Annotated in this window: 169 protein-coding genes and 1 riboswitch (1 of these 170 only partly in view); of the genes, 110 read left to right on the forward strand and 59 right to left on the reverse strand. The window is 49.3% G+C overall.

Annotated elements, in window-relative coordinates; translation table 11 throughout:
- The 9 genes from IEX98_RS14855 to IEX98_RS14895 all read left to right on the forward strand — a co-directional run.
- Positions 1–1603, forward strand: the 3' portion of a protein-coding gene (locus tag IEX98_RS14855; RefSeq protein WP_308421789.1) for a sensor histidine kinase. It extends 206 nt beyond the left edge of the window; the window shows 1603 of its 1809 coding nt (coding positions 207–1809); the start codon falls outside the window, past its left edge; it ends in the stop codon at positions 1601–1603.
- Positions 1600–2388 carry a response regulator transcription factor gene (locus tag IEX98_RS14860; RefSeq protein ID WP_188889996.1) on the forward strand — a complete coding sequence of 263 codons (789 nt, stop codon included), beginning with the start codon at positions 1600–1602 and terminating at the stop codon, positions 2386–2388. The genes IEX98_RS14855 and IEX98_RS14860 overlap by 4 nt, the downstream gene beginning before the upstream one ends.
- Positions 2389–2498: 110 nt before the next feature.
- Complete coding sequence (locus IEX98_RS14865; protein ID WP_188889997.1) at positions 2499–3890, forward strand: ABC transporter substrate-binding protein; 1392 nt, start codon at positions 2499–2501, stop codon at positions 3888–3890.
- 98 nt (positions 3891–3988) lie between these two features.
- The gene (locus IEX98_RS14870) at positions 3989–4957 is read left to right on the forward strand and encodes a carbohydrate ABC transporter permease (RefSeq protein ID WP_188889998.1); all 969 of its coding nucleotides are present in this window, start codon (positions 3989–3991) and stop codon (positions 4955–4957) included.
- Between the two features lie 3 nt (positions 4958–4960).
- Entirely contained in the window at positions 4961–5815 is an 855-nt protein-coding gene (locus tag IEX98_RS14875) for a carbohydrate ABC transporter permease (RefSeq protein ID WP_188889999.1), read from the forward strand.
- Between the two features lie 74 nt (positions 5816–5889).
- Positions 5890–7203: an extracellular solute-binding protein gene (locus IEX98_RS14880; RefSeq protein WP_188890264.1), complete on the forward strand. Its 1314-nt coding sequence runs from the start codon at positions 5890–5892 to the stop codon at positions 7201–7203.
- A gap of 79 nt (positions 7204–7282) precedes the next feature.
- The gene (locus IEX98_RS14885; RefSeq protein ID WP_188890000.1) at positions 7283–7756 is read left to right on the forward strand and encodes a hypothetical protein; all 474 of its coding nucleotides are present in this window, start codon (positions 7283–7285) and stop codon (positions 7754–7756) included.
- Between the two features lie 68 nt (positions 7757–7824).
- Positions 7825–8517, forward strand: a complete 693-nt coding sequence (locus IEX98_RS14890) for an HAD family hydrolase (RefSeq protein WP_188890001.1) — start codon at positions 7825–7827, stop codon at positions 8515–8517.
- Positions 8518–8776: 259 nt separating this feature from the next.
- Positions 8777–9253: a GNAT family N-acetyltransferase gene (locus IEX98_RS14895; RefSeq protein WP_188890002.1), complete on the forward strand. Its 477-nt coding sequence runs from the start codon at positions 8777–8779 to the stop codon at positions 9251–9253.
- A gap of 481 nt (positions 9254–9734) precedes the next feature.
- On the opposite strand, the gene IEX98_RS14900 is transcribed toward IEX98_RS14895, so the two are convergent.
- On the reverse strand, positions 9735–10607 hold the full coding sequence (locus tag IEX98_RS14900; RefSeq protein WP_188890003.1) for an AraC family transcriptional regulator: 873 nt from the start codon (positions 10605–10607) through the stop codon (positions 9735–9737).
- Between the two features lie 123 nt (positions 10608–10730).
- Here IEX98_RS14900 and IEX98_RS14905 point away from each other — a divergent pair, with 123 nt between their 5' ends.
- From IEX98_RS14905 to IEX98_RS14935, 7 genes are all read left to right on the forward strand, one after another.
- Entirely contained in the window at positions 10731–11495 is a 765-nt protein-coding gene (locus IEX98_RS14905) for a phytanoyl-CoA dioxygenase family protein (protein ID WP_188890004.1), read from the forward strand.
- A gap of 354 nt (positions 11496–11849) precedes the next feature.
- Positions 11850–12941 carry a hypothetical protein gene (locus IEX98_RS14910; protein WP_188890005.1) on the forward strand — a complete coding sequence of 364 codons (1092 nt, stop codon included), beginning with the start codon at positions 11850–11852 and terminating at the stop codon, positions 12939–12941.
- Between the two features lie 18 nt (positions 12942–12959).
- Positions 12960–13964 carry a hypothetical protein gene (locus IEX98_RS14915; RefSeq protein ID WP_188890006.1) on the forward strand — a complete coding sequence of 335 codons (1005 nt, stop codon included), beginning with the start codon at positions 12960–12962 and terminating at the stop codon, positions 13962–13964.
- A gap of 11 nt (positions 13965–13975) precedes the next feature.
- Positions 13976–15220 carry an HAD-IB family phosphatase gene (locus IEX98_RS14920; protein WP_188890007.1) on the forward strand — a complete coding sequence of 415 codons (1245 nt, stop codon included), beginning with the start codon at positions 13976–13978 and terminating at the stop codon, positions 15218–15220.
- 2 nt (positions 15221–15222) lie between these two features.
- A complete protein-coding gene (locus IEX98_RS14925; protein WP_229692197.1) occupies positions 15223–15861 on the forward strand; it encodes a class I SAM-dependent methyltransferase in 639 nt (212 codons plus the stop codon).
- A 187-nt stretch (positions 15862–16048) separates the two neighbouring features.
- The gene (locus tag IEX98_RS14930) at positions 16049–17095 is read left to right on the forward strand and encodes a phosphotransferase enzyme family protein (RefSeq protein WP_188890008.1); all 1047 of its coding nucleotides are present in this window, start codon (positions 16049–16051) and stop codon (positions 17093–17095) included.
- Positions 17092–17643 (forward strand): GNAT family N-acetyltransferase, encoded by a 552-nt coding sequence (locus tag IEX98_RS14935; protein ID WP_188890009.1) that lies wholly within the window; start codon positions 17092–17094, stop codon positions 17641–17643. The genes IEX98_RS14930 and IEX98_RS14935 overlap by 4 nt, the downstream gene beginning before the upstream one ends.
- 22 nt (positions 17644–17665) lie before the next feature.
- Here IEX98_RS14935 and IEX98_RS14940 read toward each other — a convergent pair whose 3' ends face one another.
- Complete coding sequence (locus tag IEX98_RS14940; RefSeq protein WP_188890010.1) at positions 17666–18058, reverse strand: VOC family protein; 393 nt, start codon at positions 18056–18058, stop codon at positions 17666–17668.
- A gap of 207 nt (positions 18059–18265) precedes the next feature.
- On the opposite strand from IEX98_RS14940, the gene trpB reads away from it, so the two are divergent.
- Positions 18266–19432: a tryptophan synthase subunit beta gene (gene trpB / locus IEX98_RS14945; protein ID WP_188890011.1), complete on the forward strand. Its 1167-nt coding sequence runs from the start codon at positions 18266–18268 to the stop codon at positions 19430–19432.
- Positions 19433–19521: 89 nt separating this feature from the next.
- Here the strand turns inward: trpB and opp4C are convergent, their stop codons facing one another.
- The 6 genes from opp4C to IEX98_RS14975 form a co-directional block, all read right to left on the reverse strand.
- Positions 19522–20367 carry an oligopeptide ABC transporter permease gene (gene opp4C, locus IEX98_RS14950; RefSeq protein ID WP_229692220.1) on the reverse strand — a complete coding sequence of 282 codons (846 nt, stop codon included), beginning with the start codon at positions 20365–20367 and terminating at the stop codon, positions 19522–19524.
- Between the two features lie 91 nt (positions 20368–20458).
- Entirely contained in the window at positions 20459–21409 is a 951-nt protein-coding gene (locus IEX98_RS14955; RefSeq protein WP_188890012.1) for an ABC transporter permease, read from the reverse strand.
- A 20-nt stretch (positions 21410–21429) separates the two neighbouring features.
- Positions 21430–22428 (reverse strand): ABC transporter ATP-binding protein, encoded by a 999-nt coding sequence (locus IEX98_RS14960; protein ID WP_188890013.1) that lies wholly within the window; start codon positions 22426–22428, stop codon positions 21430–21432.
- Entirely contained in the window at positions 22425–23426 is a 1002-nt protein-coding gene (locus IEX98_RS14965; RefSeq protein ID WP_188890014.1) for an ABC transporter ATP-binding protein, read from the reverse strand. Before IEX98_RS14965 ends, IEX98_RS14960 begins: the two co-directional genes overlap by 4 nt.
- 61 nt (positions 23427–23487) lie before the next feature.
- Entirely contained in the window at positions 23488–24900 is a 1413-nt protein-coding gene (locus tag IEX98_RS14970) for an amidohydrolase (RefSeq protein WP_188890015.1), read from the reverse strand.
- Between the two features lie 30 nt (positions 24901–24930).
- On the reverse strand, positions 24931–26589 hold the full coding sequence (locus IEX98_RS14975) for an ABC transporter substrate-binding protein (RefSeq protein ID WP_188890016.1): 1659 nt from the start codon (positions 26587–26589) through the stop codon (positions 24931–24933).
- Between the two features lie 244 nt (positions 26590–26833).
- Between IEX98_RS14975 and IEX98_RS14980 the strand changes: the two genes are divergently transcribed.
- On the forward strand, positions 26834–28234 hold the full coding sequence (locus IEX98_RS14980) for a hypothetical protein (protein ID WP_188890017.1): 1401 nt from the start codon (positions 26834–26836) through the stop codon (positions 28232–28234).
- Positions 28235–28329: 95 nt separating this feature from the next.
- On the opposite strand, the gene IEX98_RS14985 is transcribed toward IEX98_RS14980, so the two are convergent.
- Positions 28330–29073, reverse strand: a complete 744-nt coding sequence (locus tag IEX98_RS14985; RefSeq protein WP_188890018.1) for a glycoside hydrolase family 16 protein — start codon at positions 29071–29073, stop codon at positions 28330–28332.
- 147 nt (positions 29074–29220) lie between these two features.
- Between IEX98_RS14985 and IEX98_RS14990 the strand changes: the two genes are divergently transcribed.
- The 5 genes from IEX98_RS14990 (at position 29221) to IEX98_RS15010 (ending at position 36342) form a co-directional block, all read left to right on the forward strand.
- Entirely contained in the window at positions 29221–30141 is a 921-nt protein-coding gene (locus IEX98_RS14990) for an ABC transporter permease (protein ID WP_188890019.1), read from the forward strand.
- A gap of 17 nt (positions 30142–30158) precedes the next feature.
- Positions 30159–31043, forward strand: coding sequence for a carbohydrate ABC transporter permease (locus IEX98_RS14995; RefSeq protein WP_188890020.1), 885 nt, complete (start codon positions 30159–30161; stop codon positions 31041–31043).
- A gap of 92 nt (positions 31044–31135) precedes the next feature.
- Positions 31136–32800, forward strand: a complete 1665-nt coding sequence (locus tag IEX98_RS15000; RefSeq protein WP_188890021.1) for an extracellular solute-binding protein — start codon at positions 31136–31138, stop codon at positions 32798–32800.
- Positions 32801–32934: 134 nt separating this feature from the next.
- Positions 32935–34773, forward strand: a complete 1839-nt coding sequence (locus IEX98_RS15005) for a sensor histidine kinase (RefSeq protein WP_188890022.1) — start codon at positions 32935–32937, stop codon at positions 34771–34773.
- 3 nt (positions 34774–34776) lie between these two features.
- Positions 34777–36342, forward strand: a complete 1566-nt coding sequence (locus IEX98_RS15010) for a response regulator transcription factor (RefSeq protein WP_188890023.1) — start codon at positions 34777–34779, stop codon at positions 36340–36342.
- A 46-nt stretch (positions 36343–36388) separates the two neighbouring features.
- Here the strand turns inward: IEX98_RS15010 and IEX98_RS15015 are convergent, their stop codons facing one another.
- On the reverse strand, positions 36389–40792 hold the full coding sequence (locus IEX98_RS15015) for a helix-turn-helix transcriptional regulator (RefSeq protein ID WP_188890024.1): 4404 nt from the start codon (positions 40790–40792) through the stop codon (positions 36389–36391).
- A gap of 674 nt (positions 40793–41466) precedes the next feature.
- Here IEX98_RS15015 and IEX98_RS15025 point away from each other — a divergent pair.
- Positions 41467–41802 (forward strand): hypothetical protein, encoded by a 336-nt coding sequence (locus IEX98_RS15025; RefSeq protein WP_188890026.1) that lies wholly within the window; start codon positions 41467–41469, stop codon positions 41800–41802.
- 66 nt (positions 41803–41868) lie between these two features.
- The gene (locus tag IEX98_RS15030; protein ID WP_188890027.1) at positions 41869–45792 is read left to right on the forward strand and encodes an S-layer homology domain-containing protein; all 3924 of its coding nucleotides are present in this window, start codon (positions 41869–41871) and stop codon (positions 45790–45792) included.
- Between the two features lie 455 nt (positions 45793–46247).
- On the opposite strand, the gene IEX98_RS15035 is transcribed toward IEX98_RS15030, so the two are convergent.
- Together IEX98_RS15035 and IEX98_RS15040 are read right to left on the reverse strand one after the other, a co-directional pair.
- Positions 46248–46925, reverse strand: a complete 678-nt coding sequence (locus IEX98_RS15035; protein WP_188890028.1) for an ABC transporter ATP-binding protein — start codon at positions 46923–46925, stop codon at positions 46248–46250.
- The gene (locus tag IEX98_RS15040; RefSeq protein WP_188890029.1) at positions 46922–48040 is read right to left on the reverse strand and encodes an ABC transporter permease; all 1119 of its coding nucleotides are present in this window, start codon (positions 48038–48040) and stop codon (positions 46922–46924) included. The genes IEX98_RS15035 and IEX98_RS15040 overlap by 4 nt, the downstream gene beginning before the upstream one ends.
- Before the next feature lie 144 nt (positions 48041–48184).
- Between IEX98_RS15040 and IEX98_RS15045 the strand changes: the two genes are divergently transcribed.
- Entirely contained in the window at positions 48185–48763 is a 579-nt protein-coding gene (locus IEX98_RS15045) for a sigma-70 family RNA polymerase sigma factor (protein WP_188890030.1), read from the forward strand.
- Positions 48753–49739 carry a hypothetical protein gene (locus IEX98_RS15050; protein ID WP_188890031.1) on the forward strand — a complete coding sequence of 329 codons (987 nt, stop codon included), beginning with the start codon at positions 48753–48755 and terminating at the stop codon, positions 49737–49739. Before IEX98_RS15045 ends, IEX98_RS15050 begins: the two co-directional genes overlap by 11 nt.
- Before the next feature lie 80 nt (positions 49740–49819).
- Here the strand turns inward: IEX98_RS15050 and IEX98_RS15055 are convergent, their stop codons facing one another.
- The 5 genes from IEX98_RS15055 to IEX98_RS15075 form a co-directional block, all read right to left on the reverse strand.
- On the reverse strand, positions 49820–51739 hold the full coding sequence (locus tag IEX98_RS15055) for an FtsX-like permease family protein (protein ID WP_229692198.1): 1920 nt from the start codon (positions 51737–51739) through the stop codon (positions 49820–49822).
- Positions 51717–52502, reverse strand: coding sequence for an ABC transporter ATP-binding protein (locus IEX98_RS15060; RefSeq protein ID WP_308421790.1), 786 nt, complete (start codon positions 52500–52502; stop codon positions 51717–51719). The genes IEX98_RS15055 and IEX98_RS15060 overlap by 23 nt, the downstream gene beginning before the upstream one ends.
- 122 nt (positions 52503–52624) lie before the next feature.
- Positions 52625–53647, reverse strand: a complete 1023-nt coding sequence (locus tag IEX98_RS15065) for a sensor histidine kinase (RefSeq protein ID WP_188890033.1) — start codon at positions 53645–53647, stop codon at positions 52625–52627.
- A 13-nt stretch (positions 53648–53660) separates the two neighbouring features.
- A complete protein-coding gene (locus IEX98_RS15070) occupies positions 53661–54344 on the reverse strand; it encodes a response regulator transcription factor (RefSeq protein WP_188890034.1) in 684 nt (227 codons plus the stop codon).
- 119 nt (positions 54345–54463) lie between these two features.
- Complete coding sequence (locus tag IEX98_RS15075) at positions 54464–56536, reverse strand: serine hydrolase (protein WP_188890035.1); 2073 nt, start codon at positions 56534–56536, stop codon at positions 54464–54466.
- A gap of 198 nt (positions 56537–56734) precedes the next feature.
- On the opposite strand from IEX98_RS15075, the gene IEX98_RS15080 reads away from it, so the two are divergent.
- From IEX98_RS15080 to IEX98_RS15130, 11 genes are all read left to right on the forward strand, one after another.
- Positions 56735–57325: a TetR/AcrR family transcriptional regulator gene (locus IEX98_RS15080; protein ID WP_188890036.1), complete on the forward strand. Its 591-nt coding sequence runs from the start codon at positions 56735–56737 to the stop codon at positions 57323–57325.
- 78 nt (positions 57326–57403) lie between these two features.
- Complete coding sequence (locus IEX98_RS15085; protein WP_188890037.1) at positions 57404–58231, forward strand: SDR family NAD(P)-dependent oxidoreductase; 828 nt, start codon at positions 57404–57406, stop codon at positions 58229–58231.
- Between the two features lie 114 nt (positions 58232–58345).
- Positions 58346–59467 (forward strand): aminopeptidase, encoded by a 1122-nt coding sequence (locus IEX98_RS15090; RefSeq protein WP_188890038.1) that lies wholly within the window; start codon positions 58346–58348, stop codon positions 59465–59467.
- Entirely contained in the window at positions 59467–60258 is a 792-nt protein-coding gene (locus tag IEX98_RS15095; RefSeq protein WP_374705351.1) for a class I SAM-dependent methyltransferase, read from the forward strand. The genes IEX98_RS15090 and IEX98_RS15095 overlap by 1 nt, the downstream gene beginning before the upstream one ends.
- 150 nt (positions 60259–60408) lie before the next feature.
- The gene (locus IEX98_RS15100; RefSeq protein ID WP_188890040.1) at positions 60409–60909 is read left to right on the forward strand and encodes a YdeI/OmpD-associated family protein; all 501 of its coding nucleotides are present in this window, start codon (positions 60409–60411) and stop codon (positions 60907–60909) included.
- Positions 60910–61188: 279 nt separating this feature from the next.
- Positions 61189–63582, forward strand: a complete 2394-nt coding sequence (helD, locus tag IEX98_RS15105) for an RNA polymerase recycling motor HelD (protein WP_188890041.1) — start codon at positions 61189–61191, stop codon at positions 63580–63582.
- Positions 63583–63734: 152 nt separating this feature from the next.
- Complete coding sequence (locus tag IEX98_RS15110) at positions 63735–64184, forward strand: phosphotransferase-like protein (protein ID WP_308421792.1); 450 nt, start codon at positions 63735–63737, stop codon at positions 64182–64184.
- A 283-nt stretch (positions 64185–64467) separates the two neighbouring features.
- A complete protein-coding gene (locus IEX98_RS15115; RefSeq protein ID WP_188890042.1) occupies positions 64468–65361 on the forward strand; it encodes a LysR family transcriptional regulator in 894 nt (297 codons plus the stop codon).
- Between the two features lie 213 nt (positions 65362–65574).
- Positions 65575–67986, forward strand: coding sequence for a hypothetical protein (locus IEX98_RS15120; RefSeq protein ID WP_188890043.1), 2412 nt, complete (start codon positions 65575–65577; stop codon positions 67984–67986).
- Positions 67987–68025: 39 nt separating this feature from the next.
- A complete protein-coding gene (locus IEX98_RS15125; protein ID WP_188890044.1) occupies positions 68026–71811 on the forward strand; it encodes an S-layer homology domain-containing protein in 3786 nt (1261 codons plus the stop codon).
- Positions 71812–71953: 142 nt separating this feature from the next.
- Entirely contained in the window at positions 71954–72436 is a 483-nt protein-coding gene (locus tag IEX98_RS15130) for a GNAT family N-acetyltransferase (protein ID WP_229692199.1), read from the forward strand.
- A 47-nt stretch (positions 72437–72483) separates the two neighbouring features.
- On the opposite strand, the gene IEX98_RS15135 is transcribed toward IEX98_RS15130, so the two are convergent.
- Positions 72484–72957, reverse strand: a complete 474-nt coding sequence (locus IEX98_RS15135) for a DUF1772 domain-containing protein (protein ID WP_188890045.1) — start codon at positions 72955–72957, stop codon at positions 72484–72486.
- A gap of 210 nt (positions 72958–73167) precedes the next feature.
- Here IEX98_RS15135 and IEX98_RS15140 point away from each other — a divergent pair, with 210 nt between their 5' ends.
- Complete coding sequence (locus tag IEX98_RS15140; RefSeq protein WP_188890046.1) at positions 73168–73704, forward strand: NAD(P)H-dependent oxidoreductase; 537 nt, start codon at positions 73168–73170, stop codon at positions 73702–73704.
- Positions 73705–73783: 79 nt separating this feature from the next.
- Here the strand turns inward: IEX98_RS15140 and IEX98_RS15145 are convergent, their stop codons facing one another.
- Complete coding sequence (locus IEX98_RS15145; RefSeq protein WP_188890047.1) at positions 73784–74128, reverse strand: winged helix-turn-helix transcriptional regulator; 345 nt, start codon at positions 74126–74128, stop codon at positions 73784–73786.
- 549 nt (positions 74129–74677) lie between these two features.
- Here IEX98_RS15145 and IEX98_RS15150 point away from each other — a divergent pair.
- From IEX98_RS15150 to IEX98_RS15190, 9 genes are all read left to right on the forward strand, one after another.
- Positions 74678–75175 carry an RNA polymerase sigma factor gene (locus IEX98_RS15150; RefSeq protein WP_188890048.1) on the forward strand — a complete coding sequence of 166 codons (498 nt, stop codon included), beginning with the start codon at positions 74678–74680 and terminating at the stop codon, positions 75173–75175.
- The gene (locus tag IEX98_RS15155; protein ID WP_188890049.1) at positions 75156–76001 is read left to right on the forward strand and encodes a DUF5666 domain-containing protein; all 846 of its coding nucleotides are present in this window, start codon (positions 75156–75158) and stop codon (positions 75999–76001) included. Before IEX98_RS15150 ends, IEX98_RS15155 begins: the two co-directional genes overlap by 20 nt.
- Positions 76002–76221: 220 nt before the next feature.
- A complete protein-coding gene (locus tag IEX98_RS15160; RefSeq protein ID WP_188890050.1) occupies positions 76222–77907 on the forward strand; it encodes a methyl-accepting chemotaxis protein in 1686 nt (561 codons plus the stop codon).
- 115 nt (positions 77908–78022) lie between these two features.
- Positions 78023–78829: an inositol monophosphatase family protein gene (locus tag IEX98_RS15165; RefSeq protein WP_188890051.1), complete on the forward strand. Its 807-nt coding sequence runs from the start codon at positions 78023–78025 to the stop codon at positions 78827–78829.
- Positions 78830–78962: 133 nt separating this feature from the next.
- Entirely contained in the window at positions 78963–79691 is a 729-nt protein-coding gene (locus IEX98_RS15170) for a hypothetical protein (RefSeq protein WP_188890052.1), read from the forward strand.
- Between the two features lie 39 nt (positions 79692–79730).
- Positions 79731–80519, forward strand: a complete 789-nt coding sequence (locus IEX98_RS15175; RefSeq protein ID WP_229692200.1) for an SMI1/KNR4 family protein — start codon at positions 79731–79733, stop codon at positions 80517–80519.
- 220 nt (positions 80520–80739) lie between these two features.
- Positions 80740–81855 (forward strand): nucleotidyltransferase domain-containing protein, encoded by a 1116-nt coding sequence (locus IEX98_RS15180; protein ID WP_188890054.1) that lies wholly within the window; start codon positions 80740–80742, stop codon positions 81853–81855.
- A 110-nt stretch (positions 81856–81965) separates the two neighbouring features.
- On the forward strand, positions 81966–82601 hold the full coding sequence (locus tag IEX98_RS15185; protein WP_188890055.1) for a TetR/AcrR family transcriptional regulator: 636 nt from the start codon (positions 81966–81968) through the stop codon (positions 82599–82601).
- 15 nt (positions 82602–82616) lie between these two features.
- The gene (locus IEX98_RS15190) at positions 82617–83123 is read left to right on the forward strand and encodes a DUF4188 domain-containing protein (RefSeq protein WP_188890056.1); all 507 of its coding nucleotides are present in this window, start codon (positions 82617–82619) and stop codon (positions 83121–83123) included.
- 50 nt (positions 83124–83173) lie between these two features.
- Here IEX98_RS15190 and IEX98_RS15195 read toward each other — a convergent pair whose 3' ends face one another.
- Both IEX98_RS15195 and IEX98_RS15200 read right to left on the reverse strand, forming a co-directional pair.
- Positions 83174–84289, reverse strand: a complete 1116-nt coding sequence (locus IEX98_RS15195; RefSeq protein WP_229692202.1) for a DUF4179 domain-containing protein — start codon at positions 84287–84289, stop codon at positions 83174–83176.
- Positions 84286–84849 (reverse strand): sigma-70 family RNA polymerase sigma factor, encoded by a 564-nt coding sequence (locus IEX98_RS15200; RefSeq protein ID WP_188890057.1) that lies wholly within the window; start codon positions 84847–84849, stop codon positions 84286–84288. The genes IEX98_RS15195 and IEX98_RS15200 overlap by 4 nt, the downstream gene beginning before the upstream one ends.
- A 314-nt stretch (positions 84850–85163) precedes the next feature.
- On the opposite strand from IEX98_RS15200, the gene pyrH reads away from it, so the two are divergent.
- Both pyrH and IEX98_RS15210 read left to right on the forward strand, forming a co-directional pair.
- On the forward strand, positions 85164–85901 hold the full coding sequence (pyrH, locus tag IEX98_RS15205; RefSeq protein ID WP_188890058.1) for a UMP kinase: 738 nt from the start codon (positions 85164–85166) through the stop codon (positions 85899–85901).
- Between the two features lie 73 nt (positions 85902–85974).
- Positions 85975–86304, forward strand: a complete 330-nt coding sequence (locus tag IEX98_RS15210; protein ID WP_188890270.1) for a low molecular weight protein tyrosine phosphatase family protein — start codon at positions 85975–85977, stop codon at positions 86302–86304.
- Between the two features lie 45 nt (positions 86305–86349).
- Here the strand turns inward: IEX98_RS15210 and IEX98_RS15215 are convergent, their stop codons facing one another.
- Positions 86350–87060 (reverse strand): YetF domain-containing protein, encoded by a 711-nt coding sequence (locus IEX98_RS15215; protein WP_188890059.1) that lies wholly within the window; start codon positions 87058–87060, stop codon positions 86350–86352.
- A gap of 117 nt (positions 87061–87177) precedes the next feature.
- Between IEX98_RS15215 and IEX98_RS15220 the strand changes: the two genes are divergently transcribed.
- Together IEX98_RS15220 and IEX98_RS15225 are read left to right on the forward strand one after the other, a co-directional pair.
- Positions 87178–87387: a hypothetical protein gene (locus IEX98_RS15220; RefSeq protein ID WP_188890060.1), complete on the forward strand. Its 210-nt coding sequence runs from the start codon at positions 87178–87180 to the stop codon at positions 87385–87387.
- 200 nt (positions 87388–87587) lie between these two features.
- Complete coding sequence (locus IEX98_RS15225) at positions 87588–89138, forward strand: tetratricopeptide repeat protein (RefSeq protein WP_188890061.1); 1551 nt, start codon at positions 87588–87590, stop codon at positions 89136–89138.
- An 80-nt stretch (positions 89139–89218) separates the two neighbouring features.
- Here the strand turns inward: IEX98_RS15225 and IEX98_RS15230 are convergent, their stop codons facing one another.
- Complete coding sequence (locus IEX98_RS15230; RefSeq protein WP_188890062.1) at positions 89219–89902, reverse strand: hypothetical protein; 684 nt, start codon at positions 89900–89902, stop codon at positions 89219–89221.
- Between the two features lie 276 nt (positions 89903–90178).
- Between IEX98_RS15230 and IEX98_RS15235 the strand changes: the two genes are divergently transcribed.
- The 12 genes from IEX98_RS15235 to IEX98_RS15290 all read left to right on the forward strand — a co-directional run bounded on the left by IEX98_RS15235 (position 90179) and on the right by IEX98_RS15290 (position 107265).
- On the forward strand, positions 90179–91600 hold the full coding sequence (locus tag IEX98_RS15235; protein ID WP_308421793.1) for an MDR family MFS transporter: 1422 nt from the start codon (positions 90179–90181) through the stop codon (positions 91598–91600).
- 186 nt (positions 91601–91786) lie between these two features.
- Positions 91787–92314, forward strand: a complete 528-nt coding sequence (locus IEX98_RS15240) for a GNAT family N-acetyltransferase (RefSeq protein WP_188890064.1) — start codon at positions 91787–91789, stop codon at positions 92312–92314.
- A gap of 53 nt (positions 92315–92367) precedes the next feature.
- Positions 92368–93045 carry a response regulator transcription factor gene (locus IEX98_RS15245; RefSeq protein ID WP_188890065.1) on the forward strand — a complete coding sequence of 226 codons (678 nt, stop codon included), beginning with the start codon at positions 92368–92370 and terminating at the stop codon, positions 93043–93045.
- A gap of 38 nt (positions 93046–93083) precedes the next feature.
- Positions 93084–94394 carry a sensor histidine kinase gene (locus tag IEX98_RS15250; RefSeq protein ID WP_229692222.1) on the forward strand — a complete coding sequence of 437 codons (1311 nt, stop codon included), beginning with the start codon at positions 93084–93086 and terminating at the stop codon, positions 94392–94394.
- A 183-nt stretch (positions 94395–94577) separates the two neighbouring features.
- Positions 94578–95588, forward strand: a complete 1011-nt coding sequence (locus IEX98_RS15255; protein WP_188890067.1) for an oxidoreductase — start codon at positions 94578–94580, stop codon at positions 95586–95588.
- Positions 95589–95710: 122 nt separating this feature from the next.
- On the forward strand, positions 95711–96562 hold the full coding sequence (locus IEX98_RS15260; RefSeq protein WP_188890068.1) for an amidohydrolase family protein: 852 nt from the start codon (positions 95711–95713) through the stop codon (positions 96560–96562).
- A gap of 173 nt (positions 96563–96735) precedes the next feature.
- Complete coding sequence (locus IEX98_RS15265) at positions 96736–98460, forward strand: S41 family peptidase (protein ID WP_188890069.1); 1725 nt, start codon at positions 96736–96738, stop codon at positions 98458–98460.
- 192 nt (positions 98461–98652) lie between these two features.
- Positions 98653–98904 carry a ribbon-helix-helix domain-containing protein gene (locus tag IEX98_RS15270; protein ID WP_229692203.1) on the forward strand — a complete coding sequence of 84 codons (252 nt, stop codon included), beginning with the start codon at positions 98653–98655 and terminating at the stop codon, positions 98902–98904.
- Between the two features lie 21 nt (positions 98905–98925).
- Entirely contained in the window at positions 98926–100059 is a 1134-nt protein-coding gene (gene dnaN, locus IEX98_RS15275; protein WP_188890071.1) for a DNA polymerase III subunit beta, read from the forward strand.
- 148 nt (positions 100060–100207) lie between these two features.
- The gene (locus IEX98_RS15280; protein ID WP_188890072.1) at positions 100208–101680 is read left to right on the forward strand and encodes a protein adenylyltransferase SelO; all 1473 of its coding nucleotides are present in this window, start codon (positions 100208–100210) and stop codon (positions 101678–101680) included.
- 85 nt (positions 101681–101765) lie between these two features.
- Positions 101766–102329, forward strand: a complete 564-nt coding sequence (locus IEX98_RS15285; RefSeq protein ID WP_229692204.1) for a GNAT family N-acetyltransferase — start codon at positions 101766–101768, stop codon at positions 102327–102329.
- Positions 102330–102666: 337 nt separating this feature from the next.
- Positions 102667–107265, forward strand: coding sequence for an S-layer homology domain-containing protein (locus IEX98_RS15290; protein WP_188890073.1), 4599 nt, complete (start codon positions 102667–102669; stop codon positions 107263–107265).
- A 68-nt stretch (positions 107266–107333) separates the two neighbouring features.
- Here IEX98_RS15290 and IEX98_RS15295 read toward each other — a convergent pair whose 3' ends face one another.
- From IEX98_RS15295 to IEX98_RS15310, 4 genes are all read right to left on the reverse strand, one after another.
- Positions 107334–108779, reverse strand: coding sequence for a DEAD/DEAH box helicase (locus IEX98_RS15295; protein ID WP_188890074.1), 1446 nt, complete (start codon positions 108777–108779; stop codon positions 107334–107336).
- Between the two features lie 193 nt (positions 108780–108972).
- Positions 108973–110268: a glycosyltransferase family 2 protein gene (locus tag IEX98_RS15300; protein WP_188890075.1), complete on the reverse strand. Its 1296-nt coding sequence runs from the start codon at positions 110266–110268 to the stop codon at positions 108973–108975.
- A gap of 200 nt (positions 110269–110468) precedes the next feature.
- A complete protein-coding gene (locus IEX98_RS15305) occupies positions 110469–111344 on the reverse strand; it encodes a GGDEF domain-containing protein (protein ID WP_188890076.1) in 876 nt (291 codons plus the stop codon).
- A gap of 147 nt (positions 111345–111491) precedes the next feature.
- Positions 111492–112595 (reverse strand): glycosyl hydrolase, encoded by a 1104-nt coding sequence (locus tag IEX98_RS15310; protein ID WP_188890077.1) that lies wholly within the window; start codon positions 112593–112595, stop codon positions 111492–111494.
- 252 nt (positions 112596–112847) lie between these two features.
- On the opposite strand from IEX98_RS15310, the gene IEX98_RS15315 reads away from it, so the two are divergent.
- From IEX98_RS15315 to IEX98_RS15325, 3 genes are all read left to right on the forward strand, one after another.
- The gene (locus IEX98_RS15315) at positions 112848–113801 is read left to right on the forward strand and encodes an ABC transporter substrate-binding protein (RefSeq protein WP_188890078.1); all 954 of its coding nucleotides are present in this window, start codon (positions 112848–112850) and stop codon (positions 113799–113801) included.
- A complete protein-coding gene (locus IEX98_RS15320; protein ID WP_188890079.1) occupies positions 113773–115428 on the forward strand; it encodes an AraC family transcriptional regulator in 1656 nt (551 codons plus the stop codon). Before IEX98_RS15315 ends, IEX98_RS15320 begins: the two co-directional genes overlap by 29 nt.
- Before the next feature lie 285 nt (positions 115429–115713).
- Positions 115714–116577: a stalk domain-containing protein gene (locus IEX98_RS15325; RefSeq protein WP_188890080.1), complete on the forward strand. Its 864-nt coding sequence runs from the start codon at positions 115714–115716 to the stop codon at positions 116575–116577.
- A gap of 969 nt (positions 116578–117546) precedes the next feature.
- Here the strand turns inward: IEX98_RS15325 and serS are convergent.
- The 3 genes from serS to IEX98_RS15340 form a co-directional block, all read right to left on the reverse strand.
- Complete coding sequence (gene serS / locus IEX98_RS15330; protein ID WP_188890081.1) at positions 117547–118824, reverse strand: serine--tRNA ligase; 1278 nt, start codon at positions 118822–118824, stop codon at positions 117547–117549.
- Between the two features lie 378 nt (positions 118825–119202).
- Entirely contained in the window at positions 119203–119685 is a 483-nt protein-coding gene (locus IEX98_RS15335) for an anthrone oxygenase family protein (RefSeq protein ID WP_188890082.1), read from the reverse strand.
- A gap of 76 nt (positions 119686–119761) precedes the next feature.
- Positions 119762–120187 carry a MarR family winged helix-turn-helix transcriptional regulator gene (locus tag IEX98_RS15340; RefSeq protein ID WP_188890083.1) on the reverse strand — a complete coding sequence of 142 codons (426 nt, stop codon included), beginning with the start codon at positions 120185–120187 and terminating at the stop codon, positions 119762–119764.
- Between the two features lie 302 nt (positions 120188–120489).
- Here IEX98_RS15340 and rpiA point away from each other — a divergent pair, with 302 nt between their 5' ends.
- On the forward strand, positions 120490–121167 hold the full coding sequence (gene rpiA / locus IEX98_RS15345; protein WP_188890084.1) for a ribose-5-phosphate isomerase RpiA: 678 nt from the start codon (positions 120490–120492) through the stop codon (positions 121165–121167).
- 141 nt (positions 121168–121308) lie between these two features.
- Here rpiA and IEX98_RS15350 read toward each other — a convergent pair whose 3' ends face one another.
- Both IEX98_RS15350 and IEX98_RS15355 read right to left on the reverse strand, forming a co-directional pair.
- Positions 121309–123003: a M3 family oligoendopeptidase gene (locus IEX98_RS15350; RefSeq protein WP_188890085.1), complete on the reverse strand. Its 1695-nt coding sequence runs from the start codon at positions 123001–123003 to the stop codon at positions 121309–121311.
- A gap of 134 nt (positions 123004–123137) precedes the next feature.
- Positions 123138–123575 (reverse strand): MarR family winged helix-turn-helix transcriptional regulator, encoded by a 438-nt coding sequence (locus tag IEX98_RS15355; RefSeq protein WP_188890086.1) that lies wholly within the window; start codon positions 123573–123575, stop codon positions 123138–123140.
- Positions 123576–123696: 121 nt separating this feature from the next.
- Between IEX98_RS15355 and IEX98_RS15360 the strand changes: the two genes are divergently transcribed.
- On the forward strand, positions 123697–124284 hold the full coding sequence (locus IEX98_RS15360) for an NAD(P)H-dependent oxidoreductase (protein WP_188890087.1): 588 nt from the start codon (positions 123697–123699) through the stop codon (positions 124282–124284).
- A gap of 174 nt (positions 124285–124458) precedes the next feature.
- The gene (locus IEX98_RS15365) at positions 124459–126153 is read left to right on the forward strand and encodes a histidine kinase N-terminal 7TM domain-containing diguanylate cyclase (RefSeq protein ID WP_188890088.1); all 1695 of its coding nucleotides are present in this window, start codon (positions 124459–124461) and stop codon (positions 126151–126153) included.
- Positions 126154–126156: 3 nt separating this feature from the next.
- Here the strand turns inward: IEX98_RS15365 and IEX98_RS15370 are convergent, their stop codons facing one another.
- From IEX98_RS15370 to IEX98_RS15380, 3 genes are all read right to left on the reverse strand, one after another.
- The gene (locus IEX98_RS15370; RefSeq protein WP_188890272.1) at positions 126157–126882 is read right to left on the reverse strand and encodes a zf-HC2 domain-containing protein; all 726 of its coding nucleotides are present in this window, start codon (positions 126880–126882) and stop codon (positions 126157–126159) included.
- Between the two features lie 9 nt (positions 126883–126891).
- Positions 126892–127407, reverse strand: a complete 516-nt coding sequence (locus IEX98_RS15375; RefSeq protein WP_308421801.1) for an RNA polymerase sigma factor — start codon at positions 127405–127407, stop codon at positions 126892–126894.
- Positions 127408–127470: 63 nt separating this feature from the next.
- Positions 127471–127974: an SRPBCC family protein gene (locus tag IEX98_RS15380; RefSeq protein ID WP_188890089.1), complete on the reverse strand. Its 504-nt coding sequence runs from the start codon at positions 127972–127974 to the stop codon at positions 127471–127473.
- Positions 127975–128425: 451 nt separating this feature from the next.
- Here IEX98_RS15380 and IEX98_RS15385 point away from each other — a divergent pair, with 451 nt between their 5' ends.
- Entirely contained in the window at positions 128426–129052 is a 627-nt protein-coding gene (locus IEX98_RS15385) for a nitroreductase family protein (RefSeq protein ID WP_188890090.1), read from the forward strand.
- Between the two features lie 89 nt (positions 129053–129141).
- Here IEX98_RS15385 and IEX98_RS15390 read toward each other — a convergent pair whose 3' ends face one another.
- Together IEX98_RS15390 and yjcZ are read right to left on the reverse strand one after the other, a co-directional pair.
- Positions 129142–130215: an LLM class flavin-dependent oxidoreductase gene (locus tag IEX98_RS15390; protein WP_188890091.1), complete on the reverse strand. Its 1074-nt coding sequence runs from the start codon at positions 130213–130215 to the stop codon at positions 129142–129144.
- Between the two features lie 251 nt (positions 130216–130466).
- Positions 130467–130583: a sporulation protein YjcZ gene (gene yjcZ, locus IEX98_RS15395; RefSeq protein WP_081735465.1), complete on the reverse strand. Its 117-nt coding sequence runs from the start codon at positions 130581–130583 to the stop codon at positions 130467–130469.
- 265 nt (positions 130584–130848) lie between these two features.
- Between yjcZ and IEX98_RS15400 the strand changes: the two genes are divergently transcribed.
- The 14 genes from IEX98_RS15400 to IEX98_RS15465 all read left to right on the forward strand — a co-directional run bounded on the left by IEX98_RS15400 (position 130849) and on the right by IEX98_RS15465 (position 144220).
- On the forward strand, positions 130849–131205 hold the full coding sequence (locus IEX98_RS15400; protein WP_188890274.1) for a GIY-YIG nuclease family protein: 357 nt from the start codon (positions 130849–130851) through the stop codon (positions 131203–131205).
- A 743-nt stretch (positions 131206–131948) separates the two neighbouring features.
- Positions 131949–132437, forward strand: coding sequence for an SRPBCC family protein (locus IEX98_RS15405; RefSeq protein ID WP_188890092.1), 489 nt, complete (start codon positions 131949–131951; stop codon positions 132435–132437).
- Between the two features lie 98 nt (positions 132438–132535).
- Entirely contained in the window at positions 132536–133552 is a 1017-nt protein-coding gene (locus IEX98_RS15410; protein ID WP_188890093.1) for an SDR family oxidoreductase, read from the forward strand.
- Between the two features lie 197 nt (positions 133553–133749).
- Positions 133750–134556 carry a class I SAM-dependent methyltransferase gene (locus IEX98_RS15415; RefSeq protein WP_188890094.1) on the forward strand — a complete coding sequence of 269 codons (807 nt, stop codon included), beginning with the start codon at positions 133750–133752 and terminating at the stop codon, positions 134554–134556.
- A 93-nt stretch (positions 134557–134649) separates the two neighbouring features.
- The gene (locus IEX98_RS15420) at positions 134650–135249 is read left to right on the forward strand and encodes a TetR family transcriptional regulator (RefSeq protein WP_188890095.1); all 600 of its coding nucleotides are present in this window, start codon (positions 134650–134652) and stop codon (positions 135247–135249) included.
- Positions 135250–135481: 232 nt separating this feature from the next.
- Positions 135482–136222 (forward strand): SDR family oxidoreductase, encoded by a 741-nt coding sequence (locus IEX98_RS15425; RefSeq protein ID WP_188890096.1) that lies wholly within the window; start codon positions 135482–135484, stop codon positions 136220–136222.
- 81 nt (positions 136223–136303) lie between these two features.
- Positions 136304–136774 (forward strand): heme-degrading domain-containing protein, encoded by a 471-nt coding sequence (locus IEX98_RS15430; RefSeq protein ID WP_188890097.1) that lies wholly within the window; start codon positions 136304–136306, stop codon positions 136772–136774.
- Positions 136775–136933: 159 nt separating this feature from the next.
- Positions 136934–137038: riboswitch (purine riboswitch) on the forward strand.
- 156 nt (positions 137039–137194) lie between these two features.
- On the forward strand, positions 137195–137800 hold the full coding sequence (locus tag IEX98_RS15435; protein WP_188890098.1) for a xanthine phosphoribosyltransferase: 606 nt from the start codon (positions 137195–137197) through the stop codon (positions 137798–137800).
- A 4-nt stretch (positions 137801–137804) separates the two neighbouring features.
- A complete protein-coding gene (locus tag IEX98_RS15440; RefSeq protein WP_188890099.1) occupies positions 137805–139115 on the forward strand; it encodes a nucleobase:cation symporter-2 family protein in 1311 nt (436 codons plus the stop codon).
- Positions 139116–139281: 166 nt separating this feature from the next.
- On the forward strand, positions 139282–140934 hold the full coding sequence (locus IEX98_RS15445) for an FAD-binding dehydrogenase (protein WP_188890100.1): 1653 nt from the start codon (positions 139282–139284) through the stop codon (positions 140932–140934).
- A 67-nt stretch (positions 140935–141001) separates the two neighbouring features.
- Entirely contained in the window at positions 141002–142189 is a 1188-nt protein-coding gene (locus IEX98_RS15450; RefSeq protein ID WP_188890101.1) for an amino acid deaminase/aldolase, read from the forward strand.
- Complete coding sequence (locus IEX98_RS15455) at positions 142177–143505, forward strand: D-arabinono-1,4-lactone oxidase (protein WP_374705353.1); 1329 nt, start codon at positions 142177–142179, stop codon at positions 143503–143505. The genes IEX98_RS15450 and IEX98_RS15455 overlap by 13 nt, the downstream gene beginning before the upstream one ends.
- A gap of 150 nt (positions 143506–143655) precedes the next feature.
- Positions 143656–143979: an ArsR/SmtB family transcription factor gene (locus IEX98_RS15460; protein WP_188890102.1), complete on the forward strand. Its 324-nt coding sequence runs from the start codon at positions 143656–143658 to the stop codon at positions 143977–143979.
- A gap of 19 nt (positions 143980–143998) precedes the next feature.
- Positions 143999–144220, forward strand: a complete 222-nt coding sequence (locus tag IEX98_RS15465) for a hypothetical protein (RefSeq protein ID WP_188890103.1) — start codon at positions 143999–144001, stop codon at positions 144218–144220.
- Between the two features lie 65 nt (positions 144221–144285).
- Here IEX98_RS15465 and IEX98_RS15470 read toward each other — a convergent pair whose 3' ends face one another.
- From IEX98_RS15470 to IEX98_RS15480, 3 genes are all read right to left on the reverse strand, one after another.
- Positions 144286–145179, reverse strand: coding sequence for a DMT family transporter (locus IEX98_RS15470; protein WP_188890104.1), 894 nt, complete (start codon positions 145177–145179; stop codon positions 144286–144288).
- Positions 145180–145348: 169 nt separating this feature from the next.
- Positions 145349–145660, reverse strand: a complete 312-nt coding sequence (locus IEX98_RS15475) for an antibiotic biosynthesis monooxygenase (protein WP_188890105.1) — start codon at positions 145658–145660, stop codon at positions 145349–145351.
- A gap of 179 nt (positions 145661–145839) precedes the next feature.
- Positions 145840–146571: an SDR family oxidoreductase gene (locus IEX98_RS15480; RefSeq protein ID WP_188890106.1), complete on the reverse strand. Its 732-nt coding sequence runs from the start codon at positions 146569–146571 to the stop codon at positions 145840–145842.
- Between the two features lie 192 nt (positions 146572–146763).
- On the opposite strand from IEX98_RS15480, the gene IEX98_RS15485 reads away from it, so the two are divergent.
- The gene (locus tag IEX98_RS15485) at positions 146764–147114 is read left to right on the forward strand and encodes a winged helix-turn-helix transcriptional regulator (protein WP_229692224.1); all 351 of its coding nucleotides are present in this window, start codon (positions 146764–146766) and stop codon (positions 147112–147114) included.
- Positions 147115–147190: 76 nt separating this feature from the next.
- Here the strand turns inward: IEX98_RS15485 and IEX98_RS15490 are convergent, their stop codons facing one another.
- Positions 147191–148183, reverse strand: coding sequence for an N-acetylglucosamine kinase (locus IEX98_RS15490; RefSeq protein WP_188890108.1), 993 nt, complete (start codon positions 148181–148183; stop codon positions 147191–147193).
- 151 nt (positions 148184–148334) lie between these two features.
- Here IEX98_RS15490 and IEX98_RS15495 point away from each other — a divergent pair, with 151 nt between their 5' ends.
- Positions 148335–148640 carry a Dabb family protein gene (locus IEX98_RS15495; RefSeq protein WP_188890109.1) on the forward strand — a complete coding sequence of 102 codons (306 nt, stop codon included), beginning with the start codon at positions 148335–148337 and terminating at the stop codon, positions 148638–148640.
- 429 nt (positions 148641–149069) lie between these two features.
- Here the strand turns inward: IEX98_RS15495 and IEX98_RS15500 are convergent, their stop codons facing one another.
- Entirely contained in the window at positions 149070–149810 is a 741-nt protein-coding gene (locus tag IEX98_RS15500; protein WP_188890110.1) for an SDR family NAD(P)-dependent oxidoreductase, read from the reverse strand.
- Between the two features lie 122 nt (positions 149811–149932).
- On the opposite strand from IEX98_RS15500, the gene IEX98_RS15505 reads away from it, so the two are divergent.
- Positions 149933–150832, forward strand: a complete 900-nt coding sequence (locus IEX98_RS15505) for a LysR family transcriptional regulator (protein ID WP_188890111.1) — start codon at positions 149933–149935, stop codon at positions 150830–150832.
- 121 nt (positions 150833–150953) lie between these two features.
- On the opposite strand, the gene IEX98_RS15510 is transcribed toward IEX98_RS15505, so the two are convergent.
- A complete protein-coding gene (locus tag IEX98_RS15510; protein ID WP_188890112.1) occupies positions 150954–151802 on the reverse strand; it encodes an aldo/keto reductase in 849 nt (282 codons plus the stop codon).
- Entirely contained in the window at positions 151759–153009 is a 1251-nt protein-coding gene (locus IEX98_RS15515; RefSeq protein ID WP_188890113.1) for an MFS transporter, read from the reverse strand. Before IEX98_RS15515 ends, IEX98_RS15510 begins: the two co-directional genes overlap by 44 nt.
- Positions 153010–153166: 157 nt before the next feature.
- On the opposite strand from IEX98_RS15515, the gene IEX98_RS15520 reads away from it, so the two are divergent.
- Positions 153167–153538: a winged helix-turn-helix transcriptional regulator gene (locus tag IEX98_RS15520; RefSeq protein ID WP_188890114.1), complete on the forward strand. Its 372-nt coding sequence runs from the start codon at positions 153167–153169 to the stop codon at positions 153536–153538.
- 99 nt (positions 153539–153637) lie between these two features.
- Here IEX98_RS15520 and IEX98_RS15525 read toward each other — a convergent pair whose 3' ends face one another.
- Positions 153638–154012 (reverse strand): DoxX family protein, encoded by a 375-nt coding sequence (locus IEX98_RS15525; RefSeq protein WP_188890115.1) that lies wholly within the window; start codon positions 154010–154012, stop codon positions 153638–153640.
- Positions 154013–154441: 429 nt separating this feature from the next.
- Here IEX98_RS15525 and IEX98_RS15530 point away from each other — a divergent pair, with 429 nt between their 5' ends.
- The gene (locus IEX98_RS15530) at positions 154442–154897 is read left to right on the forward strand and encodes a DUF523 domain-containing protein (RefSeq protein ID WP_188890116.1); all 456 of its coding nucleotides are present in this window, start codon (positions 154442–154444) and stop codon (positions 154895–154897) included.
- 319 nt (positions 154898–155216) lie between these two features.
- Here IEX98_RS15530 and IEX98_RS15535 read toward each other — a convergent pair whose 3' ends face one another.
- Together IEX98_RS15535 and IEX98_RS15540 are read right to left on the reverse strand one after the other, a co-directional pair.
- A complete protein-coding gene (locus tag IEX98_RS15535) occupies positions 155217–155399 on the reverse strand; it encodes a DUF2524 domain-containing protein (RefSeq protein ID WP_188890117.1) in 183 nt (60 codons plus the stop codon).
- A gap of 121 nt (positions 155400–155520) precedes the next feature.
- Entirely contained in the window at positions 155521–157008 is a 1488-nt protein-coding gene (locus IEX98_RS15540; protein ID WP_229692205.1) for a M14 family metallopeptidase, read from the reverse strand.
- Between the two features lie 245 nt (positions 157009–157253).
- Here IEX98_RS15540 and rlmN point away from each other — a divergent pair, with 245 nt between their 5' ends.
- The 5 genes from rlmN to IEX98_RS15565 all read left to right on the forward strand — a co-directional run bounded on the left by rlmN (position 157254) and on the right by IEX98_RS15565 (position 162529).
- The gene (rlmN, locus tag IEX98_RS15545; protein WP_188890118.1) at positions 157254–158324 is read left to right on the forward strand and encodes a 23S rRNA (adenine(2503)-C(2))-methyltransferase RlmN; all 1071 of its coding nucleotides are present in this window, start codon (positions 157254–157256) and stop codon (positions 158322–158324) included.
- 184 nt (positions 158325–158508) lie between these two features.
- Complete coding sequence (locus tag IEX98_RS15550) at positions 158509–159339, forward strand: sugar phosphate isomerase/epimerase family protein (RefSeq protein WP_188890119.1); 831 nt, start codon at positions 158509–158511, stop codon at positions 159337–159339.
- 279 nt (positions 159340–159618) lie between these two features.
- On the forward strand, positions 159619–160356 hold the full coding sequence (locus IEX98_RS15555; protein WP_188890120.1) for a hypothetical protein: 738 nt from the start codon (positions 159619–159621) through the stop codon (positions 160354–160356).
- A 44-nt stretch (positions 160357–160400) separates the two neighbouring features.
- A complete protein-coding gene (locus IEX98_RS15560) occupies positions 160401–161717 on the forward strand; it encodes a polysaccharide deacetylase family protein (RefSeq protein WP_188890121.1) in 1317 nt (438 codons plus the stop codon).
- Between the two features lie 137 nt (positions 161718–161854).
- Positions 161855–162529, forward strand: a complete 675-nt coding sequence (locus IEX98_RS15565) for a glycosyltransferase (protein WP_229692206.1) — start codon at positions 161855–161857, stop codon at positions 162527–162529.
- Between the two features lie 72 nt (positions 162530–162601).
- On the opposite strand, the gene fabI is transcribed toward IEX98_RS15565, so the two are convergent.
- The 3 genes from fabI to IEX98_RS15580 all read right to left on the reverse strand — a co-directional run bounded on the left by fabI (position 162602) and on the right by IEX98_RS15580 (position 165944).
- Positions 162602–163378 carry an enoyl-ACP reductase FabI gene (fabI, locus tag IEX98_RS15570; protein WP_188890122.1) on the reverse strand — a complete coding sequence of 259 codons (777 nt, stop codon included), beginning with the start codon at positions 163376–163378 and terminating at the stop codon, positions 162602–162604.
- A gap of 160 nt (positions 163379–163538) precedes the next feature.
- Positions 163539–164171 (reverse strand): lysoplasmalogenase, encoded by a 633-nt coding sequence (locus IEX98_RS15575; RefSeq protein ID WP_308421795.1) that lies wholly within the window; start codon positions 164169–164171, stop codon positions 163539–163541.
- A 72-nt stretch (positions 164172–164243) separates the two neighbouring features.
- Complete coding sequence (locus IEX98_RS15580; protein ID WP_188890123.1) at positions 164244–165944, reverse strand: ABC transporter substrate-binding protein; 1701 nt, start codon at positions 165942–165944, stop codon at positions 164244–164246.
- Positions 165945–166066: 122 nt separating this feature from the next.
- On the opposite strand from IEX98_RS15580, the gene IEX98_RS15585 reads away from it, so the two are divergent.
- Positions 166067–167629: a DUF4153 domain-containing protein gene (locus IEX98_RS15585; RefSeq protein ID WP_188890124.1), complete on the forward strand. Its 1563-nt coding sequence runs from the start codon at positions 166067–166069 to the stop codon at positions 167627–167629.
- 45 nt (positions 167630–167674) lie between these two features.
- Here the strand turns inward: IEX98_RS15585 and IEX98_RS15590 are convergent, their stop codons facing one another.
- Positions 167675–168385, reverse strand: coding sequence for a glycosyltransferase (locus IEX98_RS15590; RefSeq protein ID WP_188890125.1), 711 nt, complete (start codon positions 168383–168385; stop codon positions 167675–167677).
- A gap of 211 nt (positions 168386–168596) precedes the next feature.
- On the opposite strand from IEX98_RS15590, the gene IEX98_RS15595 reads away from it, so the two are divergent.
- Positions 168597–168887: a hypothetical protein gene (locus IEX98_RS15595; protein ID WP_188890126.1), complete on the forward strand. Its 291-nt coding sequence runs from the start codon at positions 168597–168599 to the stop codon at positions 168885–168887.
- 73 nt (positions 168888–168960) lie between these two features.
- On the opposite strand, the gene IEX98_RS15600 is transcribed toward IEX98_RS15595, so the two are convergent.
- The 3 genes from IEX98_RS15600 to IEX98_RS15610 all read right to left on the reverse strand — a co-directional run bounded on the left by IEX98_RS15600 (position 168961) and on the right by IEX98_RS15610 (position 171745).
- On the reverse strand, positions 168961–170148 hold the full coding sequence (locus IEX98_RS15600) for an amidohydrolase (RefSeq protein WP_188890127.1): 1188 nt from the start codon (positions 170146–170148) through the stop codon (positions 168961–168963).
- A gap of 14 nt (positions 170149–170162) precedes the next feature.
- The gene (locus IEX98_RS15605; protein WP_188890128.1) at positions 170163–170645 is read right to left on the reverse strand and encodes a DinB family protein; all 483 of its coding nucleotides are present in this window, start codon (positions 170643–170645) and stop codon (positions 170163–170165) included.
- A gap of 95 nt (positions 170646–170740) precedes the next feature.
- Positions 170741–171745: an ABC transporter substrate-binding protein gene (locus tag IEX98_RS15610; RefSeq protein ID WP_188890129.1), complete on the reverse strand. Its 1005-nt coding sequence runs from the start codon at positions 171743–171745 to the stop codon at positions 170741–170743.
- A 151-nt stretch (positions 171746–171896) separates the two neighbouring features.
- On the opposite strand from IEX98_RS15610, the gene IEX98_RS15615 reads away from it, so the two are divergent.
- From IEX98_RS15615 to IEX98_RS15645, 7 genes are all read left to right on the forward strand, one after another.
- Positions 171897–172802, forward strand: coding sequence for a LysR family transcriptional regulator (locus IEX98_RS15615; RefSeq protein WP_188890130.1), 906 nt, complete (start codon positions 171897–171899; stop codon positions 172800–172802).
- Positions 172803–172919: 117 nt separating this feature from the next.
- A complete protein-coding gene (locus IEX98_RS15620; protein ID WP_188890131.1) occupies positions 172920–173690 on the forward strand; it encodes an ABC transporter ATP-binding protein in 771 nt (256 codons plus the stop codon).
- A gap of 30 nt (positions 173691–173720) precedes the next feature.
- Positions 173721–174494, forward strand: coding sequence for an ABC transporter permease (locus IEX98_RS15625; protein WP_188890132.1), 774 nt, complete (start codon positions 173721–173723; stop codon positions 174492–174494).
- Positions 174495–174502: 8 nt separating this feature from the next.
- Complete coding sequence (locus IEX98_RS15630; protein WP_188890133.1) at positions 174503–175435, forward strand: DMT family transporter; 933 nt, start codon at positions 174503–174505, stop codon at positions 175433–175435.
- A gap of 681 nt (positions 175436–176116) precedes the next feature.
- Entirely contained in the window at positions 176117–177202 is a 1086-nt protein-coding gene (locus IEX98_RS29365; protein ID WP_188890134.1) for a peptidoglycan-binding domain-containing protein, read from the forward strand.
- Positions 177203–177353: 151 nt separating this feature from the next.
- On the forward strand, positions 177354–177863 hold the full coding sequence (locus IEX98_RS15640; RefSeq protein ID WP_188890135.1) for a DUF6773 family protein: 510 nt from the start codon (positions 177354–177356) through the stop codon (positions 177861–177863).
- 27 nt (positions 177864–177890) lie between these two features.
- Positions 177891–178106, forward strand: a complete 216-nt coding sequence (locus tag IEX98_RS15645) for a helix-turn-helix transcriptional regulator (protein ID WP_042169182.1) — start codon at positions 177891–177893, stop codon at positions 178104–178106.
- Between the two features lie 78 nt (positions 178107–178184).
- On the opposite strand, the gene IEX98_RS15650 is transcribed toward IEX98_RS15645, so the two are convergent.
- A complete protein-coding gene (locus IEX98_RS15650; RefSeq protein ID WP_308421802.1) occupies positions 178185–178661 on the reverse strand; it encodes an SRPBCC domain-containing protein in 477 nt (158 codons plus the stop codon).
- 84 nt (positions 178662–178745) lie between these two features.
- On the opposite strand from IEX98_RS15650, the gene IEX98_RS15655 reads away from it, so the two are divergent.
- The 6 genes from IEX98_RS15655 to IEX98_RS15680 all read left to right on the forward strand — a co-directional run bounded on the left by IEX98_RS15655 (position 178746) and on the right by IEX98_RS15680 (position 186041).
- Entirely contained in the window at positions 178746–179570 is an 825-nt protein-coding gene (locus IEX98_RS15655) for a helix-turn-helix domain-containing protein (protein WP_229692207.1), read from the forward strand.
- A 105-nt stretch (positions 179571–179675) separates the two neighbouring features.
- Positions 179676–180119, forward strand: a complete 444-nt coding sequence (locus IEX98_RS15660; RefSeq protein WP_188890136.1) for a MarR family winged helix-turn-helix transcriptional regulator — start codon at positions 179676–179678, stop codon at positions 180117–180119.
- Between the two features lie 86 nt (positions 180120–180205).
- Entirely contained in the window at positions 180206–181165 is a 960-nt protein-coding gene (locus IEX98_RS15665) for a ring-cleaving dioxygenase (protein ID WP_188890137.1), read from the forward strand.
- Between the two features lie 11 nt (positions 181166–181176).
- On the forward strand, positions 181177–181785 hold the full coding sequence (locus IEX98_RS15670; protein WP_188890281.1) for an alpha/beta hydrolase: 609 nt from the start codon (positions 181177–181179) through the stop codon (positions 181783–181785).
- A gap of 13 nt (positions 181786–181798) precedes the next feature.
- A complete protein-coding gene (locus tag IEX98_RS15675) occupies positions 181799–182416 on the forward strand; it encodes a flavin reductase family protein (RefSeq protein ID WP_188890138.1) in 618 nt (205 codons plus the stop codon).
- Between the two features lie 268 nt (positions 182417–182684).
- The gene (locus tag IEX98_RS15680) at positions 182685–186041 is read left to right on the forward strand and encodes an S-layer homology domain-containing protein (RefSeq protein ID WP_188890139.1); all 3357 of its coding nucleotides are present in this window, start codon (positions 182685–182687) and stop codon (positions 186039–186041) included.
- Between the two features lie 100 nt (positions 186042–186141).
- Here IEX98_RS15680 and pepT read toward each other — a convergent pair whose 3' ends face one another.
- The 4 genes from pepT to IEX98_RS15700 form a co-directional block, all read right to left on the reverse strand.
- Positions 186142–187380 carry a peptidase T gene (gene pepT, locus IEX98_RS15685; protein ID WP_188890140.1) on the reverse strand — a complete coding sequence of 413 codons (1239 nt, stop codon included), beginning with the start codon at positions 187378–187380 and terminating at the stop codon, positions 186142–186144.
- Between the two features lie 209 nt (positions 187381–187589).
- Positions 187590–188270, reverse strand: coding sequence for a hypothetical protein (locus tag IEX98_RS15690; RefSeq protein WP_188890141.1), 681 nt, complete (start codon positions 188268–188270; stop codon positions 187590–187592).
- Positions 188267–189163: an ABC transporter ATP-binding protein gene (locus IEX98_RS15695; protein ID WP_188890142.1), complete on the reverse strand. Its 897-nt coding sequence runs from the start codon at positions 189161–189163 to the stop codon at positions 188267–188269. The genes IEX98_RS15690 and IEX98_RS15695 overlap by 4 nt, the downstream gene beginning before the upstream one ends.
- Entirely contained in the window at positions 189160–189531 is a 372-nt protein-coding gene (locus IEX98_RS15700; protein WP_188890143.1) for a GntR family transcriptional regulator, read from the reverse strand. Before IEX98_RS15700 ends, IEX98_RS15695 begins: the two co-directional genes overlap by 4 nt.
- Positions 189532–190297 lie beyond the last annotated feature (766 nt).

Raw genomic sequence — 190297 nt, forward strand, 5'->3', positions numbered from 1 at the left:
GCTGCTGAAGCAAATCGATTCGCTGACGACTCAGGTGGTGACGGATTCCTACGTGCAGAAGCTGCTGTTAAAAGAAGCCAAAGGAATGCCGTCGAACTTTAACGAACGCCAGTCCTTGCTCCAAATCGCCAATAATTATATGGCTTACTCCTCCGGCATAAGCTCGCTTGAGCTGTACACGCTGGATAACAGACGGCTGTTTCCCCTTGATGATTCAAGCATAAAACGCATATCTATGAATGCGCTTACACAAGCGGATGAAAAGAAAGGACGGATTGCCTGGGTAGGCATCGATCCCCGTGTGTCGGACTCGGTGCTTGCGATCCGACGTATTAATCTGCTGGACAATTCCTATTTGCCTGGCGGCTATTTAGTCGTTCATGTATATCGCGAGTACTTCAATATGTATGAGTCAGAGACGGAGAAGGAGGAGAAAAATCCCTTTAGAAGCAGAGAGTTAATGCTGCTCAGCGATAGCGAAGGCAATCCAATTATATCTGATCTTGACGATGAGGCTGCGAAGTCGGTGCTTGCGCAAACAGGCAGCACGGTTACTCTTGAGCAGGAATCGATGCTTGCCGTCAGGCAGCAGTCCAAAGTGGCCGATTGGAAGCTGGTGCTGCTCATGCCGGTCGAAGCGGCAACAGAAGGCATTTCCGTGCTGCGAACCGCTATTTTTGTGTCTATCGGCATCGCCGCGCTAGCTTTTCTGCTGTTAACGTTGCCGCTGTCGACGATGATCACACGCCCCATCCAGCAGTTGATGAGAAGCATGCGCCGTGCCCGATTTGGCGGGCTAAGAGTGATCCCGGACGGCCGCAACTATTTCCGGACGCTGGAAATCAACGAGCTGAACAACACGTACAACCAGATGGTCACCCATATGAATGAACTCATTCAAGTCGTCTACGAGAAGGAAATTACGCAGAGCCGCACCGAGCTTAAGGCGCTGCAAGCCCAGATCAATCCGCATTTCTTATTCAATACGCTGGAGGCTTTCTATTGGTCGCTGGAGGAAAAAGAGGAGAGCGAGCTTGCCCAGACGATTCTCGCTATGTCCGGACTGTTCCGCTATGTCATTGGCAGCGCGGCCGACAACGACGAACGCGTAACTATTCGCGATGAGCTGGAGCACGCGCAGCGTTATTTGCAAATTATGAAGATGCGGCTGATTGACCGGCTTCATTGGTTTATCGAGGCCGACGAGCAACTGCTGCAGGTGCCGATTCCCAAGCTGATCATCCAGCCGCTAGTGGAGAACGCAATCCTGCATGGGGTAGAGAGCCGGATTAGTCCGGGCTCGGTTACAATTCGCGTATTTTCAGCCAAACCCGGCTTTGCGACTATCGCTGTAATCGACGATGGAGTGGGCATGGATGGCGAGGCATTGAACAAACTCATGCAGAGTATCGAAGGCGTACCTTCCCAAGAACCGAAGAAGGGAGCCGGGGTTGCCATGTCCAATGTTCAGCGGCGCCTTAAGCTGTATTACCCGAACACGAATGAACGTGGAAGCGGCTTGCAGATCGACAGCAAGGCAGGCGCAGGCACGACTGTAAGCTTTGACATTACGATTCCTCCAGAAGGAGATGGACTGTCTTGAGAACGATATTGATCGTGGATGATGAACCGCGCACTAGACTGGGAATACAGAAAACGCTCGTGGCTTGGTCGGCAGGCGCACATCGAATCGAGATTGCGGCAAGCGGGGTTGAGGCGCTGGAATGGCTGGAAACGAATACGGCGCATATTATCATTACCGATGTGCGGATGCCAGAAGTCGACGGATTGCAAATGTTGGAGCGGATGGCTTCGCGCAGTCAACTGCCTGTTGTCATTGTCATTTCCGGCTATGCCGAATTCGAATATGCGAAGAAATCGCTGCAGCTCGGCGTGTTCGAATATATTCTCAAACCCCTGGACAAATCGATATTGATTGATGCGGTGCAAAGAGCGCTTGCGGTAGACAGCGGCAGGGAGCGCTTGGATGCGATGGAGAAGCTTGTGGACCGCAAGCTGCTTGAAGTAGGCCGTGATGAAGCACGGTACGGCACATCGATTAAGGACGCCATCAGTTATATTTACAATCACCTGCATGAATCGATCAGCATGAAGCAGGTGGCGGAGCAGCTGCACTTGAATGCAAGCTATTTCAGCGTGCTGTTTAAGGAGCAGACGGGCGTTACCTTTAGCGACTATCTGACACGGAGAAGACTGCAGAAAGCGAAGGAGCTGCTAGTGACGACAAGAATGCCGATCTGGGAGATTGCGGAGAAAGTCGGCTACCAGACGGATAAATATTTTATCAAAGTATTTAAAGACAACGAAGGGGCAAGCCCTAGCCAATATCGGCATCAAGTGCTGGACACTGATTCATCGATCCAATAAAAGTGGAATTTCTCCCAATCGCAGGTTCCTTATACGCTTATACGACAAACACTATAATGATGACAGCGGTTACAAAGTAACTGTAAGCGTATAAAAGGGAGGATAAAGATATGAAACGCTTTTTAGCTGCAACCACTGCAATTATCTTGTTAACCTCGGTTCTCGCTGCGTGCAGCGGAAACACAAACTCTCCTAAAAACGGAGCAACAAACCAGCCAGGCAGCAGTTCTGAGCCTGCGGCGACCGACAAACCCAAAGAAAAGGTCACCATCAACCTCTGGAGCTTCACCGATGAAATTCCGAACATGACCACCAAGTATCTTCAAGCCCATCCGGATGCGAATGTCGAGTTTAAGACGACCGTTATCGCAACGACAGATGGCGCTTATCAGCCGGCTCTTGACCAGGCGCTTGCGAGCGGCGGCAAGGATGCACCGGATATTTATGCGGCGGAAGCCGCTTTTGTCCTCAAGTACACACAAGGAGATGCAGCCGACTACGCGGCCAACTATGCGGATCTTGGTCTTGATGATCAAATGGTGAAGGACGCCGGTATCGCCCAATATTCCGTTGATATTGGCAGCAAGGATGGCCAGCTTAAAGGTCTTGCTTATCAAGCGACTGGCGGCGCATTTATCTATCGCCGTTCGATTGCGAAAGAAGTCTTTGGTACGGATGATTCCGCAGCCATTAAGAACGAAGTAGGTCCTGGCTGGGATAAGTTTTTCGATGCGGCGGCCAAGCTGAAGGCTAAGGGCTATGGCATCGTTTCCGGCGACGGCGACATCTGGCACCCGATTGAGAATAGCTCCGACGCGGGCTGGATTGTCGACGGCAAGCTTAATGTGGATCCGAAGCGCGAGCAGTTCCTCGATCTTTCCAAGAAGCTGAAAGACAACGGCTATCATAATGATACGCAAGACTGGACAGAAGCTTGGTACGCCGATATGTCTGGTACCGGCAAACAACCGATCTTCGGCTTCTTCGGTCCAGCTTGGCTCATTAACTACGTCATGAACGGTCAAGTAAAAGATACGAATGGCGATTGGGCAGTTACGGAACCGCCAACTGGCTTCTTCTGGGGCGGCACATGGCTGCTGGCGAACAAGGACGCGGCTAAAAACGATGCGAAAAAAGCAGCGGTTGCCGATTTCATCAAGTGGATCACACTGGATACTTCCGAGACAGGCCTCCAATATTACTGGGCAAACGGCACGATGAAAGATGGCGAGCAAGGCACGAAGGACAGCGTGGCATCGTCTGTCGTTATGTCCAAATCTAATGGCGAAGTTGCACTGCTGGGCGGACAAAATATGTTTGATGTGTTTGTTCCGGCCAATGCCAACGCTTCAGGCAAAAACCTTACTCAGTATGATGAGTCGATCAATATTTTGTGGCGCGGACAAGTGCGTGAGTACACGGCAGGCAACAAGAGCCGCGAGCAAGCATTAGCGGACTTCAAACAGCAAGTTAAAGATCAACTCGGTATCGATAGCAAATAATACGGCGCCAAAGGGGCGGGATTACCGCCCCCAGGCTGTCGAGAAATTGCTCTGGGGGCGGTTTACCGCCCCTTATATTAATTGATGGGGTGGGGGCCATGCGTCACAAGGGCGTGAACTATTCGAAATACGGCTATTTATTTAGTCTGCCATTTGTACTTGCGTTTCTCGTTTTCTCGTTATATCCGACTTTGTATACTGCGGTCATCGGGTTCACTGATATGAAAGGATTAATCCCGAAGCCGATTCATATTCTCGACAATCCATTCCAGAACTTTATCGATATTCTATTCCACAATGTCTCGTTCCGAAAATCGCTAATCAATACCGGAATTATCTGGATTGCCAACTTCGTCCCTCAGATCTTGCTAGCTCTTTTACTTACGGCGTGGTTCACGAATCGCCGTACCAAAGTACGGGGTCAAGGCACGTTTAAAGTTTTGCTCTATATGCCGAATATTATCACGGCGAGTACGATCGCTGTACTTTTCAACTCTTTGTTCGCATACCCAATGGGTCCTGTAAACAGTTTGTTCGAGATGCTGGGCTGGACGGATTCCGCCGTCTTCTTCCTGCAGGATAAGACGACTGCACGAGGCATCGTAGCATTTATCCAATTCTGGATGTGGTACGGCAACACGATGATTATTTTGATCGCTGGCGTTATGGGCATTAATCCGGCATTATTCGAGGCAGCGGCGATGGATGGAGCCAGCGGGTTCCAAACCTTTTTCCGTGTTACACTGCCAAGTCTGAAAACGATTATGCTCTATACGCTAATCACCTCGATGATCGGCGGCTTGCAGATGTTCGATATCCCGCAGATGTTCCTTGCCGGAGGACCGGATGATTCTACACTTACCACCTCGGTGTTTATTTACGGCCAGGCCTTCAAGGGCAGCTATATGTATAACACTGCAGCGGCAGCGAGCATGATTATGTTCGTCATTGCGGGCATCCTGTCGGGACTGCTGTTCTACTTCATGCGTGACCGCGACGCAGCAAGACTCAAGAAAGTGCAAAAGAAGATGAATAAAGCTGCACAAGCAGCGGCAAGGGGGATGTGAGTCATGGCCAAAATCCGCAAAGACACTGTAGTCGCTCTTAACATCAATAAAACGATCATCTATATCGTCTGCATCGCCCTGTCGCTGCTCAGCATCCTGCCGTTCTGGATTATGTTCGTCAATGCGACGCGCTCAACACCAGAAATTCAAAGCGGTCTGTCACTATTGCCTTCAATACACATGATGACCAACCTGGATGTGCTGCTGAGCAAGAGCTTTGATCCGCTTAAGGGCTTTTTTAACTCGCTTATCATTTCAGGCTTCTCGACACTTTGCGCAGTCTACTTCTCATCTCTTACGGCCTATGCGCTTGTCGTATACAACTGGAAGATGCGCCAGCCCTTCTTCACATTCATCATGTGTGTCATGATGATTCCGGCACAGGCGAGTGCGATCGGCTTTTACCAGTTCATGTATCAGCTGCACTGGACGAACAACTTTTTACCGTTGATTCTGCCTTCTATTGCGGCTCCGGCGATTGTGTTCTTCATGCGCCAATACTTGCTTGCAACGCTGTCGATTGAAATGGTGGAGGCAGCACGGATTGACGGATCAGGTGAATTTTATACGTTTAACCGGATTGTCATGCCGATCATGGTGCCAGCCATCGCGACACAAGCGATCTTTGCCTTTGTTGCCAGCTGGAACAACCTGTTCCTGCCATTAATTCTGCTTACGCAGAAGGATAAGTACACGCTGCCGATCATGGTGAGCTTGCTTAAAGGTGATATTTATAAGACGGAGTTCGGCTCAATCTACATGGGACTCTCACTGACGGTGCTGCCGTTGTTTGTGATATACTTTCTGCTGTCGAGGTATATTATCGCGGGCGTGGCCCTTGGCGGAGTCAAGGAGTAAGAGCAGCATTCCGCTCAAAGTATGTCCGTCCTGTTGAATTGTCATGATGATTGGTGGAGGATACGAGCGTGCACATAAAAAATCGAGCGTTATTGGCACTTATAGTTGTCCTGGCTCTTGCTGCTATTTCCGGTTGCGGCAGAGGCTCGCACGACAATAATCGTACTCCGGATGCCATATCAGGTGAAAAAGTGACAATCAACATGATGCATCTGTTTCCGGAAGCGGGTGCACTGGGTCAACACCAGATTGTGAACAAAATCATAGACGAGTATCAGGCAGATCATCCTAACATCATCATTAAGCAAGAAGTGCTTGAGAATGAGCGCTATAAAGCCAGAATGAAAGTGCTCTCTGCGGTTAACGATCTGCCGGATGTCGGCATGACATGGGCTGCCGGCTATCTTCAGCCCTTCGTGGAAGGCGGACTATTCACACCGCTTGATGAACTGCTGCAGAGTGAATTGCAAGGCTCATTCGTCGCCGGTACTACAGAAGCGTATGCCATTGATGGCAAGACGTATGCACTTCCGCTGGAGTTCAATATCGCTCCGGTATATTATAATAAGAAAATTTTTGCGCAGTATGGTTTGCAGATTCCAACGACCTATGATGAGTTTCTGCAAGTTGTGAAGACTCTTGCCGAGAGAAGCGTGGTGCCCATCGCACTCGGCAACAAGGATCGCTGGACGGGTTCCCTCTGGTACATGTACCTGGCTGATCGGGTAGCGGGTACGGAGACGCTTGCGAACGCGATTAAGGGCACAGCTTCCTTCTCGAATTCGGGGCTAGTTGAAGCGGCGAAGCGTGTTCAGGACCTTGTGGATATGAATGCCTTTAACAAAGGCTTTAACGGTCTGTCGAATGACGAGGTTAAAGCGGAATTTATGAACGGCGAGGCTGCCATGTATCTGATGGGGACATGGGAGCTTCCGAACTACACAACCAATCAGGACATTCCGCAGCCATTCCGCGATAGCATCGGATTCTTCAAATTTCCGGTCGTTGGTGAAGGGAAGAGTGATATCGATAGCTGGGTAGGCGGTCCTGGCGTGGGTTTGTTCGTTGCTGAGAATTCTCCAGTGAAGGCAGAAGCGAAAAAATTTGTGGAGTACTTCGTGAAGCGTTGGGGAGAAGAATCGGTCACGGGGGCTGGCGTTATTCCGGCTACGAAGGTGGATACGTCGAAAATCCAGCTTCCACAGCTCTATATTGACCTGCTCAACGAGGTGAACAAAGCTACAAACATTACGCTGTTTACCGATGTGCAGATGGCATCCGGCGCGGCCGAGGTTCACTTGAATCAAATTCAGGCTTTGTTCGGCAAAGAAATTACGCCGGCTGAGTTTGCTAAAGCCCATGATGCGGCCATCAAGACGGGGAAATAAAGCGAGTTATCGTCTACACACGTTGGACACAGGTGACCTTTATAATTGGCTTATAACAAACCGATGGAGGTCATACATCATGAGAAAAAGCTTATTTCTATTCAGCTTCATTATTGCCGTAACAGCGTTGAGCGGTCAGGTGGTGGCAGCTTCCAATACAGTAGCAGCGAGTAAGGCAAGTCCGGCTCCAACGGCCGCAGCCGTAAAACAAAACAATCCTTATGAGGTTGCCGGTATCGATAATGCTGCGGCTTTCTCTACATTTTTCAGCAAGCTGCAGAAGGAAGTAAAAGCGAAAAATAAAGAGGCTGTCGCTGGTTTGGTATCCTACCCGCTGCGTGTGAATAGCGGAGGGAAAAGTATTGAAATCAAAAATAAAAAGCAATTTATCGCGAAATACAACCAAATCATCACCGATAAAGTGAAGAAAAAACTGCTTGCTCAGAAGGAAGCTGACCTGTTCGTCAATTGGAAAGGCGTTATGGTTGGCGATGGAGAAGTATGGATCGGTCAGTTTGGGAAAAAGATTGCGGTTTTTGCAATAAATAAGTAAGATGGTAGCGGCCCTTATCGGCCGCTTTTTCTTATTTTGACTAGATTTTAAATAATAGGAGGGGCTTCATGAAAGTGAAAGCAGTCTTTTTTGATTTGTTTGAAACGCTCATTTCGGAATTTGTGAATGGCAGCCGAAAAGCAGCCCGTTCGACTCTGTTGGAAGAGGCTCTCGGTGTGGATTCGAGCTTATTTCGTACGGAGTGGAACGCTAGACAACAACAAAGAATGGATGGCACCTACTCCGATTTTCCTTCCGTTATAGCAGAGATCTTAAAGGTTTTGGATCATCCCGTTGATAATGACATTATTGAAGCCTTACATAGAGAGCGAATAGCTGAGAAAGCGATAGTTTTCAGCAGCCTGGATCAGCGAATTCTTCGTATGCTTGAACAAGTACAAGAGCTGGGCATCAAAATTTGTTTAATAAGTAATTGTACGCAAGAGGAAGTCACGGCATGGCATTCTTCCGAATTGGCGGCCTGCTTTGACGCTGCATTGTTTTCTTATCAGGTTAAAGCAGCAAAACCAAATCCAGAAATTTATCAGCTCGCTTGTGAAAAAATGGGGGTCTCCCCGGCCGAATCTCTATTTGTTGGAGACGGCGGATCGAATGAGCTCGAGGGTGCGGCCAAAGTTGGAATGACGGCTTATCAAGCCACATGGTTTGTTCCCCCTTACATAAGTGAAAGAATTAAAGGTTATCCCAAGTTAGCTGAACCATTGGAGCTGCTTGAACAGATAAGATTGTGTAATACTTAACCAAGTTCTACCTTAAGAAGCCGCTCCATTGCTAGGAGCGGCTTCTTTTTTTATGTAATTGTACTTGTATAACTGCAAAACGGAACAGTGATGTGCCAGTTGATCTGTAGTACCCAAAATATAATCCCTAAAAAAGCCATGAATACATAATAGTCTATAAAAAAATTCAACATAAGTCTATTACTTTTTTGGCATAGATTGTATGTTAGTTAAGCGGCCGCGGCATAACTTATTAAGATAAGGATGGGAGAGACTCTACATGATTACCCTCAGAAAAATTACGCTGGAAAACCGGCGTGAAATATTTAATCTGGAAGTTTCTGAAGATCAAAGGCGTTTTGTTGCGTCAAATCTATCAAGTGTAGCTTCGTGCTATGTCCTTGCAACCAATGGGGGACATCCCTATCCATTTGCTATTTACGCGGATGAGCAGCCGGTCGGCTTTGTTATGATTACTTATAAAATTACGGGATATGATCTTCCGACAATGGCAGACGACAGCTATTGTATTCTGAGGCTGATGATTGACCAGCGATATCAGAACAAGGGATATGGCCGGGAAGCGATGCAAAAAATCGTGGAATTTGTCCGCACCTTGCCGGCAGGTCCTGCTCAATACTGTTGGATTTCTTATGGAGTTGATAACGTGACCGCGAGAAAGCTTTATGAAAGCTGTGGCTTCCTTGAAAACGGCGAAATCGTCCATGGTGAGCAAATTGCCGTAATGAAGCTCTAAATTGCTCCAAGGGATATCGGCTCCTCACTTCTGCGTTCTGTTTGATCTTCGAAACAAAATGTAAAAGTACATTTTGTTGAGCCTCAAATGACCTAAAACAGTGCTCAAAATGCAAAAGTGCATTTAAAATTACTCCATTTCGCTCTATTGAGGCTTATTAAGCCAATCAAACTGCATATTTGCATTTTGATGCGGATAATCGTCGATATTACGGCTGCCAACATGCACATTTACATTTTGATCAGCAGCAGTCTGCAGCAAACTACTTCAAAGTGTGAAGGAAAGCTATATGATGGTTAGAAGATGGTAATTAATTGAGGGTGGGAGGAGCGGAGCGTTTTGAGTTTAGGATGCCTTTTTGCAGGTTCTATCCGTGATTCGGCGTGAAGGCGATGAAGTTCATGGAATCAAGAATGGCAGACTGAACCAAAATGCGCAGCGAATCCTTGTCACGTAAGTCCCTGTCCAGCCTAAGCGGCCTCTATTGGCCGCTTCTATATTTTCCAGGCGATACGCCGTAGATCTTCGTGAACACTCTTGTAAAATAATGCACGCTCCCGTAGCCGGCCCGTTCCGCAATTTCTGAGAAGCCAAGATCAGTGTGCCGGATCAGATGAACGGCGCGCTTCATTTTTTCCCGTTGAATGTAGTCTTGGCAGCTGACTTGCAAATTCTCATGAAATAAACGCGATAGGCTGCGGACCGACAGATGCATATACCGGGCGACATCCTTGACGGACAAATCTGCTGACAGGTTGTCGCGGATATACAAGACGGCGCTGCGCATGGAATGATGCGACAGTTTGCGAGGGGGCAGTGTCCGTTCTTCCTCGTTCTCCTCTGAGAAGGCACTGCACAAGGAGAGCAGAAGCGATTGTGCGGTGCTATTCAGCAGCGAATCGGACAGTGAATCGTTTTGCCGGGTTTGTCCGATGAGAGCTCGCCAGATCAACGCGGCCGGCGTCTCCCCGATTCCGTACCGGATACAATTCGAAGAATCCAACAGCAAGCGGTAACTCGCAACGACCTCGGGAGCCGAATTTGCCTCGTCAATCTCAAACGCCACGTACGATAAATCAAGGCCGTTTTCGCTGCGAATTTGGTGGAGGATACCCGGCTTGGACAGGAATAGCGTATCCTTGCGGAGCGGATATTCAGTATCGTGATCCTGATAGATGCCCTCGCCGTCCCTCACGTAACATGCTTCGTAGAAGGAGTGTTTGTGAAGAGGGTTGTCGTAATGACTTGGATTGATGCCCCAATATTGAACCTGAAAAGAGAGCTGGCTGCCTGCCAGAGACTCTGCTGCGATATTTAACCAGTTTTCCCGATCCCTGCTCTCATGTGCATTCATCCATTTGCCTCCTCTGTCCAAAAAGTACAAAAAGCTGTCCGATCCCGTCAAATACGCCGATACCGATTTCATTTTACAATAACATCGAAAGTACTTGATCACAAGATTGAAGGAGCTGATCCGATGATTACGAAGGAGCAAGCAGAGTTTTATCGGGAGAATGGATATTTGCTGGTGAAAGGCGTTTTTAATACCGAAGAGATCGAGATGATGCGGGGGGCAATGGAGGGCATTATCGAGCGGGCGGCAAAAACGACGCTGGATCATAATGCGGCATGGCAAGGCGATTATTTGCCGCAAGAAGATATGAAGAAGCTAGTGCTCAAAGGGTTCCATGACGTTCACTATCATGATGCGAGCTTTACTCGGGCGCTGTCCCATCCTAACATGGCGGCGATCCTGTCGAAGCTGATCGGCCCTAACGTACAGCTTCATCATTCGAAAATGCTCGTAAAGCCGCCTGAGAATGGCGCCGCATTTCCGATGCATCAAGACGCGCCTTACTTCCCTCACGAAAAGCATACGATGATGGCAGCCAGTGTGCATTTGGATGACACGGATGAGTTGAACGGCTGTCTGAGTGTCATCCCAGCGTCCCACAAGGCAGGGCCGATCGCGCATATCGGGCAGCATTATCTGAATCACAAGGAATATCCGATCTCGATGGGAACGCCTTGTCCGGCCAAAGCAGGCGATGTACTGTTTTTCAACTACTTGACCATTCACGGTTCAGGACCTAACCGAAGCGACCGGATTCGCCGCAACGTACTGTTCCAGTACCGCGATCCTGAGGATCTTCCATCCGAAGATACGCACGTTAACTGGGGACAGGGCCTTATGGTTTGCGGGGAAAATCCGATTTTTAAAGCCTATAAAGGGGCTCATTAAACGGAAGAGAGGAATCTCCTTAGAGATGCTCTTCTCTATACTTCTTGTGCAAGTCGTCAATAATACACGAAGCACCTCACGTCGAAGTGGAAATGTTGGGATTCTGGACTGCGCGGTGTCAGACACAATCATAATTTAAAAATATTCATTCCCTCTAGGATCATCTTAGGGGGCTTTTTCAGCTAGAGGTGACAAAAATTTATTAGGGTAGGATTGCGGCAAACGCAGTTTATTATTTATTTAGTAATCTAGATCGTTTGACAATTAATACCCATGTTATAATAGTGAATATATTATTAAGGAATTGTAAAAAAAGACTTTAAGTATGGAAAATAATTTACGGGAGACATCAACATGAATCTCATAAATAATGTTTATAATTATTTTAAAAATAGTTTTAACAGTTCTGAAGATGATATAGAACTTCCTGAACAAATGCGGAATGTGGCGGACCAATTATATTATTATAGGCATGCGGATGTGATATTGGCTTGTCCTCAAACCTATAATGTAGCCAGAAAATTTGTTCGCAAAAATAAGATCATTCTATTTGAAGATGGTTCAAATATGGCATATGAAGATTTTGCACTCAAAACAAAAGGTTTGGATCATGCTTGTATTGGAGTAATATCACCAACTATTACTCATAAATTGATAACTTCAGAAAGCATGCTGGAATTAGTAAAAGTATCATGCAGAACGTTGATCTTATATAATGTATCGCAAAATATGGATGAGCCAATTCTGAGGAAGACTCTTCATCATAGCGGGTTTTATGAAATTGCCATTCCCGATCAGATTGTACCAGGGAACTTTGATTACTCTTCGGTCGGTGTATTACCTGATGGAACTTATGATATGCTTTCAAGCTCCCCAGGGTCACTAGAGAAAGAAGCATGCGTTTATGTTGCATCGAGATTGTCGCTGACAAACTACCTACATTCCGGACTTAATTGGAGGAATGTACTGGGATATCCTATTCAAGATAGTACAGGCTATATTAGTGCACCCCGTGACTCTTTCAATATCGCTGTAACCAAAGGACAACAGCCGGACTCTGTTAGTATTACTATTGAAGGGGAGTTTTCCTGGAGTGTTTTAGGCAGTGGTCATACATCCTTAGTCGGAAGTTATCAAGGGCCAAGTGACATGAACATGTATGCAGCACTTCTGCAACTGATCGATCTTACTACAGTTAGGGTTTCTTTGTGGAGAAATGATGGATTGTGGAAGGAATTAGCTACTGCGAATGTGGTAGTGGAACCACATGACAATATCTACTCCATCCAAGTATCATTATCCGTTTCACCCACACATGTTACGATCAAAAGAATGAATACAACCATAATTGAATATGAAGATAATCTCTTAAAGCGAACAGGTGTATGTGGAATTCGAATATCTAGTGATACGATAGCACTTTCTAATATCCGTGTTTTTAAATAAAGGAGTTAAAATATGGGGATGAAAATTATTACGTCAGGCGTTGATTCGGAGTATGTTCTCGCAAACCTATGTGAGGACCTTAGAAGTAAAGGATACGAAGTTATCGAAATTGATTTCGGGAAATTTAAAGGCAATGTATATGAATACTTGGAGGAGCACCTAGGCGGCCCTATAGTCTATATTACATCTGCACATACAAACCTAAGCCTAAGGGTTGCGTCACACATTGCACCAATTTTTACTACCCTATATCCTAACTATGTATCCCCTCTTGAAATGATTGCTTACCTAAAACCATTAGTCTCCATGTATATACCGCATGATTTATTGACTCCATATGGAGATACAAATTTAAATGAATATAGATTTTTAGATGTCTTTGATTATATATTGGCACCCTATCAGGCTGCAGAAGTAGAGAGAATGATTGCGAGCAAAGGGACGAAAGTGTATGAAGCGGGCTGGATTAAATATGTGTCCGATTATAAACATTATCGAAATACTCAAGAGTCCAGTGAGCCGATAGAAATGATGCTTTTCGTTAGTATGGTTGAACATTTAAGAACGAAATATGGGGTTAACGGATTTGTAGACTATTTGCTGCCCTTGCTAAGATCCAATGTTCACATTAAATTGCCGGTGTGGAAAGACATAGAGATTATTGAAGTAGCGTTAAAAGAAATACAAGGAGTTGAGGTCGTTTCGGCGCAAGAGGATTCCATAAGTTTAATCCAGCGTTCTCATATCGTTATATGCAACGGAGCCTCTTCGATCCATGCTGAGGCAACACTTTTGGGTAAACCCACCATTTGTTTGCTTGATGATGAAGGGATTACAGCTGAAGATCAGAAGAAGAAACTCGAACATTTACATAACCTGCACTTCTATGATTATCGTTCTAAACAAGCAATACCTGATGACTTGCTCGAAAATATTCGTCAGAAATCTATCCGACCTATTTTGAAAAATTTCGACTTTACTCTAGTTGATATGCTTATAAAGCAATTAACAGTTAGAAGTTAAGGGGATCTCATATGGATAACAATCTTGTCTTTTTGTTCGATTTAGACGGAACAATTACTGCAGAAGAAACACTTCCGAAAATTTCTAAGTATTTTGGAATTGATGCGCAAATTGATATTCTGACGCAGGAAACGTTAAATGGAAATATACCCTTTGTGGAAAGTTTTATAAGAAGAGTGGATATTTTAAAACAAATTCCAGTTTCAGATATTAATAATTTATTAGAAGAAGTGCGTTTGTTTTCTGTGGTCGTCCATTTTATTCGACAGCACTCGAATCAATGTTATATTGTTACGGGAAATCTGACCGATTGGATTGAGAAATTAGTAAGTCGAATCGGGTGTGGATTTTTCGCGTCCAAGGGTGAGGTACATAATGACCGATTAATTAAATTAACAGAAATCCTTAAGAAGGAAGATGTCGTAAAGCAATTCAAGAAGCAAGGTAAAACGGTTGTTTTCATTGGCGATGGAAATAATGACAGTGAGGCCATGCGTGAATCGGACATCTCTATAGCATGCGGTTTAACCCATTATCCTGCAAACAGTGTGCTGTCGGTTGCGGACTATGCTGTCTTTAGTGAAGCTTCATTATTGAGGTTGCTGCATCAAATTCAAAGCAGGCAGCCTGGCAAATCTGTTATTTTAAGCTGCGCGGGTATCGGGTCCAGACTGGGATTAGGACAAACGAAAGCTTTAATAGAATTACATGGGAAGAAACTGATAGAAATTCAGCTCGATAGCTTCAGGAAAATGGAGGATGTCCGAATTGTTATAGGTTTTCAGTCAAATGTAATTATTCAAACCGTCCTGAAGATTAGAACAGATGTCATTTTTGTTTATAATCATGATTATTTCCAAACCAAGACGGGAGCTAGTTTTTATCTTGGGGCAAGACATGCCAATGAATATGCGATTGCATGGGACGGCGATCTTCTCGTGCACCCCGAAGATATTGAAAAATGTCTTTCATTCGAAGGTGAGTATATAGGCTGCAGCTCTATTGTGAGTGATGATCCGGTATATATTCAAACCGATGCTGATGGCCAGGCTATCGCCTTTTCATACGATTCAGGGGTTTTCGAGTGGTCGGGTCCAGCATGCTTAAGAAGCTCTAATGTGAAATATGTAGTGGACAATGTTTTTAATCAAATTGAAGAGCTATTGCCTTTAACACTACTTCAGATAAGAGCCCGAGATATCGACACTTATGAGGATTATAAAAATGCTTTACATTTTACCAGGGGGTGGAAGTAAAGTTGAATAACAAAAATGCGCAATCCTATTATGACAAGATGGCTGAAAAAATTGAGAATCCGTATGAAACTCGCAACAAGGCGAAAGATTTTACAACGTTTGATGTTGAATTGATGAAACGCTTTGCCGATCAGAATAAGGTACTGCTTGATTTGGGGTCTGGAACAGGACTGCTTATCAATCATTTAGCTGATGATTTTCAAAAAATTATCGCAGTTGAAAAGTACCCTGAATTTTCAAAGTTTATTAACAGTCATCGGAATGTAGAGATCATCAACGAGGACCTGCTCGATTTTGATACTGCCGAATCGGTTGATATTGTGTCTTTATTCGGTGTGATGTCTTGTTTCAATCGGGAGGAAGCAAAACTTATATACTCCCGCATAGGCAAGATATTGCCTCAAGAGGGGACTTTAATTGTTAAGAATCAAATGGGTATTAAAGAGGATGTTGTCATTAATGGATGGTCTGACGAGCTTCAGACAAACTATTTTGCAGAATACAGAACTGTAGATTCGGAAATTGCTTTATTAAATAATCTAGGTTTTCAAAAAATAGAAAGAGTGGACATTTACCCGCCACAATACAATCGGTGGGATAATACTCATTTCTATGCGTTAATCTGTAAAAAGGGCAATTAGTTTTATACAATGCATATGAAATAAGATAACAGATTACTGAAAGCCGCATCGGATCAAAATTCCGATGCGGCTTTTTCTCGCATGAACAACTCTTAATTGTTTGTTCTATATTTCTACAATTTTGCCACTTGTATAATGATTGGCATAACGAATAACTGGTTCGCTATTCACATACAGGAGGGAAAACATGATTGATTTTTTTCAAAATGATACGGATGAGAATAGGCAGTCGTTGCTGACCAGAGCGAGAAAAGTTGCTCTATCTGCCATGCAACAGTATGACTTAGCCTGGAAGAGCATTCGATTTATTCAGCTTTCAGATAGCATAACGTACAAAATCGAGACCAATCCGGGGACAAGTTATTTGCTTCGTATTCATTCAGACCGATGGAGTGAAGCGGAAATTCGTTCGGAGCTTGCTATGCTTGAAGCATTGAACAAGTCGGATGATCTGAATGTGCCAGAAGGGCTGGCAAGCCGTAATGGCTCTTTTGTATTGGAGATGGATACGGAGGATGGATATCGGCGTCCCTATGTCACGCTAATGAGATGGGTAGAGGGGGAGCATCACAACGGGGAATTTACGGACAGCTGCGTCTATAATATGGGCGTTATGATGGGGAGACTTCATGATGCCGCGGCTTGTTTCGTGCCAACCTCCGATTTTGTGAGACCTGCATGGGGATCAGAAAGCTTCAGACAAGAGATAGCGAAGTTGGAACGGTATTATTCATGTTTTTTGTCAGATGAGGCGTGGGGAAAATACCAGGCAGCCGCTGAGAAGATTTTATCCGAGCTTGCCATTATGCATCAGACTGCACATAACTATGGACTCATCCATGGCGATTTGCACACAGGCAATATTGTATTTGATGGAGATGAACCCCGTCCCATTGATTTCGGAAGATGTGGTTATGGCCATTACCTTTACGATATCGCAAGTACGCTAATAGGGCTGTATCCTAAGCATCGGCGAATTTTGATCGAAGGCTATGAAAGTGTCAGAAAGCTGGAAGCAGGCTATGCCCGGCAACTGGACTGCTTTTTCATTATGGTTATGATCGGGAACTACAGCCATCATGCTTCTGATTCGAGAGAGACATCCAGTTTAATTGATCAACAACAGTATGCCCAAGCCTTAATCGGACAATTTTTGAAGGATCAACCCTTCTTATTCGATGCAATCGAACCTGTGGAAATCGACCGGTCTGCTATAGGCGGTTCCCTGCTATGAAAATAGAAGTTAGACTAACTGACAAAGCGGATGCTTATATCATTAAAAATATGTACCCGCTATACCTTCACGATTTGTCGGGACATTATGGGCTTATTCCGGGGCATACCCCCAACAAGCATGGAATATTTGAGGATGGCGATCATTATATCACTTTAAATGATCAATACGATGTCCAAAACATATGGTGGGAGCATTCAAAATCTCTTTATCCTTATCTAATCACAGCAGATGATAGACCAGCAGGCTTTGCGCTTATTGCGACTCCCCCGTATTGTTCGCAGGGTGTGGACTATTTTGTCAGTGACTTTTTTATTTTGCAGCCATTCAGAGGCAACGGAGTTGCAGAATACGCCATAAGGACAATATTCGAAAGGTTCACTGGTAAATGGGAGGTGTTTACGAATCCGTCCCAGAGAAATGTCATTGGACAGAAGTTTTGGCGCAGAACCGTATCTCATTATACGAAAGGAAATTATGAGGAAGGACTCGGATCAACCTTCGATGGTGAAAAGCTCATATTTAAATTCTCCAATTCATCACTATGAGCTGGAAAGCCAGTAGCGGCGGCTACTGGTCGCGTGTGACGTGCACTTGACTCGTCAAGGCATGCATATTTTGATCCGGATCGTAAAAGAATGCCATCCATGTCTGAGTATCATTCATCTCGACAACTTTGTGAGGCTTGCCTAGAAAGGTGACGCCACGGCCCAACAACGTGTCATATGCAGCATTAATGTCTTCAACCTTAAAATAGAAAGTAGAGCTTGGGTGGTCGAACTCAGACTGCTCAGGTACACTCAGCATAATTTGGATGCCGTTGCATGCAAAGAAAGCCATATTGGGAATCTCGAACAAGAGCTGCAGCTCCAGAGTGTTCTGATAAAATTGTACGGCTGCGTTTATATCTCGGACCCGAATGGATATTTGTTCGATCCCTAGTATGTTAAAGGAAGATTTCATCAGCGGTCACTCCTATAGTCATATTTATCTAAATTTTTGTAAGACGGCATCCTATACTATTTCTACTGTTAAAATGACATTTCCTTCATTCCGCCTCCCGGAATTTCACTAAAAATAGCATCCTCCTAATCTTTCAAAAGCCAAAATTTATGATACGATAGAGTTAGATTAGACAATCGCTATTTTATTAATGGAGGCGCTTACAGTATGAGTGAACTGTTGCAGCAGCAAGAGGGTTATTTCGGGGAGTTTGGGGGCAGCTTTGTGCCGCCGGAACTGCAAGAAGTGTTGAATTATTTAACTGAACAATTTAACAAGTACAAAGACGATCCCGAATTTCAGGAAGAACTCCGTTATTATTTGCGCGAGTACGTTGGCCGCGAGAATCCGCTGACGTATGCGGAGCGGTTGTCCGAAGCTTGGGGCGGCGCTAAGATCTATCTCAAACGCGAAGACTTAAACCACACAGGTGCACATAAAATCAATAACGCGATCGGCCAGATTTTGCTCGCGAAGCGAATGGGCGCGAAGCGGATTATTGCCGAGACAGGCGCTGGTCAGCACGGCGTGGCTACAGCGACAGCCTGCGCTATGTTTAATATGGAGTGCATCATCTACATGGGGGCAGAAGATACGCGCCGTCAAGCGCTGAATGTGTTCCGGATGGAACTGCTTGGTGCAACTGTCGTTCCGGTCAATAAAGGGCAAGGCCGGTTAAAAGACGCGGTCGATGAAGCGCTGGACGATCTTGTCCGCAACTACCAGAACACGTTCTATCTGCTCGGTTCGGCTGTTGGGCCTCATCCGTTCCCTACGATGGTCAAGCACTTTCAGTCAATCGTCAGCGAAGAGTCTAAGCGGCAGATTCTGGAGAAAGAAGGCAGACTGCCGGATGCGGTAGTGGCCTGTGTAGGCGGCGGCAGCAATGCGATTGGTGCATTTGCTCATTATCTTGACGAACCAAGTGTTCGACTGATCGGGGTTGAGCCGGACCAAGCGCCTTCTTTGACAGAAGGTGTTCCAAGCGTTATCCATGGCTTCAAATGTTTAGTGCTGCTGGATGAAGAGGGCGAGCCGAAGAAAACCTATTCGATTGCTGCGGGGCTCGATTACCCCGGTATTGGGCCGGAGCATAGCCATCTGAAGGTTTCAGGGCGTGCGGAGTATGCAACGATCACCAATCAGGAAGTACTGGACGCATTCCAAGAGCTGTCCCGTACAGAAGGAATCATTCCTGCTCTGGAGAGTGCACATGCAGTCGCTTATGCTAAGAAGCTGGCGCCGACGATGAGCAAAGACCAGATTATTATTGTGAACTTGTCCGGACGCGGTGACAAGGATGTCGAGCAAGTGTTTCACATGCTCCAGAAGTAAGCCGAAGGAGACGACGGCCAAAGAGACAGGTGCTGCCAATCAGCGGCGCCTGTCTCTTTTTGTGTGCAGGTAGTTTGGTTGAGTGTATGCTAGTTCCGGGAATCCCAAGCATCCCGCAATCCGTCCCCGACAAAGTTAATCGCCAGAACGGTAACGAGAATCATGGTGCCAGATGGAACCCACAGCCAAGGCTGATCCGTCAGCACGGTCAGAGACTGGGCGTCCGTCAGCATATTGCCCCAGCTGGCTGTAGGAGGTTGTACGCCCATGCCGAGAAAGCTGAGACCAGCTTCACTCATAATGGCGGCAGCGACGCCGAAGGTCGCATTTACAATGATCGGGCCAACCGCATTGGGGAAAATATGCCGGAACAATATTCGCGGGGACTTATAGCCGAGTGCTATGCCCGCCTTCACATAATCGAGCTGTCTAATCGCCAGCACACTTCCCCGTACAAGCCTTGCAACACCCGGCCATGAGAATAAAGCAAGCACGAGGATAATCGTCGTCATATTGGAGCCAAGCACGCTAATCACAACAAGAATAACCATCAGAAAAGGAAATGCCATAAACATGTCGGTAATCCGCATGATGATCATATCCAGCCATCCGCCGAAATAAGCAGCCGCCATGCCAATCAGGGTGCCGAATGTTACGTAAAGCGCGACGGTTACGAAGCCAACAAGCAGAGAAACCCGTGTCGCGAAGATTAGCCGGCTCAGCACATCCCGCCCAACCTGATCCGTACCAAGCCAGTGCTGGCCGGAAGGGGCGGCGGAGAAGCTGTTTGTAACCGTCGCGGGGTTATAAGGGGCAATTATGGGAGCCAGCAATGCGGTTAAGATAAGCAGCACCGTTACGATCAGGCCGGCTACGGCCAGCTTATGCCGGACAAACCTCTTCCATATTTGCTTGAATGCTCCGGGCTCCACAATTTCCGCTTCGACATGATCGGTATATACCACCGGCTGCACGCTTGTATCCCTTAGTTGGTATTCGGGTAAGCCCACGTCTCTTCCACCTCCATTAACTGTAAGTAATGCGCGGATCGGCAGCTGAATAGAAAATGTCCGTGAACAGATTCGTCACAAGCACAATAAATGCAGCCACCAGATTGAGTCCCATCAGCGTCGGATAGTCTCTGGAGAGGATCGACTGGATCGTTAACTGCCCGATACCCGGCCACTGAAAAATTTGCTCAATCAGAACGCTGCCTCCCAGCAGAAGCGGAATTTCCATTCCCACTACTGTAATGATTGGAATAAGCGCATTGCGCAGCGCATGCTTGTTGGTCACGATAAAGGGATGCAGACCTTTGGCTTGCGCTGTTCGCAAGTAATCCTGCTGGAGCACATCCAGCATACTGGCGCGTACATAACGCACTTTTTTGCCCGCTATCACAATGCCGAGTACAAAAACCGGCATAATCATATGACGAATGAGATCCCAAGCGCCACCCGAGCCACCCAGCGTCGTCATGCCTCCGGTCGGAAGCAGCCTGAACTGGATTGCAAAAATATAAATGAGCCCTAGACCGAGGAAAAATTGTGGAATAGAGGTTCCGATGAACGACAATCCGGTCATGAGATAGTCGAATTTCGTATTTTGCCGGATCGCGCTTAATACGCCTACGGGAATGGCAATCGCAAGCCCGACGACAAGTGACGCGGAAGCGAGCAGCAAGGTTGGTCCAAGTCTCTCACCGATCATGACAGTCACAGGCGCGTAGGTGCTGAAAGAGTAGCCCAGCTGGCCTTGAAGCAAATTCAAAAGCCATTTGAAATATTGGAGGAAGAACGGGTCGTTGAGCCCCAGCAGCTCCTTCTTCGTATCCAGCAATTCCTTCGGTGTATTCGGATTGATGAACATGTCCACCGGGTTGCCCGGCGCAAGCTTGATAATCAAGAAATTAATCAATGTGATGCCAAGCAGCACGGGGATAGCAATCAGCACACGTCTGATTATATATTGCAGCATATCGATCCCTCTCCCAAACTCTATGGATTCAGCGGAAAATGGCAGGCAACGGCGTGCACTTGTCCGGTTAGCGGAGGCTCTTCCTGGCGGCACTTCTCTGCTGCGAACGGGCAGCGTGTGTGAAATCGGCAGCCCGAAGGCGGGTTGGCCGGACTTGGCACATCGCCCTGAATGCGAATCCGCTTGGCATCGCGCAGCGTCGGGTCAGGAGCGGGGTAAGCATGAAGCAGAATACGTGTATAGGGATGCTTCGGCCGCTCGAACAGCTCATCTTTATACCCGATTTCGACGATTTTCCCCAGATACATAACCGCAATACGCTGGCTGACATATCTCACTGCCCCAATGCCATGGGCAATAAACAAATAAGTAAGATTCAACTCTTTCTGCAGGTCGGCAAGCAGGTTTAGAATTTGAGCCTGTATCGATACATCAAGTGCGGACACAGGCTCATCACAGACGATTAGCTTGGGCTCGAAGGCAAGGGCACGGGCAATTCCGATCCGCTGCCGCTGTCCTCCGGAAAATTCATGGGGATATCGGAGCTTATAAGCACGAGGAAGCCCAACTCTCTCCAGCAGCAAGTCTACTTTGCGCGGAACTTCACTGGGCGGCGCCAGACGGTGCGCTAGAAAGGGCTCCGCCAAGATGTCCCCGATCCGCTTGCGCGGATTAAGCGAGGAGTAGGGATCTTGGAATATCATCTGAAGCTGCGTTCGAACCGGTCTCAGTTCGTTTTGCGTTTGATGGGCAATATCTTTGTTTTGGAATAAAATTCGGCCCTCTAACGGCTCCTCCAGCCGGACAATGGATCGTCCAATCGTCGATTTGCCGCAGCCTGATTCGCCTACGAGGCCGAGGGTTTCCCCTTCGTAAATACGAAGACTGACATCGTCCACCGCTTTGACGTAGCCCGCTGTTCGGGAAAAGATTCCCTTCTTGATCGGATAGTACGTCTTCAAGCCATCGATTTGCAGCAGCGGAAGGTTAGGCGGCGATCCTGCAGAAGATAGGCTCATGCACCCGCCTCCTTAAGTTTGTGAGCTGTTGCAAATTCCGCTGTAAGCCAGCATCTTACCCGATGCTCCGGACCCGCCTCAATTAGTGGCGGAGCTTCCGTGCGGCAGCGCTCGCTGGCCCAATTGCAGCGGTTATGGAAACGGCAGCCTGCAGGCATTCGTTGAATAGACGGCACTGCACCCGGGATAGCCGTAAGACGGCCGTGATCACCCGTGACGCGGGGAATCGCCTGGAGCAAGCCTTGCGTGTAAGGGTGGCCGGGTTCACGAAACAGCGAGAACACATCCGCCTCTTCGACAATTTGTCCGGCGTACATCACGACTACTTTATCCGCCATCTCCGCTACAACTCCCAGATCATGCGTAATGAGCATAATCGCCGCGCCGCTTTCTTGCCGCAGCTCCTTCATTAGCTCCAAAATTTGAGCCTGAATGGTGACATCCAGCGCCGTCGTTGGTTCGTCGGCAATGAGCAGCTTGGGCTTGCAGGCTAGTGCCATGGCAATCATAACGCGCTGGCGCATGCCGCCGGACAAGTTATGAGGGTAAGCCTTCATCAGCGTCTCTGCATGCGGCAGCCCGACTTTGCGCAGCATGTCTATCGCACGAGCCCGAGTCTCTTTGCGGGATAGCCCAGTATGCTGGCGAATCATCTCTGAAAGCTGGTTGCCGATTGTGAAGACAGGATTAAGAGAGGTCATCGGCTCCTGAAAAATCATGGAGATGTCTCTGCCCCGCAGACGACGAAGCTTATCTTCCGGCCATGCAGCAAGGTTATCGCCATCAAAGCGGATCTCTCCCCGCTTGATCCTGCCATGCTGTCCAAGCAATCTTAGAATCGACAACGAGGTCACGCTTTTGCCGCAGCCCGATTCGCCAACAATGCCTACGGTTTCCCCCGCTTTTAGCGTGAAGCTGACCTCATCAACCGAGATCAGCTCCTCCCGTCCGTTCCAGAACACCGTTTGCAGCCGGTCTACCTCTAACAAATTTGCCAATCTCTATACCGCCTTTCTCAAGCGCAATAACGCGAATTCGAAGTGAACAGCAAGCAGGCAATTATACCGGAACCGGGGCTTGCACCTCCGGCGGGATCGCTGGTACGTAAGGCTTGCCCTCTGTAGAGCGGGTGAATTCATGACGGGCCAGACGAAGCTGCTCTCCGCCATCTGTCAGCAGCTCATAAGCAGCCAACGCCAGCAGCTTAGCCGCATGCTGCATCCCTTTAAGCCCAATGGCAGAACCGAAAGATGCTGTCGCCTGCCAAGTATGCACTTGGACACCGAAAGGCGCGCAGGTCGTCGTGATTTGTCCCACTGGGGTGATCCACGATACATCGCCTACATCTGTCGAACCGCCGCCTGTCCGGCCCGCGACCGGCCTAGGGTTGATAAATGCAGTCGGCAGCAGGTCGGTGCCCTCCAATCCCTGCTCCTGACGGAATCTTTCCGACAATTGACGAACAGCAGGCTCCAATGTGGCAGCCAGGGAAGCGGCTAGACGCTGGTCTTCCTCCGTAAATACGAGAGGCCCCGCTTGTTCATGCTGATCGGATAAGAGCTGATTCAGCGCATGATTGACATTGAGGCCATAGGCTCCAGCCTTGATCTCCCAAGTTACGGCGGTTTCGGTCATGAGCGCGGCTCCCTGGGCAATCTTCAGCAGCCGCTCCAACAGCTCATCTACCTGCGCTCTGTTCGCGCCGCGCAAGTAGTACCAGACGCCAGCTTCGGCCGGCACGATATTGGGTGCCTCGCCGCCGTTCGTAATGGTGTAATGGATACGCGAACCGTCAGGTACATGCTCGCGCAGGTAGTTGGCGCCGACATTCATCAGCTCTACCGCATCCAGCGCGCTTCTGCCTAGGTGCGGAGCGGCTCCCGCATGGGCGGCTTTGCCCTCGAAATTGAATTGGATAGAAGTTAGCGCTGAGGTCGGCGTACTCCAGGTTGCATTCGAAGTGCCAGGATGCCAGGTTAACGCCGCATCTAATCCATCGAATACACCCGCACGAGCCATAAAGGTTTTGCCGGACAGCACCTCTTCAGCCGGGCAGCCGTAATAGCGAATTGTACCGGCCAGTCCTTCTGAATCGATACCGTGCTTGAGCGCAATAGCTGCTGCTACACCGGCCGTTCCAAGCAGATTATGTCCACAGCCATGTCCCGGGCCGTTTGGGGTTACGGCTTCCTTTACAGCGCTCACCTTTTGTGACAATCCCGGAAGCGCATCGTATTCACCTAATAGGCCAATGACAGGTTTACCTGAGCCATACTCGGCGACAAAGGCTGTAGGCACGCCGCCAACCCCGGATTCAATTGTGAATCCGGCGTCTCGCAGTGTTTGAATCTGTAAATTAGAAGCAAAAGACTCGGTATAGGCAATCTCAGGGCGCTCCCAGATTTGCCGGGCAAGCTCCTCGAATGACTCTTTATGCTCATCCAGCCATGCTGCAAGATGATTTTTCCCCATATGCGTTCCCCTCCTGACTGTAATACTCGCTTAAGGATTCAAGTCCCATTCGTTGACATTGTTGAACATGCCGATGTCCAGCGGCTTGCCGACTGATACTTTGCTCGAAACGGCCAGCAGCCTTTTCTCGGAATAGACGGCGAGAGAAGGGACGTCTTCATGCAGAATCGCCTGCAGACGGTTATAGATATCATGGCGTTTTGCCGGATCGGACTCCGCTTCGCCTTGCGCAATCAGAGTGTCCACCTCTGGATTTTTATACTTCAGGAAGTTGCCCGGATTATCGCCTTTAAACAATGTGAAATAGGAGCTAGGCTCAATATAGAAATCACGCGTAAATATCGTCACATCATAATCGCCTTTCAGAACCTTTTGGATCAGCGTTGCAAAATCAAATTTCTGCACATCGACCTTAATCCCGACATCCGTCAAGTTCTGCACTAATATATCTGCCGCTTGCTCGCGGATTTTGTTGCCAACCGGAATGAGGAAGCTGACCGGTTTGCTGGAATCCCAATTGGCTTCCTTCAGCAGCTGCTTTGCTTTTTCCGGATCGTAGGAATAGTTCGTTATCTCTTTGTTGTAATACGGGTGGTAGCTTGGAATGCCGCCGTCAATGATCTCACCTTGGCCTTTCAGCAGTTGATCCACGATCAGGCTGCGGTTCAGCGCGTAAGCGAATGCTTGGCGGACCTTCGGATCACTAATCTTCTCGGCATTGAAGAACAACTCTGGCGGAACCGACGAATTGCCGGACGTCAGCTCGACATTGGAGAAGCCTGTAACCTTCTCATAGTCCGTAATGGGAATGAGACCTACAGGAATAGAGTTCATATGAATTTCGCCGGTTTGCAGTTGGGCAACGAGATTTGCAGCGGGAAGTACCTTAATGAAGATTTTATCCAGCTTGGCGATCGCGCGATAGTAGCTCGGATTTTTGACAACCTCGGCGTATTGTCCTTTAACAAAGCTTCCGAATTTGAAGGCGCCGATTGTAACTTCGGGCTTCTGGAAATACGGATGCGTCGCAAGCTGCTCCGGATTCACATCCTTCAAAATATGCTGCGGCAGGAAAAAGACCTTCGTCCCGAAACGCTCTTTGAAGATCAGCGGGTCGATCTTCGTCTTTGTTTTGACCTCAAACGTATGATCATCAACAATATGCAGGCCGCTAATTTCAGTAACGCCTTCCTCCAGCTTGCCGGTGTCGTTCAGCCCCTCGATGAAGTTCAGCCGGAAATTCGTCTCCACCTTCGGGTGAAGCGCCAATTTGAGCGTAAAAGCAACATCAGCCGTCGTGAACGGTGTATTATCATTCCATTTGGCGGCCGGGTCCAGCTTAACGACAAAGGTTTGGTTGTCGGCTGTCTCCACGGATTGGGCAAGCTTCGGTATGAATTCAAACTTTTCATTTAAATCCAGCAGCGAATCATTCAACAGTGCCAGGACATTGTCGGAAGCAGAATCGCCTTGGTCATTAATTTGATTTAAGGTAATGGGTGCATTCACAATCCCAATATGTACAATTTTCTCTCCTTGGGGAGTCGAAGTGGCCTCCGTCTTCGATGCGCCTTCTTGCGCAGGTGCTTGCGAAGGAGCTGGAGCCGGTTTATTGGCGCTGCAAGCGGATAACAGCAAGGCCAGCGAAACGATGACCCCTAGCAGAGTGCGGTGGACATTTCTTTTCATGATCTAACCCTCCAAATGTTTATTAATCCAATAGGATAAGTGTGTAATTGGGATAAACTTAACATTTTTTCCATAGAGGGTCTAATAGAAAGTTGCAATTGCCAAATAAAGAGTTTCTATTACAGAATTTTGCTCAGAAGGAAGTGATGGGAATGGGGAGGCGTGAGAGGATGGCAAATAGAAATGAGAGAAAGGTTGTTAGCATTTGGTATAATATAGACAAATTGTACAAGGAGGTGACTGAATGTTAAGGAGCTCGGGAACGCACCGTCCTAAGGAAATCGCTTCAAGGGGCAATGAGGCAAAGGAAGCTCAGCGCCCTGCCGCTCAGCCGAATTCTTCATTGACGATCATGCAGCTTCAGTCGGCCGTTGGCAATCGCGCAGCACTCCAAATGCTTCAAAGTGCGCCGAAACCCGTTGGTGAAGTTATTCAACGGCAAATCCATCAGGTGAAGAAGGGCAAAAAGCCCTCAAATTCAAGTTGGACCCTTACGAAGTCCGATGACCAATATGACTATTATGATGACGGAGAAGATGAATTGGAGACAAAGCTTCAGCCAACAAGAGACATACTGGACGACCTTGGATTGGATGACCTATCCAGTGCGGAAGAATCCGATACCGAGCTGGACGCCCAGACCCAGTCAACTCCGATTAAAGTATACCGGGTTAACAATATTCGAGACACTATGAAAGTAAAGAAGCATGTGCTGAAGAAGGATCCAAACGGCAAATTTGGTATCAAAGTAAACGGCACGGTATTCCGCATGACCGGCAGCGGCTCGCAGTTCAAATTGCAGACGACCAGCCAAAAAGCATTGCTCCAATCCGATAATACGCAGAAAGAAGGCTATATGCAGGACAGGGTGAAGGGGGACCGAAGTGCGAGGGGAAAACAAGGCAGTTATCTGCATGTGGTGAGCGAGCTGGAAGGGCACAGCGCAAAGGATGTTGCAACCGATATTTATCAGAAGTTTCATAAGGGCATCGATTATCCCGACGGCAAATATACGGATCGGGTGCAGGGCAAGATGAACGAGTTATTCGCAGTACTCACGGTCACCGAGGGGTATCGTACCGACTATGCTCTTTCCTTATATACAGCTGCAATTGAGGCCATGAAAAACGGCAATTCGTTTGAGAGGGTGCTGTATAAAGGCAAAGGGCAGCTTGAGGCGCTGCACCCGGGGGCTTCCAGTCATACGGACAGCAAGGTTAGCGGTCAATTAATGGAGCAAAATATTGGGATGGGCAGTAATAATCCGCATCCGACGCAGTCCTCCATGAACATCAGTCATGAAAATTATGTAGACGGCCTCTCTCGTACCGTAGAGCTGTTCGATGAAGCGATTCGACCGGGGCGAGGCAAGAAACGCGGCTATAGCGAGATGCTGAAGGATGACTTGGTTGAGCCCTTCCAGTCCTTTAAGCGCCGGAAACTAGCTCCAAAGGCAGTCACGATTCAGCCTGCTGACGTCTCTAGTACCCGAACGCCGAATCCAAGCTGGAATGTCGATGTGTCGTTAAAGCTGAACGCTGGAGTTCAGGTAAAGCGAAATCAGAAAGTGAAGTATAACGGTAAAGATTATATCGTGAAAAACATTACTCCAACAGGGTGGGTGCAACTCCTAAGTGATACTTGATAAACGGATAAAGCCCTGTCCGTTCAATCGGCGGACGGGGCTTTGATAACGGGAGAATGCCTCTGCAATATTATATCCCCAGCTTGAATCCAAGGCTATTGATACAGCCAAATGCCGGAAACCGTCATAACCCCCGGCAGCGCAGCCTCATCCACTGCAACCTGGTCATACCAGCCTCCCACCGCAAGGTTGAGCACCAAATAAAAAGGCTCGTCAAACGGCATAATGCCCGGTTCTAGGCTTCTCTCGGCAAAGCAATGTCCGTCTACCAGCCATCGGATGGAGCCGGCATCCCATTCCAGCGCATAATCGTGAAACTCGCTGATCGTGCTGTTCTCGAACTTATAGGAGAACTCGTCGGTGCTTTTACTCTCCATATCCTTCCCGTAATGCAGCGTTCCGGAAACCTGCTGAGGCAGGCGGCCTTTGGCTTCCATAATATCGATCTCGCCGGAAGCGGGCCAGGAACCGTAGACCTGCTGCTGCGGCAGCAGCCAGATAGCGGGCCATAGTCCTTGGCCAACCGGCAGCTTTGCGCGTATCACAATTTTTCCATAGCAAAAGGAAAAATGGTCCTTAGTGTCCAGCCGGGCCGAGGTATAGGCAAAGCTCCGTCCGTCCGCTTCGACCGTTTCGCGCCGCGCGCATAGGTTCAAGCCGGATTCATCGATGAACAGGTTGCTGGCATGACCCGTATAAAACTGCTGCTCGCCGTTCCCCCAGCCCGGACATATGGGCTGTCCATCGTTATCCAGCAAGTCATTGCCATGACGAATATTCCATGCGTTCAGATCAGCACGGCTCTCCATGAAATTTTGCTGCCATATAAGCTTGTTCATTCCTCGCACACCCCTTTCATTTACTCTCAGCATACTTGCTTTTAGCCCTCCGTCAAACGAATCTAAAAAAATGGGATAGGGTCAAAAATGATGGCCTTTTTTTCGCATGCCCGTTTTTATACGATGATAAGGAAAGGGGCAGAGGAGATGTTCCAACATAAAACAGGACACATAAAGTCGTTTACTAGACAATGGCAATTGCAAAGCATGGTTATTCCGGGGATTGTCTGGATGTTGATCTTTTGCTATATTCCGATGTTCTGGCTGATTATCGCCTTCATGGACTACAGCATTGCCAAGCCGATGCTGCAATCGCCTTTTGTGGGGCTCAAGCATTTCGAAGATTTTATGACGGATGACCGTTTCTGGCGCTCCATTCGCAATACGCTCGGGATGAGCAGCATCAAGCTGATACTGGGCTTCCCCATTCCGATTTTTTTCGCCTTAATGCTCAATGAGATCCGGAATATTCGATTTAAGCGTACGGTACAGACGATCTCGTATCTGCCGCACTTTATTGCTTGGACGATTTTTGGCGGCATCATGCTCAACTGGCTGGGCGAGGGCGGTGTTATCAACCAGTTGATGATGGCATTGGGGCTCCAGGATCGTGAAATTTTGTTTAATAGCGATCCGAAGTACTTCTGGTGGATTACCTATTTCTCCGATACGCTCAAGGAAACCGGCTGGAGTGCCATTATCTACATTGCTGCGATAGCCGGCATTGATCCGGGGCTGTACGAAGCGGCGGAGCTGGATGGCGCCAACCGCTGGCAGCGGATGTGGCATATTACCATTCAGAGCATACGTCCTACCATCGCCATACTGTTTATCCTTGCGGTCAGCGGGATACTCGGCAGCAACTTTGAGCAGATCTTTATGCTGAAGAACAACATGAACCTGAGGATGGCAGAAAGTCTGGATTTGTACATTTATAACATGGGCTTGGTATCCGGGCGTCATTCCTTCTCGACGGCAGTCCTGTTTGTCCGCTCTATTGTGGCACTAGGGTTATTGTTTCTGGCGAATTATACGTCCAAAAAATTAACAGGCGACAGCATTTTTTAAAGGGGGAGCACAACTGCATGGCAAAACGGAGAAGGTTTCGCCGTATTGGAGTATTTGAGGTTTGCAACGCCCTGCTAATGCTGGCCGTTTGTTTTATTACACTGTACCCGATGTGGTTTGTATTCATTAACTCGTTTAATGCGCCGCAGCAGGCGCTGCTGGGTACGGTCAACTGGTTTCCCAAAGCGTTTTCTCTAGCGAGCTACAGTGTTGTGTTTAACGATAAAACGCTGATGAACGGTTTTTACATTACCACTATGCGCACCGTGATCGGGACCGCCGTGCATGTGTTGTTTACCGCAATAGTGGCTTACGGTTTAAGTAAGACTAATCTGATCGGACGCAAGATTTATCTTAAAATCGCATTGATTACGATGCTGTTCTCAGGCGGACTGATTCCTACATTTATTCTAATGACGAAGCTGGGTTTGTACGATAATTTCTTAGTATTCATCATTCCGGCGATGTACACGTTTTTCAATATGGTCATTTTTATGAGCTTCTTCCGCACCATCCCTGACAGCCTGGAGGAATCCGCGAAGGTAGACGGAGCTTCGGATTATGGGGTCCTGTTCAGAATCGTATTGCCCAACAGCATGGCGGTCATCGCGACCATATCACTTTTTTCAGCCGTGTACCATTGGAACGATTACTATCAAGGTGTGCTATACATCCGATCGCAGGATATACTGCCGATGCAAACGATGCTGTATAAAATTATTGCCGAGAACTCCATGTCTTTCATGCAGCAGCAAGCGATGGCTCAATTCGGCGCAAGACTGCCTGGCAATTCCATTAAGTTTGCATCGATGATGGTGGCAACGCTTCCAATTCTAGTGTTCTATCCCTTTATTCAGCGCTATTTGGTCAAAGGCGTCATGATCGGCGCAATTAAAGGGTAAGCGTCCCGGGCTTGGCTAACGGTTTAGCTAGGCAAGGGGGTCCAATATCCAATACAAAATAAAGCAGTAGCGAATGAAAGGATGATGATGTTATGAAGCACTTCCGCATGAAGCAAGGCATCGCAATAATTCTAGCCGTAATTCTGATGGTGAGCATGGCCGCGTGTACCAAGTCGGAGACAAAGGAAAATACGCCTACTGCAACGCCTGCGGACAGTACGCCGCAACCAGCAGGCGAATCCACGCCGAATCCTGATGAACCCGCATGGAAGCTGGATACCAGCCCTGTAGAGTTGTCTTGGTTTGTAGGCGCATCCTGGTATGCCCACGCTTGGGGAGAAAGTCTGACTTCCAAGTATGTAACGGAAAAAACAGGTGTTAATGTCAAGCTTGAGGTACCTTCCGGTGAAGCAAATGAGCATATTACGCTAATGATGACCTCCGGCAAGCTGCCGGACTTAATTACGATGGGCTCGTGGGAAAACGCTGTCAAAAAGCTGTGGGAAGGCGATCATGTCTATGCCTTGAATGAACTGGCCGAACAATATGATCCGTACTTCTTCAAGGTAGCGGGCGACGGTACACTGAAGTGGTATCGTCAGGAAAATGGCAATACCTACGGTGTGCCGAATGATTCTTACAGTCCAAATCTGATGCATGAAACCGGCATGACGGCCGCCAACCAAACCTTTCTGGTGCGAAAAGATCTGTACGAGGAAATGGGCAGTCCGGATTTAAGCACTCCGGAAGGCTTCCTGAACGCTCTGCAATTGCTCAAGGATAAGTATCCGAAGTACAAGGGCCAGTCGATTAGTCCTTTCTTTGCACAGGGGAATGTGCCTTACGGGATGACCGAATACCTGCAAAACCTGCTGGCTGTTCCGCATGAACAGGAAGGCAAAGTATATGACCGTATCAATGACCCGGATTATATCACATGGCTGAAAACCTTCCGCACCGCTTACGAGCGCGGGCTGCTTAATGTAGATTTCCTGGTCGATTCCGATACACAGGTCGAGGAAAAGACGAATAATGCCCGTTATTTCATGATGGTTCGCGAATGGAACGGCATGACTGCAGTTAACCCGATGCTGGCCGCTAGCGCTAACCCGGATTCCTACTACATTGCAGTGGACGGACCGCAGAACAGCAAGGGTGACAACGCGAAGCTGTTCCCAGGCAATATGGACGGCTGGATGGTTACGATGATTAGCAAATCCAACAAAAATCCGGAACGTGCAATCCGTTTCTTGACCTATCTCACCAGCGAAGAAGGGCAAAGAGACTTGTTCCTCGGCAAGGAAGGCGAGACGTGGGAGCTGGTGAATGACAAGCCTCAGTTGAAGGCTGATATGGTAGAGCTGATCACCACCGATATTGAAAAGCTAGAGAAGCAATACGGGATCATGGATACCTATTGGATGATGCGCAATCCTGTCATTATCAATCAGTGGAGACCGGAGAAAGCTCCTGTCATTAAACAGATGGAGGAATTTGCGAACAAGCAGGCGGATATTGACAGCGGCATCTATAAGGGTCTAGATCCGCTCGGCGACTCCGACGTAGCAGTAGCCTGGTCGCGTATTTCTCAAAACTGGGAAGAAGTGATGCCGGAGCTGATTACCGCCAAGGATGAGGCTGCCTTCGATAAAATCTTTGAAAGCTTCCTTGCCCGCCGCGCGAGTTACGGCTTTGACAAGGTGATGGAATACCGTCAGGCTGAGCTTGACGTTCGCAAGGCTAAAATGGCGGAATAAATAAGCGCATAGCTGCCGGTCACCGATAGGGTGGCCGGTATTCCCCTTGTTCCAGCCATTTAGCAACCGCACCTCTTTGCCTGCCAGCTGGGATGTAATATATGGTATATTACAGAGGTTGGGAGGTCTTTTAAATGAAGTATCTATTGGCCAAAATGAGGAAGATTTACCGCAACTCCCGCATCTCTCAAAAGCTGTTTATCGCCTTTAGCATAACAATTGCGGTTCCGGCCATTGTGGTATCCTTTTTATTTATCCGCACGCAGGAAAGCCAGTTATACAAGGATGCCATGGCGAACGGGAGCAGTCATGTTTCGCGGCTCAACGAGCAGCTGCGCAGCCGGTTAGAGATGATTGAAAACGCTTCCTCGACGGCACTGACGCAAAAGGCCTTTGTCGATTTTATTCATTCCAATATGCGCAGCGACGGCCTGCGTTTAGTGAAGTTTAGGCAAAACCAATATGAACAAATGAGCAATATTATTCAAAGCCACGAGATGATAAACCAGCTCAGCTTTTATGTCGATAACCCTAATCTGTATGAAATCTGGCCTGAAATCTACCACTATGATAAATTTACACCGCAGGATTACTGGGAAGAGCTTCGGGATGAAGGCGGCGCGGCTTACCGGCTGTTCGCTTTTAAGGATGGGGAGCACACGTTGTCCTATTACAGGCTGGTACGGCTTCAGGGCCAGCAGCAGAAACGCCCTAGCATTATGGAAATTCGCGCCAAGCACAGCGTTTTTTTCAAAGACCTGCTGGAGGAGACCGTGGGAGATTTCTTTTCGGTTGTAATGGACGGAACGAATCCCTCTCAATCGGTATACAATCCTAAGCATGTGTTTGCTCAAAATGCGGGGGAGGAGCTGGACGAAGTTTTTGCCCGTATTCACTTGCAGTTGGATGCTTTGCAGCAGAACAGTTCGATTAAGGTTAAGGTGGGCGACCATACTTACTATGCGCTATACCGCTACATTGCACCGCTGAATGCCTATGTGGTGGATATCGCCTCCCATCAGGCGCTGATGAAGGGCCCGCGCAGCTGGTATGGATTTGTGGTAGCGATTACATTAGTTGTGCTGCTGCTGATTCTGCTGATCGTATCGCAGACCACCCGTCGCATTTTCCGCCGATTGGATAGCGTACTGGCTTCGATGCGGAAGGTGCGGAAAGGCCAACTGGATGCGAAGATTGATATCGGCCTGGATGAGAACGAAATCGGTGATGAAATCGATGAGGTAGCTGTCAATTACAACAAGATGCTGGATGAGGTCCAGCAATTGATGACGCAGGTGGTAGATAAGCAGTTGATTGCTAAAAACGCGCAGTTGCATTCGCTGCATTCGCAGATTAATTCGCATTTTTTGTACAACGCGCTGGAGTCCATCCGTATGCTGTCGGAGGTTCAGCGGCAGCCGGCTATCGCCGATGCAGTTGTGTCATTGGGTTCGCTGCTGCGTTACAGCATGAAGTGGCACAGCGATACCGTCACCCTCAGTGAGGAGCTCGCGAACATACAAAGCTATATTCGATTTATGAACTTCATGGAAGGCGGCAATATTGAATTGACGGCGGATCTGCCGCAGGAGGTGCTGCGTTATGCCATTCCGAAAATGTGCATGCAGCCTATCGTGGAGAATGCCGTTCATCATGCGGTGCCTTTGGGCGGCAGTATACGCATCCAAATCACCGTACGGGTGGAGGATGAAAGTCTGCTGCTTATCGAAATAAGAGATGACGGCGCGGGTGTTGATTCGCGTATGCTGACGAGTCTACAGGCGGCGCTGCGAGGTGATCCGGATTCGCCGGTCGTTGCCAGCAAAAACGGACTGGGCTTGGAGAACGTGCATAAACGTCTGCAGCTTCATTATGGCAAAGGCTGCGGTCTTTGGATTGAAAGCGAGAAGGGCGCCTATACTTGTGTAACGATACGCTTGCCTTGGGAAAATGTGAATCTTGGAGGGTGGTAGGGCATGATCAACATTCTGATTGTGGATGATCAAAAGCATATACGCGACGGCCTGCAGGCTATGGTAAGCCAGTTCCCTATGCAGCCTGGAACCATTTACGGTGCCGCCAACGGAATGGAGGCGTTGCAGCTATTGCGGCAGCACGACATTCAACTGGTTATTACCGATATTCGGATGCCTGAAATGGATGGACTGGCACTTATGGCGCACACCAAAGAGGAACGCATCAAAGTAGAGTATCTGATTATTAGCGGTTATAGCGATTTTGCCTATGCTCAAAAGGCTATTGGGCTGGGGGCAAAGGGATACTTGCTCAAACCTGTGAAGCGGGAGGATCTGCAAGCCTCAGTAGAGCATGTATGGCAGGAAATCCTAACACGCCAGGAGCTTTCGCTCAATATGAAGCATATAGCCCGTCGGGCCCAGGAGACGGACCGCAAAGAGCTGTGTATGTTTATGCAGGGAGCGGTGAACGATACGGCGTGGGTCGAACAGACCGAGCAGCATAATCCGGAGCTGTGGCGCAGTTACCGTTTATGCCTGCTGCGGGAACAGCTATGGATTAACCAGCCCGGGGCTAGCAGCAGCCATAGTCTGGAATCTATTGCCTACCGCGTATATGGCAGCAAGGGTTACTTGGCCCTGCAGCATGGCCCGCAGCTGATTCTCGCGGTTAACGCTTCGGTAGATGCGGGTGCTTTACCGGCCGCACTGCAGGCGGAGCAGCTAGATGCGGTCATAGGTATGACCGATCCGCAACAAGGCTTAAAGGAACTTCCGGGCAGCTATACGCAAGTGATGGAGCTATACCGTCACAGCTACCTGTTCCCAGACAAGCGCTATATCCTGCCTGCGCATATAGAGCGGCTGTCGCAGCAAGGGCAGCTTCCCTATGAAGACCTTTATGCTCTGTTCCAGCTAATCGGCACCAAAAATAGCGGCAAAATTGCGCAAGGCCTCTCTATGATCTTCCACAAGGATGTGCTGCAACGCTATCATATCCGTTATACGCAGCAGCTTATCGGGGCTACCGTGCAGTTACTGGAGGAGTACGAGCGCGTGATCCGCCCTTATATGGGGGAAGAGGCGCTCGATATGGAATGCTTGCGTAATCTGTTCGACTATCCGAGCATTCGCGATTATATTCAAGCGCTGCAGCAGCAGCTGCTCCGGCTCAACCAGTTCTATTATGACTATAATTGCAGCTATCGCAACACACAGGACTTGAACGAAGCAATCCGCTTTATCCATGAGAGCTATCATAAGCCGCTGGATCTCGCAATGGTATCCAATCATGTATCGCTTAATTATGCTTATTTCTCCAACCTGTTTAAGAAAAACGTCGGCAAAGGCTTTGCCGAATACTTGCGCGATGTGCGCCTGGATAAAGCCCGTCGGCTGCTTGCTGAGACCGAGCATAAAATTGTCGAGGTTGCAGCGATGGTAGGTTATGAAAGCTACAAAAGCTTCACGCGGGCATTCCGGGATGTGATGGATATGCAGCCGACAGAGTACCGCCAGCTCATGCGGCGGAAGTATGAGCGGGAATGCCGGGATACAGCGCTGTGATTCGGGATTACTCGAGCGATAGTACCCGAAATTTCCGCCCCAGATGCTACTGGAGCAGCTTCAGCTCTTTAGCCTGCATAATGGCCTTGGTGCGCCGATTTACCTTTAGCTTGGCGAATATATGCTTGACATGCACTTTGACTGTGCCGGCCGCAATGACAAGCCGTTCAGCTATTTCTTTATTGGAAAGCCCTGCCGCAAGCAGCGCCAGCACCTCCAGCTCACGTTCCGTTAGCGGCTCTTCTAACGCCTCGGTTTGCTCGGAAAGCACTTCTTCCGCCTTGTTGTCTACTGCAGAAGCCTCCCCTTCTAAGGGCTGACGCAGCACGATCATCATGAGAGCCTGAGAGGCCATTGCCAGCAGCACGCCAGTTTGTGCCGCATCGAGCACGCCAGTTGCGTGGCGGTTCTCCAGGTACAGCACGCCCAGCAGCGTGCCGTGAATCTTTACCGGCAAGCAAAGCATGGACTGCGGGCAATTCATTGCTACGTAAGGGTTGCGAGTAATCCAACTGTCCGGTTCCCCGTTATAGGCAGCGGTTTCTTGCGTGCGATAGACATAGCGGACAATACCTTCTGGCAGCAGCATGCTGCCTTGAAGCTCACGATCGATTGCAGCGGCAGGCTCATTGGGCTCGGCATAGACTTGAATACGCAAATCGCCGTCATTTGCTGCTAGTAATGCACCAGTGCCCGCACCGGCATACGTCATAATGATCGTCATTAGCTCGGCAAGCATAGAGTCAGCACTGCTGCGCCCGGTGATGACGCGGGTTGCACGCAGAATGGCAGCTAATTCAGCATCAAGATCAGCGCTAGGCCGATCTTGCGCTTTGGCCGCCGTTGCTGCTGTCTCATGATACGCTGGTTCTATGTCGAGTAAACCTTCTGCTTCTGGTTGGATCTCGTTCCGCTTCCCGCTGAGTCTGTTGGTAAGCTGCATCATTTTTCTAGACAGCTCCCATTCCGTATAGCCCTCCAGTGCTATACGGTCATAATAACGGGCCGACTCCGTCCGTCCGCTGCGCTCGTAGAAACGTCCGGCCAGCTCGCCGCCAAGCGCTTTGACGCGAATATCGCCGTATTCGAAGGCTTCTCGAATTGCCGTATCATACAGCCGTTCAGCGTCTTTGGTTTGTTTTCGTACCTCAGCGTAAGCGGCATGCAGCAGCGTGCAGCGAGCACGGAAGTTGATTGGACTGCCGTTAGCAAAACGGCGGAAGCGGCGAAGCAGCTTTTGGATGCGAGCGGCTTTGCTTCGCTGCAGCGTCTGTCCTTTTGCTGTACAAGAGCCAATCAAAGCAAGAGCTTCATAGAAACAGCATTCCGGCATATGAGGCAGATGGGTGGCATACGGCTCATGCGGTGCTGCCTTGACGCTCCATTTCTCGGCTTCCTCGTAGTGACCTTCCAAGCAGAATAATTGCACTTTGTACGTGCTGTACTGGTAAAGCGTCGTGGCCGCCGTTTCTTCTTGCCCGATGCGGGCCAGGAACGCTTCTTCTGAAAATTGGCCATCGTTAAAGGACACCAGCGACTCCGTCCTTCCCCGAAGCGCAGCGATCCATTGCAGGTATAAATAGAAGTTTTGCTGTACAAACTCGTCCTTCGTCGTCTCCAGCACTGTCATGTACTCGGCAATAATACGTTCTAACTCGCTAAGAGAGCTTCGTGTATACAGAGAATTGACATGGCCGCCCATCGCGTAGCTGGCAAATATATAATTTCCGGCGTTCATACCGTGACGCATAGCTTGCGGCAAGTAGAGGTCGGCTTCGCGAGCGTCTCCGGCAAAGATGCTGATAACCGCGCCGTGCATCGTAAGCGCCATACTGCTAGCCGATGCCATGCCGGCGCTTTCGGCTAGACGAATCCCTAGCCCGCTAAGCATGCGGGCTTGTTCGTGACCACGCCAGGCGGTTTCGGCAAGCATTCCGTAAGCGGAGAAGATGACTGCGGCAAGCGGCGATTGGCCGCCGCGCAGCGATAATCGTAATGCCCGGCTTGTTAGCAGAAAAAAGATGTTTTTATCGGTAAAAAAGCTGGATGGCACAATGGCCGCGATTTGGTCTAAAGCTGCGGTCAACTGCGGGTCGGTTATCTCCGGTAGCAGATGCAGCCTCTCTTGCGAGCGAGCCAGCAGCCAGTTTGTTTTCCATTTCTCCGTAAGAAGCCGCAGCGGGCCTGGACTAGGAGACAGACGAATTCCGAATTCAGCTAAACTTTGCAGTCCAAGCGCTGTTCCTTCGGCGTATTTGCCCTGATTAATCAGCTGCATGATGCGAATCATTCGAATGCGGCTGCGTTCGATAGGGGTGCGGGCTCGTAATAGCAAGCTCTCAATCCGCTGCAGTGATTCTTCCGACTGGCCGCACAAATAAGCGCATTCTGCTAAGCGGGCATGCAGCTCAAAGCATAGTTCGAAGCGGCTGCTCCAGTGCCTCTCCTCCAGCAGCGAGCAGCCGCGGCTGAAATAGCCGAGCGCAGCATCGTAGGCTGAAGAAGCCAACGCGCGGTTGCCGGCTTTTACATTCAAATCGGCGAGCGAGAGCCTCTCTTCATCGCTTTGCAGCAGCTCCGCACCACGGTTCATGTGTTGCGCCCGCTCAAACAGCCGATCACCTCCATCCTCCCCCTCTATGCTTTGAATGGCAAGAGAGAGTCCAATCGCTAAATGGAGCTGCGAGCGCTTCGATTCATCGATGCGGCTATATATGAGTTTTTGAATGCTGTCGTGTACGAAGCGGGAACTTCCATCAGGCAGGGCTGTAATTAGTCCTTCTCCTTCCAGCGAGCTCCAAGCCGCCAAGCAATCCTCTTTCGTGAGCCCGCATACTTGAGCGGCAAGCTCTGGGATAAATGCGCTGCCGATGCAGGATGCTGTCTCAGCGAATAGTATGGCAGATTGCGGAAGGAGACCAAGGCGATACTCTAGGAGGCCGCCGATGTCGAATTCTGCATCATCATCAGGAATAGAATCGAGCTGCCATTGCCACAGTTTTTTTCCAGGCTGAAGCTGCAAGCGCCGCTCGTCGCGCAGTCGGAGCAACAACTGCTTGAAATGAAATGGATTGCCTTCGGTGCGTGCGGTAATTGCAGCGCTCAGCATCTGGGTCTGTTCCTCATCTTCGCCAAGCGTATCTGCTGCCAGCCGGTTTAATGTTTCCATCGGCAGCGAAGTAAGCCGGATATACCTTACGGTGAGTTGCTCCGATGAGGTACCCTTATCGTTCAAGCCCGGAAGAGTTAGGAAGGCATCAATATCGGGGCGGAAGGCTCCAACCAGCAGCATGTATTGGCATTCCGGATCACGGATTAATGCATCGAGAAGCTGCAGGGAGGAGGTGTCCGCCCACTGCAAATCGTCGATGAATAGCACAATAGGGTGCTCCTTGGCCGCAAGTACTTGAGCAAATCGGCGAAAGGCATAGATGAAACGCTTGCGTGCCTCAGCAGCCGGCAATTCCTCCTCGATTCCCGACTCAGTTTCTAACAGAAGGCGGGCTTCGGGTATAAGGGCAGCGATGACGCCGGCAACATTGCCCAGTGACTCGGTTAACTTGACACGCCAGGCTTCGACGAAAGCTTCCGATTCGCCAAGCAGCCGGCGAATGAGGCCGCGGAACGCTTTGACAATCGGCTCATAAGGAACGCCTGCTCCAAACTGCTCGAATTTGCCGGAAATAAAATAGTAGGAATCCGCAAGCTTGCCGTCGCGGAACGTTTCTTCAATCAGTCTGGTTTTGCCGATACCAGCCTCTCCGCATACATATACGGCCTCGGTTGCGCCGAGACAGACGGAACGGAAAGCCTGCTCAAGCTGAGCGGCTTCGGGTTCTCTGCCGTAAAAGCCGGGAGCTCCGTGCTGGGCGGGACTCCCTTGCTCACAGCTTTCAAGAGCAGCCATCAGGCTTAACGCTGAGCTGAAACGATTGTCCGGATTTTTGTCCAGCAGCTTTAGAACAAGCTGATCTAGCGCCTCTGGCAGCTCAGGAAGACGACTTCGCAAGGAAGGCGGATTTTGCGCCAGATGCATATACATCCAATCCAGCGGATCATCGGCTGCAAAAGGCGGATCTCCCGCCAGCATTTCATAGAAAATAATCCCTAACGAGTACAGGGTGCTGCGTTCGTCTTCTTGCCGCCTCATCCGCCCAGTGCGCTCCGGGGAGCAGTACGGCCAGCCGGCTTCGCTAAGCGGTTCGCGGCGTTCGGGCTGCAGCAGCTGGATTTCGCCATTTGCGGCAATAGCAATCGTATTGGGCCGTAAATCGGGCAGCAGAAAACCAAGCTTGCTGTTCTCTGCAAGAGCGGCTGAAATGCCGCCAGCAAGTGACAGAAACTGGTCTGGCGGTAGTGGAGATAATGTGAGCATAAGCTCACTCAACAAATTATAATGGGCTTCAATTGGTTGTTCCGGTCTGATGCGGGAAATACCGGCATTCGACATCTATAGCACGTCCTTCGAGCAATCTACGTAGGGAGCGGAATCTGAAAGAGCAAGTGATGAATGATATTAACTGGATATGGTTAACTATTCCTCATATATTAGTCTATCGTCAGCAGTTCACTCTGTAAATTGCTGATTTACTAGAGATTTTGCAAGAAGAGAGAACCGGGCTGCTCGGAAAGAGCGCTTGGAGGATGAGCGGGGATACATGCACGTCAGGCCGGATAGCGGTGAGGACGCAAACGTAACGCCAAGGATGGCGTTACGTTTTTTTTTTGGAAAGCAGCTTTAGCCGACGCTGCTCATAATGAAGGTGATAATAGTTACGACTATGGTTGCGAACAGCATCACAATAAAATACCATTTTGTAAATGTTCGAGTGATCGTGTGTCCTTGCAGCCATGTTGAAACGTAAATGGCGATTGTAAATATAATCATAGCTCCCAAAGCGATTAATGAATTTTCCATAAGGTCTTTTCCATTCCTTCCTCTGCAATATCTTTGACCTCCTATATTAAAGAAACTCCGATCTCTACTCCATACCCCTTTTTACGTATATTTAAAGGCAGTAAGGCGATGCAGCACGCAAAAATACCCCAAATGGGTAATAGTTTTTGGCAGATATACGCCTTAATCTTAGCTATTGGAAGCTATTGAGAAGGAGGGGGTTGAGAATGACGGCGGGGCATGATACTCCCTTCCAGGGAAGGCGCTTTGCGTTTATTGCGAATATTGTCATACAAAGTCTGTATATGTTGACGATTCCGCTCTGGTATATCGTTTCGATGTTCTCCGTCATGCTGTTCGACGATCCGAACGCCGAGCGGTTTCCGCCAGTGCTTATTTTCTACTACAGTCTGCAAAGCTACCCTTACGTTACGGTCATCATGATTGCAGTCTCCTGGCTGTTGTACCGCAAGCGCTATTACCGGAGAGCTGTTCTGATGAATATTGCGCCTGTCGCTATAGTTGTGACTGGCTTACTCCCTATGCTGATATGGGGGGAATAGAGCGGTAGGGCAGACATTAGGCAAGCGGGCGCAATAGATGATTTTATTTATGAAAGGAAAAGTGAAATGAGAAAACGAAGCATTTTTTCTACACTGGCAGCAATGGTGCTGCTTCTCCCGATCGTTGGAGCGTTTGCTGGGCCAATTAGTGGTACTCCGGTTAGCGCCGCTGGTGCCACAAGCTTTGAAGGACAAATTATGACACACTACGAAACCCATTCCAATGCCGTCTACGTTAGCTGGGCTACACAGTATACGTTCAGCGATGACGGTATCGTGCAGCAAAGCTCTGCTCCGCCAGCAGAGGCTGATTGGGTAACCCCTTCCAACTTTTATGATCTCGGTTGGGGTCGCAATAGCTGGAATAAAGTATATACGTATAGTGATTTCGGTCAAATCGCGCAAACGAATGATCCCATGACGATTCCGCCTACCGCCGCGTGGGCAACAATTTCTTCTTTTCAAGTTGAAGCTGCATTATCAACTGTCCCGATAGCCGATACGGTCTTTCGTTATTCCTTAAATGGAACCGACGTTTTGACCGCATCGAATGCTCTGGATATTCCGCCTAACGCATTGTGGGCAGCGCTTGCTTCCTTCGATGACGGCTGGTATGAAACTGAAAATTATACGTTTTCGGACTACACGCTGGAACGAGCGGTCCCATCCGTGCAATCGTTTATTGTTTCTTCCAATAGCGGCAATTCCGTCTATGCGAAGAGCGGAAACCGAGTGACGGTTGCGCTGCAAACCGATATTCCAGTTGCAGTTCCTGTACTGAAAATTGCCGGCGTAGAGCTGCCGGTTTCGGGAAGCGGCACCAGTTGGAGCGCGAATCTTGACTTATCTGGCGCTGTTGCTGATGGAACGCTGCCTGTGTTCGCTGCCATATATACAGAGGAGGGCGCTCCAGGACCGATTATCACGGACACTACGGATAGTTCAACCGTTAATTTTGATAATACGGCTCCATCTCTTTCTTATTCGCTTTCGCCCGGCAGCCCTACCCGTCAGGATGTGACCGTACAGGTTGCGGCTAGCGATGCGGCAAGCGGCGTGGAGCTTACAAAATGGGCGTCTGGCACGCAAACGGCAGCTTTTTTTGCAACACAAGGAACTGCGTTTGCGAGCAGCTTTAATGTGAGCGCCAATGGGACATACACGGTATACGCCCGTGATCGAATCGGCAACGAAGCTCTGCTTCCGGTAACTGTCTCCAACATTGACCGGGACGCACCAGCTGTTTCGCTTACAGCAAGTACCACTTTACCCACGAACGCTGATATTGAGGTGACAGTAACGATAGTTGATGATTCCGCAATCGGCAGTCAGCTATGGGCCACAGGCTTGCAGGATGCGGCGTATTTCCAAGCTGGCAACGGAAATACGTTTACGGATCATTTTCTAGCTAACGTGAACAATCTATATTCCGTCTACGTGGAAGATACGGTGGGCAATTATACGCTGACGACGATAACGGTATCGAATCTTTTCAAACAAGCGCCTGAGATTACGCTGACCTCTTTCCCTGATGAGCCGACGAACCAAGCCGCCATAATCGGTGTCGAAGTGCAAGTCGCGGGAGAGGATGAGGGCAATGCGCTCGTTGCACTCCGCTGGTCCAAGGGTGAGCAGGATATGGCCTACTTTGCAGATGGCGGCGGTCAAGATATTATTGCCGATTATGAATTTGAAGGCGATGAGAACGGCCGCTACTCGGTGTACGCACGGGATGCAGCCGGCAACGAGACGATATCCTTCATCGATATTTCTTATATTGACCGCACAGCGCCAACACTGACGCTGACACCCGACGTGACGGTACCGACAAATGACTACGTGACGATAACGGTGGAGGCGGAGGATGCCGACAGCGGACTGCAAGGTGTTCGCTGGTCTGCAGTAGAGCCGTCTCCGGACATGCCATGGCCGTCCAGCGAGGTTGAGGACGGAGCGTTTACAGCAGAAGCGAACGGGACGTACACCGTCATTGCTTTTGACAATGTCGGCAACGAAACGGTTCGGCAGATCAGTGTGACGAACATTATGCGTGATAAGCCGGCGCTGCTGCTAAGTCCCGAGACGACGGAGCCGACTGGCAATAAGGTTGCCGTATCGGTAGAGGCGTCTGCCGTAGGTGACGGCAATAGAATTGCTGTGATCCGATGGGCGGCGGGAGAGCTCCCGGTTGGATTTTTCCGTGAAGGATTAAGTAAAGATATTACGGAAGACAAGCGATTTGATGTGACGGCGAACGGAACGTACACGGTTTACGTTCGTGATATTGCTGGCAACGAAGCGATTGAAACGATTGAAATTGACAATATCCGGAGGACGAACACCGCGCTCGCTGCACTTGCCGTATCAAATGCTGGTCAGGAGCTTTCGATTTCACCGGCTTATAGTCCTGAGCAGTTGCATTATTCGCTGCGCGTCGATAGCAATGTGGAATCGATCACGCTAACAGCCGGGGCGGTTGACGGGACCGGTGCAGTTGCTGTAAACGGCAATCCGCTTGCTGCCGGCGTATCAGCTTCGGTAATGCTTAACAGCGGCGTCAATACAATTCATATTGTCGTAACTGCTGAGCTTGCTTCTGTGCAACGGAACTATACCATTGAAGTAACGCGTGAAAGACCAGCTTCCTCCGGATCTGAGACTGGGACTGGGGCTGGCAGTGGAACGGTACAAAATAATGTCTTTGTGGCGAAATTAAACGGCAAACTGGTCGCAGGATTGAATGAAACTAGCAAAAGCAGCCCGGATGGAACCGTCCAATACGATTTGAAGCTGAACGATGCGGCGGCAATAGCAGCTCTTGCGGAAGCAAGCGGGAAAAATGTGCTGAGCATTGTGCGCAATGGAGAGTCCGCTTCGCAAATTGCCGGGGCTGAACTCACGTTGTCGTCAAAGGCGTTGACGCAGCTGAAGGACCGCGGCATTGGGGTTGTTTTCGATATTGGCGAAGCTTCATATGAAATACCGGCCGGTGTCTCCGTTCCTGGGGGCGGTGACTTGGTTGTACAGCTGAAGCCACTTCGTCAGCCTGCAGATATAGAGCAGCTTCTTAACGGAGCAGCAGCTTCCGCTTCTCATAATTTGAAGCTCAAGTCTGTGGGCACTCCAATTGCGTTTGCATCGAACGCAGCAGAAACCAAGGGGACTGATACCGGCAATGTACTGCTTCTTTCTTTGCCGAAAGGACTAGATGCCGCAGCGCTGCACAAGCTTGCCGTCTACTTGGAAAACGGAGGTGACTCGAAGTCGATTTTGCCGGGCACGCTCCGTTATGATGCGCAAGGTAGTGCGATAGGCATTGCGTTCGCCGCCGGTAATGCAGGCCGTGCTGCAGTAGTTCAAGCTGAGCCTGTGACTGTTGCGTATGAACGTTATATTAACGGCTACGCCGATGGCAGCTTTGCCCCTGCACGTGCAGTAACGCGTGCAGAGCTCGCCGCTCTATTGATGAAGCTGTCTCCGTCAGAAGGGACTAATTCTGCCGGCGGCAATCATGCTGTAGTATTCAGCGATGTGCCGGCTTCTCACTGGGCGGCAGAAGCTATCACTTATGCGGCAGCTGCCGGCTGGATGAACGGCAGTCCGGACGGGCTGTTCCATCCGGGTGAACAGCTGACACGCGCAGAGCTGGCTGCTGTCCTTGTACGGTGGCGTGAAGTGCAAGCAACCGGGCGTGCCAGCTTCTCAGACGCAGCGTCCCACTGGGCTTCTGCTGAGATTGCCGCCGCCGAGCGGGAGGGTTGGGTAACTGGTTATGAAGACGGCAGTTTCCGTCCCGGCCGGAGCGTAACGCGCGCCGAAGCTGTAACGGTACTGAACCGCGTATTAGGCCGACCGCAGCTTGCGGAGGGAGGACCTGCTTGGTCTGACGTACCGGCTTCCCATTGGGCAGCTGGTGCTATCCGCTCTGCTTCGCAATCTTTCGAGGCGCAATATTATCTGAGCGGCGAGGTTGAGCCAATCGTCAAATAAGGGTGGCCGTTAAGCCGCTATATTGGAAAAAGGAGCCGGTGATCGGCTCCTTTTTCTTGCGGATATTGTCACATCCGTCCACGCAACTATCTCAACCACCTGGTAACTCAACTTTTTTTCGTAGTTAACTACCCTTATTTCTTTCATTTTGGCTGGTTGGAGCGATTTTGGGGCGTTTTGCCCCCAATACGTGCAGTTTTTTCTCAATGCGGAAATGGATTTCCGCTGTTGTGAAGAAACAGCCTTAAAGTTGCTTTTTCAACGAATACGGCGAGGGGATAGAGAAATGTTCGACGTAATAGCGAAGTTTCTTACCAATCGCCAAAGGCCCGCGTATGGTTATCTACTCACTAACTTTCCGCGTCCCCCAAAAGCAAAAAGCCCCTTTCGAAAAGGGGCCTTAATTAGGCATTAGCAGGTATCCTAGGCCGAAGCACAACCGATAACGATTACAGTCACGCTTCCACCAAAGCTCCATTTTTCAAATACAATACACGATCACATAGCGGCAGGACCCGCTCGTCGTGGGTAACCATGACAGCGGCTTTGCCTTCCGCTTTAACCTCCTCGGCGATCATCCGGACGACGTCCTGTCCGCGTTCCGCATCAAGGCTAGCCGTAGGCTCATCCGCGAATAAAATCGAAGGGCTGTTCATCCACGCCCGCGCAATGGCTACACGCTGTTTTTCACCGCCGGATAATTTGTCCGGATAGTAGTTTTGCCGATGCTTGAGCCCCATGCGCTCAAGTAATGAGGCTGCACGTTTAGAAGCTTTACCGGAATCCATTCCCGCCAACTGGGCAACGAACAGCAGCTGTTCTTCGACTTTCAAATAAGGAATCAAGTTTGCGCTTTGAAAAATAAATCCAATCCGCTTAAGTCGAAGCTCCGCAAGCTCCTGGCCTCCCATCCCCGCTAAAGATACGCCATCGATGGTGACCTCCCCGCTAGTGGGGGTAAGCAAAGCGCCGGCAATGGAGAGAAACGTACTCTTGCCCGAGCCAGATGGCCCCATTACAGCTACAAGCTCACCTGCGCCAACTTGAAGGGACAGCTTATTCAGCACCGTTATTTCAGAGTCGCCGTCGTGAAACGTACGCGTTACTTCATCTATTTTTAGCAATGGCTTCATGCTGCAGTCCTCCCTATTGCATCTAATGCATCGGTCCGAGAAACCTTGTATACGGAAAGCAATGATCCAAGAACAGCCGTCACGATGAACAGCGAGCAAGAAAGCAGTACGGTCGACGAATCCAGCTGGAATGGCATGGAAGCTGGCAGCACCGCATACACGATGCGAATAAGTCCAAGACTAACCGCTAAGCTGCCAATCGAGAGAAGCAATACTTGACCGACGACATTACGCGCCAGATAGCCTGTTTTTGCCCCAATCGCTTTCAGAATGCCGAATTGGCTCATCTTCTGTATCGTGATGACGAAGAAGAAGACGGCAAGCACCATGGCGGATATGACATACAGAAAAGCAATCATCATCAGAAGCGAGCCTTGCTCTTCCTTATAGCCCGGGACGGCGGATACAGTATCCGACTTGGAAATGATATCGGTGTCCGCCAGTTCAGCACGCAGCTGCGCCAGCTGCTCTCCGGTTGCTTTTAAGGCGATCGCATTATACGATTTGTCCGAGGCGTTCTGCCCCTTCACAGGGGTAAAGGACTGCAGCTGCAGCCAATCCTTTTCATTCATAAATATGCTTGGCGTATGGCTGTAAGATTCGTTGGCGACGAATCCGCTCACCGTCCAGCTCGCTCCGGTCATTTGATCCACGAGAACGCTGCCGACTTTAATGCCAGCCTCTTTAAGCTTGCGGTCCACGAGCACTTGGCCTTGTGTATCATTCGTTATGGTTTGCCCTTCGATTACTTTCGGGGCAAGCCAGCTTGCCATATCAATCGCGAACAATGTCACGTCGGATTTGAGGCTGAGGCCCTGTTCCGTCACCGTGGCCATACGGAGATTTATCGGAGTTGCGTTGTCATCGCCTGCGACCTGCTGCGCAGCAGTCAATGTATCCTCTGTTAACTGTGATCGCCCAAAACGATGATCCGAATCCTTTTGCAGTATGAAATGGCTTGCGGCCATATTTTTGATTGATGAGGCATTGGCATAAGCCAGTCCTTTGGCCAAGCCGGTTACGAATAAGACCAGAAAAGAAATGAGCAGCATGATCAGTATGATCATTACATATCGGGTTTTGGCAAATCTTATTTCCCTCAGTGCCAGATACATCTTAATCCCTCCCTTGTTTCTATATCTAATAGTAGGAATCAAAAATGAACGGTTGATGAATAACAAATTACAAATGCGCTGAATTGAACCTTTTTCAGCAAACGAGCCAATAGCTCATGTAACACCTGAATGGAGGCCGGTCCTATGAAGGATATCGATTGGAGTCCATGGCTTATCCGGATGAGCCAGGGCGATGAGGAGGCTTTTCGGACGGTTTACGAAGCGACGCGCAATCATGCCTATGGGCTGATCTATTATCTCTCTCCACGTAAGCAAGACGCAGGAGACATCATGAGCGAAGTATACATCGAGTTGCTGAGAAGCGCGGACAAGTACCGGCCGGAGCAGCCTTTTACAGCGTGGTTTAATGGTTTAATCGTAAGACAAGTGAGGAATTGGAAAAGAAAAGGCTGGAGGCTATTCCGAATTGAGGAGAAGCTGCGCGGGTCGAAAGCTGAATCGCTCGACTTGGAGTCGGAGGCCCGGCTGTCTGCGGTTGGCGACCGCATGGAGCTGCTGCCGCTTCTAAGAACGCTTCCTTACAAAGCGAAGGAGATCGTCGTTCTTCGGTATTATCAAGATTGTTCGCTTGAAGAGATTGCGGGCATACTGAACATCCCGCTAGGTACGGTCAAATCGAGACATCATCATGCTCTGAAGCAATTACGCCGCCGATACGAGGAGAAGCACGGCGGAAAGGAGAGGAATGGCTATGTCTATTGAACGGCAATTGGCCGAAGCATTCAAGCGCAACGAATCCGCAATCGAATGTCCTCCTTCGCTGGATGCCCGAATCATGGCGGAATACAGACGGCTGAGGATGGATAAAAGGGGAGATTCGTTCATGAAGAGAAAATGGAGTCTGCCGAAAGTGGCCATTATCGTTGTAGTGGTTGCGGTCCTAAGCGGATTCGCCTACGCCGGCAACAAATTTCTGTTCTCGGATTCGAAAGGCCGTTATGCGATTCACATGCAAACGAACGAAGCGTTTCGTCTCAATCAGGAAACGCTAGAGAAGGTAAGAGCTTCGCTTCAGGAGGTTCAAGCGGAGCTCGCACCAGGGGAAACGGCAGTCGTCTATCTGCCCGAACTGGCCGCAAAGTTTAACGGGGAACTGCCGCCGCTGGGTGTGACAAATCCGGCATATATGACGGATATACAGCAGTGGAAGCAAGTATTGGAGAAGAGCAGCATAGCAGAACCGCTGCCCGATTCCTTGCTCGGAGGAACGTATCCATTCCAGGCAGGAACCTTGAATAGTCCCTTTCATTTCATGATGGGGCTAGATGCGATCGAGCTGCAGGACGAGATGAAAACGGAGAACAAGAAGGGAGAAGACAACCGGCCGCTATGGCGTTTAACGGCTCCTCCTGTTGATATTCCGCAATCTTACTACACCTCCGTCTATCGTAATGCAAACGGCGAAGCGATCTATATCAGCTGGGGAGTTTTAAAGGGCTCTTCTATAAAGCTTGAAGGAATCAGTTCGCCTGATACGGAATATGTTCAGCTTGATTTGAACGGGCAGAAAGCGCATTATACGAAAAACGACCAATCTTTGTACGGGGACAGCAACGTATTTCAAGGCATTATGTGGATTGAAGAGGAAGAAGACCAAACAATCGTCTATCATGTAGAGTCCGATTCCGCCAGCATGACGAAGGAACGGTTAATCGAGGCTGCCACAAGTCTGCAATAAATGTTGATTGTTCTAAAAAGGATCTCAAATTCCTCTGAAACGAGGGGTTTGAGATCCTTTCGCATATCGTTGTCGTAATTCTATAAAGCAGCCGCCACAATTCGGCGGTAATACCCTACGGTAAGAGCGGCAAACAGGAAGTATACAAGCGTATAGAAGGCTATGGCGACAGCAGCCGGGAAAGTAATGTCCGACAGCGTCAGCGCAGAGGCAGTCTTGATGGCAAAGATCGAATGAACAATGCCGATCGCCAGCGGAATCGCGAACACGAACAGCTGTTTACGGAGAATGCCGCCCATGATTTCACGCTCGCCAAATCCAAGTTGTCGCAGAATTGTATAGCTCTTCTTCTCCTGCTCCGCTTCTGTCATCTGTTTGAAGTAGAGAATACTGCCGGTTGCGATTAAGAAAATAAGGCCGAGAAAGCCCGCTGTGAAAATAATCAGTCCAAACTTCTGGAGCGAATCTCTGGAATACGAATAGTAGTCAGGCATAGACGCCTCGGCTTTTACATGCTTGGCATACAATTCGGATGCCGCTGCGTAATCGCTCTTAGCCATAATGTGATACGCATCAATATCGACAATCGCTTGCTCCCCGTGCAAGGCTAGCTGCTCGCGAATCGATTGCAGCGTCGCTGCTGACACGACTAGCTGACGGCCGCTCAAGCTGTAGTTCATCGCGTAACGATCTAAGGTTTTCGCAACTTGAATATCGAGCTGTAGCTTGCTACCTTCCGACGAGATCGTTAGCGGAAAAGCAGCCGTATCCGTCTCTTGCTCCAATGCATTCCGCTGTCCTTTGTACCATACTGCGGTGCCTGGCTGCGGCACGTCGATATCATTCTTCTGCAGCTTTTCGGCAGGAAGCAGCAGGACGCTTCGGCTTTTCCCATTCGTTTCATTGCCGAAGGTGCCTTTGAGACCGACCGCTTCAATGTTTACTTGGTTAAAGCCAATCCCCGCTTTTTCCAGTTCAGTACGGAAGGCGGCGGCCTCTTGCCTGTTATTCTCGAGGATAAAGTCGTACGGCAGCATAGCCCGGGCTTCCGTCTCTGAGGAATAGTACAGCGAATAGGCAATGGCCACCATCGTCAGCGTCACGGCAGACAGGATGGTGATGAGGGTGAGCGAATTCGCATTCGCCTTCAGCCGGTGCATAATCGGAGCCAGCGACAAGCTGTTGGTCAACCCGAGCTGGCCGTTCTTGCCCCGTCTATACCGGTAGAACAACCAGCCGATCGTGACGCGGAACAGCAGATAAGTGCCAAAAATGGTGCTGACGAGTATGATCAAAATTTGCATAGGCAGCTGAGCCCCGGACAGCTTGCCGGCGACCGTGTAGCCAGTCGCGATTAACGCGATGCCGATAAGCCCGATTACGGCAGACAGAATCTGATTAGGCTGTTTGGGATGATCGCTCTGCCGTTCAGCCTTGAACAGATCAAGCAGCGTTGTCCGGTATACCTTTGACAGCATTTGAATAATGGTAAGCCCGATTAATGCAGCGAATACATAGGCGGTTTGAACGGCTGCCTCGGACGAAAAGGTAAGTGTAATAACGCCTTGGATGCCGATCAGCTTCATCAGAATAAGCAGGAATAGCCGCGACATAAGCGCACCGGCACCAATTCCTATTAATAGTGCTCCTAATCCGAGTAGCATATTCTCGATAATGAGCAGCAGCGACACTTTATTCTGCGTCAGGCCGATAAGCTGATACAAACCGATCTCTCTGCTGCGGCGCTTTAGGAAGATGCTGTTCGCATACAGCATGAAGATAGCGGCGATGCCCAGCAGCAGAAATCCGGAAGCCTTGAACAGTGAGGCAAATTGGACATCGCCGAAGGTTGCTGTCAGGATGGCTGCATCATTCTGCAAGGCGGCGAACACGAAGTACAAGGTTGCGCTCATCATCAGAGCGAAGAAGTACAGATAGTATTGCTTCATGTTTTTGCGCATGCTCCGGATGGCTAACTCAAACAACGTCAACGCTGTCACCCCCGAGCACTGCCTGTACATTCATAATGTCCTTGAAGAAAGCCTGGCGCGTTTTGCTGCCGCGGTACAGCTCGGAATACAGCATGCCATCCTTCAAAAATACGACACGGCTGCAATAGCTGGAGGCGACCGGATCATGCGTAACCATCATGATCGTAACGCGCTGCCGCTGATTCATTTCCTCCATCATGCCCAGCAGCGAGGAGGCTGCTTTCGAGTCCAGAGCGCCTGTCGGCTCGTCCGCAAAAATAATAGCAGGCTTATGGATCAATGCCCGCGCTGCGGATGTCCGCTGCCGCTGGCCGCCGGAAATTTCATGCGGATACTTATGGGCAATTTCCAAGATGCCAAGCTGTGAAGCAATCTGTTGAAAATCGGTTTCCACGGTTACCCGGCCCGACTTGCCGAGCGAGACAGGTAGCATGACGTTCTCTTTGACCGTCAATGTGTCCAGCAGATTGTAATCCTGAAAGATGAAGCCAAGGCGGTTCCGCCGGAACACGGCAAGTTGGGCGTTCTTCATGGCAGAGATATCCGAATTCTCGACGATGATTTTTCCTTCTGTTGCTTTATCGATCGTTGCCAGTACGTTGATCAAGGTCGACTTTCCTGATCCGGAGGGACCCATGATGCCGACAAATTCGCCTTCCATCACGCGCAGGTCGATACCCTTCAGCACCTGCTGGACATTGCCTCTATAGCCGTATGATTTACGGACTTGCTGTGCATGCAGCACCGTTTTTTGCATATCGTTTGTATTCATCTATTTAGCCTCCCGCTCTAATCTATCCTCAGTTTAAAGAATTCGATCATGCCCGTCGCTCGCAATAGATGACAAGCGGGAGATCTAAGGTGACATTATTGTCATAGACGCAATGATTTGATTTAGACCTGAACTTCCTCGAACCGGTTTGGCGCGGTGAACATCATATCCATCTCCGTTCCTTCATGCAGCTTGGACCTCACGGCCAGATGTATGCCGATTTTTCGGCCTATCGTCTGGGCCAGATAAAGCCCGAGTCCAGTCGCTGCATTTTGCAGCCTGCCGTTGTCGCCGGTAAAGCCTTTATCGAAAATGCGCGGCAGGTCATGGTCGGCAATGCCCGGCCCTTCGTCTTTCATCGTAATCCGGACGTAACCGTCAGGCGAGACGGACGTCGTCAATAGAATGACCGCGCCCTCGGGGCTGTACTTGATCGCATTGGTCAGCAATTGCCGGATGACGAAACGGCACCACTTGCGGTCTGTTGACACATAAGTCTCGTCTCCGTCAAACTCGACGGCTATATTTTTCTCCATGCACCAGGCGGCCATCTCGCGCACCTCCAGCGAGACAAGCTGCTGAATGCCCGCTTTCTCCAGCACAAAATCCGCCTCCAGCGACGGCAATCGCGAAATATAGAGCTGCTGGTCGATCAGCAGATGAATCCGCAGCCATTCCGATTCGATTTTGCGAATAACCGGGTTGCTTCTATTGGCATCAATCGTTAATTTCATCGCAGTAAGCGGTGCCTTTACCTCATGCACCCAGGCGGCTACGTTCTCTTGCTCCACCGTTTGCGCAGCACGGCTCTCCGACAGCTTTTGCCGGTGCAGCTCCCCTGCAGCCAGCAGCAGCTGATGAGCAGCCGCTTCATGATGGAAGCGGGTGGGTGGCAGGGCATCTATCCAATCCTCTGCAATGTCCTCGGCCAGATTGGCAAGTGAACGTGAATAGTTCGTCTCGATGCGATAACGCCAGCCAAGGAAGACGATCATGGACAGCAAGAGCAGCGCGTTCAAATAAAGCACCGATTCTGCCCGGACGGCGATGCCGTTGTCGAGCCAGATCAGCAGGTTGACGAATAGCAAGGAAAGCAGAAAGTATAGAATCCAGCTGATTCGGTCGGCTAGATAACGGAGCAGCAAGTTATTTTCCCCCTTATAGCGTAGCAGCCATGTAGCCGAGCCCTTTTTTCGTGACGATCGCTTCCTCCAAATGGATTGCTGTCAGCTTCTGGCGCAGCCGGGTAATGTTCGCTGTCAGCGTATTGTCATTGACGAAGCGCTCATCATCCCACAGCTTGCTAATTAAATCATGGCGTGAGATGACGGTATCCTTCGCTTTAACGAGCACAACGAGTATGTAAAATTCATTTTTCGTCAGCATGACCTCTTGTCCGTCCTTGCGGATCAGACCGCGGTTCATATCGAGGATGGCGCCATTCCATTCGACGAGCTCAGCCGCTTCGTCTCCGTATGCATAAGCTCTGCGCAGGATCGCTTGAATCCGCGCCATCAGCACGTCCATATGGAACGGCTTCTGAATGTAGTCATCAGCTCCCATGTTCATCGCCATCACCATATCCATCGGATGATCGCGTGATGACAGGAACAGAATCGGCACCTTCGAGAAGGCGCGAATTTCGCGGCACCAGTGAAAGCCGTCGTACATCGGAAGCTGGATATCGATAATGACCAGTTGGGGCTGTGCGGCTATGAATGCAGTCATCACATCATCAAACCTGTCCGGTCCGGAGACATGAAAGGACCACTGTTCCAATCGCTCCTTCAAGGAGCGGAATATGGCGGGGTCGTCCTCGATAATAAAAATGTTCATATCCATTAACGTCAAGCCCTCCTCTCGGCTGCCATTTCATCTACTTTCATTATAAGATTGAAGATGTTATTTTCAAAATAAAAGAAGGAAGCCGCAACCGCAGCTTCCCCCTCTTCTCATTCATCCTATTCAGCGGGCAGCAGCATCGTGAATAAGAATGCGGCCAGCTCCTGCTTGTTCAAGTCCCGCTGCGAGCCAAAATCGACCATACCGTTCGATTGGGTTACTTCCGGTCCATGCAGCTTCCAGCTAACAGCGGAGCTAACAGCCTCCACTGCCCAATCCGAAGTTCCAGGCACCAATATAGCAGTGGTAACCGGCAACCGGATCTCATTGCCCGCCAGCAAACGGAAGGCGACAAGGGCGGCTTCCTCACGGCGAATTGGACGTTCCGGCTCGAATAAGCCGTCTCCCATACCCAATAGCAAACCGGACTCGTGAGCGGCTTGAATGTCTCCGCGATACTCCGAATTGTCAATGTCTGTGAACGAGGACGGGTTCGCAGACGGCTGGATGCCCCATAGTGCGTTGAAGGTTTGGACGAAGGCTCCGCGCGTGACGGATTTCTGCGGCTCAAACGGTTTGGCCGGATCATCCTTCAAGATGGCTAATGATTTCAGCGCGAAAATGTAGGAGGCATACGGATGGTCAACTGCGATATCCGGGTAGCTGCCTTGAACCTCCTGCAATTTGACCGCATAGCTGAATAGATTTAAGTACTTAAGGTCGGTGATGCGGCCGTTGGCATCCTTCTTGAAAGCCAGCGGCTTGCCAGCCTCGTCTACAAACAACAGATCGCCGACTTGCTTCAGCTGATTGCGGCTGCTCACATCGCTGACCGTCAGAGTGCCGTCGCCTGTTGCTTCAACTTTGGTTAGAAACTTCACCCGCAAATCGGAGTACAGGCCTTCAAACTTTGCGAGCTCCGCCTTCGACTGCGGCTTAAAGCCTGCTTGTTCATAAGGCTTCTTGCCGTTGTCATAATAATGATCCATGAATGCGGTGAACAGATCATTCCGCAAATCGGAATTGGCATTGTAGGTGAGGAAGACGCCGGTTTTCCGGTCAGGCAGCATCCACAAGAGTGAACTGAAGCCGATAATATCGCCGCCCTTGGAGATAACCTTTTCACTGTGCGTTTGGGACGGTTCAATCGGCGATTCAAAGCCATAGGTCATGTCCGGAAATTCCGGATGGATGGACACATGATAGGTGGACATGGCTTTCACGGATTCCGGCGAAAGGATCGCCTTGCCGTCAGCTGAACGCCCGCCGTTCAGAAAAGCTTTCATAAACAGCGCCATATCGGAGGCTGTGGAGATCATACTTCCCTCTGGCCATTCGCGTGGCGACAGGTTATAGGACGGTATAGCATTATTCCCTGGGTCATAAGAGATTGCCATCCGTTCAGCCAGCTCGGCATTCAGCGTGAAGCTGCTGGAGGTCATGCCAAGCGGCTTCGTAATATGCTCCTCAATGTAGCTTCCGAAGGATTCTCCGCTTGCTTGCTGAACGATATAGCCAAGCAGTCTCGTTGCAAAGTTATCGTACATATAGGAGGAGCCAGGCTCGCGGATGACCGACGGGAATGCATCGAAAATGCTGTCCTTCAACGAGACAGGCTTAACGGAAGGATCGAACACATAGCTGGCATCGGAAGGCTGCGTCGATTCAAAGCCTGTTGTATGGGTGAGCAGCTGCTCGACGGTGACGGGCTTGCCGAATGGGTTCTTTATTTTATAGCCGTCCAGATATTTTTCCACATTGTCCTGAAGCGAAATTTTTCCTTGTTCAACGAGCTGCATTGCGGCAGCTACCGTGAATACCTTAGAGACGGAGGCCACCCGGAAGATCGTCTGGCTGTCGTCTACCTGAGCTTTGGACGTTTGATCGACTACGCCGTAGCCTTTGGAGACGAGCACTTTGCCGTCACGTACGACGGAAATCGCAGCGGCTCCTGCTTTTTGCTTGACCGCATCCTGTGCGAAGAAAGCATCAAGGAAAGCTTCAAGCTCCTTGGCATCTTGCGGTCCATTCGTTAGAGCAGCTTTAACGGCGGCGGCTGCAGGCTGGTTCCCGGAAGCGAGTGCATAGGAGGAAGGCAGAATCTGTGCGTACGCTTCCCCTGCAATGCTTAGTGCCAGAACGGCAGCTAGAATGCGATATCTGTGGCGGGTTCCTTTTTTATTTTCGTTCATTATAAATCCTCTCCTTTATGTCGGTTGTATAGGTTAATTGTAGGCGACAGCCGAGAGAGGGTCGCTTGATTGTGATGACAATCCGGCGATGCAAGGTTACATTCTTGTCACATTGTGTGAACAATTTTTTGATTGTATTGTATATGGGATTCTAATCTATTATGATAAGAATAGAACGATCGTTCAAAAGGATGGCAAATGATGAAACGACATTATGACAGTGACCAGACGAGGAAAATAATCGCGGAGAAAGCAGCGCAACTTTTTTCGCAAAAAGGCTTTGCAGGCACGTCAATTTCCGATATATCGAAGGAATCAGGCTTTAGCAAAGGCCATGTGTATTACCATTTCGAGAATAAAGAAAAGCTGTTTATGACGATTGCTCAAGATACAATGCGGGTATGGGGCGATAAATGGGATGCAATCTCGCCGAACTATGAGACCGCGACGGCAAAGCTGTATGCGGTAGCTGCTTTTGTGCTCGACAACTATAAAACGCCGCTGCTCAAGGTTTTGCAGGAATTAATGACGAATCCGGCAGCCGATCCGCAAACGCTTAAGCAGCTGTACGATCTCGTAGAAACGCCAATGAGAGCTTACGAGGCTGTGTTCCAATATGGAATAGACAACGGTGAGTTTGTCATTGAAGATTTGCAGACGACAACGTTCCTGTTCGGAAATTGGCTGGGCGCGTTATGCCAGCACATCTTCACAATGGATTATGACACCCTGCATCGTATGTTCCAGCAAAGCGTAACCATCTTCCTAGGCGGAATTCTTAAAAAATAAGAGTTCCATTTACCAAAATTAGAACGATCGTACTAATTGTTCTAATGACATCTAACGACGAATAAGGATGTGAGCAGATTGAATGATGAGTATCAAGTTGCAATAGTAACAGGCGGTGCATCGGGTATCGGTCAAGCCATTGCCAGTCAGCTGGCGGGCCGGCAAGTTTTTGTGGTGATTGCAGACATCGATGAGCCGGGCGGCAAGCAGACGATTGATGCTATTGAAAAGACTGGCGGGAGAGCGAAGTTCGTCAGACTGGATGTAACGGATGCGGATCAGGTAGAAGCGGTAGTCAACAGCGTGTATGAGAAGCACGGGAGATTGGATTATCTGTTTAATAATGCAGGGATCGCGATGTACGGCGAGCTGTATGATATGTCGCGGGAGCATTGGGAGAGAATTGTTAATCTCAATCTATGGGGCGTTATTCATGGCATTCAGGCGGCATATCCCCTAATGAAAAAGCAAGGCTTTGGCCATATTGCCAATACAGCTTCCGTTGCAGGGCTTGGCCCGTCGCCAACGGCTGCTGCATACGCTACCACCAAGCATGCCATTGTAGGGTTGACTACCTCTCTCCACTATGAGGCGGAAACATTCGGAGTCAAGGTGAGCGCCTTGTGTCCAACCTTTGTGAATACGCCAATCTTCTCAAACGGTGAGGGAATCAACATGGACAAAGCGAAAATAGGCGAGCAAATGAAGACGAGAAAAATGATGAGCCCCGAGCAGTTTGCCCGTATTGCCTTAAAGGGGATAGAGCGCAATCAATTAATGGTATGTCCGCTGCCTCTCCGGCGAACGATGGATATTTTCTTTATTCTGTTTCCGGGCATTCACCGGAAATTTATCCGGTTTTTCCGCAATGAGGCCCGCAAGGCCAATCTCAGTACGATTCAGTAATTTTATTCGGAGCTGCTTATTGAGCAGCTCTTTTTTATTTTTTTTACTGTATGTGGCCTTTTGACCGCCTGCGGTGTCTAATCCTATAAATTAGACATCCTGGGGGGAATTCTCATGAAAGATTCAAGAATAGAGCAGCTTGCCAGAAACGTTGTTGCCTACTCTGTTAGTCTGCAAAAGGGAGAGAAGCTGTTAATTGAAGTAGAGGGCCACGACAACGTATTAGCCCAAGCCATTGTGCGAGAGGCTTATCGTGCAGAAGCCTATCCATTTGTCGTATTCACGGATCAAAGCATTCTTCGCACACAATTGATGCATAGCTCATTGGAACAATTAGAGCGATTAGCGGCCTATGATTTTGTCAGGATGGATGATATGGATGCCTATGTGCTCATTAGAGCTAATGAGAATGGCAGTGAATTATCGGATATTGCTCCGGAGAAGCTGGATCAATATTGGAAGGTATACTATCACCATGTTCACGAGCCCAGATGGGCGAAAACAAAATGGTGCATTTTAAGCTATCCGAGCGCCGCAGCGGCGCAGCTAGCCAAGATGCCGACTGAAGCGTTTGAGGATCTGTATTTTAACGTGTGCAATTTGGATTATTCACATTTGTCCCAGCAGATGGATGCTTTGGTCAGTCTTCTAAGCCGCACAGACAAAGTTAGAATTACAGGGAATGGTACGGACCTTACGATGTCGATTAAAGGGATGCCTGTCAGAAAGGATGCTGGACTGCAAAATCTCCCGGACGGCGAGGTTTATAGCGTGCCAATCAAGCACTCCATTAATGGATGTATCTCATTTAATACGCCCGTTCATTTTAGAGGGACGTTATTTGACGATATCGTACTAACTTTTGAGCACGGGCAAATTATCGATGCAACAGCCAATGACACGGCAAAGCTGCTGGAGATACTGGAGGTTGATGAGGGAGCCCGGTATATTGGTGAATTTGGTATCGGACTTAACCCTTATATAGAGAAGCCGGTGGGCGATATTTTGTTTGACGAAAAAATTTGGGGTTCGATTCATTTGGCCATCGGGAGCGCCGCTGTTCAGGCTGACAATTCCAACCTGTCCTCTATCCATTGGGATATCGTTTGTAATCAGCGCGAGGAATACGGCGGCGGGCAGCTATGGTTTGATGACGTCTTAATTAGAGAAAATGGTTACTTTGTAATTGCAGAGCTTGAGACATTAAACCCTGAGAAGATAAGGGGGTTTAATTAGTGAAATCTGGACAACAAAATAAGAACGCATGGAACAATAATACCTACCAATCATGGGTGAACCGGTTCGGAATGCCGCAGGAAGCAATTGTCAAAATAAAGCAAGATTCCGTAAAGAGGATCGGCACCGCATTCAAATTCATGGGTGAGAATATAGAGGGAAAGAGAGTCATTAATTTGCTTGGCTCCAATGGAAATAAGGCAGTAGCTTTGGCACTTCTAGGAGCAAAAATGACCGTAGTCGATTTTTCATCCGACAACGAGCGGTATGCCACGGAGTTAGCTAATCAGGCAGGGGTTGGATTGAAATACATCGTAGCCGATGTACTGCAGTTGCCCTTAGACGAATTAGCGAATCAATATGACTTTGTATTTATGGAGTATGGCATTCTTCATTATTTTATGGATTTGCAACCTCTATTTCAGGTGATTCATCGTCTTCTTGATAATGGCGGAAGGATGATTCTGCAAGATTTTCACCCGGTATCGACTAAACTAATCACCTCGAAGGGAACAACTGCAAACATCAGGAAGCATAAGGTGACAGGCAACTACTTCGATACTTCGCTCATAGAAAAAGAGGTATCCCATTCTAAGTATTTAAACTCGGAAAATATTGATGAAGCTGCTCACAAGGTTTATTTGCGTAATTGGACGCTTGGGGAAATCATTACAGCTATTGCGAGTGAAGGCTTGACTATCGAGATACTGGAGGAGCTGCCTAATCTTTCTTCCGAGGTGTTCGATAAGGGTATACCGAAAACATTCACTTTGGTGGCAGGAAGGAAATGAATGCCAATTAACGAATAGAAAAGATTAGTATCTGCTTCAATTACGTTGACTACTAAGTGTGAAAAGCCGAGGTGTTCACCTATTCATTCCTTTTCCATTTCTTATGTACCGCAGCCTGATTTCTATACTTGTGAAGAAGCTTGTCTAGCAATGGTTGCCCGAATTCCGATTGAAGAAGCGATGATGACGTTGAAGGATAAGAAAGGTCCTGGTTTTTCCTACTTTTATAAGGCATTAAAAAAATACAACATCGATTACTTGAGCTGGCGTAAGGTCGAAAGTTTTGATGAGCTTCCTTTGTTATGTTTATTAGGGGTTGAATTTCCGACGTATGGGCATAGTGTGCTGTACTACGACGGTATTTTCTATGATCCGGAGTTTGGTGTGTTGGAAAGCTATACGCCGGCAGGGGAAATTAAGCATTATGTTGAGCTGTTTGTTGATGAGCTTTATAAGGACAGACAAGTTGATATAAGATTGCCTGAGGATTTTAAAGAAGCATTCGAGAATGACCATGAAGCATTCGAGATTTTTAACAGCCTGCCCTATCCTGACAAATCGAAGCTAATAAACGGAATCAGTCATTATAAAAATGCTGCGGTCAGAAAAAATAACATAACTAAGATAATGGATAAAATCAAAACGATGTAATAATTGGGGCCGCTCATTTTATGAGCGGTTTTTTGTACTGCAAACCGGTATCATGAGGAGAAAGAAAAAGAACCCGGCGAGCCTCGCCGGGTTCCATATGAAATAAATGATTGCGCACCTACGCATCATTGTGTTAAAGTTAGTACATCTCTCAATTTTTAAGAAAAACGTCATGGATATTGCATCATATCTATATATCAATGATACCATGCGGATTTGCGGTTTGTCAAATGTTCTTTTTCTTCTTTAGACGCGAATGAAAAGGAGTGTGTTCAAAGGATGATACATGCAGAGGATTGGCGTAAGGAACAGGAACGACTGGATCGTGTTACAGAAGGGCTGCAATTGAAGATTGCGGAATTGGATCCGGAAGTAACGGGGCTTCGCGACCAGGTGGTAGATATTCGCAAGCGGTTTTGGGAAGAGGTTACGGTAAACACGAGTACCGATGAAGACTTCGAAGAAACCTTCTATAGCATCAAACAGCAAGAAGCACTGTTGTCGGAACGGGAGCGCAGTCATCAGCAGCGGCTGCAGCGATGGAAAAGCATGAAACGGCTGCTGCCGGCTCCTTATTTCGGTCGAATCGATTTTCAAGAGAACGGCCTCAGCCTCAGTGAGCAAATTTATATTGGCGTATCCTCCTTCGTCGATGCGGACGGATTGAATTTTCTTGTCTATGACTGGCGAACGCCTATTGCAAGCATGTACTACGATTATTCTCCTGGCGCTGCCGATTATGATACACCGGGCGGGCTCGTTACAGGCGAAATGACGCTGAAGCGGCAATATCAGATTCGGAACGGCCAACTCCAGAATGTGTTTGATACCAGCTTAACTATAGGGGATGAATTGCTCCAGCAGGTGCTGGGCAAGGGTGCGGACAACCAAATGAGGAGCATTGTCGCGACGATCCAGAGGGAGCAGAATGCGATCATTCGCAATGACAAGAGCCGCATGCTCATTGTACAAGGAGCGGCCGGCAGCGGAAAGACGTCCGCTGCATTGCAGCGGGTAGCGTACTTGCTCTACAAACACCGGGATCGGCTAAAAGCGGATCAGATCGTACTTTTTTCGCCCAATCCGATGTTTAACAGCTATGTATCGACAGTTCTGCCCGAGCTTGGTGAGGAGAATATGCAGCAGACGACGTTTCAGGAATATCTGGCCTATTGGCTTGGGAATTCGATGCGTCTGGAGGATCCGTTCGAGCAGATCGAATATGTCCTCACTTCAGAATGGTCACCGCAATACGAAGTACGGCTGAAGGGAATGCAGTATAAAGCCTCTGAAGACTTCCTTCACGCACTCACCAACTATGCGCAGTGGCTGGGAACGGAGGGCATGCTGTTTCACGGCATTTCTTTCCGTGACCGTGAGTTGATTACCGCAGAGCAGATGAAAAAGCAATTTTACAGCTATGATCCTGCCATTCGTCTCGCCAATCGCATTGTGCTGCTGCAGGATTGGCTGCTGCAAGAGCTGACATCGCTGGAGCGTCAAGAGCAAGAAGCACATTGGGTTCAGGATGAGCTTGATTACCTCGACAACGATCAATATGCCGAAGCCTACAGCGAGGTGCGCAAGAAGTACCAGCGTGAAGATGTCGTCTTTGATTTCACGCAACAATATGTGGAGCAGTATGGCGATTTTCGAAATCCGGATGTGGGGGAGGAGAATGTATTCGACTTCGCCATGCAGGAAGAGGATTTGCTGCGCAGGATGATTGTGAAGACTCATTTCAAGCCGTTGAGACGAGATGTGAAGCGATTCATGTTCATAGATGTGCCCGGTCTGTACGGTCAGTTGTTCAGTGATGAAGCAGCGTACCGGAGCATGACGAAAGAGAGCGAAGTGCCTCATGACTGGCTGGAAATTTGCAGGCAAACGAGGGAGAAGCTGAGTCGTAATGAACTGTTTTATGAGGATGCCACTCCGTTCCTGTATCTGAAAGAACTCGTTGAGGGGACCCGGACGAACACCGTGGTGCGCCATCTCTTTATCGACGAGGGTCAGGATTATTCGCCGTTCCAATTCATGTTTCTCAAACGGTTGTTTCCGCGTGCGCGGATGACGGTGCTTGGCGATTTCGGGCAAGCGATTTTTCCGCAAGCGACGCAGTTGCATGAAGCGGATTCGCCGTTGATCCGTCTTTATGGCGAGGAAGAAACGAGTCTGATCCGGCTTGTTCGAAGTTATCGTTCTACCAGGGAAATTGTGGAGTTTACGAAGTCCGTGCTTCCTGGTGAAGAGATTGTACCTTTCGATAGAAGGGGCAAGAAGCCATCGTTTTCAATAACGGAGAATAGTGTAAAGCGGAATGCTCAAATGCTGAAGGATCTCGCGGAGCTCCGGTCAGAGGGCTTTGACTCCATCGCGATCATTACGAAGACGGCAGCCCAAAGCCGTGAAGCCTATGAGGCATTGATGGAGCAGGGCGCTGAGTCTCTACGGCTTATCACAAAAGAGACGCTTACGTTCGAGAAAGGAACGCTGGTTCTTCCTGCCTATTTGGCTAAGGGCGTAGAATTTGATGCCGTATTGATCTACGATGCTTCTTCCCGAACCTATCAGCGAGAAAGCGAACGTAAGCTCTTTTATACCGCATGTACGCGGGCGATGCACCGGCTATTGCTTTACACGACGGAGGATTGGTCGCCTTTCATTATTTAGGCAGCGGATACCTCGATGTTGCCATAAAGCATGCTTAGAAGCCTTCACCATTGGGAATGGTGAGGGTTTCTTTTTTTAGAGCAAAGGAAAAATCGTATTTTTGAACGGTGTGACCAGCTCGGGTAAAACATCTATGCGTAGAAGCTATTCAGTTGAAGTCAGAAAAATTTTTCTATGTGGTAGCCAATGATCTTTTCGAAGAAACGATAGGTGAGCATTACCTGCGTGAGGATTATTGGAAGTACCTAAGCGAAGCTATCATTATGATGTATTATACGGCTAGACTTTTTTCGGATCATGGTAAAAATGTACTCATCGACGGCATAATCGTAGAAAGGCCGGAGCTTCAGCCTCATTACGAGAAAGTGAAGGGGATTTTTGCTGGATATCCTTTATCGATTGTTGAAGTGTTTTGCCCTTTAGACATTTGCCGAAAAAGAAATATTCAACGCGGCAATAGAGCCGAGGATCAGTCAGAAGGGCAGCACGAGATTATGGCAAAAAATATCGCCTATGATTTCAAGGTTAACACACATCTAAATACGTCAGAGGAATGCGCGAATTTGATTCTAGAGCAGCTGCTGGGCCAGCATAAGGGGTGAGTATCAGACGATTCACTTAATGAAAATCAACACTATATTGAATTCTAACGTAAAAAAGGTACGGTCTCTTTCGTTTTTCTTAAGGGGCCGTGCCTTTTTTTGCAGATGGGTTTTTTCGGTGGCTATAGTCCTATTGGAAAACAGGAAATTGATGGTTTTAATTCTGACAAAACATAGTATAATAGTATGATATACTCAGATGAACAGATTTGAAATGGTCTTTAAGTCCCATCCGATTGTCGTAGGCTGACTATCCATCCCGCTTGAGGAGGCGACGGAATAAATGAACCTTGATAACATCGAAGCTTTTGTATATGTGGTGCATTTCAACAGCTTTCGCAAGGCGGCGGATGCGTTGTTCCTGACACAGCCGTCTATATCATCACGAATCCGGACGCTGGAGAAGGAGCTTGGCGTCGATCTGCTGATCCGGGAAGGGAAACGCTTCTCGTTGACTCAGAAAGGGGAAATATTTTTGCCCCATGCCCAGCAGACACTCAAGTCCTTCAAAAAAGCGGAGCAGTTAATGTCCGGCAAGACAACGGAGGTGGAGACGCTGAGGCTCGGCTGTACCGAGACCATGTCCCATTATGTCGTACCGCTTGTTATGCCGAAGCTGAAGGCCCGGTTCCCGAATTTTCAAATTCGTATTGTTACAGACAATAGCGATTCTATCATTGAGAAGGTATTAAATAAGGAAGTTGATCTCGGTTTTGTCCGGAGCGTTTCCCATCCTGCTTTGGAATCCGTAAGGTTCATTGAGGATCCTATTAAACTATGTGTTTATCAGGGGCATCCTTTTTTGCAGGAGCCGCCATTATCAATAGAAGCGCTGGAATCAGAGCCGCTCGTTTTCTATGAATGCGGTTCGCTCAATTGGACCAAAATTCATCGTTTGTTTGAGACGTTAAGTCATCCCCCAAAAATCGATTATCACACGGATAATATGGAGACAGCGAAGAAGCTTGTGCTTGAGCGCGAAGGTATCAGTTTCTTGCCAATGCTATGCATTCGCCGTGAGATTAAGGAAGGGCTGCTCATACCGGTTACGATTCCTTCGTTATCGGAACTGTCGCTGGTGACCAACCTTATTGCGCTGAAAGGGAGCTCCTCCTCCATATTTGAGGCAGTTCTTGAAATTAATAAAGAATTAAAATTGATAGAGCGGTTCTATTGATCGCATCCAAATGCTTATTGGACGGTCCCTATCAATGGTGATAATGTTAATTGCATATTCTATCTTTTTTATCAAAATAGCTTTCCTGTTCAATAATAGGATGTGGTTACAGAGATAGACGAATAAGTATGGAACGGCTAGTAGAGCGCATTAGCTCATTTATAAATCCGACTATACTTATAGGTTTTGTTATGAGAAGAGGGGATGATGACGATGCAACAACAAACAAAATTGCGACCAGCTTCCAAAGGAAAGGGCTACAAGTTGGCGGCATTGGCTGGCGTTATTGCGCTGCTGCTTACTCTCGTTTCTCCAGCGGCCCACATATCGGCGCAAGCTGCGAAGACGACACTGGATCTATCGAAGGGGAGCATTAAGATCGGCAATGGAACCGTCACTGGCAAGACGACGGCTGGGGCAGCTGCGGCCTATAACCAGAACGGCTATGTCATTACAAGCAGCTCTAGTGCTGAGACCGCTAATACGATTACCATTAGCGGCGGAACGAATGTGATCGAGCTTAAAAACGTTAAAATCAGTACCGGTTATAATGGCGTTGCCCCAATTTCAATTGAAAATACGGGGACGATCGTGGATTTGCAGCTTATCGGTACGAGCATCGTCACCTCCGGCAATCCGAAAAAGGCGGCATTTGGCGTAGCCGAAGGAACGGAGCTGACGATTGGTACAGTGGACGGAAGCGACAACCATACATTGATCGCTAATGGCTACGGGGGCTACGCAGCTGCAATTGGAGGCAATGAAGGTACAGCTTCCGGCGTTATTACTATTGATGAAGGTACGGTCATTGCCAAGTTTGCCCGCAGCGGCAACTATGGGGCGGCAATCGGAGGCGGCCAAGGTGGAGCGGGCGGCACAATTGTGATCAACGGCGGCGCGGTTACGGCAGAATCATACGGCGGTTATGCTGCAGCTATTGGAGGAGGAAACTCCACTGCCGGCTATAGCGGCAAAGCAACTGAAGTAACGATCAATGGAGGTACTGTTACGACAAAAATTCCGAATGCGGCGCCATATGACTCTATTGGCTATGGCAAAGTAGGCTCCGGCTATACGTCGGCGGTGCAGGCATCAACTTCAGTCGTCATTAATGGCGGCAGCATCGTTAATCGTAATGACAGCAGCAACATTACGGCGCTTCTGTACAAGCGTCAGCCTGTTAATGATGACGGACAGCCCTTATACGCAGCGGGCATCAAGCTGGAGGACGCGCCTGCAAATGGAACAGCTGTCGATGTCGCGTACGAAGGCGGGAATGTGCGGACGAACACCTTGAACGGCGGTTATGTCTATCTGTTTTTACTAGCAGGCGCTCATGATGTTGCGATTACACGGGCAGATACAGGGGCGACATATTATGGAACGGTAACGGCGGCGGAAGGTGCAGCCAGCGGTTCGTATATCGCTGCCACTGCTTCGCGCACGATTAAGAGCATTCCTGTACTTGCCGTTCAAAACGCTGATATCGAGGATACGGACTTAAATGAAGGCAAAGCAAGCGTACTCAGCGTTTCTAACTACAATGAAGTTGTGAATACAGGCGGCTATGCGCTTCAAGCGGGTACTGATTATGTTGTGCAGTGGTACAAAGGTGCGACACTAGTCTCCGGCGATTCGGAAGACGGTTCGAAATTGACGGTTACTCCTCAGACGGGGGATGTATATAAGGCTAAATTTGTAGCGATTTCCGGCGGTAAGGTTATTGGCTCCTCTTCCTTCTCTGCGGCCAAAACTTCGCTGGGTGCCAAGGATGGTGGCATTTCCGTTCCAAGCGTCCCTGCCAAACTGAGCGTTACTTCTGAGGCAGAGTTCACGAAGCAGCCAGATCCGACAGCAGGCGCCATTACGTATACGGTAAGGCTAACCTCTGACGACGGTCTGGATACGCCAATCGAGGGCGCTACGGTCCGGTTCTATGAGGACGGCTCGAAGAATTTCTACACAAGAGTGACAGGTACGGGAGAAAAAGCAGGCTCGATCAGCTTTACATTCAGCGCTTTATTGCCAGGCGAGCATTCCATCCGCATTGCTTATGAAGGCGGGAAAGCAAACGGCATTTCCTATCAAGGAGCCAGCTACAGCAAAAGCTTCGCAGTCGTGAAGCCGGATAAGCCGTCTGGATTTACGACGATTGCAGCCAAGACAGGAACGAAAAACGGAAAAATTTTCGGTGCGGACGAATCCCAGGAATATATCAAATGGATTCCTCAAATCGGGAATAATCAGCAAATCTATCCGGTAACAGGCAATGTCATTGATAATTTGGAGCCAAGCCTGTATAGCATCCGCTATAAAGCGTCTTATGACGGCGATGTGTATACGCTGGCATCCGACTATCGTTACTTAGTATGGGTTCAAACCGCTCAGTGGACCGTAACTCCGGTCGCTTCAGACTCCGTGGTATGGGAGACAGGCGCGGTAGATGTAATTGCTGGCGGCAGTGCGCAATTTTACGTGCATGCACAAGAGGGCTATACGATACAAGCAGGCGATATTCAAGTGAAGTACGCGAACTATAGCTACGACAGCCAGACGGGACTGCTAAGTCTCGATACCATTACCAGCGATATCCGCATTGCGATTAACGCTACCCGTATCGAATAGGCGGGACATCTTTCAAGCATGGAGAGAGGGGCTTTTGCAATGAAAAAGGGGAAATGGCTGCGGCTTGGACTTACGGCTGCCATTATAGTGAATTTGTTTGCAGCGGCGGTTCCAAACGTTTCTGCTGACGCATTGAAGACGACGCTTGATATTTCCAAGGGCAGCATTACGATCGGCGATGGCACCGTTACGGGGAAAACGCCAAGTGGCGGAACGGCTACTTACAATAGCAACGGTTATATTATTACGGGGGCTTCTACCGCAAATGTAGTGACGATAAAAGGCGGGGTGGAGCAGCATGTGACGCTGGAGGATGCGTCCATTACCAAATCGACCTCTTCCTATTCTTCTATTCCAACTATCTCAATTGAAGGCAGCGGTACAAAGGTCTATCTGACACTAAGCGGTACAAATACGGTGTCCGCCTATAACGGTGCTACTCAAAAGGCAGCGATCAGCGTACCCGAAGGAAGCGAGCTTATTGTCGATACGATTGACGGTACCGATAGCCATTCGTTGAATGCCGGCAGCTACAGCAGTGCTGCGGTTATTGGGGGCAATGTGAACGAGACCGCCGGCAGCATTACGATCAATAGCGGAACGATTGCAGCCGGTTTTAGAACGACCGGCAGCTCAGCCGCTGCAATTGGCGGCGGCAAGGGAGGCGCAGGCGGAAATATCGTCATTAACGGAGGCGTCATTACAGCGGAGTCGTATAACGGTACAGCATCGGCGATCGGCGGGGGCGATGTATCCTCGTCTTACCCTGGCAAGACAACGCGTGTCACGATTAATGGAGGTACAATAACGGCCAAAGTGCCTTCTAATGCAGCGAGCTATTTTTATGATGCTATAGGGACAGGCTACGCATCTACTCCAAACAGGGCGGACAATGTGCAGAAGACGACCGTTCTTATTAATGGCGGCAATGTGTTCACGAATGGCATTCCTCTCCTCTATGGGAGACAGGCGTTGAACGAAAATGGCCAGACGGTATATGCCACAGCGGTTAAGGTGGACGCTTCCATCGTTCCTGCGATTGGTACCGCTGTAACTGTTCACTACGGCGGACAGACGCTGAATACTTCCATATTGAGCAACGGAACAGTATACCTGTTCCTGCCTGCGGGTACGAGACCGGTGGACATTACGGTTAAACCTGCCGGAAAAACCTACTATGGACAAGTGGTTACTACGACGTCTACGGCAAATTATCCGAACAGTTCGGCCACGGTTTCCCGTGAGCTGAGCACACTGCCGGTGGTGTCGGTCCAAGCCGAAGTTGAAGGTGATAGCCACTTTTATTACGGAACGCCAGTTACGCTTTCCGTTACGAATCTGGCTTCTGTCGTGAATAAAGCGGGTTATCCGCTTGTTTATGGTACTGATTATACGGTGGAATGGTTTAAAGGAGCGGGGGCAACGCCAGCCGCTATTGCAGGCAACGCCGATCATGCATCGAAGCTGACGATTACGGCATCGTCTGGAGATCTATACAGAGCCAAGTTTGTTGCCATCTCCTCTGCGGCTTCCAAGCTGGAAACGGGCAATGCGGGAAATTTATCCGCCTCGCTGACCGCAGACTGGCTGAAGAGAACGGTGAGTTTTACAAATTTACAGGAGCAGTATAGCTTTGGGGAGGAAGGGACGATTGCTGCGGAGCTAAGTGCAGGCAATGACAGCATTACCTTCGGCAGCTCCGACGAAAGCGTCATTTCTATTCATCCTGTGACAGGGGCATTAACGGCGCATAAGCTAGGCTTTGCAACGCTGACTGCAGCTGTAGCGCAAAATGCGACTGCGAAGCAATCATCCGCTGTTGTGAGCCGTCTAGTAGAAGTTGTTCCGCTCCATCCGCTTGCTCCCACCCATGTTAGTGCGGTGCCTGGAGACAAGGAGGCGGTGGTTAGCTTCGCTACTTCCGGCAATCCGGACGGCAGCTTGAACACAGCCTACATGGTTACGGTATGGAACGATGGTGAGCAGGTTAAAACGGTGAACGGTGCGTCCAGTCCAATCACAGTAACGGGGCTGGAAAATGGCAAGGCTTATACGTTTACGGTCGTTGCGACCAATGTGACCGGAGATTCTCCGGCATCTGAGCCGTCGCAAGAGGTCACACCGGTAGCGGCTGAAGTGCCCGCCCAAGTACCAGATCAGCCAACCAACGTAACCGCGGCGGCTGGTGATGGCCAAGCGAAGATAAGCTTTACCGAACCTGCTTCCAACGGCAGTAGCATTATAGAATACGCCGTTACGGCATGGACTGATGGTGAGGCGTTTAAGACAGTGAAAGGTACAGTCGGCCCAATCACCGTAACAGGACTGGAAAATGGCAAGGCCTACACGTTTACGGTCGTTGCAACCAATGCGATTGGGGACTCGCCTGCCTCTGAGTCGTCGGAAGCAGTGACGCCGGCAGCAGTGGAAACCCCGGGAACACCGGAGCCTGGCGAAGAGACGCCAGCTAATGTGCCCGACAAACCAACGAACGTTACGGTGACGGCAGGCAATGGTGAGGCGACGGTGGCATTTACTGCTCCGTCAGCTAATGGCAGTGATATCACCTTGTACACGATAACAGCATGGAGCAGCGGAACGGCGGTCAAGACAGCGACGGGGACTTCCAGTCCCATCACGGTAACTGGCCTCGTCAACGGAACGGCTTATACGTTTACAGTGGTTGCGAGCAATGGCGTAGGTGATTCGGCGCCATCTGATGCTTCATTGGCAGTCGTGCCGGAAAGCGGAGGCTCTGGCTCTCCTTCACCATCGCCGTCGCCCGAGTCGTCGCCAACACCTTCGCCATCTCCAACACCTTCGTCGCCATCTTCACCATCGGCACCAACAGTGCCAACGGTTCCAGTGGCAACGACAACGGTTGAAAAAGTCATTCCGGCAAAAGAAAGCGGCGAAGTGAAACTCAATGATGAAGTTTGGGTCATCATTCCAAGCGGAACATCAGATCAGCCAATTCGAATCAAGGTAGAGAAGCTCAAGGATAGCACGAATTTGGTACAGCAAGGCCAGAAGCTTGCCAGCCCGATTTTCGAACTGATCAAGGACTTTACCGGAAACTTCACAAAACCGATTACGCTTCGATTTGCGTTTGATCAGAAGATTTTACAAGATAGAAGTTTAACAGTTGCAGTGTTTTACTATGATGAGACCGCTAAGCAATGGGTTGAAATCGGCGGCGATGTAAAGGACGGAATCGTATCAGTACAAGTCGATCATTTCACCAAATTTGCAGTGTTTGCGGTGAGCAAGCCTGTTCAGAAACCGCCCGTTCAGCTCACGGATATTGCCGGACATTGGGCAGAGCTATCCATCAAGCAGGCAGTAGAACAAGCGCTAATCTCTGGATATCCGGAAGGGGTGTTCAAGCCGAATCAGTCGATTACTCGTGCTGAATTCATCGTTGTTCTGGCTAAGGCGCTGAACTGGCAAAATGAAGGCTCTGCTCTTTCATTCGGGGACCAGGATGCCATTGGCGCATGGGCGAAGAAAGCGGTAGCGCAAGCCGTTGAGTTGAAGGTCATATCTGGATACAACGACGGCAGCTTCCATCCGAACGCGAAAATTACACGCGCGGAAATTGCGGTAATCATCAGCAGGGCGTTTGGTTTTACGCGAGCAGATGCAGCAGTGGAGGGCGGTTTTGCTGATGCAGGCGCGATTCCGGTCTGGTCTAGAGAAGCGGTAGAGGCTGCACGGGAGAAAGGTATCATAACGGGACGCAATGGCAATCTGTTTGCTCCTAATGATGATGCGACCCGGGCGGAAGCGGTAGTTCTGTTGCTGAAGGCATTAGACAGTAAGTAAAGAATATTGATAGGTATAGCGGATCGCTCCATTCGTGGGGCGATTCTTTTTTTATGAGTATGAGGCTGAATTGTTGTTGATTGACCGCTTCTGTTTCCTTATTATGATAGTGTTCTTATGGAAATAGAGGAGGGAATAAAGTTTGGAGACCGACAGGTGTATAATGGTTAAGTTACAGCAATCAGATTACGAAGCTATAAAAAAGATTTACACCAATGAAAAGGTTAGAGCTTATTTGGGTGGGGCGATTCCGGAAGATTACACGTTAAATAAGTTTCAGGACATATTAGAACGCTCAAATAAGGATTCTTTTTATTGGACAGTTCGAACAATTAGTAACGATGAATTTATGGGGTTAGTTTCCTTGGATAAGCATAGTGAAGGTGTAAATATAGAGGTTTCATACGAATTTCTCCCCAATTGGTGGGGCAATGGTTATGCAAGTGAAGTTATTACTCGCATACTTAGTTACGCTCTGAATGAGCTGCATATTTCTAAAGTTATTGCGGAGACACAAACCGCTAATGTCGCTTCTTGCAGGCTTTTAGAGAAGGTAGGCATGAATTTGGAGCGAATCGTTCAAAGATATGATGCGGAACAAGCGATATATGCTATTGAAAAATAAAAGCCGCGTTATGCGGCTTAAGGCTTATATCAGGATGGAATTGGCAGTCACGTCATATTCTCCGCCAATTGCAGCGCTACTGCTATCAAAAACAATGCAAAAGCCAAGATCGCCGCAGAGGAGCGAACGATATCTAACAGCGCCCATCGACGAATTAATGGCTTCCAATTGCTTGGCGGCGCATCGGGGTGCCAGTCCAACGCCCTTTTATTAATAGGAACGGTGCCGATGATTGTGGTCAAGATGAAGATGAGTAAGGCCAGTACTCCTGCGAAACGGAAGCCGAATCCAGCTTCAGTGCCGCTTAGAATGAGCGCGGTAACCCCGGAAATGAAAGCCGGCAGGAAGATGGCAGGCACCAGTATACGCAGTCTTCGTATAAGCGCCTGACGGACTCGAATTTGCGACGGTTCGTCAAGCTTGGCCAAGGACACATGCACGCCGTAACGGACGACGAATTCCTCTCCGGCCAGAATGCCGATCAGAAACACACTAATGAATGTAAGAATGAGCGAAAACATAAGGGGTATCCTCCTCGGATAGTTGTCGTCCTCCACAATAACATACAGATATAAATTCAATTTAAACGCATGATTTCAGGTTGTAAGAGTAAGGGGAAGCAGCCGATATACTAACCTTCATGTAAGTACCTGTAAAAAATGTGCGTACTTACTTATTTGCTAAGGGTATTTTATACTCTACAAATAACAAGATTGGAGGAGAATGAAACTTTGAAAACACTAATCATTGTAGCGCACCCAAACCTGGAGAACTCCGTTATTAATAAGCGTTGGGCAGAAGAGCTTCGTAACTATCCTGAGAAATATACGGTACATGAACTATATAAGGCTTACCCGGACGGCAAAATCGATGTGGAAAAAGAACAGCAGCTCGTTGAATCGCATTCGAAGCTTGTTTTTCAGTTCCCTTTCTATTGGTTTAACTGTCCGCCGCTTCTTAAACAATGGTTTGATGATGTCTTTGCATATGGCTGGGCATACGGCTCCAACGGAGGCGATAAACTAAAAGATCGCAAAGTGGGTCTTGCTGTGTCGGCAGGTATTAGGGAAGAAGATTATAGCGCGGAAGGAAAATACCGCTATACGCTAGAGCAATTATTATATCCTTTCGAAACAACCTTCCATTATTGCCATGCTGATTATGCTTCATTCTTTGCGTTTTACGGTACTGAAAGCATGCCTAGTGACAACGAGACTGAAATAGAGAAAAGTGCTCAAGATTATGTAAGTTATATTGATAAGCTGTAATCAACGGGATTGCACAAAAAGAAGGATCTCCTCGTGCGGGAGATCCTTCTTTTTCGATTTCATACGGGGATGACGCCGATTACACAGTAGTTAGCTGGTTGTTCACTCCCCAATCGCACATCATATCTAACAATGGAATGAGAGAAAGACCTTGTTCAGATAAAGAATATTCGACTTTGGGAGGCACCTGAGGAAATTCTTTGCGTACAATAAGGCCGTCTGTCTCCAGCTCTTTTAACGTGAGGCTTAATGTTTTGAAGGGAATCGTACCGATGCTTCGCTGCAGCTGATTATGCCGCATCACCTTATTTTCGGACAGCCAGTACAAGATGATCATTTTATATTTACCGCCAATTAAGGACAGCGTATAGCCAAATCCAGTATCTCTCAGCGCCACACCCGTAGGAACGCAGCTCTCATTCATCCGTTACACTCTCCTTTTTAGGATACACAGGATCAAAGTACTCGTGCTCTACATTTTACAGGGACTAGTCAGCAGTTGCCAAGCTGATTTCCATTCCATCAATTGTTAGCGAACACCCCAATCCTATGCACTGCACGTAATTAAAATGCAAAACTGCATTTGAATTGGAGAAAACTAGTCGATATTAGCGCTCAAAATGCAAAAGTACATGTTGAAGGGCTGAAAATCACGGAAATGGCCTCCGATCGCCAATTCAAACTGCACTTTTACATTTTGACAGGCAAAATCGGTCATTTTCGGTTCAACAACCTGCACTTTTGCATTTGGTTACTATAAATAGAAGGTCGAGAGACTACACTCGCAGCTATTGCGGGCTTTTTTTGCGTCTATAGCAAAGAGGGAGGCCATACCGGGCAAGTTAATGCCTGATTCTTTCCCCTCCGCATCCATGTTTATTTTACTCACAATAGCCCCATGCTAAAAAAATATTAGCGGTAATGAAAAATATGAGCGTCCTCAGTTGTATTTAAAGTGAAAGGGGGTGCTGAGGTGTACAATTCATATGAGCTCAATGAATCTGTACGAAGGGCCTTGGATCTATATTCACAAAGCTTGATCAAAGTTGCTTTTACGTATTTGAAAAATATAGCGGATGCCGAAGAAGTAACTCAGGAAGTGTTCCTGGCCTATCTGCAAAAGCGCCCTGTATTTGAAAACAATGAACATGAAAAAGCGTGGCTGATTCGAACCACCATAAATAAAAGTAAAAATATGCTCAAGACCGGATGGTTTAAAAGCAGGAACCCTGTTCCCGAGGATTTGAGCTATCTCCCTAAGGAAGAAAATGAGGTTTTGCAGGCCGTACTGGCTTTGGACAAGAAGTATCGTATTCCAATTCATCTGCACTATTATGAGGGATATTCCATCCAGGAAATTGCAGTTATTATGCAGTCCAAACCGGCAACGGTAGGCACATGGCTTGCAAGAGGACGCCTTATCTTAAAAGAGAAGATTGGAGGCCTGGATAATGAAGAAATCTGTTTATAAATCGGCAATGTCCCGTGTGAAAACAAGCGAGGATTTTCAAGAAGCAACGTATCAGAAGCTGTTGTCAGAAATGGCTAATAAACCACAAACAAATACGATCGATCAAAAGGAGCGGGTAATAATGGAAAAAGCAAAAAGAAGAACGGTAACGGGTTGGACAGTCGGAATTGCAGCATGTGCGGTATTGTCGGTAAGTCTTTTCGCAATGAATCAGCAGTCGCCAGCAGTCCCGAATACACCGCCAACTAATGTAGCAGCAAAGCCGCCAATTATGGGTAAAGTAGCGGTCAACATCGACGGTGTAATTTCGGAAGTGAGTGCGGACGGCAAAAGCTTCAAGGTCGGCAATCTCTGGGTAGAGGTTACAGATCAAACTCAACTGGGCAGCAAAGAGCCTACAGCTGCAAAACCATCGGAGGATCTGCTGCAAAAGAACTTCCAAGTCGGCAACATCGTGTCGGGCTACACTTCGCAGGACGTTAACACTGGCAAAGTAACGGCAGACGTTATCTACAACAATATCGCTCCGCAAAAGGATGAGGCCGCTAAACCTCCCGTTTCCGGTAAAGCAGCGGTCAACATCGACGGTACGATTACGGAAGTAAGCCCAGACGGCAAAAGCTTCAAGGTCGGCGATCTGTGGGTAACGGTAACTCCGGACACTCAATTGGGTATTAAAGGACCAACAGCGGCTGCGCCATCGGAAGAGCTGCTGCAAAAAGAATTTAAAGTCGGCAATATCGTATCCGGATTTACGACCGAAGATGTAAGCACGGGTAAAGTGAACGCGACTAACATCTACAACAATATGGCTCCGCAGCAATAAACGTTTTACAAACAAAAAAACTGCAAGAACGCATTGCCTCATCGGGCAGCGGTCTTGCAGTTTTTTTGTTTATAATTGCGTTCTCCTTTAGAATAAGACGTTTCTGTTACAAGTAGGTCCTATGGGATAAATTGTCTTGGGATTTATAGTTCATAAGACATATTATGAATGTTCAACAAGCTATTCAGAATCTAATCTTATATTAGGAGGTTGCAGAAAAATGAATTTTACAATTCGAAAAAAATTGATGGCCGGTTTTTTAGGGGTTATCATCCTTCTTGGCATGATTAGCAGTATGTCGTTTTTTCAGATTCAGCAAATCAACAGTTCCTATTCAGACCTTATCGAACGCCGGTCTGTTATTTTAATTAACGCAAAGGATACGCAAAATTATGCTTCTAGAGCGATAAGCGGTTTACGAGGCGCATTGTTAGAAGAAGAGGGTCAAATCGAAACGTTGGCAGCAATGATTGCTGATCTCGAAAAGGTTGTACAGTTGACCAGCGGCTTGGCTGTACGCGCAGAGACGAAAGAAATGCTCAGTCAGCTTGAAGCATTGAATGCACAGTTTCGAATCGAATCGGATAAAGTGCTTGCTCTCATTCCATCTAATCCAATGGAAGCCAAACGATATTCGATAGAAGTGGCATCTCCAATTGCCAGGGATATTAGGAATGTAGCGGATAAATTAGCGTTAGATCAGGCAAATTTTATGGAGGAAGGCACCAAAGCGAATTCTAAATTGGTGGATTCCGTCAGTGATACAATTCTATTCTTGAGTATCATTTCGCTTATTCTAGCTGTTGGAATAGCAATTTTTATCTCTCAGATTATTGCCAAACCGATTCTCGCACTGGCAGGAGGTGCAGAGAAAATCGCTGCAGGTGACCTGACGCAAGCGGACATTCAGGTGAAAAACCGGGATGAAATCGGCCGCTTGGCCGGTTCCTTCAATCAGATGAAGATGAACCTAAGACAATTAATTCGTGAAGTGGGACTGAACACCGATCAAGTCGCTGCAACTTCAGAAGAGCTGTCTGCAAGTGCTGAACAAACCAGTACGGCGACTGAACAAATTTCCGCAGCCATTCAAGAGGTGGCGTCCGGCGCTGCCACGCAGGTGTCCAGTGCGGCGGCTGCAACGAATGCGGCTGCAGAGATTTCGAAGGGGATGGATCAGGCCGCTTCATCGATTCAATTGGTATCGGAATTAACGACGGCTGCTAACGATAAGGCCGATGCCGGCAATATAGTGGTCGCACAGACGATTGAACAAATGAATCGGGTTCGAAGCTCCGCGAGCGAGACGGCAGAGATTATTTACGCCCTTGGTGAAAAATCGAAAGAAATCAATCGGATTGCTGAGTTTATTACTCATATAGCCACCCAGACCAATCTATTAGCTTTGAATGCTGCGATAGAAGCTTCACGAGCAGGTGAAGAAGGGCGAGGGTTCGCCGTAGTGGCTAGTGAAATACGGAACCTGGCTGAGCAATCCAGTGTGGCAGCAGGCAAAATACGTGATCTCCTTCAAGAGGTTCAATCGGAGACCGATAAAGCTGTTCATTCTATGCATGAGGGCACATCAGTCGTCAAAGCAGGCATGGATATGGTTCAGCGTACAGGCCAGTCCTTCTCTGAGATTGCGGATTCAATTGGACAAGTTGTACTGGAGTCGCAAGAGGTGTCATCCATTGTAGAGCAAGTGAATGCAAGCTCCCAAAACATGCTGGTGATGATGGAAAATGTGGCCCGCATTGCCGAACAGTCGGCAGCCAATACGCAGAACGTGGCTCAATCATCGGAAGAACAGACGGCTGCGATGGAAGAAGTGTCAGCTTCAGCGGAAGCATTAAGCAAGATGGCTCAAGAGCTGCAAGAAGCGATAAGCAAATTTAAAGCATAGTCTCTTATAAGTGATTGCCTCGCCTGCATGAAGGGTTGATCGTTGCCTGTGATTCCCCTAGAATGATAATATTCAACAGCTGATGTTCGGCAGAAATTCGAAGGAGTGAAGTCTCATGCGCGAGGAATACGAAATTTATGAACAGTCTCTGCCTTGGATATTGGAAGCAGGGGAAATTATAAAGAAACGAATACAAGAGCATACCGAAATTAAGCGAAAATCCAGCCACTCCGATGTGGTGACAGAGGTTGACCGCGAGATCGAGTCTTTCCTTGTAAGCAAGATTAGTGAGCATTTTCCCGAGCATAACATTGTGGGCGAAGAGAATGTCGGCAATCGGGTTTCATCCAGCCCTTACCTATGGATCATCGATCCCATCGATGGGACAAGCAACTTCATTAATCGTAAAAAGGACTTCGCCATATCTGTCGCTTTTTGCGAACGTGACCGCGGAATATTCGGCATCATCTATGATGTGATGGCAGGAAAGCTGTACCGCGCCCATACAGGAAGCGGCGCTTTTTTGAATGATGTGGAGCTGAACGCTGCCGGTACGGATGGCTCACTGGAGAACGAGCTGATGGCGATTAATGCGCCTTGGGGCAGTATGGAGGAAATGAAACGTTGGGAGCACTTCTTCAAGCTTGGCACCCAAGTCCGCGGCGTACGAAATTATGGTGCGACAACGATGGAATTAAGCGACTTGGCGACAGGCGTATTAGGCGGCTATGTGCAATACTATGTCAACTCATGGGATTACGCGGCTGGCCGGGTTATATTGGAGGAGCTGGGCTATAAGTTCTCCGATTTGAATGGCGATGCCATCGACAGAGTCTATTGCGGCGGAATTCTCGCAGCCAGCGAATCGCTGCATCAACAGATCGTTCAATCTTTGAAAGAGTCCTCCAAAGAGATTAAGTAGCATCCGTTATATAAAATGATGACCCCGACTGCATGCAGCCGGGGTTTTTGATCAATTTCTGAAGCGAAAGTCTCAGTACAGTATATACCAATTGTGGTAAACTACTGACCAGAATTAGTGAGGAGGGTAACTCATGTATATCGTATCACAGCCAAAGCCGCTGACTGATGGTCAGTATCAAGCGTTATCGGAGCAATACGCCGCTATTTTTCCGCAGGGCTACTTGCGTTTTTTGCAGCGGTTCGGCGAGGGCACTTATAGGGGTTGGATGAATGTTCAATTGCCGGATAGGGAAGTGCTGGAGCCCTTTGCCGAGTATGATCTATGGGAACATGACGAGAGCAGTCCGATCACGCAGCAGCAAATCACACAATGCGTGGCGATAGGTACAACAGTCGACGGTGACTTTCTTGCGGTGCATCCCCCAACATCGCAACTGCTGTGGCTGCCGCGTCATGCGGAGCAGATAGAGACCCTCTCGCTGCAACTCGGTGAACAGCAAGGCGAAGAAACGTATGCCTTGGTGCTGGACGAAATCTATAGCCGGATATACGGAGGTCAGCGGGAAGGAGCCGTTTATTATGAACCGTGGACAGGCTCACGTAACCATATGTTCTTACGATTGCCGCCGGGAACATTGTCATTGCAGGAATTGTCCGGCATGTGCCGCGCGGCTTTTACGCCTGATCTTATTGTGGAGTCCTCCTATTCCTGTCACCTGTTCTATCGGGAGCTGGGCGGTTATGTCCGATATAATTATGCGAATAAGCAAGAAGTGGCTATTATGTACGAGCAGGATGCAGGGCAGATTCACAGTACGATGGAGCAATGGCTTCTGTCGAAAGGCTGTCAGCCGGTTTAACAAAGGCACCCGACAATAATTGAATCTATGGAATTGGAGGTGAAGGACTTGGAGAATCAGACGAAGCAGATTGATGAGGCTATAGTGAGGATGCAAGCAGCCTTGCAGGTGAAGCGGGAGCAAGACCCAGAGTTTTATGCCAAGTATCCAGCATATTTGAAAGCTGAAGCGGAAGAACAGGCTATACGTAGCGTTGCTGTTAACTGGCGACTACCCGATGATTACTTATACTTTTTAAATCGATATGTGCCAGAATCCGTTGCTTGGAGCACGGACGAGTATATCAATTTGACAATATACAGTGCCAAAGACTTGCTGAAGGGGCAATGGGGATACAATTACAATCCGGTTACGGAGGAGGACATTTCTGACTGGCCAAGCAGCTATTTGGTTATTGCTTCGGATGAAGGCAACCCTTATTGCATTGATCTCTACAGAGGGGATACCGTCATTTATACTGCGGAGCATGGAACGGGTTCTTGGAATTTCTCCATAGCTTATGACAACCTCATCGCATTTCTTCATAGCACCTTATTACCAAAGGGTTTCGAGGAAGAAGACATTAGCGAAGGAGCAACGTACAAATACTGCAAAATAGTTATAACAGGGCAAGGCCGCGATAAGGTGAAAACATTGCTGTTTCTTAAGAAGAGGTTCTCGTGTGATTATTCGCAAGTGAAATCATATTTGGAGACAGCGCCTTTGCTTGTATATAAAGGGGGCGAATTGGGGGCTTCGTCCATTGAATCTCAATTAAAGGACATTGGTGCGGAGTATGAAAAGCATGAAATTAGCCTCCATGAATTTTTGGAGAATCGATGTTTATGAATTTTTTCGAACCATGCGAGTCCCGATTTGTTAGTTGAGAATAGCATTATATCTGCGCCAAGATGAATGAGATACAAGGTCCAGCAGCTGGTTTCTGGCAACCTTCTTAGTGATTGTATGTGTAATTTAGAATTGTTCAGTATGAATTGTTCTTTCCATATCCCTCAATACTCCAAAATGCTAGATTGAGACAACGACTACTTAAGGAGGCGTCATTGTCATGGTCGATGTATTTGAGGTTGCAAAAATTATTATAGATCGTATTAAGGCTCACTACCCCCAGGATATAGCTATCGTCGGTTATTACGGGTCCTATTTGCAAGGCCGAGCGACGGAGCGTTCGGATTTGGATTTCTTTTTTATCCCGGCTACCCCAAGGGGGAGAGAAGTTGAACTGCAATTTATTATCGAAGGCATCAGTTTTGATTTTTGGCCGATCCCATGGGATCGTGCCGAAAGAATGGCGGCATTGGAGGATTGGAAAACAACGATCATAGCGGATTGTGAGCTTCTCTATGTCCGATCGCCGGATGACCTTGCCAGGTTCATGGAGCTCCGCGAGACAGCAGCAGCGCTCCACAGTCCGTCCCATACATTAAGGTTAATTCAACAGGCTGAAACCACACTGGGCAATTGCTTTATTAACTTAGCTAAACTCCGGCTTCCTGCAAGCCCTAAGGATTTATCCTACTGCCGGGTTCAAGCGCAGGAGATTGTGACGAGTCTGCTTGAAGCCTTTTGCTTCTTGAATCAGGTCTACTACACACGCGGCTGGGGTCATTATCGGGAGCAAATTAGAAAGCTGCCTATCAAGCCCACCCAGTTGGAAAAGCATTTAGATACGATTATGTTCAGTCCATCTCGGGATGATATTTTACATGCTTGCGAGCAATTGACTGTAGATACGCTTCGTTTGATAGCAGAACGGAGAAAAAATGTGGAAGAAACTCGTTCCTATCAAGATCGGTTGAAGGGGTATTATGAAGAGGAACGAGGGATGATGAACAAGCTTTTGACCGCGTGTGAGAAGGGTGATTACGAAACGGCATTTTTCGTGGCCATTGGCGTACATGACGGGTTAGCTAGGATGTTGTATTTTGCGGAAAAAGGAAGCTGGCCGAGCAGCTTAGACTCGGGTGAGTATCGGGCGTACTATGAAAGATTCGGATATCCTAATCTTATCTCGCTCTTAAGTCCAACTGATTTCGAACCGTTAAGATTGGCTGTTCTGGCACTTATCGATAAATTAGAGGGTCACCTGCAAGCAGAGGGTCTAGTGCTGCACCAATTCGACTCTGTTGCGCAATTCGGATCCTTTGTTTTGTCACGTCATTAATCCGATTTTATGGCGGAAAAGCTGCTGCTCAGTAATGTGCGTTTGACATAATTAATTAACATGAGTTAATATTTTAACTAGTGTTAGTTAATTATGAAGGGTGATGTGCTGTGACTCTTGCGGACATTCCATTAAGGGAGCTTAAAAAAGCTCGAAATAAAGTTGCATTATATGAAGCCAGCTTGTCTCTTATGGGAGAGAAGATGTTCAGGGAAGTCATGCTAGATGATATTTGCAGAGAAGCGGAAGTATCGCGGGTCACCTTTTTCAAATATTTTCAAAGGAAAGAGGATCTGCTGCTTTATTTCATGCGTGTCTGGCTAACCGAACGAATGATTGAGATTGAAGCGGAAGGGATGAGCGGCTTCACCGCCGTCAGACATCTGATGGGTAAGGTTGCGGAGCAGAATAGAGAACGCGGGGGACTCATGCCAAGCCTGATCTCTTTTCTAGCGGAAATGAAAATGCATCCTAGTATGCCCGAGATGAGCAAGGCTGAAATTCTATTGCTGTTCCCTCATCATGTGGAGCTGGGCTCCCGCTCGCCAAACATGTTCGATTTGTTTCGTCAGTGCATGACAGAGGCGCAAATGAGCGGCAGTCTAAGAAACGGCATCACTGTTGAAAGAGCAGTTCAACTATTATTTACTGTGTTTTACGGAGCATTTCTGACGGCGCAATTGTATGACTCACCTGATGTTGCCGATGTTTACGAAACCCATCTATTCATGCTTGAAAACCACTAAAGGAGCCGTGAGCGTATGAGCAAAGTTATACCTGGCCGGTTTACGGCGGAAATGGATGGATCTTTCGTTGTCTTTATCATTGGCATGCGTATCAACCGATTGTGGGCCGTACACAAATGGCTGCCCGTATTCATGGCGATGAGTCCGATGATTCAAGAGCTGTACCGCAACCGTGAGCTAGGCTTTCTGAACATGAATTTCCATTTAACTTGGCGCGGAGTGTCGTTGGTTCAATACTGGAATTCCTTTGAGCAGTTAGAGCATTATGCCCGAAAAGGTGCGAACCACTTGGAGGCTTGGAAAAACTTCAATCAAAAGGTTGGAACGAGCGGTGTGGTGGGTATTTATCATGAAACGTATCTCGTTCCGGAAAAACAACACGAGTCCGTCTACAACAACATGCCCGTATATGGGCTAGCCAAGGCAGGCCGGCACGTTCCTGCTGTCGGGAAAAGAGAGACAGCAAGCAGACGGCTTGGCCGGGACGGAGAGCCTGCGGTTCCTACACCGCCTAACCCGTAGGATCGAAAAAAGGACTGCCTTCATCAGAGAGGGCAGTCCTAACTTTTATGTTAGTTTTTTAGCTCGATAGTGATGTCGTCTAGCGTATATTCTTCAATGCCTTTACCCGGTTTTTCGGGGATTTGCATTTCTTTTGTTCCGGCCTCCGTCATTCCTACGGAACCATGATTTTCAGACGTGTATTCATATCGGGTGATACGAGGTGTTACAATAAGCTTCGTTGCGCGAGGATCCAGTTTTTGAAAGGTTTTACTCCATGCCATATTATAACCGTCTCGATCGCCCAAACTTCCATTACCTTTACCTGAATAACGATTGCCCCAATCATCTTTAATTTCGATATCAACATCGACCATGTGCCACTCTTTTTGTACCGATTCAGAGACCGCTTGATCGTAGAACACAATAAAGGACATCGGAGTGACGGATATTTTTGATAGATTTACGATTACTCCATCATGCTCTGCACTTTGATTAATGATTTGTGTTTGGTTATCAGTGGCTTCTAGAGCAAATGCAAAGCTCCAGTCCCCCTCGATCTCCTTTTGTCCAACCTCAGAGATTATGCGGTCTATTCTCCACTTTATATTTACTTTATTCTTTGAGGGATGCTTGAAGTTATTGCTAGCAGTAATTAAACCTACATAGTTATTGTCATTTACTCTAGTAATTTGGGAGCCTCCTGTCCCTCCCTGTGCCCCTTTAATATCTAGTAACCCGTGTAAGTAAGGGTTGTCCCCCAAATTCTGATCGCTTTCTATAGAGAAGGCTAGAGACACGGTTTCTCCATCATAGATTGCATTGTTTATCGTCATTTTAATGCCATTGCTTTGCTCTGTGAGGTTCATTTCACTCGAATATTCCTTATAATTGTCGTACAGACCTGCTCGGGCGGGATCTAGAAATTTAAATATATCCCCTATTACTGGAATCGTACTCGCATAAGCAGGGAACGTAACGCCTAACGCAGCGGTTGATAAACCGATAATAATGATAGATGCAGCAACAGTTTTCTTCCAGCCGTTTGCTTTCTTCTGCTGATTAATAATAGATTCTCGTAACCTTTTTTTTATTTTGGCCTTTTCCAAATCAGTTACTGCCATTTCTTCATATTCGGTCTCGCTTATGTCAACATCATTCAAATGCTCGTAAATATCCTTCATCATGCACGACCTCCAAAGTTAAGATTCGCAGCCTCGTTACGAAGCTTCTTTTTTCCTCTATAAATTCGATTATCGATTGAGGCATTGGTCAAACTGAGCTTCGCCGATATATCCTCCGTTTTTAAACCCAGGAAAAACTTCATAATAAAAATCTTTCGGTCCAAGGGATCTAATAGATGGAGCAGTTTAATAAGCTCGGCTTCATTTTCCATCATAATCAGTGTCTCTTCTGCAGATTGTTCTGTATTCCTTTCGATTTGGTTTGAGGTAAACTCTACGTTTCTAGCGGTTTTTCTGTAATAATCAATCGCCTTAAATTTAGCAATCGCGCAAATCCATTTCCTGAAATCAGTTGAATCTCCGCGGAATTTGTTGGCGTTGTTCCATATGGAAAGAAAAATATCATTCATACACTCTTCAATGATGCCATCATTCCCAAGCGGCGAGAGAACTTTATAAGTCACTCCTTTAATAAGCGGCAAATAGTTATCGATGATAAATTCTAAAGCATCCTCTTTCTGACGCTGTAATCGCTGTATAAAATTAAGCTCGTTAGATCTCATGCAACAGTTCTCCTCGGTTTTTGTAAAAGCTTTTACACTGTATACAACGTAGCGGAAAATATTTTCTCTCAACATTACTATAAAATCTCAAATTATGGTTTGCTTGGCGCGGGTGCTGTAATCGCGATCTCTTGGGTCTGTTGCATTTTTCTTCCAATATGTATATTATAAGCTGAAGAAAATAATCGAAAGAGGTGGGAGCATGAGGCTGAAGCGACAAGGTGGAATTCAAACAGCTTCATATTTCCATTTCATTGAAACACTAAAGCATCCAATGCTTTAGTGTTTTTTTATTTAAACGGGAGGTGTGGGAATTGTCCATGTACAAAAGAGTTCTCATCAAATTAAGTGGCGGAGCCGTTGCTGGCAGCTCGGAATTTGGTTTTGGGCCAGAAAGATTGGATCATATCGCTAACGAAATCATGTCGGTTGTGGATCTGGGGATTGAGGTATCGCTAGTTATTGGGGGAGGCAATATATTCCGCGGCAGCATGGCCGAAAGCTGGGGGATAGAAAGAGCTGAAGCTGACAACATTGGGACGCTTGCAACGGTTATCAATAGCTTAATGCTTCGAGGTGTTCTTAAGGCTAAGACAAACAAAGAGGTCCGGGTAATGACTGCGATACCCATTACATCAGTGGCTGAGCCCTATATCAGACTAAGGGCTGTTCACCATTTGGAGCAGGGCTACATCGTGATTTTTGCAGGGGGCAACGGGCAACCTTACGTTACAACGGACTATCCTTCCGTACAAAGAGCCATTGAAGTGAACTGTGATGCACTTTTAGTTGCAAAGCAGGGTGTTAATGGTGTTCTTAATGCAGACCCAAAGCATGACAAAGAGGCAAAGAAATTCAAATCTCTTCACTACAATGATGTTCTGGCACAAAACTTAAAAGTAATGGATCAGTCCGCCTTCATATTAGCGAGAGACTACAATTTACCGATGCATGTGTTCAACTTCGATAAGCCGGGCTCGATGAAAGAAGTATGCGAAGGGAAAAATAACGGAACCATCATAAGTGGTGAATCCGTACTGGAATTGGAATGATCGTGCTAGAATATTTAAAACGCCTTGTGCAAGTTAAAGACATTCTAATTATCGAAGGAACGGGTGAAAACGTATTAAACTACTCTTTATATGCAGCCGTAATAAGTGGCGAAGCTTAACCGCGGAGAAGATCTTCGACGGATACAATGGACATGAAGTCCGATCGGCTGGGACGGAAGAAGGAGCCCGGATCAAAGTGACCGAAGGGCATATCGGATGGTCGGATATGATTTTTGTCATGGAGAAAAAACATACGAGAAGACTTAAGGAGAAGTTTGCCGGGCAGTTCAATGGGAAGCCGTTAATTTGTCTGGATATCCCGGACGATTACAGGTTTATGGATGAGGAATTAATCGAAACATTGAAATCGCGGGTATCTGATTATATTGAAGGGCCGGGGTAACGGTCGAAGTCTCCAATAGTAAAGGCTGACTCCAGAGCATCAGGATTACCCCGGATCAATCGGATTGTGAATCCCGTCGTGATAATAATCGAAAAACAGATTGTTTTGCGTACCTTTCACTGCATAGAACACGTCGGAAATGGCCTTGTCGTGTTTACGCACTTCGCTCTCCAGCCATTCGCGGGTCAAATTGTTTTGGGCGAGATTTTCTTCGAGCACCTTCCCATCAATAATGAGCTCTACCGGAAAAGATTTGAGGCTCGCCACATGGAGCTGCAAATCTTTGCGCGTGACTAATTCATATTCGCTTTTCTTTTTGACGGAAAGCTTGCCATGATCCTCCATGACGGCGTATTCAACTTCTTCCATATTGAAAATATTTTTCTCGCGCAAATTCTGTATTAACGAGTCCATCGTATAGCGAATTTTACGCATATTGCCCTCAAGTATTTTTCCATTCTCGATAATGACGGTAGGGGTGCCGGAAACCCATTTGCTCCAGGTCCTGTTTTTTAGGGAGATAAAGGAGGAGAGGTAGGCTATACCGAAAAAAACAATGAGAGCAAGAATTAAGAGCCAGCGGTTAATTGAGGTGTTGAACGCCAGATTGGCCGTAATGCCTCCTAACGTAATGCCGCTTACGAAGTCTTGGAAGGTCATGTTGGAAATCGTCTGTTTGCCTAATATTCTAGATACGACAAGCAGGAGGATGAAAGCCACTCCTGTTCTTATAATGACTTCAATGAATAAGTGCACTTAAATTGCCCCTCGTTCAAGCTGTATTCCCGATTGCATGCAGACGGGACTGTATCACTATTTACTTTAATAAGGAAAACTATTCATCATATGCTATTGAAGCAGGGGGGCATGCTTTTGAAAAATGAAGATAATAACGAACAGTTATATACATGTCCTCTGCTGGACAGAGAGATCGATCAGGCCGCTTGCTATGATATTAATATGGTGGCAGGAGGCTGGATCAAGAAAGAGGTGCTTGTATGCCTAGAGAAGGAGTATGGAGTTAGTATTGAGGTATGGAAAGCTGTAGAGATTTGCCCGGCGTGCAAACATTCTCTAATATGAAAAATCAACTTGTTAAGCAATCGAATACAGCGAGCCTCTAGTGTACTTCTGAGGTTCGTTTTTTCTTTTGCTGGACATTTCCTAGCCTCAATGGGGTAGAATGGATTAGGGATCACGTGTGAAAAAGGTTATGATAGCAGGTAAGAAGACGAAGACCATATAAGCAGTAAATAACTAGCAGAGAGCAGGAAAAAATAAGAATGACTAATCGTAAAGAGCAACGTTACCGCTTTAGTGAAGCGCCAATTTGGGAGCTGCAGCGGACTTATTATGAAGAAAAAGGGATGAAGGCCTGGAATAATGACCAGGTTCCTCAATATATAACGAGCAATCCGATGATCGGGACGGCCTACGCAGAAATGATCTTTGGCTTTCTTCAAGACCGGGCCAACAAGGGAGACAGCACAGAGCCTGTCTGGATCGTAGAGCTTGGAGCAGGAGCGGGACGTCTTGCTTTCCATGTGTTGCTGGAGCTATGCAGACTGCGGGATTATGCAGGGATGGAATTGCCTCCGTTCCGGTATGTGATGACCGATTTGGCCATGAATAATGTACTCGCCTGGAAGGAGCATCCCGCGCTGCAATCTTTTATTGCCGAGGGGCTGCTCGATTTTGCACGATTCGATGCCACTACGGATAGTGAGCTGGACTTAGTTGTCTCAGGCAACACGATTCGTAAGGGGGATTTGAAACAACCGTTACTCCTTGTAGCGAATTACTTTTTTGACGGCATTCCACAGGAATTGATCTATGTTGGCGGCGGTCACATTTACGAAGCCGATGTCATTGTCGATACGCCTGCCAATATCGATACGCTGTCGCCATCAGAAGCGTTAAATCAAATCAAATTGCGTTATGAGCATCGACTGGCACCCGAGTATGAAGAAGAAGGGTATCCTTACCGCGACCTTATTGCTGTTTATCAGGAACAATTAGAGGATTCGCATATTTTGTTCCCGGTCGCCGGATTGAATTGTTTAGAGCGTCTGAAGCAGCTGTCACAAGCAGGTTTTCTATTAATAACGGCAGACAAAGGCGATCACTTGATCGATCAATTTAAATTTGCCGAACCGCCAGAGTTAATCTTGCACGGGAGTTTCTCATTTACAGCTAATTTCCATGCGTTTCAGCATTACTTCGAATCAAAGGGTGCGGCCACGCTATTCCCAACGCATCATTATAAAAATATAAATGTCGGCTGCGTGTTCCATATGGACGAGCCGATGAGCTATTTTCAGACGAGACTGGCTTATCGCCGCTTTATTCAACGGTATGGTCCGGACGATTTCTTTAGCTTGAAGGAATGGGTGGACCGTAATCTCGATAGTATGGGGCTTCAGCAAATATTAAGCTTCTGGCGTTTGGGCGGCTATGACGCAGAGTTTTTCATTCAGAGCGCGAGGCAAATTTCCAGTCTGCTGCAAGAAGCCAATGATGATGAGCTGCAGGACATTTTACAAGGGATCGAGCATATGTGGTCTTCGTATTATGAGATGGAGCAGCGTTATGATCTGGCTCTGGATGCGGGACTCATTCTGTTTGAAATGGACATGTACGAGGAGTCGAAGCGCTTCTTGGAAATATCGGTAGATACCGATCAGGAAGAGATTGTGTCCACCGTCTTTTATTGTCTGGCTATCTGCTGCTTTGAGATGGAGCTGGAGGAAGAGGCGATCAATTACACACGGAAGCTGTTAGAACTTGAACCGGATCATGAAGAGGCTATAGCGCTGTTGGAACGGTTTGAGTAGGGTCGCGAGAAAATAGTGCCTAATGATAAAAAGCGAGAGATCTGATTCTTCAATGAATCCTTGATCTTTCGCTTTTTCTTTTATGCTAGCGGCCTTTTCTCCATGCTGTTTGGCCCTTTGTTGCGTACCCACACCCTAAGCCATAGGATAAAGCCTGCTGCAGTTAACAGAATGCCAACTATAAAGATGACGACTGGAATGACTAAGGCAAAGGGATTTGCAGAGGCGTATTGAATATCTGACTTATATCCCATTAGAGAGGCACCGCTGTATTTAACTAATCGGATGTCTAAAGGGTTCTTTGATTTATTTTCCGCATCCATACTTTTAGTTTCTACTTGGTTCAAATGATTGACGTAATAAATGTTCCATTTATTTAGCTCAGGCATCGTCACAATCGCCAGCAGATCATCTTCACGGTTTCTATTCCCGCTTTCACGAATTGCAAAGGCATTTACCCAAACCCTTTTCGTGTAGGTGACATTGTCATTCGAAAGTTGTGCAGCAATAGGGCCAGCGAGTGGCTCTCCATTTAGAATAACCTGCAAATTGACGACATCGCCTGAAGGCTCTTCTACGATCTTCATCATGTTGTTATTGAATTCTAGCTGGTTGTTTATAAGATCTTTTTGAGTAATATCGTATTGATGATCTAAGGAGCGCTGTATTTGTTTCTCTTGGTATATCAGATATAGAGGGTTGAAGGTTGCCAGACTTATCATAATGCCTAATACGCTTAACGCGATTCCAATGGCTTTCTTCATCCTAACTCACTCCTCATCAGCCATACCGGTGGTGTACTCATCATAACTGAAAAACGAGCGTATGGGGATAGATTCCTCTAGCTATTTGCCAGACAAATTGCATTGACATTTTTTCTTAAAATCTCTATCCTAACTAAGTAGACCAATTGTTATAATAATTGCTGACTATCGAATTGTAAGGATACGGTGTATCGCAATGGCGTCAAATGGCGTTAGTATTTATTTATCTTTTTATATAGACTGGTCTAATTATTGATTCGTGAAAGGATGAATGTTTTGATTACTTCTGCAACACAGTCACAAGTACAACAAGTGCGGAATCCGAAAGCGATGGCCTTTGTACTCATGGTGGGCGCATTTATTGGATTATTTAGTGAAACAGCTTTGAATATGGCGCTCACCAATATTATGGATGACTTCGCCATTTCGACAGCTACAGTGCAATGGCTCACGACCGGATATTTGCTCATGTTAGGCATTCTTGTTCCGGTATCGACCTTCTTAATTCAATGGTTCACAACGAAGCAATTAGTCGTTGCTTCGTTAGCTTTTTCAGTGACAGGTACCATATTGGCGGCAATATCACCGAACTTCACCGTGCTGCTCATCGGCCGTCTGATACAGGCGGTGGGTACGGGTATTTTGCTGCCCCTGATGATGAATGTCATTTTAGTCATTTTTCCTATTCAGAAACGCGGTGCGATCATGGGCGTAATGGGCTTAGTCATTACGACCGCTCCTGCTACTGGTCCAACTGTGTCAGGACTCATCGTGGATGCCTTGAATTGGACTTATATTTTTTGGGTGAGCTTATTTTTCTTTGCGGCTTTGATTATTTTCGGATTGCGGCAGATCGATAATGTATCCATAATAACGAAGCCTAAAGTTGATGTCCTCTCGATTTCATTGTCGACAATCGGCTTTGGCGGACTTATTTATAGCCTAAGTGCAGTAGCTGAACAATCATTTGCTTCCGCTCAAGTATGGATTCCCTGTCTTTTAGGCGCAGCTGGACTCGTACTATTTGTTATTCGGCAGTTCCGTTTAAAACAGCCTATGATTAATTTACGTGTCTTCAGCTATCCGATGTTTACACTCGGAACGATCTTGGTCTTTATCAGTATGGTATTGATTTTGTCGACAGCGATCTTGCTGCCGCTTTACTTAAAGGGTGTTTTGCTCGTAAGTGCTGCCATTGCGGGACTTACTCTGTTGCCCGGCAGTTTGCTCAATGCACTGCTGTCGCCAATCGTTGGCCGATTATTTGACCGATTTGGTGCGAAAAAATTTGTGCCGCTTGGTTTTTTACTCGTTCTCCTCTCTAGTTTATTGTACGTGTGGGCGCTTACTGCGGATACGTCGCTCTGGCAAATTCTCGCAGGCTATATGATTCTGTTTCTAGGCATTTCAATGATTATGATGCCGGCCCAAACGAACGGCTTAAATCAACTGCCTCGTGATTTATATACAGATGGATCAGCTGTCATGAACACGCTGCAGCAAATCGCGGGGGCGACCGGAACGGCGTTAGCGATCCTGTTGATGACGAGCGGACAATCCTCCTATAGCGAGAGCTTTCCAGACGCTTCGGCAGCGGAATTGCTGGCCGGCGGTGTGAAATATGCGTTCTACTTCATTACGGCAATCTCATTTGCAGGCTTAGTGGCCTCTCTATTCGTTAAGCGTGTACGGGTTTAATAGGAGTGGCACTGTGGAGGACTCCCGCAAATGACGACCAGCAGATCGATTCCATCTGCGAAGTATGGATTCCGGTGAAAAGAAAGGTATAATCTAAATGGAAGCACTAGAGGCGGATGCTCTAGTGCTTTTCTTTGAGTGAAAGCAAAACATGAAGCAGGCTCGTTCAGAAAGGACGGATTGAATATGAGTACCATTTATTTAAGATATTTGATTAAAGAGGATGCAGCCGCTCTTCTTGACATAAAGCTAAGAAACCGGCAATTTTTTCAACCGTTTGAACCGATCCGCGATGAGTCGCACTTCACACTGGCTGTACAGGAGCAGGAGATCGCTGGTGGAATTGAAGCAGCGGCCAATGATCAGTCTTATACATTCGGGATTTTTCTTCAAGCGACAGATGAACTGATCGGGAGAATTGCTTTAACCGGTATTGCTCGGGGCCCTTTCCAAAATGCCTATTTAGGCTATTTCGTCGACCGACAGCACAATGGCAAAGGATACGCGACAGCGGCGGTCTCCTTATGTGTGGAAAAAGCGTTCAGCGAGCTCGGCTTGCACCGGGTTCAAGCTGGAGTAATGCCAAGGAACACAGCCTCTATTCGAGTTCTGGAAAAGGCTGGCTTCAGACATGAGGGCTTGTCCCAGCACTATTTGAAAATTAACGGTGCATGGGAAGATCATGAACAGTTCGCAATTACGGCCGATAGTTAAAGGCCCTCAGCACCAGCCTGTAATTCGAATGGGGAGAAGGAGTGCAGAACGGTATGGCTACAATTCTGATCGCAGAAGACGATTCGCATATTCGCGAATTGATCAGTTTTCATATGCAAAATGAAGGGTTGGATACGGTAGAAGCGGACAATGGCGTCGATGCCCTCGCAATCGTCGAAAATGCTGGTATCGACTTGGTCATCCTTGATATTATGATGCCTCGAATGGACGGCTGGGAGCTATGCAGAGAGCTGCGAAGCGGGGGCAGGGATATTCCGATTCTGATGCTGACGGCTAAAGGTGAGGCAGGGCAGAAGGTGAAAGGGTTTCAGCTTGGCACGGACGATTATTTGACCAAACCGTTCGATCCGGATGAACTGGTATTAAGGGTAAAGGCCTTGCTGCGCCGATACCGGATTGCCACTTCCCACATCATTCAATTGGGGGACATTATGCTGAACCGGCTCTCCTTCAAGGTCGTTCGGGGCACAGAGGAAATGACCTTGCCGCTGAAGGAATTTGAGCTGCTGTTCAAGCTGGCCAGCCATCCCGGGCAGATCTTTACACGCGAACAACTGATCGTCCAGATTTGGGGAATTGCTTATGAAGGCGATGACCGGACCGTTGATGTGCATATTAAAAGATTGCGAGAGCGATTTGCTGGCGATTCCACGCACTTCACAATTGAGACTGCGCGCAGCCTCGGATACCGGCTCGTACTGCACCCATGATCAAATCCCTCTATGTTCGGGTAGTACTGACGTTTTTGGTGGTCATCCTTTTCGCCCTCCTCGCAGCCTCTATTATCGGGATGGTATGGTTTCAGAAAGATTTAAATGATTTGCAGAAGAAAGAGATGCTGGCTGCAGGCGAGCATATTCTGCGTATCTATGCGCAGACGGAAGTACAGGAGCTGGAACCTTTCATCGAAAGTGTCTCCAAATTGACCTCCTACCCTGTAGAAATTTTCACGGAGCCCGGTGATTCAGCGCGCTATGAAGCGTTGAACCGGAAGTATGAGGTTCATCTTTCGCCAGAGTCGATTCAGAAGGTGCTGGCAGGGGAAACTTACCAGCCTAGTTTGAAATCGGAAGGTGCATTCGTGGGCTTTCCGTTTCAGTTCAAGGAACAGCCATACGCGATGGTACTGCTACCTTCCTCCAGAAACGAAGGCATGATCATTCAGTTGTTTCTAACGATATTGCTCCTCGTCTTAATCATCGGGAGCTTGTGTATTCTTCTCGCAGCGGGCTACTTGGTGAAGCCGATCAAGGTGCTGACGGAGGCGACCAAGCGGCTGGCGAGGGGCGATTTTGACGTGGCGCTGCGGATGAAGCGTAAAGACGAGATTGGGACGTTGACGCATAGCTTCAACGACATGGCACAGGAGCTCAAACAGTTGGAGACGATGCGGCGTGATTTTGTCTCCAATGTATCGCATGAGATTCAGACCCCCCTTACATCCATCACGGGTTTCGTTAAGACGTTGAAGAACAACACAGGACTGTCTGAAGAACAACGAGATCGTTATTTAGGCATTGTCCTGACGGAAAGCGAGCGCATGTCCAGACTGAGCGACAATCTGCTGGCGCTTGCCTCGTTAGAATCGGAACATCACCCGTTCGAGCAAAGCAGCTTTCATCTCGATGAGCAGTTGAGACAAGTTGTCGTTGCCTGTGAGCCCCAATGGCTAGCCAAAAACATTCATCTCGAGCTGCAATTGCCAAGCGCCGTCCGAATAACGGCGGACCCGGACCAATTGAATCAAATATGGCTGAATGTGCTGGGGAATAGTATCAAATTCACGCCGGACGGCGGACAGATTCGCATTGGACTTACATCAACGCCTTTCTCCCACATGGTTACAATCACCGATACCGGGCCAGGCATCTCAGCGGAGGATATCAGCCGCATTTTTGACCGATTCTATAAAGCCGATCGGTCACGGAGCAGCGGCGGCAACGGTTTGGGACTGGCCATCGTCAAAAAAATCGTCTCCCTGCATCAGGGAGACATCGAAGTACAAAGCGAAAGCGGGCAAGGCACGACGGTTGTCGTTACATTGCCCGTAATGAATTGAAAAAGGGATGGGGCAGGTTTTATTCTGCTCCATCCTTTTTATTTGGGAATTATCAGCAATATTGCAGCGCTTGACATGGAGTCAACTCCATACGATAAGATTCGCTTGTAACGAGCAGGCTAAGCAAGACGATGCAAGAACGGCTTAATAATAGATCGTTCAAATTCAGAAGGAGATGACACGATGCTTACAAATAATGATTATCAGATTACACCTCAACAACCTATACCATCCGGTTTTGGACCGCAGTCGACAGCGCAAGAAGCGCTTGGCGGACGTGATCTGAGCGGCAAAACCGTCATTGTAACCGGTGGTTACTCTGGCATCGGCTTGGAGACGACTCGTGTCCTGGCAGAAGCCGGGGCGACGGTCATTGTACCCGCACGTACACTGGAGAAAGCTAAAGCCTCGCTTGACGGCATTCCTCGAGTGGAGCTAGAAGAGCTGGATTTGCTTGACCCTGCTTCTATCGATGCTTTTGCACAACGGTTTTTGGATTCGGGAAGAGCTTTAGATATATTGGTCAATAACGCAGGGATTATGGCTGCTCCATTGGTGCGTGACGCACGCGGTTATGAATCCCAATTTGCCACCAATCATTTGGGCCACTTTCAATTGACTGCACGGCTCTGGCCAGCTTTGAAGCAAGCGGGCAGCGCAAGGGTCGTTTCGGTCTCCTCAGCGGGCATCCGATTCGGCGGCGTAGATTTCGACGATCCGAACTTCGAGCGCCGGGAGTATGAGAAGTGGAGCGCCTACGGCCAGTCCAAGTCGGCCAATGCTTTGTTTGCCGTTGGTTTGGACAAGCGGGGCTACGAGTATGGTATCCGCGCTTTCTCCGTTCATCCCGGCAGAATTTTAACCGATTTGGCACGGTTTATGACCGATGACGAATTGCGTGCCATGGGCGCGTTCGATGAACAGGGACGCCCGATCACAGCTACACCTAGCGGCTACAAGACCGTTCAGCAGGGAGCGGCAACGAGTGTATGGTGCGCGGCGAATACACAGCTGGACGGAAAGGGCGGCGTCTATTGCCTGGATGCCGATATCGCAGAGGTTGATTCGGCATTTACGTTGGACGGAGTAAGCCAGGTGGTGACTGGGGTGCTTCCGTGGGCAATCGACCCTGATCTGTCGGAGCGGTTATGGCAGCTTAGCGAAGACATGACAGGTATCAAATTCACATCCTAAGTATGACCTTGCACCAATCCTTGCATAATCTTTTATTGCAAAATAAAACATTTCAATTAGCGGCCTGCGTACGCACATGCTATTTTTATCTGGACGAGACTGGTTCAGATGGAGGTTGAGAGATGGCGATTATTGATTTTCGTATGAAGGCGCCCATTCCAAAATGGGAGAAGCTGTTTGAAGATGCAAAGGATGTTGTAAAGGATTATCATCAGTTGCGCAATGTAGAGCCGATTCCGTCCAACTCATTAGAAGAAGTGATCGAAGAACTCGATTCTCATGATATTGCTTATGCGGTCATTATGGGACGGGGCAATGAGCCCGGCTCCTCCAACGAAGAGCTGGCTGATTTTCTGAGAAGTCCGGCTTCCGAGCGATTTGTTGGCTTTATTGGCGTCGATACTCCCGATGTAGAAGAGGCAGTAAGAACGATAGAGACGTTTGCGGCAACTGGGCTGTTTCGCGGCGTTGCGATTAACGCTTCCGTTTTACAGCCTCACTTACCGGTAGGAGATGTATCCTGGGACCCGATTTTTGAAACTTGCGTGAAGCATAAATTGCCGCTTGCGCTCACGTTAAGTGTATTTCTAGGCTTAACGGGTCCGCGTCAAAATTATGACTTTGTCCGCCCGAGCCAACTATACAGAGCGGCAAAGGCCTATCCGGAATTGAACTTTATTATTTCACATGGAGCGTGGCCGCTGGTAGGCGAAGCAATTGGCGTTGCATCGTACGCGCCGAATATTTATATTCTGCCCGACTTATTTGTTCGGTTCCCGGAAGGCGATAAATATTTGGAAGCGGCTAATTTTCATTTGTCCGGCCAAGTCCTCTATGGAAGCAATTATCCGAATGTTCCATATTCATTTACGCTGGACAAAGTCAAAAGCTTTCAGTGGGATGAAGCGGCCTACCGGAAGTTTGTGTATGAAAATGCGGCTAAGCTGTTGGGGCTTCCAAGCTTGTCTGAATGAGCTCCATAGCTCGCCATTAACTTTGTTGGGCAAGAGAATGCTAAAAAGCGGTTGATCAGGGCTTATCCTTGATCAGCCGTTTTTATTTATTTTCCTAGTTCACGCTCCGTTCATGTTTCCCTCCTAAGCTCATGTTACGCAGCTGCAGAACCTAAATTCGGGAGGAACGTAACGTGTTTGATTCCATCAAGTGGTTAACCGTCTATGAAATGATTCTTTGCTTGCTTCAATTATGCGTTTTAGTGCGGTACGCCGTGCCGATTGCAAGAAAAAGCTATCGGTGGCTCGATTTTTTACCGAGCGCAGGTATGGTGATCGCGCTCCTAAGCTTTCTCGCAGGTGATCATTCAATTTTGGCTTTAGCGTTTTATTTCCTAACGGTACTGTTGTTTTTATGTACGCTCAGGAGGGTGTTCAAGCCCGCTTCTATTTTCGAGGCACCAAGACGTACTCTTATTAAACTAACAAGGGTTGTCTCGAGCTTATGCGGCATTCTCTTCATCGGCATTGCGATCCTATCCGCAGGCGAAATTCGCTATAATCCGGTCAGCAATTTCAGCAGTATGAGCTATTCCGATGCTTTTGTTAAATTAAATGAGCGATTAGCAGTCGAATATCCTTTTGGCGAATGGAAGCGAATGGATTGGGAAGAACAGCGAAAAAAGTACGAGCCGTTATTCGAGCAAGCTGAGCAAACGAAGGATAAAGCGCTATATTACAAGACTTTAGTAGAATATCTGGCCTCGATGAGGGACGGTCATATTCGAATTGCGAATGAGAAGGTGTACGATAGTCCGTTTTACAAACAAGAAGGAGGGGGCGGATTCGGTTTAAGCAGTATTCGACTGGATAATGGCAGTGTGCGGGTTACTTTGGTGCTGAAGGACAGTCCGGCGGATCAAAGCGGCATTCGGGTAGGCGCGGAAATTATAAGATGGAATGGGGAAGAGGCGGAGCAAGCTTACCGAAAAACCATGTGGAGCGATTCTCCGAATACGAACCAGAACGAGAACGTGAACCAAGGCCGATTTATGGTGCGCGCCGCAATTGGGCAAGAAGTAGAAATCGAATTTAAGAATGCCGGCGCATCAGAGGCGATTACCGTGAAGCTGAAGGCCTATGACGATCAATATGAATCGCTCAAAAAGACGAAGCCTCAAATTGTAAGGGGAGCTCCGCCAGTTGAAGGAGAGATTCTTAGCAACGGATACGGTTATGTGCGGATTACAAGCTTCCTTTCCAATACAGCGCTGAGGAGCGAAAACAGTCTGAGTAGTTGGCTATCGAGCCAATCATCGCCTGATCCTGCAGAGATGTTGAAGGAGAAGCTGGAGTCCTTCTTGGAGAAAGGGGTCCAAGGGCTCATTATCGACCTTAGGGACAATCCCGGCGGCGAGGATGCTCTCGTCGTGAAGATGGCCGGATATTTCGTAAACCAAGAGAAGCGTTATTCCTATGCAAGCTACTACAACCGAAATACGGGGAAATTCGAACGGAATTCTGGCGAGGATTATGTCATTAAGCCTTCCAAGCCTTATTTTAACGGTAAAATCGCAATTCTCGTCAATGGGCGAACGGCAAGCTCCGGAGAAGGGCTGCCCCTTGTGTTAAAGGGAATGCCGAATGTCACCATTGTAGGCTTTACAGGGACAAACGGTTCATTCGGAATTATGACGAGTCCGATCATCGTTAAGATGCCAGATGGCTATACGGTTGAGTCTGCCGACGGAAGAGCGCTGAACGAGAAAGGGGTGATTCAAGGTGATGGCGATTATACAGGAAGAGGCGGCGCCGTGCCCGATGTGATCATTCCGTTGAACGAGGATACCTTTACTGCGAAGTATATGGATGGGCAGGATGTTGAGATGGAGTATGCGATTGATGCGATGGAGAAATAAGCGAGTATAAAAGCCGAATAGGAAGAGAGGCCAAGACTCCCTGGGAAGGGGCTTGGCCCTTTTTTATTGACTGATCTTTAACCGACCCAATTGAATAATTCGAAATAAACAGGAAAATTATTCTAATTACATTAATTATATGATAGAATGAGGATAATAATAGTTTGATTTAAGTAACTTTAATCAATTAAGGTGGGAAAAGAGACTTTGAGTGACAATAAGATTAAGATAGGCATTTCAAATAAAGAAGGTCAACTAGGGTTTATCTCTGCAAGAGGGGGCCTTAGGGAACGCGCGGGAAGGAAAAGCATCGGTGCTACAAGGAAGGTATCCTTAACCTTAACCGATGATCTGTGGGATCAAATTGACAGCTATTGTAAAGAACACAACCTATCGCGCTCTGAAATGATGCGTAAAGTGTTAGAATCCTATTTTTATAACTGACTTTAGGGGTTGGTGAGTGCTATGTTGGTTCATGCGGCTAAGGATTCTCTCGTAAATGCTCTTCAATATGTGTTAAAGGCTGTTCCAACGAATCATCCCGTACCTATACTGACAGGAATCAAGATACAGGCAGAGACAGATGGTTTGAGGCTTACCGCCAGCAATAGCAGCATGACGATCAGGCACCGGATTCCTCAGCATCACCAGGGGATGAATGTCGTTCGAACCGGCAGTATCGTTGTGCCTGCAAGGTACTTTTATGAAATGATACGTAAATCCGAAGCGGGGATGGTTCATTTTGAAATCAAGGATTCTTTATTGTTGTCAATCACCTCGGGTCATTCTTTGATTCGATTATGTGGAATGGACGCTGCGGAATATCCGTCCTTCACTGGAAACGAAATCCGCCCGCCGTTAAAAATTAGAATGAATAACGCTCTGCTGAAGTCAGCCATCAAACAGGTTGCGATGGTCGCGTCAACATCTGAGACCAGACCTGTATTAACAGGGGTTTATTTGAATTATGAACATAATGATCTCAAGCTGACAGCAACGGATGGGGTTCGGTTAGCATCTCGCACTTTACCTGTTGAGCAGAGCAGTGAAACAAGCGCCAGTGTCATCATTCCGGGGAAAAATTTAAATAAAGTTTCTAAAATGTTGGATGAAGAAGATTATTCTACCGAAATTGAAGTGAGTGACAACCGCATCCAATTTACGTGTAATGAGACACAGGTTCAATCTGTTTTGATTGAAGGAACGTACCCCTCAATCGCAAATGTCATTCCGAGGTCATTCTTAGCGGAAGTGACTGTGGAATTATCCTATTTATTGCATGCGATTGAACGTTCAACAGTGTTGGCTAGTGAAAGTGCAGTAATGATGGAGGTCAATTCCGGCAAGCTGGTCTTATTGTCTAGAACTGCACAAATTGGCGATGTTCAAGATGAGGTTCCTATAGAGGAACTGAAAGGTGATAGTTTCCGTATTGCCTTAAACGGTAAATTATTTCTAGATATTCTGCGCTGTATCGACTGTACATATATTCAAGTCAAATATACGGGCAAGGCAAGCCCAATTGTTATCAAGCCACTAGATCGTTCACAGTCCGCTTTGTTTTTGATTACGCCATTAAGGACTGCTGATTGTAGATAGAAGGGTTGCCCTTATGCAATGAGAAGCAGGCAGCAAATTTGCTGCGGAGCGGTAGGAGGTATAATATATGGGCATAGGGATAAGTTAACCAAGATTTTGCTGTGTTCATGTGATGGGAATTATACCTTTAAGGAATTCAGGTGATACGATGACAGATTCAACAACGATAGATGCAGGCTGGCATTTCGACAATAGCTATGCCCGGTTGCCGGACAGTTTTTATAGCAGCGTCCAACCGACGCCAGTAAGCGCGCCGGAGCTGGTTGTTTTCAACGAGTCTTTGGCTAAAGCTTTGGGCTTAAAACCGGAAGCGCTGCAAAGCAGTAACGGTGCAGCGGTGTTTGCCGGCAATCAAATACCGGAAGGAGCCTCACCGATTGCTCAAGCTTATGCGGGGCATCAGTTTGGGAATTTCACGATGCTTGGCGATGGGCGGGCGGTGCTGCTGGGCGAACAGATCACCCCTAACGGTGAACGGTTGGATATTCAGCTTAAGGGCTCCGGCCCAACACCGTATTCCCGTCGAGGCGATGGCCGGGCAGCGCTGGGACCGATGCTGCGTGAGTACATCATCAGCGAAGCGATGCATGGACTTGGTGTTGCCACGACACGCAGCCTTGCGGTAGCCGCAACCGGTGAGATTGTGTACCGGGAAAATCAGCAGATGGGCGCGGTCCTCACTCGCGTGGCTGCCAGCCATTTGCGCGTAGGGACGTTCCAATACGCCGCTCAACGGGGCGTGATCGAAGACCTTAGAGCTTTGGCCGATTATGCGCTGGATCGACATTTCCCGGAAGTGGAGCAAGGCGAAGGACGTTATCTTCGCTTGCTGGAGGAAGTGATCAAGCGGCAGGCCGAGCTGATTGCAAAGTGGCAGCTTGTTGGCTTTATTCACGGCGTTATGAATACCGACAACATGGCCATTAGCGGTGAAACGATTGATTATGGCCCGTGTGCTTTCATAGATGCCTATGATCCGGCAACAGTGTTCAGCTCCATTGACAGTAATGGCCGTTATGCCTATGGCAATCAGCCGCAGATTGGCGCCTGGAATTTGGCGAGATTTGCAGAGGCCTTGCTGCCTTTACTGCATGAGGAAGAATCCCATGCTATTACTTTGGCTGAAGAGGCGATTTCGGATTACCCCGAGCTGTTCCACTATCATTGGCTGGGGGGAATGCGGGCGAAGCTGGGGATTATTGGCGAGGAACCACAGGATGAAGCGCTTATTGAAGATCTGATCAACATGATGCGAAAGTACAGCGCTGATTATACCAACACATTCAGAGCCTTAACACTGGAGCGGCCGGAGGATACGGTTCTGCACGGCACCCCGGAATTTGTGCAATGGAATGAGCAATGGCAAGTCAGGCTGGAGCAGCAACAGCAATCAAGAGCAGAGTGGCTTGAACTGATGCGCAGCAGCAATCCGTCCGTTATTCCGCGCAATCATCGGGTGGAAGAGGCATTGAGGGCTGCTGTGGAGAATAATGATTACAGCGTGATGCACCGGCTGCTGGCTGTTCTATCGAATCCCTATGCGTATTCCGAGGAGCAGGCTGAATACGGGACATTGCCGGAGCCGTCCAATCTGCCTTATCAAACATTTTGCGGGACTTAATAAACCTCTGTAGAAGGCGAGGATTGTATATGCCAGTTTACTTCTTCCAGTCTGACATCCTTTCTTAATAAAACAGACTAGGAGTGTGGTTGCAATAAACACATCTTTATTGACGATGCGGCTAGAAACAGAGCGGCTGATTATCCGCCCTTACATCGAAAGCGATTTGATGGCGTCCTTCCAGCTGATGCAGGACCCCGAGTTGTTCACTTACATGCATATGGGCGTTTTATCTTTTGAGGATTATAAGGGCTTATTTGATTGGCTGCTAAGCAGCTATGAAACGCCTTTTAATCAACCATTCAAGTACTCATTTGCAATAGTAGACAAAGTGAACGGTGATTTCATCGGCTGGTGCGGGGTAGGCCAACTGGATTTTAGTGCACCGGATAATGAGCTGTACTATTTAATTGGTCGTCGTTATTGGGGCAATGGTTATGCCACTGAGGCGGCTGCGGCCTTGACTGCCTATGCATTTGAGGAAATTGGCTTGAACCGGCTTCTCGCCAAAGCGGATTCTCGTAACACGGCTTCCATGCGGGTATTGGATAGTCTGGGATTTACGTTTGATCGCGTGCTGACCGGCTTAACCGGTGATGACGAAGGATGCAACGGCGAATATTTGTATGTTCGATCTGCTCGTCTATAAACGGACGGACAGCATGCAGCACAATTAATAGCCCCTTATACATCTGAAGATATAGCACGACATCGGGTAAGAAACGAATTGAAAAAACGTTAAAACGCTACTGACATAATGGTGTCAGTAGCGTTTTTTTATACAACTCCGGTTTTCCTCATTCATTCGTCAAAAGTCCTAAGAGACCCTCCACTATCACTTGCAAATAAAACGGCATTACCCATTTCACAAAAACTTCAAAATCCCGCAAGGCCTGATACTGCGCGAATTTGACTGATTCTTTCATTATTCTTTTATTGGCCGTCTTTATAATGATATGTAGTAGTCTTAGTAGAGGAGAAAAATCATGAAAAAATCAGTCATATGCCTATTAGTTGCATTATTTACTTTCGGGACTTCATTCTCGCAGATTCGACCTGTATATGCAGCCGACAACGACTTTACTTTTACAGTCGGCGCCAACGGTGCAACGGTTGCGAACTACGGGGGCACGGATCTCAACGTGGTTATTCCCGCTGCGTACGAAGGGACGACTGTAATCGAGATTGGGAGATCAGCATTTGATACGTACGGTACGGGCAAACCTAAAATTACGAGTGTCGTGATTCCGAACAGTGTGAAGGTCATTCAAACGTATGGATTCCGTTATACTAGTCTCACTTCCATAGACCTTCCTGACAGCTTGTTAACGATCGGCGCCAGCGCATTCGAAAACAATCCGCTTACAACCGTCGTTTTTCCGGACAGTGTGACGACTATTGGCAACTATTCATTTTATATGAATAGTTTGACATCGATTAAATTATCGGAAAACCTGAAGACGATTAATGGCGGGGCTTTCGACACCAATCGCATTGCGAAGCTGGTCATCCCGGCTGGTGTAACGAATGTCGCCAGCAGCTCATTCTATAATAACAGCTTGACAAGCGTAACGGTGTTAGGCGACGCAACAACTTTTGGGACAGGCGTATTTGCGGTTAATCCGGGCAATCTGAAAATATTCGGGATCGCAAATTCTCCTGCAGCCGCTTATGCGGCGAGCAACGGACATGCGTTTGTGGACGGAACGGGGTTGTTTCAAGCGGTCGCTAGCGCCAAGTCGTTGTTGAAAAGTTACCTGCCGGGCACCGGTGTAGGACAAGTGCCGGCGAATGCCTACAACGACTTGTCTGCAGCCTATGACGCAGCCAAGCTTTTTATCGACGGAATCGGGAATGCCACCGTCGCCTCCGACCTGGCTGACGCCGCAACCCCATTGACTTCCTCAATCGCGGCATTCAATGCGCAAATTGTCCAAGCCGGCAATCCCGCGGCGTTGGGAGCGGCGATCGCGGCGGCGCAGCAAGCGTTAACGGATCATCCGCAAGGCGTCAACGTGGGACAAACGTCGGCGGGAGACCGCAGCGTTTTGCAGACCGCGATTGCTGCAGCCCAGCAAATTTTCAATCAGGCCGCCAATTATCTGCAGAACGAATTGGAAGCGGCTGTCGTAAATCTGGAAATAGCCATAGATACATTCGAAAATATGATTATCTCATCCGGCGATCCGACTGCGCTGGGCTCGGCGATCGCAGCGGCGCAGCAGGCGTTGACGAATCATCCGGAAGGCGTCAACGTGGGGCAGACGTCGGCAGGAACTCGAACCGCGCTGGAAACGGCCATCGGTACTGCGCAGCAGATTCTGGGTAACGCGGGCAACTACACGCAGAATCAATTGAATACTGCCGTTAACCAGTTAAATTCATCGGTTCAAGTCTTTGATGCGGCTGTCCTGAAACCGGGTAATCCGACGTCGCTGGGAGCGGCGATTGCGGCGGCGCAGCAGGCATTGACGGACCATCCGGAAGGCGTCAACGTGGGGCAGACGTCGGCAGAAACTCGCACTACGCTGGAAATTGCCATCGGTACGGCGCAGCAGATTCTGGATAACGCGAGCAATTACACGCAGAATCAATTGAATACTGCCGTCGTTCAGTTAAATTTATCGGTTCAAGTCTTTAAAGCCGCAGTCCTGCAACCGGGCCTTCCGACTACGCTGGGCACGGCGATCGTGGCGGCGCAGCAGGCGTTGACGAATCATCCGGAAGGTGTCAACGCGGGGCAGACGTCGGCGGAAGCTCGCACTGCACTGGAAACGGCCATCGGTATTGCACAGCAGATTCTGGATAACACGAGCAATTACACGCAGGATCAATTGGATACTGCCGTCGCCCAGCTAAATGCATCGGTACAAGTCTTTAATGTTGCAGTCCTGCAACCAGGCCTTCCGACGTCGTTGGTCGCGGCGATCGCGGCGGCGGCGCAGGCGTTGACGGATCATCCGGAAGGCGTCAACGTGGGGCAGACGTCGGCGGAAACTCGCACCGCACTGGAATCTGCTATCGGTACGGCGCAGCAGATTCTCGATACTGCGAGCCATTACACGCAGAATCAATTGGATACTGCCGTTAACCAGTTAAATGCATCGGTACAAGTCTTTAATGCGGCTGTCCTGCAACCGGGCATTCCAACGTCGCTGATCGCGGCGATCGCAGCGGCGCAGCAGGCGCTGACAGATCATCCGGAAGGCGTCAACGTGGGGCAGACGTCGGCGGAAACTCGCAGCGTGCTGGAAACGGACATCGGTACGGCGCAGCAGATTCTGGATAACGCGAGCAATTGCACACAGGATCAACTGGATACTGCTGTTAACCAGTTAAATGCATCGGTACAAGTCTTTAATGTTGCAGTCCTGCAACCGGGTATTCCGACATCGCTGGTCGCAGCGATCACGGCGGCGCAGCAGGCGATGATGGATCATCCGGAAGGCGTCAACGTGGGGCAGGCGTCTGCGGACGACCGCTCAGCTTTGCAGACCGCGATAGATGCGGCGCAGGCTATTGCCAACGATGCGGAAAACCAATCTCAGATTCTACTAGATAATGCCGCTGCCAGTTTGAGCAATGCTCTGGCGGAATTCGAAGCTGCTTGGGTGGAGTTGGTGCTAACTGCCTCGCCTAATGATTTGTACGGCACGAGCGGCACGCTTCGCTTTACGGTATTTTACGGATACGAAGTAATTGTCACCGGGACCCCGGCCGTTTCGATCATGGTCGGAGACGGTTCAGCCGCTCAGAAGGTATATGCCTCGTATACGGGAGCGCGCGGCACGGCATTGACGGAGCTTACTTTCGAATACGAAGTTCCGGCCGGGCTCGCGGATGTGGACGGTATTGAAGTTGCCGCTGCGTTGGAGCTTCCGAACGGCGCAAACATTGTTCGCGCCTCCGGCGGTACCGCCGCTTCGCTGACGTACAAAGCACCGGACACGAGCGGAATACGTATTGTGGCAATACCGCCCGATGTTACCCTGACGGCTGCACCGAACGGATTGGCACCACGTAAAGTGATCAGCGTGACGGCAAGCGTGCAAGGAGCAGTTGCGGGCAATGCGCTGACGGAGCTCCGTTGGCTGCCTGGAAGCCTTAGTGAGGCTGATTTTGCCGGAGGAACGGAAGGGACCGATATTTTGGCCGCGCGTCAATTCACCATAGCTGTCAACGGCGACTATACCCTATATGCCCGAGACAAAGCAGGCAATGAAGCAGTGAAAACCATTACCCTCACGGACATCTCAACACCGCCTTCGTCGAATGTCGGCGATCAACCGACCACATTGGGGACGACCGTGAAGATAAATCAGGGTGCTGGGATTACTGTTCTTGTCGCTCCAACCGACATCGAACGGGTCACGCGTTCGAATGACACGGTGATCGAACAGGTCATCCTTTCCGAACGGACGAGGGAGCGAGTGCTGGAACTTCTGAAAGAGGCGAAGGAACCGTTTGTCCGCATTGAAATCCGCGATCGGGAGCAAGCGGTACAGACACGTTTTCCGGCTGACTGGATCGCAAATTTGGCCAAAGATTATCCGAAGGCGATTATCGAGGTGAGGCTGAACGACTCCAGCTTTCAATTGCGGATAAGCGCGATCGATTTGACCGGATTGGCGGAACGTCTCGACGCGGAAGTATCAGATTTGACCGTGAGCATTATTCAGGAGCAGGCCGGAGAGGATGTTCGACAGGAAATCAATCGGATTGGCGTTTCCCAAGGTTTTGTTGTATTCGCCGACGTCATCGACTACAAGGTGACCGCGGAGGCAAACGGGCAAACGGTGGAGGTGCGGGACTTCGGCGGATCATACTTGATCCGGACCATTAAATTGGACGGAGAGAAAACGAACCGTAACCTGGTTGCCGTTCAGTATATCCCGGCAAACGGAACTATCGTTTTTGTTCCGGCACAGCTGGAAACCGGTCCAGACGGCACAACGGAAGCGATTCTGAATGTGCCGCATAACAGCTTGTACACAGTCGTAGATGTGCAGGCTCGAAAATTCGTCGACTTAAACGGATACTGGGCGAAGGCGGATGTGGAGCATCTGGCGTCCAAGCTGCTGGTAAACGGCGTGGCGGCCGACCGTTTCGGGCCAGTGGAAACCATTACTCGAGCGGAATTCACGGCCTTGCTCGTTCGCGGGCTGGGGCTGTCCGTGAAGGAGAGCGAGGGCTATGCCCGTTTTGCGGATGTCCCTGCGTCCGCATGGTATGCGTCTGCGGTTGATGCGGCGGTAGCGAGCGGGTTGGTGAGCGGCATCGATGCCGGCCATTTTGCGCCTAACGACCCGATTACCCGCGAGCAAATGGCTGTGGTAATCGACCGTGCCTTAACCTTCACCGGACATGGAAGCGTTGGCGCTGGACAAGAGGGCGGCAGCCTGGCCGCTTTCACGGATCGAGACTCCATTTCCTCATGGGCGAAAGCGGCGGTAGTTCGAGTATCGGAAGTGGGCATTATGAAAGGGATGGAAGACGGACGCTTCGTGCCGACAGAGTATGCAACGAGGGCGCAGGCAGCGGTTATACTGAAGAGGTTCCTGCAATACGTACATTTTATCGAGTAGTCGTTCGAAACAAACAAAGGCATCCCCGCTGACAACGAGGATGCCTTTTGTCTATTATTACGAACGTGCTACCGTTTGCCGCGGCGGACCTTCAGCAGCTTGCCTTTGATCGTCGTGTCTCGCATCAATTCCAGAACGAGCGAGCCTTTGCCGTTCAGAATTTCCACATCGGTGACATGATCGAGAATCGTAATGATCCCAATGTCATCCGCATTGACGCCCTCAAGCTTAGCGATCGTACCTACAAAATCGACCGCTCTCAGCTTTTTCTTCTTGCCGCCGTTAAAGTTCAGCTTCATAATCTGCTTATTTAATTGCTCGCGTTTATCTTTTTTCAGCTCCGGACCGTTATTGCGCTTCTGTTCGAATTGTTCTCTGCGCTGATCGACAGCCTCCTCTGAGGGAGCCTTCACCTTCGGTATGGCGAACCCGATATACGCTTCGATATCGGCTAGACGCTTATAATCCTTAGGCGTGACGAAGGTGATCGCTTTGCCTGTTTTGCCTGCGCGGCCTGTCCGGCCCGTGCGATGGACGTAGCTTTCTTTTTCAAGCGGAATATCGTAGTTGATGACATGAGTAATGTTCGTAATGTCGATGCCTCTGGCAGCTACATCCGTTGCGATCAAGTAACGGAACTGTCCTCTGCGGAATGCATTCATGACCTCAAACCGTTCTTCCTGCTCCATCCCGCCGTGAATACGGTCGACTGGATATTCGAGATCGGCCATTTCTCGGAACAGCTTGTCTACATTCTCCTGCGTGCGGCAGAATACGATCAGGCTATCCGGATTTTCCACGATAAGCAAAGACTGAAGCAGCTCCAGCTTGTCTGCTTCCATCACTTGAATGAGGGAATGCTCGATCGTAGCTGTCGTTAGACCGCTCGCTTTGATCTCAATCTCAGCGGGCTTGTCCAAGTATTTGCGTGACAGGCGGGCAACGTCCTCCGGAAACGTAGCGGAGAAGAGCATCGTCACTCTGTCCTGTGGCAGAGCTTGAATGATGGACTGGACTTGCTCGATGAAGCCCATGTTCAGCATTTCGTCAGCCTCGTCGATTACGAGATAGGAAATCCGCTCCAGCGGCAGCGTACCGCGTTCAATATGGTCCAATACACGCCCCGGGGTACCAACGACCATATGTGTTCTTTGCTTCAACTCTGCCCGTTGCACATGAAAAGGATGTTTCCCGAACAGCGGCGTCGATTTAATCCGTTTGAAACGGCCGATGTTCGTCAGGTCCTCGTTGACTTGTACCGCCAGCTCGCGGGTGGGCGTCAGAATCAACGCCTGGGGTTTATTTTCGTTCCAGTCAACTAGCTCGCAGAGCGGAATGCCATAGGCTGCTGTCTTGCCGCTTCCCGTTTGCGATTTGACGACAAGATCCTTGTTCGCTAACGCGACCGGAATAACTTCCGTCTGTACCTCCGTTGGCGTCTCATAGCCCAAACTGCTCAACGCCCGCAAAATATCTTCACTTAATGCATAATCCGTAAATTTCTTCTCGCTCATCTTTACCCTCTTCTACACTATATTCGATTACCTGATCATCTCAGCTATTAACCGTACACGTCTCGCTTCCTTCATCATTATACTCTGAAAACCGTCAGCAATTACGTTTTATAATGAAAAAGCACCCCTGCTCCATATCCGTCTCGATTTAACCAACAGAGAGGACATCTCGCCAAAGGGTGCATGTTGTTCGTTACCCGAATCGTTGCGTTTTGTACCATTTACTCTTTCTGCCTAAAATTTTGTCCGTAACGAGCGAGTAGAATGCCCGAATGGAGATAATCAGGAACAGCTGCGAGTAGGTGAAATAGGAAACGACGGAAATGATGAAGTTGCTGATGGTGCTCTGTCCAATATCGGTAGCCAGTGCCAAATTAATCTGCAGCACATAGATGTAATACATCAGTGCCCAGGCAATCATCAAGTATACATAGATGTCGTCGCCGAAGTTGAACGGCATAACGACCGACGGATTAAATAAAGAAGCGATATAATACCCGATATTCGTAAGGAAGATAATATCAGAGATAATGATGGCGATCATGAACCAGAAATAACTGACTGCATAGTAGAGAACATGGAGCTTGATGCGCCAGCTCGACCGGTTGAACAGATGATGGATGTTTTCGATGACAACGTGAAAATTGCCCTTGGACCACCGCTGCCGCTGTTTCATGTAGATGCTAAGCTTCTCCGGCTCCTGCTGATAGGCCTCAGCTTGCGGTGCGAGTGCAATTAATTGGCCGCGTGTCAAAATCTCGAAGGAAATGGCCGTATCCTCCGTAATGGCCTCCTCATCCCAGCCGCCGATTTCGCGGATCAGCTCGGATTTGACGATGAAATTAGTGCCCGGAATCGTCCCGATTTTGAACAATTCCCATAATCCTGTATGATGCACGCGCTGTATGGTGACGAGCTCCAAGTTGATGCATTTGGTCAGAAAGTTTTGGCTGCGGTTGCGCGCTTTGTTGCGGCCGAAGACGGCGCCGTAGCGGTCGGGCTTCTCCATTGCCTTTTGCACAAGAAAAGCGAGCGCGTTTTTCTCCGGCGCAGCATCCGCATCATAGATGCATATCCATTCGCCTTTCGCCTGCTTGAATGCATCATTTAAGGCGCCGGATTTGCCGCCCGTGCCCTTCCGTTCCAGAATATGAAAATCGCGATCACGATAGGCGGGTTTGCTTTTGAGCGCCTTCAGCTTTTCCGCCGTCCGATCCGTACAATTATCTGCAATGACGATCAACTGGACTTTATGAGCAGGATAATTCAGAAACAGAATGCGCTCTACTGTCTGAACGATAACGAGCTCCTCATTGTGGGCTGGCACCATTACAGTAACGGTCGGATAGTCATCCATCTCTCTGGGAATCATGAGCGGTTTCCGGTTATGCCTGCGAATGAATTTGATCGCCCCTGCCATAATGACGATACTTTCGAATACGGCGATCCAGATACTGACGACCGAGAACAGAAGGAGGAAATCAGACATGAGGTTTTCCCCGATCATATTTCTCAATCACTCTGGCGCGGAATGACAGCGTATAAATGGTTAGGATAATGACGGAAAGTGTCAATAACGAAGAAACAACAATGCAGACCGGGACAAACCAGCTAGCTTGAATCAATGCGAGCACATCCTTTCAACCTTTTTTCGCACCGCGCGCAGCTCCCGTGCACAGTGCGGAAAATTTAAATATATTCTGCAACGAGGTCCGTCTCGGTGCCTCTCTCAAGTGTTGCGATGACGTCGTCTACATGCTGGTAGAGGTCGAATTGCTCGTTCTCAAATCCAAGAATCGCTGCCCGTACAACTAACCGGAGAGGTTGTCCTCTTTTATCCTCGAAGTTGATATTGATCATCGCATTCTTAATGCGATCCGCCACAGCGGGGAAAAAGCTCCGGTCCGTAAGGGGACATAAGACGACGAAGCGGCCGGCATCAATAGAGAATTTGGTATCCTCATGCCGAATCTGCCGCTGAATCGTGTCAGCGATTTCGATCAGAAATTTAGAATATCGTTCGTTCCCAAGAGACTCCAATACGAGGGGCAAAAAATCGATTTTAAACATCGCGATAGAAAAATCGTATTTGTCGCCGTATCGCTTAGCCAAATTTGCTTGCTTGGACAGCGTATCTGCCAGCGCTTCTTTATTCCCGAGACCTGTATCCAGATCAATCATCGGGGTTTTGCTGGAGAGATCATTCAAGCGCTCTACGATTTGCTTGGTCCGAATGAGCCGATATTTAACGAAGGCAGCTATCAGAATGTTGGCAGGTATGAAGAGTAGCCACATCGTTTCCAGAATATTCGCACTACCGTAAGTAGTAAGCCACACTAAGTACGACACAATAAATAGAAATACAAAGACGACGGAGAAGCCGGCAGGAATGAAGAATCCGGCCGCTAATACGATCAAGGCCCCAATACTGGCTCCGATCTCCCATCCGGTAAAAGACTGGTTCAGGTACAAGTTCAGGTAGACGGCCAATTGCTCTGCCAGCAGAAGAATGATTAAGCTGGAATAGCCGATGTCTACGTTGCGTAAGGCGATTTTGTTATCCATCGTCTACTGTCGGTTCCTTTCAATTCGTGGTGTAAGATTGCCTTGTTGTCATCGACTAATTCTACTGACATAAGTTCATAACTTCAAGGCAAAACCGGGCTAAAAAGCTTGGTAGATACAGGGATATCTGATTGAGCTGCAAACGCCCTAGCGGACGTTCAGCGAAACCTCCGCAAGAAGCGGGAATAAATTATCGAACAGATGCGTATCCCCGTCGAAAACATAGCCGCCCTTATATCGGGGATCATGGTCCCGCATTGCAAGCATCAGGGGGAAGAGCTCCTTCGCCCAGGCTCGATCCTTCGTCTCCAGTGCCAGCAAGATGGCCAAGGCATAGACGGAGGGGGACTCATAATCGACCGCTGGCTGACCCGAATTCCGGTCATATTGCCCGAACAGCTTTCCTCGATCCTTCAGCTCCTGCTTGAGAAAGCGGATTAGCTTCTGAGGGGGTTGTCCAAGCTCCGCGACATGAATGGCGACAATCAACTGATCGATTAAATTAACTTTGTCGCCTGAGCTATATTTCGAGGCTCGCACCTCATACTTTTGCGGATAAAAGATATCCCCTCCTGCAGGCAGCTCTTGCAATCGCTTGATATGTCTATCGAGCACCATTCGGCTGATAAGTCCATGCTGCTCCATCGCCTGCAGCGCCAACGTGTCTACATAGACGAGACTCAGAACTTCTGAGGAATGGTGATGCAGGAAGTCATGATGATCGACAAAATAACCTTCTGCCATCGCCGACTGTTGCAGTTGAGCGGTAATTTGCTGTGCAGTTGCCAGATACGACGGCTGCTGCCAACGATCATAGCCTTCCAATAGCGCTCTGACGATTCGAAGATCGTCGCCAAGGGCATTCGTATTCACCTCCGACGTGCCGCCCGGTTCAAGCTTCCAAATAATATAGTTTTGGGGGGACAGGAATCGTTCACGCAACAGTTCGTAGCTTTGCTCGAACCGGTTCTCATCCTGGTTCAACAAAGCGATTTGCATCCATACGCCCAGCGATTCGGATAAAGCCTCGTGTCCAGCGACGTAATCGGGATTTGCGGATGAAGCTTCTTTTAAATAAGTTGCTAGCGTGCCGTTCGAGTTCGTCATGTTGTGTTCGATAAAAGCTAGGGTGGGGGAAACGGCCGCTTTTTTGGACATATGCTGAATCCACAGGAATACAGCGATGCCTGTCACTAAAACGGTAAACGTAATGATGATGCCGCGCCTCGGCAATGGGGATTTCATGGTCATGCGTTCTCCTCCAGGGCGTGCAGGATGATGTCGCGTACCCCCAAGATAGCAAACTCTACGGACCGTAACAAATATCAATAGTCCCTGTAGGTCTTTTTTACCGAATGGGAGAAAGGATGATTGCAAGCCAATTTATGCAAGAATGCGGTGTGCCGAAAAAAAAGAGCATTTTTGGTTATTCACAAAAACAGATCCGTCCATTATACTGTGTGAATGATAATCAATATCATTTGACAGGAGATAAACAAAACGATGAAGAACACACGACGCAGTTTATTTGCAATAATAGCTTTAATCCTGGTTAGCGTGCTGGCTGCATGCGGCAGCTCGGCAAATAACGAAGCGCCTGCAACCGCAGCAACGGACGCCCCAAGCCCTGCCGCAGAAGAAGCGACCGTTCGTACGTTGACCGATGCTGCGGGACACGAGGTAGAAGTACCTGTTCATCCTAAGCGGATTATTGCAGCTTTTATGGAAGATCCGCTGGCAGCGCTGGATATGAAGCCTGTAGCACAATGGGGAGTAGCCGGAGTCCCGCAGCAATACTTGCAAGACAAGCTGGCAGGCATTCCTGTCTTGAAGATGGATAACGGTCTGCAGCCGGAAGAAGTCTTTTCGTATAACCCGGATCTGATTATTTTTCTAACTGCGGACTATGTGAAAGATGGGTACGATCAATTTGCCAAAATCGCGCCGACATTCATTCTGTCGGATAATGCGAACGACTGGCGCGGAAACCTCCAAAAGCTCGGCACTCTCTTGAATGAAGAGGACGCCGCGCAAAAGGCGGTGGCAACCTATGATGAGAAGCTGAAGCTCGCGAAGGAACAGCTGGGTAGTTTAATTGAAGGCAAAACTGCCGTTCTATTGCAGCCTGTAGGCGAGAATTTTAAGCTGTTTGGCCCTGGTTTCTATGGCGGCGCAATGCTGTATGACGAGCTCGGCTTCCAAAAGCCTGATATGCTGAAAGGCGATTACGATGCCTACTCCATCGAGACACTAGCCCAGCTCGATAAAGTGGATTACATTTTCCTCCTGTCGGGTGAAGGAAGGGAAAAACCGCCGGCAGATAATCCGCTGTGGAAGGGATTGCCGGCTGTGAAGGGCGGTAACGTCTTCGCAGCAGATTCGGGGCATTGGTTTAACAATAATTCGATTGCGAACGGCTTGATCATCGATGACGTTCTCAAATACGTACATGAATAGCAATCCGATTTCAGACCTGCAGCATTATGCTGCAGGTCAAGTTTGCTATAAGCTGCTGAATGTTGAGACGGTCAAGAACACCTTGAGCGGAGGGTCGGAACGGAACTTTATTCAGAGCAGGTTCCATGTGCTGCTTCTCTCCAAGACGAGCCACGGCCGGCTGGTCATTAACGGGCGGTATTATCCGCTGCGCCAGGGCGGCGTCTATGTATGCCCTCCAGGTCAATTAATTGAAGCGGATACGGTCGGCTCAGGCAATGAGCCGGGGTTGCTGCTGCTTCATTTTGAAGGCTTCTTCATGCCTAAGGAGGAGCCGGACCTGCAAGGCGATTGGCGTTTCCCTTTTGCCGGCGAAGCGGTTGTTCATCCTGCCTCATCCGTCCTCCATTTATTCGATTTCTTGCATGCGGGGTGGAGTGAAGGCAAGCAATCAGCTAGACTCCGCTGTGAAGCGGGATTGCTGGAGCTGCTGAGCTTGGTGCTGGGTTATCAGGAGCAGCAGATGGAGCTCGCGCTCGAGACGGCAAAAATGGAGCTGGAGCGAAATTATAAGGAAGACATTACGATCGATCAGCTTGCTGCGATTGCGGGTCTGAGCCGGTTTCATTTTATGCGGCTATTCAAGGAACGGTACGGCAGAGGCATTATGGAATATCGGACGGAGCTGCGGCTGATGGAGGCCAAACGAATGATGACTGCGCCCGAAGCGCCGTCGTTTGCAGCCATCGCCGATGCGATCGGGTATAAGAATGAGACATACTTCCGCAACTTGTTCAAAAAACAGACAGGCATACCGCCGGCAGCCTATCAGAAAAACCAGAAATGCAAAATCGCCGCATACAGCTGGATAAACATCGGGCAGTTGCTCCCTTTACAGATCATTCCGTTTGCAGCGCCAGTGGATCATTATTGGACTGATTACTATCGCAATCGATACAGCTATGAGATCAAGCTGCTGCTGAGTCACCATTATGAATTTAATTTGGAGATTTTACGCGAGGCTGAGCCGGATTATATTATTGGCATCGATCATTTCATTCCGGCCGATGAGCAGCAGAAGCTAAAAAATATCGCGCCCACGCTGCTGTTGCCCTGGAAAGGAGATTGGCGAGAGCATCTGTCTCTAACGGCTGCTTTTATAGGAAGAGAAGAAGAAGCGGGCAGATGGCTGGAACGCTATGAGCAGAAGGCGTCCATCATTCGTAAACAGCTCGGGCCAATGACGCGCCGTGATACAGTCGCCGTGTTTATTGTTAGCAAAGGTCAGCTTCATGTATGGGGGAGAAAGGCCGGGACGGTGCTCTATAATGATTTGCAGCTCAGTATGCCGCCGACTGTAGCCGATATTGATTGGCTTGAGCCGGTAGAGCTGCAGCACTTGGAAGCCTATTATGCCGACCGGATTCTAGTGCATGTTGAGGAAGATCCTTTGTCGCAAGCGTATTGGAGCCATCTTTCCAGGCATCGCGATTGGAAGCGACTGGTTTCAGCCTGCGGGCCGAAGCTGCAGGTGTTTTCCGGTAATGATCTGTTTAAAGCGCCATGGAACGAGTACTCCGCCCATTATTGCGAACGATTTCTCCACGAGGCGCCTGGGCTATTCCGTATAGCGGGAGCGGCATTTTGAGAAGTGGAGACGGTGAGGGGAACATAGCGTGAACGGGGATATTCCCAAGTGAGGATCATCCAATAGGAAACAAACCTGTGAAAAAGGACAAACTCGGGCTAGCGCATCGCGCTTCCGTGGCTTGTCCTTTTTTTAGCCTATGCGGTTTAGATTCGATGTGGAAGCGGGTATAGACATGGTAGCGATGGAATGTAAAAATTCCCAAACGCAACACTCTCAACCTGCCGACGTCTATAATTTTAGCGAAGGCAACAATATGAACCTTATTTTAAAGGAGGCATACACATGAAAAAAATCAAAAAAGCAACGGTAACGCTGCTGGCAACGGCCCTTCTTGTCCTGCCCAGCTTGCCGGGACAAAGTTTTGCTAATGAACCTGCTGCAACGTTGAATGAGCAGAATACGGCTGCAGACGAACAGGCTACGATTATTCGCGGCGGTTATATGAAGGACAATCGGCTGCTTATTCCAGTCCGGGTCGTAACGGAAAATTTGGGCGCGAAAGTGATCTGGAATGCAGCCTCGAAAACCGTCACGATAAGCAAAGACGAGGTTGAGGTCGTGTTAACCTTGAACTCGAAGACCGCATTGGTCAACCAAATGCCGATTACGCTTGATGTAGCTGCAGAAGAGAAGAATGGCGGCACTACATACGTGCCTCTTCGTTTTCTAAGCCAGGCGCTGGGAGCGAACATCAGCTGGGACCAGAAGTCAGGCCAAGCAGCAGTTCAATTAAATGGTCAGAGCCTGATCATTATTCCCGATAAGCCTCCCGTTCAAATCCCTAACGAAAAAAGGCTGACAGCCAGACAACAGCAGATTATTGCCGATAAATTGAACGAAGCGACTGATCTGTCGTCGATTAAGCAAATCCGGACGCATTTCAGCCCTTATTTTACGGATCGGTTCATCAATACAATTATTCAAAATAAGGGACTGAAATATAAAAATCAGATGAAGGACGTCACGCCGTCTGCGCTGCAATATACCAACAACCAAACCGCAGTCTTAACGCAATATGTGTTCATCTCGTCTGACTACGAAACGGAAACGTACCTCCACCGCAAAGCTACCCTCATCTACACCGGCAAGGTGTGGAAGGTCGACGCTGTCGACTTCAAGCTGGAGGAGTACAACTTGCGTCCATAGCGCGAACTAACTGAGTTGTTTAGTGAAAAAGAAGTTCCACAGCTAATCGCTGTGGAACTTCTTTGGCTTTGCACGACCTCTTTGCGGCCGTACTCTAACGCCCAACGAGCTGGGGTTCGTTAAATAGCGAACCAGCTTCGCTGCGGGCCCTTACCTTGCTGTTTAACGAACCGGCTTCGCTAATAGCGAAGAAAGCTTCGCAGTGCGCCTTCACTCGGCGTTTTAACGAACGGGCTTCGCAAAATAGTGCAGATAGCTTCGCAGTGCGCCTTCACGCGGTATTTTAACGAACCCACTTCGCAAAATAGCGAAGCGGTTTTCGCAAATGTCCGTGATTTTCACACTAGCCTGAGGCTACAGCGAACTAAACTTCGCTACTGGTGAACCTAGGTTCTCGAAAAACGAAATTCAGTTCGCTATAGCCTGCGAGCACCTTGCCTAGCCTTCTCTCAGCGAACTTGGGTTCGTTAAATAGCGAACCAGCTTCGCTGCGGGCCCTTACCCTACTGTTTAACGAACCGGCTTCGCTAATAGCGAAGAAAGCTTCGCAGTGCGCCCTCACTCCGCAGTTTAACGAAGCCGCTTCGCAAAATAGCGAAGCGGTTTTCGCAAATGCGCGCCAATGTAGCACTCGCTCAATCTACAGTGAACTAAACTTCGCAACTGGTGAACCTAGGTTCTCGAAAAACGAAATTCAGTTCGCTGTTACTGTCCAGCGCTCCGACTTACCCCTGCGCAGCGAATTTGGGTTCGTTAAACAGCGAACCAGCTTCGCTACGGGCCCCCACCTTTCTGTTTAACGAAGCAGCTTTGCAAAATAGCGAAGTGGTTTTAGTGGATTTCGCAAATGCCGGCGAATGTCACACCTGTCGAGTGTCTGTACTCCGCTGCCGAACGACCCTGCTTCGCTAATAGCGAAGAGAGGCTCGTTAAGCGAGCCGTCTGCGCACTGTCGCTACATTCCCGTCCTTAAACTCGAAGCCGCTCGAGCCCGTTCATGTACTTCCGCAAGGCTTGCGGAATACGGATCGAGCCGTCCTCCTCCTGGTGGTTCTCCAGCAGCGGGATCAAAATCCGTGGCGAGGCCACGGCTGTGTTGTTGAGCGTATAGCAGAAGCGCAATTTCCCGTCCGTATCCCTGTAGCGGATATTCGAGCGGCGAGCCTGAAAATCGGTAATGTTCGACGACGAGTGAGTTTCCCCGTAAGCCTCGCGGCTAGGCATCCATGTCTCGATATCCATCTGTTTGTACGTTTTCTGAGACATATCGCCGGTGCAGACTGCCATAACCCGGTAAGGCAGCTCAAGCAGTTGCAGCAGTTCTTCTGCATTTGCCGTAATTTCTTGCAAAAGCTGTTCCGACTGCTCCAAGCTATCCTCGCAAATAACAACTTGTTCTACCTTTGCAAACTGATGGACACGGTACAGACCCTGCACATCTTTGCCGGCCGAACCAACCTCACTGCGAAAACAAAGCGAAGTCGCCGCCACTCTGATCGGTTCCGTCACATCCACAATATCCCCATTGAAGTATGCCAGCAGAGGAACCTCCGACGTCCCCACAAGCCATGCGTCCTCATCTTCAATTTTATAGGTTTGATCCTGGCTCAGCGGAAAATGACCGGCATGGAGCAACGCATCCGTACGGACCATCAACGGAACCTCCAGCGGCGTAAAGCCTTTATCCATCAGTAAATCAAAAGCAAGCTGCTGCACGGCCCGGTGCAACAGGACGCCCGGCCCTGTCAAATAGTAATGGCGGCTTCCAGCTGTTTTGACTCCGCGCGGAATGTCGATCATGCGATGCAGCTCACCGAGCGCAACATGATCTCTCTTTTCGAAACTGATGACAGCAGGCTCTCCCACCCGTTTAATCTCAACGTTATCTTGATCCGAGAGACCTTGCGGCGTGTCCGGCGATACCCGGTTCGGTACGTATAGCATCAACTGATTAAATTCATGCTCAGCTTTCCGATACTCGCCCTCCATATCGCTCAGACGGCGATTCAACGCTTTGGCCTCCAGACGCATCCGGTCCGCATTGACGATATCCTGCTGCTGCAGAAAAGCATTAATCCGGGGAGCCATTTCATTTCGTTCCCGGCGAAGCAGCTCTACCTCCTGTAAAAGCAACTTCCTTTTGTCGTCCTGTTCCAGAAGCCGGTCAACAGAAATCGCAATCCCCTTCTGATTGGCTGTTTCCTGTACTTCATCCTGATTTTGACGAATCCACTTGATGTCTAACATTGGCACCGCTCTCCTTTTTCATGAAAATACAAAAAGCGCCCTTGTCCATATGGGACGAAGAGCGCTTGATTCGCGGTGCCACCCAAATTGATTAGACAGCATCACTGTCCAATCCACTTAGTTCCGCGTTAACGGGCGGTTCCGGTAAACTTAGGGAGAAGTCGCAGTTCCCCTTGACGAGTACGCCTCCGAGTTGGATTCTCTTCATCGGCACGATTCAATATTTGTATTAGTATAGTGTATAGCGCTGTTATTATGCAAGTGCTAGTTACCTATTCGTAATTTAGCAGGAGCAAGGTTCCCATCAGCAACTGCTCAATTCGCGCTACTACAACGGTTTAATCGGGACCTATAGTGGAGGGGTTAGCTAGTTGAGCCTCACCATTTACGAATCGCGATGATAAAAGAAGCCAACGCCGCCAATGAAGCGAACGTTCGTACATGATTCCAGACGACCCAGTCCGTCAAATAACCCGCCCATACCCGGGCGCCTTCGGGGCTCCCCGGTTTCACGGCGGCTAAGGCATCGTTAAGCGGTACGTTGAAAATGACCGTCACTATAAAAGAACCGAGCAGATAAAGCAAACTTCCGATTAGCACGTATGAGGCGCCGGGAGAGCCCCAATTGAAAAACGCAGCAACGCCAAGAACAACGCAGATTAAGGCCGTTCCCATAAACACCAAGCTGAACAAGGTTTGAAGAATCGTCGTATTAATGGACTGCATAGCGGCTATGCCTTGTGCTGCTGGAAGCTTTGCAAGAGCTTTCATGACGAAGGTGGAAAAGGCAAAAAATATGCCCGCAATCAAGCCGCTCCCGAGAGCTGATCCATAAGTTAAATAATAGAGAACACTATTCATAACAACACGCCTCCAATGTTCAATATTTAATTTGTTTGCACAAGCAACTATTGGAAAATAAAAATCAAATGAATGCTCATTCGATTTTCTCTAGCTGATCGCTTACTTGATAAAGCTGCAACGAAAGCTGATCACCCTCTTCACCCAAGATGGCATTATATCTGCTTCTAAGATTATTCCAGCATTCGTGGATAGATGCTTCCAATGCTTTACCTTTATCCGTAGCATAGATGAGGGACAGCCGGCCTTCGGAACGGTTATATAATAAGCCGCTGGCTGCAAGCTTCTCAATAACCCGGGTCACGGTGGAGGGTTGGAGATGAAGGACTTGGCCAAGCTCCTTCTGAGAAATACCGTCTTTCTCATACAAGGCCATCAGCAGGAAAGCCGAGGTTGGAGAAAGCCCGCTTACTTTGAATGCATCCTCTGCCATTTTCGTAATGACTCTGCTGAGGCGGTTGGCTGTGAAGAAAAGACATTCCTTGAAATAAACATCAAGCATAATAGGCGCCACCTTTCGATCGAAATCCAACTAGTTGTTTGTACATACAACTTTAATTCTTTTGCCTTTATTTGTAAAGTGTGATTTTGTGAGGAGAATCTGGCGATCAGGATAATCACGGCCCCGCTATTGAGGCCGGATTTTATTATTGCTAAGATAGATGCAACAGCTATTTGCCTTATCTAACAATAGCTCTATATTCCTTCAATCAGTATCTCTTAAAGTTGGACAAGGCAGGCACAGATTTATAGAGCAATTATGCCGGTATAGCGGTATTTAAATAAGGGAAGGGGACGGCAACGATGGACGCAAAAAGATTAGCCGGCGAAAGAGCAGCCGACTATGTAGAGGATGGAATGGCAGTTGGACTGGGAACAGGTTCAACCGTTTACTGGACGCTGATGAAGCTGGGAGAACGCATTAAGGACGGATTGCACATAAAAGGTATAGCGACCTCGAAGGCGACGGAAAAGCTCGCTGCGGAGCTGGGCATTCCGTTAACTGATTTTGCCGAAGTGGAGCAGCTTGATCTGGCGATCGACGGAGCCGATGAATTCGACGCGCGGCTCCAATTGATCAAAGGCGGCGGTGGTGCGTTGCTGCGCGAAAAGCTGGTTGCCGCCAACGCCAAACGTTTTATTGTTGTCGCTGACGATTCGAAAGCGGTAACGAATTTGGGCAAGTTTCCTCTCCCGGTAGAGGTTGTACAATTCGGCTGGGAGGCCACGCGCAGGCAGTTGGAGAAATTGGGGTGCAGCACGCAATTGCGCATGAAGGAGCAAGCTCCGTTCATTAGTGATAACGGCAATTATATTATCGACTGCCAGTTTGAAGCGATCACAGACGATGCGGTCAAATTGAACGAACAAATGAACAGAATTCCCGGTGTGGTCGAAAATGGGCTGTTTGTGAATATGGCTGACCTCGTTATCGTTGGAGGCCGGGATGGTGTCGTGACGGAGCAACGCCGAGAAATATGAGTACAACTCTAAAGGCAGTCAAGTCTTGGGAGTCAAGGGACGGTATCGGGACGGTGCAACCGTAATATGCGCTGCAAACGAAAAAGCAGGACTACCATCATGGCAGTCCTGCTTTTTTTTCGCAACAGGGCGGTCAGTGAACTAAAGCGCCTTGTCGTCTACACCGTTCAGCCAGCTCTCGATGCTGCCGATGACTGAGGTTACGCAGCCGTCCTCGAATGGCGAGATCAGGCCTGCTTCGCGCACGAGCTCCGTGAAGGAGAGGCTGCCGCCTAAGCGGCATAGGTCGAGATAGGCCGACCATGCGGCATCGCGGTCCTCGTGCATTTTTTTCCAAAATTGAAAGGCACAGATTTGCGCCAGTGTGTAGTCGATATAATAGAACGGCGAGCTGAAGATATGCCCCTGCCTATGCCAGAAGCCGCCTTGCTCCAAATAAGCATTGTCCGCATAGTTGCGGTGCGGCAAATATTTCTTCTCAATCTCCCGCCATGCCTGCTTCCGTTCCGCTGGTGTTGCATCGGGATTCTCGTAGACGAAATGCTGGAATTCATCGACGGTTACACCGTAAGGCAAGAAGTTCAGGGCGCTGGCGAGATGCTGGAACCGGTATTTGTCCGCATCTTCCTTGAAGAAGAGATCCATCCAAGGCCAAGTGAAAAACTCCATGCTCATCGAATGGATTTCGCAAGCCTCATAGGTCGGGAAGCTGTATTCCGGCACAGCGAAGCTTCTGCTCTCGTACACCTGGAAGGCATGCCCGGCTTCATGCGTCAGAACGTCGATATCGCCTGAGGTACCGTTGAAGTTGGAGAAAATATAAGGCGCGCCATACTCGCTGATATAGGTGCAATAGCCGCCGCTTTGCTTCCCTTTTTTGCTGACCAGATCCATGAGTCCGTTGTCCTGCATGAACCGGAAGAACGTGTCTGTCTCCGCAGACAGCTCCTGATACATCGTCGCTCCGTTGTTCACGATCCACTCCGGATCGCCTTTTGGCTTGGCGTTCCCGGTAAGGAAGGCCAAATTCTCGTCATAGTAGAGCAGCTGCTCCACGGCGATCCGGTTGCGCTGGCGTTCCTTGAGCTTCGAAGAGACGGGCACGATGTGTTCCAGCACTTGATTGCGGAAATTGGCGACCATTTCTGCGCTGTAGTCGGTGCGCGACATCCGCGCGTAGCCAAGCTCTACATAGTTGGCAAAGCCGAGCTTCCGTGCGATTTTCGTCCGTACTTTGACAAGCTCGTCATAGATGCGGTCGAAGTTCTCTTCATTCTCAGCCATAAAGCCGGAGGATGCTTCCGAAGCCCGTTTTCGCACGTCGCGATCGGTTGACTGCTGGAAGGGGGCAAGCTGGGACAGTGTCCGTTCTTCGCCTTCGAACTGAATTTTTGCCGAGGCGATCAGCTTTGCGTATTCCGTTGTCAGCTTGTTTTCTAACTGCAAATCCTCGATAACCTCGGGACTGAACGTTTTGAGCGACAGCTCCGCCAACTGGAACAACTGACGTCCCCATTTGCGCTCCAGCTCTTCCCGGAAGCTGGAACCAACGAGCGCCCGGTAGTAGTCCGTTATATACTCCTGCACGACGGGGCCGTTCTCGTCGAAGAAATCCTGCTCCGCCTTATAAAATTCATCATTCGTATCGATGGAATGACGGATGCTTGCGATGTTCTGAGCCGTATCGAATTCGCTGCGCAGTTTGTTGATGGCAGACATCGCAGCGTCCTGTTCTTCATATCGTTGTGCAGACGTGAAGGCGGACAGCAGCTCCTTAAACGTATGCTCAAAAGCTTTCACATCAGGACGTTCATAAGGGTATTCATTGAATTTCACTACCGTGCACCTGCCTTCTTTGGAATGGGATGATTATGAAGGCAGCAATGAAGCCGCCTTCGTATTCATTTTATTCGATATGGGTACAGGTTACTCCTCCCATTGGGAGGGGAGTGCTTTCTTTTATGTTAGGGTTAACGATTCCGATAGAACACTTTCGTGTGCAGCAGCTCCAAAGCCTCGTTAATCGCTTGCTGCTCTTCCGCAGCGGCATCCTTCATCCGTTCGAAGAAGCGGTTGCCCAACTGCCCGAACACGCCGTTCATAAGAGCCTGTCCCTCTGCGGAAAGCCGGATAAACTGTTTGCGGCGGTCGCCTTCGACGTCAAACTTCTCGCATAGATTTTTCTCGCTAAGCTTCTTCAGCTCACGGCTCGTATTGGGCATTGAGATATGCTTGCAATCGCTAATTTGGCTAAGGGTAACGGGTTGGCTGACTGCAATATATTCCAAAATGCCATATTGGACGGGAGTAATGTCATCCGGTATAACGTCTTTTGTGAAATCATGCGTGACTTCATGCACCGCAGCCGTAAAAGCTACAAGTCGATGGAAAAAAGCTTCTTTATCCATACGGATCACCTCTTTAATCTCACGATATCAAAATAATTATCAAAACACAATTATCATTTGACAACTAAATGCGAGGGGTGCTATGATTTTGTTATCAAATGATAAGTAAAGAGGTGGCGGAATGAACACGTTAGTTATTTATACGCATCCCAATCACGAAAGCTTGAGCTATGCGTTTCTTCAAAAAGTGCTGCAAGGCAGCCATGAAAACGCGAAGATCACAGAGGTTCAGGTGCTCGATTTATATGAGGAGCAATTTGATCCGGTGCTCGTGTTCAACAAGAACAAGCGTCGAAGGGATATGCATAAAGAGCCTGAGCTAGCGAAATATCGGGAGCAGCTGCTTTGGGCGGATAAAATCGTATTCGTCTACCCAATTTGGTGGGGAAGGCCGCCGGCAATGCTGTTAGGGTATATCGATCAAATGTTTGCTTCCAACTTTGCTTACCGGGACACAGGGGGACTGCTGCCGGAGGGATTGCTGAAGGGGAAAACGGCAGTCTGCGTGTCGACAATGAAGGGACCGGCGCTGTATCCGCTATACTGGCTGAACAATGCCCACAAGACGTTAATGAGGAAAGCGCTGCTGCAGTATGTGGGTATCAAAAACGTTAAGTTTTTTGAATTTGGCAGTATGGAAAAGAAGAACGGCCATCAGGGTGAGAAATTGGAAAAGATATACCGTTACTTCAAGACTGTGGCTCAATGATGAGAGGTTTTGTGACTCTTTTCGCTAGAAATTTCTTCTAATTCGAGCTTTTTTCGTAACAATCGACAACGGCATCCCACATACGCTCCCATTTGTGATACCATCGGATTAATAGTAGGGTACACGGCTGGCTGTGTTAGCTTTGGCCAAATTTTGTAGTGGAGCGAATGGATCATGGGAACGCCTTATTCCGCTGTCTTAACTCTTATCGTCACCGCCGGCGTCATCAACGTCATTATGGGGATCTACGTGCTCACCAATCGATCGAAGCAGGCGATGTCGAAGACGTTTATCGCCCTTAGCTTGTTTTCAGCGATCTATGTATTTGGTTCGGCTTTGGAGCTTTCAGCGGAGTCGCTTGCGGAGATCAAATTGTGGATCAAAGTCCAGTATTGGGGCTTGCCTTTTTTGCCGCCGATCAGCCTGCTGCTTATTATGTACTTCCTTGGGATGGACCGGTTTCTGAAGCCTCCATTGCGGATCGGGCTGTTTGTCATGCCTGTTGTGACGCTGCTGCTTGTAATGACGAATGAGTTTCATCATTTTTATTACCGGTCTATAGAGATTAGCGAAACCGCATCCTTCCTGAAAGTAGACCTTGTTGCAGGGCCCTGGTATATCATTCAAGGCGGGTTTACATTCGGCTGTATGTTCGGTGGTGTCGTGCTGCTCCTGCTTTACTGGAATCGGATGAAATCGTCGTACCGTCTCCAGCATGTGACGATGCTGGTTGGACTGCTGCTTCCGATTGCAGGAGATTTTGCTTACCTGAGCAATTTGACGCCGGAGGGCATCGATCCCATTCCGGTCATTATGACCGTAACGTCTGCGATGTATATGTACGCGCTCGCGGGCAAAGGGTTGATGAACGTCGCCCCGATTGCGAGAGATAATCTGTTTGAAAGCATGGGCGACGGTGTACTCGTACTGGACATGGAGAATAGGCTGGTCGATTATAATCCGGCTGCGGGTTCTGTTATCACGAAGCTTACGGCCAATTCGATTGGTCATTCCATCGAACCGTTATGGCGAATGCACACGGATGCGGTTCTGCTTGATCCAAAGGAAGAGGAGCTGGAGAGTTCGGCACGTGACGTTTCGCCGATACAGGAGGAGGAAGTGCTCTGGATGATCGACGGACAATCGTACTATTATCAGATCCGTTCTTCGATTGTGCGGAAGAAGGGCGGGCAGGAGAATGGCAAGCTGATCGTTCTGATCGATGTAACGGAGCGGGTGCAGCTGCAAGAGAAGCTTCGCGACCTAGCTTATCATGACGGCCTGACCGGCGTATATAACCGCTCTCATTTCATTCAATTAAGCGAGAAGCTGCTGGATGAAGCGGCCTCCAATGTTGAACCACTGGCGTTTCTGTTATTCGATATCGACCACTTTAAGCGGATTAATGATGCTTACGGCCACGATGTAGGGGATCAAGCTTTGTTGCACGTCGTGGCATTGTGCCGCAGTCTGCTTCGTCCGAATGATATTTTCGCCCGCTATGGAGGCGAGGAGTTTGTCGTTGCGATGCCGGGGCTATCGCTGCATGAAGCGGCTGCCGCTGCGCAGCAGATCCGGGCGGCAATCGCCGCGCAGCCCTTAGTGCTGCCTGCAATATCGCAGTCACAGCCTCAGCCGCAACCGCCGCCGATTATCTCTATTACGGCAAGCTTTGGCGTCGCGGTTGCAGCCTCTGTTGCTGGCGTTGCTGCTCAAGCAGGAAGCACTGCAACGGTAAGCCAGACGCTGAGCGCTGCGGACCGTGCGCTTTATGAAGCCAAGAACGGCGGGCGGAATACGGTACGTACGGCGAGCAGCGGCGATTTTGCCGATTTGAAGAGTCACACCGCTGCCGGTACGTCAGCTTGAGTTTTAAGGAAAGGGGATGTCCGCTTTCAGTTCACCTTCATTTGCCGTGAAGAATGCTTCCACCTTATCGTTGGCAGGCGGGAGCTTCATCCCTTTTTTCCAGACGAGCACCGGATCTTTCTTTGACCCGAAGTAGAGCGCCTCAATGTCTTTAACTTTGCTGTTACTTAATTGGTAGGCCTTGATTTCAGCTATGTCGAATATGTAATACATATTGTGGAGTCCTTTGTCTACAAGCGGCTTCGCTTTAATAATAGGTCGGCGGGGTATGGAATAAAAATTCCCCTTATCATCGATATTGAAGCTGACCTGATTCAGATCATAGCCATCCTTCAATCGGACATGGTAAGCGATCCGGCCATCCGCCAGCTGGCTTACGTCCGCAATTTCGATTATGGATGAAGGCACATTCAGTACATTCCACTGTCTTAAACCCATATTGCCGAAGAAAATAACAAGACATAACAGGACAGCAATAAGTCCTCCTTTCAAGGTCGCTTTTACAATAGAGCGATTCCAGAAAGCCGATATTTCTTTAATGGCATTGGCCTCGGTGCGGTTAAGTGCGGCCGTTTCTTGCGGAAGCCGGATCTCTTGCTGCATTTTCGTATATTCCGCTTTGCAGCTGTCGCACTTCGCTAGATGCTCCTCTACCAGCTGTTTGCTGGACTCGCTGCACACTTGATCGATATAGAGCGGCAGCAGATCTTTTATAACCTCGCATGGCATATTGGGCAATTAGAATTCCTCCTCCAGCAAGCTTTGAATTTTTTGTTTGGCCCGGTAGAACGTTACCCGCGACCAGCTTTCCGTTTTTTCGAATAATTGGCTAATTTGCGCGAAGCTTAGCTCCCCGAATACCCGAAGCGTAAAAACTTCCTTATAAGGCTCCTGTAGCTGATGAAGCGCTTGATGAATGCGGAAAGAGTCGTCTTGATCCAGCAAAGCCTCTTCGAAACGTGGTTGCGTGACGGATTGCGACTGCAAGGGCTCATGTCTTTTTTGCTTTTCATAATGGGAAAAGTATGTATTTTTGGCGATTTGGCAGAGCCAGACGCTTATTTTTGAATTCCCCCTGAACGTATCGATGCTCTTCAACGCTTTGAAAAACGTTTCCTGCGTAATTTCCTCGGCTACCGCCTCATTTCGGCTTAGAGAAAGAACAAACAAGTAAACCTCTTGAAAATATTGCTGGTATATCCGCTCAAAATCGGCCAGATTCTCACCTCCTTGTTCTATAAGACTGTGATTTATGGATTTCGTTACATCCTGTCAAAACAAAAAACCACCGGCTGGTGGCTTTGTTGGTTGTTTAACTTAAGCTTTAGCCAAAAATGCGTCCAATTGATCAAAGGTGCCGCCGAAGCCTTGCTGCATCGATTCATGCATGGATTTGAAAAATTGGAGCTGAGTCTCGGTGGCATTAATCGGGCCGCCACGCATCGTTAGCAGCGTTTTGCCGTCTTGCTCGGTGAAGATCAGCGTATTTTTGATTTCCATTGGAAAGTCAGCGTTAAACGGAGCAGGGATGGTGTTCGCCTCCTCATCGGAGAAGGAATTGACGAATACTAGCTTCTCTGGCTCGACAATTTCATGGAATACAAATTTGCCCCACATTACGTGTCCTTCAGGGGACTTCATGCTGTAATGAAAAATACCTTGCGGACGAAGCTCAAGCTTGGACACTTCTAATTCCATGCCAGTTGGTCCCCACCATTGCTTCAATTGATTCACATCGGTCCAGGCTTGAAACACAATCTCGCGGGGAGCATTGAATGTGCGTGTAATTTCCAATTCGTAAGGTGCTTGATTCTCGGACATGTTAGGGCCTCCTATGGCGTTTGGGTTATAGTTTGTAGGGTCTGAATCCTAAATACAGTGTGCTCACATTACAGCGGATTGTTCCTCTAGCCGGTCAAGCGTTTCTTTCACGCCTTAAATTGCGCCGTATTCCTTCACGACCCCGGCATGATGGTCATTGATTATTGATGCTGCCTCCTGTTTTGGACTTGATTATGTTTTCATTTATTTGCTGTTGTAATTCCTGCTCTGAATATACTCCCGAAGGAATATTCCTGTCAAGGAATATTTAAAGGTTCTATTTTAAGAAAATATTAATGGCTTTCAGAGGTTGACAAATATCTTCAAATATAATAACTTTAATTCAAGATATTTATTTGGTTTTATCTCCCATAGCTTATAGGATTGCATTGCATATCTTTAATTGAAGATTTAAGCATTGAATTACATCATGAGAAGGAGAGAGATGAAGATGAGCGAGTTGACAACAGTAGTGAAAGAACGCAGATCCGCGATGAAGTTTAAACCGGAGGTTGAGATATCGGAGCAGGAGCTGAACGAAATGTTTGGACTGGTGAAATATGCGCCATCGGCTTTTAATTTGCAGCATGCCCGCTATGTAGTCGTGAGGGACGAGGCCGTCAAGGCTCAATTGCATGAAGCGGCGGGGAAACAATATAAAGTGTTAACCGCGTCCGCTGTCATTATGGTACTAGGCAATCAGGATGCCTATCAGGATGTCGGGCCGATCCATGAGGGGCTGCTGAATCTGGGCGTCATGAGCAAGCAAGAATATGATGCGACCGTTGAATCGGTTGTAGGTTTCTATGAAGAGCGTGGAGAGACGTTCAAACGGGATGAAGCGATCCGTAATGCGAGTCTGTCGGCTATGCAGTTCATGCTGATTGCTAAGGACAAAGGCTGGGATACATGCCCGATGATCGGATTTGATGCTAATGCGGTCAGCGGCCTGTTGAACATTCCGGAGAACCATGTACCGGTTATGATGATTACGATCGGCAAAGAAGATACGTCCAGCCAGCGTCCGCGCGGCTACCGCAAGCCTGTTGGCGAATTCGTCAGCTATGATACGTTTTGAAAATAAATCGGCAGCAAAGAAGCAGCCTCCCGTTGATAAAACGGGAGGCTGCTTCTTTGGGTTTCGCAAAAGCTTATTGCAGGAGTCGGTTACTGCTTCCCTTCGATACGGGCTAATTCCTTGTGGACGATCGGCGCGACTTTCGTGCCAAGCAGCTCAATCGCGTGCAGCACTTCGCGATGCGGCATCGTGCCGACGTTCACATGGAGGAAGAAACGGGTCAGGCCAAGGTTTTTGCGAAGCAGAATGATCTTCTCGGCCACGTACTCAGGATCGCCGACATAGAGAGCGCCCCGCAGGCTTCGGGACCAGTCAAAGGTCTCCCGGTCGTATTGGCCGGTCCAGCCGCGCTCGCGTCCGATGACGTTCATCTGCGCTTGCATCGGAAGATAGAACGATTCAGCCGCCTGTTCGTTTGTATCCGCGACAAAGCCGTGGGAGTGGGTAGCAATTTGCAGCTTGCTCGGATCATGTCCGGCTTGCTCAGCTGCCTGCTTGTAGAGCGCAACCAGTGGCGCGAACTTCTCCGGCATCCCGCCGATGATAGCGAATGCTATTGGCAGTCCCAGCGCGCCCGCCCGGATAGCCGATTGCGGGTTGCCTCCGCTCGCAATCCACACCGGAAGCGGGCTCTGTTCGGAGCGCGGGTAGACGCCTAGGTTATCGATGGCCGGGCGATGACCGCCGCGCCAGCTGACCTTCTCGGATTCACGGATTGCCAGCAGCAGCTCCAGCTTTTCCTCGAACAAGGCATCGTAATCGTCCAAGCTGTAACCGAACAGCGGGAAGGATTCGATGAACGAGCCTCTGCCTGCCATAATCTCTGCTCGGCCATTAGAGAGGCCGTCCAGCGTGGAGAAAGCTTGGTATACTCGCACCGGATCGTCCGACGACAGCACCGTTACGGCGCTGGACAGCCGGATTCGCTTGGTCGCGTGTGCGGCAGCCGCCAGTACAACTGCCGGAGTGCTGCCCGCATAATCGGGACGATGGTGCTCGCCGATGCCATATACATCCAATCCGACCTGATCGGCCAAAATAATTTCCTCCACGGCGTTCCGCAATCGTTCCGCGTGGCTCATCGTTTTCCCGGTCAACGGATCCGGTGTTGTCTCCAAAAACGTACTGATGCCAATTTCCATAATGTTAGCTGATTCAGTCATTGCTGTCCGCCTCCTTCTTATTGACTCTAGTGTACTAAAAAAATTATTGTTTCTCAACTTTAGTAAGCGAAATAGTTTGAGCGGCATATTATGTAGTCGATTATAGTCAGCTGTAATGCTTGCTGAAGTATGATTTTTAGATTGCCTAAAAAACCGAAAAAAGACCCGTTGAACCGGGCCTTTTCTCGAGTTTTCTATAGGAATAATCTGATAATCGGTGTGCATGGAGGCTTTAGCAATTCATTCAATAATTAGTAGCCGAAGCCGCCGCCAAAAATACCGCAGCTGCAAGCGATGATGACCAACAGAATGAACAGTACAAGGATGGCAGCAGGGCTAGTGAAAGCACCGCCAACGAAACCGGACATGAAATGCACCTCCCAACATGTTGAGTACACTGTAGGTTATGTTGCAGCGTACCAAACGGGTTGGGTGTTTACCGGGGAGGCTTTTGATTTGATGCAAATGCCTATCCTGGCGAGTGTTTACCTAAACTTTACCTGATGCAGAGCCGCCCTTAACCTGCCGGGGGTAAAATGGAGGCAACGTCTGTTCTTTTTATAAGGATTAGGATGTGTTCCTATGCCATTTGTGATAGTATTTCATCTATAACAACAGAGGAAGTGAATGGGCTTGATTCAAATTATCGTTCCGGCACCGGATGTTACCATTACGAAACAGGAAAACCCCGTGCTGAGCAATATTTACGGCTTTACCGATTTTCACCTGATCCCTAGGGATAAGGGCGGGATCTTTATGTTTTACAACGACAAGGACGAGCTGTTGTTCTGCGGGAAAGCGAGAAAGCTGCGTCCGCGAATCAAGAAGCATTTCGAGGATTCGGTGTCGGTCATGAAAGCAAAGCGGGACGAAGTAGCGAAAATCGAGGTTTGCGTCGTTGAAGATGCCGTCCACCGCGACATCTACGAGACGTTCATCATCAATCAGCGCCGGGCGAGGTACAATGTAGAGAAAGTATTCTACAAATAAGACGTCGGGCCGAAAAAAGGCAATAAGCGCCAGGTGTCATACCTGATTCTTATTGCCTTTTTTTGTACAGTGTGGTGAGCAGCACGGGGCATGTAGCGAAGCCGGTTCGCTAAATAGCGAATCAGACTTCGCTGCTCAAGGTGCCAGCCGGTAGCGATGGAGCAACAGCGAACTTGATTTCGCTTTTGGTGAACCTAGGTTCACGAATAGCGAAAAAAGGTTCGTTAATCGTAGCGGACGATACTTGAGATGGCGGAACAGCGAATTTGTCTTCGTTAAATAACGAAGTAGGTTCGTTAGCGGAAGCTTTTTGGCGGAGCAAGCGGAGACCCAACAGTGTGGTGGGCAGCACGGGGCATATAGCGAAACTGGTTCGCTAAATAGCGAATCAGACTTCGCTGCTCAAGGTGCCAGCCGGTAGCGACGGAGCAACAGCGAACTTGATTTCGCTTTTGGTGAACCTAGGTTCACGAATAGCGAAAAAAGGTTCGTTAATCGTAGCGGACGATACTTGAGATGGCGGAACAGCGAATTTGTCTTCGTTAAATAGCGAATCAGGTTCGTTAGCGGAAGCTTTTTGGCGGGGCAAGCGGAGACCCAACAGTGTGGTGGGCAGCACGGGGCATGTAGCGAAGTTGGCTTCGCAAATTAGCGAAGCCGGTTCGTTAAAGAGAGATCTGAGTGGAGAAGCAGCCCAATAGCAATGTACTTGTCTTTTACCCATACTTAGGAGGTATCTATCGATGTTGGCTAACATTCAGCAAGTGGAGAATGGCTATAGCGCCAGGTTTGAGCGGAGTTTGAAACATTCGGCACAAGAAGTATGGGCGTGGTTGACGGAGAATGATAAGCTTGCCCAGTGGTTCGCGGAGCTTCGGATCGATGAGCTTCGTGCGGGAGGAACTGTCAAATTCAATATGGGAGACGGCAACTTCGAGGAGATGGAGATATTCGTCTGTGAGCCCCATTCAATTCTAGAATACGCATGGGCCGAGGATCGCGTAAGATTCGAGCTGCATCCGGAGCCAGAGGGCTGCCGGCTGGTTTTGGAGGAGACGATTCATAAAATCGCCGAAGAACATACCGCTAAGGATTTGGCTGGTTGGCATGTTTGCCTGGACGTTATCGGGATTTTGATAAATGGCGGGAGCATTGAACCGCAGGCTAGACGTCAGGAGTGGGAGACGCTATATCCGCTTTATGTGGAAGCCGTCGCAAGTCTGCCACGGTAGCATAAGGGGAGCTCGCCTATACAGATGGTTGGACTCGTGCTATCGTAGAACTGCAGGTCGTTTATTAAAGTGTTCACAATACTAGCGGAGGTGGAAAGATGAAAGCGCTTTTTATTGGAGGAACGGGAACGATTAGTTCAGCAATTACGAAACAACTGGTGGAGCAAGGATGCGAGCTTTATCTTATAAATAGGGGAACGAAGAGTGACAGAGTGCCTGAGGGCGCCCATGTCATTCAAGCGGATATTCAAGACGAAGAACATATTGCCAAGCTGCTGGAGGGCATGACGTTTGACGTTGTTGCGGATTTTATTGCTTTTCAGCCAGCTCAGTTGGAGCGGGATTTCCGCTTGTTCCAGGGCAAAACCAAGCAATTTATATTTATTAGTTCGGCATCGGCCTACCAGACGCCATTGTCTGATTACCGCATCACCGAAGGTACGCCGCTGTCGAATCCCTATTGGCAATATTCCCGTGACAAAATCGAATGCGAGGATTATTTGCTCAAGCAATACCGGGATAACGGCTTCCCGATTACGATTGTGCGGCCAAGCCATACTTATGACGAGCGTTCCATACCGCTGGGCGTTCATGGCAGCAAAGGCACTTGGCAGGTAGCCAAGCGGATGCTTGAGAATAAGCCGGTTATCATTCACGGGGACGGCACCTCCTTGTGGACGATGACGCATAACCGCGATTTTGCAAAAGCTTTTATCGGCCTTATGGGCAACATCCATGCAATCGGAGAATCTGTGCAGATCACATCCGATGAGTCGGTAACATGGAATCAGATTTATGAAATTATTGCCGATGCGCTTGGCGTCAAGTTGAACGCGGTTCATGTGGCCTCTTCATTCCTGGATGCTTGCAGCACAGAGGATTACCGCGGCGGGTTGCTTGGCGACAAAGCCAATACGGTCGTGTTCGACAACTCCAAGGTTAAAAGGCTTGTGCCGGAATTTGTTGCCACGACCCGGCTGGATCAGGGCTTGAGGGAGACGATCCACTACATACTGGCCCATCCCGAGCATCAAACGGAGGACCCGGAATTTGATCAATGGTGTGATAAAGTGATTAATGCGCTGGATGCCGCAGCGAGAGCCATCCGTGAGTAACTTGTAATTAGATAGGGCATTCAGCGAACAAACACTGCAAGAGTAGTGTGCTGGCTTATAGCATCTGTAAGGACAATTCGGTCGCAGCCGTCAAATGGCGAATATCTATCTTACAAGAATACGGAAGCGACCGCCTTATCAAAGGCGGTCGTCTTCGTATCATCCTATTCCATGAAAAATCGGGGGTATGTATCGCGATGAACAAAGTAATCGATTATTATTCTTTTTTCGATGAGTGGGGAAGACTGGACCGCGAACCGCTGGAGTTTATTGTGAACATGCATTATATGATGAAATATATGCCGCCTGCCGGAAAAGTGCTCGATAACGGTGCCGGACCTGGTAAGTATGCGATGGAACTGGCGAAGCGGGGACATCAGGTCACGTTGACCGATCTGACACCGAAAATGGTGGACACCGCACGGGAAAAAGCGAAGGAGTTTGGCTTACTCCCGCTATTCGACGGATTTCTTGTACGCAATGCCGTATCCCTGGATGAATTGCCGGATGAAGGCTATGATGCAGCCCTCATGCTGGGTCCGCTGTATCATTTGCAACTGGAGCAAGATCGGGTGGCCGCGGTGAAAGAGCTGCACCGTGTAACCAAAAGCGGCGGCATCGTATTTGTCGCCGTTCAAACCCGGATGCGTATGGCGATCAATTCGCTGCAGTCGCCCCGCAACTGGAAGCCTAATGACAGTATGGCGTCCATCCGGCATTTTTACGATAACGGATTATTCGATCATGCTGATCAAGGCCGATTTACCGGGGCGTTCTACTTCGGAGCCGAGGAGATCCAGCCGTTCATGGAAAGCCAGGGCTTCGAGACGATCGATGTGATTAGCTCCTCCAGCATCGGCAACCTGCTGAACGAGGAGCAAAAGCAGTATTGGCTGGACAGCGGTGAATATGATAAATATATCGAATTTCTAATTTCAGTAGCCAATGATCCATCCATCCGGGGTGTATCCTCGCATCTGCTGTACATCGGGAAAAGAGCCTAACCAAGTCTCTTTATCAAATGACAAAAAATGAATATTGTTTTTATTTCGCATCGGTTATGCTATGCTTTTGGCAAGCAGAAAGGAAGATAAGCGATGGCGAATGATCAAGTTTTAACGAAGGAAGCGATCTTGGACGCCGCGGAGCAAGTGCTTCGCCGGTATGGACCGGACAAAACGTCGGTCGTTGACATTGCGAAGGCGCTGCAGGTTAGTCACGGCACGCTTTACCGTCACTTTCCTAGCAAAACCGCGCTTCGTGAAGCCGTTACGGAAAGATGGCTTCAACAAAGCGTAGCGGAACCATTGAGTGCTATTATCGAGAAGCAGCATAGCGATGCGGATGAAGCCTTGCATATGTGGCTAAAAACTCTTATCGAGATCAAACGAAGCGCTTCGCTCAACGATCCCGAAATGTTCGCGATGTATGCGGCTGTAACGCTCGATGCTACGGCGATTATTGCTGAGCATATCGATAGTCTCACCGGACAAATCGAAGTGCTGCTGGAGCGAGGCAAGGTGTCTGGAGCTTTCCGATACGACCAGCCGGCGGATCGGCTGGCCCGTGCTGTATTTTCTGCAACGGCAAAGTTCCATCATCCGGCACATGCAGCGGAATGGACGGGGGAATCTGCAGATGAGGAGTTCGGCAGTCTATGGAAGCTGCTCCTCTCCGGCCTTGCCTCATCTAAATAGATCTGTCAAAAAAGCTTCTCCCGTTTATTGAAGGGGAGAAGCTTTTTTGTCTTCGGTTATCGCGTTCCAACCCGTATTAAATTAAATAATGACAAAGTTATAATTTTGTTAGTTGACATTTGTTATTCGCGGGGCCTATAATCAAGTCAACCCGATTGGGGGACAATACCAAGCAGATTATTCAAATGAGCAGATCATGCACTGAAAATAGAAGGAAAAGGCGGGATTATTCATGGCAAATTTAACGGGTAAAGTCGCATTAGTTACAGGAGCGTCCAGAGGCATCGGGCAAAAAATTGCGGAGGAGCTTGCCCGTAACGGAGCAAAGGTTGTCGTCAATTACGCCAGCAGCCCGGATAAAGCGGAGCAAGTCGTTGCCGGCATTAAGCAGCAAGGCGGAGAAGCGGCGGCCATTCAGGCGGATGTCAGCAAAATTGCCGACGTAGAGCGTTTGTTCCAAGAAACGCTGCAAACTTACGGACAAATCGATATTCTCGTTAATAATGCCGGAATCATGATTACTAAACCGCTCGGGCAGCTGACCGAAGAGGATTTTGACCGTCAGTTCGCAATTAATGTCAAAGGTACTTTCTTCGCGATTCAGCAAGCTGCCCTGCATATGGCTCAGAACGGAAGAATCATTAATTTCTCTACATCCGTAGCAGGCGCCATGTTCCCGACTTACAGCGTCTACGCGGCAACGAAAGGCGCGGTTGAGCAGTTGACACGGCAGTTGGCTAAAGAGCTTGGTCCTAAAGGCATTACGATTAACGCCATCGCTCCAGGGCCGGTTAACACCGAGCTATTTACGGTAGGAAAGACCGAAGAGCAGATCAAAGGAATGTCCGGAATGAACGCATTTGGCCGGATCGGCGAGCCGGAGGACATTTCCGCCGTCGTAGCTTTCCTCGCGAGCGACGCTTCGCAATGGGTCACAGGGCAAACGCTCCGTGCGAATGGAGGCTTTATTTAACGGATGTGAATACCGCTTTTGGTTCCGGGACAATTCATGTAAGATGGAGAAGCAGCTAGGAACTGTAGAAGGAGCGGATAGATGATGAATGATGAATTGAAACGATTGCTGGCTCAGGAAGAAGAGCTGCAGTTTACGGCTTTTACTCACGAAGATGCGCTTCAACTGGGTCTTATCATCTGTCAGATCGCCAAAGAAGAGATCGGCAAAGGCGTCGCCATTCATATTGAAAATGATGAGCACCCGTTGTTCACGCATTATATGGAGGGTACCTCCAAGGAAAATGTGTACTGGGTGAACACGAAGAAAAACGTCGTGAATCACTTTGGGCACAGCTCGTTGTATGTCGGTGAATTGTTCAAGTCGCAGGGGACGACGTTTAAAGACGGCGCGAACCTGCCATTGTCCGAGTATCAAGGCGAGGGCGGCTCGTTTCCGCTGTTCGTGCGCGGCCAAGGCAAGGTCGGCACTGTCACCGTCTCCGGCTTAGCCGGTGAGGAAGACCACCAGCTTGCTGTAGACGGTATCCGGAAGCTGCTGGCTCAAGCCTAGCATTTATAAAAGAAGGCTGCTCCCAAGAGCAATGTCATTAAGTTAACTTAATGACATTGTCCCAAGGGGCGGCTTTTCTTTATTTATCGGCGGCGGATGTAACGGTTTCCGTATAAATTGCCACTTGATACTTTTTGAGAGACTAGTGTAGTATATATTCTGTGTTTTTATAGCTTGACTCATATAATTTTGGGGATATGGCCCATAAGTTTCTACCGGATAGCCAATGCAAATTATCCGACTATGAGTGCTTCGCGATGGCTTTCTATCGCTTGTTCTTCTTGTGCACGTTCATGGCAAGAGCAGCGGGAGTCGCGGACACGATAAGGGATGAACCGTAGGGACAGGCTTCTCATGAGCGGATAGCTCAAGGAGTTTGTTTCTTTTTTTTCATTCACACAGAGGGGAAGTTGACGACAAGTGAAAAAGCTGGAAGAACGCATACGTCAAGAGGGGGAAATATTGTCCGATACGGTGCTGAAAGTCGATTCGTTCTTGAATCATCAGGTGGACACGGCGCTTGCCCTGGAGATCGGACGGGAGTTTGCGAGCATCTTCGAAGGGAAGACGATTACGAAGGTGCTGACGATTGAAGCAAGCGGCATTCAGTTCGCTATGGCAACTGGAATCGCCCTGAACGTTCCATTCGTTTACGCGAAGAAGAAAAAGGCGATTACGCAGGCTGAGAAGGTTTATACTGCGCCTGTTCATTCCTTCACTCGGCAGGAGACCTATCAGGTCAGCATCTCGCAAAAGTATTTGGGACCTGATGACAAGGTGCTCATCGTCGATGATTTCCTGGCAACGGGCGCTGCGCTTGTAGGCTTGGTGCAGATTGTGAAAGAGGCGGGTGCCGAGCTTGTTGGCGTAGGCTGCGTGATCGAGAAGGGCTTCCAGGAAGGCCGCGGCCTTCTGGAGCAAATGGGCGTTGACGTTCATTCGCTCGCTCGAATCGCCAAGATGGCGCCGGGGGAAATACATTTCACAGAGCAGCAGTCTGCTGAACGATTAAAGGAGAAGGTATAATTTCATGTTAAGCAAACAGAGAGTGCTTGCGTTAGGATTCCAGCATGTTCTGGCGATGTATGCGGGGGCAGTCATCGTTCCTCTTATCGTCGGCGGAGCGTTGAACTTGAATGGTACGCAAATGGCGTACCTGATTGCCGCTGATCTCTTCACATGCGGACTGGCAACGATCCTTCAAGTTATGGGCACCAAATATTTCGGCAGCAGGCTGCCTGTCGTCTTGGGTTGTACGTTTACGGCGGTAGGTCCAATCATTGCCATCGCTTCAACCTCCAACTTGGCGACTGCTTATGGAGCCATTATTTTATCCGGTTTATTCGTTGTACTGGCAGCCCCTCTCTACGGGAAGCTGCTGCGGTTCTTCCCTACTGTTGTAACCGGATCGGTCGTAACGATTATCGGTCTATCTCTAATTCCCGTTGCCATGAATAATGTGGCGGGCGGTCAAGGAACGGAAGGTTTTGGCCTTCCGAGCAATTTGCTGCTGGCCTTGGTGACACTGGTCGTCATCTTGCTGGTCAATCGCTTGACCAAAGGATTCATGCGCTCTATCTCCGTGCTTATCGGGCTCTTGGTGGGCACTGGGATCGGATACGCAATGGGAATCGTCAGCTTCGCGCCGGTTGCCGAGGCTTCCCGATTCAGCATTGCTGAGCCGTTCTACTTCGGAACGCCTCAGTTTAGCCTGACGGCAATTGTCATGATGATTATCGTCAACATCGTCAGCATGGTGGAATCGACGGGCGTCTATCTGGCAGTCGGTAAAGCGACGGATCAGAAGGTGGAGCAAAAACAAATCGTCAACGGCCTTCGCTCAGAGGGCGCTGCGATTATGCTGGGCGGCATATTTAATGCATTCCCTTATACGGCATTTTCGCAAAATGTCGGCTTGATCTCGTTGACCCGCGTGAAAACTCGCGATGTTATTTTCGCTGCGGGCGGTATCATGATCGTTCTGGGCTTGTTCCCTAAGCTCGCTGCAATTACGACAGTCATCCCGAGCGCAGTGCTGGGCGGCGCGATGATCGTCATGTTCGGCTCCGTTGCAGCTTCCGGCATCTCGATCTTGTCGGGCGTTGATCTGCGCAAGGAGAAAAACTTGCTGATCGTGGCCTGCAGCATCGCGGTTGGCCTGGGTTCGGCGGCTGTACCGCAAATTTTCGACCAATTGCCTGACTTTGCGAAAATGCTGCTGCAAAACGGCATCGTATCGGGCTCTGTTACCGCTATTGCAATGAACTTGCTTCTCTCGGGACGTAAAGATGAAGAAGAAGCTGAAGCTGAAGGTAAAGCTGAGACTGCTGTCTCAGCCTAAAGAATAGCGCTTAAAGAGTGTTCCAAACGCAAAGTTTGGAACGCTCTTTTTTTATGCTCGGATACAGGAGAAGATTCGGTATTTTTTATGGAGAATTCCAAAAAATTCTATGTTATTATACAGATATTATCTACCCGCAAGTAGCGATTAGCGAGGAGGGGCGATCTTGAAATATGATGCAATTGTGGTGGGTGCAGGGCTTTCGGGTCTCGTAGCGGCGGCGGAAATCGCAGACTCGGGGAAACGAGTAGCGCTGCTGGATCAGGAGCCGGAGGCATCGCTCGGAGGGCAGGCGTGGTGGTCGTTTGGCGGCTTGTTTCTCGTCGATTCTCCGGAGCAGCGGAGGCTCGGGATTAAAGATTCCAAAGAGCTGGCTTGGCAGGACTGGATGGGGTCGGCCGGATTCGATCGTGCCGATGAGGATCATTGGGGCCGTCAATGGGCGGAGGCTTACCTCGACTTCGCTGCCGGAGAAAAGCGATCCTGGCTTCACGGAATGGGCGTACGCTTCTTCCCGGTTGTCGGCTGGGCGGAGCGCGGCGGTTATTTGGCCGAGGGTCATGGCAACTCGGTGCCGCGGTTCCACATCGTCTGGGGAACGGGACCGGCCATCGTAGCGCCGTTTGAGCGGCGGGTAAGGGAGCATCAGGCGAAGGGTCTAATAGAGCTGCATATGCGGCATCGGGTGGAACGGCTTGTTTTGAGCAATGGTGCCGTAACTGGTGTAAGCGGTTCCATTTTAGTTCCGAGTGATGCCGAGCGGGGACAAGAGAGCTCCCGGGAGATCGCCGGTGAGTTTGCGTATGAGGCGCCTGCGGTCATCGTGACCAGCGGGGGAATCGGCGGCAATCATGAGCTCGTCCGGCAGAACTGGCCGGAGAGGCTGGGCGATCCGCCTCGTCATATGCTCTCTGGCGTACCTGCGTATGTTGACGGCAGGATGCTTGCTGTTGCGGAGGAAGCGGGCGGACGAATCGTGAACCGCGACCGGATGTGGCATTATACCGAAGGCTTGAAAAACTGGAATCCGGTGTGGGCGAATCATGGCATTCGCATTCTTCCCGGGCCTTCCTCTATCTGGCTGGATGCGCAGGGCAATCGTCTTCCGGCTCCAAACTTTCCAGGCTTCGATACACTGGGCACATTGGAGGCGCTGAGAAAGACTGGCTATGACTATTCTTGGTTTATTTTGACGCAGAAGATGATCGAGAAGGAATTTGCGCTTTCCGGCTCCGAGCAAAATCCGGATTTAACGGGCAAAAGCATTCGAAAAGTGCTGTCGCGTGTTCTGCCGGGCGCGCCTGCTCCCGTGCAAGCTTTTATGGATAAGGGTGAGGACTTTGTCGTTGCGAATACGCTGGAGGAGCTCGTCACGGGCATGAACAAGCTGACAGCCAGCAGTCTGGTGGACTTGCAAACGATTCGGCGGCAGCTGCAAGCACGGGACCGGGAGATGGACAACGCGTTTACGAAGGATTTGCAGATTACGGCTTTGCGCGGAGCCCGTCATTATATTGGAGATAAGTTCATACGGGTTGCTAAGCCGCATAAAATGCTGGAACCGGGCAATGGCCCGCTCATTGCTGTCCGTCTGCATATTGTCAGCCGTAAAACACTGGGCGGGCTTCAGACCGATCTTTCGGGAAGGGTGCTTGGTCTGACGGGAGAGCCAATTGCCGGTCTTTATGCGGCGGGCGAAGCTTCCGGATTTGGCGGCGGAGGCGTTCATGGATACCGGGCGCTGGAAGGGACGTTTCTGGGAGGCTGCCTGTTCTCGGGGAGAACGGCGGGAAGAGCGGTTGCTGCAGCGCTGAAATAGCAGGGAAAGATGGCGATGACGGGGACACCGGATCCTCGTTTAGCGGAACTGGAGAGGAGCCCAAGCGATGGATCGTTACGCGTATTACAAAGAGACATTCGGACAGCTGCCGATGCCCTTTGCTTTTGTTGATTTGGATCGTTTGGACCATAATGCAAGGGGAATTGCCCAAGCGGCAGGTGGCAAAAAAATTCGAATCGCAAGCAAATCGCTGCGCTGCGTAGACGTGATGCGCCGATTGCTGGATGCCGACCCTGTCTTTCAGGGTATCATGTGCTTCACAGCTGCCGAGGCGGCTTTCCTAGCCGGTCATGGCTTTGATGATCTGCTGCTGGGCTATCCGCAATGGCATCGTCAGCATATTGCCGAGCTGGCGGAATGGATTGACGAAGGACGTACTGTTGCCTTTATGGTTGATTCTGTGGAGCATTGCGAGCAGTTGGAGCGGCTCGCGAAGGAGAGGGGCACGGTATTCGCGGTCTGTATCGATATCGATATGTCGGTGCAGTATCCGGGCTTGCGGTTTGGCGTATGGCGTTCACCGATTCAGGTTTGGGAGCAGTTAAAGCCTGTTGTGGACCGTATTGTTCAATCGGACTGGCTAAAGCTCGACGGATTGATGGGCTATGAGGCGCAAGTGGCTGGCGTCGGCGATCGAATGCCGGCAAGCGCCATCAAGAACAAGCTGGTGCGGGCATTGAAGAAGCGGTCCATTGCGGAAGCGGCCCGGCGGAGAGGGGATGCGGCGGAACGGATTGCAGCAATGAACGTCCCTCTTCGTTTCATTAATGCTGGAGGTACAGGCAGCTTGGACAGCTCCCGTAATGAGCCATGGGTAACCGAAATGACGGCGGGCTCCGGCTTTTATTCTCCTGCTCTATTCGACTATTATTCCAATTTTCAATATGAGCCGGCTGCCGGATTTGCGGTAGAAATCGTGCGGAAGCCGCGGCAAAATATCGTAACCTGCATGGGGGGCGGCTATACGTCGTCGGGATCGGCAGGTCCGGAGAAGCTGCCGAAGCCTTATTTGCCGGAGGGCTTGAAGCTGTTTGGCAGGGAAGGTGCAGGCGAGGTGCAGACGCCGCTCCTATGCGGGGACGGTGTTGAGTTCGCTATCGGCGATCCGGTTTTTTTTCGTCATGCAAAGGCGGGCGAGCTGAGCGAGCGCTTCCTTACGCTGCATGCAGTGTCTCAAGGGAAAATCGTTGGTGAATATGCGACCTATAGGGGGATGGGGGAATGCTTCCTATGAAAATGCAAGCGATGGCGGCGGCAACGGGCTCCAAGCTGTGGACGAATTGGTCAGGCATCGTACAGGCGACGCCCCGGGAAGTGCTGTTGCCCGGCACAATTGATGAGGTCGTGGAGACGGTGCAGCTCTGCAGGCGGGAAGGGCGAACGCTTCGTGTTGTCGGTTCTGGACATTCGTTTACGCCAATCGCCGCCTCCGATGACATTCTGTTGTCGCTCGATCGGATGCAGGGGTTAGTCAGCGTTGATCTGGACGCCGCTGTCGCGACGGTATGGGGCGGGACGAAGCTGAGGCTGCTTGGCGAGCTGCTGTTCGAACAGGGGCTGGCGCAAGAAAATTTGGGCGACATTGACGTTCAGTCAATCGCCGGAGCAATCAGTACGGGCACACATGGCACCGGAAGGGCGTATGGCAACCTGTCCACGCAGATTATCGGGCTGACGATTGTGACAGGAAGAGGAGATGTCGTCGAATGTACGCCGGAATCTCATCCGGAGTGGTTCAAGGCGATGCAAATTTCACTTGGCGTTCTCGGCGTCATCGTACAGGTGAAGCTGAAGCTTCAAAGCGCTTATAAGCTGGAGTACGTCAGCAGCCGAATGCCGCTTAAGTCATGCCTTGCGCAGCTGTCCGAGCTTGCTGAGTCGAATCGTCATTTTGAGTTTTACTGGTTCCCTTATGCAGAGCCTTGCCAGATCAAACGAATGAATCTAACCGATCAGGAAGTGACGAACCGCAAAGCATGGGAGCACTTCAGCGACGTATGGATCGAGAATAAGCTGTTTGGCCTGCTGTCAGAGTTTAGCCGCAAGCTCCCGTCATCCAGTGCAGCGATTAGCCGGTTGTCGGCCTCTCAGGTTCCGGTCGGCCGCAAGGTCAATTACAGCCATCGGCTATTTGCTACGCAAAGGCTGGTTCGCTTTAACGAAATGGAGTACAATCTGCCTGCGGAGGCGATTGGCGAGGTCATTGAAGAAATGCGCGAGGAGCTTGCGCGGGGGCGTTACCGGGTTCATTTTCCAGTGGAATGCCGTTACGCCAAGGGCGATGATATTTGGCTTAGCCCGGCCTATGGCCGCGACTCTGCCTATATTGCGGTGCATATGTACAAAGGCATGCCGCATGAAGCCTACTTCGCCGCTATGGAGCGAATCTTCCTCCGTTATGGCGGCAGACCGCATTGGGGGAAGATGCACACTCTGCAAGCTGTACAGTTTAAGGAGCTTTACCCGAAATGGGAGGCGTTTGGCGCGGTGCGGGAGACACTGGATCCCGATCGGATTTTGCTGAATGACCGAATGCAGCATTTATTTTGAATTCAAAACAAGCCCATCCTGTTCGATGACAGGGATGGGTTTTTTTTTTGTTATAGAAAGCAGGGGATGAACGGCAGCTGTTGAATTTGGGTGGGAGATTGATGTGGGTAAATTTGTATTTACTGCTTACCTGTAATATAATTATTACATATGACACATTTCAATAATGGTGACGAGTTGCTTTTAGTTCTAGAAGCGCTCTCGAACCCTCACCGATTAAAGATTGTAGCGGTTCTATCAGAAGGACGGCAATATGTAAGCGAACTGGCACGTGAATTAGGGATGAGCAGGCCTTTGCTTTATCTTCATTTACAAAAACTGGAGGAGGCGAACATCGTTACAAGCAGCTTGGAAATTTTAGAAAGCGGCAAAACAGCAAAATACTACATACTCAATCCATTCGACTTTGCATTGAACGAGCAAATGATAGCTAGATTGGCACCAACACTTACTTTTAAGAAGAAAAATATATAAAGATAAGGGGAGAGTTTGAATGAGTGGTGTAGGCATAACAGGTTTAATTCTGTTAGTCATTCCCGTCGCAGTGGCTATTTTAGTTATATATTTTATTGTCAGCACGATAAAAGGCTTTGAAAAAAGAGCCAATGAGAAGCTATTAATTGAACGTGAAAACACGTTAATACTTCAAAGAAGAGTAGCGGATCTAGAAGGACGGCTGCTGAAGGTCGAAACGTTGCTAAAAGAAGTGGACTGATTGGAAGAGTTCGATTGAAGGAAGAAAAGACCATCCAGTCTGGAGACTGAGATGGTCTTTTTGGTCTAGGTTTCGGCGATCTGTGTCTGCTTCTTTCCCGAATAATTGACGCAGCCGATGCTGATGATTATGAGCACCAGCCCGACAAGCAGCGAGTAGGTGAACGGCTCGTGCATGAACACGGTACCCGTCAACACGGCGATGAGCGGCACTAGAAAGGTGAAAGCGGCAACCTTGCTCGCATCCCCCGTATTCATAAGCTTGAAGTAGATGACGAATGCGATCGGAATGCCGCATGTAGCGCCATAGAGGAGACCCAGTATGAATGGGCCGTTCCATACGATGCTGCTCCAGCTCTCCGTCCCGCTGCCGACCCCGATAAGCGCAATTCCTCCAATAATAAATTGCATGGCAACCATCCACATGGAATCGGTGTGTCTGCTTTCCTTCTTCACATAGATGACGCCAAGCGCCCAGCTAAGCGCGGTAAGCAAGGCGAGGCTGACCCCGAGCAAGGAAACGTTGCCTGTGATTCCGTCTGCGCTGACCGCCAATATACCAAGGAATCCGATAACGAGTCCGGTGATTTTGAGCAGCGACAATCGTTCGCCCAGCCACATCCAGGCGAGCAGCCCGATTAAGACGGGTTGAAAGTAGACGAGGACGGAGAACAAGCCGCCCGGCAAATAAATAAGCCCGATGGATTGAACGCCATAGAAGAGGACAGCGTTGAACAGGGCGGATATGCTGTATCGATGCCAGTTTTGACGGAATTTGAGCTTGTCCCGCTTGGGCAGCAGGAATATCGCCAACAACAGCCCTCCAAGTAATGAACGGGTGCCGGAGAACAAGAGCGGCGGGGTGTAGGCTAAGGCTGTTTTGTAGATCGACCAGCTCAAGCCCCAGATTAGAACAAGAAAGAGAATGGCAAGTGTAGTTTTCGAAGATAGTATACGCACGGTGACCGTGACCTCCAGTAGCAAGCTTAAGCTTTTGTTGAAATTGGCATACTATCTACTATACCTGAGCTTCGCTTGAAGGAATAATCATTTTTTATATAAAAAAAAATAAAGCCAGCGGCTGCCCGCTAGCTTTAATCATTCAATCATTGCAACTATGGGGAAGATGCTATTGAATATGCCGCTTGACCTCGTACATGTTAACGACGGTTTCAATGATATACTCCGGCTTCGTCTGGTCGCGTTTGTCCCGGTGCCCCTGAATATGCTCGGGGCTCTTCTCCCAGCTCTTCCACGCGTCTTCGGATTCCCAACGAATGATGACGACGACCTCTTCCTGTTCCTTAGTCCGTTTATTGACCATAATGGTCCGGTCGATCAAGCCCTCTCGGCCGTCAAGCGGGCCGGGCTGGCTGAAACGCTCGATAACTTTATCGGCGTTGCCGGGCTGTACGGTAATTGTTCTCGTTTGGATAAGCATGCGAAACCTCCTATGGTTTGCTTTTTACGTATGACGACGCCTGCCGCTTATGCAGGGAGTTGAGTGTCGTTATGCCGTCAACTCAGCGAAATCGTATCATACAGCCTAAGAAACCGGAATGGACATTCTGGCTTCTTGCCATGGATTTTTCAAACGGATGCTTTGAAGAGAGAGGCTGGTTAGCGCATAATATAGCCGCCATCAGGAAAGAGTGTACTTCCTGTCGTATACCCGTTGGTCATCAAATATAGCGTTGTGTGCGCTGCTTCTTCGGCAGTGCCGACTCGGCCGACGAGATTCATTTTGGCATATTGCCGATAGGATTCGTCCCGTACTTCTTGAGCGGCTCCTTCCCAGTTGAAGGCCGTATGAATCGTACCAGGAGAAATCACGTTCACGCGAATCGGTGATAGTTCAACGGCAAGCGCTTTGCCGAGACTTTCGATAGCGCCATTGCAGGCGGCGTAAGAGGCTCCGTCCGCAAGCGGCCGCTGGCCGAAAGCACCGGACATTAGAACGATGGAGCCGTCCTTGCTCAAGAACGGAGCCGCATATTTAACCGCATTGTATTGCGGCCAGAACTTGGCGTTAAAGCAGCTGTGAGCCACTTCCGCAGGAGATGCAATGGAACCTCGCACATAGGAGGCACCTGGCGTGAACAAATGATCGAAATTGCCGATTTTGGCGAAGAAAGCTTGCAGCTCCTCTTCGTTCTGATTGTTTAATGTATGAATTTCAGCATGGTTGGCTCCTCCGAGCAGCTCCTGCGCTTTTTCAAGCTTTTGCTGCGACCGGCCTGCCAGAATGACGTATGCGCCTTGCTCAACTGCTTGCTGTGCAGTTGCGAATCCGATGCCGGAGCTTCCTCCAATGATGACGATGCGTTTTTGGTTCAATGAAAAGTTTGACATATGAAAACTCCTCTCCTTATCGCTTGCGTGTTCACTCATTATTAGCGATAAAAGGAGACTTGCACAGTACTCACTTTATTCGTACTACGGGTTTACGGTATGGGAAGTTTAGGGCTGCCTATTGAGAAACGAAGTGCAGGGAAGCGGTGGAACCGTTATATTGGTTGTAGAGGTGATTGTAAATTGGGATTTTTGAAAAACTCGAATGAACCAAGGCTGCAAGGCGTATTGACGACATTGCAAAAGATCGGCGGAAAATGGAAGCCGCTCATCTTATTCATTTTGCTGATAGATGGAACCAAGCGGTTTGGCGAGCTGAAGCGGCTTATTCCGGATGTCTCGCAAGGCACTCTCGCTAAGCAGCTCCGCGAGCTGGAAGAGGACCATTTGATTATTAGGGAAGACTTTCAAGAGCTGCCGCTGCGCGTTGAATATCAGATCTCCGAGCATGGCCGGACGCTGATTACCGTTCTGGACAGCATGTGCGGCTGGGGACGCGAGCATCAAACCTATATAGACCGCGAGCGGCAGGCGGAGGACTGAGTTTTGGCTGCTAAGATAGAGAAATGACTATCTACGGTGCTGATCGGTGAGTGAGTAATAATTGGCTCTGCAGGGTCTAGCTGTGGAAGCGGGCATGAATGCTCTGTTGAAGATTATGAACGATTGCGGGTGAAGACGGGGTGCCCAGCTGTTGAAGCGCGTAGAGTGCAGCACCTGCAACTGGTGAAAAGGTTGGCGTAACGACGCAATAGCTTTTGTTGCTGCCAAGATTGGATAAGCGTTGGCTGAGCTGCTGGCGGACGTATTCGCTGTTGATGACGCTGCCGATAAAAGCGACATCGACATGTTCTCCTTTGAAGGTAGCGGCCAGCATCTCGACGCCGACTTGGATTTGCTCGATCGCTCGGTCGAGGACTCTTCTGGCTGTGCGGCTTCCTTGGCTCGCTGCTTTCGTCACAAAAGGGGCGAAATCACCGAATTTGCGATTCCGCTCTCTTTTCTCCGCGATGAAACCGGCTGTGCCGAGCTCGTGGAGCTGCTTAAGAGAAGCTACTTGCCAGTGCTGCAGCAGCGATTGTACAAGAGCTTCATCTGTCGCATCGGCTTTGCCTGCCAATAGCTCGTAAGTCGTATCATAGGCAATGAATCTGGCGGCACTAGCGGCATAGTGATGGAAATCATAGTTGCGGAGCTGCCGGCCTTCTTCCGTAATGGCAAAAATAATGGAGCCGGTTCCCGATATAATGACAATTCCGGGATTCGCCTCAAGCGCTCCGTAGTGAGCGACTGCTGCGTCATTTAGATGCCAGCGGTTAGCCGTCTCTAAGCCATCGATTGCCGTCAAGGGCTCGATCCATTCCAAGTCCTCTGGGGAGTCATAGCCTGCGATGCCTGCTGCGATGCCTCTAACATCGCCGAACGTTTTGCCTGCCGCGGTTATGGCTTCTTGAATGGCTTGATGGACATTCTGTTTCGCATGCAAATCCTTGTATAGGGAAGCTGCCCCCTTTTCCACATAGGACAGCACGTTTCCTGCAAAATCCACAGTCATAGCCCGTGTATGGGTGCCGCCGCCGTCGATGCCGATCACAATTCCGTTAGCATTCATCTGAATCAAACCTCCTGCTAATAGATGGTTCTCGTATTATACCAGAATTTGTAATCCTATACAGCTACATTTTGTAAATTGATGTTGCTGAGAGGAAGCGGTATTCTAAGAGAGAAGGATCGATAGACCACAACTCAAAGGAGCGTGCAGCATGTCGCAAAATTCAATTATTCACTCTGTTATTTTTTCGTTGAAGCATGAGAAAGGCTCGGCGGAAGAGCAGCGTTTTCTGGAAGACGGCAAAGCGATTTTGAGCTCCATACCGACAGTAAAGGATTTCCGAGTGCTTCGTCAGGTGAGTCCGAAAAATACATATGATTTTGGCTTTTCAATGGTTTTTGTCAGCGAGGCTGATTATGAAGCCTATAATGTGCATCCGCTTCATGTCGATTTCGTTGCGAACCGTTGGGAGAAAGAAGTTGCGCAGTTTTTAGAGATCGATTACAACGAGCTTTAATGACTGTGCAGGTTGTTTGCTGTTAGCGAAGCTACCCAAGCCGGAAGAACGGTGGCTTATTCGACGTCTGGAGTGAGCTTAAGACCCTACGAGGGTCTTAACTGAGGAGAATAACCGCGAAGGTGGAGGTTTAAAACCCCCACAGGGTCTTAATGCCAGTATAAACAGGCTAAATGGTCGAATATTCGACGTCTGGAGTGAGCTTAAGACCCTATGAGGGTCTTAAGGGAGATGAATAGCCGCCAAAGTGGAGGTTTAAGACCCTCGCAGGGTCTTAATGTCAGCAACAAGCGGAAGAATGACGGCAATTCGGAGTTGAGAATCAACTCCTGGGAGCGAATTTGTCACCCTCTATGAAGCACAAACAATAAACACGTAAACGGAGCAAAGAGCAGCCCGTGAGGCAGCTCTTTGCTCCTTTTTACGTGTTTATAACGTCTGGCCGCCATCGACGGTGATGATTTGCCCGGTCATCGCCTCTTGCTCCAAGGCAGCGCAGATGAGCTGGGCGATGTCCTCCGGCGTGGAGATGCGTTGAAGCAGAAGCTGCGGAGCAAGAAGCTTCATCTGCTCTTCTCTGCCGGACCACCATCTGGTCGCTACGGCACCAGGGACGACGCAATTTACGCGGATCGCTGGAGATAGTGCGCGGGCGAGCGACTTGGTCAAGCCGTGAACGGCAGCTTTGGAGACGGCGTAAGGGAGGGATGAGCCTAATCCGGTTTGCCCCGCAATGCTGCCGACATTGACGATAGCGCCATGTCCCGTTGTTTTCATGTACGGGGAGACGGCCTTGGCGCAATGAAACATCCCTTTCACATTGACGCTGAACAGTTCGTCCCATACCTCATCTGTAGCTGCCTCCAGATCGTCCAACGGGATATGTCTCGTAATGCTTGCATTATTGACGAGCAGGTCGACCGTTCCGAACTGCCCTGCAACTTGCTGAACCATCGCCTTCACTTCTTCATCTCGCGAAACATTAGCTTGTACGGCAATGGCACGGCCGCCCTCACGCTTGATAAGCTGAACCGTTTCCTCTGCGTCCTCCTGTGACCGGGAGTAATTGACCGCTACCGCAACGCCCCGTTTCGCTAACAGCAAACTGGTTGCACGCCCAATGCCTGTTCCGCCGCCGGTAACTATAGCTGTTTTATCGGACAAATCCATCGTATGTCACGCTCCTCACATCTCTAATAAGTTCATTGTATATCTGGAAAGGCTATTCGTATAATTGAACTATTCGAATAAAGAGTTCATTCTTATTGAATCCATAGGACAGGAGCGCGTCGATGGAGCTTCTACATTTAAAAACATTCCAAGCGATTGTGAAACACGGTAATTTTATTCGTGCAGCTGAGGAACTGAACTATGCGCAATCGACCGTTACGACGCAAATGCAAAGGCTGGAGGCCGATCTTGGCGTACAGTTGATGGAGCGGGGAAAACAGTTTCGTCTCACGGAAGCGGGCAGACTCTTTTATGAGCAAAGTGCCGCTATCATCAAAAATATGGAGCAGCTTCAACTAAATATGTCTGGATTCCAGGAGGGCGAAACGGGACATATTCGTTTAGGAGTGACCGAGCCAACGGCAAGCTACCGGCTGCCGGTTCTTTTAGAAGCCTTTATGACGCGTTTTCCGGGGATCGAAATTTCTCTCGTATTCGGGAACACCCCGATGTTAAGCGAGCAGCTCTCTAAAGGAGAGATCGATCTGGCCATATGTTCCGCTCCCGATGAAATGTCGGAGCTTCACTTCGAACCGTTATTCCGGGAATCATTCGTCGTCCTGCTGCCGGAAAATCATCCTTTAGCAGCAAAGGACATGTTAGAGCCTGCCGACCTTTACGGTCCGCGGCTGTTGCTGACTTCCGTAACGTGCCCTTACCGCCGCAAGCTGGAAATCGTCCTGCAGCAAAATGAGCAAAACCTTCGCTTGCGTACGATGGAGATCGGAAGTATGACGGCTTTGCCGTATTATGTGGCCAGCGGACTGGGGCTTGCACTGGTACCGAGCATCCTGCTGGACCCTTTGCCGAAGCATACGGTAATGCGGGCTATAAGCGGCAGTTTAGTCGATATGGTGGTAGGCATTCTGTCTAAACCTGCTGATTTTCAAACGAAGCAATCGGCGGTTAAGCTCTATCGCTATTTGAGGGAAGAACTGGATGACATGACAAAGCGGACCTAGCGGAGTTCCAGCTTTCCCAATCCATCATCAGAAAAAAGGACCGCCTCTGTTGTACACAGAAGCGGTCCTTTTGGTGTTCGGTATATTTATGACGGCTCGCAAGCAAGCCTGATTATCATTTTTAGAAAAGAAGAGTGTCAGGGTCTGGACCTACGCGGCGGTTCTCGTTCAAAGCGTCGATACGAGCTACTTCTTCAGCGCTCAGTTCGAAGTCGAAGATGCTTGCATTTTCAACGATCCGGTTTTCTTTAATCGATTTCGGAATCGTCACAATGCCGTGCTGCAGGTCCCAGCGCAAAATGACTTGAGCAACCGATTTGCCATGCTTCGCGCCAATCTCCGTCAGTACGGGATTGTCCAGCAGTTGACCTTGCATAAGCGGGGACCAGGCTTCGATTTGAATGTCCTTGGCCGCGCAGTAGTCGCGCAGCTCTTGCTGCGACAGGCTCGGGTGAAGCTCAACTTGGTTAACCATCGGTATGATCTCAGCATCCTTAAGCAACTCCTCCAGATGATGAATGTGGAAGTTGCTAACGCCGATCGCTTTAACGCGGCCTTCTTTGTAGAGAGTTTCCAGAGCGCGCCAAGTTTCTTTATATTTGTCCTTGCCCGGCCAGTGAACGAGGTAGAGATCCAGATATTCAAGGCCAAGCTTTTGCAGGCTTGTCTCATATGCAGCAAGGGTCGATTCATAGCCCTGATCGTCGTTCCATACTTTAGACGTCACGAACAGCTCTTCACGGGACAGGCCATTTTCCGCCAGTGCTTCTTTAATGCCTTGTCCAACGCCAGTCTCATTCTGATAGATCGCGGCCGTATCGATGCTGCGGTATCCGTTGCGGATAGCCGATTTGACGGATTCTACAGTCGATGATCCTTCTTCTACTTTAAATACGCCGAGTCCGAACCAAGGCATTTTTACTCCATTATGCAAGTTTGTTGTGGCTTGTAAGTTTTGTGCTGTTGTCATGAGAAACAGCCTCCTTCTTTTTGTTTTGGTCTTGCGATTCCAGCTTGCGCATCCAGCCCGTCATGAGTACAGCAGCGGCTACCATGATGGCTCCCACCCATGCGGTATGGATAATTCCGACTCTCTCGGTAATGATACCACCGAAGTATGCCCCGATTGCAATGCCGGCATTAAAAGCCGCAATGTTGAAGGCGGATGCCACGTCGACGGCCTTCGGCGTGAAACGTTCGGCGAGCATCACGACATACACCTGAAGTCCCGGCACGTTCATGAAAGCCAGCAAGCCCATGAACAGAATCGTTACGAGCCCGGCCCATTTGAAGGGAGCGGTAAAATAGAGCACCAGCAGCACAACGGCCTGCGCGGCAAACATATAGAACAGCGCATTTACCGGCTTGCGGTTTGCCGCTTTTCCGCCGATGATGTTGCCAACCGCTATAGCGATGCCGTATACGAGCAGAATAACGACGATGGATTTATCGCCGAATCCACTCACGTCATGCAGCAGCGGAGATAAATAAGTGAACACAACGAAGGTGCCTCCGTAGCCAAGTGCGGTGACGGCGTATGCCAGAAGCAAACGTCCGTTGGTGATCACTTTAATCTGTTCGCGAACGGGTGTGACGACTCCTGCACGAAGCGTAGAAGGAACGAGCAGCGCATTAGCGATAAGGGCAATGACCCCGATAATGGCAATCGTCACAAAAGCAACCCGCCAGCCGAGCTGCTGGCCCAGCCAAGTGCCAAGTGGCACGCCGGTCACAGTGGCAACCGTCAGCCCTGAGAACATAATGGCGATGGCGCTAGCCCGCCGGTTCTCGGGCACTAAGTCAGCGGCGATCGTTGAGCCGATCGACATGAATACGCCGTGGGCGAATGCGGATACGATGCGTGCCGTAAGCAGCAGTGCGATTCCGTTCGCTGAGGCGGCCAGTCCGTTGCCGATAATAAATACAATCATGATGGCGAGCAGCAGCGTTTTCCGTGACACCCGCGAGGTTAACGACGTGAGTATCGGCGCGCCCAAGGTGACGCCCAGAGCATAGAGCGTAACCGTGAGTCCTGCGGTTCGAATCGATATATGCAAGTCATCTGAGAGCAGAGGCAGCAAGCCTACGCTGATGAACTCTGTCGTTCCGATTGCGAAGGCGCTGATTGCCAGAGCTAGCAGCGCCAGGGTGCTTCTTTTTGTATTCAAAGCGTTCATAATCAGTCCTCCTGTATGGTATTTCTCGGCCGGTAAATGCTATTATGGAGGAAGGTTGATAAATTGAATAGTACGTACTTTGCGGTACTCTAGATACTTAAAAGTAACATAGGCACTTCAAAGTGCCCGTCATTATAAGCGCTTGGAGGCTACAGAAATGGCAGTTGCAAAGAAATACAACATCTCAGTTGAAGCGGCATTGGAAGTCATTGGAGGCAAGTGGAAATGTGTGATTCTCTGCCACCTTATGCATGGTAAACGAAGAACGAATGATTTGAAACGGATTATGCCAGGCATTACGCAAAAAATGCTGACCCAGCAGCTTCGGGAGCTGGAGCAGGACGGCATCGTCAATCGGATCGTTTATCACCAAGTGCCGCCAAAGGTGGAATACGAGCTGAGCGAGTATGGAGACAGTCTTCGGGCTATTTTGAACGCTCTCTGCACATGGGGCGATCAGCATATCATTAAAGAATATGGGGATAAAAGCTTGGTGCTGGAGGATAGTTATTTAAATAAGCGGGACTAATGGGCACACGGAACAAAGAACAATCTTCGCAAGCTCTTATATTGTTCGCGAAATGAAAATGCGCTATTCACCGGAGTGAATAGCGCATTCGTCTGTCATTTAGTTAAAGCCGGGGAAGCTGGACAACTCGGACAGGCGGAGGAAGAAAAGAACGATAGCAATGACGCCGAGCACAACGATCGGTACATCATTCTTGAAGGGATCTCCCACACGCACATGTGCCAAAAATCCGCCAATGGCTACGAGGCTAAGCAAGAGTGCGCCTGCTGCTGTCCAGCTTGGCTCCCAGTATCCGATGATCAGGGCAGCGACCGAAATCAGCTGTACCAGCCCCGTGATGACACGGAACCATTGAGGGAGTCTCAGGTGATTGAATGATTCCACCTGCATTTTAACCCCTGCCACTTTACTGATCCCCGAGAATAAAAACGCAAAAGCAAGCAAGCTTTGCAAGACGATTGCTACAATATCCATTGTTGAACTCTCCTTTGTTTAGTGCTTCGCTATATTCTGCAATTAACACGAGCACATATATATTTAAAATAAAATCGCAGTTCTGCGTTAACTGCAATTGTCTAAGGCACATTATATATGAAAAATAAGCGGATGAAAAGAACTTATTTTTGTTCGATCTGGCAGCGGCTAATGGGGAGCCACAACATGCTCTGCAGCTCTTGTTATTGCTGCTTGCCGAGCATCGGCAATTGTTCTGGATGAGGCGTTGAGCGGGTTTTAATTGGAGCGGCCTAAGTATTTTCTTCTATTTGCTTGCTGCAAAAGGTGATGGAAACGCCCAAATGGGCTTAAAATCATGATAAGATTTAAGTAAAGGACTATATAGACAGGTGTCGTTGTGCACTTCAATTGTGCATACGGCTTCGATATGAAGGATGTGGAAACACCGTGATCATCGTAAGTTCCTGCTTGGCCGGGTTAGCATGCAGATATAATGGAACGGATAGTTTAAGTGAGAAGATTAAATCGCTTGTTCAGGAAGGTAAAGCGGTAATGGTATGTCCGGAGCTGCTGGGAGGCTTCGTTACGCCGCGTGAGCCGGCTGAGATTATTGGCGGTACAGGTGAAGATGTACTGGAAGGCAAAGCGAGCGTGGTAGAGAAATCCGGCGGGGATGTTACAGCGCTATATTTGGATGGTGCCCAGAAGACGCTGGAGCTGGCGCGAAAGTATGATGCCACCACGATTGTGTTGAAGGAATACAGTCCTTCCTGCGGAAGCGGGATGATCTACGACGGCAGCTTCGACAATCAACGCATGGAAGGCGTAGGCGTTACGACTGCATTGCTGCGCCGGGAAGGCTTCGAGGTGATTTCGGAGCTGGAACTGGGCGAACGGTTCTAAGGCCGGTTGGACAAGGAGTATCGTTGAACGTGGCGGGAAGTTTCGCTGTGAGAAGAGAGTGCAGATGAGGCTACAGAAATTCATTTCGCTATAAGGTGCAAAATTTCCTTATAATCTGCTCAAAGATGGCCTTCTGAGGCGATAACGTAAGAAAGTATACAAGGGCGGCAATTGATTTCTTATTTGAGAAAAAAGTGATCTTATTCGAGTAGAGTATGGAGTTGGGGCAGACGAGTCGTGCTGGAACAGTGGGACAATAAAAATAAACAAGCAGACGCCGGTCACATACCGGCGTCTGCTTGTTTTACATCTTATCAGCTCAATGATTAATATCGCATTTGTTCATGATGAACAGAAGCTGATTTTCCAGCCGGTTGATCGCAAGCTGCGATTCCGGGTCTTCGGCGCTGCTGCCGCGAAGCTCGGCAAGCTCCCGCTTTATAGCATGCAGGTCGTCGCCTGCGTTTGCGCAATCATAGCTGCTTTCGAGATTGTCCAACATATGCGTGCTCCTCCATTCCCCATAAAGTTATCTTCTATTATGGGGAAGCGGTCACGGGTATTATTCACTGTGCCACAACGTTGTCCTGCTCTACGGATGCAGGAGGCTGCAACACTTCCTCTTACGGAGTTTCTTCGGTTGGCGCAGTTGGCTCCTCAACAACTGGAGGCTCTTCCTCCTTGACGATGGAGACTTGCTTAGCCTTCACCCAGTACAATCCTTTGGAAGTCTGTATCTGATACCAGTCCTTCCAGGCGAATTGGACCGATAGTTTCTGGTCCGCATAAGATAGAGTAGTCGCTTTCGTCTGAAGCGGAGTCGTATAGATACCGGTATCCTTCGTTAAAGCGACCTTCAGCCCCTCTGGAGCCTTGGTGACGTTAAGCAGCGCATTGCGCCCGCTGATCCATATGCGGGAGCTTCCCGATGCAAGTTCAAGCCAATCGCCTTTTGTCCGGGTAAGCTTGTATGTGCCTGCTTTTAGTGTGCCCGTCGTTTTCGAATCGGGACTTGGCCATTGGTAGCTCGTCTCGGAGGACAGCAGGTAGATGTCGCCGCTGCTCGACTTTACGTCTTGTTTGTTCAGCCAAAGCTCATAGCCTTCAATAGCGAGCATCCATCCCGTATCACGATGCTGCTTCCAGATGCGGGACCACTCGGACAGGGGCACATGCGTGTCCCCTACAGCGCGCCCGATCTCGGGTGTCATAGCGGGACGGCCGAATTCAGAAATAAACCAATCGGTAAAACCGCCGCCTGAAGGATTGGAGCTAGGTGCAACCAGCGAATAACCCGTCATGGAAGCATATTTGGAAGCCAATGCGCGATCACGGGCCAGATTTTCTGCTTTTGTCCGATAGTTCCAGAAAATAATTTCGCCGGAAGAATGATAGGACATCGCAAGCTCCGGACGCAGTTCACGGGCAAGCTTAGCCATGGCGGTTGCTTCCTTAGCCTGCAGCGGCTTCTGGCCTTTATAATTCATATAGCTGTTGGATGATGCCGCATTTCGAATCGACTCCCATCCCGCAGGATATTGGCGATTCAGATCGACGCCTTTGCCGTTGGCTTTCCACCGTTTGAAGTCCCGGCTTCCTTTATTCATACGGATCAAGCTTTCATGCACCGATGGAGGAAAGGATGAAAGTCCCTTCTGCTGAAGCGTAACCCCGTCTGGATTGACCATGGGGATAACGACGAAGGTGACGCGATCCAGCAAATCACGAACAGCCATTTTATTATAGGTATCGTTATTTGTATAAGAAGAAGCAAAGTTCTCGACCATAGACATCAGCAGGATGGTGGTCATCCACTCTCGCGCGTGATGCGATGCGTTCAGCAATATAATGGCCGGACCTTTACCGACATCCATTCGCCAGAGCTTCCGGCCATATTCGCTCTCGCCGATCGAAGACAGCTTGATGAGATCCGGATAACGTGCAGCCAATGCGTTCATATCTCTGGTCATCGATTCGTACGTATAGACTTGATTCTGGTTCACGATAGCCGCAGCGTGAGCGGGTGTTGCGGAGCCAAACAAGGAACAAATGAGTACAGTTGTGACTAGTAGCGACAGCAATAATTTAGAACGATGATGCCTAATTAACACGAATTTGTTCTCCCCCAAGTTGTTGTCTAATTTGAACTAACTCAATTCGACATCAACCAACAAATTCCTTGTTTTACATATCTTTTTTGTGAAAATAGTAGTGAATCTAAAGAATTAGAAATAGAGAGCTGAGCACGAACAAGAATAGGTAATGCGAATCAGAGGCTTCGCCTACTTGTTTTCGGCAACCTTTTTTGGGACAATAGGCAGTAGCAGATTGGCAACAGATGAAAAGAGGATTATTCATGAGTAAATCATCCCTATATGGATTAACATTAGAGCAGCTTACCGGGTGGCTGGAGGAGCGCGGACACCGTAAGTTTCGGGCGGCGCAGGTGTGGGATTGGCTGTACCGCAAGCGCGTAACGGACTTTGCGGCGATGACCGACGTCAATGCCGATTGCCTGGCGCTGCTGGAAGAGCATTTCGTGCTGAAAACAATGGAAGAGCATGTGAAGCAGGAGTCGGTCGATGGCACAATCAAGTTCCTGTTTAAGCTGCAGGACGGCAATTTGATCGAAACGGTGCTGATGCGCCATAAATTTGGTTTATCGGTATGTGTGACGACGCAGGTCGGCTGCAACATCGGCTGCAGCTTCTGCGCGAGCGGTCTATTGAAGAAAAGCCGTGACTTGTCTGCGGGAGAGATCGTGGAGCAGATTATGAAAGCGCAGCTGCATCTGGACCAAGCGGGCGAAGGAGACAAGGTTAGCCACATCGTCGTCATGGGCATCGGCGAGCCGTTCGACAACATGACGAATCTGATTAATTTCCTGACTGTCGTCAAGGATCATAAGGGGCTGGCGATCGGAGCAAGACATATCACTGTCTCTACGAGTGGACTGGCTGATAAAATCTATGCTTTCACCGACATGAACACAGGCGTGAATCTGGCGGTGTCCTTGCATGCGCCAAACAATGAGCTGCGGACTAAGATCATGGTTATCAACCGCGCCTATCCGCTGGAGAAGCTGATGCCGGCGATTGATTATTACCTGGAGAAGACGCGCCGGCGGATTACGCTGGAATACATTTTGCTCAAGGATGTTAATGACGGCCGGGAGCAAGCGCTGGAGCTGGTAGAGTTGATCGGCGAAGGCGATCGCAAATCGCTCGTCAATGTGAACCTTATCCCGTACAATCCGGTTGACGAACACAGTCAATATCAGCGGAGCGAGCAGGAATCGATCAAGGCGTTCTACGATGTGATGAAAAAGAATGGCGTCAGCGTCAGTGTCAGACTGGAGCATGGCACCGATATCGATGCGGCTTGCGGCCAGCTGCGAAGCAAGCAATTAAAGAAGAGCGCAGGTTAACGCCTGTTAATAAAATAGGTTGCCAAGAGAGGCGGCAGATCCGGTTTCACATCGGTTTTGCCGTCTTTTTATGCGGGTTTGGCAACTCGATTGACGGGACAAAAACGAATGACTACAATGATGAAAACGAACCGAGAATCCACTCACATACGATATCATTCGGAAAAAAAGAGGAGCATGGGTCATGTCCTATCTATCGATGAATACATGGAGTCTTCACCGCCATCTTGGTCCACTTCGCTGGACGTACTGGGATGCGGCAGCACAAACGCACGGCGTTCACATTGATCCGCAGCCGGAGCTGACTACACTGCTGGAGCTGCCGGGGGTGTTGGCAGAGAAGGGTTTTGGAGCGGTCGATGTGTGTCACTTCAACTTCCCGCGCACGGATACCGACTATTTGCTGCAACTGAGACAGGCATTCGAACAAAGTAAGATTGCATTTCACACGTTGCTGCTGGATTACGGCGATATTTCATCTGCCGACGAAGTGCGCAGCAAAGCCGATATGAGCCTTGCGAAGGAATGGATTGATATTGCATCCCAGGCAGGTGCGGAACGAATTCGTATCGTGGCGGGAGAATCGCCTTCCACAGACGCAGCGGCACTGGAACGTGCCGGGCAGCAATTGCTGGAGCTCGCAGCATATGCCAAAGAGCGGAACGTTCGCGTCATTACGGAAAACTTCAAGCCGCTTACTCTGACGGCGGCGAACTGCTTGGCGTTGGCGGATAAAGGAGCGGGAGAGATTGGGATGATCGGCGATTTCGGCAACTTCGAGCGTTCGATCCGCCATGAGGAGTTGGCGGCCTTGCTGCCTATATGCGAGAATGTGCATGCCAAACCGGAATTTAACGCGGACGGAATACCGGAGGAAGTTGAATTTGGAAGAAACTTACGGATATTGGCTGATATCCAGTACAAAGGACCTATAGCGCTTGTTTATGACGGTCCAGGCGATATGTGGGAAGGTGTAGAGCGGGTAAGAGCCGTGGTGGAGCGCTATTTAGCGTAATAACATAGCGGGCTAAGGCTTGCATACAGTCGTATGTATATACATGCAAGGGAGATGGGGCATCCGTTCAACGGATAGCCCCATTTTTTTATTTTTGTGACCCCGGTACCGTTGCAAATGCTTGAACATACCTGACAATTACCGATTAGGCATAGGACTTTAGATAGAATTGATAGATATAGATACAAAGTCTCACTTCGGCTATGGATAATTATTCTATAATAGTAGTATAAAAGTTCGACATATTCTGACATTTTTCTAACGGGGTGAATAGAAGCGATGATTTCTCCTTTTTTTAAGAAAAAGGATTCAGCGGCGAGCGCGCCGGATCAAGAGGCAAGGGCAACCTCAATAAACGATCCGGAATTGCAGAACAACGAGCCGGGCACGGAAGAGGTCGAGCAAACAGAATCAGCTGCGGAGTTATTTGCAGTCATGAGCAGTTCCAGTAAAGCCAATCTGGATAAAAAATCGTTGGACCTTATTTTCTCGGTCGAGCAAATTATTCAGGCAAGACAGCATTCGGATCGGAACATCCATGAGCTTCAGGATCGTCTGAACCATGCCAACAACCATGTAGACCGGTTGAATCGCGACGTTAAGAACCTCAATAAAGTCATTGAGGAGCGCGAGAAGAACATTCTGGAGCTGGAGAACAAGCTGATCGAGAAAAACTTGAAGGTCGATCAGGTGATGGAGGATTACCGTGAGCTGCAGACCCAAATGTCCGGTGAGACCGAAGAGTTGAAGGCGGTCATCGATCTGGAGCAGCAAAAGTACAGCAGCTTGATGCAGAAGCATAATGAGACACAAGCGGAGCGGAATAAGCGAATCAATGAGCTGGAGGAGCGTATCAGCCGCCTTGAAGCGGAGGGCAACCATCTTCGCCAGAAGTATGAGACGACCCGCCAGGAGAAGGCTTATTTGGCGAATATGATTCAGGACTTTACCAATCGCATGTCGATGCCGTTTGCGAATCAGGCGAATTCGGCAGCGGACGGAAGCGGAGACAATTAAAGCGTAAATCAACATGAGACGCGGCAGGAGGAAGTCCATACACCATGGAGACGAATAAAATCCGAATGATCGAGCTCTTATCTCTGCGGCAGGAGCCGGATCATTATCGAATGGAGCTAAGCGTCACGGCAGACGAAGAGCGCAAACGGTTCGTTCTCGATATTGATGAGCATACCTACCATCAGCTTTCTGCTGCTGTTCCCCGGACGGGTGAACGAGTCAGGCTGTCGCTGTATCCGAAATGGGATACGTACGGCAAAAGGTTCAACAGCAGTCTGACAAAGGTCAATCGCGACACAAGCCTTCATTTGCCTTTTACATGTACCAAATGCTATGTATCGCAGTTGGAGACGGCTATCCGTGAAGAGGCTCTCTCCGCACAAGAAGAGCAACATGCAAGTATAAGTGCAAGTATAAATACCGATCAACTTAAGCAATCGAAAAAAGTGCCGTTTCGCCTGTTCGGCAAGCGATTCCGTTTCGTTGCTGCGAGACTGGCCGTGTTTACGCTTATTTTATGTATCGCAAGCATTACGATGAATCGCGAGCTGTTTGAGGATGCTGCTGATCCGTTGATCCATCGGGTGATAGCGGCAAGCTCTAATGAAACGTCGACAGAAGCAAGTGCGGCCCCGTGGTCTTTTGGCCCTGGCATCGTGCAAGCTGCTTCCTGGAACGGATTGAATGAGATGCCGCTTGTTGAATCTAAGGGTTCGGTCATGCCTTCTGGGGAGAAGACTCAGCCTGTAGAGCCGGAGAAGAAGGCGGGCTATGAGATCGTGCAGCTCCCGGCTGATAAAATGCAGTACAGCTTGCCAAAGGGTTATGTCGCCTTGACCTTCGATGATGGACCTTCTGTATACACGGAGCAAATCGTCGACATTCTGAAAGAGAATGATGTTGCAGCGACCTTCCTTTTCATCGGGAAAAACGCCAAGCGAAAACAAGAAGCCGCCGCTTATGCCAGTGAACAGGGAATGACAGTAGGCAATCACTCTTGGTCTCACAGCGACTTGTCGAAGTTGAAAAGCGAGAAGGCATCGGAAGAGCTGAAGCAAACCAATGAGCTGCTGGAAGACATTACAGGCAATCCGACGACGATTTTTCGGCCGCCTTATGGCGCTGTTTCCGATGAGCTGAAATCACAGGTTAAGAAGCTGGGGATGAAGACGCTCATGTGGAACCGCGATCCGGAGGATTGGCATGTCAAAAGTGCATCAGACATCGTGAAATACTTCCACCAGACGAATCCGTCCGGCGGTATTTATGTCCTGCATGAGAAGAAGATCACGGCGGAAGCTTTGCCGGAAATTATCGAATATTTGAAGAAAAAGAAACTAAAGTTTGCTGTGTTTGAATAGCAGGATAAGATAGAATGCCGCTGGCCTTTTGGGCTGGCGGCGTTTTTTTTTCGCCCGGTTATGCCATGCATGAAAAGAAAGGTTTGGTTCACAATAAACCCGTCTGCTCTTCAAAATCAGGCAGAGGAGGGGTATTGGTGAATAATCGTTGGATGAAATGGCTGCTGCCATACGGCTTGACTGCCCTATTGCTGGTGGCACCGCTTTCGGCTATACCGGCTGAAGCACATACGGAGAAAAGCCATCACACACGGGATCATAAGGGATGCTTAAGCCCCAAAGCCGCAAAGCTGTTTGAAAAGTGGCAAAAGCTATGGATCGAGCATGCGTTATGGACCAATAACTATATCGTCAGCAATCTGGAGGGCTTGGATAATAAAGAGCAGGTATTGGCAAGACTGCTGCGCAATCAACGGGATATCGGAGATGCGATTAAGCCTTATTACGGAGAAGTGGCAGGCGATCAACTGGGCAAGCTGCTGACCGAGCACATTATGACGGGCGGGAAAGTGTTCGCGGCACTGCAAAGCGGTAACGAAGCCGATTTACAGCAGGCCAACAAAGCGTGGTATGGCAATGCCGATGAAATTGCAGCTTTGTTAAGCGGCTTAAACCCGCACTGGAGCGAAAAGCAGCTTAAGGATTTGCTGTATCAGCATTTGCAGCTCACCGCAGCGGATGTCGTAGCCAACCTTCACAAAGAATGGGAGCAATCGATCCATATCTATGATGACGGACAGGATCATCTTATCTTACTGGCTAATGTTCTAGCGGAGGGCATTTTGAAGCAATTTCCGGATCAGTTTAAATAAGATATGAAAAAATCTCAGGACGGCTGCAGCAGTCGTCCTGAGATTTTTTTTGGTTGGTTTAGCGGCAGATAGCTAGCCAAGAATATGATAGCCCGAATCGACGTGAAGCACTTCACCGGTAACGCCCCGGGAGAGCGGGCTAAGCAGGAACATCGTGGCGTCGCCAACCTCATCCTGATCGACATTCCGTCTAAGCGGCGCTTTCTCATCCATCGTCGTCACAAGCTCGTTGAACCCGGCAACGCCGCCTTTTGCAGACAATGTGCGGATCGGCCCGGAAGAAATTGCATTAACGCGGATACCGGCTTTGCCTAAGTCCTCCGCCAAGTAACGGACGCTTGCTTCCAGTGCCGCTTTCGCAACACCCATGACATTATAGTTTTTCATAACGCGCTCTGCGCCAAGATACGTTTGCGTCACGATGCTTCCGCCTTCGGTCATGAGCGGCTTGCAAGCCTTCGCCATTGCAACGAGGGAGTAAGCGCTAATATCTTGCGCTTGCAGATAGCCTGCGCGGGTCGTATCGACATATTCGCCTTGCAAATATTCTTTATCGGCAAATGCGACAGAATGAGCCAGTCCATGAATGACAGGCACTGCCGCTTGAATTTCTTGCGCTGCCGCCTCGATGCTGGCATCATCCGACACGTCGCAGGATACGCAAAGCAGCGGCTTAATGCCGTTCGCTTCCAGCAGCTGCGACAGCTTCTGGAACGACCGCTCTTTCCGGTATGTGAAAATCAGGTTCGCGCCTTCGCGATGCAGTGATTTAGCAATTCCCCAAGCAATGCTGCGCTCGTTCGCAACGCCCATAACGATTATATTTTTCCCGTTCAATATTCCACTCATTTGTATAGCCTCATTTCATGTAGGTTCTCTCACAACAATGCAGAATCCATCCACGTCGGATTCTTTGTCTATTTATGTCTATTTTAACACAAGATAATAATACCTGGTACTAAATTTGTTGCGAGAAGCGGCCATAGGGAGAAATAGGATGGCTGGCTGATTAAGGACTCGCGATGTTCCTCGCACTGCGGGCGATGAGAAACTGGGCCCCATAGTAAGTCGTCATAATGTAGATGGATGAATGGGCGATATCAGATACGAACATATTCCAGGCGAGCACAGAATCGGAGATGACAAATAGAATGCTGCCCCACATTGCCAGCTTGTTGCCGGTCATGATGGCTGCCCAGCACATAAGGGAGATGACGATCAAGTAGATGAGCACGGGGATCACTAACGCATCGTCCCCGCCAGCTTTTACTGCAGGCAGCAGACGGCTGGCCATAAGCACCCCGTACAAGGACAAAGGAATGATGGTCAGCAGGCGCAGCAGCGAGTATCGCCATACGCTAACGAAGGTGAATAGGTAGAAGAGATGTCCGATCAGAAAGGCAGCGAGACCGACGATGAACCAGACCAGCAGTCCGTCGCCAAGCATGCAGAAGAATAGACCGCTAAGCAGCAGCCAGTGGGAGCGCTTTCGTTTCTGCGGGAATTGAAGGCAGGCATAGGCAATAATGAGCCACATCGGAATGAGCTTGAATAGCAGCTTCACAGCAAATGGATTGTCTGGAATGGCAAAGATGTAAATCGCACTCGTTAAGAGAATCAGGCAAGGCATGATCAGTCTCAAGCCAACCGCTCCTTCGGCATGCAGATATCATCGTAACCTATATTATTCGCACCTCCAGGGCAGCATTCCTTGTTACGTCCCTGGAGGAAACCAGACATGGCGCAGATCGACCCAGCCCTGCGAGTTGAAGGTCACGCCGCGCACAGAGGGCATATAAGCGGTTTGAACCGGCCGTTCGTATAAAATATAAAGCTGATGCTCGCGGATCAGCAGCTCCTCAATGTCCCGGAACAGCTCGGCTCTAAGCTCAGAATCAGCTTGCCGGGCAATCGCTTGGAGCCGTTTCTCAATATCTAAGCGTGTGTGCGGCTCGATATGCGCAGACATCGTCTGATACAGGTCGAATTGCCGAAGCTGCTCGTCCTGGTCGCGCAGCAGCGAGAAGACAATCAGATCGGATTCCAAACGAATGGGTCCCTTGAAAGCCTCGACGGAAGCCGTAGCGACAGTGCAGCTATAGCCATGCCGCTCCAACTGCTGGGCCAGCCATTCCGCGTCATGACGATAGGGCTCAACTGTCGCAATGGCAATAGAGATGGCGGTGGAGTGCACAGCAGGGGCGGGCGAATCCTCACGCAGGCAAGCCAACAGCTTTGCACGTAATTCCGGATCGGACATAACGCCTGCCTTCTGCGTGTTGCAGGTGACGAATTTCCGTACAGTCGTGCGGGAGTGAATCTGACTCCAGCCGCCGCTTCCGGCTTCCGCCGGATTATGAATTAAGTGAAATGGCGATGATGGCTCGGCGGCTTCTTCGGGCAGTCCCCACGGGACATGCACGATCTCAACACGGTCCAAATGCGCCCGTCCTTGGAAGTAGGAGCCGAAAGCCTCCAAGACGCAGCCGCCGTCGCTCATTTCCGTTAATTGAAAAGGACCCGTACCAATCGGCCTTGAGCCAAAATGCTCGCCGAGCTGTCCCAATTCCTTCGGGACGATGGCTGCACGGCTTGTACAGAGAAGCGGCAGGAACAGCTCGTTGGGTTCAATCAATTCAATCTCAACTACGTTTGGATGAAGGGCGCGAACAGCCTGTATCTGCTTGAAAATGACGCTGTACAGCGTCCGGCGCGAAGTTCCGATCAACCGCTCCAGTGTAAAGACAACGTCATCGGCGGTCATGATTTTGCCGTTATGGAACAGCACTTCCTTGCGCAAGTAGAACGTCCAGCGCTTACGGCTGGCGTCAACCTCCCAAGCATGGGCGATGCCTGGCAAAATTTCTTCCGTCACATTCCCATCGAGCGTATCGGAGTTCGCAAAGTTCGCCCGGCGAACGAGACCATCGAAGACATGACTGGCAACAAAGGATTCCGCCAGCAAGTTCATGGACAGCGGGTCAATCGTCTGAAGCTGCTGGCGGAGCGGCAATCTAAGCGTATCTATGCGTTTGTTGCTTCTCAGCTCGGTGCTGTGGCCGAAATAACCGAGCAGCCAGCCCTGTACATGCTCTTGCAGCGCTGCTGAACGTACATGACCCTGCAATTGTGCAAGCGACCGCCCGATGGCATGACGGTTTGTCGCCATCGCTTTAAGCATCGATTGCGACGCGATTTCTTCGGGCGCAGCCAGAAAGCGCAGCGTCGATCGGCGTCCCCTGCCGCGGCTGGAAATCCACTCTACCCAGCCATGCTCTACCATGCTTCGGACGACATTCATCGCATTCCGGTGCGTGCAGTCAAGCGCGCCTGCCAATTCATCCAACGTAAGCTCCGCTTCTGCTTCGGCCCCGTACCGGGAATGCAGGCGCAAATAATGGCCATGCAGCTTCATTCGATTCGAACCTCCTGTCCGTTTATAAAATACGAAACTATTGCTCCGTTAATTTCTATTTATCTTCTTATTTTAACATTTACAATGGATGTTAGATAGCATAATAACTGGAGGGAATTGTAATGAGTGAAGAAGTGCCTGTGCTGAAGCCGGATGAAGCTTTTGCAGACCGGAAGGGAGCGCTCAGGGCGTTAGGGATGGCGCTGGCGGCAGCGTGTATTCACCAGTATTTATTTTTCGAGCATTCGTTTGGAATCTCCTATCCGATATTTATCGGCATCTTCTATGCCTTATTGCTCGGAAATGCGAAGGGGAGCATGCGCAGGCTGACGGGCATTGACTACTTTTGCTTCGCAGCTGTCGCTTTGCTTGCTTTGACCTATGTACTGTTTGACAATCCAATCTTTTACGGGTTAAATTTCATTGCGATTCCAGTGCTGATAGCGCTACATACCGTCTACTTGTTTGGTCCGGAAAAGGGGAGAGCCTGGTCGGATATCCGGCTCATTCCGGCGACGCTGGAGCAGCTTTTCATTCAAACCTTCGGTCATTGGGCGACGGCATTCTCGCTGCTGCGCTTTACCACTGCAACAAAGATAGATAGCCGTCATAAAAAAACGACAGGCAGTGTGCTCATCGGTCTGGCGATTGCTGGACCGCTGCTGATAATCGTCACGACGCTGCTGGGTTCCGCAGACGGCGTTTTTCAGGGAATCGTGAATGCCATCCCGGATTCATTCGGGAGTTTCTCGATAGGGGAAGGCATCGCCAGAATAATGTGGATCGTTATATTGAGTCTTGCATTGTTCGGCTATGTGTGGGGATTTGTCAGGCCGCGTGTATCGCATAGAGCGAGGCTGGCGGCAAATTGGAAGGAAGCTCAGCTGCAAGGTGCTGTACCTTCGCAAACGAAAGCTGCTGCTTCGAGTGTTAAAGCAGATCCGCTCATCATAGCGACTGTGCTTGTTGCGATAAATGCCGTCTATATTTTGTTTGTCGTCATTCAGTTTTCTTATTTATTCGGCATGCTGAAAGGCCATTTGCCGGAAGGAATGACGTATGCAGAATACGCCAGGGGCGGGTTTTTCGAGCTGGTGATCGTAACTTCGATTAATTTTGCCATCATGCTGGGGACGCTTGTCTTTTCCGATAAAAGCCGGGTCGTTCTCGCTAAGGTCAATAACGTACTGCTGTATGTGCTCGTCAGCTGCTCAGGCGTGATGCTCGTATCTGCTTATAAGCGGCTAGTACTCTACGAGCAAGCTTATGGCTATACCTATATTCGTTTTCTAGTGCATGCTTTTATGATTTACTTGGCAGTTCTTCTTATTATAGCCGGGCTGCGTATTGCAATATCACGTATTCCGCTGGCCCGGTTCTATATCGTGATCAGCATTGCGGCCTATGTGCTGGTCAATTATATCGGGATGGACCGGATGATTGCAGAGCGCAACATCGAGCGGTTTAATAAAACCAGCACCGTTACGGACGTTTCGTATTTGAATGAGTTGTCGGCTGATGCCGTTCCACTGCTCATTCAATTCGCAGTCAAGCATCCCGAATTGGAAAGAGGCTTGAAAGACAGAGAAGAACGGCTTCAACAGAGAGACAGCAGCTGGCAGTCTTACAATTGGGCGGAGGCTCGTGCGAAGCGGCAGTTGAGTAAGCATTTCTCCTCCAATTAATCATGAGCAGCCGCCTTCTGCAGGTGAGAGGGCGGCTTTTCACGGTTAAATAAACTTTTTCAGAATCGCGTCCACCCTTTTGCGATTGCTGATAAAGTTTTTTCGCTTTAGCAGCCGCTGGTTAAGCGTATTTCGCTGATGGACAACGACGAGGTAGTTTCGTCTCCCCTTACTCGTCAATATTTCATGCTTATGCTTGACCACTGCGGGATGTCCGCCTTTGATTTTATATCGTTTTCCATTAAAGTAGTCTACGCTCTTATAGATCCAAGTATAGAAGGGCGGAGAGGTCTTCTTGACCGGGGAAATCCGGTGACGGAGGCTGTCATAAATGTAACCGAGCTGGTTGACGAGCGCGCGTGTTCCTTCTTTAGGCTTCCACTCGTGCAGCTGTTGAATCAGCGTTTTTTTATAGGTATCGTCGCAGTCGAGGCGGACAAGATACAGCCATTTGGCGTCGCCCGCGAGTTCCTTTTGTGCTTCAATATATTGCTCCTCCGGCACGAACCGAATATTATCCGGCAGCGGCTCATGCTTCTCCAGCGTCTTCTGAATGAGCTCCTCCGTAACGGATGCATAACGAATAAGCGCAGTGAACTGCTGGTTGGTTTGCTTTTTCAAGCTGTTCATCGTATATTTCATAAAAACGTTCATCCGGTATTCGATCCATTCCTGCGTAAGTCCAACCTTATAAGGACCGCCTCTGGTGGAGCGGTTGTTGAATTCGATACCGACGATAATGACCTTTTTTGCCATACCGGAGCGATCGCCCTCCTTCTGTTCTTTGCTCCAGCATATTCAGCCATAAAGCGGTGGTGAAGAGAACAAAGGGGCGAAACTTAGGGAAATGGGCATATTAACCGTATAAAGGTTGACTCAGCAGCGGCGTCAATAGTAGTTTAATGAAGAGCGGTGAAGCTTAACCTGCTGCGGAATGCAATTTAGACAGGAAATGGAGACGAAAGTGATGACAGAGCAAGGGAACGAACAAGTAAACGAGCAAGAGCTGATTCAATACATTGCAGAGCAGACGAAATTGGATGTGAAAAGCATTCAGCTCGTACTGAAGCATGAGCAGAAATTTATGGACGGTGCCAAAACGAACGCCAGCGGAGAAGTGGAGATTGACAGCGACGAGCTCGTCGATTACATCGTAGGCCGTCCTGACGTGAAGCTGGACGAGTTGAAAGTGGAGTCTATTCTCGATGCAGAAATGGACTATTTCATGGACAAAGGACTTGCCGGTTATATTGATTAATAAGAAAAGAAGACCTTTCTCGCGCCTTAGGCACAGGAAGGTCTTCTTTTTTTCGTTACATGCAGCAGCAGGTCTACCGCAGCTTCATTAATCTCAAGGCAGAGGCGATAAAGACTTTGACGCCAATACGCATCGAGTCCTCATCGATCGTAAACCGCGAATGATGATGCGGATAGACGATGCCGGCTGCTTTATTGCCCGCGCCGATATTGAAGTAAGTGCCCGGCACACGGTGGATATAAGCGGACATATCATCGGCAGCCATGCTTGGCTTAATTGTATACAATGCGTCTTCGCCAAGCACCTCCGCAGCTGATTCGGCGACGATCGCTGTTACTTCCTTGTTGTTAATCAGGGGGCGATAGCCATACGTATACTGCAGCTCATATTCGGCGCCATGCGCCTCCGTAATGCCGCGGACGATTTGCTCCATCCGGCGCGGTACTTCCTCGCGCAGTTCAGGGTCGATACAGCGGACCGTTCCGCACAGCTCTGCGCTGCCGGGAATGACGTTATGCGACTGGCCCCCGGCAAATTTCGTGACGGAGACGACAAGCGGATCGACGGGGCTGAAATGGCGGGAAGCCAAGTGCTGCAGATTGGTTACAACCTGCGCCCCGATCGCAATAGAATCGACGGTCCGGTGCGGCTCGGCGGCATGACCGCCTTTGCCTTTAATCGTAATCGTGAAATTGTCGGGCGACGCGAGCATTGGGCCGGCAACCACACCAACCTTGCCTACCTCTACCGGCGATTGCAGATGGGCGCCAATGACGTAATCGACGCCATCCAATACGCCAGCCGCAATCATATCTTCTGCACCGCCGGGAGGAAGCTCCTCCGCATGCTGGAAAATAAACCGTACTTCGCCTTCCAGCTCATCCAGCGCCAGATGATCCGTCAGCAGCTTGGCTACGCCCAAGGCGATGGCGGTGTGGCCATCGTGGCCGCAGGCATGCATAACGCCATCTGCGTTCGAAGCGAATGGAAGGTCCGTTTCTTCTTGAATCGGGAGAGCGTCGATGTCGGCGCGAATGGCCAGCACAACGCCTGGCCGTTTGCCGGTCAATCTCGCCATAACGCTTGTTGGTGTCGGCCTGCTGACCGTCAGCTTGCCGAAGGAACGAAGCGTTTCTTCTATATATAGAGCAGTGCTTGCTTCTTTGAAGCTCAGCTCAGGATGCTGATGCAAATAACGTCTCCATGCGATAACTTGCGGATGCTGGGCTTCAGCCAGCTCCAGCCATTGCTCTAACAGCATGATCATCCCTCCTCTTAGTTGCGGTTGCCCCATGCCGCGAGGTTCCGTTCGATTTGTCCCATATGCTTCTCCACATGATTGCAAATAAAGCTGTCGATGATATGGGCGATCGAAATTTTCTCCTCGCCTTTCAAGCCGTAACGGAGCCACTGCTCCTCATTGAGCTTCTTGAGCAAAATCCCGTTATAAACAGCTAGTGCTTCATACGCGGTCAGCATTTCGTCAACGCTCGTATCGTTGAATTGCTGCTGCGATACCCAGCTTTCATGCGCGAAGGTAACGATTGGCGTTACGGGCTCAGAGATGATTTTACGAATCCGGTAGGAATTGACGATATTGGAGTCGAGCAGATGACCGACGATTTCGTTGATGCTCCATTTGCCTGGGCCGGGCTGCCAAAGCAGCAGCTCTTCGGACAGTCCTTGAACCTTGTCCCGGATTTTGTCCGTCGTGTGCAAATAGTTTTGAATGGATGTTTCTCTTGTTGCTGTGCTCATAATAGCAGCCTCCTGAATGATGGAATTAGGATAAGGGAATCAAAAAGGCATCGAGGCGGTCAAGCCACAACGATGCCTTCTGTAACGTTCGAATATTATTTCAATGCTTCGGTAATAAAGGAGTTGTCATATACTTTGCTGATGTCGACCTTCGTCTTCACTGTACCTGTCGCTTCGAGAATATCGGCTGTCGATTGCATCGCGCCTTCGATCTCAGGCGATACCGGCTCGTTGATATAATGCGTGTTCTCAAGCAGCGTCCGGACGAGCTCAGGGTCCATCTTTTTCTCCGTTGCCAGAATCGTAACGGCTTCATCCATATGACCGGCTACCCATTCAACCGTTTGCTGATAAACTTTCAGGTACAATGCCGTCAGATCCGGGTGATCCTTCAGAAACTTGTCGCGGCCAATCATGACAGCCGGAGCGATGAAGCCCATCGTCTTAACGCTCTCCAGAATGCGGGCACGTCCGCCTTGTGTTTCCATCGTAACGAACGGATCCCAAATCGCCCAAGCGTCTACGTTGCCAGATTGGAAAGCGGGATTCGCTTCGTCGGGCTGAAGCTGAACGAGCTTCACGTCGTCCTCAGACAGGCTGTTTTTCTCCAAGGCTTTCACGAGGAAAATATGGCCGGAGGAGCCTTTCGCTACCGCAATTGTTTTGCCTTTCAGATCAGCGATCGACTTGATCGGGCTGTCCGGTTTAACGATTACGCTGTTCTGATTGCCTTCAACGCCGGTTACGGAGATGACCGTGAACGGGCTGTCGGCCGCTTTGCCGGTTACAACGGTGCCGTCGCCGATGAAGGAGAAGTCGACACGGTTGGAGACGACGCCTTCAAGCAGCGGTACCGAGCTTTGAAATTCATTCCATTTGACCTCGGCGTTTACTTTGCTAAAGGCTTCCTCGAAGAATCCTTTGTTTTTGGCGATGGTAAGCAGGTTGAGCCCGCCATTGATGGCGATGTTCACCGTTACCTTCTCGTCTGCCGCCGATTTGCTGGAGCAAGCGGATAAACTTAATAATCCGATAATTACGGAGAGAACGATCAAGCCGGACTTCCATGCCGGTGAGCGTTTGATGGTCTTGTTATGCATTGCTTACAACCCCTGTCTGCATCCTTGTGCTGTTGTTTTAGTATCCAATCGTTCCGGTCGGATATCTGTATTGTATTATTTCCGATTAATCTAGTAAAATAACTATGAAATATATTATCATAACTCCAGGTTATGTGTCAGGGGTGTTCATATGAACCTTGAGCAATTCGAATATATCGCCGCAATCGCTCGTACCGGATCTATTACGATTGCCGCCGAGCAGCTTCACGTCAGTCAAGCCGGCATTAGCAAGTCACTGTCGAAGCTGGAGCAGGAGCTGGGCATTACGATTTTCAAACGTTCGCGGCTCGGCACGGTACCGACTGACCGGGGAAAAATCATTATCGAGAAGGTGTTCGAGATTCTGGCCCGGATGGAGGAAATCCGCGAGCAGTCGCTTGTGAAAAGCTCATTGACCGAGGGAGAGGTGCGTTTCTCGGTTGGTCCGAATTTTATGGCCGTGTTGACTAAAGCGATCATCGCCTTCAAGCGGGACCATCCCAACGTCAAATTGGAGATTACGTCGAAGAGCACCGAGGAGGTCATTCAGGACTTGAAGGAGGACCGGACGGATCTCGGACTGATCTATCTCGACAACCATAAGCCGGAAGACGTGAAGGATCTGCAGATGAAGACGCTGCATGTATCGCGGATGGTTGTGTGCGTAGGACGGCGTTCCAGTCTGGTGATGAACAAAAGCGTTACGCCGCAGGATTTGCTGGCGCAGCCGTTCGTTAATATCGATGGCGTATTCTCCAACTGGTATCTAGGCGACTTCATGGATAAGTACGGTCAGGTCAATCTTTTGTTCACGTCAAACAACATCGAGCTGCTGAAACGGACGATTGCAGAAGGGGCGGCAGTCGGGCTCTTTATCGAGTATGCGATGATGCACGACCCGCTTGTGCTGAACGGGGATATCGTCATGATTCCGCTAGTCAGCCATGAGCCGTCTACAATTTCGCTCGGCTGGGCACGGCTGGCGAAGAAGCATTTTTCGATCGCTCAGAAGGAGTTTTTGAACTATTTGATCCGCGAATACAATAGCTTCAAGTAAGCTGCCTTGCGGAAGGCCGCCCAGCAAAAGGCATATTGACAATCGTTTTGGCCGTCTGCTAATATTCTCCCTAAATTCATCTGGACGATACTTTACATCATGGCAGGGGGGCTTAACATGACTGCAACGGCACTGGAAATTAGTCATTTGAATAAAACGTTTCGTACGGCGGATACGTCTACGCATGTGCTGGACGACATCCATCTGAGCTTGAAAAAACAAGAGTTTGTGTCGATTATCGGCCCTAGCGGCTGCGGTAAAAGCACGCTGCTTAAAATCGCGGCCGGCCTGGATATCGACTACGAGGGGCAAGTGCAGTTGAATGGCGCCGACGTGAAGGGTCCGAGCAAGGAGAAGGGTTTTATTTTTCAAGAGCATCGGCTGTTTCCATGGGCTACAGTGGAGAAAAATATTGCTGCGGACTTGTCGTTGAAAAACGATGAGGTGCGCCATAAGGTCGACGAGATGATAGAGCTCGTCCGGCTGAAGGGATTTGAGAAGGCTTATCCGAAGCAGCTTTCGGGCGGCATGTCACAGCGCGTGGCCATTGCCCGAGCGCTTCTTCGCAGTCCTCAAGTGCTGCTGCTGGACGAGCCTTTTGGTGCGCTCGACGCTTTTACCCGCAATCATATGCAGGAGTCGCTGCTCGATATTTGGCGGCAAAACCAGACGTCGATGCTTCTCGTTACGCATGACATCGACGAGGCGATCTTTTTGTCCAATCGCATAGTCGTTATGGATGCCCGTCCTGGCCGAATCAAGGCGGTTATTCCGGTCGATCTGACTTATCCGCGCAATCGGGTGGGCGTACCGTTTCAGCAGCTTCGCACGCAAGTGCTTGGTGCGCTCAATCATGTGGAAGCCGAGGACGTCAGCTATGAGATTTAATGACATTACGAGGAAAGGTCGTCTATCCGTATGACTGGAAAAGAAAGAACGAAACGCTTTTTGCTAGGCGCATTAATCCCTGTCGCTGTATTGGTCGTATGGCAACTGGCCGTAGTGAACGGACTCGTCTCCCGCCAGCTGTTCCCGCCGCCAACCTCGATCTTCCGAGATTTCTACGACATGCTGATGTCCGGGGAGCTTCCGCATCACCTTGGAATCAGCGTGCTGCGCGCGATGATCGGGTTCTTCGTGGGCGGAGGACTGGGTTTGCTGATCGGTCTGGGATCAGGCCTGTACAAACGTGCGGAGCAAGTGCTTGATCCGACGATCCAAATGCTGCGTACCGTGCCTTTGCTGGCTATCACGCCGCTGTTCATCCTTTGGTTCGGCTTCGGCGAGCTGTCCAAAATCTTGCTCATCGCCATGGGCGCCTTCTTCCCGCTGTATGTGAATGCCTTTCTGGGCGTCCGCAACGTGGATTCGAAGCTGTTCGACGTGGCGCGGGTGCTGGAATTCAGCCGCTTTCACCAGTTGACGAAGGTGGTTCTGCCTGCGGCAATGCCGAATATCTTGCTTGGTGTGCGGCTGTCGCTCAGCACGGCATGGCTGTGTCTGGTCGTCGCGGAATTGATGGGCGCTGATCAAGGGATCGGCTACTTGATCCAAGATGCTCGCTCCTACATGCGTACGGGTGTCGTGTTCGTCGGTATTGTCATTTTTGCCGTCGTCGGCAAATTGACTGACTCGCTCGTTCGCCTGTTGGAATCACGTCTGCTGCAATGGCGTGACAGCTATCGGGGTTAGCTAAAGTGATGGATAAGGGATCATCTTCGCTTGGAAAAGCCTATGGTGCCGCGTTGGCATACGCGGTCATCATTGGCTTTTCGTTCGTTTTTGTCAAATTCGCTCTGCGCTCCGCTGGTCCCGTTGACTTGCTGGCGCATCGATTTACAGTTTCTTTTGCAGCAGCGAATGTGTTATTGATGGCGGGCCGGGGGCGAGCCCGGTTTACATGGGCTGGCGTCCTGAGGCTGCTGCCGATTGCGGTATTTTATCCTTCACTCTTTTTTATGTTTCAGTCGTTTGGACTCTTCTACATTTCTTCTTCGGAAGCTGGTATTATTCAAGCTGCGATTCCCATTCTGACGATGGTGCTTGCCGCCGTTTTTATCCGGGAGCACTCTACGGGCTGGCAAAAGCTATTTATTCTGCTGTCGGTCGGAGGCGTCGCCTTTATTGTGTTCATGTCAGGCGGGGAGACAGGCAGCGATGGCTGGCGAATGGCGGGCTATTGTCTGATGTTGATTTCGGCCTTTTCTTCTGCGGCCTATAACGTGATGGCAAGGAGGCTGACGCAGACGCATAGTGTCGCCGAGATGACGTATATGATGATGGGCGTTGGCTTTATCGTATTTAACGCAATTGCCGTTTCGCAGCATGTGTCGGCAGGAACGCTGATGACGTATTTTCAACCTTTCGTCGAGCCGCGTTTTGTTGTATCCATCTTGTATCTGGGATTGATGTCGTCGCTTCTCACCTCCTATTTGACGAACTATGCGCTTAGCCGGATTCAGGCTTCGCAAATGAGCGTGTTTGTCAATTTATCCGTTGTCGTGACAATTGGAGCGGGCGTCATTATACTGGGGGAGGTGCTGGCTTGGTATCATGTTGCCGGAGCTGCTCTTATTCTTGGCGGGGTTGTCGGCGCGAACGCCAGAGGCCGGAGAAAAGCAAAGCTTTTATAGATGATGGAGTGGAGTCGCGCCGCGGCCCTGAGGTGGTGTTAGGGCTGTCGAGAAGAGTCTCGACAGCTTTTTTTTGCTGGGTACACTCGCAGCAGGTTTCCAGTTCGGCAGGGGCATGACAAACTAATGATGGAGGTTGTCATTTTGTAATCACTTATTCCGCTAGGAGTCCGGTTTTTCATACGTTGCAACAAATCAAAATGTAAAAATACATGTTGTGAGTCATTATATCGGCCATTTATCGCATCAAAATGCAAATATGCAGTTTGATTGGGTTAAAATGAGCTAATTGGCCCAAATCGAGTGATTCAAAATGTATTTTTGCATTTTGAGGGCCATTATGGGGCTATATGGGGCTTGTCAAAATGTACTTTTACATTTTGAATGCTATTTTTGTCGGACACGGGGCAGAAAACAAGGTGTGAATCATTTTGATATCGTATATACACGGGATGTCATTGAATTGTATAGGAGATTAAGCGCCTGTTTGCCCGCGTGCAGATTTCCTTTTGCTTTACTTGATGTAAGCCGCCTTCGGGCGGCTTTTTTGCGTGTAATGGATGGCGTGAATTAGTTTTTTTAAAATCGCAGCAGAAATCCGTAATGAAAATGGGAAGATGGGAAATAGTAAGCATTGTTGTAAAAGAATTATCAACTCAGAGAAGGATGGTGTCTGTTTGCATGAAATGGGATTGGAGCATTCTCTCCCGAGAGAAAAATAAAAAGCCTCGCCGGACAATGGGCAAGGTAATCGGGGCGTTGTTACTGGCGCTGACTTTAGCAGTAAGCATGCCGCATACAACTTTGGCAGTAGGTAAAGGCGCTAAAGGACCGGATGTCTATGTCATCCAAGGCATGTTGAAATCGGTAGGCAGCTATTCTGGACCAATTAATGGAAAATACGATGCCCTCACTGTGAAGGGCGTTAAGCATTATCAAAAAACACACGGCCTTAAGGTAACCGGTTCAGTGGATAATAAAACCTTCCAGGCTATTACTTACTCGTATGGTAAAACCAAATTCCCTTCGGCTGTGAAAAGCCAAGGTACGGGCAAAGGTAAAGGCGTAGGCAAGGGCGGCGGCAAAGCCGGAGCTAAAGGCGGCGGAGCTGGTGCCGGTGCAGGCGGCGGAGCTGGTGGTGGCGCAGGCGGCGGAGCTGGTGGTGGCGCAGGCGGCGGAGCTGGTGGTGGCGCAGGCGGCGGAGCTGGTGGCGGTGCAGGCGGCGGAGCTGGAGGCGGTGCAGGAGGCGGTGCAGGAGGCGGAGCTGGTGGCGGTGCAGGCGGCGGAGCTGGTGGTGGCGCAGGCGGCGGAGCTGGTGGCGGTGCAGGCGGCGGAGCTGGCGGCGGCAAAGGCGGTATTCAATTCAAAGGCCGCGGATTCAGTGAAGGTGAAGGCAAGGGCATCGGCGGCGGCCAAACTGAGAATCAAGGTAAAGGCGGCGGCATTGGCGGCGGTCAAACGGAAAATCAAGGTAAAGGCGGAAGCATTGGCGGCGGCCAGTCGAACAATCAAGGCAAAGGCGGTATCGGCGGCAGCCAGTCGAACAACCAAGGCAAAAGCGGTGTTGGCGGCAGCCAATCCGGCAACCAAGGTAAAAGCGGCGTAGGCGGCAGCCAGTCGAACAATCAAGGCAATTTGGGCAACCAAGGCAAGAGTGGTGTAGGCGGCAGCCAATCGGGTAATCAAAGCCCGTCCAACAACCAAGGTAAAAGCGGTGTAGGCGGAAGCCAAGCGAACCCTGGTAAAGGCGGAAAAGGCTCGCAATAACAGTTTATAAGATAGATGAAGCCGTCCCTGGAAAGGGGCGGTTTCTTCGTGTGTATTAATAAAAAAGACATTTATAATAAATAAAAAGACAGATATAGTTTACATTTTGTTATTTATAGCATACTATAGATAACAAAGGAGTGATGGATAAATGAGGAATTTCGGATGGTTGGGAAGATCTACGGGGGATGAGAGACTGGACCAGGTGCGGAATAAAATGTATGCCGAAGCTTATTGGCTGGTCGTTCTCATTTGTAATGTATCGGCTATTGTAAAAATCATACGGTTTGGGCCGGATTATAAGTTATTCATTACAGAACTCATTATTCTAGTGGTTTCGAGCCTTTATATTGGTCTTCGTTCCATCTTTAAAGGCGTATATGCGGCCGAGGCCGAGCTGCAGGATCGGAGGAGCCGGGTGTCCCGAAGCAAGAAGCAAATCATTAGCGGACTTGTGCTGGGCCTCGGTATTGCGATATTCTTCGGAGTGAGAAGCGCCGTCTTATATGGAGATGACAGCACTCGTTTATGGTATTTTTTAACGGTTTTTGCGTTTTCGATTATTTTTTATATTCCTTTGTTTTTGATGATACTGTGGCTTGGGGATGCTGCAGCAAGAAAGGCGAGCCAATCCATGGGGCCTAAAGATGATGAGGAATAGGAGACAAGCGGGAAAGGGAACCAGCCTATGAAAAATTCGAAAAATATGAGATTAAAGCTGGCGCGTGTTGAAAAGGAGCTGTCGCAGGATGAGCTTGCCCGGCTTGTGGGTGTGTCCCGGCAAACAATCGGCTTGATTGAATCTGGCAATTATAATCCGAGTTTAAGTCTTTGCGTAGCCATTTGCAGGTGTCTATCCAAGACGTTGAATGACCTCTTCTGGGAAGAGCAAGCGGATCAATAATTTGACGTCTATAGTCGGTAAAATCGAAAGCCGCCTATTGGCGGCTTTTTTGCTTCCTCTTCCGTTCTCGTTGACCCATTACCAGCCTAAATTGAGCGTTTTGCCCGTCTCAGCGTAGGTTTTCATATCGCTCAGCAGCATAGGCCATACATCTACCGTTTTCTGATAGCCGGGGTGGCCCTCCGACCATTCGTCATTAAGCAGCGTCAGCTTGGTACATTCGCCAAAAGGCTCCAGCGTGTAGGTTACCCGGCAGCTCAGTTCGGCATGGTTGGGGTAATAGGTGGCGCCGGGATGCTCGATATAACTGAACTGGCGGCCTGGCTCGCAGTGGAGCACCTTGCCGTAAATATGAACCGTCTCCGGGCCGTCATTGCCGGGCCCGACATATTCGAGAGCCGCGCCTTCTTCGAAGGTTGAACGCAGGACACAGTCGTAGAACAGCTTGCGAGTATGCTCAGGTGTAGTGAACAGGCTCCATACTTTTTCCGGTGAAGCATCAATATAGATCGTGAATTGAAGGTTGATGGCGATGACCTCTTTTCTGAAAGGGATGTTCTTGCTATTCTAACTGTAAGAAATGGACGGGCAGCGGTATAGTAAAAACGCGACAGATATGAAGAAGGGCGAGTGGGATCGGTGGAGCAATTCAATCAATCGCAGAAGCAGCAGGTGCATAAGGATCTGGCAGGCAGAGGCATTCTATATCGGACTACTCGTAAATTTCAAGTCGCAAGATATGAGCCGTGCGTGGAATTACGGCCTTTCATCCGTCATTACTGGATGATTGAATGGGATTTAACGGGAGAGCCGCCATACAAGCAGGAAGTGCTGCAAAATCCGGTCATCAATCTCGTATTCGAGAAGGACCAGACCCGCATCTTCGGCGTTGAGCGTCAAAGGTCGTATCATATGCTGGAGGGGATCGGGCATGTGCTGGGCGTTCATTTTTTGCCGGGAGGCTTTTATCCGTTCTATGGGGGTCGTCCCGTCAGCGATCTGACGGATAGCTCTGCAAGTCTGGAGGATGTATTCGGCTGTTCGACAGCAGAGCTTGAGCATGAGGTGCTCTCTCAGCCCGATCACGCCGGGAGAATCGGTGTGTTTGAACGTTTCCTGCTGGAGCGGCTGCCTGTCGTAGACGATAATATTGCAGCAATTTGCGCGATTATCGATCGAATCATTGCGGAGCGTCAGATGACCAAGGTCGAGCATGTTATGGATGGCCTCGGTATGAGCAAAAGAACGCTGCAGCGCCTTTTCAACCAATATGTTGGCGTATCTCCGAAATGGGTCATTCAGCGCTATCGCATGCTGGAAGCAGCGGAACTTGCGGCCGGAGGCAAGGAGGTTGACTGGTCGTCGCTGGCGGCGGAGCTGGGTTTTTTCGATCAGGCACATTTTATAAAAGCGTTCAAAGCGCTGGTTGGGGTGTCACCGGATTCGTATGCGAGACAGTTATAAAAAAAGTAAAAATCGTATCGTTGACATTTATCTCAATATCATATATCTTTAATTTAAGATAATAAAAATTAAGACAATTCGGCATGAGAGATGAGGTCGATCGCTATGGCGCGAAACAAAGATGAATCGCTGGAGCTGTACATTGCGCTCTCCCGGGCCAGCCAATGGGTGAATGCGCATGCCGACCGGGACATTCGCAAGCATGGCTTGAATCGGACGGAGTTTGGCGTACTAGAGCTGCTGTATCATAAGGGGCCGCAGCCGCTGCAGCAAATCGGGGGCAAGGTGCTGATGAGCAGCGGGAACATTACTTATGTGGTCGATAAGCTGGAGAAGAAGAAGCTGGTATGCCGCAAGGCATCGACCGAGGACCGCCGATTAACGTATGCGGAAATAACGGAAGAAGGTACGCGGTTTATCGAGGGAGTTTTTCCTGCTCATGCAGACGTTATCCGCAGTGCGGTTGACGGACTGACCGCAGAGGAGAAGCGGGCCGCGAGTACGCTGCTCAAGAAGCTTGGACGTTTCGCGGAGAGCAGCTATAAGTAGCTGTTCGCCCGCTGAATCATAGAATCATAGATAGCTGTAAACAAAGGAACAATTATAGAACGACAACCATAAGGGAGTGGATCGTAATGACAGAACAAACGAAACTAAGAACGGCAGGCATTCACCACATTACCGCTTTTGTACGGGACGCGCAGGCGACAGTCGACTTTTATGCAGGGTTGCTGGGATTGCGTTTAGTTAAAAAAACGATCAACTTCGATGCGCCGGAAGTCTATCATCTGTACTTCGGCGATGAGCAGGGAAGCCCGGGAACGATTATTACGTTCTTCCCGTCGGCAGGCTCGCGTCTTGGACGTGTCGGCGCTGGCCAAGTCGGGATTACAACCTACGTTGTCCCCGCTGACTCACTTGATTTTTGGCGGGAAAGACTGGCGAAATTCAATATTGCAGTGACGGAAACGATAAGATTCGGCGAGACGTATTTGCAGTTTGATGACCCGGATGGCATGCATGCGGAGCTGGTTGCCCGTCAAGAAGGCGCGGCAAGCACTTGGGGCTATGGCGGTGTTCCGGCTGAGAAAGCGATCAAAGGCTTCGGCGGCGCTGTATTATACAGCTTGGCGCCTAGCCGTACCGCTCATTTGCTGGAGCATGTAATGGGCCTGACGAAAGTCGGCGAAGAGAACGGCTTCGCGCGGTTCCAATCGTTTGGCGACATCGGCAATATTATTGATGTGAACGTGACGCCGATGGCAGCGGGTGCAGGCGGCGCTGGAACGGTCCATCATATCGCATGGCGTGCAAAAGACTTTGAGGAGCATGAAGGCTGGAGAACGCAGGTAGAAACTAGCGGCTATCAGCCGACTCCGATCGTAGATCGTCAGTATTTCAATGCAATTTACTTCCGTGAAGCGGGCGGCATTCTGTTCGAGATCGCCACCGATCCTCCGGGCTTTGCGCGTGATGAGGAGCAAGAAAGCCTCGGCGAGAAATTAATGCTGCCGGAATGGTACGAGCAGCACCGCGATCAGATTGTGAAGCTGCTGCCGCCGATTGAAGTTCGTGTATTGAAGGAGGATCAATAATGACAGCGACGATGAAGCATATTTTCAAGCAGGGCAAGGACCCGTCTGCTCCTGTATTGCTGCTGCTCCATGGAACCGGGGGGACGGAAAGTGATTTGTTGCCGTTGGCAGTGGCGATTTCCCCTGCATCTTCAGTGCTTAGCGTAAGGGGCAACGTATTGGAAAATGGCATGCCGCGGTTTTTCCGCCGGTTGGCCGAAGGCGTATTCGATATCGAGGATTTGATCTTCCGGACGAAGGAACTGAACGAGTTTCTGGATCAAGCCGCAGAGGAATATGGATTTGACCGCCTTAATCTCATTGCAGCAGGTTATTCGAACGGCGCGAACATTGCAGCAAGCCTGTTGTTCCATGACAAAGATGCGCTGCGCGGAGCGATTTTGCATCATCCGATGGTGCCGCTGCGCGGAATCGAACTCCCGGATCTAACGGGCATTCCTGTCTTCATCGGAGCGGGCAGCAATGACCCGATCTGTTCGCCGCAGGAGACGGAGGAGCTTTCTGCTTTATTAACTGGGGCAGGGGCTTCGGTTAACGTACATTGGGAGCGTTTTGGCCATCAGTTGACCGGTACAGAGGTGGCGGCTGCCGCCAATTGGTATCGGGAGACGATCGGCTAAAGGGGGAAACGTTATGGTGATGATCGATCCGTCGGGTTTAAGCTCCCGTGACAACTATAAGCTGTTGATTGGCAGCATTATCCCGCGGCCTATCGCTTTTGTCACAACGTTGTCCGAAGAGGGAGTTCTGAATGCGGCGCCCTTCAGTTTTTTCAATATCGTCAGCTCGAACCCGCCGCTGATCTCCGTTTCCGTACAACGAAAGAACGGAGACAGAAAGGACACGGCGCGCAACGCCATAGGGAAGGGACAATTTGTCGTGCATATCGCCGACGAATCCTTCCTGGAGCCACTCAATGCAACGGCGGCAAGCTTGCCGCCGGATGAGAGCGAAGTGGAAGCGGCAGGGCTAACTCCCGTTGTGAGCGTGCGAATCGCAGTACCTGGTGTAGCTGAAGCCCGCATTCGGATGGAATGCACGCTGGAGCAAGCATTGGAGCTTGGTGGCGATGCGGAAGGCGGACCAGCCTGCGACCTGCTTATCGGGCGGGTTGTCGCCTATCATATCGCCGATTCATTGTATGATGAGAATGGACATATCGATCCTCGCAAGCTTCAGCCGGTAAGCCGGCTTGCCGGTCATGATTATGCCGGCCTCGGCGATATTTTCACGGTGGAAAGACCCTTGTAGCTGTAATAGAAACGAGTTCTAGCGATCGGGCTGGGACTCGTTTTTTTTTTACGTTCATTTAATTCCAATAATCGACAAATTATGAAATGAATTTAGAGCGCTGATAACTGCTTGTCCTTTCCACTGCACAATATTTATTTTCAAAACGCCGCAACAATTTCCAAATACGATTCGTATCAATTATACCGGGTAAACGGTCATAGACGACTGACTATGTTACGAATCGTATAGGGCATGTCCGGAAAGAGGATAAGGAGGTAGAGCGAAGTTGAGGAAGAAACTCGTTTGTCTGAGCCTTATTTTCACTTTGATTGTCGGCTTAGGCGTATGGCCAGAGTTTGGAGGGCCAGTTGAGGCGGCGGATGCCGGGGGCGGCATCGTATATGTAAACGCGAACGCGAAAGGAAGAGAAAACGGAACGAGCTGGGAAAACGCCTATCGGGATTTGGAGGACGCATTATCGGATACGGAGGAGAACAGCGGGATAGAGATTTGGGTGGCAAAGGGTACTTATTATCCAAGTGAACATCAGGAAGACAGGGATCGCCGGACGCGCCATTTCAAGCTGAAGAACGGCGTTGCAATTCGCGGAGGTTTTGCGGGCAATGAGAAAATCGGAGACGTGTCTTCCGTTCAAGCCGCACTGGCTAACCGGGACTTCAAGGCGAATGAAACCGTGCTTAGCGCCGATATTAACCGGGACCGCAAAGCAAACGGCAACGTCTATCAGGTCGTCAAAAACAATGATTTGAATGCGACCGCCATACTGGACGGCGTGACGATTACAGGCGGTTTTGCATCGGATAAAACGATCAATACCGGAGCAGGCATACTGAACGAGAACAGCAGTCCTACGCTGTCCAATATTATTTTCACGAAAAATGAAGCGGTAAACGGAGGCGGACTCGCCAACTATAACAGCAGTCCCAAGCTGACAAACGTAACGTTCGCCGATAATCGTGCTTCCCGCAGCGGCGGGGGCATTTACAATCAGGACAACAGCAGCCCTGTCATTACAAACGCAGTCTTCTATGCGAATCGCGCCACGGACGGCGGCGGATTGTTCAATGCAAGCAGCAGTCCGGTGCTGACGAATGTGACGATTGTCAGTAACGAAGCAAGCGATGGGGGCGGCGGCATTCTGAATGCTGGCACGAGCAGGCCGCTGCTTCGCAACAGCATCGTGGGCAACAACAATGACCAGAGCTTCCGCAGCATAACGAACCGGGACGGCGGCACGATCGATATCTCCTACAGCATCGTGCAGGACGATAAGCCGGACGGCATTCTGAACGAGGCACTGGGCAATAGCATCGCGGGCAACAGCGACGCGGATCCGCTGCTGTTCACTGATCAGGACCGTTATCTTCAGCCGAAGAAGGAATCTCCTGCTATCGATAAGGGCTCTAACGCAGTGTTCCAGCCAGGCGCATCGCCGGACCTTTCATCCATTACGACGGATAGAAGCGGGCGGGCGCGAATTGTTAACGGGACGGTCGATATCGGCGCTTATGAATTTGTATGGGCGAGCAAGGTGTCGCTTACGCTGACTCCGGATATAACGGAACCGACGCAGAAGCCGGTTCAAGTGACGGTGAAGACCGAGCTGGAAGGGGAAAACAACGGCGTTGCGTCCATAAAATGGGCGGAAGGTCAGCGTGATCCCGCTTATTTCTCAAATAGCGGGACGGATATAACGGGAAGCAGCAAGACTTCTTTTACCGCAAACGGTACGTATTCCTTCTATGTACGCGACAAGTATGGAAACGAAGCGGTGAAGACGATTGCGATCTCGAATATATGGACGGGACAGCCGGTCATTCAATTAACGCCGGATACGACGGCCCCAACCAACGGTCAGGTGAAGGTAACTGTCAATGCCAGCGCGCAAGGCGCGGGCAATTCACTCGTCCAGTTGAAATGGGCTTCGGGCAACCGCAATACCGATTATTTTGCCGCGCAGGGTACGGATATACGGAATAGCAATTCGTTTTCAGTGACCTCTAACGGCGTCTACACCGTGTACGCTCTGGACAAAGCCGGGAATGCCGCGGTCAAAACGATCGAAGTAAGCAATATCGGAATTGGCAACAAGCCGCTGATCTCGACCGCTCTCAGCACGCAAGCACCGGTCAACGGCTCGGTGGATGTGACCGTTATAGCAACGGTGCAAGCGTCTGGTGCGAAGCTGTCGCAGTTGAAGTGGGCGGATGGCACGCGTGACGCTGCTTATTTCGACAATAGGGGAAGCTCGATTGCCAATGGCGGCAAATTTGCGGCGACCTCCAACGGTGTGTATACCGTTTATGCCCGTGATTCCTACGGCAATGAATCGGTAAGTACCATTTCGGTCACCAATATTATTAAAGTGGCGCCGGTTATCCAGACGTCCATCAGTCCACAGACGACGACAACGGGCTCGGTGCAAGTCTATATTGCGGTAACACTGCAGGGCGAAGGCAATGCACTTTCACAGCTGAAATGGGACAGCGGTCAGCGTGATGCTGCTTATTTCACATCCAAGGGTACGGATATTAAAAACGCAAACAGCTTCTTGGCCTATTCGAACGGATTATATACGGTCTATGCCAAGGATACAGCAGGCAATGCTTCGGTTGCCTTGGTTCAAGTGACTAATATCCGCTCGAATTCGGAGGAAAGCTGGTGTTCAATTAATAGACGAACAACAGTTGTAGCAGGCAAATCAGCCGTATTGAATCTATCGGATCAAGTTTCCGTGAACATTCCGTCGGGTGCGGCTGGCCGGGATTTATGCTACCAGCTGGAGACAGCCTCCAAGCCGGATCGCATGGATGGTGCAGGCTATAATGTGTTGAGCGGTTTCTTCAAGTGGGGCGCAGACTACGCGACGTCTTACGCCGAGCCGGTACAGTTGTCCATCGCTTATGACCGCGGACTACTGCGCAGCGATCAAGTCGGCAGCATATTCAGCTATGATCCGGTCGCCAAGCGGTGGACGGAGCTAGGGGGCAAGGCGGACGGAAATCGGATCAAAGTTGATGTGCGTAATGTAACGACTGGAGCGATCTATGCGGTATTCTCCCGCGATTATGTACCGCCTAAGCCGCCGGTTAGCTTCACGGATATCACCGGGCATTGGGCGGCAGTCGGCATTCGCGAAGCAGCTGAGAAGGGCATCGTGCAAGGCGATCCTAACGGACGCTTCCGCCCGAATGCCTCCATTACGCGGGCTGAATTTGTCGTCATGGTGATGAATACGCAAGGACCGATAGGCGACAGCCCGACCCCGTATTTCCGTGACGGAGCAGATATCGGTTCTTGGGCGCAGGCAGCTGTATCCAAAGCGGTTCGCCTGGGGCTGGTATCCGGCTATGAGGACGGAACCTTCCGTCCGAATGCCAATATTACGCGTGCGGAAATTGCAGTCATTATCAGCCGTATGCTCACCATTTCGGGCGGCAGCTATTCGTCGACGAGCTTTGCGGACGATCGCTTGATTCCGAAATGGGCGAAAAGCTCCATTGAATCGCTTCACCAACTTGGTATTGTCGATGGAAGAGGCGGGAACCGGTTCGAGCCGCAAGCGAAGGCGACCCGTGCCGAAGCGGTTCTGCTGATTTTGCGGGCGGTAAAGCTCAGTTAAAAGGCGCTTTTTCTAGCGAAAAGACGGCTCCCTCATGGCGAGGGAGCCGTCTTCTTTTGCCCATTTTAACCTAGCGGGTTGCGGGTGAACGTTGTTGCTATTATTGCTGTTCTTGCTGCTCGAAACGTTTGACGATCTCGATAATGACGTTAACCGCCTTCTCCATGTTGTCGATCGAGACGTATTCGTATTTGCCGTGGTAGTTCTCCCCGCCTGTGAAAATATTCGGAGTAGGCAGGCCCATGTAGGACAATTGTGAGCCGTCTGTACCGCCGCGGATCGGCTTAATAATCGGCTTAATGCCGAGGGATTCCATCGCTTCACGCGCCAGTTCGACGATATGGATAACCGGCTCGATTTTATCGCGCATGTTGTAGTATTGATCATTCATCTCCAAGACGATGCTGTTGGCACCGTAGATGGCTTGAAGATCGGCAACTACACTGGACAGGAACGCTTTGCGTGCTTCGAACTTTTGTTTGTCATGATCGCGGACGATATAGCTGAGCTTGGTCAGCTCGACATCGCCTTGCATCGACAGCAGATGGTAGAAGCCCTCGTAGCCTTCCGTAAGCTCCGGCGTTTCTTCGGCTGGCAGTCTGCGCTGCAGCTCCATCGCGATCTTGATGGAATTAACCATTTTACCCTTGGCGGTGCCGGGATGAACGTTGGTGCCTTTGCACGTTATTTTTACGCCTGCGGCGTTGAAGCTTTCGTATTCCAGCTCGCCGAGCGGACCGCCATCTACCGTATAGGCATAACGGGCGCCGAAAGCGGCGACGTCGAACCGGTGCGGGCCTCGACCGATCTCCTCGTCCGGAGTAAAAGCCACGCGCACTTTGCCGTGCTTAATTTCCGGGTGCTGGATCAAGTAAGCCATTGCGGTCATAATTTCGGCAATGCCGGCCTTGTTGTCGGCTCCAAGCAGCGTTGTACCGTCAGTCGTCATGAGTGTGTGGCCTTTGTAGCCGCTTAGCTCGGGAAATTCCCGTGTGGAAAGCGTGACGCCAAGCGCTTCGTTCAGAACGATATCCTTACCGTCGTAGTTGTCGATGATTTGAGGTTTGACGTTGGTGCCGGTGAAATCGGTAGCTGTATCGACATGGGCCAGAAAGCCGATCGTTGCCACTTGTTTGTCTGTGTTGGACGGCAGAGTTGCCATCACGTATCCATTGTCGTCAATGGTTACATCCTCCATGCCGATAGCCTTCAGTTCATCGACCAGCTGGTTGGCCAGCACAAGCTGACCCGGCGTTGTCGGACATGTCTCGCTCTCGGCATCGGATTGCGTATCCACAATAACATAAGACGTGAGCCTTTTAATGATCTCTTCTTTCATAACGTATATCGTTCTCCCTTCACTGGGTATGTAGTAGTAGGCGCATGCTGTACCCCTTTATTATAGACCAGTCGAAATAAGAAAACGAATGGTGTACTCATGTTGTTGGGTGCGGGAGGGCCGTTATGGGATGCAAAAAAAACCCTTCTGTACCAGAGATGAGTGAGGCTCAGCTCGTGGCGGAAAGGGTTTTTCGCGGGTAGATAAGGTTATACGGTTGATCTGCGCAAGAGCAGGTAGGATACGAGGGCGTAAATTAGCGTAATCGGGATCAGCCAAAGTGCTATATCCAGTGCAGTTTTATCGGAGAACCAGGCGAAAATATATTTCCACCAGTTGTAGTGGGTCATCAAAAAGGAGAGTACAGTGGAAATTGCGACGCCAACGATGGCCATAACGATCATGCCAATTCCTTTAAATTTGCGATAGATGCTGCCAATGGTGAACCCGCTGAAGAACAGCGTAATAATGATCATAAAGTAGACGATTAATTGTTGGATAATCGAGCCCTCGTTCAGATAGGGGAGGCTGAAGAAGTGCAGATGAGTACCCCATCCTGCGGTCGCTTTTTCGATAGCGCCGAGCACGAGCAAGATGACGGAGATGAAGAGACTGTTCGCTGCTGCGAACAAAGCCGTTCCTGTAAAATAATCATGCCGTCTGACACTGAAGCTGAGCGCGAAATTGAAGGTTTGCGGCAGGACAGTGATGCCCATAACGAACAAGTAGACGTAGATGGACATGATACCGCCCGTTGTAATTTCCTCTTGGGAGATGTAGCCGACGATGAGATTGACTAGAAAGCTGGATGCAAGCACAGCGTAGGGAATGATAAACCACGTCGCTTTGTCTCTAAAATGCATTTTCAATACACTGGATAGGCGGTTCATGAGCGGTCAGCCTCCTTGGCATCCAATTTTCCGTTCGTCAGATGGATAATCAACTGCTGCAACGACACCGGCGCTAGCTCTAGGCCCAGTGACTCGGCTTTTTTGCGTTCCTCGGCAGACAATCTGCCCATAACGGCGGCATTGACCAAAGCGCCGAACGGCTGCTTGGCGATAATCTTTTTGCCGGTGAGGAATGGTTCCACGATGCTGGATGCACCAGCGATAGAGTAAGCGGCGCTTCGCAATTCCTCGGAATCTTCGTTTAGTATGATGCTGCCGTTATCGACGACGATGACATGCTCCAGCATACGGCTTACCTCATCAATCAAGTGAGTGGAAAGGATGACTGTTCGCGGATTTTCGGAATAATCCTCCAGCAGCCGATCGTAGAACAGCGAGCGGGCAACAGCATCAAGACCGAGATAAGGCTCGTCAAAAATCGTCAGCGGCGCCCGGCTGGCAAGCCCAACAATAATGCCAAGTGAGGAGTGCATGCCGCGCGACAGCTTCTTGATGCGGCGCTTAAGCGGCAGCTGAAAATCTTGGAGAAGCGAATAGGCGTATTCCCGGTCCCAGTTCGGGAAGAGCGATTCCGACAGCTCCAGGACATCAATCACTTTGTAGTTGTCGGGGTACTTAAGGCTTTCTTTGATGAAGCAAACTTGAGTAAGGACGTTATTGTTCTCATAGGGCGACTCGCCGAAAATTTTCATTTCGCCGCTTGTCGCAAATAATTGTGCGGTCAGCATATGCATGATCGTCGTTTTGCCTGCGCCGTTCCGGCCCAGCAGGCCGTAAATTTTGTCCGGCTCGAGGCTGAAGCTGACGCCTTTTACCGCTTGAACGGAGCCGTAAGTTTTCGTCAGCTGCTTCACTTCCACTACATTCGTCATTTGGACGCATCCCCTCTCTGAATCATGCTCATCAGTTGCTCCGCCGTAATGCCAAGCTTCTCCGCTTCCCGCATCATCGTGACGATATACTGCTCGAAAAACAATTCCTGCCGCTTGCTAATCAGCTTCGCTTTCGCCCCGGTCGCTACAAACATTCCGATCCCTCTCTTCTTATACAAAATGCCCTCATCTACAAGGAGATTGACGCCTTTAGCCGCTGTAGCGGGGTTGATCTGATGGTAGGCTGCAAATTCGTTCTTCGAGGGTACCTGCGCTTCCTCGGGTAGTCTGCCTTCTATAATGTCATCCTCGATCTGTTCGGCGATTTGCATAAATATCGGCCGGCTGTCGTCAATGGAAAGAACCATAATTTGCTGCTCACCTCCTAGCCACCCTTTAGTGGAGTGGTTGGTTACTCATGTAATCAACTATACAGGCGATGGGATTCGATGTCAACGGGTTTGAGAAAAATGGGCTAGGACGGGGTTGGGGTTGGACGGGACTGAAACTGGGCCGGCCTGGACGGGTTGGTCCGTGAGGATCGTGTTGGATTGGCTAAACCGAGCTAGAGCAGAGCAGAGCAGAGTAGAGTAGACCAGAGCAGGCCAGAGCGGAGCAGACCAGACCAGACCAGACCAGACCAGACCAGACCAGACCAGAGCAGAGTAGACCAGACCAGACCAGAGTAGACAGACCAGACCAGACCAAACCAAACCAGAGTAGCCAGACCAAAACAGAGCAGACTAGACGAAACTGGCTTTGCCCTACTCGGCTCAAATCGGCCGGATCTAACCAAATTACTCTAGTATCTAGCCTTCTCGTGCTCACAGCGAAACAAAATGTAAAAGTACATGTTGATGAGGCTCAAAATGCCCAAAACAGCGTTCAAAATGCAAAAGTGCATTTGGAATCGCTCCATTTCGATATATAACGGCCTTTCACGCCAATCAAACTGCACATTTGCATTTTGATGCGCAAAATCGTCGAAAAAACGGCTGACAAACTGCATTTTTGCATTTTGATTCAGTTATGGCGGTGGAAAAGGGCTATACAGGAGGTGTTAAGACCCTCGGAGGGCCTTAAACCGAGCGAGAAGTTGGTTTTATAGGGGGATAAGACCCTGAGAGGGTCTTA

The organism is Paenibacillus radicis (ex Gao et al. 2016) (genome assembly GCF_014641555.1).
GTDB classification, from domain to species: Bacteria; Bacillota; Bacilli; order Paenibacillales; family Paenibacillaceae; genus Pristimantibacillus; species Pristimantibacillus radicis.

Bases quoted from the DNA above. Each gene is read 5' to 3' on its own strand.
- IEX98_RS14865 (WP_188889997.1), top strand. From the start codon at position 2,499: ATGAAACGCTTTTTAGCTGCAACCACTGCAATTATCTTGTTAACCTCG.
- IEX98_RS14870 (WP_188889998.1), top strand. From the start codon at position 3,989: ATGCGTCACAAGGGCGTGAACTATTCGAAATACGGCTATTTATTTAGT.
- IEX98_RS14875 (WP_188889999.1), top strand. From the start codon at position 4,961: ATGGCCAAAATCCGCAAAGACACTGTAGTCGCTCTTAACATCAATAAA.
- IEX98_RS14885 (WP_188890000.1), top strand. From the start codon at position 7,283: ATGAGAAAAAGCTTATTTCTATTCAGCTTCATTATTGCCGTAACAGCG.
- IEX98_RS14890 (WP_188890001.1), top strand. From the start codon at position 7,825: ATGAAAGTGAAAGCAGTCTTTTTTGATTTGTTTGAAACGCTCATTTCG.
- IEX98_RS14895 (WP_188890002.1), top strand. From the start codon at position 8,777: ATGATTACCCTCAGAAAAATTACGCTGGAAAACCGGCGTGAAATATTT.
- IEX98_RS14900 (WP_188890003.1), bottom strand. From the start codon at position 10,607: ATGAATGCACATGAGAGCAGGGATCGGGAAAACTGGTTAAATATCGCA.
- IEX98_RS14905 (WP_188890004.1), top strand. From the start codon at position 10,731: ATGATTACGAAGGAGCAAGCAGAGTTTTATCGGGAGAATGGATATTTG.
- IEX98_RS14910 (WP_188890005.1), top strand. From the start codon at position 11,850: ATGAATCTCATAAATAATGTTTATAATTATTTTAAAAATAGTTTTAAC.
- IEX98_RS14915 (WP_188890006.1), top strand. From the start codon at position 12,960: ATGAAAATTATTACGTCAGGCGTTGATTCGGAGTATGTTCTCGCAAAC.
- IEX98_RS14920 (WP_188890007.1), top strand. From the start codon at position 13,976: ATGGATAACAATCTTGTCTTTTTGTTCGATTTAGACGGAACAATTACT.
- IEX98_RS14930 (WP_188890008.1), top strand. From the start codon at position 16,049: ATGATTGATTTTTTTCAAAATGATACGGATGAGAATAGGCAGTCGTTG.
- IEX98_RS14935 (WP_188890009.1), top strand. From the start codon at position 17,092: ATGAAAATAGAAGTTAGACTAACTGACAAAGCGGATGCTTATATCATT.
- IEX98_RS14940 (WP_188890010.1), bottom strand. From the start codon at position 18,058: ATGAAATCTTCCTTTAACATACTAGGGATCGAACAAATATCCATTCGG.
- trpB (WP_188890011.1), top strand. From the start codon at position 18,266: ATGAGTGAACTGTTGCAGCAGCAAGAGGGTTATTTCGGGGAGTTTGGG.
- IEX98_RS14955 (WP_188890012.1), bottom strand. From the start codon at position 21,409: ATGCTGCAATATATAATCAGACGTGTGCTGATTGCTATCCCCGTGCTG.
- IEX98_RS14960 (WP_188890013.1), bottom strand. From the start codon at position 22,428: ATGAGCCTATCTTCTGCAGGATCGCCGCCTAACCTTCCGCTGCTGCAA.
- IEX98_RS14970 (WP_188890015.1), bottom strand. From the start codon at position 24,900: ATGGGGAAAAATCATCTTGCAGCATGGCTGGATGAGCATAAAGAGTCA.
- IEX98_RS14975 (WP_188890016.1), bottom strand. From the start codon at position 26,589: ATGAAAAGAAATGTCCACCGCACTCTGCTAGGGGTCATCGTTTCGCTG.
- IEX98_RS14980 (WP_188890017.1), top strand. From the start codon at position 26,834: ATGTTAAGGAGCTCGGGAACGCACCGTCCTAAGGAAATCGCTTCAAGG.
- IEX98_RS14985 (WP_188890018.1), bottom strand. From the start codon at position 29,073: ATGAACAAGCTTATATGGCAGCAAAATTTCATGGAGAGCCGTGCTGAT.
- IEX98_RS14990 (WP_188890019.1), top strand. From the start codon at position 29,221: ATGTTCCAACATAAAACAGGACACATAAAGTCGTTTACTAGACAATGG.
- IEX98_RS14995 (WP_188890020.1), top strand. From the start codon at position 30,159: ATGGCAAAACGGAGAAGGTTTCGCCGTATTGGAGTATTTGAGGTTTGC.
- IEX98_RS15000 (WP_188890021.1), top strand. From the start codon at position 31,136: ATGAAGCACTTCCGCATGAAGCAAGGCATCGCAATAATTCTAGCCGTA.
- IEX98_RS15005 (WP_188890022.1), top strand. From the start codon at position 32,935: ATGAAGTATCTATTGGCCAAAATGAGGAAGATTTACCGCAACTCCCGC.
- IEX98_RS15010 (WP_188890023.1), top strand. From the start codon at position 34,777: ATGATCAACATTCTGATTGTGGATGATCAAAAGCATATACGCGACGGC.
- IEX98_RS15015 (WP_188890024.1), bottom strand. From the start codon at position 40,792: ATGTCGAATGCCGGTATTTCCCGCATCAGACCGGAACAACCAATTGAA.
- IEX98_RS15025 (WP_188890026.1), top strand. From the start codon at position 41,467: ATGACGGCGGGGCATGATACTCCCTTCCAGGGAAGGCGCTTTGCGTTT.
- IEX98_RS15030 (WP_188890027.1), top strand. From the start codon at position 41,869: ATGAGAAAACGAAGCATTTTTTCTACACTGGCAGCAATGGTGCTGCTT.
- IEX98_RS15035 (WP_188890028.1), bottom strand. From the start codon at position 46,925: ATGAAGCCATTGCTAAAAATAGATGAAGTAACGCGTACGTTTCACGAC.
- IEX98_RS15040 (WP_188890029.1), bottom strand. From the start codon at position 48,040: ATGTATCTGGCACTGAGGGAAATAAGATTTGCCAAAACCCGATATGTA.
- IEX98_RS15045 (WP_188890030.1), top strand. From the start codon at position 48,185: ATGAAGGATATCGATTGGAGTCCATGGCTTATCCGGATGAGCCAGGGC.
- IEX98_RS15050 (WP_188890031.1), top strand. From the start codon at position 48,753: ATGTCTATTGAACGGCAATTGGCCGAAGCATTCAAGCGCAACGAATCC.
- IEX98_RS15060 (WP_308421790.1), bottom strand. From the start codon at position 52,502: ATGAATACAAACGATATGCAAAAAACGGTGCTGCATGCACAGCAAGTC.
- IEX98_RS15070 (WP_188890034.1), bottom strand. From the start codon at position 54,344: ATGGATATGAACATTTTTATTATCGAGGACGACCCCGCCATATTCCGC.
- IEX98_RS15075 (WP_188890035.1), bottom strand. From the start codon at position 56,536: ATGAACGAAAATAAAAAAGGAACCCGCCACAGATATCGCATTCTAGCT.
- IEX98_RS15080 (WP_188890036.1), top strand. From the start codon at position 56,735: ATGATGAAACGACATTATGACAGTGACCAGACGAGGAAAATAATCGCG.
- IEX98_RS15090 (WP_188890038.1), top strand. From the start codon at position 58,346: ATGAAAGATTCAAGAATAGAGCAGCTTGCCAGAAACGTTGTTGCCTAC.
- IEX98_RS15100 (WP_188890040.1), top strand. From the start codon at position 60,409: ATGGTTGCCCGAATTCCGATTGAAGAAGCGATGATGACGTTGAAGGAT.
- helD (WP_188890041.1), top strand. From the start codon at position 61,189: ATGATACATGCAGAGGATTGGCGTAAGGAACAGGAACGACTGGATCGT.
- IEX98_RS15115 (WP_188890042.1), top strand. From the start codon at position 64,468: ATGAACCTTGATAACATCGAAGCTTTTGTATATGTGGTGCATTTCAAC.
- IEX98_RS15120 (WP_188890043.1), top strand. From the start codon at position 65,575: ATGCAACAACAAACAAAATTGCGACCAGCTTCCAAAGGAAAGGGCTAC.
- IEX98_RS15125 (WP_188890044.1), top strand. From the start codon at position 68,026: ATGAAAAAGGGGAAATGGCTGCGGCTTGGACTTACGGCTGCCATTATA.
- IEX98_RS15135 (WP_188890045.1), bottom strand. From the start codon at position 72,957: ATGTTTTCGCTCATTCTTACATTCATTAGTGTGTTTCTGATCGGCATT.
- IEX98_RS15145 (WP_188890047.1), bottom strand. From the start codon at position 74,128: ATGAATGAGAGCTGCGTTCCTACGGGTGTGGCGCTGAGAGATACTGGA.
- IEX98_RS15155 (WP_188890049.1), top strand. From the start codon at position 75,156: ATGAAGAAATCTGTTTATAAATCGGCAATGTCCCGTGTGAAAACAAGC.
- IEX98_RS15160 (WP_188890050.1), top strand. From the start codon at position 76,222: ATGAATTTTACAATTCGAAAAAAATTGATGGCCGGTTTTTTAGGGGTT.
- IEX98_RS15165 (WP_188890051.1), top strand. From the start codon at position 78,023: ATGCGCGAGGAATACGAAATTTATGAACAGTCTCTGCCTTGGATATTG.
- IEX98_RS15170 (WP_188890052.1), top strand. From the start codon at position 78,963: ATGTATATCGTATCACAGCCAAAGCCGCTGACTGATGGTCAGTATCAA.
- IEX98_RS15180 (WP_188890054.1), top strand. From the start codon at position 80,740: ATGGTCGATGTATTTGAGGTTGCAAAAATTATTATAGATCGTATTAAG.
- IEX98_RS15190 (WP_188890056.1), top strand. From the start codon at position 82,617: ATGAGCAAAGTTATACCTGGCCGGTTTACGGCGGAAATGGATGGATCT.
- IEX98_RS15195 (WP_229692202.1), bottom strand. From the start codon at position 84,289: ATGATGAAGGATATTTACGAGCATTTGAATGATGTTGACATAAGCGAG.
- IEX98_RS15200 (WP_188890057.1), bottom strand. From the start codon at position 84,849: ATGAGATCTAACGAGCTTAATTTTATACAGCGATTACAGCGTCAGAAA.
- IEX98_RS15225 (WP_188890061.1), top strand. From the start codon at position 87,588: ATGACTAATCGTAAAGAGCAACGTTACCGCTTTAGTGAAGCGCCAATT.
- IEX98_RS15230 (WP_188890062.1), bottom strand. From the start codon at position 89,902: ATGAAGAAAGCCATTGGAATCGCGTTAAGCGTATTAGGCATTATGATA.
- IEX98_RS15240 (WP_188890064.1), top strand. From the start codon at position 91,787: ATGAGTACCATTTATTTAAGATATTTGATTAAAGAGGATGCAGCCGCT.
- IEX98_RS15245 (WP_188890065.1), top strand. From the start codon at position 92,368: ATGGCTACAATTCTGATCGCAGAAGACGATTCGCATATTCGCGAATTG.
- IEX98_RS15255 (WP_188890067.1), top strand. From the start codon at position 94,578: ATGCTTACAAATAATGATTATCAGATTACACCTCAACAACCTATACCA.
- IEX98_RS15260 (WP_188890068.1), top strand. From the start codon at position 95,711: ATGGCGATTATTGATTTTCGTATGAAGGCGCCCATTCCAAAATGGGAG.
- dnaN (WP_188890071.1), top strand. From the start codon at position 98,926: ATGTTGGTTCATGCGGCTAAGGATTCTCTCGTAAATGCTCTTCAATAT.
- IEX98_RS15280 (WP_188890072.1), top strand. From the start codon at position 100,208: ATGACAGATTCAACAACGATAGATGCAGGCTGGCATTTCGACAATAGC.
- IEX98_RS15290 (WP_188890073.1), top strand. From the start codon at position 102,667: ATGAAAAAATCAGTCATATGCCTATTAGTTGCATTATTTACTTTCGGG.
- IEX98_RS15295 (WP_188890074.1), bottom strand. From the start codon at position 108,779: ATGAGCGAGAAGAAATTTACGGATTATGCATTAAGTGAAGATATTTTG.
- IEX98_RS15300 (WP_188890075.1), bottom strand. From the start codon at position 110,268: ATGTCTGATTTCCTCCTTCTGTTCTCGGTCGTCAGTATCTGGATCGCC.
- IEX98_RS15305 (WP_188890076.1), bottom strand. From the start codon at position 111,344: ATGGATAACAAAATCGCCTTACGCAACGTAGACATCGGCTATTCCAGC.
- IEX98_RS15310 (WP_188890077.1), bottom strand. From the start codon at position 112,595: ATGACCATGAAATCCCCATTGCCGAGGCGCGGCATCATCATTACGTTT.
- IEX98_RS15315 (WP_188890078.1), top strand. From the start codon at position 112,848: ATGAAGAACACACGACGCAGTTTATTTGCAATAATAGCTTTAATCCTG.
- IEX98_RS15320 (WP_188890079.1), top strand. From the start codon at position 113,773: ATGACGTTCTCAAATACGTACATGAATAGCAATCCGATTTCAGACCTG.
- IEX98_RS15325 (WP_188890080.1), top strand. From the start codon at position 115,714: ATGAAAAAAATCAAAAAAGCAACGGTAACGCTGCTGGCAACGGCCCTT.
- serS (WP_188890081.1), bottom strand. From the start codon at position 118,824: ATGTTAGACATCAAGTGGATTCGTCAAAATCAGGATGAAGTACAGGAA.
- IEX98_RS15335 (WP_188890082.1), bottom strand. From the start codon at position 119,685: ATGAATAGTGTTCTCTATTATTTAACTTATGGATCAGCTCTCGGGAGC.
- IEX98_RS15340 (WP_188890083.1), bottom strand. From the start codon at position 120,187: ATGCTTGATGTTTATTTCAAGGAATGTCTTTTCTTCACAGCCAACCGC.
- rpiA (WP_188890084.1), top strand. From the start codon at position 120,490: ATGGACGCAAAAAGATTAGCCGGCGAAAGAGCAGCCGACTATGTAGAG.
- IEX98_RS15355 (WP_188890086.1), bottom strand. From the start codon at position 123,575: ATGGATAAAGAAGCTTTTTTCCATCGACTTGTAGCTTTTACGGCTGCG.
- IEX98_RS15360 (WP_188890087.1), top strand. From the start codon at position 123,697: ATGAACACGTTAGTTATTTATACGCATCCCAATCACGAAAGCTTGAGC.
- IEX98_RS15365 (WP_188890088.1), top strand. From the start codon at position 124,459: ATGGGAACGCCTTATTCCGCTGTCTTAACTCTTATCGTCACCGCCGGC.
- IEX98_RS15370 (WP_188890272.1), bottom strand. From the start codon at position 126,882: ATGCCATGCGAGGTTATAAAAGATCTGCTGCCGCTCTATATCGATCAA.
- IEX98_RS15380 (WP_188890089.1), bottom strand. From the start codon at position 127,974: ATGTCCGAGAATCAAGCACCTTACGAATTGGAAATTACACGCACATTC.
- IEX98_RS15385 (WP_188890090.1), top strand. From the start codon at position 128,426: ATGAGCGAGTTGACAACAGTAGTGAAAGAACGCAGATCCGCGATGAAG.
- IEX98_RS15390 (WP_188890091.1), bottom strand. From the start codon at position 130,215: ATGACTGAATCAGCTAACATTATGGAAATTGGCATCAGTACGTTTTTG.
- yjcZ (WP_081735465.1), bottom strand. From the start codon at position 130,583: ATGTCCGGTTTCGTTGGCGGTGCTTTCACTAGCCCTGCTGCCATCCTT.
- IEX98_RS15405 (WP_188890092.1), top strand. From the start codon at position 131,949: ATGTTGGCTAACATTCAGCAAGTGGAGAATGGCTATAGCGCCAGGTTT.
- IEX98_RS15410 (WP_188890093.1), top strand. From the start codon at position 132,536: ATGAAAGCGCTTTTTATTGGAGGAACGGGAACGATTAGTTCAGCAATT.
- IEX98_RS15415 (WP_188890094.1), top strand. From the start codon at position 133,750: ATGAACAAAGTAATCGATTATTATTCTTTTTTCGATGAGTGGGGAAGA.
- IEX98_RS15420 (WP_188890095.1), top strand. From the start codon at position 134,650: ATGGCGAATGATCAAGTTTTAACGAAGGAAGCGATCTTGGACGCCGCG.
- IEX98_RS15425 (WP_188890096.1), top strand. From the start codon at position 135,482: ATGGCAAATTTAACGGGTAAAGTCGCATTAGTTACAGGAGCGTCCAGA.
- IEX98_RS15430 (WP_188890097.1), top strand. From the start codon at position 136,304: ATGATGAATGATGAATTGAAACGATTGCTGGCTCAGGAAGAAGAGCTG.
- IEX98_RS15440 (WP_188890099.1), top strand. From the start codon at position 137,805: ATGTTAAGCAAACAGAGAGTGCTTGCGTTAGGATTCCAGCATGTTCTG.
- IEX98_RS15450 (WP_188890101.1), top strand. From the start codon at position 141,002: ATGGATCGTTACGCGTATTACAAAGAGACATTCGGACAGCTGCCGATG.
- IEX98_RS15455 (WP_374705353.1), top strand. From the start codon at position 142,177: ATGCTTCCTATGAAAATGCAAGCGATGGCGGCGGCAACGGGCTCCAAG.
- IEX98_RS15460 (WP_188890102.1), top strand. From the start codon at position 143,656: ATGACACATTTCAATAATGGTGACGAGTTGCTTTTAGTTCTAGAAGCG.
- IEX98_RS15465 (WP_188890103.1), top strand. From the start codon at position 143,999: ATGAGTGGTGTAGGCATAACAGGTTTAATTCTGTTAGTCATTCCCGTC.
- IEX98_RS15475 (WP_188890105.1), bottom strand. From the start codon at position 145,660: ATGCTTATCCAAACGAGAACAATTACCGTACAGCCCGGCAACGCCGAT.
- IEX98_RS15480 (WP_188890106.1), bottom strand. From the start codon at position 146,571: ATGTCAAACTTTTCATTGAACCAAAAACGCATCGTCATCATTGGAGGA.
- IEX98_RS15490 (WP_188890108.1), bottom strand. From the start codon at position 148,183: ATGAATGCTAACGGAATTGTGATCGGCATCGACGGCGGCGGCACCCAT.
- IEX98_RS15495 (WP_188890109.1), top strand. From the start codon at position 148,335: ATGTCGCAAAATTCAATTATTCACTCTGTTATTTTTTCGTTGAAGCAT.
- IEX98_RS15500 (WP_188890110.1), bottom strand. From the start codon at position 149,810: ATGGATTTGTCCGATAAAACAGCTATAGTTACCGGCGGCGGAACAGGC.
- IEX98_RS15505 (WP_188890111.1), top strand. From the start codon at position 149,933: ATGGAGCTTCTACATTTAAAAACATTCCAAGCGATTGTGAAACACGGT.
- IEX98_RS15510 (WP_188890112.1), bottom strand. From the start codon at position 151,802: ATGACAACAGCACAAAACTTACAAGCCACAACAAACTTGCATAATGGA.
- IEX98_RS15515 (WP_188890113.1), bottom strand. From the start codon at position 153,009: ATGAACGCTTTGAATACAAAAAGAAGCACCCTGGCGCTGCTAGCTCTG.
- IEX98_RS15520 (WP_188890114.1), top strand. From the start codon at position 153,167: ATGGCAGTTGCAAAGAAATACAACATCTCAGTTGAAGCGGCATTGGAA.
- IEX98_RS15525 (WP_188890115.1), bottom strand. From the start codon at position 154,012: ATGGATATTGTAGCAATCGTCTTGCAAAGCTTGCTTGCTTTTGCGTTT.
- IEX98_RS15535 (WP_188890117.1), bottom strand. From the start codon at position 155,399: ATGTTGGACAATCTCGAAAGCAGCTATGATTGCGCAAACGCAGGCGAC.
- rlmN (WP_188890118.1), top strand. From the start codon at position 157,254: ATGAGTAAATCATCCCTATATGGATTAACATTAGAGCAGCTTACCGGG.
- IEX98_RS15550 (WP_188890119.1), top strand. From the start codon at position 158,509: ATGTCCTATCTATCGATGAATACATGGAGTCTTCACCGCCATCTTGGT.
- IEX98_RS15555 (WP_188890120.1), top strand. From the start codon at position 159,619: ATGATTTCTCCTTTTTTTAAGAAAAAGGATTCAGCGGCGAGCGCGCCG.
- IEX98_RS15560 (WP_188890121.1), top strand. From the start codon at position 160,401: ATGGAGACGAATAAAATCCGAATGATCGAGCTCTTATCTCTGCGGCAG.
- fabI (WP_188890122.1), bottom strand. From the start codon at position 163,378: ATGAGTGGAATATTGAACGGGAAAAATATAATCGTTATGGGCGTTGCG.
- IEX98_RS15580 (WP_188890123.1), bottom strand. From the start codon at position 165,944: ATGAAGCTGCATGGCCATTATTTGCGCCTGCATTCCCGGTACGGGGCC.
- IEX98_RS15585 (WP_188890124.1), top strand. From the start codon at position 166,067: ATGAGTGAAGAAGTGCCTGTGCTGAAGCCGGATGAAGCTTTTGCAGAC.
- IEX98_RS15590 (WP_188890125.1), bottom strand. From the start codon at position 168,385: ATGGCAAAAAAGGTCATTATCGTCGGTATCGAATTCAACAACCGCTCC.
- IEX98_RS15595 (WP_188890126.1), top strand. From the start codon at position 168,597: ATGACAGAGCAAGGGAACGAACAAGTAAACGAGCAAGAGCTGATTCAA.
- IEX98_RS15600 (WP_188890127.1), bottom strand. From the start codon at position 170,148: ATGCTGTTAGAGCAATGGCTGGAGCTGGCTGAAGCCCAGCATCCGCAA.
- IEX98_RS15605 (WP_188890128.1), bottom strand. From the start codon at position 170,645: ATGAGCACAGCAACAAGAGAAACATCCATTCAAAACTATTTGCACACG.
- IEX98_RS15610 (WP_188890129.1), bottom strand. From the start codon at position 171,745: ATGCATAACAAGACCATCAAACGCTCACCGGCATGGAAGTCCGGCTTG.
- IEX98_RS15615 (WP_188890130.1), top strand. From the start codon at position 171,897: ATGAACCTTGAGCAATTCGAATATATCGCCGCAATCGCTCGTACCGGA.
- IEX98_RS15620 (WP_188890131.1), top strand. From the start codon at position 172,920: ATGACTGCAACGGCACTGGAAATTAGTCATTTGAATAAAACGTTTCGT.
- IEX98_RS15625 (WP_188890132.1), top strand. From the start codon at position 173,721: ATGACTGGAAAAGAAAGAACGAAACGCTTTTTGCTAGGCGCATTAATC.
- IEX98_RS15630 (WP_188890133.1), top strand. From the start codon at position 174,503: ATGGATAAGGGATCATCTTCGCTTGGAAAAGCCTATGGTGCCGCGTTG.
- IEX98_RS29365 (WP_188890134.1), top strand. From the start codon at position 176,117: ATGAAATGGGATTGGAGCATTCTCTCCCGAGAGAAAAATAAAAAGCCT.
- IEX98_RS15640 (WP_188890135.1), top strand. From the start codon at position 177,354: ATGAGGAATTTCGGATGGTTGGGAAGATCTACGGGGGATGAGAGACTG.
- IEX98_RS15645 (WP_042169182.1), top strand. From the start codon at position 177,891: ATGAAAAATTCGAAAAATATGAGATTAAAGCTGGCGCGTGTTGAAAAG.
- IEX98_RS15660 (WP_188890136.1), top strand. From the start codon at position 179,676: ATGGCGCGAAACAAAGATGAATCGCTGGAGCTGTACATTGCGCTCTCC.
- IEX98_RS15665 (WP_188890137.1), top strand. From the start codon at position 180,206: ATGACAGAACAAACGAAACTAAGAACGGCAGGCATTCACCACATTACC.
- IEX98_RS15670 (WP_188890281.1), top strand. From the start codon at position 181,177: ATGAAGCATATTTTCAAGCAGGGCAAGGACCCGTCTGCTCCTGTATTG.
- IEX98_RS15675 (WP_188890138.1), top strand. From the start codon at position 181,799: ATGGTGATGATCGATCCGTCGGGTTTAAGCTCCCGTGACAACTATAAG.
- pepT (WP_188890140.1), bottom strand. From the start codon at position 187,380: ATGAAAGAAGAGATCATTAAAAGGCTCACGTCTTATGTTATTGTGGAT.
- IEX98_RS15690 (WP_188890141.1), bottom strand. From the start codon at position 188,270: ATGAACCGCCTATCCAGTGTATTGAAAATGCATTTTAGAGACAAAGCG.
- IEX98_RS15695 (WP_188890142.1), bottom strand. From the start codon at position 189,163: ATGACGAATGTAGTGGAAGTGAAGCAGCTGACGAAAACTTACGGCTCC.
- IEX98_RS15700 (WP_188890143.1), bottom strand. From the start codon at position 189,531: ATGGTTCTTTCCATTGACGACAGCCGGCCGATATTTATGCAAATCGCC.